This is a genomic window from Roseateles agri, assembly GCF_034043675.1.
Taxonomy (GTDB): domain Bacteria; phylum Pseudomonadota; class Gammaproteobacteria; order Burkholderiales; family Burkholderiaceae_C; genus KK5.
Map to the genome: position 1 here is coordinate 55,529 of NZ_JAXCLA010000003.1, position 220,781 is coordinate 276,309.

General features: G+C 69.1%; 207 protein-coding genes, 1 pseudogene and 1 riboswitch (2 of these 209 running past the window's edge). Of the genes and pseudogenes, 90 read left to right on the forward strand and 118 right to left on the reverse strand.

Annotated elements, in window-relative coordinates; all coding sequences use genetic code 11:
- A protein-coding gene (gene gatA / locus SNE35_RS08370; protein WP_320422437.1) for an Asp-tRNA(Asn)/Glu-tRNA(Gln) amidotransferase subunit GatA crosses the window boundary here: on the forward strand, nt 1-1,367 show its 3' portion. 136 nt of this gene lie to the left of the window's left edge; 1,367 of the gene's 1,503 nt are visible here — the last part of the coding sequence; its start codon lies beyond the left edge, outside the window; its stop codon occupies nt 1,365-1,367.
- 3 nt (nt 1,368-1,370) lie between these two features.
- On the forward strand, nt 1,371-2,822 hold the full coding sequence (gatB, locus tag SNE35_RS08375) for an Asp-tRNA(Asn)/Glu-tRNA(Gln) amidotransferase subunit GatB (RefSeq protein ID WP_320422438.1): 1,452 nt from the start codon (nt 1,371-1,373) through the stop codon (nt 2,820-2,822).
- A gap of 18 nt (nt 2,823-2,840) precedes the next feature.
- On the opposite strand, the gene SNE35_RS08380 is transcribed toward gatB, so the two are convergent.
- The 3 genes from SNE35_RS08380 to SNE35_RS08390 form a co-directional block, all read right to left on the reverse strand.
- Entirely contained in the window at nt 2,841-3,530 is a 690-nt protein-coding gene (locus SNE35_RS08380) for a hypothetical protein (protein WP_320422439.1), read from the reverse strand.
- The gene (gene pyrE / locus SNE35_RS08385; protein WP_320422440.1) at nt 3,530-4,216 is read right to left on the reverse strand and encodes an orotate phosphoribosyltransferase; all 687 of its coding nucleotides are present in this window, start codon (nt 4,214-4,216) and stop codon (nt 3,530-3,532) included. The genes SNE35_RS08380 and pyrE overlap by 1 nt, the downstream gene beginning before the upstream one ends.
- Nucleotides 4,217-4,309: 93 nt before the next feature.
- On the reverse strand, nt 4,310-6,568 hold the full coding sequence (locus tag SNE35_RS08390; protein ID WP_320422441.1) for a TonB-dependent receptor: 2,259 nt from the start codon (nt 6,566-6,568) through the stop codon (nt 4,310-4,312).
- 156 nt (nt 6,569-6,724) lie between these two features.
- Between SNE35_RS08390 and SNE35_RS08395 the strand changes: the two genes are divergently transcribed.
- Complete coding sequence (locus tag SNE35_RS08395; protein ID WP_320422442.1) at nt 6,725-7,519, forward strand: exodeoxyribonuclease III; 795 nt, start codon at nt 6,725-6,727, stop codon at nt 7,517-7,519.
- 6 nt (nt 7,520-7,525) lie between these two features.
- Here SNE35_RS08395 and SNE35_RS08400 read toward each other — a convergent pair whose 3' ends face one another.
- The gene (locus SNE35_RS08400) at nt 7,526-8,362 is read right to left on the reverse strand and encodes an oxidoreductase (RefSeq protein ID WP_320422443.1); all 837 of its coding nucleotides are present in this window, start codon (nt 8,360-8,362) and stop codon (nt 7,526-7,528) included.
- A gap of 125 nt (nt 8,363-8,487) precedes the next feature.
- Here SNE35_RS08400 and SNE35_RS08405 point away from each other — a divergent pair, with 125 nt between their 5' ends.
- Complete coding sequence (locus tag SNE35_RS08405) at nt 8,488-9,417, forward strand: AraC family transcriptional regulator (RefSeq protein ID WP_320422444.1); 930 nt, start codon at nt 8,488-8,490, stop codon at nt 9,415-9,417.
- A 7-nt stretch (nt 9,418-9,424) separates the two neighbouring features.
- On the opposite strand, the gene SNE35_RS08410 is transcribed toward SNE35_RS08405, so the two are convergent.
- Nucleotides 9,425-10,567: an HD-GYP domain-containing protein gene (locus SNE35_RS08410; RefSeq protein WP_320422445.1), complete on the reverse strand. Its 1,143-nt coding sequence runs from the start codon at nt 10,565-10,567 to the stop codon at nt 9,425-9,427.
- Between the two features lie 118 nt (nt 10,568-10,685).
- A complete protein-coding gene (locus SNE35_RS08415; RefSeq protein WP_320422446.1) occupies nt 10,686-11,117 on the reverse strand; it encodes a Cd(II)/Pb(II)-responsive transcriptional regulator in 432 nt (143 codons plus the stop codon).
- A gap of 58 nt (nt 11,118-11,175) precedes the next feature.
- Between SNE35_RS08415 and SNE35_RS08420 the strand changes: the two genes are divergently transcribed.
- Both SNE35_RS08420 and SNE35_RS08425 read left to right on the forward strand, forming a co-directional pair.
- Complete coding sequence (locus tag SNE35_RS08420; protein WP_320422447.1) at nt 11,176-13,407, forward strand: heavy metal translocating P-type ATPase; 2,232 nt, start codon at nt 11,176-11,178, stop codon at nt 13,405-13,407.
- Nucleotides 13,408-13,484: 77 nt separating this feature from the next.
- Nucleotides 13,485-15,029: a peptide MFS transporter gene (locus SNE35_RS08425; RefSeq protein WP_320422448.1), complete on the forward strand. Its 1,545-nt coding sequence runs from the start codon at nt 13,485-13,487 to the stop codon at nt 15,027-15,029.
- A 3-nt stretch (nt 15,030-15,032) separates the two neighbouring features.
- Here the strand turns inward: SNE35_RS08425 and ypfH are convergent, their stop codons facing one another.
- On the reverse strand, nt 15,033-15,743 hold the full coding sequence (gene ypfH / locus SNE35_RS08430) for an esterase (RefSeq protein ID WP_320422449.1): 711 nt from the start codon (nt 15,741-15,743) through the stop codon (nt 15,033-15,035).
- Nucleotides 15,744-15,850: 107 nt separating this feature from the next.
- On the opposite strand from ypfH, the gene SNE35_RS08435 reads away from it, so the two are divergent.
- Nucleotides 15,851-16,339: a (2Fe-2S)-binding protein gene (locus SNE35_RS08435; protein WP_320422450.1), complete on the forward strand. Its 489-nt coding sequence runs from the start codon at nt 15,851-15,853 to the stop codon at nt 16,337-16,339.
- The gene (locus SNE35_RS08440) at nt 16,336-18,618 is read left to right on the forward strand and encodes a xanthine dehydrogenase family protein molybdopterin-binding subunit (RefSeq protein ID WP_320422451.1); all 2,283 of its coding nucleotides are present in this window, start codon (nt 16,336-16,338) and stop codon (nt 18,616-18,618) included. Before SNE35_RS08435 ends, SNE35_RS08440 begins: the two co-directional genes overlap by 4 nt.
- Here SNE35_RS08440 and SNE35_RS08445 read toward each other — a convergent pair.
- The 3 genes from SNE35_RS08445 to pyrF all read right to left on the reverse strand — a co-directional run bounded on the left by SNE35_RS08445 (nt 18,615) and on the right by pyrF (nt 23,436).
- Nucleotides 18,615-19,136: an RDD family protein gene (locus SNE35_RS08445; RefSeq protein WP_320422452.1), complete on the reverse strand. Its 522-nt coding sequence runs from the start codon at nt 19,134-19,136 to the stop codon at nt 18,615-18,617. The genes SNE35_RS08440 and SNE35_RS08445 overlap by 4 nt on opposite strands.
- A gap of 4 nt (nt 19,137-19,140) precedes the next feature.
- Entirely contained in the window at nt 19,141-22,434 is a 3,294-nt protein-coding gene (locus SNE35_RS08450; RefSeq protein ID WP_320422453.1) for a PAS domain-containing hybrid sensor histidine kinase/response regulator, read from the reverse strand.
- Between the two features lie 153 nt (nt 22,435-22,587).
- Nucleotides 22,588-23,436: an orotidine-5'-phosphate decarboxylase gene (gene pyrF, locus SNE35_RS08455; RefSeq protein ID WP_320422454.1), complete on the reverse strand. Its 849-nt coding sequence runs from the start codon at nt 23,434-23,436 to the stop codon at nt 22,588-22,590.
- Nucleotides 23,437-23,499: 63 nt separating this feature from the next.
- Here pyrF and SNE35_RS08460 point away from each other — a divergent pair, with 63 nt between their 5' ends.
- Nucleotides 23,500-24,009: a GNAT family N-acetyltransferase gene (locus SNE35_RS08460; RefSeq protein ID WP_320422455.1), complete on the forward strand. Its 510-nt coding sequence runs from the start codon at nt 23,500-23,502 to the stop codon at nt 24,007-24,009.
- Nucleotides 24,010-24,238: 229 nt separating this feature from the next.
- On the opposite strand, the gene SNE35_RS08465 is transcribed toward SNE35_RS08460, so the two are convergent.
- Complete coding sequence (locus SNE35_RS08465) at nt 24,239-27,133, reverse strand: DUF3857 domain-containing protein (RefSeq protein WP_320422456.1); 2,895 nt, start codon at nt 27,131-27,133, stop codon at nt 24,239-24,241.
- A 57-nt stretch (nt 27,134-27,190) separates the two neighbouring features.
- Nucleotides 27,191-28,567, reverse strand: a complete 1,377-nt coding sequence (gene purB, locus SNE35_RS08470; protein WP_320422457.1) for an adenylosuccinate lyase — start codon at nt 28,565-28,567, stop codon at nt 27,191-27,193.
- 140 nt (nt 28,568-28,707) lie between these two features.
- On the opposite strand from purB, the gene SNE35_RS08475 reads away from it, so the two are divergent.
- Nucleotides 28,708-29,340: a glutathione S-transferase family protein gene (locus tag SNE35_RS08475; RefSeq protein ID WP_320422458.1), complete on the forward strand. Its 633-nt coding sequence runs from the start codon at nt 28,708-28,710 to the stop codon at nt 29,338-29,340.
- On the opposite strand, the gene SNE35_RS08480 is transcribed toward SNE35_RS08475, so the two are convergent.
- The 3 genes from SNE35_RS08480 to SNE35_RS08490 form a co-directional block, all read right to left on the reverse strand.
- Nucleotides 29,280-29,993, reverse strand: coding sequence for a hypothetical protein (locus SNE35_RS08480; RefSeq protein ID WP_320422459.1), 714 nt, complete (start codon nt 29,991-29,993; stop codon nt 29,280-29,282). The two genes, SNE35_RS08475 and SNE35_RS08480, sit on opposite strands and share 61 nt — an antisense overlap.
- A gap of 101 nt (nt 29,994-30,094) precedes the next feature.
- A complete protein-coding gene (locus SNE35_RS08485) occupies nt 30,095-30,466 on the reverse strand; it encodes a VOC family protein (protein ID WP_320422460.1) in 372 nt (123 codons plus the stop codon).
- 90 nt (nt 30,467-30,556) lie between these two features.
- A complete protein-coding gene (locus SNE35_RS08490) occupies nt 30,557-32,200 on the reverse strand; it encodes an FMN-binding glutamate synthase family protein (protein WP_320422461.1) in 1,644 nt (547 codons plus the stop codon).
- A 97-nt stretch (nt 32,201-32,297) separates the two neighbouring features.
- Between SNE35_RS08490 and sppA the strand changes: the two genes are divergently transcribed.
- A complete protein-coding gene (gene sppA, locus SNE35_RS08495; RefSeq protein WP_320422462.1) occupies nt 32,298-34,187 on the forward strand; it encodes a signal peptide peptidase SppA in 1,890 nt (629 codons plus the stop codon).
- Here sppA and SNE35_RS08500 read toward each other — a convergent pair whose 3' ends face one another.
- Nucleotides 34,188-35,204 carry an aldo/keto reductase gene (locus tag SNE35_RS08500; protein ID WP_320422463.1) on the reverse strand — a complete coding sequence of 339 codons (1,017 nt, stop codon included), beginning with the start codon at nt 35,202-35,204 and terminating at the stop codon, nt 34,188-34,190.
- 104 nt (nt 35,205-35,308) lie between these two features.
- On the opposite strand from SNE35_RS08500, the gene SNE35_RS08505 reads away from it, so the two are divergent.
- On the forward strand, nt 35,309-36,226 hold the full coding sequence (locus SNE35_RS08505; RefSeq protein WP_320422464.1) for a LysR family transcriptional regulator: 918 nt from the start codon (nt 35,309-35,311) through the stop codon (nt 36,224-36,226).
- Here the strand turns inward: SNE35_RS08505 and SNE35_RS08510 are convergent.
- The 3 genes and pseudogenes from SNE35_RS08510 to SNE35_RS08520 form a co-directional block, all read right to left on the reverse strand.
- Entirely contained in the window at nt 36,211-37,353 is a 1,143-nt protein-coding gene (locus SNE35_RS08510; RefSeq protein WP_320422465.1) for an ABC transporter permease, read from the reverse strand. The two genes, SNE35_RS08505 and SNE35_RS08510, sit on opposite strands and share 16 nt — an antisense overlap.
- A gap of 73 nt (nt 37,354-37,426) precedes the next feature.
- Nucleotides 37,427-38,089 (reverse strand): annotated as a pseudogene (locus tag SNE35_RS08515) (ABC transporter ATP-binding protein); the annotation flags it as partial.
- A complete protein-coding gene (locus SNE35_RS08520; protein WP_320422466.1) occupies nt 38,086-39,048 on the reverse strand; it encodes an HlyD family secretion protein in 963 nt (320 codons plus the stop codon). The gene SNE35_RS08520 and the pseudogene SNE35_RS08515, both read right to left, overlap by 4 nt.
- Before the next feature lie 38 nt (nt 39,049-39,086).
- A riboswitch (SAM riboswitch) is annotated at nt 39,087-39,162 on the forward strand.
- A gap of 45 nt (nt 39,163-39,207) precedes the next feature.
- On the opposite strand from SNE35_RS08520, the gene metX reads away from it, so the two are divergent.
- From metX to SNE35_RS08540, 4 genes are read left to right on the forward strand one after another with little or no spacing between them, the layout of a single operon-like run.
- Complete coding sequence (metX, locus tag SNE35_RS08525) at nt 39,208-40,341, forward strand: homoserine O-succinyltransferase MetX (protein WP_320422467.1); 1,134 nt, start codon at nt 39,208-39,210, stop codon at nt 40,339-40,341.
- Nucleotides 40,338-40,922 carry a methionine biosynthesis protein MetW gene (gene metW, locus SNE35_RS08530; protein ID WP_320422468.1) on the forward strand — a complete coding sequence of 195 codons (585 nt, stop codon included), beginning with the start codon at nt 40,338-40,340 and terminating at the stop codon, nt 40,920-40,922. The genes metX and metW overlap by 4 nt, the downstream gene beginning before the upstream one ends.
- 57 nt (nt 40,923-40,979) lie before the next feature.
- Nucleotides 40,980-41,765, forward strand: a complete 786-nt coding sequence (locus SNE35_RS08535) for a substrate-binding periplasmic protein (protein WP_320422469.1) — start codon at nt 40,980-40,982, stop codon at nt 41,763-41,765.
- A gap of 43 nt (nt 41,766-41,808) precedes the next feature.
- Nucleotides 41,809-42,177: a VOC family protein gene (locus tag SNE35_RS08540; protein ID WP_320422470.1), complete on the forward strand. Its 369-nt coding sequence runs from the start codon at nt 41,809-41,811 to the stop codon at nt 42,175-42,177.
- 3 nt (nt 42,178-42,180) lie between these two features.
- Here the strand turns inward: SNE35_RS08540 and SNE35_RS08545 are convergent, their stop codons facing one another.
- From SNE35_RS08545 to SNE35_RS08555, 3 genes are all read right to left on the reverse strand, one after another.
- On the reverse strand, nt 42,181-43,932 hold the full coding sequence (locus SNE35_RS08545) for an MORN repeat-containing protein (RefSeq protein ID WP_320422471.1): 1,752 nt from the start codon (nt 43,930-43,932) through the stop codon (nt 42,181-42,183).
- Nucleotides 43,932-45,272, reverse strand: coding sequence for a hypothetical protein (locus SNE35_RS08550; protein ID WP_320422472.1), 1,341 nt, complete (start codon nt 45,270-45,272; stop codon nt 43,932-43,934). Before SNE35_RS08550 ends, SNE35_RS08545 begins: the two co-directional genes overlap by 1 nt.
- A 118-nt stretch (nt 45,273-45,390) precedes the next feature.
- A complete protein-coding gene (locus SNE35_RS08555; RefSeq protein ID WP_320422473.1) occupies nt 45,391-46,242 on the reverse strand; it encodes an enoyl-CoA hydratase-related protein in 852 nt (283 codons plus the stop codon).
- A 106-nt stretch (nt 46,243-46,348) separates the two neighbouring features.
- On the opposite strand from SNE35_RS08555, the gene SNE35_RS08560 reads away from it, so the two are divergent.
- The 3 genes from SNE35_RS08560 to SNE35_RS08570 are packed head-to-tail and all read left to right on the forward strand — an operon-like array spanning nt 46,349 to nt 49,779.
- Entirely contained in the window at nt 46,349-47,218 is an 870-nt protein-coding gene (locus tag SNE35_RS08560) for an alpha/beta hydrolase (RefSeq protein WP_320422474.1), read from the forward strand.
- Nucleotides 47,219-47,260: 42 nt separating this feature from the next.
- Entirely contained in the window at nt 47,261-48,736 is a 1,476-nt protein-coding gene (locus SNE35_RS08565) for a M20 family metallopeptidase (protein ID WP_320422475.1), read from the forward strand.
- Nucleotides 48,737-48,765: 29 nt separating this feature from the next.
- Nucleotides 48,766-49,779, forward strand: a complete 1,014-nt coding sequence (locus tag SNE35_RS08570; RefSeq protein WP_320422476.1) for a LysR family transcriptional regulator — start codon at nt 48,766-48,768, stop codon at nt 49,777-49,779.
- Here SNE35_RS08570 and SNE35_RS08575 read toward each other — a convergent pair.
- On the reverse strand, nt 49,766-50,569 hold the full coding sequence (locus SNE35_RS08575) for a hypothetical protein (RefSeq protein ID WP_320422477.1): 804 nt from the start codon (nt 50,567-50,569) through the stop codon (nt 49,766-49,768). The two genes, SNE35_RS08570 and SNE35_RS08575, sit on opposite strands and share 14 nt — an antisense overlap.
- 148 nt (nt 50,570-50,717) lie before the next feature.
- On the opposite strand from SNE35_RS08575, the gene SNE35_RS08580 reads away from it, so the two are divergent.
- The 4 genes from SNE35_RS08580 to SNE35_RS08595 all read left to right on the forward strand — a co-directional run bounded on the left by SNE35_RS08580 (nt 50,718) and on the right by SNE35_RS08595 (nt 55,556).
- A complete protein-coding gene (locus SNE35_RS08580) occupies nt 50,718-53,162 on the forward strand; it encodes an LPS-assembly protein LptD (protein WP_320422478.1) in 2,445 nt (814 codons plus the stop codon).
- A gap of 49 nt (nt 53,163-53,211) precedes the next feature.
- On the forward strand, nt 53,212-54,558 hold the full coding sequence (locus SNE35_RS08585; RefSeq protein WP_320422479.1) for a peptidylprolyl isomerase: 1,347 nt from the start codon (nt 53,212-53,214) through the stop codon (nt 54,556-54,558).
- 4 nt (nt 54,559-54,562) lie between these two features.
- Nucleotides 54,563-55,324 carry a 16S rRNA (adenine(1518)-N(6)/adenine(1519)-N(6))-dimethyltransferase RsmA gene (gene rsmA / locus SNE35_RS08590; RefSeq protein WP_320422480.1) on the forward strand — a complete coding sequence of 254 codons (762 nt, stop codon included), beginning with the start codon at nt 54,563-54,565 and terminating at the stop codon, nt 55,322-55,324.
- An 88-nt stretch (nt 55,325-55,412) separates the two neighbouring features.
- The gene (locus SNE35_RS08595) at nt 55,413-55,556 is read left to right on the forward strand and encodes a hypothetical protein (protein WP_320422481.1); all 144 of its coding nucleotides are present in this window, start codon (nt 55,413-55,415) and stop codon (nt 55,554-55,556) included.
- A gap of 7 nt (nt 55,557-55,563) precedes the next feature.
- On the opposite strand, the gene SNE35_RS08600 is transcribed toward SNE35_RS08595, so the two are convergent.
- From SNE35_RS08600 to SNE35_RS08610, 3 genes are all read right to left on the reverse strand, one after another.
- Nucleotides 55,564-56,007: a barstar family protein gene (locus tag SNE35_RS08600; RefSeq protein ID WP_320422482.1), complete on the reverse strand. Its 444-nt coding sequence runs from the start codon at nt 56,005-56,007 to the stop codon at nt 55,564-55,566.
- Nucleotides 56,004-56,333 carry a guanyl-specific ribonuclease gene (locus tag SNE35_RS08605; RefSeq protein WP_320423143.1) on the reverse strand — a complete coding sequence of 110 codons (330 nt, stop codon included), beginning with the start codon at nt 56,331-56,333 and terminating at the stop codon, nt 56,004-56,006. Before SNE35_RS08605 ends, SNE35_RS08600 begins: the two co-directional genes overlap by 4 nt.
- A 353-nt stretch (nt 56,334-56,686) precedes the next feature.
- Complete coding sequence (locus SNE35_RS08610) at nt 56,687-58,984, reverse strand: NADP-dependent malic enzyme (protein WP_320422483.1); 2,298 nt, start codon at nt 58,982-58,984, stop codon at nt 56,687-56,689.
- A 166-nt stretch (nt 58,985-59,150) separates the two neighbouring features.
- On the opposite strand from SNE35_RS08610, the gene SNE35_RS08615 reads away from it, so the two are divergent.
- Both SNE35_RS08615 and SNE35_RS08620 read left to right on the forward strand, forming a co-directional pair.
- Nucleotides 59,151-61,175 (forward strand): sensor histidine kinase, encoded by a 2,025-nt coding sequence (locus tag SNE35_RS08615; protein ID WP_320422484.1) that lies wholly within the window; start codon nt 59,151-59,153, stop codon nt 61,173-61,175.
- Nucleotides 61,172-61,831 (forward strand): response regulator transcription factor, encoded by a 660-nt coding sequence (locus tag SNE35_RS08620; protein WP_320422485.1) that lies wholly within the window; start codon nt 61,172-61,174, stop codon nt 61,829-61,831. The genes SNE35_RS08615 and SNE35_RS08620 overlap by 4 nt, the downstream gene beginning before the upstream one ends.
- Nucleotides 61,832-61,841: 10 nt before the next feature.
- Here SNE35_RS08620 and SNE35_RS08625 read toward each other — a convergent pair whose 3' ends face one another.
- The 4 genes from SNE35_RS08625 to SNE35_RS08640 all read right to left on the reverse strand — a co-directional run bounded on the left by SNE35_RS08625 (nt 61,842) and on the right by SNE35_RS08640 (nt 66,426).
- Nucleotides 61,842-62,900, reverse strand: coding sequence for an N-acetylmuramoyl-L-alanine amidase-like domain-containing protein (locus tag SNE35_RS08625; RefSeq protein ID WP_320422486.1), 1,059 nt, complete (start codon nt 62,898-62,900; stop codon nt 61,842-61,844).
- A gap of 37 nt (nt 62,901-62,937) precedes the next feature.
- Entirely contained in the window at nt 62,938-63,681 is a 744-nt protein-coding gene (locus SNE35_RS08630; RefSeq protein ID WP_320422487.1) for a class I SAM-dependent methyltransferase, read from the reverse strand.
- A gap of 11 nt (nt 63,682-63,692) precedes the next feature.
- Entirely contained in the window at nt 63,693-64,970 is a 1,278-nt protein-coding gene (locus tag SNE35_RS08635) for a M16 family metallopeptidase (protein WP_320422488.1), read from the reverse strand.
- 67 nt (nt 64,971-65,037) lie between these two features.
- A complete protein-coding gene (locus tag SNE35_RS08640; RefSeq protein ID WP_320422489.1) occupies nt 65,038-66,426 on the reverse strand; it encodes a cytochrome P450 in 1,389 nt (462 codons plus the stop codon).
- A gap of 85 nt (nt 66,427-66,511) precedes the next feature.
- Here SNE35_RS08640 and SNE35_RS08645 point away from each other — a divergent pair, with 85 nt between their 5' ends.
- Genes SNE35_RS08645 through SNE35_RS08665 form a run of 5 tightly spaced genes read left to right on the forward strand, consistent with a single transcriptional unit; the run spans nt 66,512 to nt 70,313 of the window.
- Nucleotides 66,512-67,399 (forward strand): AraC family transcriptional regulator, encoded by an 888-nt coding sequence (locus SNE35_RS08645; protein ID WP_320422490.1) that lies wholly within the window; start codon nt 66,512-66,514, stop codon nt 67,397-67,399.
- Between the two features lie 34 nt (nt 67,400-67,433).
- Entirely contained in the window at nt 67,434-68,399 is a 966-nt protein-coding gene (thiL, locus tag SNE35_RS08650) for a thiamine-phosphate kinase (RefSeq protein ID WP_320422491.1), read from the forward strand.
- The gene (locus SNE35_RS08655) at nt 68,396-68,929 is read left to right on the forward strand and encodes a phosphatidylglycerophosphatase A family protein (RefSeq protein WP_320422492.1); all 534 of its coding nucleotides are present in this window, start codon (nt 68,396-68,398) and stop codon (nt 68,927-68,929) included. The genes thiL and SNE35_RS08655 overlap by 4 nt, the downstream gene beginning before the upstream one ends.
- 11 nt (nt 68,930-68,940) lie before the next feature.
- Complete coding sequence (locus SNE35_RS08660; protein WP_320422493.1) at nt 68,941-69,441, forward strand: CinA family protein; 501 nt, start codon at nt 68,941-68,943, stop codon at nt 69,439-69,441.
- Nucleotides 69,441-70,313 carry a 2-hydroxyacid dehydrogenase gene (locus tag SNE35_RS08665; protein WP_320422494.1) on the forward strand — a complete coding sequence of 291 codons (873 nt, stop codon included), beginning with the start codon at nt 69,441-69,443 and terminating at the stop codon, nt 70,311-70,313. Before SNE35_RS08660 ends, SNE35_RS08665 begins: the two co-directional genes overlap by 1 nt.
- On the opposite strand, the gene SNE35_RS08670 is transcribed toward SNE35_RS08665, so the two are convergent.
- Genes SNE35_RS08670 through SNE35_RS08680 form a run of 3 tightly spaced genes read right to left on the reverse strand, consistent with a single transcriptional unit; the run spans nt 70,307 to nt 73,795 of the window.
- A complete protein-coding gene (locus tag SNE35_RS08670; RefSeq protein WP_320422495.1) occupies nt 70,307-72,718 on the reverse strand; it encodes a putative bifunctional diguanylate cyclase/phosphodiesterase in 2,412 nt (803 codons plus the stop codon). The two genes, SNE35_RS08665 and SNE35_RS08670, sit on opposite strands and share 7 nt — an antisense overlap.
- Nucleotides 72,719-72,737: 19 nt before the next feature.
- Nucleotides 72,738-73,334, reverse strand: coding sequence for a methylamine utilization protein (locus SNE35_RS08675; RefSeq protein WP_320422496.1), 597 nt, complete (start codon nt 73,332-73,334; stop codon nt 72,738-72,740).
- 26 nt (nt 73,335-73,360) lie between these two features.
- The gene (locus tag SNE35_RS08680) at nt 73,361-73,795 is read right to left on the reverse strand and encodes a group I truncated hemoglobin (protein ID WP_320422497.1); all 435 of its coding nucleotides are present in this window, start codon (nt 73,793-73,795) and stop codon (nt 73,361-73,363) included.
- 86 nt (nt 73,796-73,881) lie between these two features.
- Between SNE35_RS08680 and SNE35_RS08685 the strand changes: the two genes are divergently transcribed.
- Nucleotides 73,882-74,766 carry a DUF3034 family protein gene (locus SNE35_RS08685; protein ID WP_320422498.1) on the forward strand — a complete coding sequence of 295 codons (885 nt, stop codon included), beginning with the start codon at nt 73,882-73,884 and terminating at the stop codon, nt 74,764-74,766.
- Here SNE35_RS08685 and SNE35_RS08690 read toward each other — a convergent pair whose 3' ends face one another.
- The 8 genes from SNE35_RS08690 to SNE35_RS08725 all read right to left on the reverse strand — a co-directional run bounded on the left by SNE35_RS08690 (nt 74,767) and on the right by SNE35_RS08725 (nt 83,343).
- Nucleotides 74,767-76,533, reverse strand: coding sequence for a DUF885 domain-containing protein (locus SNE35_RS08690; protein WP_320422499.1), 1,767 nt, complete (start codon nt 76,531-76,533; stop codon nt 74,767-74,769).
- Nucleotides 76,534-76,559: 26 nt separating this feature from the next.
- The gene (holA, locus tag SNE35_RS08695; RefSeq protein WP_320422500.1) at nt 76,560-77,633 is read right to left on the reverse strand and encodes a DNA polymerase III subunit delta; all 1,074 of its coding nucleotides are present in this window, start codon (nt 77,631-77,633) and stop codon (nt 76,560-76,562) included.
- A gap of 83 nt (nt 77,634-77,716) precedes the next feature.
- Nucleotides 77,717-78,205, reverse strand: coding sequence for an LPS-assembly lipoprotein LptE (locus SNE35_RS08700; RefSeq protein WP_320422501.1), 489 nt, complete (start codon nt 78,203-78,205; stop codon nt 77,717-77,719).
- A complete protein-coding gene (leuS, locus tag SNE35_RS08705) occupies nt 78,202-80,832 on the reverse strand; it encodes a leucine--tRNA ligase (RefSeq protein WP_320423144.1) in 2,631 nt (876 codons plus the stop codon). The genes SNE35_RS08700 and leuS overlap by 4 nt, the downstream gene beginning before the upstream one ends.
- A 70-nt stretch (nt 80,833-80,902) precedes the next feature.
- Nucleotides 80,903-81,319 (reverse strand): ExbD/TolR family protein, encoded by a 417-nt coding sequence (locus SNE35_RS08710; RefSeq protein ID WP_320422502.1) that lies wholly within the window; start codon nt 81,317-81,319, stop codon nt 80,903-80,905.
- Between the two features lies 1 nt (nt 81,320).
- Nucleotides 81,321-81,968, reverse strand: coding sequence for a MotA/TolQ/ExbB proton channel family protein (locus SNE35_RS08715; protein WP_320422503.1), 648 nt, complete (start codon nt 81,966-81,968; stop codon nt 81,321-81,323).
- Complete coding sequence (gene dapB / locus SNE35_RS08720) at nt 81,965-82,783, reverse strand: 4-hydroxy-tetrahydrodipicolinate reductase (RefSeq protein WP_320422504.1); 819 nt, start codon at nt 82,781-82,783, stop codon at nt 81,965-81,967. The genes SNE35_RS08715 and dapB overlap by 4 nt, the downstream gene beginning before the upstream one ends.
- Nucleotides 82,780-83,343: an outer membrane protein assembly factor BamE gene (locus tag SNE35_RS08725; protein ID WP_320422505.1), complete on the reverse strand. Its 564-nt coding sequence runs from the start codon at nt 83,341-83,343 to the stop codon at nt 82,780-82,782. Before SNE35_RS08725 ends, dapB begins: the two co-directional genes overlap by 4 nt.
- Nucleotides 83,344-83,462: 119 nt before the next feature.
- Between SNE35_RS08725 and fur the strand changes: the two genes are divergently transcribed.
- Nucleotides 83,463-83,888, forward strand: a complete 426-nt coding sequence (gene fur, locus SNE35_RS08730) for a ferric iron uptake transcriptional regulator (RefSeq protein WP_320422506.1) — start codon at nt 83,463-83,465, stop codon at nt 83,886-83,888.
- Nucleotides 83,889-83,908: 20 nt separating this feature from the next.
- Here fur and hprK read toward each other — a convergent pair whose 3' ends face one another.
- From hprK to hpf, 3 genes are all read right to left on the reverse strand, one after another.
- Nucleotides 83,909-84,871 carry an HPr(Ser) kinase/phosphatase gene (hprK, locus tag SNE35_RS08735; protein ID WP_320422507.1) on the reverse strand — a complete coding sequence of 321 codons (963 nt, stop codon included), beginning with the start codon at nt 84,869-84,871 and terminating at the stop codon, nt 83,909-83,911.
- Between the two features lie 4 nt (nt 84,872-84,875).
- Complete coding sequence (locus SNE35_RS08740) at nt 84,876-85,346, reverse strand: PTS sugar transporter subunit IIA (protein ID WP_320422508.1); 471 nt, start codon at nt 85,344-85,346, stop codon at nt 84,876-84,878.
- Nucleotides 85,347-85,639: 293 nt separating this feature from the next.
- Nucleotides 85,640-85,981, reverse strand: a complete 342-nt coding sequence (gene hpf / locus SNE35_RS08745; RefSeq protein WP_320422509.1) for a ribosome hibernation-promoting factor, HPF/YfiA family — start codon at nt 85,979-85,981, stop codon at nt 85,640-85,642.
- A gap of 708 nt (nt 85,982-86,689) precedes the next feature.
- On the opposite strand from hpf, the gene SNE35_RS08750 reads away from it, so the two are divergent.
- The gene (locus SNE35_RS08750; protein WP_320422510.1) at nt 86,690-87,556 is read left to right on the forward strand and encodes a ferritin family protein; all 867 of its coding nucleotides are present in this window, start codon (nt 86,690-86,692) and stop codon (nt 87,554-87,556) included.
- A 77-nt stretch (nt 87,557-87,633) separates the two neighbouring features.
- Here SNE35_RS08750 and SNE35_RS08755 read toward each other — a convergent pair whose 3' ends face one another.
- The 4 genes from SNE35_RS08755 to SNE35_RS08770 form a co-directional block, all read right to left on the reverse strand.
- Nucleotides 87,634-88,515, reverse strand: a complete 882-nt coding sequence (locus SNE35_RS08755) for a hypothetical protein (RefSeq protein ID WP_320422511.1) — start codon at nt 88,513-88,515, stop codon at nt 87,634-87,636.
- A 16-nt stretch (nt 88,516-88,531) separates the two neighbouring features.
- Complete coding sequence (locus tag SNE35_RS08760) at nt 88,532-89,425, reverse strand: ABC transporter ATP-binding protein (protein ID WP_320422512.1); 894 nt, start codon at nt 89,423-89,425, stop codon at nt 88,532-88,534.
- Entirely contained in the window at nt 89,422-89,775 is a 354-nt protein-coding gene (locus SNE35_RS08765; protein ID WP_320422513.1) for a GntR family transcriptional regulator, read from the reverse strand. The genes SNE35_RS08760 and SNE35_RS08765 overlap by 4 nt, the downstream gene beginning before the upstream one ends.
- A gap of 173 nt (nt 89,776-89,948) precedes the next feature.
- Nucleotides 89,949-90,779 (reverse strand): hypothetical protein, encoded by an 831-nt coding sequence (locus tag SNE35_RS08770; protein WP_320422514.1) that lies wholly within the window; start codon nt 90,777-90,779, stop codon nt 89,949-89,951.
- 760 nt (nt 90,780-91,539) lie between these two features.
- Here SNE35_RS08770 and SNE35_RS08775 point away from each other — a divergent pair.
- Nucleotides 91,540-91,890 carry a hypothetical protein gene (locus SNE35_RS08775; RefSeq protein WP_320422515.1) on the forward strand — a complete coding sequence of 117 codons (351 nt, stop codon included), beginning with the start codon at nt 91,540-91,542 and terminating at the stop codon, nt 91,888-91,890.
- Entirely contained in the window at nt 91,844-92,185 is a 342-nt protein-coding gene (locus SNE35_RS08780; RefSeq protein ID WP_320422516.1) for a hypothetical protein, read from the forward strand. Before SNE35_RS08775 ends, SNE35_RS08780 begins: the two co-directional genes overlap by 47 nt.
- A gap of 368 nt (nt 92,186-92,553) precedes the next feature.
- On the opposite strand, the gene SNE35_RS08785 is transcribed toward SNE35_RS08780, so the two are convergent.
- The 5 genes from SNE35_RS08785 to SNE35_RS08805 form a co-directional block, all read right to left on the reverse strand.
- Nucleotides 92,554-93,732: a GGDEF domain-containing protein gene (locus SNE35_RS08785; protein WP_320422517.1), complete on the reverse strand. Its 1,179-nt coding sequence runs from the start codon at nt 93,730-93,732 to the stop codon at nt 92,554-92,556.
- Between the two features lie 251 nt (nt 93,733-93,983).
- Nucleotides 93,984-94,496: an OmpH/Skp family outer membrane protein gene (locus SNE35_RS08790; protein ID WP_320422518.1), complete on the reverse strand. Its 513-nt coding sequence runs from the start codon at nt 94,494-94,496 to the stop codon at nt 93,984-93,986.
- 72 nt (nt 94,497-94,568) lie between these two features.
- On the reverse strand, nt 94,569-95,999 hold the full coding sequence (locus SNE35_RS08795; protein ID WP_320422519.1) for an efflux transporter outer membrane subunit: 1,431 nt from the start codon (nt 95,997-95,999) through the stop codon (nt 94,569-94,571).
- 1 nt (nt 96,000) lies between these two features.
- Nucleotides 96,001-97,578 carry an MDR family MFS transporter gene (locus SNE35_RS08800; protein ID WP_320422520.1) on the reverse strand — a complete coding sequence of 526 codons (1,578 nt, stop codon included), beginning with the start codon at nt 97,576-97,578 and terminating at the stop codon, nt 96,001-96,003.
- Nucleotides 97,571-98,650 (reverse strand): HlyD family secretion protein, encoded by a 1,080-nt coding sequence (locus SNE35_RS08805; RefSeq protein ID WP_320422521.1) that lies wholly within the window; start codon nt 98,648-98,650, stop codon nt 97,571-97,573. Before SNE35_RS08805 ends, SNE35_RS08800 begins: the two co-directional genes overlap by 8 nt.
- A 77-nt stretch (nt 98,651-98,727) precedes the next feature.
- On the opposite strand from SNE35_RS08805, the gene SNE35_RS08810 reads away from it, so the two are divergent.
- On the forward strand, nt 98,728-99,456 hold the full coding sequence (locus tag SNE35_RS08810; protein WP_320422522.1) for a CerR family C-terminal domain-containing protein: 729 nt from the start codon (nt 98,728-98,730) through the stop codon (nt 99,454-99,456).
- Nucleotides 99,457-99,515: 59 nt separating this feature from the next.
- Nucleotides 99,516-100,220 carry a glutathione S-transferase C-terminal domain-containing protein gene (locus SNE35_RS08815; protein WP_320422523.1) on the forward strand — a complete coding sequence of 235 codons (705 nt, stop codon included), beginning with the start codon at nt 99,516-99,518 and terminating at the stop codon, nt 100,218-100,220.
- Here SNE35_RS08815 and SNE35_RS08820 read toward each other — a convergent pair whose 3' ends face one another.
- From SNE35_RS08820 to glnE, 5 genes are read right to left on the reverse strand one after another with little or no spacing between them, the layout of a single operon-like run.
- Nucleotides 100,221-100,889, reverse strand: a complete 669-nt coding sequence (locus tag SNE35_RS08820; protein ID WP_320422524.1) for a glutathione S-transferase family protein — start codon at nt 100,887-100,889, stop codon at nt 100,221-100,223.
- 28 nt (nt 100,890-100,917) lie between these two features.
- Complete coding sequence (locus SNE35_RS08825; protein WP_320422525.1) at nt 100,918-101,805, reverse strand: DMT family transporter; 888 nt, start codon at nt 101,803-101,805, stop codon at nt 100,918-100,920.
- Between the two features lie 7 nt (nt 101,806-101,812).
- On the reverse strand, nt 101,813-103,306 hold the full coding sequence (locus SNE35_RS08830) for a peptide MFS transporter (protein ID WP_320422526.1): 1,494 nt from the start codon (nt 103,304-103,306) through the stop codon (nt 101,813-101,815).
- A 13-nt stretch (nt 103,307-103,319) separates the two neighbouring features.
- A complete protein-coding gene (rrtA, locus tag SNE35_RS08835) occupies nt 103,320-103,928 on the reverse strand; it encodes a rhombosortase (RefSeq protein ID WP_320422527.1) in 609 nt (202 codons plus the stop codon).
- Nucleotides 103,907-106,642 carry a bifunctional [glutamate--ammonia ligase]-adenylyl-L-tyrosine phosphorylase/[glutamate--ammonia-ligase] adenylyltransferase gene (glnE, locus tag SNE35_RS08840; RefSeq protein WP_320422528.1) on the reverse strand — a complete coding sequence of 912 codons (2,736 nt, stop codon included), beginning with the start codon at nt 106,640-106,642 and terminating at the stop codon, nt 103,907-103,909. Before glnE ends, rrtA begins: the two co-directional genes overlap by 22 nt.
- Before the next feature lie 73 nt (nt 106,643-106,715).
- On the opposite strand from glnE, the gene SNE35_RS08845 reads away from it, so the two are divergent.
- Both SNE35_RS08845 and SNE35_RS08850 read left to right on the forward strand, forming a co-directional pair.
- Nucleotides 106,716-110,855, forward strand: a complete 4,140-nt coding sequence (locus tag SNE35_RS08845) for a YhdP family protein (RefSeq protein ID WP_320422529.1) — start codon at nt 106,716-106,718, stop codon at nt 110,853-110,855.
- The gene (locus SNE35_RS08850) at nt 110,852-111,652 is read left to right on the forward strand and encodes a carbon-nitrogen hydrolase family protein (RefSeq protein ID WP_320422530.1); all 801 of its coding nucleotides are present in this window, start codon (nt 110,852-110,854) and stop codon (nt 111,650-111,652) included. The genes SNE35_RS08845 and SNE35_RS08850 overlap by 4 nt, the downstream gene beginning before the upstream one ends.
- Before the next feature lie 15 nt (nt 111,653-111,667).
- On the opposite strand, the gene SNE35_RS08855 is transcribed toward SNE35_RS08850, so the two are convergent.
- Nucleotides 111,668-112,423 (reverse strand): PEP-CTERM sorting domain-containing protein, encoded by a 756-nt coding sequence (locus tag SNE35_RS08855; protein WP_320422531.1) that lies wholly within the window; start codon nt 112,421-112,423, stop codon nt 111,668-111,670.
- Between the two features lie 99 nt (nt 112,424-112,522).
- Here SNE35_RS08855 and SNE35_RS08860 point away from each other — a divergent pair, with 99 nt between their 5' ends.
- Nucleotides 112,523-113,749: a helix-turn-helix domain-containing protein gene (locus SNE35_RS08860; RefSeq protein WP_320422532.1), complete on the forward strand. Its 1,227-nt coding sequence runs from the start codon at nt 112,523-112,525 to the stop codon at nt 113,747-113,749.
- Here the strand turns inward: SNE35_RS08860 and SNE35_RS08865 are convergent.
- The 5 genes from SNE35_RS08865 to SNE35_RS08885 form a co-directional block, all read right to left on the reverse strand.
- The gene (locus SNE35_RS08865) at nt 113,746-114,306 is read right to left on the reverse strand and encodes a hypothetical protein (RefSeq protein WP_320422533.1); all 561 of its coding nucleotides are present in this window, start codon (nt 114,304-114,306) and stop codon (nt 113,746-113,748) included. The genes SNE35_RS08860 and SNE35_RS08865 overlap by 4 nt on opposite strands.
- Before the next feature lie 67 nt (nt 114,307-114,373).
- Nucleotides 114,374-115,039 (reverse strand): ABC transporter ATP-binding protein, encoded by a 666-nt coding sequence (locus tag SNE35_RS08870; protein ID WP_320422534.1) that lies wholly within the window; start codon nt 115,037-115,039, stop codon nt 114,374-114,376.
- The gene (modB, locus tag SNE35_RS08875; RefSeq protein WP_320422535.1) at nt 115,036-115,713 is read right to left on the reverse strand and encodes a molybdate ABC transporter permease subunit; all 678 of its coding nucleotides are present in this window, start codon (nt 115,711-115,713) and stop codon (nt 115,036-115,038) included. The genes SNE35_RS08870 and modB overlap by 4 nt, the downstream gene beginning before the upstream one ends.
- Nucleotides 115,714-116,475 (reverse strand): molybdate ABC transporter substrate-binding protein, encoded by a 762-nt coding sequence (gene modA, locus SNE35_RS08880; protein WP_320422536.1) that lies wholly within the window; start codon nt 116,473-116,475, stop codon nt 115,714-115,716.
- Nucleotides 116,476-116,561: 86 nt separating this feature from the next.
- Nucleotides 116,562-116,936, reverse strand: a complete 375-nt coding sequence (locus tag SNE35_RS08885; protein WP_320422537.1) for a winged helix-turn-helix domain-containing protein — start codon at nt 116,934-116,936, stop codon at nt 116,562-116,564.
- 120 nt (nt 116,937-117,056) lie between these two features.
- On the opposite strand from SNE35_RS08885, the gene SNE35_RS08890 reads away from it, so the two are divergent.
- Entirely contained in the window at nt 117,057-118,316 is a 1,260-nt protein-coding gene (locus SNE35_RS08890; RefSeq protein WP_320422538.1) for a DUF2325 domain-containing protein, read from the forward strand.
- On the opposite strand, the gene SNE35_RS08895 is transcribed toward SNE35_RS08890, so the two are convergent.
- Nucleotides 118,281-119,342: a molybdopterin-dependent oxidoreductase gene (locus tag SNE35_RS08895; protein ID WP_320422539.1), complete on the reverse strand. Its 1,062-nt coding sequence runs from the start codon at nt 119,340-119,342 to the stop codon at nt 118,281-118,283. The genes SNE35_RS08890 and SNE35_RS08895 overlap by 36 nt on opposite strands.
- Before the next feature lie 108 nt (nt 119,343-119,450).
- On the opposite strand from SNE35_RS08895, the gene SNE35_RS08900 reads away from it, so the two are divergent.
- The 4 genes from SNE35_RS08900 (at nt 119,451) to SNE35_RS08915 (ending at nt 123,952) form a co-directional block, all read left to right on the forward strand.
- Nucleotides 119,451-120,227 (forward strand): DeoR/GlpR family DNA-binding transcription regulator, encoded by a 777-nt coding sequence (locus SNE35_RS08900; RefSeq protein ID WP_320422540.1) that lies wholly within the window; start codon nt 119,451-119,453, stop codon nt 120,225-120,227.
- Between the two features lie 192 nt (nt 120,228-120,419).
- Nucleotides 120,420-121,115 (forward strand): PEP-CTERM sorting domain-containing protein, encoded by a 696-nt coding sequence (locus tag SNE35_RS08905; RefSeq protein ID WP_320422541.1) that lies wholly within the window; start codon nt 120,420-120,422, stop codon nt 121,113-121,115.
- 15 nt (nt 121,116-121,130) lie between these two features.
- Entirely contained in the window at nt 121,131-121,718 is a 588-nt protein-coding gene (locus SNE35_RS08910; RefSeq protein WP_320422542.1) for a PEP-CTERM sorting domain-containing protein, read from the forward strand.
- Nucleotides 121,715-123,952, forward strand: coding sequence for a phosphocholine-specific phospholipase C (locus SNE35_RS08915; RefSeq protein WP_320422543.1), 2,238 nt, complete (start codon nt 121,715-121,717; stop codon nt 123,950-123,952). Before SNE35_RS08910 ends, SNE35_RS08915 begins: the two co-directional genes overlap by 4 nt.
- Here the strand turns inward: SNE35_RS08915 and SNE35_RS08920 are convergent.
- Complete coding sequence (locus SNE35_RS08920; protein ID WP_320422544.1) at nt 123,897-124,346, reverse strand: NUDIX hydrolase; 450 nt, start codon at nt 124,344-124,346, stop codon at nt 123,897-123,899. The genes SNE35_RS08915 and SNE35_RS08920 overlap by 56 nt on opposite strands.
- A 69-nt stretch (nt 124,347-124,415) precedes the next feature.
- On the opposite strand from SNE35_RS08920, the gene SNE35_RS08925 reads away from it, so the two are divergent.
- Nucleotides 124,416-125,075 carry a M24 family metallopeptidase gene (locus SNE35_RS08925; protein WP_320423145.1) on the forward strand — a complete coding sequence of 220 codons (660 nt, stop codon included), beginning with the start codon at nt 124,416-124,418 and terminating at the stop codon, nt 125,073-125,075.
- Nucleotides 125,076-125,087: 12 nt separating this feature from the next.
- Here the strand turns inward: SNE35_RS08925 and SNE35_RS08930 are convergent, their stop codons facing one another.
- The 6 genes from SNE35_RS08930 to SNE35_RS08955 all read right to left on the reverse strand — a co-directional run bounded on the left by SNE35_RS08930 (nt 125,088) and on the right by SNE35_RS08955 (nt 129,558).
- The gene (locus SNE35_RS08930) at nt 125,088-125,705 is read right to left on the reverse strand and encodes a cysteine hydrolase family protein (protein ID WP_320422545.1); all 618 of its coding nucleotides are present in this window, start codon (nt 125,703-125,705) and stop codon (nt 125,088-125,090) included.
- Between the two features lie 63 nt (nt 125,706-125,768).
- Nucleotides 125,769-126,260 carry a molybdopterin-dependent oxidoreductase gene (locus SNE35_RS08935; protein WP_320422546.1) on the reverse strand — a complete coding sequence of 164 codons (492 nt, stop codon included), beginning with the start codon at nt 126,258-126,260 and terminating at the stop codon, nt 125,769-125,771.
- A 106-nt stretch (nt 126,261-126,366) separates the two neighbouring features.
- A complete protein-coding gene (locus tag SNE35_RS08940; RefSeq protein WP_320422547.1) occupies nt 126,367-126,822 on the reverse strand; it encodes an HPP family protein in 456 nt (151 codons plus the stop codon).
- Complete coding sequence (locus SNE35_RS08945; protein WP_320422548.1) at nt 126,822-128,030, reverse strand: NAD-dependent formate dehydrogenase; 1,209 nt, start codon at nt 128,028-128,030, stop codon at nt 126,822-126,824. The genes SNE35_RS08940 and SNE35_RS08945 overlap by 1 nt, the downstream gene beginning before the upstream one ends.
- A gap of 120 nt (nt 128,031-128,150) precedes the next feature.
- Entirely contained in the window at nt 128,151-129,062 is a 912-nt protein-coding gene (locus SNE35_RS08950; RefSeq protein WP_320422549.1) for a LysR family transcriptional regulator, read from the reverse strand.
- A 4-nt stretch (nt 129,063-129,066) separates the two neighbouring features.
- Nucleotides 129,067-129,558, reverse strand: a complete 492-nt coding sequence (locus SNE35_RS08955) for a nitrogen fixation protein NifQ (protein WP_320422550.1) — start codon at nt 129,556-129,558, stop codon at nt 129,067-129,069.
- Nucleotides 129,559-129,626: 68 nt separating this feature from the next.
- Here SNE35_RS08955 and SNE35_RS08960 point away from each other — a divergent pair, with 68 nt between their 5' ends.
- The 3 genes from SNE35_RS08960 to SNE35_RS08970 all read left to right on the forward strand — a co-directional run bounded on the left by SNE35_RS08960 (nt 129,627) and on the right by SNE35_RS08970 (nt 133,527).
- Entirely contained in the window at nt 129,627-129,953 is a 327-nt protein-coding gene (locus SNE35_RS08960; protein WP_320422551.1) for an ArsR/SmtB family transcription factor, read from the forward strand.
- Complete coding sequence (locus SNE35_RS08965; RefSeq protein ID WP_320422552.1) at nt 129,950-130,465, forward strand: GAF domain-containing protein; 516 nt, start codon at nt 129,950-129,952, stop codon at nt 130,463-130,465. The genes SNE35_RS08960 and SNE35_RS08965 overlap by 4 nt, the downstream gene beginning before the upstream one ends.
- Before the next feature lie 194 nt (nt 130,466-130,659).
- Nucleotides 130,660-133,527, forward strand: coding sequence for an HD domain-containing phosphohydrolase (locus tag SNE35_RS08970; RefSeq protein WP_320422553.1), 2,868 nt, complete (start codon nt 130,660-130,662; stop codon nt 133,525-133,527).
- Here the strand turns inward: SNE35_RS08970 and SNE35_RS08975 are convergent.
- From SNE35_RS08975 to SNE35_RS08985, 3 genes are read right to left on the reverse strand one after another with little or no spacing between them, the layout of a single operon-like run.
- Nucleotides 133,505-134,206 carry a PEP-CTERM sorting domain-containing protein gene (locus SNE35_RS08975; RefSeq protein WP_320422554.1) on the reverse strand — a complete coding sequence of 234 codons (702 nt, stop codon included), beginning with the start codon at nt 134,204-134,206 and terminating at the stop codon, nt 133,505-133,507. The two genes, SNE35_RS08970 and SNE35_RS08975, sit on opposite strands and share 23 nt — an antisense overlap.
- Before the next feature lie 40 nt (nt 134,207-134,246).
- Nucleotides 134,247-135,398, reverse strand: coding sequence for a PEP-CTERM sorting domain-containing protein (locus SNE35_RS08980; RefSeq protein WP_320422555.1), 1,152 nt, complete (start codon nt 135,396-135,398; stop codon nt 134,247-134,249).
- Nucleotides 135,395-136,759, reverse strand: a complete 1,365-nt coding sequence (locus tag SNE35_RS08985) for a PEP-CTERM sorting domain-containing protein (protein ID WP_320422556.1) — start codon at nt 136,757-136,759, stop codon at nt 135,395-135,397. Before SNE35_RS08985 ends, SNE35_RS08980 begins: the two co-directional genes overlap by 4 nt.
- A 293-nt stretch (nt 136,760-137,052) precedes the next feature.
- Between SNE35_RS08985 and SNE35_RS08990 the strand changes: the two genes are divergently transcribed.
- The 4 genes from SNE35_RS08990 (at nt 137,053) to chrA (ending at nt 140,886) form a co-directional block, all read left to right on the forward strand.
- The gene (locus SNE35_RS08990; RefSeq protein ID WP_320422557.1) at nt 137,053-138,060 is read left to right on the forward strand and encodes an AraC family transcriptional regulator; all 1,008 of its coding nucleotides are present in this window, start codon (nt 137,053-137,055) and stop codon (nt 138,058-138,060) included.
- 78 nt (nt 138,061-138,138) lie between these two features.
- Nucleotides 138,139-138,975, forward strand: coding sequence for a DUF6624 domain-containing protein (locus SNE35_RS08995; RefSeq protein ID WP_320422558.1), 837 nt, complete (start codon nt 138,139-138,141; stop codon nt 138,973-138,975).
- 1 nt (nt 138,976) lies between these two features.
- The gene (locus SNE35_RS09000; protein WP_320422559.1) at nt 138,977-139,564 is read left to right on the forward strand and encodes an NUDIX hydrolase; all 588 of its coding nucleotides are present in this window, start codon (nt 138,977-138,979) and stop codon (nt 139,562-139,564) included.
- The gene (gene chrA, locus SNE35_RS09005; protein ID WP_320422560.1) at nt 139,561-140,886 is read left to right on the forward strand and encodes a chromate efflux transporter; all 1,326 of its coding nucleotides are present in this window, start codon (nt 139,561-139,563) and stop codon (nt 140,884-140,886) included. Before SNE35_RS09000 ends, chrA begins: the two co-directional genes overlap by 4 nt.
- Here the strand turns inward: chrA and SNE35_RS09010 are convergent.
- Nucleotides 140,875-141,270: a DUF779 domain-containing protein gene (locus SNE35_RS09010; protein ID WP_320422561.1), complete on the reverse strand. Its 396-nt coding sequence runs from the start codon at nt 141,268-141,270 to the stop codon at nt 140,875-140,877. The genes chrA and SNE35_RS09010 overlap by 12 nt on opposite strands.
- Complete coding sequence (gene adh / locus SNE35_RS09015; RefSeq protein ID WP_320422562.1) at nt 141,270-142,790, reverse strand: aldehyde dehydrogenase; 1,521 nt, start codon at nt 142,788-142,790, stop codon at nt 141,270-141,272. The genes SNE35_RS09010 and adh overlap by 1 nt, the downstream gene beginning before the upstream one ends.
- Before the next feature lie 182 nt (nt 142,791-142,972).
- On the opposite strand from adh, the gene SNE35_RS09020 reads away from it, so the two are divergent.
- The 4 genes from SNE35_RS09020 to SNE35_RS09035 are packed head-to-tail and all read left to right on the forward strand — an operon-like array spanning nt 142,973 to nt 146,526.
- Nucleotides 142,973-144,823, forward strand: coding sequence for a sigma-54-dependent Fis family transcriptional regulator (locus tag SNE35_RS09020; protein ID WP_320422563.1), 1,851 nt, complete (start codon nt 142,973-142,975; stop codon nt 144,821-144,823).
- A 14-nt stretch (nt 144,824-144,837) separates the two neighbouring features.
- The gene (locus SNE35_RS09025) at nt 144,838-145,302 is read left to right on the forward strand and encodes a molybdopterin-dependent oxidoreductase (RefSeq protein WP_320422564.1); all 465 of its coding nucleotides are present in this window, start codon (nt 144,838-144,840) and stop codon (nt 145,300-145,302) included.
- Nucleotides 145,303-145,307: 5 nt separating this feature from the next.
- On the forward strand, nt 145,308-146,168 hold the full coding sequence (locus SNE35_RS09030; RefSeq protein WP_320422565.1) for a nitroreductase family protein: 861 nt from the start codon (nt 145,308-145,310) through the stop codon (nt 146,166-146,168).
- A complete protein-coding gene (locus SNE35_RS09035; protein WP_320422566.1) occupies nt 146,161-146,526 on the forward strand; it encodes a gamma-glutamylcyclotransferase family protein in 366 nt (121 codons plus the stop codon). The genes SNE35_RS09030 and SNE35_RS09035 overlap by 8 nt, the downstream gene beginning before the upstream one ends.
- Here the strand turns inward: SNE35_RS09035 and SNE35_RS09040 are convergent.
- Nucleotides 146,517-148,115: a DUF3466 family protein gene (locus tag SNE35_RS09040; RefSeq protein WP_320422567.1), complete on the reverse strand. Its 1,599-nt coding sequence runs from the start codon at nt 148,113-148,115 to the stop codon at nt 146,517-146,519. The genes SNE35_RS09035 and SNE35_RS09040 overlap by 10 nt on opposite strands.
- A gap of 143 nt (nt 148,116-148,258) precedes the next feature.
- Here SNE35_RS09040 and SNE35_RS09045 point away from each other — a divergent pair, with 143 nt between their 5' ends.
- The gene (locus SNE35_RS09045) at nt 148,259-149,491 is read left to right on the forward strand and encodes a hypothetical protein (RefSeq protein ID WP_320422568.1); all 1,233 of its coding nucleotides are present in this window, start codon (nt 148,259-148,261) and stop codon (nt 149,489-149,491) included.
- A gap of 28 nt (nt 149,492-149,519) precedes the next feature.
- On the opposite strand, the gene msrA is transcribed toward SNE35_RS09045, so the two are convergent.
- The 3 genes from msrA to msrB are packed head-to-tail and all read right to left on the reverse strand — an operon-like array spanning nt 149,520 to nt 152,601.
- Nucleotides 149,520-150,275, reverse strand: a complete 756-nt coding sequence (msrA, locus tag SNE35_RS09050; protein WP_431312727.1) for a peptide-methionine (S)-S-oxide reductase MsrA — start codon at nt 150,273-150,275, stop codon at nt 149,520-149,522.
- Nucleotides 150,276-150,290: 15 nt separating this feature from the next.
- Complete coding sequence (locus SNE35_RS09055) at nt 150,291-152,081, reverse strand: cytochrome c biogenesis protein DipZ (protein WP_320422569.1); 1,791 nt, start codon at nt 152,079-152,081, stop codon at nt 150,291-150,293.
- Between the two features lie 16 nt (nt 152,082-152,097).
- Nucleotides 152,098-152,601 (reverse strand): peptide-methionine (R)-S-oxide reductase MsrB, encoded by a 504-nt coding sequence (gene msrB, locus SNE35_RS09060; RefSeq protein ID WP_320422570.1) that lies wholly within the window; start codon nt 152,599-152,601, stop codon nt 152,098-152,100.
- A 130-nt stretch (nt 152,602-152,731) separates the two neighbouring features.
- Here msrB and SNE35_RS09065 point away from each other — a divergent pair, with 130 nt between their 5' ends.
- From SNE35_RS09065 to SNE35_RS09075, 3 genes are all read left to right on the forward strand, one after another.
- Nucleotides 152,732-153,457, forward strand: a complete 726-nt coding sequence (locus tag SNE35_RS09065; protein WP_320422571.1) for a response regulator transcription factor — start codon at nt 152,732-152,734, stop codon at nt 153,455-153,457.
- On the forward strand, nt 153,457-154,989 hold the full coding sequence (locus tag SNE35_RS09070; protein WP_320423147.1) for a sensor histidine kinase: 1,533 nt from the start codon (nt 153,457-153,459) through the stop codon (nt 154,987-154,989). The genes SNE35_RS09065 and SNE35_RS09070 overlap by 1 nt, the downstream gene beginning before the upstream one ends.
- A 477-nt stretch (nt 154,990-155,466) precedes the next feature.
- Nucleotides 155,467-156,525 (forward strand): NAD(P)-dependent alcohol dehydrogenase, encoded by a 1,059-nt coding sequence (locus tag SNE35_RS09075; protein ID WP_320422572.1) that lies wholly within the window; start codon nt 155,467-155,469, stop codon nt 156,523-156,525.
- A gap of 12 nt (nt 156,526-156,537) precedes the next feature.
- Here SNE35_RS09075 and SNE35_RS09080 read toward each other — a convergent pair whose 3' ends face one another.
- A complete protein-coding gene (locus SNE35_RS09080; RefSeq protein WP_320422573.1) occupies nt 156,538-156,966 on the reverse strand; it encodes a TOBE domain-containing protein in 429 nt (142 codons plus the stop codon).
- Nucleotides 156,967-157,045: 79 nt separating this feature from the next.
- A complete protein-coding gene (locus SNE35_RS09085) occupies nt 157,046-157,999 on the reverse strand; it encodes a LysR family transcriptional regulator (RefSeq protein ID WP_320422574.1) in 954 nt (317 codons plus the stop codon).
- Between the two features lie 135 nt (nt 158,000-158,134).
- Here SNE35_RS09085 and SNE35_RS09090 point away from each other — a divergent pair, with 135 nt between their 5' ends.
- Nucleotides 158,135-159,346 (forward strand): MFS transporter, encoded by a 1,212-nt coding sequence (locus tag SNE35_RS09090; RefSeq protein WP_320422575.1) that lies wholly within the window; start codon nt 158,135-158,137, stop codon nt 159,344-159,346.
- Here the strand turns inward: SNE35_RS09090 and SNE35_RS09095 are convergent.
- From SNE35_RS09095 to SNE35_RS09115, 5 genes are read right to left on the reverse strand one after another with little or no spacing between them, the layout of a single operon-like run.
- Nucleotides 159,343-160,401 carry an alcohol dehydrogenase gene (locus SNE35_RS09095; RefSeq protein WP_431312728.1) on the reverse strand — a complete coding sequence of 353 codons (1,059 nt, stop codon included), beginning with the start codon at nt 160,399-160,401 and terminating at the stop codon, nt 159,343-159,345. The genes SNE35_RS09090 and SNE35_RS09095 overlap by 4 nt on opposite strands.
- Nucleotides 160,365-161,456, reverse strand: a complete 1,092-nt coding sequence (locus SNE35_RS09100) for a flavin monoamine oxidase family protein (RefSeq protein WP_320422576.1) — start codon at nt 161,454-161,456, stop codon at nt 160,365-160,367. Before SNE35_RS09100 ends, SNE35_RS09095 begins: the two co-directional genes overlap by 37 nt.
- The gene (locus SNE35_RS09105) at nt 161,453-162,112 is read right to left on the reverse strand and encodes a cupin domain-containing protein (protein ID WP_320422577.1); all 660 of its coding nucleotides are present in this window, start codon (nt 162,110-162,112) and stop codon (nt 161,453-161,455) included. Before SNE35_RS09105 ends, SNE35_RS09100 begins: the two co-directional genes overlap by 4 nt.
- Before the next feature lie 18 nt (nt 162,113-162,130).
- Nucleotides 162,131-162,475: a carboxymuconolactone decarboxylase family protein gene (locus SNE35_RS09110; RefSeq protein ID WP_320422578.1), complete on the reverse strand. Its 345-nt coding sequence runs from the start codon at nt 162,473-162,475 to the stop codon at nt 162,131-162,133.
- Between the two features lie 32 nt (nt 162,476-162,507).
- Nucleotides 162,508-163,281 carry an SDR family NAD(P)-dependent oxidoreductase gene (locus SNE35_RS09115; RefSeq protein ID WP_320422579.1) on the reverse strand — a complete coding sequence of 258 codons (774 nt, stop codon included), beginning with the start codon at nt 163,279-163,281 and terminating at the stop codon, nt 162,508-162,510.
- A 146-nt stretch (nt 163,282-163,427) separates the two neighbouring features.
- On the opposite strand from SNE35_RS09115, the gene gcvA reads away from it, so the two are divergent.
- From gcvA to SNE35_RS09145, 6 genes are read left to right on the forward strand one after another with little or no spacing between them, the layout of a single operon-like run.
- Nucleotides 163,428-164,345: a transcriptional regulator GcvA gene (gcvA, locus tag SNE35_RS09120; protein ID WP_320422580.1), complete on the forward strand. Its 918-nt coding sequence runs from the start codon at nt 163,428-163,430 to the stop codon at nt 164,343-164,345.
- A gap of 43 nt (nt 164,346-164,388) precedes the next feature.
- Complete coding sequence (locus tag SNE35_RS09125; RefSeq protein WP_320422581.1) at nt 164,389-164,790, forward strand: GntR family transcriptional regulator; 402 nt, start codon at nt 164,389-164,391, stop codon at nt 164,788-164,790.
- A gap of 2 nt (nt 164,791-164,792) precedes the next feature.
- A complete protein-coding gene (locus tag SNE35_RS09130) occupies nt 164,793-165,728 on the forward strand; it encodes an ABC transporter ATP-binding protein (protein ID WP_320422582.1) in 936 nt (311 codons plus the stop codon).
- Nucleotides 165,725-167,137 carry a hypothetical protein gene (locus SNE35_RS09135; protein WP_320422583.1) on the forward strand — a complete coding sequence of 471 codons (1,413 nt, stop codon included), beginning with the start codon at nt 165,725-165,727 and terminating at the stop codon, nt 167,135-167,137. Before SNE35_RS09130 ends, SNE35_RS09135 begins: the two co-directional genes overlap by 4 nt.
- Complete coding sequence (locus SNE35_RS09140; RefSeq protein WP_320422584.1) at nt 167,137-168,681, forward strand: sensor histidine kinase; 1,545 nt, start codon at nt 167,137-167,139, stop codon at nt 168,679-168,681. Before SNE35_RS09135 ends, SNE35_RS09140 begins: the two co-directional genes overlap by 1 nt.
- Nucleotides 168,678-169,358, forward strand: a complete 681-nt coding sequence (locus tag SNE35_RS09145; protein ID WP_320422585.1) for a response regulator — start codon at nt 168,678-168,680, stop codon at nt 169,356-169,358. Before SNE35_RS09140 ends, SNE35_RS09145 begins: the two co-directional genes overlap by 4 nt.
- Here SNE35_RS09145 and SNE35_RS09150 read toward each other — a convergent pair.
- On the reverse strand, nt 169,343-170,482 hold the full coding sequence (locus SNE35_RS09150) for an alkene reductase (RefSeq protein WP_320422586.1): 1,140 nt from the start codon (nt 170,480-170,482) through the stop codon (nt 169,343-169,345). The genes SNE35_RS09145 and SNE35_RS09150 overlap by 16 nt on opposite strands.
- A gap of 89 nt (nt 170,483-170,571) precedes the next feature.
- Here SNE35_RS09150 and SNE35_RS09155 point away from each other — a divergent pair, with 89 nt between their 5' ends.
- On the forward strand, nt 170,572-170,946 hold the full coding sequence (locus tag SNE35_RS09155; protein ID WP_320422587.1) for a winged helix-turn-helix transcriptional regulator: 375 nt from the start codon (nt 170,572-170,574) through the stop codon (nt 170,944-170,946).
- Nucleotides 170,947-171,013: 67 nt separating this feature from the next.
- Nucleotides 171,014-172,921, forward strand: a complete 1,908-nt coding sequence (locus tag SNE35_RS09160; protein ID WP_320422588.1) for a potassium transporter Kup — start codon at nt 171,014-171,016, stop codon at nt 172,919-172,921.
- Here the strand turns inward: SNE35_RS09160 and SNE35_RS09165 are convergent.
- Nucleotides 172,918-173,421 carry a flavin reductase family protein gene (locus SNE35_RS09165; protein WP_320422589.1) on the reverse strand — a complete coding sequence of 168 codons (504 nt, stop codon included), beginning with the start codon at nt 173,419-173,421 and terminating at the stop codon, nt 172,918-172,920. The genes SNE35_RS09160 and SNE35_RS09165 overlap by 4 nt on opposite strands.
- A 67-nt stretch (nt 173,422-173,488) precedes the next feature.
- Between SNE35_RS09165 and SNE35_RS09170 the strand changes: the two genes are divergently transcribed.
- Nucleotides 173,489-174,376 (forward strand): M48 family metallopeptidase, encoded by an 888-nt coding sequence (locus SNE35_RS09170; RefSeq protein ID WP_320422590.1) that lies wholly within the window; start codon nt 173,489-173,491, stop codon nt 174,374-174,376.
- Between the two features lie 9 nt (nt 174,377-174,385).
- Here the strand turns inward: SNE35_RS09170 and SNE35_RS09175 are convergent, their stop codons facing one another.
- The 3 genes from SNE35_RS09175 to ubiA all read right to left on the reverse strand — a co-directional run bounded on the left by SNE35_RS09175 (nt 174,386) and on the right by ubiA (nt 176,962).
- Nucleotides 174,386-175,042, reverse strand: coding sequence for a Crp/Fnr family transcriptional regulator (locus SNE35_RS09175; RefSeq protein ID WP_320422591.1), 657 nt, complete (start codon nt 175,040-175,042; stop codon nt 174,386-174,388).
- An 87-nt stretch (nt 175,043-175,129) separates the two neighbouring features.
- Entirely contained in the window at nt 175,130-175,876 is a 747-nt protein-coding gene (locus tag SNE35_RS09180; protein WP_320422592.1) for a helix-turn-helix transcriptional regulator, read from the reverse strand.
- Nucleotides 175,877-176,065: 189 nt separating this feature from the next.
- Entirely contained in the window at nt 176,066-176,962 is an 897-nt protein-coding gene (gene ubiA, locus SNE35_RS09185) for a 4-hydroxybenzoate octaprenyltransferase (RefSeq protein ID WP_320422593.1), read from the reverse strand.
- A 136-nt stretch (nt 176,963-177,098) separates the two neighbouring features.
- On the opposite strand from ubiA, the gene SNE35_RS09190 reads away from it, so the two are divergent.
- Nucleotides 177,099-177,806, forward strand: coding sequence for a YebC/PmpR family DNA-binding transcriptional regulator (locus SNE35_RS09190; RefSeq protein WP_320422594.1), 708 nt, complete (start codon nt 177,099-177,101; stop codon nt 177,804-177,806).
- Here SNE35_RS09190 and SNE35_RS09195 read toward each other — a convergent pair.
- From SNE35_RS09195 to SNE35_RS09235, 9 genes are all read right to left on the reverse strand, one after another.
- The gene (locus SNE35_RS09195; RefSeq protein WP_320422595.1) at nt 177,785-178,783 is read right to left on the reverse strand and encodes a branched-chain amino acid ABC transporter permease; all 999 of its coding nucleotides are present in this window, start codon (nt 178,781-178,783) and stop codon (nt 177,785-177,787) included. The two genes, SNE35_RS09190 and SNE35_RS09195, sit on opposite strands and share 22 nt — an antisense overlap.
- Nucleotides 178,780-179,667: a branched-chain amino acid ABC transporter permease gene (locus SNE35_RS09200; protein ID WP_320422596.1), complete on the reverse strand. Its 888-nt coding sequence runs from the start codon at nt 179,665-179,667 to the stop codon at nt 178,780-178,782. The genes SNE35_RS09195 and SNE35_RS09200 overlap by 4 nt, the downstream gene beginning before the upstream one ends.
- A gap of 29 nt (nt 179,668-179,696) precedes the next feature.
- Nucleotides 179,697-180,926, reverse strand: coding sequence for an ABC transporter substrate-binding protein (locus tag SNE35_RS09205; RefSeq protein WP_320422597.1), 1,230 nt, complete (start codon nt 180,924-180,926; stop codon nt 179,697-179,699).
- A gap of 32 nt (nt 180,927-180,958) precedes the next feature.
- Nucleotides 180,959-181,669 (reverse strand): ABC transporter ATP-binding protein, encoded by a 711-nt coding sequence (locus SNE35_RS09210; protein ID WP_320422598.1) that lies wholly within the window; start codon nt 181,667-181,669, stop codon nt 180,959-180,961.
- The gene (locus SNE35_RS09215; protein ID WP_320422599.1) at nt 181,669-182,442 is read right to left on the reverse strand and encodes an ABC transporter ATP-binding protein; all 774 of its coding nucleotides are present in this window, start codon (nt 182,440-182,442) and stop codon (nt 181,669-181,671) included. Before SNE35_RS09215 ends, SNE35_RS09210 begins: the two co-directional genes overlap by 1 nt.
- A gap of 354 nt (nt 182,443-182,796) precedes the next feature.
- Nucleotides 182,797-182,985 carry a hypothetical protein gene (locus SNE35_RS09220; RefSeq protein WP_320422600.1) on the reverse strand — a complete coding sequence of 63 codons (189 nt, stop codon included), beginning with the start codon at nt 182,983-182,985 and terminating at the stop codon, nt 182,797-182,799.
- A 50-nt stretch (nt 182,986-183,035) separates the two neighbouring features.
- A complete protein-coding gene (locus SNE35_RS09225) occupies nt 183,036-183,581 on the reverse strand; it encodes a GNAT family N-acetyltransferase (RefSeq protein ID WP_320422601.1) in 546 nt (181 codons plus the stop codon).
- A 25-nt stretch (nt 183,582-183,606) separates the two neighbouring features.
- Nucleotides 183,607-185,247 carry a peptide chain release factor 3 gene (locus SNE35_RS09230; RefSeq protein ID WP_320422602.1) on the reverse strand — a complete coding sequence of 547 codons (1,641 nt, stop codon included), beginning with the start codon at nt 185,245-185,247 and terminating at the stop codon, nt 183,607-183,609.
- Between the two features lie 37 nt (nt 185,248-185,284).
- Nucleotides 185,285-185,539, reverse strand: coding sequence for a DUF2917 domain-containing protein (locus SNE35_RS09235; RefSeq protein WP_320422603.1), 255 nt, complete (start codon nt 185,537-185,539; stop codon nt 185,285-185,287).
- A gap of 151 nt (nt 185,540-185,690) precedes the next feature.
- On the opposite strand from SNE35_RS09235, the gene SNE35_RS09240 reads away from it, so the two are divergent.
- A complete protein-coding gene (locus SNE35_RS09240) occupies nt 185,691-187,157 on the forward strand; it encodes an aminotransferase-like domain-containing protein (RefSeq protein ID WP_320422604.1) in 1,467 nt (488 codons plus the stop codon).
- Nucleotides 187,158-187,161: 4 nt separating this feature from the next.
- Here SNE35_RS09240 and SNE35_RS09245 read toward each other — a convergent pair whose 3' ends face one another.
- On the reverse strand, nt 187,162-187,791 hold the full coding sequence (locus SNE35_RS09245; protein ID WP_320422605.1) for a type 1 glutamine amidotransferase family protein: 630 nt from the start codon (nt 187,789-187,791) through the stop codon (nt 187,162-187,164).
- A 51-nt stretch (nt 187,792-187,842) separates the two neighbouring features.
- Here SNE35_RS09245 and SNE35_RS09250 point away from each other — a divergent pair, with 51 nt between their 5' ends.
- On the forward strand, nt 187,843-189,663 hold the full coding sequence (locus SNE35_RS09250) for an OPT/YSL family transporter (RefSeq protein ID WP_320422606.1): 1,821 nt from the start codon (nt 187,843-187,845) through the stop codon (nt 189,661-189,663).
- Here the strand turns inward: SNE35_RS09250 and SNE35_RS09255 are convergent, their stop codons facing one another.
- On the reverse strand, nt 189,664-190,290 hold the full coding sequence (locus SNE35_RS09255) for an FABP family protein (protein ID WP_320422607.1): 627 nt from the start codon (nt 190,288-190,290) through the stop codon (nt 189,664-189,666).
- A gap of 28 nt (nt 190,291-190,318) precedes the next feature.
- Nucleotides 190,319-191,239, reverse strand: coding sequence for a hydrogen peroxide-inducible genes activator (locus SNE35_RS09260; protein ID WP_320422608.1), 921 nt, complete (start codon nt 191,237-191,239; stop codon nt 190,319-190,321).
- 116 nt (nt 191,240-191,355) lie between these two features.
- On the opposite strand from SNE35_RS09260, the gene panB reads away from it, so the two are divergent.
- From panB to SNE35_RS09275, 3 genes are read left to right on the forward strand one after another with little or no spacing between them, the layout of a single operon-like run.
- Nucleotides 191,356-192,168: a 3-methyl-2-oxobutanoate hydroxymethyltransferase gene (gene panB, locus SNE35_RS09265; protein WP_320422609.1), complete on the forward strand. Its 813-nt coding sequence runs from the start codon at nt 191,356-191,358 to the stop codon at nt 192,166-192,168.
- 2 nt (nt 192,169-192,170) lie between these two features.
- On the forward strand, nt 192,171-193,004 hold the full coding sequence (gene panC, locus SNE35_RS09270; RefSeq protein WP_320422610.1) for a pantoate--beta-alanine ligase: 834 nt from the start codon (nt 192,171-192,173) through the stop codon (nt 193,002-193,004).
- A gap of 9 nt (nt 193,005-193,013) precedes the next feature.
- Nucleotides 193,014-193,772: a peptidylprolyl isomerase gene (locus SNE35_RS09275; RefSeq protein ID WP_320422611.1), complete on the forward strand. Its 759-nt coding sequence runs from the start codon at nt 193,014-193,016 to the stop codon at nt 193,770-193,772.
- 31 nt (nt 193,773-193,803) lie between these two features.
- Here SNE35_RS09275 and SNE35_RS09280 read toward each other — a convergent pair whose 3' ends face one another.
- Complete coding sequence (locus SNE35_RS09280; RefSeq protein ID WP_320422612.1) at nt 193,804-194,292, reverse strand: FKBP-type peptidyl-prolyl cis-trans isomerase; 489 nt, start codon at nt 194,290-194,292, stop codon at nt 193,804-193,806.
- A 137-nt stretch (nt 194,293-194,429) separates the two neighbouring features.
- Here SNE35_RS09280 and SNE35_RS09285 point away from each other — a divergent pair, with 137 nt between their 5' ends.
- Together SNE35_RS09285 and SNE35_RS09290 are read left to right on the forward strand one after the other, a co-directional pair.
- Nucleotides 194,430-195,482 (forward strand): hypothetical protein, encoded by a 1,053-nt coding sequence (locus SNE35_RS09285; protein WP_320422613.1) that lies wholly within the window; start codon nt 194,430-194,432, stop codon nt 195,480-195,482.
- Nucleotides 195,479-196,105, forward strand: coding sequence for an ABC transporter ATP-binding protein (locus SNE35_RS09290; protein WP_320422614.1), 627 nt, complete (start codon nt 195,479-195,481; stop codon nt 196,103-196,105). Before SNE35_RS09285 ends, SNE35_RS09290 begins: the two co-directional genes overlap by 4 nt.
- Here SNE35_RS09290 and recG read toward each other — a convergent pair.
- Both recG and SNE35_RS09300 read right to left on the reverse strand, forming a co-directional pair.
- Nucleotides 196,095-198,152, reverse strand: coding sequence for an ATP-dependent DNA helicase RecG (gene recG, locus SNE35_RS09295; protein WP_320422615.1), 2,058 nt, complete (start codon nt 198,150-198,152; stop codon nt 196,095-196,097). The genes SNE35_RS09290 and recG overlap by 11 nt on opposite strands.
- A 67-nt stretch (nt 198,153-198,219) precedes the next feature.
- Entirely contained in the window at nt 198,220-199,059 is an 840-nt protein-coding gene (locus tag SNE35_RS09300) for a PEP-CTERM sorting domain-containing protein (RefSeq protein WP_320422616.1), read from the reverse strand.
- Nucleotides 199,060-199,296: 237 nt separating this feature from the next.
- On the opposite strand from SNE35_RS09300, the gene queA reads away from it, so the two are divergent.
- Nucleotides 199,297-200,349, forward strand: a complete 1,053-nt coding sequence (gene queA / locus SNE35_RS09305; RefSeq protein ID WP_320422617.1) for a tRNA preQ1(34) S-adenosylmethionine ribosyltransferase-isomerase QueA — start codon at nt 199,297-199,299, stop codon at nt 200,347-200,349.
- Between the two features lie 29 nt (nt 200,350-200,378).
- Complete coding sequence (locus SNE35_RS09310; RefSeq protein ID WP_320422618.1) at nt 200,379-202,079, forward strand: T6SS phospholipase effector Tle1-like catalytic domain-containing protein; 1,701 nt, start codon at nt 200,379-200,381, stop codon at nt 202,077-202,079.
- On the opposite strand, the gene SNE35_RS09315 is transcribed toward SNE35_RS09310, so the two are convergent.
- Nucleotides 202,057-202,659 (reverse strand): IMPACT family protein, encoded by a 603-nt coding sequence (locus SNE35_RS09315; protein WP_320422619.1) that lies wholly within the window; start codon nt 202,657-202,659, stop codon nt 202,057-202,059. The genes SNE35_RS09310 and SNE35_RS09315 overlap by 23 nt on opposite strands.
- A gap of 36 nt (nt 202,660-202,695) precedes the next feature.
- Between SNE35_RS09315 and SNE35_RS09320 the strand changes: the two genes are divergently transcribed.
- Both SNE35_RS09320 and SNE35_RS09325 read left to right on the forward strand, forming a co-directional pair.
- The gene (locus SNE35_RS09320; RefSeq protein ID WP_320422620.1) at nt 202,696-204,555 is read left to right on the forward strand and encodes a sensor histidine kinase; all 1,860 of its coding nucleotides are present in this window, start codon (nt 202,696-202,698) and stop codon (nt 204,553-204,555) included.
- A gap of 140 nt (nt 204,556-204,695) precedes the next feature.
- The gene (locus SNE35_RS09325) at nt 204,696-206,381 is read left to right on the forward strand and encodes a hypothetical protein (protein WP_320422621.1); all 1,686 of its coding nucleotides are present in this window, start codon (nt 204,696-204,698) and stop codon (nt 206,379-206,381) included.
- A gap of 16 nt (nt 206,382-206,397) precedes the next feature.
- Here the strand turns inward: SNE35_RS09325 and SNE35_RS09330 are convergent, their stop codons facing one another.
- Nucleotides 206,398-207,021 carry a response regulator transcription factor gene (locus tag SNE35_RS09330; protein ID WP_320422622.1) on the reverse strand — a complete coding sequence of 208 codons (624 nt, stop codon included), beginning with the start codon at nt 207,019-207,021 and terminating at the stop codon, nt 206,398-206,400.
- A gap of 86 nt (nt 207,022-207,107) precedes the next feature.
- Here SNE35_RS09330 and tgt point away from each other — a divergent pair, with 86 nt between their 5' ends.
- From tgt to SNE35_RS09345, 3 genes are all read left to right on the forward strand, one after another.
- Nucleotides 207,108-208,247 carry a tRNA guanosine(34) transglycosylase Tgt gene (gene tgt / locus SNE35_RS09335; RefSeq protein WP_320422623.1) on the forward strand — a complete coding sequence of 380 codons (1,140 nt, stop codon included), beginning with the start codon at nt 207,108-207,110 and terminating at the stop codon, nt 208,245-208,247.
- A 169-nt stretch (nt 208,248-208,416) separates the two neighbouring features.
- The gene (locus tag SNE35_RS09340; RefSeq protein ID WP_320422624.1) at nt 208,417-210,525 is read left to right on the forward strand and encodes a carboxypeptidase regulatory-like domain-containing protein; all 2,109 of its coding nucleotides are present in this window, start codon (nt 208,417-208,419) and stop codon (nt 210,523-210,525) included.
- A 79-nt stretch (nt 210,526-210,604) separates the two neighbouring features.
- Complete coding sequence (locus tag SNE35_RS09345) at nt 210,605-210,982, forward strand: hypothetical protein (protein ID WP_320422625.1); 378 nt, start codon at nt 210,605-210,607, stop codon at nt 210,980-210,982.
- Between the two features lie 24 nt (nt 210,983-211,006).
- On the opposite strand, the gene SNE35_RS09350 is transcribed toward SNE35_RS09345, so the two are convergent.
- From SNE35_RS09350 to SNE35_RS09365, 4 genes are read right to left on the reverse strand one after another with little or no spacing between them, the layout of a single operon-like run.
- Nucleotides 211,007-212,917 carry an MFS transporter gene (locus SNE35_RS09350; RefSeq protein WP_320422626.1) on the reverse strand — a complete coding sequence of 637 codons (1,911 nt, stop codon included), beginning with the start codon at nt 212,915-212,917 and terminating at the stop codon, nt 211,007-211,009.
- Nucleotides 212,918-212,950: 33 nt separating this feature from the next.
- Complete coding sequence (locus tag SNE35_RS09355; RefSeq protein WP_320422627.1) at nt 212,951-213,748, reverse strand: DUF2145 domain-containing protein; 798 nt, start codon at nt 213,746-213,748, stop codon at nt 212,951-212,953.
- Between the two features lie 11 nt (nt 213,749-213,759).
- Entirely contained in the window at nt 213,760-214,221 is a 462-nt protein-coding gene (locus SNE35_RS09360) for a hypothetical protein (RefSeq protein ID WP_320422628.1), read from the reverse strand.
- Between the two features lie 11 nt (nt 214,222-214,232).
- Nucleotides 214,233-214,640: a hypothetical protein gene (locus SNE35_RS09365; protein WP_320422629.1), complete on the reverse strand. Its 408-nt coding sequence runs from the start codon at nt 214,638-214,640 to the stop codon at nt 214,233-214,235.
- Between the two features lie 133 nt (nt 214,641-214,773).
- On the opposite strand from SNE35_RS09365, the gene SNE35_RS09370 reads away from it, so the two are divergent.
- Together SNE35_RS09370 and SNE35_RS09375 are read left to right on the forward strand one after the other, a co-directional pair.
- A complete protein-coding gene (locus SNE35_RS09370) occupies nt 214,774-215,526 on the forward strand; it encodes a helix-turn-helix domain-containing protein (protein WP_320422630.1) in 753 nt (250 codons plus the stop codon).
- The gene (locus SNE35_RS09375; protein ID WP_320422631.1) at nt 215,526-215,867 is read left to right on the forward strand and encodes a GlpM family protein; all 342 of its coding nucleotides are present in this window, start codon (nt 215,526-215,528) and stop codon (nt 215,865-215,867) included. Before SNE35_RS09370 ends, SNE35_RS09375 begins: the two co-directional genes overlap by 1 nt.
- Nucleotides 215,868-215,871: 4 nt before the next feature.
- Here SNE35_RS09375 and SNE35_RS09380 read toward each other — a convergent pair whose 3' ends face one another.
- Together SNE35_RS09380 and SNE35_RS09385 are read right to left on the reverse strand one after the other, a co-directional pair.
- The gene (locus SNE35_RS09380; protein ID WP_320422632.1) at nt 215,872-216,552 is read right to left on the reverse strand and encodes a CAAX prenyl protease-related protein; all 681 of its coding nucleotides are present in this window, start codon (nt 216,550-216,552) and stop codon (nt 215,872-215,874) included.
- 14 nt (nt 216,553-216,566) lie between these two features.
- Entirely contained in the window at nt 216,567-217,457 is an 891-nt protein-coding gene (locus SNE35_RS09385; RefSeq protein WP_320422633.1) for a LysR family transcriptional regulator, read from the reverse strand.
- A 100-nt stretch (nt 217,458-217,557) separates the two neighbouring features.
- Here SNE35_RS09385 and SNE35_RS09390 point away from each other — a divergent pair, with 100 nt between their 5' ends.
- A complete protein-coding gene (locus tag SNE35_RS09390; protein ID WP_320422634.1) occupies nt 217,558-218,199 on the forward strand; it encodes an NAD(P)-dependent oxidoreductase in 642 nt (213 codons plus the stop codon).
- On the opposite strand, the gene SNE35_RS09395 is transcribed toward SNE35_RS09390, so the two are convergent.
- Together SNE35_RS09395 and SNE35_RS09400 are read right to left on the reverse strand one after the other, a co-directional pair.
- Entirely contained in the window at nt 218,200-219,072 is an 873-nt protein-coding gene (locus tag SNE35_RS09395) for a 23S rRNA (adenine(2030)-N(6))-methyltransferase RlmJ (RefSeq protein ID WP_320422635.1), read from the reverse strand. It abuts the gene before it with no gap.
- Between the two features lie 28 nt (nt 219,073-219,100).
- On the reverse strand, nt 219,101-220,282 hold the full coding sequence (locus SNE35_RS09400) for a right-handed parallel beta-helix repeat-containing protein (protein ID WP_320422636.1): 1,182 nt from the start codon (nt 220,280-220,282) through the stop codon (nt 219,101-219,103).
- Nucleotides 220,283-220,340: 58 nt separating this feature from the next.
- Between SNE35_RS09400 and SNE35_RS09405 the strand changes: the two genes are divergently transcribed.
- Nucleotides 220,341-220,781, forward strand: the 5' end (the start) of a protein-coding gene (locus SNE35_RS09405) for an alkene reductase (protein ID WP_320422637.1). It continues 639 nt past the right edge of the window; the window shows 441 of its 1,080 coding nt (coding positions 1-441); the start codon lies at nt 220,341-220,343; the stop codon falls past the right edge of the window.

The following is a 220,781-nucleotide window of genomic DNA, read 5'->3' on the forward strand; positions in this document are numbered from 1 at the left end:
GTGCCTTCCTTCACACCGACCCCGAAGCCTCGCTGGCCGCGGCCACTGCCGCCGACTCTCGCCGCGCCGCCGGCGAGACCGGCGCGCTGATCGGCGTGCCGCTGGCGCACAAGGACATCTTCGTCACGCGGGACATGCCGACCACCGCCGGCTCGAAGATCCTGGCCGACTACCGCAGCCCCTTCAACGCCACGGTGATCCAGCGCCTGATCGACGCCGGCACGGTGAGCCTGGGCAAGCTGAACTGCGACGAGTTCGCGATGGGCTCGGCCAACGAGAACTCGGCCTTCAAGCCGGTCAACAATCCCTGGGACGCCGGCCGCGTGCCGGGCGGTTCTTCGGGCGGCTCGGCCACCGCGGTGGCGGCGCGCCTGGTGCCCGCCTCCACCGGCACCGACACCGGCGGCTCGATCCGCCAGCCGGCCTCGTTCACCGGCATCACCGGCATCAAGCCGACCTACGGCGTCTGCTCGCGCTACGGGATGATCGCCTTCGCGTCGAGCCTGGACCAGGCCGGCCCGATGGCCCGCTCGGCCGAGGACTGCGCGCTGCTGCTGTCGGCGATGAGCGGCTTCGACGAGCGCGACGCCACCAGCGTCCAGCGCCCGCCGCAGGATTTCCACGCGCAGATGCTGCAGGCGCGCGAAGGCGCCAGCGCCGCGCAACCGCTGAAGGGCCTGCGCATCGGCCTGCCCAGGGAGTTCTTCCCCGAGGGCCTGGCCGGCGATGTGAACGCCGCCGTCCGCGCCGGCCTGCAGGAGCTGGAAAAGCTCGGCGCGACGCTGGTGGACGTCAGCCTGCCGCGCACGCAGCTGGCGATCCCCGTGTACTACATCATTGCCCCGGCCGAGGCGAGCTCGAACCTGAGCCGCTTCGACGGCGTCAAGTTCGGCCATCGCGCAGCCCAGTACGACGACCTGCTGGACATGTACAAGAAGACGCGCGCCGAAGGCTTCGGCGACGAGGTCAAGCGCCGGATCATGGTGGGCACCTACGTGCTCAGCGAGGGCTACTACGACGCCTACTACCTGCAGGCACAGAAGCTGCGCCGCATGATCGCCGACGACTTCCAGCAGTGCTTCACCCAGTGCGACCTGATCGCCGGCCCGGTGGCGCCGACCGTCGCCTGGAAGCACGGCGAGGGCAAGGACGACCCGGTCAAGGCCTACCTGGCCGACATCTTCACCTTGCCCGGCTCGCTGGCCGGTCTACCCGGCATGAGCGTGCCGGTGGGCTTCGGCGACGGCGGCATGCCGGTGGGCCTGCAGCTGCTGGGCAACTACTTCAAGGAAGGCCAGCTGCTGCATGCGGCACATGCGCTGCAGCAGGCCACCGATTGGCATCGGGCCGCTCCGTCGGGATTCTGAGTTATGACGACTGCTAAATTGATTCGCGGCTATGAAGTGGTGATCGGCCTGGAGAACCATGTCCAGCTGAGCACCGTCTCGAAGATCTTCTCCGGTTCGTCCACCGCTTTCGGCGCCGAGCCCAACACGCAGGCCTCGCCGGTGGACCTGGCGCTGCCGGGCACACTGCCGGTGCTGAACCGCGGCGCCGTCGAGCGGGCGATCCGCTTCGGCCTGTCGGTGGGCGCTAAGATCGCGCCGCTGTCGATCTTCGCCCGCAAGAACTACTTCTATCCGGACCTGCCCAAGGGCTACCAGATCAGCCAGTACGAGATCCCGGTGGTGCAGGGTGGCAAGCTGGACTTCTTCGTCGGCGACAAGAAGCACACGGTCAACCTGACCCGCGCCCACCTCGAAGAGGACGCGGGCAAGAGCCTGCACGAGGACTACCACGGCCAGAGCGGCATCGACCTGAACCGCGCCGGCACGCCGCTGCTGGAGATCGTCTCCGAACCCGACATGCGCTCCGGCGCCGAGGCGGCCGAGTACGCCAAGACGCTGCATGCGCTGGTGATGTGGCTGGGCATCTGCGACGGCAATATGCAGGAAGGCTCGTTCCGTTGCGACGTCAACGTCTCGGTGCGCAAGCCCGGCGAGCCCTACGGCACGCGCCGCGAGATCAAGAACCTGAACAGCTTCCGCTACCTGCTGCAGGCGGTGGACTACGAGGTCAACTGGCAGATCGACGAGATCGAGGACGGCCGCAAGATCCAGCAGGCCACGGTGCTCTTCAACCCCGACACCGGCGAGACCCGCGCGATGCGCAGCAAGGAAGACGCGGCCGACTACCGCTACTTCCCCGACCCCGACCTGCCGCCGCTGGTGATCGCGCCCGAGTGGGTGGAGCGTGTGAAGGGCGAGATGCCCGAGCTGCCCGGCGTGATGGCCGCCCGCTTCGAGAGCGCCGACGGCCTGCCGGCCTACGACGCGACGATGATGACGCAGAGCCTGTCGGTCGCCCGCTACTACGAGGCAGCGAAGGCCGCCGGCGCCACGCCCAAGCTGGCCGCCAACTGGATCATGGGCGAGATCTCGCGCCGCCTGAACGTCGAGGAACGCGACATCGCCGATGCGCCGGTCCCGGCCGCCACGCTGGCCCAGCTGATCGCGCGCATCCAGGACGGCACGATCTCGAACAACTCCGCCCGCCAGGTCTTCGAGGCGCTGTGGACCCGCGAGGGCAGCGAGGTCGACGCGATCATCGCGGCCAAGGACCTGAAGCAGTCCAACGACACCGGCGAGCTTGAACGCATCCTCGACGAGGTGCTGGCTGCGAACGCCAAGTCGGTCGAGGAGTTCCGCGCCGGCAAGGAAAAGGCCTTCAACGCGCTGGTCGGCCAGGCGATGAAGGCCACCAAGGGCAAGGCCAATCCGGCTGCGGTGAACGAACTGCTGAAGAAGAAGCTGGGCGGCTGAGGCCGGCTGGCCTGCCGTTTACTGGGCGCCGGTCGTCGTGATGACGGGCGCGTCGCCCAGGCTTCCCGGCGGCGCACCGCCCCACAGCTTCTTCAGGTGCGCCAGCTCCGCGTCGTAGCGCGAGTTGATGCGCACCAGCTCGGCCTTCTGGTTCTCGATCAGCTGCTGCTGCGCCTCGACGGCGGCATCGTTCGCGTCGAGCTGCTGCTTGAGCTTGCCCGGCAGCGGCTTGCCCTTGTAGAACTCGGCCTCGTCGAGCAGCGGCTTGCGTTCCAGGCCCAGGTCCTTGATGCGGCGCTCGGAGATGCGCATCGCCTTCTCGGCATCGTCCAGCGCGCCCTGCCGCGCGCGCTGGTGCGCCGGCTCGTTCGGGAAGCGCTGCATCAGGTTGCGGTCCCGGCGAACCGCGTCCGCCTGGGCGGCGCGGTCGGCGGCCAGCTTGCGGTCGCGCGTTTCCTTGGCCGCGCGCTCCTCGGGCGAGAGGAAGGGCGGGAGCACCGTGCGCAACGAGCCATCGGGGTTCAGCACGCGCTGCTCGCGCATCGAGCAATCGGCGATCGGCCGGTCGGACGTGAGCTTGCGGCCGTCGGGCGCCGTGCAGCTGTAAATCGCGCCCTTGCCGTTGTCACCGGCCTGGGCCCAGGCCGGGGCGGAGCCCAGCAGGTTGAAGAGGACAACAGTGGCGGCAGCGGCGGCGGTGTGGCGCATCAGACCCCGTAACGATCTCTATAGGCTTGGACGGCGGCCCGGGAAGCGCTGAGGCCGGTGTCGGTGGACGCATCCAGATACTGGAGCAAGTCTGCCAAGCCGGCAATCGCGCTCACCGGCAGTTGCAATTGCTGGGTGACGTACTGCACGGCAGACCAGGGCATGTCGACACCGTCCTGCGCCGCCTTCTCCTGGCGGTCCAGCGCGATCGACACGCCGCAGGGCGTGGCGCCGGCGGCGGTGATCATCGCGATCGATTCACGCACCGAGGTGCCGGCGGAGATCACGTCGTCGATGATCAGCACGCGGCCCTTGACCGGGGCACCGACCAGCGTGCCGCCCTCACCGTGGTCCTTCGCTTCCTTGCGGTTGTAGGCGAAGGGCTTGTTGTGGCCCAAGCGCGCCAGCTCGATCGACACCGCCGCGGCCAGCGTGATGCCCTTGTAGGCAGGGCCGAAAATCATGTCGAACTGGAAGCCCCGCTCCATGTCGGCCACCAGCCGCTGCGCGTAGAACTGCGCCAGGCGCATCAGCTTGGCGCCGTCGTCGAACAGGCCGGCGTTGAAGAAGTACGGGCTCATCCGGCCCGCCTTGGTCTTGAACTCGCCGAAGCGCAGCACACCCGCTTCGACCGCGAAGGCGACGAATTCCTGGGCCAGGGGATCGGGGGACGGAGCGGCGTTCATGCGGGATCAGCGGTAAGGGAATTAGGCATTGTAGGGGCCAAAAAAAGCCTGGTTTCCTCGCGGAAACCAGGCTTTGCAGGGGCCGGATGCGCGTCAGAACAGCGCTTTGAACTGCACGCCGTAGGTGCGCGGATCGTTGATGAAGCCGGTCAGGTTGTTGAAGTCGATGTCGCCCGTGTTCACGATCTTGTTCGTGATGTTGCGAACATAGGCCGCCACCTCGTATTTGCCGTTGTTCCAGATGTAGCCGCCACGCAGGCCACCTTCGGTCAGCGGCTTGCCGGTGAATTCAACAGACTTGTAGAGCGGCAGCAGCACGGAGCTGCGGTAGGTCCAGTCGGTGTAGACATAGACCTCGCTGCCGTCACTCAACGGGAAGCCATAGCGCAGGTTGAAATTGCCGACGTACTTCGGTGCATTGGGCAGCGGGTTGCCGTTGAGGTAGTAAGCACCGCTGGGCGCCGTCGGATTCAGCGGCGTGCAGCCGCCGCCGCAGGGACCAGCCGTCGCGTTGGGATCCTTGATCTTCGTGTCGTTGATCGATCCCGACAGATGGATCATCAGGTTGTCGATCGGCAGCAGGTCAAGATTCAGCTCGATGCCCCGGCCGGTAACCTTGTTGATACTCTGCACGCTATTGGAATTGGCATTGCCGCCGACCGAGGTCAGCTGCATGTTCTTCACGTCATAGCTGAACACATCGGCGGACAGCCGTGCGCGGCGATTCCAGAAATCGCTCTTGATACCAAGTTCATAGGAGGTCAGGGTCTCGGGACTCGCCGTGAGCAGCGTACCGCCGAAAGCCTCCTTCAAGCCTGCCGGAATAACGGCCGAGGCGCGAAAGCCGGTACCCACCTTGGCATAGACGTTCGTGCTCTTGTCCAGCGAGTAGACGGCCGAGGCGTCCCAGGTCCACTTGGAATCGTTGGTGCTGGCGCCAGAAGGATGCAGGGCCGTGCCATCGGAGTTCACGGTGGCGTCGACGGCCGTGCTGTTCAGCGTCTTCTTGTCGCGCGTGTAACGGGCACCGGCGGAGAGCTTGAAGTCAGGTGTCAGCTGATAGCCGACCGAGCCGAACACGGCGAACGCGCGATTGGTCTGGTGCGTGAACTCCTGGCAGTTCAGTGGAGCGCAGTTGATGTAGTCGATCGCCTGCCAGGTGTAGCGCTCGTCGAAGGCGAAGACACCGGTCTGCCAGCTCAGTGGACCGGGCGTCTTCGATTCCACGCGGACTTCCTGGCTCAGCTGGCGATGCCCGTGAAGCTCGTCCGAGGTTTCGACCGGGAAGGCGGCCGTGCCCAACTGCTGGTTGAGCGGCAAGAGCTTTGCCGGTGGCGTGGCAAAGTTGAAGGTGTAGTTGGCACCGCCGTCGACGTCACCGCGGCTGAACGGCTGTACCGTCTCGATGCCGGTGATCGAGTAGATTGCGACGTCAGGCAGGTCCCACTTCAGTCGCACGCTGCCGCCGGTTGCCTTCACCTTCTGCTCGTTCTTGCCATCGAAGGAAACCTTCTTCGGATCGAAGTCAGGGTTCAGGTCATTGGTGCCCGGAACGAGAATGCCGGCGCGGAACAAACGCGGGCTGCCGTCCAGGTCGCGATGGTGGATGTTGAACAGCGCGCTGAAGTCCCCGTTCTTGTACAGCGCTTGCAGCCGCAAGGCGAGGTCGGTGAAGCCCTCGGTCTTGGGCGTCTGGGCGTCCGGGAAAGTGTTAGTGACCCAGTTGCCGCGATGCTGGTCCTGGACCGAAATGCGCGCGGCCCAGTCGCCAGACAGCGGCAGATTGGCCGCCCCCTCAAGCGAGTAACTGCTCAGATTGCCGATGCCAACACTGACGTAGCCGTCCTGCTTCTGCGACGGCGCCACCGAATCAAACTTCACCACGCCGGCCGGCGTGTTGCGGCCGAACAGCGTGCCTTGCGGGCCGGCAATCACTTCGACGGCCTTCACGTCGAACACCGGGAAGCCCTTCAGGATCGGGTTCTCCTGCACCACGTCGTCGTAGATCAGCGAGACCGGCTGCGAGGCGTTCAGGTGGAAGTCGGTGTTGCCGTAGCCGCGGATGTAGAAGCGCGGGAAAGCGCGGCCGAACGAGGATTCGATGTTCAGGCTGGGCAGCCGGCCGGACAGCATGCGCACGTCCTGGCCGCTGGCGTTCAGCGCGTCAAGCGCATCGCCGCTGATCGTGGTGACGGCGGCTGGCACGTCCTTGATGTCCTCGACGCGGCGCTGTGCCGTGACGGTGACGGTGTCGAGCTGGCTCTTGTTGTCCTGCGCGGCGGCAGGCCAGGCGGCCAGGGCCAGTGCGAGGGATGCGGCCAGCTTGGCCCGCGAGAGCTTCGGATCGGTCATGGGGTTTTTCTCCGGTTCTTGACGTGACGCAACATTTAGCAATTAGCGCGCCACGGACCATGACAAGTCCAGTCGCTCGATGAGGTTGTTGGTAAAACCCGTCGCGGCGGCTGCGGCGATACTCCGCCTCCTCTTGACGTTTCCGCTCCGATTGCCATGCGCTTCATCACCGCCAACCTCAACGGCATCCGCTCCGCCGCCACCAAGGGCTTCTTCGACTGGCTGCCGCAGCAGCAGGCCGACGCCGTCGGCGTGCAGGAGGTCAAGGCCCAGCACGTGGACGTGGACGGCAAGTTCTGCACGCACGAAAAGCTGAAGGGCCATTTCCACTACGCCCAGAAGAAGGGCTACTCCGGCGTCGGCCTCTTCACGAACGAGGAACCGAGCGAGCTGGTCACCGGCATCGGCGTCGAGGAGTTCGACAACGAGGGCCGCTGGATCGAGAAGCGCTTCGACAAGCCGGGCCGCAAGCTGAGCCTGATCTCCTGCTACTTCCCCAGCGGCAGCAGCGGCCCCGAGCGGCAGGAAGCCAAATTCCGCTTCCTGGCCGAGATCTATCCGCGCCTGCTGGAGCTGAAGGCGCAGCGCGAATTCATCCTGGTGGCCGACGTCAACATCGCCCACAAGGAAATCGACCTGAAGAACTGGAAGGGCAATATGAAGAACTCGGGCTTCCTGCCCGAGGAGCGCGCGTGGCTCACGAAACTGTTCGCTGATGGGAAAGATGGGGCCGGCCTCGTCGACGTGTTCCGCACGCTCAACGACAAGCCCGAGCAGTACACCTGGTGGAGCAACCGCGGCCAGGCCTACGCGAAGAACGTGGGCTGGCGGCTGGACTACCACCTGGCCACGCCCGGCCTCGCCGCGCTGGCCAAGCGCGAGCACATCTATACCGAGAAGAAGTTCAGCGACCACGCGCCGCTGACGATCGACTACGACTTCAAGCTGTAGTCGCCGTCAGGCGACGTCCGTCGAACGCGTCACCGCCTCGTGGCGCGCGATGTCCGCCAGCCGGGTTTCGAGCTGCGCGCGCACCAGGGCCAGCGCGTCGCTGCCCAGCAGCAGTTGCTCCGGCGGCTGGGGCATCTCCAGCAGCTGCAGGATCGCTTCCCCGGCCTTGTCCGGATCGCCCAGTTGCTTGCCGCTCTTCTCGATGCGCGCACGGCGGACCGGATCGAAGACGGCGTCGTAGCCGGCGATGGCGCGGGACGAGCGCACCATCGAGCGGCCCGCCCAATCGGTCCGGAAAGACCCTGGCGCCACCGCCGTCACGGCGATGCCCAAGGCCTTCAGCTCCTTCGCCAGCGCGCCGGAAATGCCCTCCAGCGCGAACTTGCTGCCGCAGTAGTAGGCAATGCCGGGCATCGTGATCGTGCCGCCCATCGACGTGATGTTGACGATGTGCCCGCGGCGCCGGCCCCGCATGAAGGGCAGGAAGGCCCGGATGACGGCCACGGCGCCGAACACATTGACGTCGAACTGGCGCCGCAATTCGTCCAGCGGGGATTCTTCCAGCACGCCCTCGTGCCCGTAGCCGGCGTTATTGATCACGGCATCCACCGGGCCGATGCTCGACTCGATTTCGGCGGCCAGCGGCCCGATGGCTTCGAACTGGCTCACGTCCAGCAGGCGCGCATGCGCGCGGCCGCCCCAGGGCGCTTCGAATTCGGCTCGCGCCGCTTCGTTGCGCACCGTGCCGATGACCTGATGGCCGACCGAGAGGGAGGCATTCGCGATCGCGCGGCCGAGGCCGCTGCTGACGCCCGTGATGAAAAGTGTCTTGGAGGATTTCATGCCGCAAGCGTAGGGGCCGAGCCCGCCGCGGCCAACGGGTGTTCGTTTGCCATTCTTGCCCAATCCTATGAACGCTGGCAAGCAATCGGCCGACATTCGACATTTTCCATGCACACTGCGATGCCATGACGGAAGCAAGAACACGGATGGTGAGCCTGATGAAGGCGCTGGCACCGCACGAGGGCTACACGCTGACCTCGCTGCCCGATGTACGTTTTCTTCGCTCGAACCGGCCGCTCTCGACAACCCCCGTGCTCTACGAGCCAGGCATCGTGATCGTCTGCCAGGGCCGCAAGCGCGGCTTCTGGGCCGACAAGGTCTACCTCTACGACGCCCAGCACTACCTGGCGGTCTCGGTCCCCGTCCCGTTCACGATGGAGACCGACGCGACGGAAGACGAGCCGCTGCTGGCGATCTATCTGGGGCTCGATTTCGCCGTCGCGGGCGCCCTGGCCCTGGAGCTCGACGAGTTGATCGGCCCGTCATCGGCACCGCCGACGGGCATGGTGTCCACGCCGATGGACGAGCGGCTCGCAGCAACCGTCCTTCGCTTGCTGGAATGCATGACTTCCGCCCCCGAGACCGCCCTGCTCGGGCCGGCGATCGTCCGCGAGATCTACTTCCGGGTGTTGAGCGGCGAGCAGGGCCCGGCGATGCGCGCGGCGCTCGCAGGCCGCGGGCAGTTCGGCAAGATCGCCAAGGCGGTCCGGCGAATCCACACCGCCTTCCAGGACCGCCTGACGGTGGAGCGTCTGGCGGACGAGGCCGGCATGAGCATTCCGAGCTTCCACGCACACTTCCGGGCGGTGACCGACAGCTCCCCGATGCAGTACCTGAAGTCCGTTCGCCTGCATCGGGCGCGCCTGCTGATGCTGCGCAACGAGACAACGGCGGCGACCGCGAGCAGCGAGGTCGGCTACGAGAGCGCCTCGCAGTTCAGCCGCGAGTTCAAGCGGCTGTTCGGCCGGACACCGGGCGAGGAAGTGGCGCGGCTGAGATCAAGCTTCGCCATGCCGCAGATGGCTGGCCCGCAGCTCTGGGTCGCCTCGCACTGAAACTCGTTCAGCCCAGCTCGCCGCCGATCAGCTCCACGACCATCTCGTCCGTCAGCCGCATCGGCATCGCGCGGGCCGACAACAGGGCCACCACCGCATGCTCCTCGCGGGCGCTGTCGCGCATCATCGGCTTGAGTCGCGGCTCGCCGGCGGCGTTGGTGAGCGTGGCGACCAGAGGCAGGTGAGCCTTCTCGCCATTGCGCACGACGATGCCCAGCTCGCCCGAGGCCAGCCGCACCATGCTGCCCGGCGGGAAGACGCCGAAGGACTTGATCAGCGCGCCGGCCAGCGGGCTGGCCTCGGCGATCTGGTGCAGGTCGCGGCCGGCCTGCGCTGCGCTCATCGCGGGGCGGGTGGCGCGGCTGCTGAGCCGCGCGGTGTAGATGTCGGCGAAGCGCAGCATCTCGGCCAGCTCGCCGACCGCGGCCACGCCACGCGGGTAGCCGGAGCCGTCGGGCAGCTCGTGATGCTGCAGCACGGCATCGAGCCAGTCTTCATCGGTGATGCCACCGGCGCGCAGCATCTCGACGCTGCGCTGGGGATGCTCGTGGATCGCTTCGCGCTGCTTGGCGGTCAGCGGCGAAACCTGGTTCGCCAGCCGCGCCTGCAGCTCCAGCATCGAGATGTTCATCGTCAGCGCGGCCTGGAAGGCACGGCGCTGGTCGGTGGGCTGCCAGCCCAGGTAGCGCGCGGCCGCCAGGCAGGCCGTGGCCGCGTGGATCGAATGGCTGACGCCGTAGTGCGGGCCGCCGCCGTCGGACTGGCGCACGATCTGCGACAGCGCCACCTCGGGCGAGAAATCGATCAGCGACAACAGCAGGTCGGTCGCACCGTGCAGCGAACCCGCCAGTTGGGCGGCCGGCATCGCGAGGGCCTGACGCACGTCGTTGGTGTGCTGCTCCCAGTCGGCACTCAGGCGCGCCAGGCGGCGGGCAGGCCGCTCGCTGCGCCCACCCTGCTGCATCGAGGCGGCCAGCTCGTCGATCTCGACGACCGCACCGCGCCGGAACAGCGCTTGCAACTGCGCCTCGTCGGCGATCACCTGGCCACGGGCAAGCAGCAACATGTGGGCCGAATCGCGCACGCTGAACGGCAGCGGCTCGCCGAGCACGACGCGATTCTTGACCGAGGACAGGGAGCAAACGCGCATTGACAGGTGGCGGACTGGCAGCGGGAGCCGAAGTCGCGGGACTTTACCGCGATTGTTACGGTTGCTAACGCGGAAACTCCACGGACATGTGGAAGTCGGATTTCAGCACCGACGCCCTTCAGTCCTTGCCGTGACAGGCGCAGGCCTCGCCATGCGCCGCCGCCACCAGTTCCTCGAGGATGCCGCAGCCGTGGGCCGCGTGGTCGGCATCGCAACGCGCCTTCAGCGCCACCAGTTGCTGCTCCAGCGCCTTCATGCTGGCCAGCCGTGCGCGCACGCGGCCGAGCTGGGCGTCGACCAGGCCGTCGACGCTGGCGAGCCGCGCCGGATCCTGGGTGTCGAGGCTCTCCAGCAGCTGCGTCACGTCGGCCAGCGGCATGTCCAGCGCGCGGCAGTGGCGGATGAAGGCCAGCCGCTCCAGATGTGGCTGCGTGTAGTCGCGATAGCCGTTGTCGCTGCGGGCGGGGCCGGGCAGCAGGCCGCTCTTCTCGTAGAAGCGGATGGTTTCGATGTCGACGCCGGTAGCGCGACTGAGTTCGCCGATGCGCATGATGGTTCACAGGATAGCGGCTTGACTCTGGAGTAACTACAGGCTGTGCAATGACCCCATGTCAGCGAAGCACGAACACCATCACCACGATCACGGGCACGACGCCTGCTGCGGCGACCACGACCACGGGCACGACCATGGCCACGCGCACGCCCCGGCCGCGTCCTCGCCAGCACCCAGCGCTGTCGCAGCCGGCGCCGAGCGCAGCCGGCTTTTCATCGCCGGCATGGACTGTCCGACGGAAGAGCAACTGCTGCGCACCGCCCTGGGCTCGCTCCCGGGCGTCTTGGACCTGCATTTCGACCTGATCGGCCGCGTGCTGGCCGTCGATCACGACCAGCGCATCGCGCACCCGACCCTGCTGCGCGCGGTGGCCGGCGTCGGCATGACGGCCCAAGTGCTGCAGGAGGACCGCCCCGCGCCGCCGGCGCCACCCGCCGTGCCGATGGCATTGCGCTGGCGCATGGCCGCGGCCGGCGTGGCAGCCATTGCCGCCGAGGTAACGGCCTACGTCAGCGGCGTCGAGAACTCGCCCGTGGTGATCGCCCTGGCATTGGCGGCCACGCTGCTGGGCGGCCTGCCGACCTTGCGCAAGGGCGCGATCGCGCTGCGTCGCGGCGCGCTGAATATTCACCTGCTGATGAGCCTGGCCGTGATCGGCGCGATCGCGCTGGGCCAATGGCCCGAGGCGGCGATGGTCGTCTGGCTGTTCGGCCTGGCCGAGATGATCGAGGCGCTGAGCCTGGCGCGAGCGCGCCGCGCGATCCAGGCGATGGAAGCGCTGGCGCCCGAGCAGGCGCCGGTGCAGCAGCCAGACGGCACCTGGCTGTCGCAACCGGTGGCGAGCCTGACGATCGGCGCGCGGCTGCGCGTGCGGCCGGGCGAGCGGGTGGCGCTGGACGGCGTGGTGGAAGCCGGCGAGTCGAGCGTGGACGAGGCCGTCATCACCGGCGAGAGCCTGCCGCGCGCCAAGGCAGCGGGCGACCCGCTGCTAGCCGGCAGCATCAACAGCGGCGCCGGCCTGCTGGAGTACCGCGCCAGCGCCGCACCCGGCGGCACGCTGCTGGACCGGATGGCCACCGCCGTGCAGCAGGCCGCCGCGCAGCGCGCGCCGACGCAGGCCTTCATCGACCGCTTCGCCCGCATCTACACGCCGCTGGTCGTGCTCGGCGCGCTGGCGCTGGCCGGCCTCGCGCCGCTGCTGCTGAACGAGCCGTTCACGCCCTGGATCTACCGGGCGCTGGTGCTGCTGGTGATCGCCTGCCCCTGCGCGCTGGTGATCTCGGTACCGGTGACGATCGTCAGCGGCCTCACCGCCGCGGCACGGCGCGGCATGCTGATCAAGGGCGGGCTGTACCTGGAGCAGGCGCGGCGGCTGAAGACCATCGCGCTCGACAAGACCGGCACGCTGACCGAGGGCCGGCCGGTGCTGACCGACGTGCTGCCGCTGGCCGAGCTCGGCCGCGACGAGGTGCTGCGCATCGCCGCCAGCCTCGATGCGCTGTCCACCCACCCGGCGGCGGCGGCCATCGTCGCCGGCCACGCAGGTGCCCTGGACGAGGTGGCGGATTTCGCCTCGCTGAGCGGCCGCGGCGTGCAAGGCCGCATCGGCGGCGTCGCGTATTCGCTCGGCAGCCCGCGCTGGCTCGGCGAGCCGGCACAGGCGGCGGAACTGGAAGCGCAGGGCAAGACGGTCGTCGTGCTGACGCGTGGAGATTCGCCCTTGGCACTGCTGGCTGTGGCCGACACGCTGCGGCCGCACAGCATCGAAGCGGTCGCCAAACTGCGCGCGCTGGGCGTCAACGTCGCGCTGCTCAGCGGCGACAACTCGCGCACGGTGGCCGCGATCGCCAAGGACCTGGGCATCGCCGACTTCCGCGCCGAGCTGTTGCCCGAAGACAAGCTCACCGCCGTCGTGCAGCTCCCCGGCCCGGTGGCGATGGTGGGCGACGGCGTCAACGACGCGCCGGCGATGGCGCGCGCCGACATCGGCATCGCAATGGGCGCCGGCGGCACGGCCGTGGCGCTGGAGACGGCCGACATCGCGCTGATGCAGGACGACCTGCGCCGCCTGCCCGAGCTGATCGCGCTGTCGCAGCGCACGGCCGGCGTGCTGACGCAGAACATCGCCGTCGCGCTGGGCCTGAAGTTCGCCGTGCTGGCGCTCACGCTGGCCGGCTTCGGCTCGCTGTGGCTGGCGGTGTTCGCCGATGCCGGCGCCAGCCTGCTGGTGGTGCTGAACGGGCTGCGGATGCTGCGGGAAACCCCCGATAGGGCGCCGCCGGCCTGAGCCCGGCGCCCGGCGACAATTCCGGCCTCACGACCGGCCCGCCACGAGCGGGCCGGTCCAACATCTGGAGTACCGCCTTGACCACGACATCCGCCGGCTCATCACCGCACGGCACCATCCTCGGCCACCCGGACAGCCTGTTCGTCCTGTTCTTCACCGAGATGTGGGAGCGCTTCTCCTACTACGGCATGCGCGCGCTGCTGGTGCTGTTTCTCGTGTCCACCGCGGCCAAGGGCGGCTGGGGCTGGAGCCGCGAGGAAGCGACCTCGCTGTACGGCTGGTACACGGGCCTGGCCTATGCCACGCCGATCCTCGGCGGCTACCTGGCCGACCGTTTTCTGGGCACGCGCCGCGCGGTGCTGATCGGCGGCTTCATCATCGCCGCCGGCCACATCTCGCTGTTCCTCGACACCATCGTCTCGTTCTACGCGGGTCTCTCGCTGATCATCGCGGGCACGGGCCTCTTGAAGCCGAACATCTCGGCCATCGTCGGCCAGCTCTACAACAAGGACAACGAGCAGGGCCGCGATGGCGGCTACACGCTGTTCTACATGGGCGTGAACGCAGGTGCCTTCTTCGGCATCTCGCTGTGCGGCTACATCGGCGAGAAGATTTCCTGGAACCTCGGCTTCGGCCTGGCCGGCGTGTTCATGATCCTGGGCGCGCTGCAGTTCTGGTTCGGCCAGAAGATCTTCGGCTCGATCGGCGACGTGCCCAGCGCCGAGAGCCGCGCCGCCGTCGCCGCCTCGCGCGATGACGAAGGCCCGGCCCACGTCGTGCGCGACCGCCTGGTCGCCATCGGCGTGTTCTCCTTCTTCACGATCTTCTTCTGGTTCGCCTTCGAGCAGGCCGGCGGCTCGATGACCATCTTCGCGGCCGACTACACCGACCGCACGCTGGTCGGCACCGGTGGCTTCATCTTCAAGGTCATCAACAGCCTGATGACGCTCATCCCGGCGGCCATCCTCTCCTGGCTGTGGATCAAGCTGGCCAAGGCCACCGGCGGGCGCATCGCCTCGTCCAACGCCGTGCTGGCGCTGGCGCTGCTGCTGATCTGGGGCCTGTCGCTGTGGATGCTGGGCCGCGAGTTCTCGCTGGAGCAGTCCGAAGTGCCCGCCACCTGGTTCGGCGTGCTGAACTCCTTCTTCCTGGTGATCCTGGCGCCCTACTTCACGAAGATGTGGGACCAGTGGTGGAACCCCAGCGGCCCGATCAAGTTCGGCATGGGCCTGGTCCTGCTGGGCCTGGGCTTCGCCGCGCTGTCCTACGGCTCGGCCGGCATCGCCCCGGGCGCCAAGACCGCGCATGTCAGCATGGTGTTCCTGTGCATCGCCTATCTATTCCACACGATGGGCGAACTGACCCTGTCGCCGGTGGGCCTCAGCTACATCTCGCGCCTGGCTCCGGCCCGCCTGCTGGGCCTGATGTTCGGCATCTGGTTCCTGAACACCTCGATCGCCAACAAGCTCGCCGGCGCCACCGGCAGCTATATCGACCACATCTCCGAGACCTACTCGATGTCCACCTTCTTCCTGATCTTCACGCTGATCCCGATCGGCGCGGGGCTCGTGATGATGCTGCTGAACAAGTGGATGCTCGGAAAGATGCACGGCATCCGCTGATCTCTACTGCTCGGGCGCCAGCCCCTGCTCCTGCGCCGCCTTCATCGCCTCGCGCCACAGGCGCGCCGGCACGAAGGTGCGGAGCTGCTCCATCGCCTTGTCGACCAGCTTCGGGTGCAGCTCGTGGCCGATGCCGGGGAGCACATCGGCGGTGACGTCGGCGCCGAGCGCCATCAGCTGCTTCGCGGCGTCGACCACCAGCCGGTAGGGCAGCACCTCGTCCTTGGTGCCGTGCAGCAGGTGCACGCTGACCTGATCGGGCGCGGCCTCGGGCAGGGTGGCGTAGCGGCTGCCGATGGCGATCACACGGCCGGCGAGCTGCGGTTCGGCCTGCACGGCTTCCAGCGCGACGATGCCGCCTTGCGAAAAGCCGGCGAGCGCCACCAGCGGCCAGTCGAGCTCGAAATGAGCCGCCCAGGCGCGCACGCGGGTGACCAGCGCCGGCAGCGCGGCGGCCACGCGGGCGGCGCGGTTGCCGTCGTCGATGTCGGTGGACGAGAACCACTGGAAGCCCCGGCCTTCACCGCGATCGAACTCGTGCGGCGCGTTCAGCGAGACGATGGCCGCCTGCGGGTACTGCGCGCGCAGCGCCGCGTCCAGCGGTGCCATCTGCGCGGCTTCCATGCCGACGCCGTGCAGCAGCACGAACAGCAGCTGCGGCTTTTGCCCTTGCGCGGGAAGGCTGACGATGGCGCGGGGATCGCTGGTGCTCATGGCGATGAAGGATTTATTCGTTACGTTTGCAGCGCCGCATTGTCTCGCCGATGTCATGGCCCTTGCCGGCGCCCCGCTATGCTGATCCGCCCTTCCATGGAGCTCCGATGGACCTGAAGATCAACGGCCGCGTCCAGCCCCTGCCCGAACACGCCAGCGATCCGGCCATGCCGCTGCTGTGGGCGCTGCGTGACGGGCTGAACCTGACCGGCACCAAGTTCGGCTGCGGCATCGGTGCCTGCGGGGCGTGCACGGTGCATCTCGACGGCCAGGCGGTGCGCGCCTGCGTGACGCCGCTGGCTGCCTGCGAGGGCAAGGCCGTCGGCACGATCGAGGCCCTGGGCAGCGCCGCGCAGCCGCACGCGCTGCAGCTCGCCTGGATCGCCCAGCAGGTGCCGCAGTGCGGCTATTGCCAGAGCGGCATGCTGATGGCCGCCGCCGCGCTGCTGGCGAAGAACCGCCAGCCCAGCGACGCCGACATCGACACAGCGATCACCAACCTGTGCCGCTGCGGCACCTACCCGCGCATCCGCGCGGCGATCAAGGCCGCCGCGGCGCAGATGGCGCCGGTGGCCGGCAAGAAGGCGGCGGCATGAAGCGCCGCACCCTGCTGCTCAGCGGCCTGGGCGCGGCCGGCGCGTTGCTGGTGGGCTTCGGCGCGCTGCCGCCTCGCAGCCGGCTGGGCCTTGCCGACACCCTGGCCGCGCACGAGGGCGAGATCGGCATCAACGGCTGGATCAAGATCACCGCCGACGGCGGCGTGCTGCTGGCAATGCCGCGCAGCGAGATGGGCCAGGGCGTGCACACCGCGCTGGCCCAACTGGTGGCCGAGGAGCTGGATGTGCCGCTGGAGCGTGTGCGCCTGATCCCCGCCGGCTTCGAGGCGATCTACGGCAACGTGGCCGGCTTCGTCGGCCAGTTGCCGCTGACGCCGCGCCAGATGGAGCCGGGCCAGGAGACCACCGTCGCGAAACTGGGCGCCTGGACCATCGCCAAGCTCGCGCGCGAGCTTGGCATCAACATGACCGGCGGCAGCTCCAGCGTGGCCGATGCCTGGGAGCCGCTGCGCTGGGCCGCGGCCACGGCCCGCGCGCAGCTGATGGGCGCCGCCTCGCTGCGCTGGAAGCTGCCGCGCGCGGAGCTGGCGCTGAAGGACGGCGTGATCTCGCATCCCTCGGGCGCGCACGCCCACTTCGGCGAGCTGGCCCGCGAAGCCGCCAACACGCCGCCCGGCGAGGTGCTGCTGAAGCCCCGCGCGCAGTGGCGGCTGATTGGCCAGCCGGCGCTGCGCCAGGACCTGCCCGCCAAGATCGACGGCAGCGCCCGCTTCGGCATCGACCAGCGGCCGGAGGGCGGGCCGCTGCTGTTCGCCACCGTCCGCCATGCGCCGATGCTGGGCGGCGCGCCCGGCGCGGTGCAGGTCGACGCGATCCGCCAGCAGCCGGGCGTGCTGCGCGTCGTGCTGCTGCCGCCCTATGCCGGCGGCCATACGGCCATCGCCGTCGTCGCGCGCACGAGCTGGCATGCGATGCGCGCCGCGCAGCAGATCGAAACCGACTGGCAGCCGCGGCCCGCCGGCCCGCTGGATTCGGAGGCGATCCGCCAGGCGCTGATGACGAGTGCGCGGCGCGCGGCCGACGGCGAAGACGGCTTCGCCTTCCGCAGCGAGGGCGATGCGGCCCAGGCGCTGGCCAGCGCCGCGAAGCGGGTCGAGGCGCTGTACGAAGTTCCTTACCTCGCCCACGTGGCAATGGAACCGCTGAACTGCACCGCGCGCGTGAAAGACGGCCGGGTCGAGCTGTGGCTGCCTACGCAGGTGCCAGGTCTTGCCCGCGCCGTGGCGGCCCGCGTGGCCGGTGTCGCGCCGGAGGACGTGGACGTCCACGTCAGCTACCTCGGCGGCGCCTTCGGGCGCCGGCTGGAGGCGGACTTCGTCGGCCAGGCGGTGCGCGTGGCGATGGAGACGAACGGCGCGCCGGTGCAGCTGCTGTGGCCGCGCGAGGAAGACACGACGCACGACTTCTACCGCCCGGCCGGCGCGGCGCTGATGCGCGCGGGGCTCGATGCCGCAGGCAGGCCCGTCGCGCTGCAGGTCGGCACGGCCGGCGACGCGATCTCGCCGCGCTGGATGGAACGCGTGCTGCCCGCACTGGCGGGCCCCATCGACATGCCGGACAAGACCACCAGCGAGGGCGTGTTCGACCACCCCTACGCCATCGCGGCCCAGCGCATCGCGCACGCGGCCACGCACAGCGGCGTGCCGGTCGGCTTCTGGCGCTCGGTCGGCCACTCGCACAACGCCTTCTTCACCGAGAGCTTCATCGACGAGCTGGCGCACGCCGCCGGCGCCGATCCGCTGGCCTTCCGCCTCGGCCTGCTGGATGGGTTGCCGCGCCACGCGGCGGTGCTGAAGCTGGCGGCGGACAAGGCCGGCTGGGGCCAGGTCTTGCCCATCGGCCGCGCGCGCGGGTTGGCTTTGCACGAGAGCTTCGGCAGCCTCGTCGCGCAGGTGCTGGAGGTCTCGCTCGAACAGGGAAGGCCGCGCGTGCACCGCATCGTCTGCGCGATCGACTGCGGCACCGTCGTCAACCCCGGCATCGTCGCGCAGCAGATGGAGGGCGGCGCGATCTTCGGCCTGACGGCGGCGCTGTACGGCCGCATCGACATCCGAGACGGCGTCGTGCAGCAGCGCAGCTTCCCCGACTACAAGCTGCTCACGATGGCGGAGGCGCCGGTGGTGGAGACGCACATCGTCGTCAGCGAGAACCCGCCCGGCGGCGTCGGCGAGCCGGGCGTACCGCCGGTGGCGCCAGCGCTGGCCAATGCGCTGTTCGCGCTGACCGGCGAGCGGCGGCGGCGCCTGCCCTTCGCCTAGCGTTGCTGCCCGTCGAAGCGCACCGGCTCGACGCCGCGCTTCTTCGCGCGGATCACCACGGTGCCGGCCAGCTTGTCGTGCCAGCCCTGCTTGCGCGAATCGAAGCCGACCCAGATCAGGCCCAGGCAGAACGGGATCGTCGAGACGAAGTAGCCCAGGTAGCGGCCGATCGCCTGGCCGGTGGACAGCTTGGCGCCGGTGGCCGCATCGACGACGCGGGCGCCGATGGCCATCTTGCCGGGCGTGGCCTGCCGCGTGAGCCAGAACACCACGACGATCGCCGCCGGCAGCACGTACGACAGCAAGAAGCTGCGCAGGCCGCCGGTGTGCGTCAGGCTCAGCGATTCGATGTCGCTCCAGTCGCCACCGTAGAGCAGGAAGCTGTCGGACGGGGTCAGCATGGAGACGAGCGGCGCCACCACCAGGCAGGCCAGCACCGTGTCGATCAGGCTCGCGCCGACGCGCGCCCAGAAACCCACGTATTCGAACTGCTCTGCGTCCCCGCGCTGCTCATCCATCGATTCATCTCCTGCTCGAGTCGTCCTTCTGACCGATCAAGCGTAGCAGCGTCTGCCGCAGCTTGGTCGCGTCGATGGGCTTGGTCAGGAAGTCGTTCATGCCGGCGGCCAGCGCGTCGTTGCGCTCGGACACCAGCGCCGCCGCCGTCAGCGCGACGATGGGCAGCTCGTCGGCCGGGTAGCGCTGGCGCAGCACGCGGGTGGCCTCGTGGCCGCTCATCACCGGCATCTGCACATCCATCAGCACCGCGTCGAAGGGCTTGCCCATGCTGGCCGCGGCGTTGACGGCCTCGATCGCCTGGCTGCCGTCGTTGGCCTGCGAGACCTCCAGCTCCCACTGCTGCAACTGCGCGACGGCGATCATCATGTTGACCGGATGGTCCTCGACGATCAGCACGCGCCGCCCGCGCAGGCCGGCCGAGCCGGCCGGGTGCTCGTCGCGCGGCTGGCTCGGGCTGATCGGCGCCGGCGCGGCCGGCAGCGGCAGCTCGGCCCAGAAGGTGGCGCCGTGGCCGAACTCGCTGACGACGCCGACCTCGCCGCTCATCAGCGTGGCCAGCTCGCGGCAGATGGACAGGCCCAGGCCCGTGCCGCCGAAGCGCCGCGTGGTGGACTCATCGGCCTGGGTGAAGGGCTGGAACAGGCGCTCGTTCAGCGCCGGGTCGATGCCGGGACCGGTGTCGCTGACCTCGAAGCGCACGCGATCGTTGCCCAGCGAGGTCACGCGCACTTCGACACCGCCGCGCTCGGTGAACTTCAGCGCATTGGTCAGGTAGTTGCTCAGGATCTGGCGCATGCGCACCTGGTCGCCGACGACCCAGGCCGGCACGCCCTCGCCGACCTCGACCTTGAACGACAGCCCGCGCGCCTGTGCCAAGGTCAGGTAGGCCATGCGCATCGTCGACAGCATGTCGCGCAGCGCGAAGGGCGCGGCCTCCAGCTCGAGCCGGCCGGCCTCGATCTTGGACAGGTCGAGGATGTCGGAGATCAGGCCGGACAGGCTCTCGGCGCTGTCCAGCATCTGGTCCAGCAACTGGCGGCGCGAGCCGTCGTCCAGGTCGGGCTGCTGCAGCATGCGCGCCAGGCCCAGCAGGCCGTTCAGTGGCGTGCGGATCTCGTGGCTGGTGTTGGCGAGGAAGGCGCTCTTGGCGCGGCTGGCGGCCTGCGCCTCGTTCTTCGCCTGTGCCAGTGCCGCCTCGACGCGGCGGCGCTCGGTGATGTCTTCCATGATCCAGATCGTGCCGCCGCGGCTCGGGTGATTCGGGTCCACCGCCTTGGCCAGGATCCGGCAGAGGAACAGGCTGCCGTCCTTGCGGCGCATCTGCCGCTCGATCTCGATCTGCTCGCCGGCCGCCAGCCGCGGGCCGACCTCGGCGCCGATGGCGATGTAGTCCTGCTGGCTGGGCCAGACGACGCTGCCGTGCTGGCCGATGAGGCTGCCGGCCGGCCAGCCGAACATCGCCTCGACCAGCGGATTCACCTGCACGAAGACCTGCTCGCGCGTCAGCGTGATGCCGATCGAGGCGTTGGCGAGGATGGCCTCGTGGACCAGGCGCGTGCGCTCGGTCTCGGTGACGTCGCGCGCGTTGATGACCAGGTACTGCTGGCCGTCCATCGCGAACGGCGCCGCCGACATCAGCATCGAGATCGGCTCGCCGCTCTTGGTGGAGAAGGTGATCGGCAGGTTGGCCACGCGGCCATGCAGGCTCACGGCCTCCATCACGCGGGTGCGCTCCTGGCCGTCGCGCCAGATGCCCAGCTCGTCGGCGGTGCGGCCCATCACCTCGGCGCTGGCATAGCCGGTGAGCTGCTCGAAGGTGCGGTTGACCATCGCATAGCGGCCGGTGCTCATCTCGGTCAAGGTGATCACGTCGGGGCTGGTGGCCACCAGGTGCGACAGCAGGCCCTCCGAGCGGCGCAGCGCCTCGGCGGCGCGCGAGGCCTCGGTCTGGTCGATGAAGAAGGACAGCGTGGCCGGCCCGCCGATCGCGTCCACGCGCACGCTGGTGGCCTGCACCAGGCGGCGGCGGCGCGACAACGTGCGCAGCCGGTACTCGGACATCGGCAGCATCGCGCCGACGGCCATCGCTTCGATCTTGGCGCTGCGCTGGCGGGCACGCTCGTCGTCGCCCGGCTCGTAGTGCGAGAACAGGTCCTGGCCGACCATGCTGGAGCGCTGCGTGTAGCCGAACATCGCCATCGCGGCGGGGTTCACATCCAGCACGCGACCCCAGCGGTGCAGCACCAGCGGCGAGGGCGAGCGGCGGAACAGCTCGCGGTAGCGCGTCTCGGTGGCGTGGATGGCTTGCTCGGCCTGCACCTCCACCGTGACGTCGCGGCCGACACCCCAGTAGCCGCGGAAATTGCCCTGCGCATCGAAGCGCGGCTCGCCGCTGATCGAGACGAAGCGGGTGCCGCCGTCCAGGCCGCGGCGCCGCGCGACGAGGCCGTGGAAGGGGCGGTGCGATTCGAGGTCGGCGCGGTGCGCGTCCAGTTCCTCGTCGGACAGGCCCATCGACTCGATCTCCCACGGCGCCTTGCCCAGGCGCGCGGCCGGGTCCAGGCCCGAGGTGCCGGGCACCTCCTCGGCGACGTGGGTGAAGCGGTACTCGCGGTCCATCTCCCAGTACCAGTCGGCGGCCATCCGCAGCAGGTCGCGGAAGCGCGCATTGCGGTCGCCCACCTCGCGCGCCGAGCGGTGCACCACGCGCAGCAGGCCCCAGCCGACGGCCAGGCCGGTGCCGAGCAGCAGCACCTGCGCGCCGAAGCTGAAGGGCAGGCCCGGCAGCACCGGCGGCACGGGCAGGCCGCCGTGCAGCGCCGCCCACATCAGGCCGCCGAGCGCCGCGAGGCCGAGCGCGCCCAGCATCAGGCCCGCGCGCAGGCCCAGGATGCCGGTGGCCAGCGCCACCATCAAACCCATCATCGCCAGGCCCACCGAGTGCAGGCCGGCGCCGCGCGACACGGCGCTGCACACCGCCAGCGCCATGATCAGCGCCTGCACGAAGGCCAGCATCGCCGCGGCATGGCGGCGCTGCAGCCGCCACAGGCCGCCCAGGCTCACCGCCGCAGCGAAGGCGGCCAGCAGCGGCGGCAGCAGGCCTTGGAAAGGCTCGTCGGCACGCCGGGTGGCCAGCAGCACGAGGCACAGCAGCGCCAGCACCAGCGCGCAGGCGCCCAGGATCAGGCGCACGGCGCGCCAGCGCACGTTGCGCTCCAGCAGCGTGCGCTTTTCGGCCGTGCCAGGCTCCTGCCCGACCAGGCTGCTCAAGTCATCGAGGGTATCGGTGTCCACCATGGCCCGCGCAGTCTCCCCGAGAACGGGCGCTTGTGACCATCGGTAAGCGCCGGAAGCGCGCGGCGGGTGCAGCGGTCAGCCGATTCTGGGCATTAGTGCGCAATCCCGCGCTGGCGTGCGAGCAACGAAACAGGCGGACATCGCCCGTTCGGACTATGCGGACCGAGGCTTGGCAGCGTTCAGCTGCGCCCGCGTCTGCTGCGCCACGCGGCGCGCGGCGGCAGCGAAGTCATCGCCCGCGCTGGCATACAGCACCGCCCGCGAGGAGCTGACGATGATCGGCCCGGTGGTGCCCTGCGCGTCGCCGCGCCAGCCGGCCTTGACGGTGGCGTCCGCGTCGCCGCCCTGCGCGCCGATGCCGGGGATCAGCAGCGGCAGCGTAGGCGCCAGTTCGCGCACACGGGCGATCTCGCCAGGGAAGGTGGCGCCGACGACCAGGGCCAGCTGCCCGTTGGTGTTCCAGGCCGACTGCGCCTGCGCGGCCAGGTGCTCGTACAGGCGTGGCTGGCCCGGCACGTCGGCCAGGCGCTGGTTCTGCCAGTCGCTGCCGCCCGGGTTCGACGTGCGGCACAGCACGATCACGCCCTTGTCGGGGTAGCGCAGGTAGGGCTCGATGGTGTCGAAGCCCATGAAGGGCGACAGGGTCACCGCGTCGGCCTGGTAGCGCACGAAGGCCTCGCGGGCGTACTGCTCGGCGGTGGAACCGATGTCGCCGCGCTTGGCGTCGAGGATCACCGGCACCTGCGGCGCCACGCGCTTGATGTGGGCCATCAGCCGTTCGAGCTGGTCCTCGGCGCCGTTGGCGGCGAAGTAGGCGATCTGCGGCTTGAACGCGATCACCAGGTCCTTGGTCGCGTCGACGATGGCGGCGCAGAAGTCGTAGATGCGCGAGGGATCGTTCTTCCAGGCGCCGGGGAATTTGGACGGTTCGGGATCCAGGCCCACGCAGAGCAGCGAGTCGTTGAGCCGCTCTGCGGCATGCAGTTGCTGGATGAAGTTCATGATTGTTCTGGCAGGCGTGAAGTGCCGTATTGTCCGGGTTTTGAAAACACGACCTTCGTCATCATGCTCGTGCTCGAAACCGAGAGACTGCGCCTGCGCTGGTATGCCGAGGCCGACGCGCCCTTCATCCTGAAGCTGCTGAACGAACCCTCGTGGATCGCCAACATCGGCCAGCGCAACGTCCACACCTTGGACGACGCGCGCACCTGGATCCGCGAGCGGCTGATCGGCAATTACGAGAAGCAGGGCTTCGGCTTCTGGGCGGTGGAGCGCCGCGCCGATGGAGCGCTGATGGGCATGTGCGGCCTGGTCAAGCGCGACACGCTGCCGGCCGTCGACATCGGCTACGCCTTCCTACCGGCCTTCTGGGGCCAGGGCTACGCGCGCGAAGCCGCGGCGGCCTGCCTGGACTACGCCCACCGGGTGCTGGGCCTGCGGCGCGTGCTGGCGATCACCGGGCCGGACAACGCGGCCTCGGCCGGCGTGCTGGAAGCGATCGGCCTGACCTACGAGGACACGCGGGTGCTGGAGGGCGAGGAGCGCCTGACCCGGGTGTTCTCGATCGACTTCTGACCGTGGATGCAGGGCGTATTCGGGCCGAGCGCCGGGCCGCCCCAAGCCGGCCCGCGCTGGCGATGCTTGCGGCTCGATGCCACAAGCATCGCCGCCATTGGCCAGGGCCAACGGCGCTCGCCAGGCACAAACAGTCCCCCGGACTGTTTGTGTCCGGGCTCGCTCCCCTCGGGGGACCGACCAGGCTTGCCCGCGTTCAGCGGGGCAAACCTGGGCGAGGGGCACCATCTCAGCGCGTGCCGATCCGCTCCAGCTCGCGCTTGGCCATCGAGTACTCGTTGAACTCGACGACGCCGGTGTCCAGGCTCTTGCGCAGGTAGCCGCGCGCCTTGGCGAGGTCCTGGTCGGCCAGGGCCTTCTGTGCGGCGTAGAAGTACAGCTCGCATTCGCGGCCGGGGCGGGCCTTGGCATCCTCGCGGGCGGCGACCAGCGCGCCATCGAGGTCGAGCCGGCCCTGCATCAGCTGCAGCACCGCATAAGGCCAGGCCGGCTGGCTGTCGCTGGGCGGCTGCACGGCCTGGGCACCGGCCTCGTCGCCGAGCCGGCGCGACACCAAGTAGAGCCAGATGCCGCCGTAGCTGCGTTCGACCTCGGCGGGGCTCGTCTGCAGGATGTCCTTCAGCTCGTCGCGCGCGGCAGGCAGCTGGTTGCCGAAGTAGTTGGCCCAGACGCGGGTGTAGCGCGGGCCGGTGTCGCTCGGCGCCAGCGCCAGCGCGCGGTCGGCGTGCTCGACGGCCTCGGCATCCTGGCGGCGCATCAGCGCATTGGCGGCCAGCGCGCCGTGGATCTCGGCGTTGTCGGGGTCGAGCTTCAGCGCCTCCTCGAAGGCGAGCTTGCCGCCGTCGGGCAGGCCCAGCAGGTCGAGCTGGACGCCGCGTTCCTGCAGCACCTGGGCGCGCGGCTTCGGCGGCAGGCGGTTGGCCTCCAGCTCGCGGTCGGCGATCAGCAGCCTGGTGCGCACGGACACCTGCTCGGCCGTCGTCACCTTGACGGTACCGCGCTTGATGCTGTCGCCCAGCTCGTCGAGCGACTTGCGCAGGCCCGCGAGTTGCGCCGGCGCGAGCGCCGGCACCGTCAGCGCCGAGCCCAGGCGCGGCAGCACCTTGGTCAGCTTGTCGCGGTAGGCGCTCCACTTGCCGGCGGCGATCTCGTCGGCATTCAGCGCCAGCTCGCCGTCGACCTGCTGCGAACGAGCCGCAGAGGCATAGCGCAGATGCAGCGCGAACCAGTCGTTGGTCTCGTCGAAGCGGCCCGTCCCGTTGCCGGCGCTGGGCGGCGCGAAGGCATCCTCGCCGAACTCGAAGCGCAGCTTGTAGAGGTAACGACCCGGCCCGCCGATCTGCATCGCCTCGGTGCGGGGCGTCTGGTTCGGCAGGCGCAGCGGCACGATCAGGTCCAGCAGGATGAAGTCGCCGACCAGCGTGCGCTTGTCGGGGAAGCGCCAGTAGTTCGCGCCAGTGCCGAAGCGCAAGCTCACCTTCAGCGCATTGCTGCCGTCGACCTCCTCGATCAGCGCCTGCCCCTGCTGGCTGAACGAAGGCCAGGCGCGCGAGATCTCGCCGATCAGCGCCTTCTGCAGTTCCTCGGCCGGCATGCTGTCGCGCGCGGCACGCAGCCATTCCGCCATCTCGCCGTGATAGACGGTGACGCTCTCGAAGCTGCCTTCCTCGGCCAGGCGCGGGAAGCGCAGGGTGGCGGTGGTCTCGCTGCGCAGCGCCTCGCGGGCAGGCGGCATCGTGCTGAGCGCCGTGACCCCGCTGCGCGCGATGAGGCCGCGGCCCAGGCCGTAGCTCTGGCGCGTCTGCGGCGCGCCGCTCTGCTGGCCGCGCGTGCCGTCGAGCCACAGCGGCGTATCGGTGCCGGGCAGGGTGACGGTGGCGATCGCATGGTCGAAGGCCAGCGGGCTGGGCAGCCGGGCCTGCACCGCATCGCGCGCATAGGCAGAGACGAGCACCGGGGCGGCCTCGATGTCCAGCTGCTTGAGCAGGTTGACGAGCAGCGCGGCCTTGTCCTTGCAGTCGCCGAAGCGCTGCTTCAGCACCGTGTCGGCCGTGGCTGGCTGGTGCGAGTTGGCGCCCATCTCGGTGCCGAAGTAGCGGATGTCGCGCTGCACGAAATCGAGCGCCAGGCGCAGGCGTTCCTCCGGCGTGTCGCGGCCCGCGGCCTGCGCCTTCGCGCGGATCGCCTCGGCCTGCGCTGCCAGCGCGTCGCTACTGGCGCCCGCCTTGGCGAACAGGCGCTGGGCCCAGGCGGCCACGTCGGCCCAGTCGGCGAATTCGCTGAACTCGATCTGGTCGGCCAGCATCTCGCCCGGCGGCAGCAGCGGGTCGTAGTGGAACTGCGCCACGGCGCGGCGGCGGAAGGTGGTCTCGCGCCAGCCGTCCTTCGTCGTCTGCTGGGCGACCTCGATGCCCAGCGCCGTCCGCTCCCGGTGCCGGATCTCGCGCGCCGCCGGCGCCAGCAGCCGCACGTTGACGAGGCCGACCGGGCCGAGGCTGGCGCTGGTCCATTCCTGGTCGACGAACTTGCCGTCGAACACCGGGTTGTCGCCGACCAGCGAGGCGGCCCATTCGATGCGGTCGCCGACGCGCAGGTCGTCCAGCACGACGGAGGCGGTCATGCGGCCGTCGACCATCTGGCGCTCCAGATTGGGCTCGCGGTGCAGCAGCTTGACGAGCTTGCGGTCGGCGAGCTTGTCGATGCGCTTGCCCTCGCGCCAGATCTCCAACCGGTGGAAGACCAGGCGCTGGTAGGACGGGTCGAAGTCGACCTGGATCTGCGAGCCCTGCTGCAGGCCGGCGCTGTCAGTGATCTGGCGCACCGCGTGCTGGTAGCGCCAGGTGCCGCCGGCCGGATCGACGCGGGTCTGGTGATCCATCAGCAGCACCTGCACCGGCGCGGCGGGCAGCGTGATCGACGGGTCAGGCGATTGCGGGGCGACCCACGCAGGTGCCGGCGCCACCGAGTAGCCCTCGGGCGCCGCGGCCTTGGTGGCCGGCGCCTTGGCCGGCGCGGGCTTGGGCGCCGGTTTCGCGGGGACCTGAGCCATCGCCAGGCCCGCGGCCAGGCTCAATGAACACAAGGCCAGCAGGCCGCGCTGCGTCCTGGATGCGGTGATCGTCACGCTCGGAACTCCCCGATGTTTTGCGCGGGGAGTTTAGCGAGCGCGGGGTCAGGTCGTTCAGATCCTCTTGGCGAGGCTCTCGGCGCGGCCGGTGTAGTTGCCCGGCGTCAGCTCGCGCAGGCGGGCCTTCTCGGCCTCGGGCAGTTCCAGCGTGTCGATGAACTGGGCGATCGCCTCGCGCGTGATCGCCTTGCCGCGGGTCAGCTCCTTCAGGCGCTCGTAGGGGTTGGGCAGCGCGTAGCGGCGCATCACGGTCTGGATCGGCTCGGCCAGCACTTCCCAGGCGGAGTCGAGGTCGGCGGCCAGCGCGGCCTCGTTGATCTCCAGCTTGTCCAGGCCCTTCAGCAGCGAGTCGTAGCCGAGCACCGCATAGCCCAGCGCCACACCCATATTGCGCAGCACCGTCGAGTCGGTCAGGTCGCGCTGCCAGCGGCTGATCGGCAGCTTCTGGCTCAGGTGGGTCAGCAGCGCATTGGCCAGGCCGAAATTGCCCTCGGCGTTCTCGAAGTCGATCGGGTTGACCTTGTGCGGCATCGTCGAGCTGCCGATCTCGCCGGCCTTGGTGCGCTGCTTGAAGTAGCCCAGCGACACATAGCCCCAGACGTCACGCGACCAGTCGATCAGGATCGTGTTGGTGCGGGTCACCGCATCGAACAGCTCGGCCATGTAGTCGTGCGGCTCGATCTGGATCGTGTACGGGTTGAAGGTCAGGCCCAGCGCGCCTTCGATCACGCGCTGGCTGAAGGCTTCCCAGTCGTACTCCGGCCAGGCGCTCAGGTGGGCGTTGTAGTTGCCGACGGCGCCGTTCATCTTGGCCAGCAGCTTGACATCGGCGATGCGGCTGCGCGCCTGCGCCAGACGCGCGACGACGTTGGCGATCTCCTTGCCGACGGTGGTCGGGCTGGCGGTCTGGCCGTGGGTGCGGCTGAGCATCGGCACGGCGGCCAGGGTGCGGGCCATGTCGGTGAGCTTGGTGACGATCTTGTCGATCGTCGGCAGCAGCACCTCGGCGCGCGCGGCCTTCAGCATCAGGCCGTGGCTGGTGTTGTTGATGTCTTCGCTGGTGCATGCGAAGTGGACGAACTCGCCGGCGGCCTTCAGCTCGGCATTCGCCTCGAAGCGCGACTTCAGCCAGTACTCGACCGCCTTGACGTCGTGGTTGGTGGTCTTCTCGATGTCCTTGATCGCCTGGGCGTCGGCCTCGGAGAAGCGGGTGACGATGCTGCGCAGCAGGCCACGCGCGGCTTCCGACAGCGGCTTGAACTCGGCGAAGCCGCAATCCGACAGCGCGATGAACCACTCCACCTCCACCTGCACGCGGCGGTGCATCAGTCCGAACTCGGACAGCAGGGGGCGCAACGCGGCCACGCGCGAGGCGTAGCGGCCGTCCAGCGGCGAGAGGGCACTGAGGCTGGAGAGGGGGACGACGTTCATGTGGAGAGCTCGGGATAAGGGCTAACCCGTGATTTTAGCGGGGCCTAAATCGTCGCCCCTTCTTTGACCGGAGCCCGCCGGGCCAATGGCTAGAATCCCGACGAGCCTGGGCCACCCAGGGACGATGAGATCACCCCAGCATGAAACTAATCGGATCATTCACCAGTCCCTACGTCCGCAAGGTGCGGGTCGTGATGGCGGAGAAGAAGCTCGACTACCAGTTCGTGCTCGAAGACGTCTGGGCCAGCGACGCGATCCTGAAGATGAACCCGCTTGGCAAGGTGCCTTGCCTGGTGATGGAAGGCCAGGACTCGATCACCGGCGCCGTGTTCGATTCACGCGTCATCTGCGAGTACGTGGACACGCTGTCGCCAGTGGGCCGGCTGATCCCCGAACGCGGCCGCGAGCGCACCGAGGTGCGCACCTGGGAAGCGCTGGCTGACGGCGTGATGGACGCCGCCATCCTCGCCCGGCTGGAGCAGACCTGGTCCGGCCGCCAGGAGCAGGAGCGCAGCGAAGCCTGGGTCGAGCGCCAGATGCGCAAGGTCCACGCCGCCGTGCAGGCGATGAGCCAGGGCCTCGGTGACAAGAACTGGTGCTCCGGCAACCACTTCTCGCTGGCCGACATCTCGGTCGGCTGCGCCTTGAGCTACATGGATTTCCGCTTCCCGGACATCGACTGGCGCACCGACCAGCCGAACCTGGCCAAGCACTACGAGAAGCTCGCCGCGCGCCAGAGCTTCGTCGACACGGCGCCGCCTTCCGCCAACTGATCGAGCTGATCCACCGCTGGCAGCGCCGGCACCTGGTGCAGCCGCGTGTAGATGCGCCACAGGCGCTGCTCGACCTCGGCCACGCTCAGCAGCCAGCGCTCCCCGATCTCGGTGAGCAGCCAGCCCTGCGCCAGCAGGCTCAGCAGGTGATGATCCGCGCTGCTGAGGCCGCGACCGGTGGGGGTCAGGTCTTCGCCGGCGGCGGGATTCTGGGCAATCGCCAGGCGGCTGCGCGTCAGGCCGAAGGCCGCCAGCGCGCGCTGCGCGATCTGCGGCGTCATCGGCGCCCGGCGGTCGGCCAGCATGCGCAGGCCGGTGCTGAGGCCCTGGCCATCGCCGGTATCGGCGACATAGCTGCCCGCGCCGGCGGCAAGCGCGTCGAACAGCCGCAGGTCTTCCGCGCTGGTGCTCAGCAGCAGCACCGCCGGCCGTTCGGTCCAGCGGCGCAGTTCGAAGAGGAGACGGCTGGCATGGCCGTCCAGCAGGCGCAGGTCGCAGGCGACGATGTCGGGCCGCGCCGCGGCGATCGGGCCACCGGCTTCGCGAACCCGTTCGCTCTCGCCGCAGACCCACCAGCCCGCCAGGCGCGCCACCTCGGCGCGCGACTTTTGCAGGGCCGGCCGGCAACGGCGCAGCAGGAAGACGGAAGGCATGAAAGGAAAGCGGGGGCGGACGTCGCGTGGTCACCGGAACAGGTGGCGCGATTGTGCTCAGCCCCCGCGAGCGCACAACCCCGCGAGCGGGCGTCCCCCGGCTACGGTGTCATCGAGTGCAAGGCGATGCGGTTGCCTTCGCTGTCCAAGACCACCGAGCGCCAGCCGTGCGGGCCGATCTTGTGGCTGGGCTGCAGCACCTTGCCGCCATGGGCGGCCACCGCGGCCTCGGCCTGGGCCATGCGGCCGTCGGCGTTGAGGTAGACCAGCGCGCCGTTGGGGCAGGGTTTGTTGTCGTCGCTGGGTACGTAGAGGCAGCCGGCAACGTCATCCCCGCTGTGCGGGATCAGGCCGAAGCGGAAGCCCGGGCCGGTCTCGATGCGCACCGGCTCGCCGAACACGGCCGAGTAGAAGGCGACGGCGCGGTCGAGGTCCAGCACGGGGATGTCGATCCAGACGAAGCGATGGCTCATGGCGTATCTCCTTGCCCAACAACGATGAGCGAAAAGGTTGCCACATTTCCCCGCCGCTGCCTGTGCGGGTTCTACCGGATCAGCGGTCCCTTAACTCGGCACGCCCACCGGCCCCTGCGGCGCGAAGCTGCCCGCATCGGCCAGCGGCCAGTAGACCTGGAACACGTTCAGCGGCAGCTCGCCGGCCAGCAGCGCACCGGGCTTCACGAAGGGCACCAGGTTGGCCAGCAGCTTCACTTCATGCCGGCCGGTGCGCTGCACGATGTGCGAGGCGGTGATGTCGCCCGGGTGCTCCAGGCCCGAGGCCTGCACGAGCTCCTGCAGCGCCTTCAGCGTCTCCTCGTGGAAGCGGTACACGCGCTCGGCCTTGTCGGGCACGACCAGCGCCTGCTGGCGGTGCGGGTCCTGCGTCGTCACCCCGGTCGGGCAATGGCCGGTGTGGCAGCCCTGGGCCTGGATGCAGCCCAGCGCGAACATGAAGCCGCGCGCGGAATTGCACCAGTCGGCGCCCAGCGCCATCATCCGCGCGATGTCGAAGGCACTGACGACCTTGCCGGCGCAGCCGAGCTTGATCTTGTCGCGCAGGCTCAGGCCCACCAGCGTGTTGTGGACCAGCAGCAGCCCTTCCTGCAGCGGCGCGCCGACGTGGTCGGTGAACTCCAGCGGCGCGGCGCCGGTGCCGCCCTCGGCGCCGTCGATGACGATGAAGTCCGGCGTGATGCCGGTGAGTTGCATCGCCTTGGCCATCGCGAACCATTCCCACGGATGGCCAATGCAGAGCTTGAAGCCGGTGGGCTTGCCGCCGGAGAGATTGCGCAGCCGGTCGATGAATTCCATCATCTCGATCGGCGTGGAGAAGGCGCTGTGCGAGGCCGGCGAGATGCAGTCCTCGCCGATCTTCACGCCACGCGCCGCGGCGATCTCGGCCGTCACCTTCGGGCCGGGCAGCACGCCGCCATGACCCGGCTTGGCGCCCTGGCTGAGCTTGAGCTCGATCATCTTGACCTGCGGGTCCACCGCGGTCTCCTGGAACTTCTCGGCGCTGAACGTGCCGTCGACGTTGCGGCAGCCGAAGTAGCCGGAGCCGATCTCCCAGATCAGGTCGCCGCCATGCTTGCGGTGGTGGACGCTGATCGAGCCCTCGCCGGTGTCGTGCGCGAAGTTGCCGCGCTTGGCGCCGGAGTTCAGCGCCAGGATCGCGTTGGCGCTGAGCGCGCCGAAGCTCATCGCCGAGATGTTGAAGATGCTCGCGGAGTAGGGCTGCCGACGCTCGCCGCCGATGATGATGCGGAAATCGTGCGTGGGCAGTTTCGTCGGCACCACCGAGTGGTTGATCCACTCGTAGCCGTTGGCCGCCGTGTCCAGCTGCGTGCCGAAGGGCCGCTTGTCCGGGTCGCCCTTGGCGCGCTGGTAGACCAGCGAGCGCTGCTGGCGCGAGAAGGGCGCGGCCTCGTTGTCGCTCTCCAGAAAATACTGGCGCATCTCCGGCCGGATGTACTCCAGCAGGAAGCGCACATGGCCGATCACCGGGTAGTTGCGCAGGATCGAGCGCTTGGTCTGGCGCGAATCGACCCAGCCCAGGTAGGTGAGCCCGCCGAACACGAGCAGCCCCAGCGCATCGACGCGGCGCAGCGCGAAGCCCACCGCGAAGAAGATGAAGAGCAGCGCGCACAGCAGCCAGGTCGAGTAGCGCAACGGAAATTGGCGGTCGATGTGCCGCAGCCATGCCTGCATGGCGGTCCCCTTCTATGTTCTGTCGCCGGAGTATGACCTTCGGAAGGTCGCGCGGATGATGCTGCACAATCTTTGCGCACACAACGCAGGGAACCCGATGAGCATCAAGAGCGCCTTCCGGCCGATCGGCTGGCTTTTCTCACGCACCTGGTGGCTGCTCGACGGGATACGACGCGCGATCCTGAACCTGCTGCTGCTGGCGATCATCGTCGCCTTCGTCTTCGCCATCATCCACCGCGGCCCGAAGCCGCTGCAGCCGAAGACCGCGCTGGTGCTGGACCTCAGCGGCCAGCTGGTCGAGCAGTTCGCCGGCACCGCGCGCGAGCAGGCCATCGCCGAGCTGCGCGGCTCCACCTTGCCGCACCAGACCCGCCTGCGCGACGTGCTGCGCACGCTCGACGGCGCCGCCAAGGACGACAAGATCTCGATGCTCGTGCTGGACCTGGACGACCTGGCCGGCGCCGGCCTCGCCGGCCTGCACGAGGTGGCCGCCGGCATCCAGCGCTTCAAGGCCAGCGGCAAGCCGGTGCTGGCCTATGGCGACGCCTACAGCCAGCGCGCCTACTTCCTCGCCGCGCAGGCCAACGAGATCTACATGCACCCGATGGGCGGCGTGAACCTGACCGGCTTCGGCGGCTACCGCACCTACTACAAGGACGCGCTGGACCGCCTGGGCGTCAGCGCCAACGTGCTGCGCGTGGGCATGTACAAGAACGCGGCCGAGCCCTACTTCACCAACGGCCCGTCCAAGGCCACGCTGGAGGCCGACGGTGCGCTCTACGGCGAGCTGTGGAGCGGCTTCACCAGCGCCATCGAGACCGCCCGCAAGCTGCCCAAGGGTCGCATCGACAGCGACATCGAGCAGCTCCCGCAGCAGCTCGCCGCCGTCAAGGGCGACACCGCGCAGCTCGCGCTGCAGCAAAAGCTGGTGGACGGCATCAAGACCCGCGACGAGATGCGCGAGCTGCTGATGGCCCGCGGCGCCAAGACCGACGACGGCAAGAACTACCGCCACCTGAGCTTCGGCCAGTACGAGGCCTACCTGAAGCCCGATGCCGCCATCCCGCCGCCGGACTACGTCAGCGTCGTCGTGGCCGAGGGCGCGATCAGCGACGGCGAGGCCGGCCCCGGCAGCATCGGCGGCGATTCCACCGCCCGGCTGATCCGCCAGGCCCGCGAGGACGAGCACGCGAAGGCCATCGTGCTGCGCGTCAATTCGCCCGGCGGCAGCCCCTTCGCCAGCGAGATCATCCGCCGCGAGCTGGAACTGGCGCGCAAGGCCGGCAAGCCGGTCGTGATCTCGATGGGCGACGTGGCCGCCTCGGGCGGCTACTGGATCTCGATGGCGGCCGACCAGGTCATCGCCGACCCGGCCAGCATCACCGGCTCGATCGGCGTCTTCGGCATGCTGCCGACGGCCGACAAGCTGCTCGACAAGCTCTCGCTGCACACCGGCGGCACGACGACCACCTGGCTGTCCCAGGCCTATGACCCGCGCCGCCCGCTGGACCCGCGCATGGCCGAGGTGGCGCAGCAGGGCATCAACCGCATCTACGACGAGTTCACCACCCGCGCCGCGGCGGCGCGCAAGAAGACCGTGGGCGAGATCGATGCCATCGCGCAGGGCCGCGTCTGGACCGGCGCACAGGCACTGGAGCGCGGCCTGATCGACCGCACCGGCAGCCTGGACGACGCCTTCAAGGCCGCCGGCAAGCTGGCCAAGCTCGAAGGCGCCACGCCGCGCGTCGTCTACCTGGAACGCGAGCCGAGCCGCAGCGAGCGGCTGCTCGCCAGCCTCAGCGACGTGATGGCGCCGGCGATGGTCGACGCGCTGAGCGCGCGCCTGGGCGTGGCCGCCCTGCCCAAGGTGCCGGTGGCGCTGCAGCAGGCCAGCCAGGACCTGACCTGGCTGGCGGAACTGGCCGCGCCGCGAACGGACGGCCGGCCCTTCGCCGCGGCGGTGCACTGCCTGTGCACCGTGCCCTGATCAGGCCTGGCCCGGCAGCGGCGCCGCCGCGCTGACCAGCTTCTCCGCCCGCAGCTCGCGCCAGAAGTCGACCGGCACCACGGCATCGAGCGCCGCGCGGTCCTCCGCGATGCGGCCGGGCTTGCTGGCGCCGGGGATCACCGCCGCCACCGCCGGGTTCGCCAGCGCGAACTGCAGGCCGGCGGACTTCATGCTCACGCCGTGGCGGTCGGCGATCTTCTTGATGGCCGCGACCTTGGCAAAGATCTCCGGCTTGGCCGGCGCGTACTCGAAGTTCGGGCCGCCCACCAGGGCGCCGGAGCTGTACGGGCCGCCGACGACGATGCCCAGGCCGCGCTCGGCCACCTGCGGCATCACGCGTTGCAGCGCCCGCTCGTGGTCCAGCAAGGTGTAGCGGCCGGCGAGCAGGAAACCGTCGGGACGCGGCCCTTCCAGCGCCAGCAGCAGCTCGATCGGCTCCACGCGGTTGACGCCCAGGCCCCAGGCCTTGATGACGCCCTCGTCGCGCAGCCGGTCCAGCGTCTTGAAGGCACCCTTGCGCGCGCTCTCGAACATGGCCAGCCACTCGTCGCCGTAGAAGTCCTGCGCCACGTCGTGGACCCAGACGATGTCCAGCCGGTCGGTCTTCAGGCGCTTCAGGCTGTCCTCGATCGAGCGCAGGGTAGCGCTCTCCGAGTAGTCGTTGACGATGCGGTTGGGCCGGCCATGGCGGAACACGTCGCCCTTCTCGCCCAGGTCGCGCGCGCTGACGTCCTCGACCTCGTCGAGGATCAGCCGGCCGACCTTGGTGCTGATCACGTAGTCCTCGCGCCGCTTGTCGGCCAGCGCCTCGCCCATGCGCAGCTCGGCCAGGCCGGCGCCGTAGAAGGGCGCGTTGTCGAAGTAGCGGATGCCGTCGTTCCAGGCGGCGTCCACGGTCGCCTGCGCCTCGGCCTCGGGGATGTCGCGGAACATATTGCCCAGCGGCGCGGTGCCGAAGCCCAGCGGGCCGGGGAGCAGGTCTTTGATGCGGTTCATGTCGTTCTCCACAGAGGGTTTGATGGAACGAATGATGGGCGCCGCGGATCAATTCATCCAATTTATTTGGTGGATTCCAGATATTCATGTGAGAGCATGACTGGATGCGCTACGACCTGAACCTGCTGCCGGTCTTCCTGGCCTTGATGGAGGAGCGCAGCGTCACGCGCGCCGCCGAGCGGCTGGGCATCACGCAGCCGGCCCTGTCCAACGCACTGACCCGGCTGCGCACGATGCTGCAGGACCCGCTGTTCGTGCGCGAGCGCTACGGCATGCAGCCCACGGCCAAGGCCCAGGAGCTGGCGCCGGCCATCGCCGCCGCGCTGGCCAGCCTGGACGAGCTGGTGCTGGGCCAGCAGGCCTTCGACCCGGCGAAGGCCCATCAGCAGATCACCATCGCGCCGAACAGCTACGCGGAATATGCGCTGGTACCGGCCATCGTCGCGCGGCTGCGCGAGCAGGCGCCCGGCATCGCGCTGCGGCTCACGCCCTACGGCACCGACCTGGCCGAGACCGGCGTGATGTCGGGCACCACGGCGCTGGCGCTGGGCCGCTTCATCGACCCGCCGGAGAACCTCGTCGTCCAGCACCTGGGCGACGACGGCCTGGCCTGCATGGTGCGCGCCGACCATCCGACCGTCACCGGCAAGCGCATCACGAAGAAGCAGTTCGAGCAGCTGAAGCACGTCAACATGCTGCCGCCGGGGCGCCTGCGCGCGGGCCTCTTCCAGGTGCTGCAACGCGAAGGGCTGAAGCGCGAGGTGGCCGTGTCGGTGACGCACTTCCTGGCCATGCCGGAGATGGTGGCGGTGACCGACTACTGTGCGACCTTGCCCAAGCTGATCTGCCGCCAGCTGGCCGGCGATCCGCGCCTGAAGATCCTGCCGACACCGGTGGACCTGGGCACTTTCCCGATCGAGATGGGCTGGCACGCCCGCTACCGCAACGATCCGGCCCACCGCTGGCTGCGCGGCCTGATCGCGGAGGTGGTGGGCGAAATCAGCTCTCAGTCCAGGGTCTGACGGTAGCGCCGCATCGCCACCGCGCCGGCCACCAGCAGGAAGGCCAGCATCGGCCACAGCTCCGGCAGCAATTCCTGCCAGCCGTTGCCCTTGAGCATGATGCCGCGCACGATGCGCAGGAAGTGGGTCAGCGGCAGCACCTCGCCGATGACCTGCGCCCACTCCGGCATGCCGCGGAACGGGAACATGAAGCCGCTCAGCAGCATCGAGGGCAGGAAGAAGAAGAACGTGAGCTGCATCGCCTGCAGCTGGTTCTGCGCCAGGGTGGAGAAGGTGAAGCCGACGCCCAGGTTGGCCACCATGAACACGCCGATCATCGCCAGCAGCAGCGCGAGGCTGCCGATCATCGGCACCGCGAACAGCGCCCAGGCGGCGATCATGATGACGCCCAGCTGCACATAGCCGAGCACGACGTAGGGCAGGATCTTGCCGATCATCACCTCGAAGGGCCGCACCGGCGTGGCCAGCAGGTTCTCCATCGTGCCGCGCTCGCGCTCGCGCGTCATCGCCAGCGCGGTAAGCATCACCATCGTCATCGTCAGGATCGTGCCGATCAGGCCCGGCACGATGTTGTAGCGCGACAGACCCTCAGGGTTGTAGCGGCGCTGCAGGCGCAGCTCGAAGGGGTCGGGTCTTGCCTGCAGGGCGGCCAGCGACCCGACCAGATCGCGCGCCAGGCCCTGCGCGCCGAGCTGCTGCAGCGCGGCCAGCGCGTTGCCGGCGGCGGCCGGATCGGTGGCATCGGCCGCCACCAGCAGCGCGGGCCGCTCGCCGCGCACCAGCCGGCGCGAGAAATCGGCGGGCACGACGACGACGAACTGCACCTCGCCGCGCGCCAGCAGCTCGTCGGCCTCGCGCTCGCCAATACCGGTCTGCACGATCTTGAAATAGCCGCTGGTCTGCAGCGCGGCGACGAGGCTGCGGCTCATCGGGCCCGGATCCTGGCTGACCACCACCGTCGGCAGGCCCTTCGGGTCGGTATTGATCGCATAGCCGAACAGCACCAGCTGGACGATGGGCACGCCGACGGCCATCGCGAAGGTCAGCCGGTCGCGCAGCATCTGCTGGCATTCCTTGATGAAGATGGCCAGCATGCGCGCCCAGGAGAAGCGGTGTTCACGCGCCATCGAAGTTGTCCTTCGCGGCGTCGATCAGCTTGACGAAGACATCTTCGATGTTCTTCGCGCCGTCTACCTTGTCGATCAACTGCTGCTGCGTGCCCTGCGCCAGCACCTTGCCGTAGGCGATGTAGACCAGCTCGTCGCAGCGCTCGGCCTCGTCCATGTAGTGGGTGGAGACGAGCACGGTGATGCCCTCGCCGGCCAGGCGCTTGATCTGGTCCCAGAACTCGCGCCGCGCCTTCGGGTCGACGCCGGCGGTGGGCTCGTCCAGCAGCAGCAGCTTCGGGTCGTGCAGCAGGCAGGCGGCCAGCGCGAGCCGCTGCTTCCAGCCGCCGGAGAGCGAGCCGGCGAGCTGCTCCTGGCGGGTCTTCAGGCCCAAGCGCTCCAGGGCCTGGTCGACGACCTGTCGGCGCTGCGGCAGCTCGAAGAGCCGCGCCACGAAGTCCAGGTTCTGGCGGATCGACAGGTCTTCGTAGAGCCCGAACTTCTGCGTCATGTAGCCGACCTGGCGCTTCAGCTCCAAGGCCTGCTTGCGGAAGTCCAGGCCCAGGCAGCGGCCTTCGCCGGCATCGGGTGTCAGCAGGCCGCAAAGCATGCGCATCGTCGTCGTCTTGCCGCTGCCGTTGGGGCCGAGGAAGCCGACGATGCGGCCGGTGGCCACTTGCAGGTCGACGTCGTCGACGACCTTGCGGCCGTTGAAACTCTTGCTGAGCCCCTTAACGTCGATCGCCAGATCGCTCATGGCGAAAGGACATCCAAGGGCTGGCCGGGATGCAACCGCTCCGCATCCTTCGCATCGACCGGCCGCGCTTCAACCAGGAACACGAGCTTCGATCGCTGCTCGTTCGAATAGATCACCGGCGGCGTGTATTCGGCCTGGGCGGCGATGAAGGTGATCTTCGCCGCGATCGGCGCGCCGCAGCCGTCGCACTGCAGGCGCACCTGCTGCTGCATCTTCAGGCTGCCCAGCTCGGTCTGCGGCACGTAGAAGCGCGCCTTGCGGTTGGCCGGCGGCAGCAGGGCGACGACCGGCTGGCCAGCCTCCACCCATTCGCCGGGGCGGTAGAACACATCGGTGACGGCCGCGTTCGACGGCGCCACCTGCTGCGTCTGCTGCAGCTTCCATTCGGTCTGCGCGCGGCTGCTCTGCGCAGCGGTGGCGAGCGCGCGGGCGGACTCGCGCTGGTCGCTGCGGGCGGGCAGCTTCGCGGTGGCCAGCGCCGCCTGCAGTTCGTTCACGCGGGCCTGGGCCTGCTGATGCGCCAGTGCCTGATCGTCCACCTGCGCCGGCGCGATGAAACCCTGCTGCGCCAGGCCCTCGCGGCGGCGCAGCTCGGCGCGCGCCTGCTCGGCCTGCGTGATCGCCTGGCGCAGCTGCGCCTGCGACACCGCCAGCTCCTCGCGGCGCCGGCCCTTGTCGGTGTCTTCAGCCTGGGCCTGGGCGCTCAGCGCACGGGCCTGGGCCTCGGCATCGGCGGCGCGCTCCAGCGTGGCATCGAGCGTGAACAGGGGCTGGGCGGCCTGCACCGTGTCGCCGGCCGCGACGTTCAAGGTGGCGACGCGCCCGGCCACCGGCGCCGCCACGTAGACCGTCTCGCCCTCGGCATAGCCCGACCACCCGGGCGGCGGCTTCGGCGCGCAGGCATCCAGCACGAGCAGGGCCAGAGAAGCGGCGACGCAGCGGGCGTTCTTGTTCTTCATGAAGCGATTCTTGGGCAAAACGGGCTCCCGATATACTTCTTCCTCACAGCGCCGATTTATTCTGAATTGCGGGCGCTTTAAAAATTCCGCTAAAGAGGCGATGGAACAACCGGTTCGCGCATCTCTGGCGGGACCGGTTTTGTTTTTTCGGAGCGCCTCATGGCCAGCCTTGGTCACGTCAAGCCACAGACCCTGCATTTCGAGGAAGCGCTGCCGCTGCGCAGCGGCGCCACGCTCGCGAACTACGACATCGTCTACGAGACCTACGGCACGCTGAACGCCGCGCGGTCCAACGCGATCCTCGTCTGCCACGCACTGAACGCCAGCCATCACGTGGCCGGCACGCACGAGGGCGTCGAGAAGAGCGAAGGCTGGTGGGACAACCTGATCGGTCCCGGCAAGCCGCTGGACACCGACAAGTTCTTCGTCATCGGCATCAACAACCCGGGCTCCTGCTTCGGCTCGACCGGGCCGATGCATGTGAACCCGGCCACGGGCAAGGTCTACGGCGCGGACTTCCCCGTCGTCACCGTGCACGACTGGGTGGACGCCCAGGCCCGCGTGCTCGACCGCCTGGGCATCGGCCAGCTCGCCGGCGTGCTGGGCGGGTCGCTCGGCGGCATGCAGGCGCTGGACTGGTCGCTGCGCTACCCGGAGCGGCTGCGCCACTGCATCGCGATCGCCACCGCACCGAGCCTCTCGGCGCAGAACATCGCCTTCAACGAGGTCGCGCGCCGCGCGATCATCACCGACCCCGATTTCCACGGCGGCCACTTCTACGCGCACGGCGTGGTGCCGAAGCGGGGCCTGCGCGTGGCGCGGATGATCGGCCACATCACCTACCTCAGCGACGACGTGATGGAGCAGAAGTTCGGCCGCCAGATGCGCGCCACCGAGCTGGGCTACTCGACGCAGGATATCGAGTTCCAGATCGAGAGCTACCTGCGCTACCAGGGCGACAAGTTCAGCGAGTATTTCGACGCCAACACCTACCTGCTGATCACCCGCGCGCTCGACTATTTCGACCCCGCCACCGGCCACGGCGGCGACCTGAGCCGCACCTTCGCCAGCGCGCGCTGCAAGTACCTGGTCGCCAGCTTCACGACCGACTGGCGCTTCTCGCCGGCGCGCTCGCGCGAGATCGTCAAGGCGCTGTTGGACAACAAGCTCGACGTCTCCTACGCCGAGATCGACGCGCCCCACGGCCACGACGCCTTCCTGCTGGACGACCCGCGCTATCACGGCGTGCTGAAGGCCTATTTCGAACGGATGGCGAAGGAGTGCGCAGCATGAGCGCGACCGGCGTGATGGAACAGATCGCGGCACTGGTGCCCGAGGGCTCGCGCGTGCTGGACCTCGGCTGCGGCACCGGTGAACTGCTCAGTTACCTGCAGACAAGGCGCGGCTGTACCGGCTACGGCGTGGAGCTGAACGACGCCAACCTGCTGGCCTGCGTGCAGCGCGGCGTCAACGCGATCCAGCTGAACCTGGAAGAGGGCCTGTCGATCTTCGAGGACCAGAGCTTCGACGTCGTGCTGCAGCTCGAAACCTTGCAGCACCTGCGCAACACCGAGCTGATGCTGCGCGAGACGGCGCGCGTCGGCCGCACCGGCATCGTCAGCTTCCCCAACTTCGCCCACTGGCCGAACCGGCTGCAGGTGATGTTCGGCCGCATGCCGGTGACGCGCGTGCTGCCCTACGAGTGGTACGACACGCCCAACATCCGCGTCGGCACCTACGCCGACTTCGAGGTGCTGGCCCGCAAGAACGGCCTGCGCATCCTCGACAGCTTCGGCATCCAGGACGGCCGTGCGGTGCGAGTCCGTCCCAACCTGCTCTCAAGCATGGCAGTATTCAAGTTCGACAGGGGCTGATGCAGCGGACGGGGGTGGTCATGATCGGAGCGGGCAGGAAGAGCGAATTCGGCAACGATGCCGCGCGCCTGGTCTAGGGCACTGGCGCTCGCGGCGCTGCTGCTGGCCTGGCAGGGGCTGGCGCTGGCCGGTTGCTCGCGCACAGTGGTCGCGCCGATGGCCCCGTCAGGCCGCCTGGTATTCGCCGGCGAAGGCGACCGGCTGCGCGGAGTCTGGCCCGAACTGCTGGAGGAAGTGGGGCGCAGCGTCGGCTGCCGCTTCGCGATCGCGTCGATGCCGCGGCCCCGGATGGACATGGAATTCCTCGCCGGCCGCACGGTCGACCTGCTGATCTCCGCCACCCGCACGCCGGAGCGCGACCGCTGGGGCGAGTTCGTGCCGCTGTTCCGCCAGCCGCTGGTCATCGTCACGCGGCGCGACGAGCCGGTGCCCGGCAACCTGGCCGCCTTGCGCCAGAGCGGCTGGCGCATGGCGGTGCAGCGCAACTTCCACTTCAGCACCGAGTACCGCTCGCTGGTGAGCGAGTTGGAGGCCGCGGGCCGCGTCGACGCGGTCAACGGCACCGAGGCGGCCGCGCGGATGATCCGCGCCGGCCGCGTGGACTTCACGCTGATGTCCCCGCCCCAGGCTCAGGCGACGGCGGGCGGGGACCTCGTGTTCCGCCGCTTCGAGGACCTGCCGCTGATGGAGGTGGGGCTGTACCTGTCCCGTGCGCGGCTGAGCAGTGCGGACCTCACGCTGCTCCGCGATGCCCTGGGCCGCGCCGCCCGCGACGGGCTGGTGCGTCGCGTGTTCCTGCGCCACTACCTGCCCGAGATCGTCAACCTGAACCAGGGCTTGTAGCGCTACATTGGCGCTCCAACTCTTGAGTACAACGGAGACGAACATGATCGGCTACACCACCGTCGGCACCAACGACCTGCCGCGCGCCAAGGCTTTCTACGACGAACTGTTCGCCGTCATCGGCGCCAAGCGCCTGATGGAGTTCGACCGCGGCCTCGCCTGGGGCGTGGCGATGGACAAGCCCGGCTTCGGGCTGATGACGCCGTTCAACGGCGAAGCCGCTACTGTCGGCAACGGCCAGATGGTGGCGCTGGTCGTCGACGAACGCGCCAAGGTCGATGCACTGCACGCCAAGGCGCTTGCCCTGGGCGGCTGCTGCGAAGGCAAGCCCGGCGAACGCGGCCCCGGCTTCTACGCCGCGTACTTCCGAGACCTCGACGGCAACAAGCTCAACGCCTTCTGCATGAGGTAAGGGCTACTTGGCCTCGGCGGCCGGGGGCGGGATGTCGTCCTTGCGCGTCAACACGCCGTCCTCGGTGCGTTCGTCGTTCTTGAACTCGCCTTCCCACTGGTCGCCGCTGGCCCAGACGAACAGGCCGCGGCCCTGCTTGCGGCCGGCGGCCCAGCCACCCTTGTAGCGGTCGCCGGACTTCCACTGGTAGTTGCCCTCGCCGTCGGCGAGGCCGTTCGCGAAGGTGCCTTCGTAGACGTCGCCGGAGGCGAAGACCATGCGGCCGCGGCCCTTCGGAATCCCGTCGACGACGGTGCCTTCGTAGAGGTTGCCGTTGACAAAGCGCAGCCGGCCCTGGCCGTTGGGCTTGTCGTTGACCCACTCGCCCTCGTAGCGCTGGCCGTTGGCCCAGGTGTAGACACCGCGGCCGTTCGCGAGGCCCTGCGTCAGCGGGCCCTTGTAGATGTCGCCGGAGGCGTAGCGAAGCTGCCCTTCGCCCTGCGGCACGCCGTCGACGACGCTGCCCTCGTAGTCGTTGCCGTTGGCGAAGTGCAGCTTGCCCTGGCCGGTGGCTTTGTCGTGCACCCATTCGCCGCTGTAGCGCTGGCCGTTGGCCCAGGTGAGCGTGCCCTGGCCATGGCGCTCGTTGCGCACCAGCGGGCCTTCGTAGACGTCGCCATTGGCCCATTCGACACGACCGCTGCCGCTCAGGACCTGGCCCTCCTCGCGGGTAAACAGGCCCTTGTAGCGCGTATCGCCGGCGCGCAGGTCGACTTCCTTTGCTTCGGCGGCCACGGCCACCGTCGCGACGGCCGCCGGCTTCGCGACAACGGCAGGGGATGGCGCGGGCGCGGGCACAGGCACGGGCGCCGCAACAGGCTTCGTGGCGGGCTTCGCCGCAGCGACCGGCACCGGGTTCGAGGCTGCGGCCGCCGCCGGCGCGGCGGCAACGGCACCCGGCAGCTGCGTCGCCACCCACGGCGTGCCGCGCTCGCGGGCCAGCGCCGCGGCGTTGTTGCCCGCCAGCTCCAGCGCGGTGCCACGGCACTGGCGCACGGCATCGCGCCACAGCGTCTCGGCGATCTGCGATTGCTGCTGGCGCTCCGGCAGCGCGAGGCCTCCGGCGGTGGCGCTGCGGAACTTCTGCGTGTAGTCGCGGGCCTTGTCGAACAGCGGCGCGCAGTACTCGGCGTTGTGGCCGTCGATCTCGGACTGCTCGCGCCGCTTCACCGCCACCTGCTGCTGCAGGCCGCTGCAGTTCTCGGCGGCGAGGTCCCACAGGGTCTCGGCCTTGCGGTAGAGCATCGCCGCATCGGGCCAGCGGCGCTCGCCGAAGGCCTTGACGGCCATGTCCTGCACCGAGGCGGCGTCGCGGTGCGACACCTCGCACTGCGAGCCCGAGGCCAGGCGCTCGGCCAGCGCGGCGCGGGTCTTCTCGTTGTCGGCCAGGTTGCGCTGCGCGCGCTCGCGGGCATGGCCCTCGCAACCCACCGACGCCAGCGTCCACTGCTTGACCGCCTCGTCGACCAGTTGCGCCAGTTCGGCCAGGTCCCGGCCCTGCGACTGTGCGGTGGTGGCGCGCAGGTCGGCCGCGGCGGCGCGGGCACTGAGCTGGCTGCAGCTCGGTGGTGGCGGGGGGGCGGGCTCGGAGGCCGCTTCGGACGCAGGCGCCGCCGCAGAAGCGGCAGACGCAGTGGCGGCCGGCGGCTCCTGCGCCGTCACCGCCTGCATCGCGAGCAGGCACAACAGTGCCAAGGTGCATGCAAGGCGCGCCATCACTTGCGTGCTCCCGCCGATTCGGCCGGGATGTCGAGCATCGCGTCGATCAGGCCGCGGCTGAAGCGGCCGGCGCCGGGGTCGTCCGGGCTTTCGAAACTGAAGGTCTGAGGTGCCGAGGCCAGTGGCATCGCGCTCATCGCGTACTGGATCTCCTGCGGCCGGATGCCTTGCAGGATGGCCGTCACCTCCGCGCCCATGCCGCGCGCCTCGGCGACCTTGGTGATGGCGGCGAGGCGGTCCACGTCGAAGACCAGCGAGTTGGCCGTCAGCCCGCGTTCGAGCATCTTCTGGTGCAGGGTGAAGCCGGCCAGCGGGTTGGCGCCGAGCTTGATCGCGTGCTCGAAGGCCCAGGCGTCGGCGCGGTCAAACACGGTGGCGCCGATGCGTGCGACGCCGCTGAGCGAGCCACGGTTGACCGCCGCGGCCTGCAGGCCGTCGATCACCTGCTGGCGGCTCAGTTGCTGCGCGCTGTCGACCAGGCTGTCGCGCATGCGCTGCAGGGCGAGCTGCTTGCCCTGATCGATCAGCTGCTGCTTGAGCACCTCGGTGGCGACCTGCGCGGCGGCCTGGCGCGCGGCGCTGACGGCGGCATCGGCCGCCATCGCCGCTCCCTTCAGCCCGGTGGCCAGGGTGACGAGGTTGTACAGCGTGCCGGCGATCTTCATGCCGTAGTGGTAGGTCTTCATCCGCGCCCCGCCTTCCTCGGAAAGGCCCTGGGTCCAGAGCACGGCCCACAGGGCCTCGTCCTCGCTCAGGTCGGCACGGGTGATCTCCAGCGGATGCATGGACATCAGCCAGTGGTAGTCCTGCAGCTTGGGCGTGTTGGGCGGCGCGAGGCGCGTGTAGCCGCGGCAGACCTCGAAGGGCGTCACCTGCACCGAGCGGCCGGTGGAGAGCGTCAGGCGGATCGGCTTGCCTTCGCCGTCGTCGCGCAGCTCGGCCAGCGCCTCGAGCAGCCGCGTGCTGTCTTCGTCCTGGCGCGCGCCGATCTTGGTGATCTTGTCGCCGGGATGCAGCGGCGAATCGGCCGTGGCGGCGACGACGGTGAGCCGCTCGTCCACGCCCAGCCCGCGCACCCAGGCGACCCGATCGTTCTCGCTCCAGCCGTAGCTGGTGGCCACGGCGAAGGGCAGCTCCCACTGCTTGTCGCATTCCTTGTCGTGCAGCGCGGCGGAGCGCTGGATGGCCGGGCGCAGCGTCTGCTCGCCGGAGCCGTAGGCGCGGATATTGCCGAGCAGCACCTCGTCGACCTTGCGGCCGTCGTCCACCGTGAACTTCGGGCCCGCGCAGGCGGCGAGCAGGCAACAGCTGATCAGCAGGACGACGAGCGTTCTCATGGCGGAGGCCGACAAACGGGGGAGGAATTTCAGTTTAGGTGGGGCCCCCGCCGCAGCGCCTCCGCGAAATCACCCGCCTGTTGCTACACAACGCCAGTTTTCAGCTGACTTGATGAGTTCATGAAATCTTGCCGACTTCGCCCAGCGGCGCGAACGCGGGTTCGGCCTTGGCCTTCCACGCGGTGATCGCCACGCCCATCTCGGCGGTGTCAAAGATCGCGCTCTGCAGCAGGCTCATCTGCTGCAGCGAGGCAGCCACGCCGTGGTCGCGCGCGTGGTTCAGCGCCAGCTTGCTGCCGGCGACGGCCAGCGGCGATTTGGCGGCGATCTGCGCTGCCACGCCGAGCACATGGGCCAGCAGCGCATCGGCGTCGGGCAGCACGGCGTTGACCAGGCCGCAGGCCAGCGCCCGCTCGGCCGGCAGCCGCTCGCCGGTGTAGGCCAGCTCGCGGGCCAGGCCCGCCGGCATGATGGTCTGCAGGCGCTGCAGCACGCCGAGGTCGGCGGCCATGCCGACATTGGTCTCCTGCACGCAGAAGAAGGCATCGGCGCTGGCGTAGCGGATGTCGCAGGCGGCGGCCAGATCCAGCGCACCGCCGATGCAGCCGCCCTGGATCGCGCAGAGGATCGGGAAGCGCGCTTCGTCCAGCGCCGTGAAGCAGTCCATCAGCGCGCGCAGCGAGGACTGGAAGTTCAGCCGCGCACGCGGTGTCGAGGTGTCCAGCATCGCGCCGTCGCCGCCGAAGGTCTCCAGCGCCATGCCAGCGCTGAAGTGCCGGCCGGTGGAGGAGATCACCAGCACGCGCGCCTGGCCCGCGTCGGCCAGGCCGCGCACCGCATCGCGCAGCGCCGGGAAGAACGAGGGCGCCATCGTGTTCATGCGCTCCGGGCGGTTCAGCCGCAGGTGGGCGATGCCACCGGCATCGATCGTCAGCTCGAAGTAGTCCTGCGGGTGCATCGGTGTCTCCATGGAATGGTTAGTGAATATCCACAGCGTAATCCGTGCATTCGTACTTCCACCGCCCGGGGAAGCCCTTGGACGGCCGCCACGGCTCGCTCCCTACACTCATTTGCATATGCGCACCTTGAGAACCGACGACGGCCTGCCTCTGCACTGGCGGCAGTGGACGCTGCCACTCAGCACACGGGCTCGCGGCACGGTGCTGATCGTGCACGGCCTGGGCGAGCACATCGGTCGCTACGAAGCGGTAGCGGCGCGCCTGAACGGCTGGGGCTGGCACGTGGTGGGCCATGACCAGCGCGGCCACGGCGCTTCGGCTGGTGCGCGCGGCGACGTGAGTTGCGGCGAGCGGCTGCAGGAAGACCTGGCCGTGGTGATCGACGAGCTGCGGCGCGACCCGCAGCTCAGCGCGGGCCCGCTGGTGCTGCTGGGCCACAGCATGGGCGGCCTGGTGGCGGCGCGCTTCGTTGCCGGCGGTCTGACGGCCAACAGCGCGGGCACCTTGCCGAAGTGGTTCCGGCCGGTGGATGCGCTGATGCTGTCCTCGCCGGCACTGGATCCGGGCCTGTCGGCCTTCCAGCGCCTGCAGCTGGCGATCGGCACGGCGCTGGCGCCGCACCTCGCCGTGGGCAACGGCCTCAAGTCGAGCTGGATCTCGCGCGACGCGGCCGTGGTGCGCGCTTACGAGGACGACCCGCTGGTGCACGACCGCATCACGCCGACGACCGCGCGGATGATCGTCGACGGCGGCGAGATCGTGCTGCAACACGCGCCCGACTGGATCGTGCCGACCCTGCTGCTGTGGGCCGGCAGCGACCGCTGCGTGGCCCCCTCCGGCAGCGCCGAGTTCGCCGACACGGCGCCGGGCACGCTGCTGCGCTCGCACTGCTTCGAGGACATGTATCACGAGATCTTCAACGAGCCGGAGCGCGAGCAGGTTTTCGCCCGGCTGCAGGCATGGCTCACCGACAGATTCGGCGAATAACTACACTCCAGGGTTCCACCAGCCACAAGCCGGGAGACCCTGATGAATGCACGAGACCCGTCGCTGCCGCTGCAGCGTGATGAGACCACCGCCCTGGGCGAATTCGCCGCCCGCGTCTGGGACGAAGAGATCGTCCCCAAGCTGACCGACTACATCGCGATTCCGGCCAAGAGCCCGATGTTCGATGCCGACTGGGCCTCCCACGGCTACATCGACAAGGTGCTGACCGACGCGGCCGCCTGGGTCGAGAGCAAGAAGGTCGCCGGCCTGAAGCTGGAAGTGATCCGCCTGGAAGGCCGCACGCCGGTGATCTTCTTCGAGGTGCCGGCCACCAAGGCAGACAGCACGGACACGATCGTGCTGTACGGCCACCTCGACAAGCAGCCCGAATTCAACGGCTGGCGCAACGACCTCGGCCCCTGGACGCCCAAGTACGAGGACGGCCTGCTCTACGGCCGCGGCGGCGCCGACGACGGCTACGCGATCTACGCGTCCCTCACGGCCATCATGGCGCTGGACAAGCAGGGCATCCCGCGGCCGCGCTGCGTCGGCATCATCGAGACCTGCGAGGAATCGGGCTCCTACGACCTGCCGGCCTACCTGGACATCCTGAAGCCCCGCCTGGGCAATGTGTCGCTGGTCGTCTGCCTGGATTCGGGCGCCGGCAACTACGAGCAGCTGTGGCTGACGACCAGCCTGCGCGGCATGGTCAGCGGCGTGCTGAAGGTCGAGGTGCTGACCGAGGGCATCCACTCGGGCGATGCCTCGGGCCTGGTGCCATCGAGCTTCCGCATCATGCGCCAGGTGCTGGACCGCCTGGAGGACAGCAAGACCGGCCGCCTGCTGCCGGATAGCTTCCACTGCGATATCCCCGGCGCGCGCCTGGAGCAGGCCAAGGCCACCGCAGCGATCCTGAAGGAAGAGGTGTGGAAGCGCATGCCCTGGTCCTGCGGCGCCGACGGCGGCCCGGTGCTGCCGACGACCACCGATCCGGTCGAGGGCCTGCTGGCCCGCACCTGGCGGCCGACCTTGTCGGTCACCGGCGTGGACGGCTTCCCGGAACTGAAGAGCGCCGGCAACGTGCTGCGCCCCTTCACTGCCTTCAAGCTCTCGCTGCGCCTGCCGCCGCTGGTCGACGGCAACGAGGCCGCGCTGAAGCTGAAGGCCCTGCTGGAAGACAACGCGCCCTACAACGCCAAGGTCACCTTCGTGCCGGACGGCCGCGCCGGCGCCTATGGCGCGACCGGCTGGAACACGCCGGAGCTGCAACCCTGGCTCAGCACCGCGCTGAACGAGGCGAGCCTGGCGCACTTCGGTGAACCGGTCGGTTACATCGGCCAGGGCGGCACGATCCCGCTGATGAGCATGCTGCAGAAGGGTTTCCCGGCGGCGCAGATGATGGTCTGCGGCGTGTTGGGCCCCAAGAGCAATGCACACGGCCCGAACGAGTTCCTGCACGTGCCCTACGGCAAACGCCTGACGGCGGCCGTCGCGCAGGTGATGGCCGCTCACCCCTGAGTTTTTCCTAGAGACAAGGCGGGACGACCATGGATCTGCTGCGCGCCCTCACGGTCTTCGTCCAGGTCATCGACGAGGGCAGCTTCGCCGCCGCCTCGCGCTCGCTGGACCTGGCGCCCGCCGTCGTCACGCGACTGGTGGCCGAGCTGGAGCAGCACCTCGGCGCGCGGCTGATCAACCGCACGACGCGCAGCCTGGCGCTGACCGAGGTCGGCAAGGAGTACCTGGAGCGCGCGCGGCAGATCCTGTTCGAGGTGGAGGAGGCCAACGAGCTGGTAAGCCTCTCGTCGGCCAAGCCACGCGGGCACCTGCGGGTGGTCGTCGGCGCGGCGGTGGCCGTACACCAGCTGGCCGAGCGGCTGCCGGAGTTCCATGCGCTCTATCCGGAGGTCACGCTGGAGCTGCATTCGCCGGCCATCGTGGACACCCTGGACGAGCACTTCGACATCTCGATCATCTCGACCCGCAAGAAGCTGGACGGCGACTTCATCGCGCGGCCGCTGGCGCAGGTGCCGGTGATCCTGTGCGCCTCGCCCACCTACCTGGAACGGAACGGCCGCCCCACGCATCCCAGCGAGCTGCCCAAGTACGCTGCGCTGCTGCCGCCGGCGAGCACGATGCCCGACGGCATCGTGTTCCGGCGCAGCAGCAGCACCGAGGATTCGCCGGACGACGAGCTGTTCGAGCTGCAGCCGCGCCAGCGGCCGCTGCTCAGCGCCACGCACCCGGAGATCAACCTGGCTGCGGCGCGCGCCCACATGGGCATCACCGGCCAGCCCTATTTCCTGATCCGCGAAGACCTGAAGCGCGGCGTGCTGGAGCACGTGCTGCCCGAGTGGCGCCTGCCCTGCCTGCCGGTCTGGGCGGCGATGCAGACGCGCAAGTACGTGCCGGCGCGCACGCGGGTGTTCCTCGAGTTCCTCGAGCGCATCTTCGGCGAGAAGGCAGCCGCCACCGCCAGCGTGATCAGCAGCTGCGCGGTGCCGTCGGCGCCACCGCTGCCGGCCGCGCGGCCGGCCAGCGCAACGATCAGCGAAGCGTGAAGCCCGTCTGCACCAGATTGCCCTGCAGGTCTTCCAGCAACCGGGCCAGCGGCGAGAGCTGGATGTAGCGCGTCGAGACCTTGACCGCGTGCGCCAGCAGGCGCGGCAGCAGCTGCTGCACCGTTTCCGCCGTCACCACGCCCTCTCGCTTGAGGCGACACAGCGCGGCCGCCTGCATCAGGTGCCGCTGCAGTCCGGCCCATTCGAGCTGCTGCCAGAAGGCGCCGAAATCCGCATCGAAGGGCAGGCCGGCCTTGCGCGCTTGCTCCCAGTAGCGGATCGCCCAGTCGAGCTGCTGTTCCTCGTCCCAGGGCTGGCGCGGATCGCGCAGCAGCGAGACGAGGTCATAGCCCGCCGGGCCGACGGCTTGGGGCGCCAGGGCCGGGCTGGCTTCGCTCAGTGACAGGCGGGCCGGCGTGAAGTCGCCATGCAGCGGCAGGCGCAGCTGGGCATCAAGGTTGGCCACCAGCGCATCGCTGGCGAGCGTCCACCAGCGCTGGCGCTGTGCGTCGCCGGCCCAGTCGCGGCCGAATTCGCCGACAGCGCAGTCGGCGACGAACTGTTGCAACTGTGCGCGTACCGGCACGGCCTCCAGCTGAGGCGGCGTGCCGGCCTGCAACTGAGACTGCAACTGCCACTGCAGCAGCGCCTGCACGGCGGCGCGCATCAGCGCATCGGCGTCGTCGGGCTGGTCCTGCAGCGCCGCCAGCAGCGAGGTGGGAGCGGCGGCGTCGGCAAAAGCGGCATCGGCCGCGCCGGCCTGCGGGTGCAGCGTGAAGGTGGTTTTCATTGGGGAAAGGCAGAAGGAAACGGCGTGCGGGCGAGGCCGGTGACGGCGGGCCCTCATGGATAATGAATTCTACAAACCGCCTGCCCCGCCGGCGCGGCCCCGCCGGGGTACGTCGGCATGCGTGATGCATCACAAGAATCGTCGTTCCTTGCAGCCTCCCGCCGCTCCCCCATTCGCCCGTTCCTGCCTGTGGCTGGCCCTGTTGTGCCTGAGCAGCGTGCCCGCCTGGGCGCAGCAGGCTGCGGCGGACACCACGTCCGGCGACGACGGCCTGCGCCTCAAGCCCAACCGCACGCTGACCACGCGCCCGAAATCCGACGCGCAGAAGCCCGCACTGGTGATCACGGCCGACAAGATGAGCAGCGTGGTCGACCAGCAATCCAAGGCCGAGGGCCAGGCCGAACTGCGCTACGGCGACGTGCTGGTGCGCGCGGCCCAGGTCACCTATGGCCAGGTGGACGACCTCGCCCACGCCACCGGCAACGTGGAACTGAGCAGCGGCGGCAATATCTTCCGCGGCCCGGACCTGCAGCTTTACGTCAGCCGCTTCGAGGGCGAGTTCCTCAACCCGAGCTACTTCTTCTCGGTGACCGGCGGCTCCGGCAAGGCGGAACGCATCAGCTTCGCCGACCAGAAGCATGTACTGGCGGTCGAAGGCACGTATTCGAGCTGCCCCATCGTCGACAACCAGGAGCCGGACTGGCAGATCCACGCCGACAAGCTGGCGCTGGACTTCGACACCAATGTGGGCGTGGCCACCGGCGGCGTGCTGCGCTTCCTCGGCGTGCCGATCCTGGCCGCGCCTTCGCTGAGTTTCGCGCTAAACAACCAGCGCAAGTCCGGCTGGCTGCCGCCCAACGTGAGCCTGGACAACCGCAGCGGCCTCGAGTTCGGCGTGCCCTACTACTGGAACATCGCGCCCCAGCGCGACGCGACCCTGACGCCCTTCGTGATGACCAAGCGGGGCGTGGGCCTGGACAGCGAGTTCCGCTACCTGGAGCCCGACCACAAGGGCCAGCTGAACCTGAACCTGCTGCCCAACGACCGCGTGGCCGGCCGCTCGCGCTGGTCGACCGAGCTGGACAACAGCGGCAAGCTGCCCTACGACTGGAACTACCAGCTGCGCGCGGAGCGGGTCTCCGACGACGACTACTGGAAGGACATGCCGCAGCGCATGCACAGCAAGACGCCGCGGCTGCTGAGCCAGGATCTGCAGGTCGACCGGGACCACCAGCTGGCCTGGGGCAATATCGAGAGCTACCTGCGCGTCCAGCACTGGCAGGCGCTGCAGGGCACCGACGAGACGGCCCAGTTCAACGCGCCCTACCAGCGCAGCCCGCAGCTGGGCATCCGCGCGACGACGAAGGCCGACGACGCCGTGCTCGACGGCTTCACCCCCTGGGGCCGCAGCGCGCGCCTGGAGGGCTCGGTGGAGATGGAATACAACCGCTTCGACCTGGCAGGCGACGCGCTGCCTGCGCAGCGCCAGGTCGGTGCCGTGCAGGGCGGCGAGCGGGTGCACCTGCTGGGCCACGTCAGCGTGCCGATCGGCGGCGCCGGCTGGTGGCTGATCCCGCGCGCGGCCGTCAATGCGGCCAGCTACCGGCTCGACCAGCCGACCGTCGACGGTCGCCTGTCGATGAGCCGCACGATCCCGACCTTGAGCCTGGACAGCGGGATGGTCTTCGAACGCGATTCCTCGCTGTTCGGCCGCGCGATGCGCCAGACGCTGGAGCCGCGGCTGCTGTACGTCAACACGCCGTACCGCGCCCAGCAGAACCTGCCCAACTTCGATTCGGCGCCCAAGGACTTCAACTTCGACTCGATCTACTCGGAGAACCAGTTCACCGGCGTCGACCGCGTATCGGACGCCCACACGCTGACGCTCGGCGCGATCAGCCGCTGGATCAACCCGGACCAGGGCGAGGAGGTGCTGCGCCTGGGCCTGGTGCAGCGCGTGCAGTTCCGCGACCAGCAGATCACGCCCGACGGCACGCCGATCACGCAGCGCTTCTCCGACCTGCTGCTGCTGGCCGCCGCGCACGTGAGCGAGCACTGGTGGGCCGAAGGCACGCTGCAGTTCAACCCGGAGACCAACCGCTCCGAGCGCACGGTGATGCGCGCCCGCTATTCGCCCGGCGCGTTCCGCACGGTCAGCGTCGCCTACCGGCTGGCGCGCGGGCAGTCCGAGCAGGTCGAGGTGGCGTGGCAATGGCCGCTGTACGGCGCCGCCAACGCCAGCGGCGGCGAGGCCCAGCGCGAGGCGATCCGTTCCGGCGCGTCCTCGGGCGGCGGCTGCAGCGGCGCCTGGTACAGCGCGGGCCGCGTCCAGTACAGCATGTTCGACAAGCGGCTGACCGATTCGGTGGCCGGCGTGGAGTACGACGCGGGCTGCTGGGTGATGCGCGTCGGCATCCAGCGCCAGTCCACCGGCCGGGCCGAAACGAACACGCGGCTGATGCTGCAGCTGGAGCTGGTGGGCCTGTCCCAGCTCGGCTCGAATGCGCTGAAGGTCTTGAGGGACAATGTGCCCGGCTATCGCCAGCTGACGTCCGACCGTTCGGCGACCTTCGATACCACCTCATCGCCCTGAGCGGCGGCTTTGTACCGGCCCCGCTTCCCGTTTCCTCGCTCGCGCTTCTATGACTGATTCGTCGATTCGTTCCCTGATCCTGGCCGGTGCCGTGCTGGTGATGTCGAGCAGCGCTGTGATGGCGCAGCAGCACGCCGAACCGGTGGTGACCACACCCCACGGCCAGCTGAAGCCGGGCGACTACATCGCCGCAGTGGTGAACCAGGACATCGTGGCCGCCAGCGAGGTGATCCAGCGCACCGAGAAGCTGCGCCAGGACGCGCGCCAGCGCGGCGAGACCCTGCCCGATAGCGAGGCGCTGCACAAGCAGGCGCTCGACGCGATGATCGACGAGCGCGTGCTCGTGACCTACGCGCGCGAGAACGGCAACAAGGTCGACGAAGCCGAGCTGGACCGTGTCGTCGCCAACGTGGCGGCGCAGAACAAGCTGTCGATGGACCAGTTGAAGGCCCGGCTGAAGGAAGACGGCATGGACTTTCGCCGCTTCCGCGACAACCTGCGCGACCAGATGATGACCGAGCGCACCCGCGAGCGCGAAGTGCAGGGCCTGATCCGCATCACCGACGGCGACATCGACAAATACCTGGACCAGCGCCGCGAAGCGCTGGCCGCCGGCGGCCAGCTGAACATCGCCCAGATCCTGATCTCGGTGCCGGAGAACGCCTCGGCAGCCACCATTGCAGACAAGCGCGCCGTGGCCGAGAAGGCGCTGGCCCGCGTGCAGGGCGGCGAGGACTTCGCGGCCGTCAACAAGGAGCTGTCCGAGGACGGCAACAAGAAACAAGGCGGCGAGATCGGCCTGCGGCCGGCGGACCGGCTGCCCGATGTGTTCGTGGACGCGGTCCGCGGCCTGAAGAACGGCCAGGTCGCGCCGCAGCTGCTGCGCTCGGGCGCCGGCTTCCACATCCTGAAGGTGATCGAGCGCTCGGGCACGCCCTCGCTGACCTCGATCACCCAGACCCACGCGCGCCACATCCTGCTGCGCCCGTCGGCCCAGCTGACGATGGAAGTGGCTGCCCGCCGGCTGATGGAATACAAGCGCCAGATCGAGTCCGGCGAAGCCACCTTCGAGCAGATTGCCAAGCAATATTCCGAGGACGGCAGCGCCGAAGCCGGTGGCGACCTCGGCTGGGTTTCGCCGGGTGGCTTCGTGCCGGAGTTCGAAGAGGCGATGAACGCCCTGCCGGTCAAGGGCATCTCGAACCCGGTGCCCTCGCGCTTCGGCGTCCACCTGATCCAGGTGCTGGAACGCCGCACGGCCGAAATCGAGATGAAGCAGCTGCGCGAACAGGCGCGCAACGCACTGCGCGAGCAGAAGTACGACCAGGCCTACACCGACTGGCTGAAGGACCTGCGCTCGCGTGCCTTCATCGAAGTGCGGGAATGGCAGGACTGAGCGCGTGGCGAGAGAGCACATCGCACGCAAGCGGTTCGGCCAGCACTTCCTGACCGACCGCGCCATCATCGATGGCATCGTCGATGCGATCGCGCCGGAGCAGGACGACGCGATGGTCGAGATCGGGCCGGGCCTGGGCGCGATGACGCTCCCGTTGCTGGCCCGCCTGCAGCCGCTGACGGTGATCGAGCTGGACCGCGACCTCGCGGCGCGGCTGCGCAAGCGCGGCGACGTCGAGGTGATCGAGTCCGACGTGCTGAAGGTGGACTTCGCCGAGCTGGCCCGCGCCAAGGGGCAGAAGCTGCGAGTCGTCGGCAACCTGCCCTACAACATCTCCACGCCGATCCTCTTCCACCTGCTGGGCTTCGTCGATCACGTCGTCGACCAGCACTTCATGCTGCAGAAGGAAGTAGTCGACCGCATGGCGGCCTCGCCGGGCGGCAAGGACTACGGACGGCTGTCGGTGATGCTGCAATGGCGCTACGAGGTCGAATCAGTGTTCGACGTGCCGCCCGAGGCCTTCGATCCGCCGCCGCGGGTGGATTCCGCCATCGTGCGCATGCAGCCCTTCGCCGAACCGCCGAAGCTCGACGCCGCATTGCTGGAAGAGATGGTGCAGGTCGCCTTCTCGCAGCGCCGCAAGCTGTTGCGCCACTCGCTGGGCCGCTGGCTGGAGGCGCGGGCCTTCGGCGGCCACTTCGACCTGCAGCGGCGGGCGGAGGAGGTGCCGGTGGCCGAGTTCGTGGCCCTGGCCCAGCAGCTCTGAGCCGGTAAAACACGCAGGCAAAACAAAAGGGACCCGAGGGTCCCTTTTTTCATGGCGCTGAAGCGTCGATCAGGCGGCGCTGAGCCACATGGCCGTATCGAAGGCGCTGCACATCATCGGCATGTTCATGCCGAAGTTGGCGTTGGCGGCTGCCTTGGAGTTTTTGGCGGCCGGCTTCGTCGGTGCAACGACGGGGGCTTCTTCCGGAGTAGCCCGCTCCCAGGAATCCTGAGAGCGGGCTACTGAAAAGAATAGAAACACCTGAACGGGATCTTCCGTTCGGCCCAGAAATCGGCCGCATCGCGGAAGACGTCGAGCAGTTGCTCGCGTGCCTCGCGGTCGAAGCGGATGTTGTCGGGGAGTTGTTCCAGCACGACGACGAAGCCCGGCTGCGCACCGGACTTGTGGACCAGATCGGTCATGCAGTCATGCAGCGCATCCAGGTTCTTGCCGAAATGCGCCGGGAACAGGAACGCCTGGGCGATCCCTTCCAGCACGTCCTGCCGGGACTGCGCCTCGGTCAGGTTGGCATACAGGAAATGCTGGCCGGCATCCTGTGCCGCCTGCATCAAGTCCTCTACCCGGTAGGCTCGGATGGCCTGCACGATGTTGGGACGGACGGTCTGCAAAAGCATGGTCGCGATCCTCCTTTGGTCACTGAACTCTTGGAACCCGCCGCTCACGGCGCCCGCAACTGCTTGAAGCTGGCGTAATGATCGTCGGTGTAGAAACAGATATCGGGTCGGTTCGGGGGATTGCCACCGCAGACCATCCGGCGCGCTCCGCGATCGCGCGAGCCGGGTGTGGCCACGGTGTACTCGTGGTAATAGCCTCTGGGCCTGGCCGGTAGAATGCGCTCGCGATTGCCGAAAACGATGCCGTCCTGACGGTGGGCAAAAGGCCCGCCAGCCAGAATCAGGCGATGCGTTTTTTGTGCTTCGCGGGGCAGTTCGGACAACGCCACCGTCTCCAGCCCGGACTCCAACTGCTTGGAATCCTTCGCCTGCACCGGGCTGCTTGTTACTGCCAAAACCGCCAGAAAAGCAGCCAGACCGAACTCACGCCAGGTGGACCACGCTCGTGGTCGAGAGAGCAAAGACACGGGTTTACCCTGTTCCTGAAAGCAGTATGGTAGCGAAGCGGCCCGAAAAGCTCAAGCTGCAACGCCGGCTTTCATGCGGATTCAGAGTAAAGTCAGTAGGCGCACACTATAGAAATTCTCGCCGCTGTTCCGCGAGTTTCGAGCGCCCAAACGAGCTAGTGAGCTGCCACAAACTTTTGTAAAACGGCGGACATGACAAACCCGAACGCACCACAGAGGTGCATTCAGGGTCATCAGTTCGGGCCGGATTCCGGCGTTTCTCAGCGCGCCGCGTTGGCGTCGGCCACCACCAGTGCCGTCATGTTGACGATGCGCCGCACGGTCGCCGACGGGGTCAGCACGTGCACCGGCTTGTCCGCGCCGAGCAGGACCGGACCGATCGCGATGCCGCCACCGGCGGCCGTCTTCAGCAGGTTGTACGAGATGTTGGCGGCGTCGATGTTCGGGAACACCAGCAGGTTCGCCTCGCCGTGCAGCGCCACGTCGGGCACCTGGCCCTTGCGGCACGAAGGATCCAGCGCGGTGTCGCCGTGCATCTCGCCATCGACCTCCAGCCACGGCGCCAGTTGCTGCAGCAGCGCCAGCGTCTCGCGCATCTTGACGGCCGAGGGGCTGTTGCTGGAGCCGAAATTGCTGTGCGAGAGCAGCGCGGCCTTGGGCTTCACGCCGAAGCGCAGCATTTCCTCGGCGGCCATGATCGTGATCTCGGCGAGCTGCTCGGCCGTGGGGTCGTAGTTGACGTGCGTGTCGACCAGGAAGACCTGGCGGTTCGGCAGGATCAGGCCGTTCATGCAGGCATAGGTCTTCACGCCGGGGCGCTTGCCGATGACCTGGTCGATGTACTGCAGGTGCATCGCCGTCGTGCTCCAGGTGCCGCAGAGCATGCCGTCGACCTCGCCCTTGTGCAGCATCATCGAGCCGATCAAGGTCAGGCGGCGGCGCATCTCGATCTTGGCGAGCTGCTGCGTGACACCCTTGCGCGCCGTGATGCGGTGGTAGGTCTGCCAGTAGTCGCGATAGCGCTCGTCGTTCTCGACGTTGACGATGTCGTAGTCCAGGCCTTCCTTCAGGCGCAGGCCGAAGCGCTCGATGCGCTGGGCAATGACGGCCGGCCGGCCGATCAGCGTCGGGCGGGCCAGGCCTTCGTCGACGACGACCTGCACCGCGCGCAGCACGCGTTCTTCCTCACCCTCGGCGTAGGCGACGCGCTTGTTCTGCGCCCGCTTGGCCAAGGTGAAGATCGGCTTCATGGCCGTGCCCGAGGCGTAGACGAAGGTCTGCAGCTTCTCGAGGTAGGCCGCCATGTCGGTGATGGGACGCGCTGCCACGCCGGAGCTCATCGCCGCCAGCGCCACGGCCGGGGCGATCTTCATCATCAGCCGCGGGTCGAAGGGCTTCGGGATCAGGTAGTCGGGACCGAAGCTCAGCGTCGCGCCGGCATAGGCCGCCGCGACAACCTCGCTCTGCTCGGCCTGGGCCAGCTCGGCGATCGCGTGGACCGCGGCGATCTCCATCTCGTCATTGATCGTCGTGGCGCCGCAGTCCAGCGCCCCGCGGAAGATGTACGGGAAGCACAGGACGTTGTTGACCTGGTTCGGGTAGTCGGTGCGGCCGGTGCACATCAGCGCGTCGCTGCGCACCTTCTGCACCTCTTCCGGCGCGATCTCGGGGTTCGGGTTGGCCAGCGCGAAGATCAGCGGCTTGGCGGCCATGTCGGCCACCATCTCCGGCTTCAGCACGCCGCCGGCCGACAGGCCCAGGAACACGTCCGCGCCCTTGATGACCTCGCGCAGCGAGCGCGCCTCGGTCTTCTGCATGAACTGGGCCTTGTCCGGGTCCATCAGCTCGGTGCGACCCGCGTAGACGACGCCGGCCAGGTCGGTCACCCAGATGTTCTCGCGCGGCAGGCCCAGCTTCATCAAGAGGCTCAGGCAGGCCAGCGCGGCGGCGCCGGCACCGGAGGTGACCAGCTTGACGTCCTTGATGTCCTTGCCGACGACCTTCAGGCCGTTCAGCAGGCCCGCGCCGACGACGATGGCCGTGCCGTGCTGGTCATCGTGGAAGACCGGGATCTTCATGCGCTTGCGCAGCTCGCGCTCGACGTAGAAGCAGTCCGGCGCCTTGATGTCTTCAAGGTTGATGCCGCCGAAGGTGGGCTCCAGCGCGGCGATCACGTCCACCAGCTTGTCGAGGTTGTCCTTCTCGTTGATCTCGAGGTCGAACACGTCGATGCCGGCGAACTTCTTGAACAGCACGCCCTTGCCCTCCATCACCGGCTTGGAGGCCAGCGGGCCGATGTCGCCCAGGCCCAGCACCGCGGTGCCGTTGGTGACGACGGCCACCAGGTTGCCGCGCGAGGTGTAGCGGAAGGCGTTGGCCGGATCGGCCACGATCTCCTCGCAGGCGTGCGCCACGCCGGGCGAATAGGCCAGCGCCAGGTCGCGCTGGTTGATCAGTTGCTTGGTCGCCGCGATCGCGATCTTCCCGGGCGTCGGGAACTCGTGGTATTCGAGGGCGGCCTGGCGCAATTCGGCGCGCTTTTCTTCGGAAGTGGACATGAGTCTTTGTCTCTCGCTAGCTGGCTGCATTCCGCAAAAGCGGGCCGCGATTGTAGGAGCCGGCTTCAGTGTCCATCAACGCAGCGACCGAGCGCATACGCGATAGTGCGCATCCGCGCCCGGCGTCACCAAAGCATACTGCGCTGACCTCCTGCACCCGCCCGCCGTGCCACCACGCTCCTTTTACTTTTCAATACTGAATCAACCGCGGCGCTGGCGGCGCGCGCTGCTGTGGGGCGCGCTGGTGGCGTTGCTGCTGGTCGCCCAGTCGCTGCTGGTGGCGCTTTCGCTGAGCTACGAGTCGACGCGTGCGCAGGAGCATGTCGACCAAGTCGCCGCCGAGGTCGCCGCCAGCGCCAAGCAGATCGCCAACCGCGACATGCAGGCGCTGCAGGGCCTGCTCTGGGAAGACCCGCGGCACGAGCGCTGGCTCGACGACGCCACCGAATTGCTGCGCCGCACCCGGCCGCTGCTGCGCATCGAGTACCGCGACGCCGAGCGGCACATCATCCACGCCGCCGACTCGCCCTACGTCTCCCCGCTGTTCAAGCAGATCAGCCGCCAGCAGATGCAGCTGGAGACCGATCTCGCCTGCGTCGCCGCCCAGCGCCAGGGCGCGCAGGTCTACTCGCGCAGCTACTTCGTGCCGCTGCCCGGCGGCGAAGGCCAGGAGGTAGCCGACCTGTGCGTGCCGCAATCGCAGGGCGGGCAGATCCGCGCCTTCGTCGTCGCCACCGTCGGCCTGCGCCAGCTGCTGGAGGACTCAATCACGCCGGAATTGGCGCGCGCCAACGAGCTCAGCTTCGTCGAAGGCGACGGCACGCGCCTGGCACGCGCGGGCCTCACACGCGGCACCGGCATCTACCGCGCCGAGCGCCTGCTGGACCTGCCCGGCCTGAGCCTGCAGCTGCGCGTGGACAGCGCCCGCGGCCGACCGCAGCTGATCCCCAACCTCAGCACGGCACTGGTGCTGGGCCTGTCGCTGGCGCTGTTCGCGGTGGTCGTGCTGCTGGCGCGCGACGTGCGCCGCCGGGCGCTGGCTGAGCACAAGCTGGCCGAGGCGCTGGCCTTCCGCCACGCGATGGAGAACTCGCTCGTTACCGGCCTGCGCGCACGCGACCTCGCCGGCACCATCACCTACGTGAACCCGGCCTTCTGCGCCATCGTCGGCTTCCGCGCCGAGGAGCTTTATGGCCTGGCCGAGCCGCCCTACTGGCCACCCGAACACATCGAGGAATACCGCCGCCGCCACCTGGATCGCAGCCTGCGCGCCGAGGCCGGCCAGGATCCGCGCCAGGGCTTCGAGACCGTGTTCATGCGCAAGACCGGCGAACGCTTCCCGGTGATGATCTTCGAGACCCCGCTGCTCGACGCGCAGGGCGAGCAGACCGGCTGGATGAGCGCCGTGCTCGACGTGTCCGACCAGCGCCGCATGGAAGAGCTGGCGCGCCAGCAGCAGGACCGGCTGCAGGCCACCGCGCGGCTGGCCACCGTGGGCGAAATGGCCTCGCTGCTGAGCCACGAGCTGAACCAGCCGCTGGCCGCCATCGCCAGCTACGCCACCGCCACCTTGAACCTACTGGATCGCGACGGCGACGACCCGCAGACGCCCACGATGGTCCGCGAGGCCACGGCCCGCGTCGCCCAGCAGGCCGAGCGCGCCGGCCGCGTGATCAAGAGCGTGCACGACTTCGTGCGCCGGCGCGACCAGTCGCGCGAGCTGATCGGCGTCGACGCGCTGTTCGACGCCGTCCTGCCGCTGGTGCGCCTGCAGGCCCGCAAGAGCGGCACGCGCATCGACGTCGAGCTGCCCGCCAACGCGCCGCGCCTGCGCTGCGACCGCACGATGGTCGAGCAGGTGCTGCTGAACCTCACCCGCAACGGCATCCAGGCGATGGAGGGCAACACGCCGCTGGGCGACCGCGTGCTGCTGCTGCGCGCCGAAGTCACCGCCGACACGCGTTGGCTGCGCTTCACCGTGCGCGACCACGGCCCGGGCATCCCCGACGCCGTCGCGCAGCGCCTGTTCACGCCCTTCTTCACCACGCGCAGCGAAGGCATGGGCCTGGGCCTCAGCCTGTGCCGCACCGTTGTCGAACAGCATGGCGGCGTGATGGAATTCATCAACCACGACAAAGGCGGCGGCTGCGAATTCCGCTTCACGCTGCCGACGGAGACGACCGGTCCATGAACAGCATCGCCACACCCGAGTTCCAGAGCCGCAACCTGCCGATGGTCTACCTCGTCGACGACGAGGACGTGGTGCGCGACGCGCTGGCCTGGCTCCTGCGCTCGCGTCGCCTGCTGTCCGAGGGCTATGCCAGCGCCGAGGCCTTCGAGGCCATGCTCGACGCCCGCCCCGCCCGCGGCTGGCCCGACGCGCCGAGCTGCCTGCTGCTGGACGTGCGCATGCCCGGCATGAGCGGCCTGGCGCTGTTCGAACGCCTGATCGAACGCGGGCTGGAAAAGGTGCTGCCGGTGATCTTCCTGACCGGCCACGGCGACGTGCCGACGGCCGTGGCCTCGGTCAAGCGCGGCGCCTTCGACTTCGTCGAGAAGCCCTTCTCCGACAACGCCCTGGTCGACCGCGCGCTGCAGGCACTGGCCGCCAGCGACCAGGCGCTCAGCGCACGCAGCACCTCGGACCAACTGAGCCTGCGCCGCAACGAGCTGACCGAGCGCGAACGCGAGGTGATGGCCCTGGTCGTCCAGGGCCTGCCCAACAAGCTGATCGCCGATCAGCTGAACATCAGCGTGCGCACCGTCGAGGTCCACCGCGCGCGGGTGTTCGACAAGATGAACGTGAAGTCGGCGGTGGAGCTGTCGAACCTGCTGCGCGAAAGCTGACGGACGAGCTTCAGCCCGCCAGCGCGGCGCGTTGCGGCCTGGGCTGCGGTGCCATCGGCGGCGCCACGGGTTGATCGTTCAGGCGCAGGAACTTGAAGCCCAGCAGCTGCGGCTTCTTCAGGCCGGCGTCGAGGTTCTTCTGGTCGCGCACCCCCAGGCGGGCGATGAAGGCCTGCAGCGATTCCTCGCGCACCACCGGTTCGGACGAGTGCAGGATGTGCCGCTCGCCGTCCGCGCCCAGCACGATCAGGCCCACGTGCGAGGCAAACGCGCCGCCCGGCTGGCCCGGGTAGCCGGAGATGATGTTGACGAAGTCGCCGTCCTGCAGCTGCCTGGCCACCTCGCCGACGATCTGCTTGGGCACGTAGGCATCGTCCCAGCGCTGCACCGGGATCTCGCGCTCGATCTTGAACTGCTTGCGCAGGAAGGCCTGGCGGTCGATGTTCTGGAAGTAGGGCACGGCACGGGTGCCGGCCATGCGCGCGGTAATGTCCGTCAGCAGCCAGCGGTTGTTGATGTTCCAGTCGGCCTCGGTGTAATGGTTGCGCGTGGCCACGCCGATCACGCCGTCCTTGTAGCGGATGCGCTGCAGCATCCAGAAGAACTCCTCCCAGGACGCGCTCTGCGCCATCGCGTAGATGTGCTCGGAGAAGACGACGCAATCGCTCTTGTCGAGATTGAACAGCGGCTGCGGGTCGAAGGTCTCGTAGGGGAACTCACCCAGCAGGTACAGCTCGTAGGGCTGGCCGATGTTGCGGCGCGCCAGGTCCGCGATGCGCTGGCGCAGCTGCGGCTGGGCCAGTTGCTCGTAGGCCAGGAAGCGGCCCAGCTCGGCCGGCTTCATCTGGTACAGCGGCTTGTTCAGCATCGCCGTCAGCGCGTCGGCATCGATGCCGACGCGGCGTGCGTTGTCGAGCTGGGCAGCGGTGGGTTGCACGGCCGGCGTGGCAGGCACGACTGGCGCTGCGACGGGCTTCGCTTGCTCTGGCGCAGGCGAGGAAGACAGGGGCGTTTGCGCGCAGCCGGCGGCGAGCAGCGCGAAGGACAGGGCGAGGGTGTGAGCTTTCATGGCGGCGGCGATTGTGCCCCGCACACAGCGCTCCGCCTCAGGGTCGGCCGGCGCGCAACGAGATGGGCCAAGTGATCGTGCGCCTGACGCCCGGATCGCCCCAGGCCGCGGCCAGGCGCGGCGCCAGCGCCAGCACCGGATCGACGCCGGTGGCCTGCTGCATCCGCGCAGTGGCGGACCAGCTGCGCACGTAGCCCAGCAGCTCGTTCAAGGTCCACTCGCGCACGATGGCCAGCGGCGGGCTCGGCAGCGGCCGGAAGTCGAAGGCCAGCTCCGCGTAGCCGGTCTCGACATGGCGCCGGCCCGCCGGCCAATAGGGGCCGACGATGCGGTGGTAGAAGTCGCTGACGATGGCGTCGGGCGCCTCGCCTTCGACGCTCAGGATGCCGTAGGTCCAGGCAGCGAACAGGCCGCCGGGCGCGAGCACGCGGTGGACCTCGGCGTAGAACGGCGGCAGGTCGAACCAGTGCAGCGCCTGCGCCACGGTGACGAGGTCGGCCGCGCCGTCCGGCAGGCCGCTGCGCTCGGCCGACGCGGCGCGGTACTCGATGCGTTCGTGCGGCCGGGCCTGGGCGATCTGCTCGGCGCTGAGGTCGGTCGCCAGCACCCGCTCGAAGCGCGCGGCCAGCGCCACCGAAGCCTGGCCGTTGCCGGCCCCGACATCCCAGGCCAGCGCGCGGCGCGCGCACTGCGAGGCCAGCCAGTCGAACAGCGCCTCGGGGTAGCTCGGGCGCGATTGCGCGTACTGGGCGGCAACGGAGGAGAAGTGGTCGGCAGGCATGGCGCGGGATGTCAGATCAGGCCGAACAAAGCCTCCGCCCGCTCGCGCAGGCGGCCGGGTACGCTGCCGGCAAAGGCCACCGCCGCACGCTCGCCGCGCATCCGGCGGAACACGGCCTGCACCTCGTCGGCGCTGACGGCGCGCAGTTCGTCCAGCCACTGCCCCGCATCGCGCAGCCGGCCGAAGCGGAACAGGTCCTGGGCGGCCGCCTCGATCCGGCGCGTGGGCTGCTCCTGCGCGCGCAGCGTGCGCACGATCAGCTGCTGGCGCGCGCGCTCCAGCCCCACCGGATCGATGGCCTCCTCCGCGTGGCGCTGCAGTAGCTCATGCACCGCCTGCAGCAGCTCGTCCGCCTGCTCCGGCGTCGTCGCCGCCTCGACCAGCAGCTGGCCGGTCAGCGGGAAGGCATCGGCCGAGCAGCCCACGTGATAGGCCAGGCCGCGGCGCTCGCGGATCTCGTCCAGCAGCGGCGAACTCATGCCCTCGCCCAGCAGCGCGGCGGCCAGCGCATGCGTCGCCTGGCCCGGCTCGCCGAGCGCCGGCGCCGGGTAGCCCAGCACGATCTGGCACTGGCCGCTGCCGGCCATGCGGCGCTGCTTCAGGCCGCCGAGCCAGGCCGGCGCTGTGACCTCGTTGGGCCTGCCGCCGGGCATCGCGCCGAAGGCCTGTTCCACCGCTGCGACGAAGGCCGGCACGTCGACCGGCCCGGCCGCCGCGACCACCACGTTCGCCGCCGTGTACTGCCGCTGCACATAGGCCAGCAGGTCTTCGCGCGTGAAGCGCTTCAGGTTGGCCCGCTTGCCGATCACCGGCTGGCCGGCCGGATGGGTGAGCCCATAGCAGGCGCGGTCGAACAGCTGGAAGGCCTGGGTGACCGGGTCGTCCTCGAACTCGCCGAACTCCTGCTCGATCACGCGGCGCTCACGCTCCAGCTCGTCGGCCGGGAAGCTCGGCGCCAGCACGAGGTCGGCCAGCATCGCGACGAAGGCCGGCACGTCCTGCGGCAACCCTTCGATGTGGAAGGCCGTGTGGTCCTTGTCGGTGTGTGCGTTGACCTCCGCCCCCAGCCGTTCGGCATCGAGGTTCACCTGCTGGCAGTCGCGCGTGGCCGTGCCCTTGAAGGCCATGTGCTCGACGACGTGGCTGATGCCGTTGAGCCGCGTGGACTCGTGCAGGCTGCCGGTGCGGATGAACACGCTCAGGCTCACGGTGGCGCGCCAGGGCATGTCGATGGCGACGAGGCGCAGGCCGTTGGGCAGGGTGGCGAGATGGGTCGGGGAGGACGACAAGATCGGCAGGCGCGAGGCGAAGCGGGAAGGGCCCCAATTGTCGTGCCTTGTCGAGCCAAGTCCTCTCCTACCGCCCGCGCCGCCGCAGCCGCAGGCGCAGCGGCGCGATCGGCCGCAGCGTGACGTACTGGCGCGGCTGCGGCGCGGGCTCGCCCGGCAGCGCGTGCAGGGTGCAGCGCTGCAGCAGCAGGGCCGCCACCAAGGTCATCTCCAGCATCGCGAAATGCTGGCCGATGCACACCCGCGGCCCCACGCCGAAGGGCATCCAGGCGCTGCGCGGCGCCGTCGCCGGCCCGTCGCCCAGGAAGCGCTCGGGCAGGAAGGCCTCGGGTTGCGGGAACCAGCGCGCATCGCGCTGGATCGTCCAGGGCGTGATGCGCAGCAAGGTGCCCGCCGGCACGGTGCGGCCGGCCAGCGTGAACGGCGCGGCGACGCGGCGCGTCATCAGCGCACCGATGGGCGGGTACAGGCGCATCGCCTCCTTCAGCGTGGCGGCCAGGTACGGCAGGGCGGGCGCATCGGCGGCACCGGGGTCGCGCCCCTGCAGCACGCCGTCGACCTCCTCCCGCGCCCGCGCGACGGCCTCCGGATGGGTGGCGATGAGCCAGCTCCACCACAGCAGCGCGGTGGCGCTGGTCTCGTGGCCGGCCTGGAACATCACCATGCACTGGTCGTGCAGCTCGGCCGGAGCGAGGCCGGCGCCGTCCTCGTCGCGCACGGACAGCAGCATCGCGAGCAGGTCCTCGGCGGCAGCGTCGGGCGCGGCGCGGCGGGCCGCGATCTGGTCGCCGATCAGGCCGTTGAGCACGGCCAGCGCGCGGCGCTTGGTCCGGATGTGCGGCAGCGGCAGCCAGCCCGGCAGCGAGGCGGGCCAGAACATCTCCTGCATGGCCGCGCGCGACAGCACCTGCGTGGCATCGGCCGCCGCCGCTGCCAGCGCAGGCGCCCGGCTGCTGAACAGCGTGCGCATGATGACGTCCATCGTCAGCGCGTTGAACAGCGCCTCCATCGGCCGCACGGCCTCGTCGGCACCGGCCGGCAGTACGGCGTCCAGCGCCTCGCGCGCTGCGGACACCATCAGCGTGGCATAGCCCTCCACGCGCTTGGGCAGGAAGCCGGGCGCCAGCATGCGCCGCTGGCGCTTCCAGGTCTCGCCCTCCGCCACCAGCAGGCCCTGGCCGAAGGTCTGGGAGAAGACCTCGACGCCGCGCTCCCATCGGACCAGCCTGGCCGCGTTGTCGACCAGCGCGGCACGCACGTCGTCCGGGTGGAACAGGTCCCAGGCGCGCTCGAAGCCGACGCGCATCGCGGCCACGTCGCCATGGCTGCGCTGCAGCCCGGTGACGAAGCCGAGGTAGTCGCGGTACATCGCGCGCAGCAGCGGGATGCCCCACCAGCGGTCCGGCGGGCCGGGAGGACTTGACGCGGGATTGAACTCGGAAAGGAGGCTGCTCATGGTCGATCAGCCTAGGCCCGAAGCAGCGCGCCGTCTTGAACGTTCACGACAGCGCGGGCGGCCGCCGCCTGCCTACACTGCCGCCATGGCCCATCTCGCAACGCCGCCGCAAGCCGCGCTCGCGGCGCTCAACCGCGCCAAGGTGCAGCTCTGGCTGCCGCGCTTTTCGCTGAGCCGCTGCGTTCGCGCCGTGGTCACGCGCAGCACGATGGGCATCGGGCGGACCTGGCCCGCGGACTGGCACGACAACCACTTTCCCGCCACGCCGCTGTGCAGCCTGAGCTGGTTCTTCGAAGGCCATGCTGACCTGCTGCGCCCCGGGCTGCCGCCGCAGCGCCTGCCGTCCGTCTACTTCGGCGGGCCGTTCACCCGGCCGACCCAGTCACGCAATGCGCCCGAGGGCCACGGCATGATGCTGATGCTGCTGCCCGACGCGATGCACGCGCTGACCGGCATCGAGCCGGCCGCCTTCGTCAACCGCCTGGTGCCGGCCGAGACCGTGCTGGACTCGTCCTGGCGGGCGATGACCGCCGCCGTGCGCCAGGCCCCGGACGATGCCGCGCGCGTGGCGCTGATCGAGGCCTTCCTCGAACCGCGCTGGCAGGCGCTGCGCCCGGCCGCCGGCGCGCCGGGCCAACTGCTGCTGCAGGACTGGGCGCAAGGCCTGGCGCTGCGTGCTGCCACCTCCGGCATCGGCCGCAGCCTGCGCGCCGCGGAGCGCCGCATCAAGGGCTGGACGGGCCTGCCGATGCGCGAGCTGCGCGGCCTGGGCCGCGCCGAGCAGGCCTTCTTCCGCACGCTGGCTGCCAGCGATGGGCCGGTCCGCTGGGCCGAGGTGGCCGCCGACGCCGGCTATGCCGACCAGTCCCACCTGTGCCGCGAGACCCGCCGCGTCACCGGCTTCGCGCCAGCGGAGCTGCTGCGCCGGATCGAGCAGGACGAGAGTTTCTGGATCTACCGGATCTGGTCCTGACAGAAGCGCAGGCGGCGCAGATGACAATGCCGCCATGGGTGAATTCGATCTGATCGCGCGCTACTTCCAGCGCGATGGCCAAGTGCCTGGCGTAGACGTCGGCATCGGCGACGACTGCGCGGTGCTGACGCCGGGCACGGGCACGCAGTGGCTGGTCTCCAGCGACATGCTGGTCGAGGGCCGGCATTTCCTGTCCACCGTCGAGCCGGCGCGCCTGGGCCACAAGGCCCTGGCGGTGAACCTCAGCGACCTGGCCGCCTGCGGCGCGACGCCGCGCGCCTTCACCTTGGCGCTGGCGCTGCCGCGGGTGGACGAGCGCTTCCTGGCCGGCTTCGCGCAGGGCATGTTCGCGCTGGCTGACGCGCACGGCATCGCGCTGGTGGGCGGCGACACGACGCAGGGGCCGCTGAATATCTGCATCACCGTCTTCGGCGAGGTGCCGAACGGCCAGGCAATCCTGCGCAGCGGCGCGCGGCCGGGCGACGACCTGTACGTGTCCGGCACCACGCTGGGCGATGCACGGCTGGCGCTGGAGGTGTTCCGCGGCACGCTGAGCCTGCCCGGTGAACAGTTCGACTCAGTGCGTCGCGCGATGGAACTGCCGCAGCCACGCGTGGCCCTGGGCCTGGCGCTGCGCGGCATCGCAACGAGCGCGATCGACGTCTCCGACGGCCTGGCCGGCGACCTTGGCCACATCCTGCGGCGCTCCGGCGTCGGCGCCACGCTGGATGCGGACGCGCTACCGAAGAGCGCGGTGCTTGCGGCCCAGCCGGTCGAGGTCCGCCGCGAGATGGGCCTGGCCGGCGGCGACGACTACGAACTGGTCTTCACCGCGCCCGCCTCGGCCCGCGAAGCGGTACAGCGCGCCGCCGAGGCCAGCGCCACGACGGTGACCCGCATCGGCCGCATCGAGGCCGAGCCGGGCCTGCGCCTCGTCGATGCCGGGGGCCAGGCCTTGCCTCTTCGACTCCAGAGCTTCGACCACTTCAAGACCCCATGACCGATCGCGCTCCCATCCGCGCCACCGCGCGCTTCATGTTCGGCCACCCGGCGCGCTGGATCGCGCTGGGCTTCGGCAGCGGGCTGTCGCCAAAGGCGCCTGGCACCGTCGGCACGCTGTGGGGCTGGCTGGTGTTCGCGCTGCTGCAGCGCTACGCGCCGCTGGGCGACCTGCAATGGGCGATGCTGATCGCCGTCGGCACGCTGGTCGGCTGGTGGGCCTGCACCGCCTGCGCGCGGCACATGAACACGCCGGACCCTGGCGCGGTCGTCTGGGACGAGATCCTGGCGATCTGGCTGATCCTGTGGCTCGTCAGCCCGACGGGCTGGCTGGACCAGCTGATCGCCTTCGCGCTGTTCCGCTTCTTCGATGCGTCCAAGATCGGCCCGGTCGGCTGGGCGGATCGCCTGTTCAAGGCCGAGCGCGGCGCGCCGATCGGCTGGGCGCAGGGCTTCGGCATCCTGTTCGACGATTTCGTCGCGGCCGGATGTACGCTGCTCGTCATCGCGCTCTATCGAGCCGCATTCTGAGGAAGACCGACATGCTGTTTCCCGACGAACACGAACTGATCGACCGCATCGCCATCGCGCTGATCCGCCGCAAGGAGATGCTGGGCACGGCCGAGTCCTGCACCGGCGGCCTGATCGCCGCCGCCTGCACCGAGCTGCCGGGCTCCAGCCAGTGGTTCGAGCGCAGCGTCGTCAGCTACAGCAACCAGGCCAAGAACGAGCTGCTGGGCGTGCCGGCCGCGCTGCTGCAGATGCACGGCGCCGTCAGCGGCGAGGTGGCGCAGCACATGGCGCGCGGGCTGATCGCCCATGCACCGATCCACTGGGCGCTGGCCGTCACCGGCATCGCCGGGCCCACCGGCGGCAGCGACGCGAAGCCGGTCGGCACCGTGTGGCTGGCGCTGGCGCACGAGGGTCGACTGGTCAAGGTCTGGAAGGAGCTGTTTCCCGGCGATCGGCACGAGGTGCGCATCGCCACCGTGCGCGCCGGCCTCACCGCGCTGTGCGACGCGCTGGAAGACCGCGACAGCTGATGCCCGTCCTGATCCTCGGCGCCGACCGCGAAGCCTGGCTGGCCGCGCTGCGCGAGGCGATGCCTGATGAGCGTTTCGTGCTGGAGCCGGAAGACGGCATCGACGCCGCTGTCGTCGCCAACCCACCGCCGGGCAGCCTGCAGGGATTGCCGAAGCTGCGGCTGATCCAGTCGGTCTGGGCCGGCGTCGACCGGCTGTTGCAGGACCCCACCTTGCCGCCGGACGTGCCGCTGGCCCGCATGGTGGACCCGGCGATGAACGAGGCAATGGTGCACACGGCGCTGTGGGCCGTGCTGTCGCTGCATCGCAGCTTCTTCGAACTCGCCGCGCAGCAACGCGAGCAGCGCTGGCAGCAGCCACTGCAGCCCCGCGCCGCCGAATGGAGAGTGCTGGTGCTGGGCCGCGGGGAGCTGGGCGGGCGTGTTGCCGACGCACTGGAACTTCAGGGTTATGCGGTGAGCAGCTGGCGCTCGTCGGACGGCCCAGAGCCGCCGCTGGAGGGCGCGGACACCGTCGTCAACCTGCTGCCGCTGACCCCGGCCACGCGCGGCTTCTTCGACGCTGCCCGCCTGGCCCGGATGAAGCCCGGCGCCAGCCTGGTGAACCTGGCGCGCGGCGCTCACGTCGTCGAGGCCGACTTGCTCGCTGCGCTCGACACGGGTCGGCTACGCCACGCGGTGCTGGACGTGTTCGAGACCGAGCCGCTGCCGCTCGGCCATCGCCTGTGGACGCATCCGCGCGTGACCGTTCTGCCGCACTGCGCCGCGCAGACGGACCCGCGCAGCGCGCTGGAGGTCGTCGTGGCCAATCTGCGGGCGCTGCGCGCGGGCGAGCCGCTGCGCCACCTGGTCGACCGAAGCCGCGGCTACTGAAGGCCGGCGAGCGCCGTGTTCGGCGCCTCGCCCAGCTCGGGCAGCGCCCAGCGATCCAGCCAGTCGCGGAACTCGCCCTGCGGCATCGGGCGGGAGATGAAGTAGCCCTGGCCCTCGTCGCAGCCCAGCGCCGCCAGCAGCTGCCAGGCCTTGGAAGTCTCCACGCCTTCGGCCACCACGGTGAGGCCCAGGTTGTGCGCCAGCTCGATCGTCGAGCGGACGATCTTGGCGTCGTCGAGGTCGTGCTCCATCGCCAGCACGAAGCTCTTGTCGATCTTCAGCTCGTCCACCGGCAGCCGCTTCAGGTAGGCGAGCGACGAGTAGCCGGTGCCGAAGTCGTCGATCGAGAGCTTGAAGCCCATGCTGCTCAGCTGCTCCAGGGTGGCCAGCGCGCGCTGCGGGTCGTCCATGATCGCGCTCTCGGTGATCTCCAGGCACAGCGAGGACGGCTGCACGCGCTGCTCGGCCAGCAGGCCGGCCATGCGCGAGGGCAGGTCCGGGCCCAGCAGGTCGCGGGTCGAGAGGTTGACGCTGAGCCGCAGCGCGATGCCCGCATCGGCCGCCTGCCGGATCGCGCGGGCGGCCTCGGCGATGACCCAGCGCGTCAGCTCGCTGATGAAGCCGGTCTGCTCGGCGAAGGGGATGAACTGCATCGGCGGCACCAGCCCGCGCACCGGATGCAGCCAGCGCACCAATGCCTCGGCGCTGACGGCCTCGTGGGTGCGGATGTCGATCTTGGGCTGCAGGTACAGGCACAGCTCCTGGTTCTCGATCGCGCGGCGCAGCTCTGACAGCAGCGACAGCGACTGCTGGCTGCCCTTGTCCAGCGCGGCGTCGTAGACCATGCTGCCGCTCTGCCGCTGCTTGGCGGCGTACATGGCCAGCTCGGCGCGTGAGAGCAGCTGCATCAGGTCGCGCGCATGCTGCGGGTACAGCGCGATGCCGATGCCCGCGCCGATGTCCACCAGGTGGTCGCGGATGTGCAGCGGGCGCTTGAAGTCCTGCAGGATGGCCTGGGCGGTGTGCAGGGCCGCGGCCTCGCTGCCCTCGCGCAGCAGCAGCGCGAACTCGTCACCGGCCAGCCGCGCCAGCTCGGCACCGCGCTGGCGGCACAGGGCCTGCAGCCGCTCGCTGACGCTCTTCAGCAGCTCGTCGCCCACCTCGTGGCCCAGCACGTCGTTGACGTGCTTGAAGCGGTCCAGGTCCAGCATCAGCACGGCGAAGGGCTCGTCATGCGCGATCCGGTCTTCCAGCAGGCCTTTGAACTGCGCGCGGTTGGGCAGGCCGGTCAGCTCGTCCCAGTAGGCCAGGCGCTCGGCCTTGGCCGTCTGCGTGCGGATGTTCTGGCGCATCTGCTCGAAGGCCGTGGCCAGTTCGTCGACCTCCTCGGTGGTGACCGGCACGGCGATCGGCGTCTCGTAGTCACCCGAGCCCAGCCGCACCGCCGCACGCCCCAGCGCGTTGATCGGCCCGCTGATGCGCCGCGCCAGCAGCACGCTCAAGAGGGCGAACACGGCCACGCCGACCAGAGTCAGCGCCAGCAGCAGCACCTGCAGGTTGCGATAGGGCGCCACGGCCGCGTCGAAGGAGCGCAGCAGCACCACGCCGAGGCGGTAGCGCGGCTCCGGCTCCAGCGGCGCCAGCTGCCCGCGCCACTGCTCGCCCGACACGGCCGCCGAGAACAGGCCGGCGCCACCCGGCACCTGCGTGGTGACGCTCTGGGTGTCGTGCGGATCGAGGCTGCTGGCCAGCGGCGTCCAGCTGTTGCCGTCGATGCGCACGACGACGACGCCTTGCAGCTCGGACAGCGTCTTCAGGTCGCGCAGTGCCGCGCCGTCGAGCTGGAAGCCCATCATGATCCAGCCCAGCGGTGCCGGCGTGCGCACCTGCACCGCAACGACCTGATAGGCCTTGCCATCCAGCAGCGCCAGCTGCAGGTCGTCATCGCCCGCGGGCCGGCCGGTGCCTTGCTGCGTGATCTTCTGCTGCAGCAGGTCGCGGAAGCGCGCGGCGTCCGGCCGCGTGGCGGCCACGAGCTTCAGTTCGGTGTCGAAGTAGGCGACGACGCTGGCGCCGATGCGCTCGCCCTGGTTGAACAGCGCGTCCTGGATCGTCTCGGCCGCGCCAGGCTCGGTCAGCGAGAGGCTGATCGCGGTCTTGAAGCCGTAGTCCTGCGCGAGCAGCGCGGCGGCGTCGCTGCGCTTCTCGGCTTCCTGCACGAGCAGGCGGCGGAACACGCGCTCGCCGGTCTTCAGCTCGGCGGCGATCGAGGTGTTGGCATTGCGCTCGATGCTGGTCTGGATCAGGCCGGAGCTGGCCAGTTGCACGACCAGCAGCAGGCCCAGGAACAGCGCGACGATGCGGCCCTCGAGCCGGCGCAGGTTCAGGAAACTGGGCAGCGCCATTCGGCTTTGTCGCTTCCGTTCAATCGCCGGTGGTGACGACGCTCTGCCCGCCGCCGGCCGCCTCGACCTTCAGCGGCTGCGCCTGCAGTTGGTCGCGCTTGAAGCTGGCGTGCCACACCTTGAGCTGGTGCTCGCCGGCCGGCAGGTCGAAGCGGACGGTGCCGGTGGCATCGGTGCGCCCGAACATGGGCGTGTCGACGACGACGATGTGCGCGCTCATCCGGTCATGGATGTTGCAGCCCAGCGTGGCGACGCCGGGCTTGTCGAAGACGATCGGCTCGCTGGGCGTGCCCGAGTACAGCTTGGTCTCGAACACCTTGATCGGCGAGAACGAGTACACATGATGCCGCACGGTGTCGAAGTTCGGGAAGTTCACGGCCGTGCCGGTCTGCACGACCAGCAACTGCGGCGTGAACTGCTTGTCGCGCTGGCCCATGTCGGCCTTGGCGCTGCTGGTCTTCAGGGGCTTGCCGCTCAGCTCGACGGCGACGACCGCATCGGCCAAAGGCTGGCCACCGGCATTGCGCACCTGGATCGACCAGGGCAGCGCCAGCGCGGCGGGCGAGACACCGGCAAGCAGCGACGGCAGCAACAGCAGAAGGGCCGGGCGACGCATGGCGGTGGTGGAGAAATGACGCCGCCTCAGCGGGCGGCGTGCACGATGTCGCGCTTCATCGGCGCGAGCAGCTTCAGCAGGTCGTTCTTCGCGCCGGCGTCGACGCCGGCACGGTCCATTTCCTCGCGCAGGATGTCCACCAGCGCGTCGAACTCGCGCGGCTGGATCTTCGCGTCGGCATGCGACTTGGCCATCGTCTCGCCCTCGTACTTGCAGCCACCACCGGAGATCGAGCAGATCTGCTGGACGATGCTGGCCTTGATCGGGGCAAGCTTGATGCCGTCGAAGCTGCGCTTGGTGCGCTCGTCGGTGGAGCTGCGGTCGATCGTGCGGCTGACGAAGGTCTCGACCACGGTCTGGCCACCCAGCCGCTGGTACAGCGTGGCCTGCGGTGTGGCACATGCGGCCACCAGGACCAGCAGCGTGATAGCGATCGAACTGCGCAATAGTTGTTTCAACATGGCTTGGCGAACGGATCGAGACGATGAGGAAAAGCTGATCCGACTGTATCGTCTGCTCCGTCCTCATAACTCGTTATCCCGACGTGATGAAGCCCGAAAACAGCCATATTGCTCAAGCCGGCCGTCTTCTGATCGCCGCGATCACCGCCACCTTCGCACTGTTGCCGGCGGCACAGGCCGGCGACCGGGTCCTGGCCTCGTCCGGCGTCAGCCAGGTGGAGGGAGCCGCCGGCGGAGGGCTCAGCCCCTGGGCCGTGATCGGCGGCCAGGGCAGCCGCGACCAGATCGGCGCCTCCGTCTTCGGCACCCACGTGCGCACGCGCGGCGGCTTCGAATTGGAGAGCTACGGCGCGGCCGTGGGCTTCTACGACACGGTGGAGCTGTCCTTCGCGCGCCAGCGTTTCGGCCTGGCCGACACGGTGGCGGGCCAGTCGCTGAACATGGATGTCGTGGGCCTGAAGTGGCGCGTCTGGGGCGACGCCGTGTACGAGGCCGACAGCTGGAAGCCGCAGGTCGCCATCGGCCTGCAGTACAAGAAGAACCGCGACATGCTGGTGCCGAACCTGCTCGGCGCCAAGCGCGACAGCGACACCGAACCCTACATCGCCGTGGCCAAGCTCTGGTTCGGCGCGGCCGGCGGCTGGAACCTGTTCACCAACGTGACCTTGCGCGGCACGCGGGCCAACCAGTTCGGCCTGCTCGGCTTCGGCGGCGACAAGGGCGACTCGATGAAGCTCGAGCCGGAGGCCTCGATCGCCGTGCTGCCGCGCGACAACCTGGCCATCGGCGTCGAGTATCGCGCCAAGCCGAACCAGTTGTCGGCCTTCGACGAAACGCACGCCGCCGACTTCTTCGTCGCCTGGTGGCCGATGCGCAACCTGAGCGTCACGCTGGCCTGGCTGGACCTGGGACAGATCGCCAACAAGACGGGGCAGCGCAGCAGCTACCTGTCCGTCCAGGCGCAGTTCTGATCAGCGGATTGGCTCGTTCAAGAGCAGTTCGCGGGTGAAGCGGACCGGCGGCGCGCCGTGCGAGAGCACGGCGTCGTGGTACGCCTTCAGCGTGAACTTCGAGCCCCAGGCGGCACGCACCGCCTCGCGCATGTCCAGCTGCTCCTGCACGCCGACGAAGTAGGTCGGTAGCTGCGCGGAGGACAGCTGCGCGCGCACCCACTTGCCCGCGGCCTCGCGCTCCTGCTGGAAGGTGCGGCGCATCATCAGGTCCATCGCCTGATCGCGCGTCCAGCCCTCGACGTGCACGCCCTGGTCGAGGATCGCATTGGCCATCGTGCGCAGGTAGAACTTCAGCTGGACCAGGTGGAACAGCGGGTCGTTGTCCAGGTAGCCGGACTCGCGCATCATCCGCTCGCCGTAGACGGCCCATCCTTCGGCGAACAGGCCCGAGCGCAGGAAGGCACGCAAGGTGGACGGGAAGCGCGCGGTGACCGCGCCTTCGAGGTAGTGGCCGGGAATGCCCTCGTGGATGCTCAGCAGGTGGATCATCCGGCTGTTGTACTCACGCAGGAAGGAATCCACCTGCGCGTCGCTCCAGTCCTTGGGGATCGGCGAGACGGCGTAGAAGGTCGGCTGGCCCACGTCCAGCGGGCCCGGCGAATCGCAGTAGGCCACCGCCACACCCTGCTGGAACTCCGGCATCGTGATGATGCGCACCGGATCGCTGGGCACCGTGATCAGGTCCTTGTCGATCAGGAACTGGCGGGCCTGCTTCAAGGTGGCGGTGGCGTCGGCCACGACGGCGTCGCGCTTGGGTCGCTCGGCATAGGCCAGCTCCAGCGCGGCCTCGATGCCGGACTGCTGCTGTTCGGCCGTCGGCTCGGCGGGCAGGTCCTTCACCAGACCGCGGGCGATGCGGTACATCTCGGCGCGGGCCTCGTCGATGCCCTTCTCGGCGCGGGCACGGATCTCGGCGCGCGAGAGGGATGACATCAGCGCGAACTGCAGCTTCTGGTCGTAGAGCTTGGCGCCGATGCGGAAATCGCCCTTGGCGTTGGGCACCAGCGTCTTGTCCAGCCACTGCTGGTGCTCGGCCACGGCCGCCTTCAGGCCGGCAATCGCCGCATCGGCGCGCTTGCGCTCGGCCTCGGGCAAGCTGCCCAGATGCGGCGCGATGAATTCGTCGACCAGCGAGAGCAGGCCGCCGTTCTGCTTGGCCACCGTTTCGGCATGCACGCGCGGCACGCGGGCGGGGTCGAGGTTGGCGCGGGCCTGCGCGAGGAAGGCGGGCAGCTTCTCCATGCGGGTGACGGCGTTGCCCAGCCGTTCGGGCAGCGGCGCGAACTCGCGCGCCATCAGGTTGTAGAGCGCGTTGCCGGCGGCCTGGCCGTAGACCTGCGGATCCCAGGCCCAGTCCTGCGAGTCCTGCCAGCCCCAGACGTCGTAGCGGAGCTGGTTGCGCAGGATGGCCGCGTCCACCTGGTTCTCGCGCGAGAGGCGGGCCACGTCGATGCGGTCCAGCTCGGCCAGCAGGCGCTGGCTGCCGGCCAGCGCCTTGGCGCGGCCAGCGGGGCTCAGGTCGTCCAGCTCGGCGTCGAGGTGGTGGTCGCCCTGGAAGGTGGCGGTGATCGGCGAGACGGCGATCCAATGGGCCAGCGCACGCTGCGACAGCGCGGCGAAGGCGGTGTCGGGCGTTGACTGCGGTTCGCTGGTGGCGGCCCAGGAGGTCTGCACGGCCAGCGTGGATGCGGCGGCCAGCGCGATGGCAGCGCGTCGATTGATCATCGGTATCTTCTCCGTTGTGGGGAAATTCAGGCCTCTAAGCTGAGCCGGGCGGCCTTGGGGCCGGCGCAGGTCTCCACGACCATCAGCACCAGCTTGCGCAGCGCGGCCCAGGCGTCGAGCGGCCAGCCGGGATGGCGCAGGCCCTTGACCAGGCCGTCGCAGATCTGCGCGGCCTCGACGAGCCGGGCCAGGTCGGCGGCGCGCAGGCCGGGCACGATGCGCTCGAACAGCTTTTCCTTGGCGCCCCAGACGCGCGACTCGCGCAGCGCCATCGGCAGCGGCTTGCCGGCGTCGACCGCATCGCGCACGCGCTTCAGCGCGCGGATGTCCTCCGCCAGGCTCCAGTGCACCAGCACGGCCGCCTCGCCCTCGGCCTCCAGGCCGTCGAGCATGCGCAGCACGCGGGCCAGTTGGCCGCCGAGCATGGCCTCGCTGAGCTTGAACACGTCGAAGCGGGCGACGTCCAGCACGGCCGCCTCGATGTGCTCGTGCGTCAGCGTGCCGGCCGGGTGCAGCAGGGCCAGCTTCTGCAGCTCCTGGTGCGCGGCCAGCAGATTGCCTTCGACGCGATCGGCGAAGAAGGCCAGGGCCCGCTGGCCGGCCTCGCCGTCCTCGACGCGCTGGCCCTGGGCCGCCAGGCGCTGGGCGATCCACTGCGGCAGCGCGCGGCGCTCCACCGGGTCGACTCGCACGGTGGCACCCACGCCGTCCAGCGCCAGGAACCAGGCGCTGTTCAGTTGCGTCTTGTCCAGGCGCGGCAGGGTGACCAGGGTGACGACGTCTTCCGGCAGGCGCTCGCAGTAGCGCTGCAGTTGCTCGGAGCCGTCCTTGCCGGGCTTGCCGGAGGGGATGCGGATCTCGATGAACTGGCGCTCGGCGAACAGGCTCATCGCCTGCGCGGCACCCAGCACCGGGCCCCAGTCGAAATAGGCGCCGGCCACGGTGAAGACCTTGCGCTCGGCATAGCCCTCGGCCCGCGCCGCGGCGCGGATCGTGTCCGCGGCCTCCTGCGCCAGCAGCGGCTCGTCGCCGTAGACGGTGTAGATGGGCTTCAGCCCCTTGGCGAGCTGCGCGGGCAGCGCGTCGGCGCGGAGTTGCATCTCAGGCCTTCCGCCGGGCCGCCCCAAGGGAGGCCTGCGCCCCCTCGGGGGGCAGCGAACGAAGTGAGCGTGGGGGCCCCATGTCAGGAGGGCAGCTTCACGGCCGCGAGGCGGCGCATGATCAGCGCGACGGCGTCGGACTGCATCGCGCGGTAGAGCTGCGCTTCTTCCTGCTCCTTGCCGAGCGCCTGCGTCTCGGTATAGGTCAGCTCGCGGGTCAGGCGCAGTTCGGTGCGGGGCAGCAGCAAGTCGCCCTGCGCCGTGCGCAGCAGGTAGTCGACGTCCAGCTTCAGCTGCCATTCACGCACCTGGCCGGCGCTGGTGGAGACGACGACGAGCTTGTCGCGCGTTTCCTTCAGCGCCTCGACGACGACCTCGGCCTTGTTGGGATCGGGCTGCAAGGTCAGCTTCGTGCGGCTCAACTGGCGGCGCAACTCCACGGCGAACGGCGAATCGCTGCGGAAGCCGGTGAGGCCGACGACGTGGAACTGGAACTCGGGTTCCTTGCGGAGCTCGAAGCCGCAGCCAGCGAGGGCTGCGGCGCCAAGGAGGAGCGCGCGGCGATCGATCATGCGACGACGTTGACCAGGCGGCCGGGCACGACCACGACCTTCTTGACCGGCCGGCCTTCGGCGAAGCGGATCGTCTCCTCGTGCGCGACGGCCAGGGCCTCGATGGCGGCCTTGTCGGCGCCTGCGGAGACCTTGATCGTGCCGCGCAGCTTGCCGTTGACCTGCAGCATCAGCTCGATCTCGTCCTGCACCAGCGCGCTCTCGTCGACGGTGGGCCAGGGTGCGTCGAGCAGGTCGCCCAGCTCGGCGGCGAAGCCCAGTTGCTCCCACAGCGTGTGGCCGATGTGCGGGCAGGCCGGGTAGAGCACGCGCAGCAGCACGGAGAGGCCTTCGCGCGAGGCGGCGTCGGCCGTCTTGTGCGATTCCAGCGCATTGAGCAGCTTCATCGCGCCGGAAACGACGGTGTTGTACTGCATGCGCTCGTAGTCGTAGCTGACCTGCTTGAGCACCAGGTGCACCTCGCGGCGCAGCGCCTTGCCATCGGCAGACAGCGCGGCGAAGTCCGTGCCGGCGGCCTTGATCGCGTCGGCGTTCTTGGCCGCGTAGCCCCAGACGCGCTTGAGGAAGCGATGCGCGCCCTCGACGCCGGCATCGTTCCACTCCAGCGTCTGCTCCGGCGGGGAGGCGAACATCACGAACAGGCGCGCGGTGTCGGCACCGTAGGTGTTGATCAGCTCCTGCGGATCGACGCCGTTGTTCTTGGACTTGGACATGGTGCCCACGCCCTCGTAGTCCACCGCCGAGCCGTCGCTCTTGAGCTTGGCACCGATGATCTTGCCGCCCTCGTCATAGACGTTGTCGACGTCGTGCGGCCAGAAGTACTCGATGCCGCCCTTCTCGCCGCGGCGCGAGTAGATGTGGTTCAGCACCATGCCCTGCGTCAGCAGCTTGGTGAAGGGCTCGTCGGCCTTGATGAGGCCCAGGTCGCGCATGACCTTGGTCCAGAAGCGGGCGTACAGCAGGTGCAGAATCGCGTGCTCGATGCCGCCGATGTACTGGTCCATCGGCATCCAGTAGTCAGTGCCGCCGGCGACCATCTTCTCGCCGTTCTTCGCGTCGCAATAGCGCATGAAGTACCACGAGCTGTCCACGAAGGTGTCCATCGTGTCCGTCTCGCGCTTCGCGGGCTTGCCGCACTTGGGGCAGGCGCAGTTCAGGAAGTCGGCGCGCTTGTTCAGCGGGTTGCCGCTGCCGTCGGGGATGCAGTCCTCCGGCAGCACGACGGGCAGGTCCTGCTCGGGCACCGGCACGGCACCGCAGTCCTCGCAATGGATGATGGGGATCGGCGTGCCCCAGTAGCGCTGGCGGCTGACGCCCCAGTCGCGCAGGCGCCAGGTGGTCTTCTTGGCGCCCAGGCCCTTGGCGCCGACCAGCTCAGCCACCTTGTCCACCGCGGCCTTGTAGCCCAGGCCGTCGAGCAGGCCGGAGGCAATGCAGACGCCCTTCTGCTTGTCGCCGTACCACTCGGCCCAGCGCTTGTCGTCGTAGGTCTCGCCTTCGACGGCGACGACCTGCTTGATCGGCAGGCCGTACTTGTTGGCAAACTCGAAGTCGCGCTCGTCGTGCGCCGGCACGCCCATCACGGCACCGTCGCCGTAGCTGATCAGCACGTAGTTGCCGATCCAGACCTCGACCTTGTCGCCGGTCAACGGGTGGGTGACGAACAGGCCCGTGGGCTTGCCCTTCTTTTCCTGCGTGGCGAGTTCGGCCTCGGTCGTTCCGCCCTTCTTGCATTCCTCGATGAAGGCGGCTAGTTCGGCATTGCCCTGCGCGGCGTGCGTGGCGAGCGGATGCTCGGGCGCGACGGCGCAGAAGGTCACGCCCATGATGGTGTCGGCGCGGGTGGTGAAGACGTAGAGCTTGCCGTCCTGGATGGCCTGGCCGTCCGCGCCCTTGATGTCGTGCGGGAAGGCGAAGCGCACGCCCTCGCTCTTGCCGATCCAGTTCTCCTGCATCAGGCGCACGCGCTCGGGCCAGCCGCTGAGGTATTGCGGGCTGGCGGGGTTGGCCACGGCGTCGAGCAGCTCGTCCGCGTACTTGACGATGTTCAGGTAGTAGCCGGGGATCTCGCGCTTCTCGATGACGGCGCCGGAGCGCCAACCCTTGCCGTCGACGACCTGCTCGTTGGCCAGCACGGTCTGGTCGACCGGGTCCCAGTTGACGACCTGGGTGCGGCGCTCGGCGATGCCGGCTTCCAGCATCTTCAGGAACAGCCACTGGTTCCACTTGTAGTACTCGGGCGTGCAGGTGGCGATTTCGCGCGACCAGTCGATCGCCAGGCCCATGGCCTGCATCTGGCCCTTCATGTAGGCGATGTTGTCGTAGGTCCACTTGGCCGGCGGCACCTTGTTCTTCATCGCCGCGTTTTCCGCGGGCAGGCCGAAGGCGTCCCAGCCCATCGGCATCAGCACGTTGTAGCCCTTCATGCGGAGCTGGCGCGTCAGCATGTCGTTGATCGTGTAGTTGCGCACGTGACCCATGTGCAGCTTGCCGCTGGGGTAGGGCAGCATCGAGCAGGCGTAGAACTTGGGCTTGCTGTCGTCTTCGGTGACGCGATACGCGTCGCGCTCGTTCCAGTGCTGGCGGGCGGCGGCTTCGATCTCGTTGGGGGCGTACTTGTCGTTCATCATGGCCAAGGCAGGCTGCGGGGGCGCGGGGAGCGCCGATTGTAAGGAGCGGCGCCCGGGCGCCCTTCGCTCAGGGTTTGGCTTCGGCGACGAAGGCGATCTTCGACAGGCCCGCGCCCTGCACCCAGCCGATCAGCTCGGCCACCTGGCCGTAGGGCACGGCCTTGTCGGCGCGCAGCTGTACCTCGAGCTGCGGATTGCCCTGGGCCAGGGTCTTGATCCTGCGCTGGAAAGCGGCGGTGTCGACCTTGTCTTCGCCCAGGTAGATGGCGCCGTCGGGGCTCATCGTCACGGCGACGAACTTGGGCGCATCGGACGGCGTGGCCGCTTCGCTCTTGGGCAGGTCCAGGCGCAGCGAGGAGGTCATCAGCGGCGCGGCGATCATGAAGATCACCAGCAGCACCAGCATGACGTCGATCAGCGGCGTCATGTTGATCTCGCCCATCGGCTTGGGGCGTTCGGTCCGTTCGAGGCGGCCGAAGGGCATGTCAGTCCTGCTTGTCCAGCATCTCGCGCAGGTCGTGCGCGAAGCCTTCCAGCTCGGCCTCGCAGGCGCCGACCTGCTTGCCGTAGATGTTGTAGGCCAGCACGGCCGGAATGGCGACGGCCAGGCCCGCGGCCGTCATGATCAGCGCCTCCCCGACCGGGCCGGCGATCTTCTCGATCGTGACGTTGCCGCCGGCCGCCATGCTGGCGAGCGCGTGGTAGATGCCCCAGACGGTGCCGAACAGGCCCACGAAGGGCGCCGTCGCCCCGATCGAGGCCAGCAGCACCTGGCCGAACTGCAGGCGGTGCAGCACGGCGTGCAGCGCGTCGCGCAGGCGGCGGGTCAGACGGGATTCGGTGCGGCCGCTGGCGGCTAGCGTCTGCGGCTGCGTCGGTGCCGTGGCGGCTTCGAGCAGCGGCAGCGCGATGTCTTCCTTGTCGAAATTGCGCAGCGCCTCGCGGCCGGCTTCGAGATCCGCGGCGGCCCAGAAGGCCGGCACCGCGCGGGTGAGGCTGCGGCGGGCCGCTGCCAGGATCCAGCCTTTCCAGAGGATCACGACCCAGGCGCTGACCGACATAGCCAGCAGCAGCAGCGCCACCGCGCGGGTGACGGCGTCACCCTGGTCCCAGAAGGCGCTGAAACCGCTCACGCCGGCGGGTTGATGCCGAGGACGTCGGCCATGTCGTACAGGCCGGGGCCGCGCGTCGCCAGGAAGCGCGCGGCGCGCAGCGCGCCCTCGGCGTAGTGGACGCGGGTGCTGGACTTGTGCGTGATCTCGATGCGCTCACCGGCGCCGGCGAACATCACCGTGTGGTCGCCGACGATGTCGCCGCCACGCACGGTGGCGAAGCCGATCGTCGACGGATCGCGCGCGCCGGTGACGCCCTCGCGGCCGTAGACGGCGCATTCCTTCAGATCGCGGCCGAGCGCCTTGGCGACGACCTCGCCCATCTGCAGCGCGGTGCCGCTGGGCGCGTCGACCTTGTGGCGGTGGTGGGCCTCGATGATCTCGATGTCATAGCCGTGGTTCAGCGAACGGGCGGCAACCTCGAGCAGCTGCATCACCACGTTGACGCCGACGCTCATGTTCGGCGCCATCATGATGCCGATCTTCTGCGCCAGGGCGCCGATCTGCGCCTTCTGCGCGGCCTCGAAGCCGGTGGTGCCGATGACGGCCTTGACGCCCAGCTCCGCGCAGACGGCCAGGTGGGCCATCGTGCCTTCGGGGCGGGTGAAGTCGATCAAGACGTCAGCATTGGCGAGGCCTTGGCGCAGGTCGGACGTGATCGCCACGCCGCTGGCCTTGCCGAGGAAGGCGCTGGCGTCCTGGCCCAGCGCCGGGCTGCCCGGCAGGTCGAGCGCGCCGGCGAGCTTGATGTCGGGCGAGTTGACGATCGTCTCGATCAGCATCCGGCCCATCTTGCCGGAGCTGCCGGCAATGGCGACGCGCACCGGGCCGCTCAAGACTTCGGCTCCAGCGGCGGATAGCTGCGCTCCGGGCCGACCGCTTCGGGCGCGGGTGTCGCGACCTTGGCGGGCGCCGGCAGCGCGTTGCGCTCGGCCTCGGTCAGGTCCAGCTTCGGCGGGTTGCCGCTGGGCTTGTAGGTGGTGACGGCGGCGACGAATTCGTCCTCGGTCGGCAGGTCGCCGGGCACGTCGAGCGACTTCAGCGCGTCGCCCTCGAACCACGCGACGATCAGGCGCTGCTGGTAGGGCGCGCCCTGGCGGCGGATCGAGAAGGCGTAGTCCCAGCGGTCTTCGTGGAACATGTCGGTCAGCAGCGGCGAGCCGAGCAGGTCGCGCACCTGGGCGCGAGTCATGCCGGGCTTGACGCGCGCCACCAGTTCCTTGGTCAGCACATTGCCCTGGACGACTTCGACGCGGTAGGGCCGCACGAAGCCGAGCACCTTGTCACCGGACACCGAAGCGAACTGGGAAAGCGAGGAGCAGCCAGAGAGGCCAGCAAGGGCGGCCATCGTCAACGCGAGCAGCAGGGGCCGGGAATGGAAGGTGATCGGACGCATGACGATGGCGGTGACTTTCGGGGGGTTATGGCGCGGCGGCGCGACCATAGCTGGCTATGATCGGCCGATTCTAGCGGCAGCCCCCTGCAGGGAGCGCCGCCCCAGACGAGCCGAATGCCATGACCCGTACCGACGAAATCAAGAACAGCGGCCTCAAGGCCACCCTGCCGCGCATCAAGATTCTGGAGATCTTCCAGAAGTCCCAGCATCGCCACATGACGGCCGAGGATGTTTACAAGGCTTTGCTGACCGAGGATGCCGATATCGGCCTGGCGACCGTCTACCGCGTGCTGACGCAGTTCGAGCAGGCGGGGCTGCTGTCGCGCAACCACTTCGAGTCGGGCAAGGCGGTGTTCGAGCTGAACGAGGGCCACCATCACGACCATCTGGTCTGCCTGACCTGCGGCAAGGTGGAGGAGTTCTTCGATCCTCAGATCGAGGAGCGGCAGCACATGATCGCCAAGGAACGCGGCTTCCAGCTGCAGGAGCACTCGCTGGCGCTCTACGCCAACTGCATCAAGAAGGATTGCCCCAACAAGAGCTGAACGGCCGGGCCGCTCGGCGCTCAGTTGTCGTCGAGCTGGCCCTGTTCGATCGCCCGCTGGTGGCGCTCGACAAACTCGCGATAAGTGTCGATGCCGCGCAGCTGCAGGATAGTGTTGCGCACCGCCGCCTCAACCAGCACCGCCAGGTTGCGGCCCGCGTCCACGGCAATGACGACCTTGCGCATCGGGATGCCCAGCACGTCTTCATACAGCGGCTCGTAGGGCAGGCGCTCGAAATCGCGCTCCATCGTTTCCTTGCGGACCAGATGGACGATCAGCTTCAGCCGCATCTTGCGGCGCACCGCCGTCTCGCCAAAGATCGCCTTGATGTCCAGCAGGCCGATGCCGCGGACTTCCAGCAGATTCAGCAGCAGGTCGGGGCAGCGGCCGTCGATGGCGGTCTGCGAGATGCGGTAGAGGTCGACCGCATCGTCGGCGACCAGGCCGTGGCCGCGGGAGATCAGTTCCAGGCCCAGTTCGCTCTTGCCCAGGCCCGATTCACCGGTCAGCAGGACGCCCAGGCCGAGGATGTCCATGAACACGCCATGGCGCGTCGTCCGGTTCGCGAACAGGTGGGCCAGGTAGACGCGCACGACGTCGATCACATGGCCGGCGGATTCGCTGGTGACGAACAGCGGGATCTCGGCGCGGTCGCACATCGCGACCAGGCGGTCCGGTGGCGGCTGGTCGTCGGCGACGATCAGCACCGGCGGCTCCAGCGTGACGATGCGGGCGATGCGCCGATCCAGCACGTCACCCGAGGCCTGACTCAGGTAGGCGACCTCACGGCGGCCGACGATCTGGACACGGTACGGGTGGATGTAGTTCAGGTAGCCGACGAGGTCGGCGGCCGATTGCGCGTCGCGCACGGCGGCTTCATCGAAACGGCGCTCGGTATTGGCATGGCCGGCGATCCACTCCCAGTGGAGCGATTCGCGGTGCTCTTCAAAGAGCCTGTCGGCACTGATCGAGGTGGGTTTCAAAAGATCAGGCGACCGATTTGAGCGGTTCCCAGGCGGCAATTAGCCTGTGAACGCCAGCCGCATCGGGCTCGGTCTTCAGCCGCTCGCGCAGTTCGCGATCGGACAGCATCTCGGCAATTTCGGACAGGATTTCCAGGTGGCGCTGGGTCGCCGCTTCGGGCACCAGCAGGAAGATCAGCAGGCTGACGGCCTCGTCGTCCGGGGCATCGAAGCCGATCGGCTGCTGCACGCGCAGCACGGCGGCGAGCGGATTCTTCAGGCCCTTGATGCGGCCATGCGGAATGGCGACCCCGTGGCCGAGGCCGGTCGAACCCAGGCGCTCGCGGGCGAACAGGTTGTCCGTGACCAGGGCGCGGGAGATGGTGTGGTTGTTCTCGAACAGCAGACCTGCCTGTTCGAACACACGCTTTTTGCTGGAGGCGTCCACGTTCACCAGCACATTGCTGGCGGGCAGGATGGCAGCGAGACGATTCATGAGCTCACTAGCGCCGATTACGGCCCGGGTGTGGTTCCCTCACTCAAGCCTTGGGCAGAACGCTTATTCGATATCTGAGCGGCAAATTATAGGAAGCTCATGACGCCAGTGCGCGCCGCCTGCTCGGGCCGGCCGTACTAATGCTCGAATTGCGGCGGCGCAGCAACAGGACGATTGCACATTGCAAAATCCGACGGAAGCGGTTCCAGCCTGGCAGCAAAAAGGCGACCCGGAGGCCGCCTCTGCTACGCGGAAGGCTTAGCCTGCCGCGCAAGATTGGGTTGCATCAGTGCTCAGGGCGCCGGCATGTCCAGACGCTTGGCGGACGCATGATGGTGTTCCTGCACGCGATCCTTGTGGCGGCAGACTTGGCGATCCAGCTTGTCCATCAGCTGATCGATCGCGGCGTATAGATCCTCATGAGACTGCTCGACGAAGATGTCGCGGCCCTTCACGTGGACCGTCACTTCGGCGCGCTGCCTTCTTTCCTTTTCCTTCTGCTTCTCCACCGTGAGCAGGACGTTGATGTCAACGACCTGGTCGAAGTGGCGGGTCACCCGGTCAAGCTTGGTGAGCACGTACTCTCGCAGAGCCGGCGTCACTTCGAGATGGTGGCCACTGATCGTCAGGTTCATAGAGCCTCCTTTCGCAAGGGTGTATCGAGAAAACGTAGGAACGTGGGAACCAAAGAACGAGAGGGGAGGTATGTCTGGGTAGCAGGTAGTTGAGGCGGGAGTGGGAAATCGACGAACCCAGTCTGCTCCCGAAGCGACGGGCTGACAAGTGCAATGAGGCCGATATAGGGGCTATAGGCCCGGGTCGGTTGGCAAGGCCGGAAATGCGTGATGGAATGCTCAGTGAACCAAGGCCCATCCCATGCCGGGCGCGCAGCCCGGAAGCCAAAAAAAAAGCCCCCGTCGGGAGACGAGGGCCTAGGCATAAAAGTAGTCACAGAACGCCCCGGAGCCAACGAGGGAGGGAGGGAGGAGGGGGAAAAAGGCTCCGAGATTTCATCCGACCAAACGGGAGATCCTGCGACTGAAATCGGTTTCATCCTAAGTGTTGGGCGCAAGGGCTGCGGGAATCCTGGGCGCCGCACTTGGTTATCGGATTTCGCCACGGAGGAGATCGTGACGGTTTTGCGAGGTTTTTGCTCCAAAATGGATGCACTTGTTCACGATTTGAGATCGTTTAGAGCGACAAACGTCCGCATGTAGTGGGTGGCGGTGTGTTTAGGGATTGCCTCCCGGCATGCCTGAGAAACACCCCGCTGGCCCAGCGGGCGTCAGCCGGTTTTATGACGGCCCCGTCATAGAATCGCCGCGGCCCAACCTAGGAAGACCATGCTTTACCCCGAACTTTTCAAGCAGCTGGAAGCCGTGCGCTGGAACATGGACACGGACATCCCGTGGGACAAGTTCGACGCCAGCCTGCTGACCGACGACCAGGCTCGCACGATCAAGATGAACGCGATCACCGAATGGTCGGCACTGCCAGCCACCGAGATGTTCCTGCGTGACAACCGCGACGATAGCGATTTCTCCGCGTTCATGAGCGTCTGGTTCTTCGAGGAGCAGAAGCATTCTCTCGTGCTGATGGAATACCTGCGCCGCTTCCGGCCCGAAATGGCACCCACCGAAGCCGAGTTGCACGAGGTGCGCTTCGAGTTCGACCCGGCGCCGGCGCTGGAAACGCTGATGCTGCACTTCTGCGGCGAGATCCGCCTGAACCACTGGTACCGCCGCGCTGCCGAATGGCACACCGAGCCGGTCATCAAGGCGATCTACGAAACCCTGTCGCGCGACGAAGCCCGCCACGGCGGCGCCTACCTGCGCTACATGAAGCGCGCGATGAGCAAGTTCGGCGACGAGGCCAAGGCCGCCTTCGCCAAGGTCGGCGTGCTGATGGCCAGCGCTCGCCGCACCGCCCAGGCGCTGCACCCGACCAACCTGCACGTCAACGCCAAGCTGTTCCCGCGCGACACCATCCAGAGCCGCCTGCCCGATCCGCAGTGGCTGGAACACTGGCTGGACAAGCAGATCCAGTTCGACGCCGTCTGGGAGACCAAGGTCGTCGAGCGCATCCTGCACAACATGAGCCTGCTGATGGAGCGCAGCTTCGCCTCGGTGCAGGAGCTGAACCGCTTCCGCAAGGAAGTCACCGCCCGCGTGGCCGCCACCGTCGAAGGCGTGACGCCCAAGCTCGCCTGAGGCTGCTCACCAGCCACAAGCCGGCCAAAAGAAAAGCCCGCCAGCCGGCGGGCTTTTTCATTGCGGCGCCAGATCGATCAGGCCCCGCGCCGCCGGCGCAGGATCAGCAGCCCGAAGCCCGCCGCCGCCAGCACCAGCCCGCCGACGAATTGCACCGAAGCCGAGGCCCGCAGCGCATTCATCGCGTCGCCCGCCACCCAGCTGCCGACACCGGTCGAATCCCCGCGCCCGATCGCCCGGAACGCATCCTCCAGCCCATCGCCATTGCCCAGCAGCGCCAGCCCGGCACCGGCCACCTGCTCCCGCAGCGCATCGGCGAAGACATGGATGTCGTAGACCTTGGGCACGATCGCGCAGGCCACGATCAGCGCAGCCACCAGGGCGGGAATGCCCCAGCGCTTCAGCCAAGCGGACGCATTCATCAGCAGCATCACCAGCGGCGCCAGCCACAGCAGCGCCAGCGGCACGCCCAGCAGCACGCGCAAGATCACCGGCAAAGTGGCGGCGAGCACCTGGAACCACGGCACCTGAGCCAGCGCCGCGACACCGCCGAGCTTCGCCGCCACGCCCGCCGTCATCACGAAGCCGAGCGCATAGCCGCCCAGCAGGATCCCGGCCGGCACCAGCAGCAGGTGAGCCGCCAAGGTGGCGCCGATGCTTTCGCTGTGGCTGGCCGGCAGCGACAGCCAAAACTCGATCGAGCGGTCCTGCACGTCGCGCCGCGCCAGGCCGGAGAGCTGGAACGACGTGCTGATGCTGCTGATCGCCAGCAGCGACAGCGCGGTCGCCATCACCACCGCCATGCCCAGCGCCAGCGGCTGGTCGGCAGGCACGCCGTTGACCTCCCCGAACGGCAGCATCGCCAGCACGATCGCCGGCGGCGCTAGCAGGGTGACGATCCAGCCGCGCTTGTGCTGCATCCATTCGCGCAGCAGAAGGGTCGAGAAACGAGAGTTCATGATGATCAATGCCTCCTCAGGCTTGGGTCGTCGTCGGCTGCAGCGCCGGCTTGCGCGTCAGCGCCATGAACAGGTCGACCAGGCTCGGCCGGATGCGCTCGCCGAGCTGCGCTACCTGCTCCGGCGGCACGCCATCGAAGATCGCCGCGCCGCGCCCGCCGGCCTGGCGGTAGCGCAGCAGCGGATGGGCGCTGGCCACCGCGTCGGCCGCCGCCGGATCGTGCGCCAGCGCCACAAAGCGGCTGTCGATGTCCTCCAGGCTGATGTTCAGCACCAGGCGGCCCTCGTCCAGCATCAGCACGTCGGACAGCAGCGACTCCACCTCCTCCACCTGGTGCGTCGAGATCAGCACGCTGCGCTCGCCGTCGCACCACTCGTCGATCAACATCTCGTAGAAGGACTTGCGCGACATCACGTCCAGGCCCAGCGTCGGCTCGTCCAGGATCATCAGCTGCGCGTCCACCGCCGCGATCAGTGCCAGGTGCGCCTGCACCACCATGCCCTTGGACAGGCTCTTCACCTTGTCGTTCAGCCCGACGCTGGTGCGCTTCAGCAGCGCCCGCGCCCGCTCGGCCGAGAAGCGCGGCTGCAGCCCGCTCATCAGCTCGATCAGCTCATGCACCCGCGCCCAGCGCGGCAGCACCGCCACGTCCGGGATGTAGCTCAGCTGCTCCAGCAACTTGCCGCGCTGGCGCACCGGGTCCAGGCCCAGCACGTTCACCGTCCCGCCGCCCGGCGGCATCAAGCCCACCAGTGCCTTCATCAGCGAGGTCTTGCCCGCGCCGTTGTGGCCCAGCAGGCCCACCACCCGGCCCTTCGGCACCGTGAAGCTCACATCGTCCAGTGCCGTCTTGCGGCCGTAGCGCAGCGTCAGCCCCGAGGCCTCGATCAGGTTCGTCGTTGTCGTCATTGTTCCGTCCCCCATTCCAGATCCGTCGATTGGATGCCCAGCCGCTTCAGCTTGGCGCGCAGCTGCGGCCACTCGTCCTGCAGGAAACGCTCCCGCTCAGCCTTCAACAGCCGCGAGCGCGCCCCGTTGAGCACATACATGCCCATGCCGCGGCGGCTTTCGACGAGGCCGTTGTCGACCAGCGCCTGCAGCGCCCGGCTGACCGTCAGCGGATTGATCAGGTACTGGCCCGCCAACTGGCGGACCGAGGGCAGCGGCTGCCCCTCAGGCGGCGCGCCATCGAGCAGCTGGACCGCGAGGCGGTCGGCCAGCTGCTGGTAGATCGGCGCTGAATCGTTCCAGGTAGGCATGGGCTTCGATCCGGTGTGTTACTGATGTAGCACACCATATCAAGCCGGCGGCCGGATGACCAAAGGGAACGCGATGGACTGCAGAAAGGCGGGGATGAACGGATCGTCTCACTGAGTTCTGCGCGCATCAGAGGGCAGGCGGCGCGAGGCGCTTGAAGCTACATCGCGAAGCCTCAGTCCACATCGATTTTCTCGGCGACTCTTTCCTGCGCCAGTCGTTGCGCCTCGTACTCCCGATATTCGGCGATGTGTCGATTCAGTTCTCGCTGGAGCGGGCGCGCCCAAAAGGCGTTCCTCACCCAGAACAACGCTTTTCCCACCAGTCGATGCTGTAACAGCCCCGCAAATTCCCTGATGGCTGCCGAGCGATGAAAGTACAGCGCGCGAAGCTGAACCATCTGCTCGCTGGCCTCCATCTCCACGAATTGCAGGTGGTACACACGCCCCCACTTCTCCACAAAATCCCGTTCCTTGCCCAACGCTACTTCCAGCCGATCAATTGGATGCAGCTCGTCCGCGACCTTCCATCGCGGCAGCAAGTCCTGGTTTGCCTCGTCGCGAATCTCCAGCAATTCAATGCGAAGCACGTCGTAGGGGGTGTAGACCTTGTTGCCCTCGATCTTTGGGCGCCGAAATGGCACGGCGGGCAAGGCTGCGCGGTGGCGACGCTGATCAACATGGTGCAGCACCACTTGGTTTTGGTAGCAGACCTTGTCGTTCGAAGCGGTCACGGAGATCACAACCTTCGACAAGCGCAAGCGGCGATTCGCACACACTTCGATCAGAGGCATGGCCTGGCGCGCGCCGTGCAAGTACTCCTCGGTGAACAAGCGGTATCCAAGGTGCTCTCCCAACGGATGCGGGCGAGCCTCAACCAAGATTCGGTGGTCGTGATACAGCGTGGACAGCTCGTATGCCCTCTGGCAAATGAGTTTTTCCACGATCCCGAACGCCCAGTTGGCCGCCTTGCGGGCGACGCCAAAGAGTGTTGTGCCAAGTTCCATAGATCCCCTTTGCATGCGGACAGCGAGATCTCAATCTAACTCAACGGTCAGGCGTGTTGATGGTGGGTTTCGCGGTCTGATAGGTGCCGAACCCCTGCCTGCACACAAGCGGCACAGCACAGCCCGACTTCTCCGTTGCCGGCGCTCGATGCTTCTGCGGACCACGATCACTGCCTTGAAGACGCACATCAGCTGGTACGGCATCACTTGGGCCTTGGCCACAGCCTGCGAGTCGTACATCGTTGCGGTTCCGTTTCGGCCAGTGCAAACGGTCGGACACGCCATGCCGGGCAGCCTAAGCTTTCTCTCGCTCTTCGGGCGACCAGCATGTCTCCCCACCGTGGGTACTGCCGCGACTGCCTTGACAAGTTACAAATCGTCTAGTACACTAAACACGTCGTTTTGCCATAAAGACGCCTTGTCAATCGGCTGGGTGCGAAGTCTGGACGTGGAAGTCAAGACTCCCTTCCCCGCCGGCTTATGTGGCGCCCTTATGACAGCGACTGCGAAGTAATTCGCTTTTTATTTATCTATATCAAATCTTAAATTTTAACTGGATCTAAAAGTGACTATGCAAAAAATCTCATTCAAAAGAGGCATAAATCAATCACGGTGATTGATACGCCCTCAAACTGAAAGGACCCTTCTACACAGGGATACTATTTACGAGTTGGTCAACTATTCGCTGTCGATTTTTAATCGTCGATTGCATTCGCGCAACAGCAAGTAGCAGTCAGCTCGATATGTTGGAGAATCCATTATGGCCATTGCCAAAAATGGAGTTGCGATCATTGGAAGTCAGGTTGTCCCGGCTTCTGAAGTAATTGTTTTGAAGACGCTTGTTGAACTCGGAAAATCTGCGACGGTTCCGCAGATTGCTAAAGCCCTGGACGACAAGATGTCCGACGCCTCGATTTATTCGCTACTGGGGCGCCTGGATGAACGACGCCGACTCGTTGTGCGGCATACCACCGTCGTTGATGTTCATGGAACTCAGCTGCGGAGAGTTCTGTGGGAACCCACAAAAAGTGCCACGGAATTCTTTCTTACTGTCCTAGAGAAAGATGAACCGGAACAAACCTCAGGAGTCCCAGTCGGGGCTGCCATTTGATAGTATTAAAGTTATTGCAAAAAAGAATCGTGCGGTAGCGGCATTTTTGGCCCACACCCATGTCCTCGAAATCATCGAGGACCATCAGGTGATGTGGGTGGAGGCCCCTAATGAAGCCGCTCAAACTGCGGTTGTGAAACGCCTCCGTCGTCAGCTTAGCTATTACTGTGGCGGCTGGATTGGTTTCGAGACCTTCGTGCACGGCACCGTCGCCTTGCCGGCAACGCCCATTTTCGGTGCGTCGCTCATGGTTATCGGGCTGACTCTTATCTGGCTGTTGCGGCTCCAAAGGTAGCGGGGGCTCGGCTGCACCGGCTCTCGGTCGTCGTTCAAAAGGTCTACAGGCGACGTTTGTGGCTGCCCGCGCAGCGCCTTCCGAGACAGGGCAGCGGCAGTCCGCTCAACGCGCAGCGTTAGCCGTTAGCGTCTGGACGCGACCAAACGCCAAATCGACGCATCTGGCGAGGCGCGTGGTCACAATGCTCGGTTTGAGCCGTGGATGCAGCGCCCGCGCCCTCCGGTGAGCGCAGCCCAGCTCGAGTGGAAATTCAGAACTGAGTCACGAGCATTCCGTCAAATGCAGAGCTGAATGAGAGGCGGCGTCAGTCCTGGATGAGCTGATGCGCACCAACTGCCTGTCGTCATAGGGCGGGCCCTATGACGCTAAGCGAGACCCAACATGTACGCCAACTCCGGCTGAAGCGGGACAAGTTCCATCCGGTCCCGTCCCTTGCGCTTCGATGCGTAGAGGGCTTCGTCGGCCTGCTTGAGCCAGTGCGACAGCTCCAAGTCGGACCGGTCGAACAAGGCCGCGCCGATACTCAGGGACACTGGTTCCGGCGTCGCGAACATCGCGCGCGCCTGCTCCGCGAACGCCTCGCGCAAGTGCTGGCCCAGCGCCTGCACGGTGGCGCCGGAGACGCCGCGCAGCAGGATCACGAATTCGTCCCCGCCCAGGCGTGCGGCCAGCGCGCCGTGGGGCAGCGCGCCGCGGATGAGGTCGCTCAGGGTCACCAGCAGGCGGTCGCCAGCATCGTGGCCGTGCAGGTCGTTGACCTGCTTGAAGTGGTCGATGTCGATCAGCAGCAGGGCGCCGGGACTGGCCGGCGAGGCCCGCTCCAGCAGCGCCGGTGCACGGAGATAGAGCGCGCGGCGGTTGTCCAGGGCGGTGAGCGGGTCGCGGGCAGCGATCTGCGCGATGAGTTCCTCGCGGCGGTGGCGCTCGGTGCCGGTCATGGACATCGCGAGCAGCATGATCGCCATCACGCCTTCCAGCAGTGAGACCAGGATCGCCACACCGCTGAAACTGGCCAGGCTGACGACGGCGTCCGGCACCACGATCGAACCCGCCTTGGCGAGGTAGAACAGGCCGTGCGCCAGCAGGACGAAGCGCAGCTGTGCCGCACCCGGGCTCAACACGCCGCCGTGCGGGCGCAGCAGCAGGCCAGCGCGCAAGGTGATGAGGGCGATTGACAGCGACTGGATGCTCAGCATCGCCTTGGACCACCACGGCCCATCGGGCAGAAACAGCATCGCCAGCCAGACAAGGGCCAGCAGCCACCAGGCGCGCGGCAGCCGGGCGCGCGTGAACTCGGCAACGCCGGCCAGGAACAGCCCGTGGGCGGCGATCAGCAAGCCGTTGGAGAACCAGATGCCGATCAGCGCATAGCCGCTGGAACGCAGCAGGGCCAGCACACAGCCCACGGCGATGATGGCGAAGCCCGCGCTCCACTGAAGCAGCGAGCGTTCGCGCACGCTGCTCCATTCCGCAACCAGGTACAGCGCCGAGGCGGCGGCCATGGTCGCGGAGAGGACGAGCAGGGTGAAGGGATCGAGAACCATGGACGAGGGATGTATCGGCGCGGGCCGGCTCCGCGAGAGCCGCTCGGCCAAGAGCGATGCGCAGGAGCAGATCAGCTGCTCGGCGGCGACACGGTCGGGGCCGTCGCATTGAAATGGAACGGGGCCGCGCGCGTAACGAATTGTCGCAGGGTGGAGGTTTTCGTGTGTCTACGGCGGGCCGGTCCGCCGGGCGGAAGTCACGGATTTGGACGAGCTTTGGGCCCGCTCAGAGCGCCGCTTCCCAGCGACGTTCACTTCTGCGCGTTGACGGCCTGGATGACCTTGCGGGAGATGTCGACCCTCTGGGCGGCGTAGGTCACGTTTTCCTGGAGGATCAGGTCAAATTTTTCGGCGTCGACTACCTGTTTGAGCGCCCGCCCGACGCGGTCGTTCAGCGCGGCGTTTTCTTCGCCCTTGCGCTGTTCAAGATCTTCCTGAAATTCCCTGCGCTTGCGATCCAGGTCCCGGTTCTGATCGGCGATGCTGCGTCCGCGTCGAATGCGTTCAGTTTCGGATAGGGTCGGCGCCTCTTTTTCCAGCTGGTCGGCAGCTGCGTGCAGCCGCATATCCAGATCCCGAAGATCCTTGTCCCGCTTGCCGAACTCGCTTTCCAGTCTGGCTTGGGCCGCCTTGCCGGCGTCGCTTTCGGCAATGACCCGTTGAACGTCGACGTATCCGACCTTGAGCTGTTGGGCATGAGCAGTGACGGCCGCTGCACACAACAATCCCGCACAAGCTAGCACCTTCAGATTCTTGGTCTTCATGATTGCATTGGCCTCCCAGAGCCGACTACTGTACTTTCCAAGTGCACCAGCCATCAGCTCTGACCGGAATCCTCAGCCGGCCACATCCCACCCCAGGCCCAGCGACTTCTGCAAGGCCACGAAGTTCTTCAGCAACTGCGCCTCGCCCTCCAGCGCCTTGACCCGCGCATCGGCATCGCGGCGTTGGGCGTCGAGCAAATCGATCTGGCTTGATGCCCCCGCCGCGCGGCGCTGTTGCGTCAGCTCCAGCGTGCGGCCGGCCGAAGCCTGCTGCGCCAGCAGCTGCATCACCGTCTGCCGCTGCTGGCCGAAGCGAGCAAGCGCGGTGTTGGCGTCCTGCAGCGCGCCGAGCACCGTGGCCTGGTAGTTGGCCACAGCCTCGTCCCGGCCCGCCTCGGCCTGACGAACAGCCGCAGCAGTCCGACCGAAGTCGAGCACGTTCCAACTCAGATACGGCACTGCGATCAACGCGAGATTGCTGGCGCGCAGCAACTGCCCGGCGTCGGTCCCGGCGAGGCCGATATTGCCGAGCAGGTTGAGCTTGGGGAAGTACTTGGCGGTTTGCTGGCCAATGTCGGCGGTGCGGCCGGCCAGGCGGCGCTCGGCGGCGCGGATATCGGGGCGGTGCTGCAGCAGGGCGGCGGGGTCGCCGATGGCGACGCTGGCCGGCACGGAGGGCAGCGCCGGCGATGCAACCGTGGCGGCCAGCTGCGCGTCGAGTGCGCCGGGGGCCTGGCCGACGAGCAGGGCCAGTCGGTCGAGCGAGGCGGCGATGTCGGCCGTCAGGTCGGACAGCGTGCCCTGCGTGGCCGCGGCCTGTTGCATGCGCTGCTCGACCTCGTCGGCGCTGGCCACGCCTTGCGCGCGGCGCTGGCGCATCAGGGCGAGGGCCTGCGCGTCGCCGGCTGCCGTCTGCTGCAGCAGGGCGCGCCTTGCCTGCTGGGCGCGCAGGTCGGTGTAGGTAGCGGCCACTTCGGCGGCCAGCGAGACCTGCGCGTCGGCGAGGTCCGCCTGCACGGCCTGGGCCTGGGCCGAGGCGGACTCGACCGCGCGGCGTCCGCCGCCAAACAGGTCGGCTTCCCAGGTCGCATCGAAGCCGACGCTGTAGAGCTGGAGCGAGGTCGACTGGTCGGTGGTCGGGCCCTGCCAGACGCCGGCGCCCAGCGCCGAGGCCGATCCGCTCGGGCGCCGGTTGGCTTCCTGCTGGTTCAGGCTCGCGCGGGCGGCGCGCAGGCGGGCTTCGGCGGCGTGCAGGGTGGGGCTGTCGCGCAGCGCGTCGTCCACGAGGGTGTCGAGCGTCGCGTCGTTGAGGCTGCGCCACCACTGCGCGGGCGCGGGTGCCGTGGAGGCGCCGCCATCGCGGGTGAAGTGCGACTGGGCGAGCGCGTCGGCCGCGACCGGCGGCGCGCCCTTGTAGTCGGGGCCGACCGTGGTGCAGGCGGCCAGCGCCAGCACGAGGGGCAGGCAGGCGTGAAGGGGGTGGAGGTATCGAGAAGTCGTCATGTCAATGCGCCTCGCTGGCCGCAGCCGCTTGCGGCTGCCCAGGCTTGGGCGTCTTCAGCATCAGCGCCAGCGGCACGCACAACAGCAGTGCCACGGCCAGCGCGTAGAAGGTTTCGGAGAAGGTCATCACGCTGGCCTGCAGGTGGATCTGCAGCACCAGCTCCTTGATGGCCTGCAGCTGGGCGTAGGCAGCGTCGCCCACCTGCGCGAGGTGGCCCGCGGCACTGCCGGCGATGCGGTCCTGCAGCAGCGGCGAGTTGGCGTTGAGCGTCTCGCCGAGCCGGTCGACGTGCAGGCTGTTGCGGCGGTCGATGAAGGTGCCGATGACGGCCAGGCCCACCGAGCCGCCGAGGTTGCGCGCCATGTTGTAGATGCCGGCCGCATCGCCCGATTCCTCGCGCGTCACGGCGGCCATCGAGGCCTGGTTCAGCGGCATCATGCACAGCATCTGGCCCACGCCGCGCAGCAGCTGCGAGCCGATGAAGTCATGGCCCACGCTCTGCGCCGTCAGGTCGATGTCCAGCAGGCAGCTGGCGGCGAAGCACAGCAGGCCGCAGATCACCATCACGCGGAAGTCCACGCGCGAGATCAGGCGCGGCAGGATGGGCATCATCGCGAAGGCAGGCAGGCCCGCCAGCAGCATGATCGAGCCGGCCTGCGCCGCGTTGTAGCCGGCGATCAGCGCGAGAAACTGCGGCACCAGGTAGGACACGCAGTACAGGCCCGCGCCCACGGTGAACACGATCACGATCACGCTGGCGTAGCTGGCATTGCGCAGCAGGCTCAAGCGCAGGATGGGCTTGGCCGCCCAGCGTTGCGACAGCGCGATCAGCAGCATGCCGAAGGCCGACACCAGGCTCAGCCCGACGATCAGCGAGGACTCGAACCAGCGCTCGCGCTGCCCCTCCTCCAGCACCACCGTCAGCGTGGAGAGGCCCACGGCAAGCCCGACGATGCCCAGCCAGTCCGCCTTGACGAACTCCTGCAGGTGCGTGCGCTCCGAAGGCAGGCCCAGCAGCAGCAGGGTCAGCAGCGCGGCGCAGACCGGCACGTTGATGAAGAAGCACCAGTGCCAGCTCGCGTTCTCGGTCAGCCAGCCGCCCAGCACCGGGCCCAGCAGCGGCCCGAGCAACACGATCAGGCCGAACAAGGTCATGCCCACCGGCAACTGGTGGCGCGGCAGCCGGGTGCGGATGATGGTCTGCGCCGTCGGGATCATCGCGCCGCCGGTGAAGCCCTGGCCGATACGCGCGAGCACCAGCATTGCCAGGTTGTTCGACAGCCCGCACAGCACCGAGAACAGCGTGAACAGCCCCGCGTTGGCGACCAGGAAATTGCGCAGGCCGAACACGCGCGTGAGCCAGGCCGCCAGCGGGATCATCACGATCTCGGACATCAGGTAGCCGGTCGAGATCCAGGTGCCCTCGGTGCCGGTGGCGCCGACCGCGCCCTGGATCTGCGGCAGCGCGGAGTTGGTGATCGAGATGTCCAGCGTCGCCATCAGCGCGCCGAGCGCGCCGGCGGCGACGGCGACCCAATCGGCCGCTTTGGCGTTGTGTTCGGCGTTCGGTTCAGCCACGGGTGTCGACCTCGGCCGTCACCGACAGGCCCGGCAGCAGTCGCTCGCGCAGCGCCGGGTCGGCCTGCACGCGGATGCGCACCGGCACGCGCTGCACGATCTTCGTGAAGTTGCCGGTGGCGTTCTCCGACGGTAGCAGCGCGAACTGCGCGCCGGTGCCCGGCGAGAAGCTGTCGACGGCGCCATGAATATCCTGGCCCGGCAGCGCGTCCACGTGCAAGGTCACCGGCTGGCCGGCGCGCATGCGGCCGATCTGCGTCTCCTTGTAGTTGGCGACGAGGTAGACGTCCTGCGTCGGCACGACGGTCATCAGCCGCGTGCCCGGCTGCACGAACTGGCCGACGCGCACGGTGCTGTCGCCGACGCGGCCGTCGATGGCCGCGCGCACGATCGTGTCGTCCACCTCCAGGCGGTTCTGGCGCAGCGCGGCCTCGGCGGCCTTCACCTGCGCCGCCGTCTGCGCGACCTGCGCCTCGCTGGACTTCAGCCGGCCCTCGGCGGCCTTCGCGGCCGCGATGCCCGCCGCCAGCTGCGCCTTGGCTTGGTCGCGCTCGTTGCGCAGGTCGGCCAGGTGCTCGTCGGTGCTGGCGCCGGTGGCGGCCAGCGGAGCGTAGCGGTCGAACGCGTCCTGCGCATGCGCCAGGGTAAGCCGGGCCGAGTCCGCCTGGGCGCGTGCCTGGGTCAGCTGCGCCTGCTGCTGGAGGATGTCGGCCTCGACGCGGCGGATGTCGGCCTGGCGAGCATCGATCGTCGCCTGCGACTGGTCGGCGGAGGCCTGGTACTGGCGCGGGTCCAGCTTCACCAGCGGATCGCCGCGCTTCACGGTCTGGTTGGCGACGACGTAGACCTCGGTGATGTAGCCACCGACCTTGGGTGCGGCGGTGACACCGTCGGCCTTCAGGTAGGCGTCATCGGTGCTCTCGATGAAACGGCCGACGGTCCACCAGTGCAGGCCGTAGGCGCCGGCGGCGATCAGCGCGGCGGCGGCCACGGCCAGCAGCACGGGGCGGCGGCGGGAAGGGGTGGAAGAAGGCGTGGGAGACGGCGTGGAGTCGGGGGGCGTGGTGGACATGGCTTGAATTATTTATTCCAGTCGCTATTTTTTTACGACTGGAATAATTCTGTCAACTGGTATATTTTTCGCCTGCCATGAGTTCCGAACGTCCGACGCCCTCACCCCGAGCCCCGCGCCACCGCGCCGAAGCCGCCTACGCCCGCGGCGAAGAGACGCGTCGCCGCATCATCAGCGTGGCGCTGCGCCTGTTCGCGGAGCGTGGCTTCGAGGGCACGTCCACCCGCGAGATCGCCAAGGCGGCGGGCGTCAACGCCCCCGCGCTGCAGTACTACTTCGACAGCAAGGAAGGCGTCTATCGCGCCTGCGCCGAGGACATCGCCACCACCGCCGCCGCCCACTTCAAGCCGGTGGTGGACCGCGCGCAGGCGGTGCTGGACGACACCGCCGCGACGCCGGACCAGCTCTTCGAGGCCTACGGCGAGATGCTCGACGCGCTGGCCGATTTCCAGATGCTGCCGGACGACGCCGAGCACCGGCGCCTGTTCATCACCCACGAGCAGGTCGGCCACGGGCCCAGCGCGCTGTTCGAGCTGTTCGACAAGGAAGGCATGCGGCCGCGCATGGGCGAGCTGTCGCAGGCGCTGGTCTCGCGCTACTGCGGCATCCCGCTCGGCGACCCGCTGCTGCGCATGCGCGTGATGATGCTGTACGGGCAGGTGATGGTGTTCTCGCTGGGCAAGCGCACCTTGCTGACCAAGCTCGGCTGGGAGCGCTTCGGGCCCGAGCAGCTGGCGATGATCAAGCAGGCCAGCCGCGCGCAGAGCCGCGTGCTGATGGACCACTGGCGCGAAGAAACCCGCTGACAGCAGGGCTTCGCGATGGCGGCCAGAATGCGCCGGCATTCCAACTCCAACACACGCCGATGTCCACCCTCGCACACCCGATCACCGCCAAGTGGCCCGCCGCCCATCCCGAGCGCCTGCAGCTGTACTCGCTGCCCACGCCCAACGGCGTCAAGATCTCGATCATGCTGGAGGAGATCGGCCTGGCCTACGAGCCGCACCTGGTCAGCTTCCAGACCAATGACCAGCTCTCGCCCGAGTTCCTCTCGCTGAACCCGAACAACAAGATCCCGGCCATCGTCGACCCCGACGGCCCGGGCGGCAAGCCGCTGGCGCTGTTCGAATCCGGCGCGATCCTGATCTACCTGGCCGAGAAGACCGGCCAGTTGCTGCCCGCTGATCCGGCGCGCCGCTACGAGGCGATCCAGTGGCTGATGTTCCAGATGGGCGGCATCGGCCCGATGTTCGGCCAGGTCGGCTTCTTCCATAAGTTTGCCGGCAAGGACTTCGAGGACAAGCGCCCGCGCGATCGCTACGTCGGCGAGGCCACGCGCCTCTTGGGCGTGCTGGAGAAGCAGCTGTCCGACGGCCGCGCCTGGATCGTCGGCGACGAGTACACGATCGCCGACATCGCCACCTGGCCCTGGGTGCGCAACCTGGTCGGCTTCTACGAGGCCGGGGATCTGGTCGGCTTCACGAACTTCCCGAACGTGCAGCGCGTGCTGGCCGCCTTCACGGCGCGACCCGCGGTCGTCCGCGGGCTGGACATTCCCAGCCGCGGCTGATCAGGCCTGGGCCTTGAGGGCCGCGATGCGCGCCTCGTCGGCCTTGCGGTCCGCCACCACCTTCTGGGCGCTGGGCCGCTGGCCGACGAACTTGGCGTAGGACTTCCAGTCCACGCCGCCGGCCAACAGCAGGTCCTCGCCCAGCACGATCTTGGAGGCCATGCCCACCAGCGGCAGGCTGTTCCAGGCCGCGCAGTCGGCCATCGTGAAGGTCTCGCCGGCAACAAACGGCGAGAACTTCGCCAGTCGCTTGAAGCCCTCGATATTGGCCGTCAGCAGGCGGCGTGCGCGCTTCTGCGTGCCCTCGCTGACCTGGCCGCCGAAGAAGGCCTGCGGATACAACTCGCGCGCCACCAGCTCCAGGTGCAGGTCGATGAATTGCACCAGCTCGCGCACCTTGGCCGCCTGGAAGGGCTCGGCCGGAATCAGCGCCGGCGCCGGGTGCGTGGCCTCCAGCCAGTCCAGGATGATCTGGCTCTCGCACAGCGAGCCCTGCGGCGTGCGGATGAAGGGCACCTTGCCCAGCGGCGTGCAGTCCAGCACCGCTTCCTCGTGCGAGTGGGTCATCACCGTTTCCTCGGTGAAGGGGATGTCCTTCTCCAGCAAGGCCATCTTGACCTTGTTGTAGTAATTGCTCAGCGAAAAGCCGCAGAGGGTGATCGTCGTCATGCTCGTCTCCGTCGATGGACGGCCGAGTCTATTTGTTGACCATCACCACGCCTGCCGCCAGCGCGACAAGTGCCACGACCAGCCGCAAGGTGATCGGCTCGCCCAGCAGCAGGGCGCCGGCCAGCAGGCCGAACAGCGGCGTGGCCAGCGTGAAGCTCGCCAGGCGCGTGGCCGGGTAGTGGCGGATCATCCAGAACCAGGCCAGGTAGCTGGCGAAGCTGACGATCACCGTCTGGAAGCCCAGCAGGCCCGCGAGCCGCCACGACCAGGCCAGCGGCGCCGGCTCGCCGACGACGATCGCCGCCAGGGTCAGCGCCGCGCCGGAGATCGCGAGCTGGTACAGCAAGGTCTTCTCGGCGCTGGCCTGCGAGAGCTTCGTGCCGCGGATCGCCAAGGTCGTGCCGCCCCAGAACACGGCCGAGAGCAGGCCCAGCAGGTCGCCGAACCACTGCAGGCCCGAGCCGCTGGCATGGCCGAAGCCCTCCGAGAACGCCCAGGCCACCGCGCCGAAGGCCAGCACCAGGCCGACCACCTGGCGCGCGTGCAGGCGCTCGCTGGCCGCGATGAAGGGCATGCCCAACGCCACGACGAAGGGCGAGAGGTAGATGAACACGACCATGCGCGAGGCCGTCGTGTACTGCAGGCCGATGAAGATGCAGGCGAACTCGGCCGCGAACAGCGAACCGGCCAGCAGCCCGCCGCGCAGGCTGCCGTCGCGCTCGAACAGCTTGAGGCCGCGCGCCAGCGACCAGGCGAACACCAGCGCCGCCGCGCCCAGCGAGCGCAGCCCCGCCTCCCACAGCGGCCCGATCTCGTTCAGCGCCGCCTTGGCCGCCACCTGGTTCAGGCCCCACAGCACGCAGCAGCCGAGCACGCCGGCCACGGCGCGGCGATCGAGCCGGTCCTTGCGCTGCATGCCGGGGTCAGGCCTTGACGGTGTTGTTGTCGCTCTTGCTGTCGATCAGCCGGCGCAGGAACGGCACCAGCACCGCCATCACCACGCCCACCGCCACCGTGCCCCAGCCCAGCTGCGAGAACAGCATCGCGTAGAAGCCGTTCGTCGCCAGCGGCTCGCTGCCCCGCGCCTGCGGCACCGAGCCCGAGAAGTCGCTGGCGAACAGCGAGGCCAGTCCGGTCAGCAGCATCCAGGCACCCATCATCGTGCCCTGGTACTGGCGCGGCGCCAGGCGGCCGATCATCGCGTAGCCGATCGGCGAGATCAGCAGCTCGCCCAGGCTCTGCAGCACATAGCTCAGGCCGATCCAGACAAAGGCGGAGCGGCCCGTCGCCGAGTCCGCCATATGGATGCCCAGCGGCAGCACGACGTAGGCGGCGCCCATCAGCAGCACCGCGGCGGCGAACTGGCGCGGCACGTCGATGTCCCAGCCGCGTGCGCGCAGTTTGGTGAACAGCGCGGCCATCGCCGGGCCGCCGATGACGATCACCACAGTGTTGATGTTCTGCACCCACTGCGGCGCGATCTGGATGCCGAACAGCACCGGGTCGACGTTGCGGTCGTAGAACAGCTGCAGGCCGCTGAAGGCCATCTGGTACAGCGACCAGAAGGTCAGCGAGCCAGCGGCCAGGATCAGGTAGGCCGTCATGCGGCGGCGCTCGTCGCGCAGCGGGTGGCGGATCGTCAGCACCAGCAGCGCGGTGAACACTAGCACGCCCACCGACTTGACGATCAGCGCCGCCCAGGACGGCACCTGCAGCATCAGCCACAGCGCCGGCACCAGTGCCACGAGGATCGCCACGCCGGCGATGAAGCGCAGGCGCCAGGCGCGCGGGGTGGCGTCCAGCAGCGGCGTGTCCAAGTCGCGCAGCGAGCGCCAGAAGATGAAGGACAGCACGATGGACACGACGTTGCCGACGGTCGCGAAGGTGAACAGCGTCGAGTAGTCCTGGATCAGCTGGTAGTGGCCCGCCACCGTGAAGCCGATGAAGAAGCCGACGTTCATGCCCGCGTAGTTCCACAGGAAGGCGCTCTCGCGGCGCGTGTCCTCGGGCTTGAAGCGCTGTGTCAGCATCATGTTGATGCAGGTGACGTTGAGGCCGCTGCCGGTCAGGAACAGCGCCAGGCCCCAGTACATCAGGGCCGCGGTGCCGCCGGCGATCGCCGCACAGCCCAGCACCTGCAGCACCATGCCGCCGATGAACAGGTTGCGGTTGGACAGGAAGCGCCCACCCAGGTAGCCGCCGAACAGGTGCAGCCCGTAGTTGAAGGCGCCGAACACGCCCATCAGCGAGGTGGCCAGCTCGTCGCTGAAACCCAGGTGCTTGGTGGCGTAGAGCACCAGCGTCGACTGCAGGACGGCGAAGCCCAGCGTCGCGAACATCTGGATGAAGAACAGGGCGCTGGCGCCGGGTACGCCGGCTTCCTTGTGAGAAGCGGCGACGGTCGTAGAGGTGGACATGGATGGGGGTGATCTATGCAGGGCGGCGGCGATGATAGCCCCGTACCCCGATCGAGACGCCGATGAACACGACCGTTAGCCCCGCGCCCAGCACCGCGCCGGCCAGGTGCGCCAGCGGCACGACCGGCATGCCGTCCCAGCCTTCCACCTGCTGCAGCGCCGGCCCGAGCGGCGATTCACCGGCGATCTTCAGCACCAGGCCGATGCCGATGGCCAGGCCGATCCAGCGTTCGCGGCCGCGCCGCGTCAGCACCAGCTCGATGACGGCGACCGCCACGCCCGCATGCAGCACGCCCGAGAGGCCGCCGAAGGCCGTGATCTCCGGCCGCAGCGCCAACGCGGCCACCGACAGCGGCCAGGCGACCGCCCAGGCCAGCGCCGCACGCCGGCCCAACTGCGCCGTGTGCCCCAGCCAGGCCAGCACCGCGCAGCCGGCGAGATTCGCCGCCAGGTGGCGAGGCGTCCAGTGGACGAAGGCTGCGGTGAAGGCGCGGTAAGGCCAATCACCGTGCAGCCCCTGCCAATCGAGCCATTGCCGGTCGACCGGCCAGGCCGCCAGCGCGCCCAGCGCCAGCACGGCGCTGAGCAGGCTCCAGGCGCTCAGGGGAAGACGGCGTGCCACAAGGCCAGGACGGCGTCGCGCTGCGCTGTCAGCTGACTCTCGTCGACGGCGGTCGGCTGCTCGTCCAGGCGCGCTCTGTGCTGGACGCGGCGCAGCTCGCGGTAGGCATCGGCCGCGGCCACGCCCACGCCGGCCGGCAGCATGCCCGAGCTTTCGGCGCGCTGCAGCAGCGCGATCACGCCGGCGTTGTCGAGCAGCTCGGGATGCGAGCCGCCCTGCGACAGCACCAGGTACTGCAGCGCGAACTCGGCGTCCATCATGCCGCCGGGGCTGTGCTTCAGGTCGAACTGGCCGGCCTTCACCGGCCGCGCGGCGCGCACCTTCTCGCGCATCGCCTGCACCTCGCCGCGCAGCGCAGCGGGGTCGCGCGGCGCGGTCAGCACCTGGCGGCGCACGGCCTCGAAGCGTTCGCCTAAAGCGGCGTCGCCGGCGCAGAAGCGGGCGCGGGTGATGGCCTGGTGTTCCCAGGTCCAGGCGGTGTTGCTGCCGCGGCCGGTCTGGTAGTTCTCGAACGATTCGATCGAGGTGACCAGCAGGCCCGAGTTGCCGTTGGGCCGCAGCGCGGTGTCGATGTCGAACAGCTCGCCGGCGGCCGTGCGGATGGTCAGCCAGGTGATCAGCTTGCGGACGAAGGCGCCGTAGACCTCGGGCGCGTTCTCGTGCTCGTCGTCGAACAGGAAGACCACGTCCAGGTCGCCGCCGTAGCCCAGCTCCTTGCCGCCCAGCTTGCCGTAGGCGATGACGGCGAAGCGCGGCTCGGGCCGGTGCGCCTGCTTCAGGCGCTGCCAGGACCAGCGGATCGCGCACTGCAGGATCGCGTCAGCCAGCGCGGACAGGTCGTCCGCCACCTGCTCGACGGTGATCGCGCGTTCCACGTCGCGCACCAGCGTGCGGAACACCTCGGCATGGTGGGCTCGGCGCAAGGTGTCCAGCAGCGCTTCCTCGTCGGCCTGGCCGGAGCGCTCCCAGGCAGCGTGCCGCTCCTCCATCTCCTTGACGAAGGCGGCACCGTCGAAGCGCTCGTGCAGCACGCGCTCGTCGGCCAGTTCGTCGATGACGCCGGGGTGCATCATCAGGTAGCGCATGGGCCAGCGGGCCAGGCCCAGCAGACGCAGCAGGCGCTCCTGCACGGCCGGCCGCTCGACCAGCAGCGCCAGATAACTCTCGCGCCGCAGCAGCGGCTCCATCCAGTCGACAAAGCGCAGGGCCGCATCGAGGCTGCAAGTGCCTTCGTGCTCCGCGCGCGCAGCACGGCCGACCAGCTTGGCCAGGCGCAGGCGCGACTCCTCGCGCAGCGCCTGCACGCGCGGCTGCTGCGCCCAGCGGCGCACGGAGGTGGCCAGCTCGGGCTGCAGCTTCTCCAGGAATTCCTCGGCGTCGATCGGCAGCGAGGGGCCGCTGCAACCCTTGCAGTTGCCGCTGCCAGCGGCGGGCGGGCGGCCGTCGTGCAGCAGCGCATCGAATTCGGTCGCGACGGTCTCGCGCACCTCCAGCAGCTTGTCCAGCAGCTCGCAGGCGTCCTCGCGGCAGGCTTCCATGCCGAGGCTGCGGGCGATCCAGGCCAGGTCCTCATCGCCACCCGGCAGGCAGTGCGTCTGCTGGTCGTCGAGGAACTGGATGCGGTGCTCGACGCGGCGCAGGAAGTAGTAGCCCTCGGCCAGCTTGGCGGCCGTCTGCGGCTTCATCAGCCCGCGTGCGGCCAGGCGGCCGAGCGCCTTGACGGTGGAGCGGGTGCGGATCTCGGGGAACTGGCCGCCGCGCACGACCTGCAGCAGCTGCACGATGAACTCGATCTCGCGGATGCCACCGCGCGAGAGCTTCACGTCGTTGGCCCGCTCGGGCCGGCCGGCGGCGCGGCGCTGGGCCTCGTCGCGGATCTTGCGGTGCAGCTGGCGCAGGCCCTCGAAGACGCCGTAGTCCAGGTACTTGCGGTAGACGAAGGGCGTGACCAGCGACTTCAGCGCCAGCACTCGCTCGCCCGACACGCTCTCCTGCGGCGCGATCACGCGGCTCTTCAGCCAGGCGAAGCGCTCCCATTCGCGGCCCTGCACGAGGAAGTACTCCTCCAGCATGCCCAGGCTCACGGCCGGCGGGCCGGAGTTGCCGTTGGGGCGCAGCATCAGGTCGACGCGGAAGACCTGGCCGTCGTCGGTGACGTCGCCGATCAGCGCGGTGAGCTTCTTGCAGATGGCGGCGAAGTATTCGTGCGCGCTGACCGGGCGGGGCCCATCGGTCTGGCCGTCGTCCTCGTAGACGTAGATCAGGTCGATGTCGGAGGACACGTTCAGCTCGCGCGCGCCGAGCTTGCCCATGCCCAGCACCCAGAACTCGATCACTTGGCCCGCGGCGTCGCGCGGCTTGCCGTTGATCGCGTCCTGCTCCTCGCGGGCCGCGGCCAGGGCCAGGCACAGCGTGACCTCGGCCAGATGGGTCATCGCGGCGGTGACGTCGTGCATCGGCGCGTTCTGCTCGATGTCCAGCACCGCCAGCCGCTCCAGCACCAGGTGGCGCGCCACCCGCAGCGCCGAAGGCAAGGCCCGGCCCCGCGCCTGCAGCTCCAGCACCAGGGCCTCGATCACCGGCCGCGTCGGCAGCCCCGCCGGCAGCAGCGCCAGCTCGTCCGCATAGCGGCGGCGGATGCGCTGCACGAAGCGGCTGTGAGCGGCGTCGGCGGCGTTTGTGTCAGAGGTTAAAGTTGGCTGTGCCTCGGTCATACGGTCTATGCGCTGTGCTAGATTCGCCGCGGCCACCCTGGCTCCACGGCGAGCGCTCTCCCTCGATACTTCAGTGCTTGCAAACGCCCACGATTCGGCCCCAAATTCGGCCAGCCCGCCGGCACCCCACTGGTCCGCACGCAGCCTGCGCCTGATCTGGCGGCTGCTGCGCTGGGCACTGGCTCTGGTCGGCCTGGCCTGGACGCTGGTGTTGCTGGCCTGGGCTGTTTTGCACTGGGCGATTCTGCCGCACATCGACGACTGGCGTCCTCGGCTGGAACGAGAAGCCTCGCACAGTCTGGGCCTTCAGGTGCGCATCGGCAGCATCGAGGTCAGCAAGGGCGGCTGGATCCCGGCGCTCACCCTCAACGAAGTCCGCCTGCTGGACCCGCAGGGCCGCGAGGCGCTGCGCCTGCCGCGCGTGGCGGCCGCGCTGTCGGCACGCTCGCTGCTGGCCTTCAAGCTGCGCTTCGAGCAGCTGCTGCTGGACGGCCCACAGCTGGAGATCCGCCGCGACAAGGCCGGCCACATCTCGGTGGCGGGGCTGTCGGTCGATCAGCCGCAGGCCGGCGCCGGCACGGACTTCGCCGAGGAGGTGGCCGACTGGTTCTTCGAGCAGCGCGAGTTCGCGATCCGCCAGGGCCGCATCCGCTGGGTGGACGAGCAGCGCGACGCGCCACCGCTGGAACTCTCCGCGCTGGACCTGGTGCTGCGCAACGGCCTGCGCCAGCACCGCATCCGGCTCGACGCCACGCCGCCGCCGGCCTGGGGCGAGCGCTTCACCTTGCAGGGCAAGTTCAACCAGCAGCTGCTCAAGCGCGCCGGCGAGCTGAAGTTCTGGAGCGGCGAGCTCTACGCCGACCTGCCGCGCGCCGACCTGCGCGAGCTGCGCCGCCACGTCGACCTGCCCTTCGAGCTGAGCGAGGGCGACGGCGCGCTGCGCGCCTGGATCACCGTCGACAAGGGCCGGCCCACCAGCGCCACCGTCGACATGGGCCTGCGCGCCGTCAAGCTGCAGCTCACCGAAGGCCAGCCGCCGCTGGACCTGAGCCGCATCGAGGGCCGCCTGCAGCTGAGCCGCAGCACGCAAGGCATGAGCCTGAAGGCAACGCAGCTGGGCTTCGTCAGCGGCAGTGAGGACGATGGAGTCACCTGGCCGCGCTCGAACTGGGACGTGTCGCTGAAGCTCCCGCCGCACGCCGGCGCCAGCCTGGCCGACATCAACATCGGCACCGCCCTGGGCGGAACGCTCGATGCGGAGCGCCTGGACCTCGCGCTGATGGCGCAGATCGCCGGCCGGCTGCCGCTGGGCGACGCGCCGCACGCACTGCTGGCCGAGCTGGCGCCGCGCGGCGTGCTGAGCGGCCTGGCCGCGAGCTGGGACGGCGCGCTGGAAGCGCCCAGCCACTACCGCGTGCAGGCCAAGCTCGATGCGCTGCAGCTCGATGCCGGCGCGCCGGCCGGCGAGCACCACATCGGCCGCCCCGGCCTGGCCGGCGCCAGCATCCAGCTCGAAGCCACCGAGAAGGGCGGCCGGGCCGACCTGACGATGGCCGATGGCCGGCTCGATTTCCCCGGCCTGTTCGAGGAACCCACCTTGCCGGTGACGCAGGCCGCCGCCCGGGTCGAATGGCAGGTCGCCGACAAGCCGCGCGCCTACAGCCTCAAGGTCTCCAACCTCAGGATCGAGACCCCCGACCTGCACGGCAGCTTCGACGCCAGCTGGCACACCGGCTCCGGCCGCGGCACGGCCGTGGCGCTGCTGCCCGGCCAGCTGGAGCTGAACGGCAAGATCGCCCGCATCGACGCCGTGCGGGTGCAGCGCTACCTGCCGCTGCTGCTGGGCGAGCACGCGCGGGGCTACGTCAAGGACGCGGTACGCAGCGGCGAGGCACGCGACATCAATGTCAGGGTGCGCGGCGACCTGGCCGAGTTCCCCTTCGACGGTGGCCGGCCCGGCCAGTTCCGCATCGCCAGCCAGGTGCGCGACGTGAACCTGGCCTACGTGCCGCCGGCCACGCCCGATGCGCCGCTGTCCTGGCCGGCGCTGGAGCACATCGACGCGACGCTGGTCTTCGACCGCGGCAGCATGCAGATCAACGGCGGCCGCGCCAGCGTGCTGGGCTATGCGCTCAGCGGCGTCAGCGGCGGCATCAAGGACCTGGCGCACCAGCGCGTGCTGGAGATCGATGGCGGCGGCCAGGGCCCGCTGCCGGCGCTCTTGCAGTTCATGCGCGCCTCGCCGGTGGACGAGTGGACCAGCCACGCGCTGACGCAGGCCACGGCCAACGGCAATGCCGGCCTGAAGCTGTCGCTGCAGCTGCCGCTGACCGACATCGCCCACAGCAGCGTCAAGGGCAGCGTGCAGTTGCCCGGCAACGACCTGCGCCTGCGCGGCGACGTGCCGCTGCTGGAAGCCACGCGCGGCGTGGTCGAGTTCGAGCGCGGCGGCCTGCACGTGCGCGGCGGTCAGGCGCGGGCGCTGGGCGGCGACCTGCAGTTCGAAGGCGGCACACAGCGCGACGGCAGCCTGCGCTTCGCCGGCACCGGCGTGGCCACGGCGGAAGCGCTGCGCCGCGCGAAGGAGCTGCCGGTGGCCCCGCAGCTCGCGGCGGTGGCGAGCGGCCAGGCGGCCTACCGGCTGCAGCTGGGCTTCGCGGCCAACCACGGCCAGCCGGAGGTCATCGTCACGAGCCCGCTGACCGGCCTCGCGCTGGACCTCCCGGCGCCGCTGCACAAGGAGGCCGACGCCACCCTGCCGCTGCGCGTGCAGATCACGCCGAACACGACCGGCACACGCGACGAGCTGCGCGTCGAACTCGGCAACCTGGTGCAGCTGCAGTACCTGCGCGACACCTCGGGCGAGGGCGATCCGCGCGTGCTGCGCGGCGCGCTGGCGCTGCAGGAACGGCTGCCGCCGCTGCCGGAGACGGGCGTGCAGATGCAGGCCACCCTGGGCAAGGTCAACCTCGACGCCTGGCAGGCCGCGGCGCAGCGCCTGGCCGGCGGCACGGTCGCAGCGACAGGGCCGGTGTCGAGCGGCATCGACCCCGCGGCCGCCAGCTACCTGCCCAGCCAGATCGGCCTGCGCGCGCAGAGCCTGCAGTTCTCTGGCCGCGAGATCGCCAACGTGGTGGCCGGCATCACTCGCGCCAGCGACGGCAGCAATGCCCTGCGCGCCAATATCGACGCCGACCAGCTGAGCGGCTTCGTCGAGCTGCGCCCGGCGCGCGGCGCCGAGACCGCGCCGCGGATCATCGCGCGGCTGGCGCGGCTCTCGCTGCCCAAGCAGGAGGCCGACTCGGTCTCGCAGATGCTGGACAACAGCGGCAACAACAGCAGCAGCACGCCGCCGGCGCTGGACGTCGTCGTCGACGCCTTCGAGCTGCGCGGCAAGCAGCTCGGCCGGCTGGAGGTGGAGGCGCGCGCCAGCGAGGGCCGCGACTGGCACCTGTCCAAGCTGCGCCTGGTGCATCCGCAGGCGGTGCTGAATGCCACCGGCGAGTGGCTGAAGGCCGAAGCTCCGGGCGGCCAGCGCCGCACGCAGCTCGACTGGCGGCTGGAAGTCGCCAACGCCGGCACCTTGCTGGAAGACCTCGGCCAGGGCCAGGTGCTGCGCGGCGGCAAGGGCGTGCTGGCCGGGCGCATCGGCTGGCTGGGTTCGCCGCTGTCGCCCGATTTCCCGAGCCTGGCCGGCGAGCTGCGCGTGTCGCTGGACGCCGGGCAGTTCCTGAAGGTGGAGCCCGGCGTTGGCCGGCTGCTGGGCGTGCTGAGCCTGCAGTCGCTGCCTCGGCGGCTGCTGTTCGACTTCCGCGACATCTTCTCCGAGGGCTTCGCCTTCGACGACGTCAGCGGCGACGTGACCATCGCCCAGGGCCTGGCGAGCAGCGAGAACCTGAAGATCCGCGCGGTGCAGGCCGCCGTGCTGCTGGACGGCAGCGCCGACCTGGCACGCGAGACGCAGAACCTGCGCGTGCTGGTGGTGCCCGAGATCAATGCCGGTGGCGCCTCGCTGGCCTACGCGCTGATCAACCCGGCCATCGGCCTGGGCACCTTTCTTGCCCAGCTCTTGCTGAACAAGCCGCTGGCCGCCGCCAGCACGCGTGAGTTCCACATCACCGGCCGCTGGGACGACCCGAAGGTGGAGCCGGTCGAGCACAAGCCCGAGGCCGCGGCTCCGGCCGCCAGCGAAACGAAAGGGACCCCGCCATGACCAAGATCGCCGCCATCCAGATGGTTTCGAGCCCCGACATCGAGCGCAACCTGGCCCGCGCCCGGCACTGGCTCGGCGAGGCCCGCGCTCAGGGCGCCGAGCTTGCCGCGCTGCCCGAGTACTTCTGCCTGATGGGCCGCGCCGACACCGACAAGCTCGCCGTGGCCGAGGCACCCGGCGACGGGCCGATCCAACGCATGCTGGCCGAGTCCGCCCGCGAGCTGGGCCTGTGGATCATCGGCGGCACCCTGCCGATCCGCGATGGCGCGGGCGAGAAGGTGCGCAACAGCTGCTGCGTGTTCGCGCCGGACGGCAGCCAGGCGGCGCGCTACGACAAGATCCACCTGTTCCGCTACGACAACGGCCGCGAGCACTACGACGAAGGCCGCGTGCTGGAGGCCGGCAGCACGCCGGTCACCGTGCAGGCGGCGGGCGGGGCGCGCGTGGGCCTGAGCGTCTGCTACGACCTGCGCTTCCCCGAGCTGTACCGCGCCGGCCCGCCCTGCGAGCTGCTGAGCGTGCCGGCCGCCTTCACCTACACGACCGGCAAGGCCCACTGGGAGCTGCTGCTGCGCGCCCGCGCAATCGAGAACCAGGCCTACGTGATCGCGCCGGCCCAGGGCGGCCAGCACGAGAACGGCCGCCGCACCTGGGGCCACACGATGATCGTCGACCCCTGGGGCGAGGTGCTCGGCTGCTTGCCGGAAGGCGAAGGGCTGGTGACGGCCACGCTCGACACGGCGCGGCTGGCGCAGGTGCGCGAGCAGCTGCCGGCGCTGCAGCACCGCCGGCTCTGAAGACTCAGCGCTGGCTCAGCGCCGCCGCCGCGCGGCGCCGCCCACGATCGCCAGGCCGCCGGCCAGCAAGGCCCAGCTGCCGGGCTCCGGCACGGCGCTGACGGAGACGTTGTCGATCGCCACGTCGAAGTCGATCGCCGTGTACGCGTAGCCCGGCACGAAGCTGGTGAACGCGATCTGGTCCACGCCCTTGAGCACCTGCGCGAAGCTGACGCCAGAGGGCAGCACCGGCTCGCCGAACTCGTTCTCCGCGCCGTTGCCGTGCCAGTCGCCGCTGGGCGTCAGCGCCTGGGTGTCGGCGATGGTGGCCTGCAGGTGCTGCCAGCCCTGGGCGATGTCGAGCTTGCCCAGGTCGATCCAGACCGAGGCATAGGGCATGCCCTCGGCGGCGGTGTCGTAGTCGCGCAGTTCCAGCACCAGGTGGCGGTCGGGATCGAAGCCGGGGTCCGTGTCGGTCAGCGACATCGACAGCACGTTGATGTCCAGGCCGAAGCTCACCGACTTGGTCTGGGTGAAGTCGCCGATGAAGTCCGGATTGGTGCTGTTGACGTAGGTGATCGCGAAGGTCTCGAACTGCGTGCGGTAGGCCGGCGCGGCATTGCCCAGCGTGGTGTCGATGTTCGAGTAGAGGCCGTCCCAATGGCCTTCCCAGCCCTGCGTGCCGGACGAGAAATCGACCGTGGCGTTGTGGCCGGCAGCCCCGGCGTGGAAGGCCGCCAGCAGCGGGACAAGGAGGGCGGCGAGGCGCAGCGCATTGCTAAGGGTTCTCATGGGGCTCCGTGTGGAAATGAACGCAGGCGCCGATGCTAGATTTCGCCCCGATATAAATCTTGATCGTTTCCGGACCAACGAGCGGAATCCACGCGCTGAATGATTGAACTGGATGACATGGGCGTGCCCCGGCTGAAGCAGGGCGGGCCCCTGAAACTGGCGCCCAAGGAGCGGGCCGTGCTGGCCCAGCTGCTGCGCCGGCCCGACGGCGTCGTCAGCAAGGCCGCCTTCGCCCAGGAGGCCTGGCAGGGCGAGGAGATGACGGACGAGAGCCTGGCCCGCAGCATCAGCCGCCTGCGGCGCGTGCTGAAGCCGCTGGGCACGACGCTGGAGGCGCACTACGGCCTCGGCTACCGGCTGGTGCTCGAGGCACCTTCCACGCCGCAGGACCTGGAGACCCTGGCCCATGCGCGGCAGCTGCTGGTGCAACGCACGCCGGCGGCGGTGACGCGCTGCATCGAGCTGGCACGCGGGCTCTGCGCCCGCTCGGCCGGCCTGCTGGAGGCGCGCATCGTGCTGGTCGAGGCGCTGGTGGTGGCCATCCTCTGGGGACAGCTGCCCACGGCGGCCGGCGTGGCCGAGGGCATGGCCCTGCTGGCGGACTTCGGCGAGGGCCGCAGGGACTTTCCCGGCTTTCACGCGGCGCGGGCCTCGCTGCTGGACCTGGCCTGGCGCTTCGACGAGGCGGACGAGCACTTCACGCTCGCGCTGCGCAGCGAGGAGCGGGTCGACACGCTGATGGCCTACAGCCGCCACCTGCTCTGCATGGACCGCTGCGCCGAGGCGGTGGACGTGCTGCGTCGCGTGCGCCAGCTCGCGCCGCACCTGCTGCATGCGCGCATGAACCTCGCCCGTGCGCTGGTCCAGGGCGGCGCGGGCAGCGAAGCCGTGGCCGAGGTACGCGCCGCGCAGGTGGATCACCCCGGCACGCCGGTGCTGCAGGCCTTCGCGCTGGCGATCGAGGCGATGGTCGCGCCGCGCAAGGAGCTGGAGGCGGCGGCGCAACGCATGACCGATGGCGCGGACGCCCAGCCCTTCGCCTGGTCGGTGCTGGCCTTCGTGCGTTCGCGGCTGGGCCTGCGGGACGCGACGCTGGACATCGTTGACGCCATGCTGCTGTGCTCGGCCACCGACGCCGGCGAGCGCTCGCTCTACGCCGCACCGCTGGCCGCCATCGGCGAAACCGCCCGCGCGAGGGCGCTGCTGGAGGCGGCGGCCGAGCAAGGGTGCGGCATCCTCGGCCTGGTCTTGCGCGATCCCGCGCATGCGCACTGGTTGCCCGCCGATCCGGCAGGCCAGTGCCTGCTCAAGCGCGTGTTCGGCTAGAAGCGCAGGCTCATCAGGTCGCGCATCGCCGCGATGATGTTCTCGCGCACCGCGCCCTCGTTGGCCAGGCGCAGGCGCTCGGGCATCGAGATCACGGCCTCGCCCAGCTCGGTTTTGTGGGCGGTGCGCAGCGCGCGCTCGTAGAGCACGGCGCCGGAGCTGCGGTCCACCAGCGTGTAGTTGATCGTCACCGTCACCGTGGTGTCGGCCGCCACCAGCGGCTGCACCTGGCTCAGGATCTGCGTGCGCAGCTGGTACTGCGCGGGCGCCTGCGGCGAGGCCGGCAGCATGCCGAGGCCGCGCAGCGAATCTTCCAGCGCATGCTCGAAGGTCAGCGCGCCGACCTTGGAGCCCCACCACTGGCTGGTCGTCTCGCCGCCCTTGACTCGGTCGAGGTCGACGTTGTTCTTCAGCGCATCGGGCACCCAGGTGCGCAGCTGCAGGGTGTCGGCCGGGGTCAGGCCCATCGTCAGCGACTGCGTCGGCGAGCCGCAGCCGGCCAGCAGCGCGGCGGCTGTGGCGACGGAAACGGCGAGGCGGACTGCGGCTGATGGCATAGGCCGCTAAGTTAACCCATCGCGGCGCAGTGCAGTGGCGCGAACTGCGCGCGCTTTCCGGGCCTGCTCAGGCGATCCGGCCGTCCTGCAGCAGCAGCTTCTCGTCGCCGAAGCGCTCCAGGTCTTCGGGATCGTGCGTGATCATCAGCATCGGGATGGTGATGCGCGCCAGCAGCGCGTCCAGCTCGTCGCGCATGCGCGTGCGCAGCGCGGGGTCGAGCGCTGAGAAGGGCTCGTCCAGCAGCAGCGCGCGCGGCTCGTTGACCAGCGCGCGCGCCAGCGCGGCGCGCTGCCGCTGGCCGCCGGAGAGCTGGTGCGGGCGCTGGCCGGCCACGGCCTCCAGCTCGAAGGCCTGCAGCCAGCGGTCCACCGCCTCGGCACCATGGCGGCGCGAGGGGTTGAGCCAGCCGCGCCGCAGGCCGAAGCCGACGTTCTGCCGCACGTTCAGGTGCGGGAACAGCGCGTAGTCCTGGAACAGGTAGCCCAGGCCGCGTTCGCGGGCCGGCACGTCGATGCGGGCGCTGCTGTCGAACAGCGCCTGGCCGTCGCAGCGGATCGTGCCCTCGTCGGGCTTCAGCAGCCCGGCGATCGCCTGCAGGGTGAGGCTCTTGCCGGCGCCGGACGGCCCGTAGATCACCGTGCGCCGCGCCTCGGTCCGGAAACGGATGGCCAGCTCGAAGCTGCGGCCGCCGTCGCTGGTGACCTGCTTCCTGATGTCGATATCGAAGCTCACTTGCGGGTACTCCCACCGACCAAGCGGCTCGCCAGCACCAGCACCAGCACGCAGGTGATCGAGACGATCAGCACCAGCGCGTTGGCCTCGTCGTCCTGGCCCGCCTGCACGGCCTCGTAGATCGCGATCGACAAGGTCTGAGTCCGGCCGGGGATGCTGCCGGCCACCATCAGCGTGGCGCCGAACTCGCCCAGCGCGCGGGCGAAGGCCAGCAGCACGCCGGCCAGCACGCCGCGCCAGGCCAGCGGCAGGGTGACGCGGAAGAACAGCGCCGCCTCGCCCAGCCCCAGCACGCGGCCGGCGTTCTCCAGCTGTGGCTCCACGCCCTCGAAGGCCGTGCGCGCCGACTTCATCACCAGCGGGAAGGCGACGATGGTCGCCGCGACGACCGCGCCCTGCCAGGTGAAGATCAGCTGGATGCCGAAGTGCTCATTGAGCCACGCACCGAGCCAGCCGCGTTTGCCGACGACCACCAGCAGGTAGTAGCCGAGCACCGTCGGCGGCAGCACCATCGGCAAGGTCAGGATGGAATCGAGCAGCTCGCGCCCGGGGAAGCGCCGGCGCGCCAGCAGCAGGCCGACGGCCGTGCCCAGCACCAGGTTCAGCCCGGTGGCCCAGCCCGCGACCTTCAGCGACAGCAGCAGCGGGATCCAGGCCGTGGACCAATCCGTCATTTACGGTTTCTGGAATCCGTACTTGGCCAGAACAGCCTGACCGGGTGCCGACAGCAGGAAGGCGATGAACTGCTTGCCGCCTTCGGCATTGGGGCCGGTCGTGATCGCGGCCACGGGGTAGCTGATCGGCGTGTCGGTCGGCACGACGGCGGCGACCTTGACCTTGTCCTTCTGGATTGCCGCGTCGGTGGCGTAGACGAAGCCGGCCTCGGTCTCGCCGCGGGCCACGTAGTCCAGCGCCTGGCGCACGTTGGTGGCGTAGACGGCCTTGGGCTCGACGGCGCCCCACAGCTTGGCGGCCTCCAGCGCGCTCTTGGCATAGCGGCCGGCGGGCACGCCCTCGGGCTTGCCGATCGCCACGCGCTTGACCTCGGACTTGCCCAGGTCGGCCAGGCTCGCCACCGGCACCATGCCGTCCACCGGTGCGATCAGCACCAGCGCGTTGTTGACGAAATTGCGGCGGCTGCCGGCGGTCAGCAGCTTCTGCGCCTCGGCCTTGTCCATCGTCTCCTGGTCGGCGGAGGCGAACACGTCGACCGGCGCGCCCTTGGCGATCTGCGCCAGCAGCGCGTCGGAGGCGGCGAAGTTCAGCAGCACCTTGGTGCCGGGATGCTGGGCCTCGAACTGCGGTGCCAGTTCCTTGAAGGCATTGGTGAGGCTGGCGGCGGCCGAGACGGTCAGGTCGGCAGCGTGCGCGGCCAGGCCGGCCAGCAGCAGGGCGGATACGGAAATCAGGCGGGCGGTGCGGAGCTTGATGGCCATCGTCATCCTCGGGTCTTGCGGGTTCTACACGGTACTGTGACCGCGCAATATATCCCAGGATATGACGAGGCCGCCGCGGGCCGGCCTCAGGGCGAGGCGAGCAGTTTCAGCAGCTTGCGGATGTCCGGCGCGCAGGCCTTCAGCGCCTGCGCCTCGATGCCGCGGTAGAGCTCGATCAACCGGCGGCCGGCCTCGGTCAGCTCGCTGCCGCCGCCGCGCTGGCCGCCGGTGGCCGAGGCCACAGCCGGCTCGGCGAGCGAGCGGTTCAGCTCGTCGATCAGCAGCCAGGCGCGCCGGTAGGACATGTCCAGCGACTTGGCCGCCGCGGTGATCGAACCCTGCTCGGCCAGCGCTTCCAGCAGCTGGATCTTGCCGGGGCCGACGGCGATCTGCTCGCCGATGTTGACGCGCATGCGCAGCTTCAGCGCGGGCTTCGGTGTTGTGCTTTTCTGGGTGGCCATGGCGGTGCCTGTAGGGATGCCTTGCGCGCAGGGTAGCGCATCGCCACCCGCCTCTCGCTGGGGTACTTACCGCTGTATTCCTATGTATATTACGATCGACCCCCAGAGGAGATCCACGCCATGCTCAGTCCGCCGTTCTCCAAACGCAGCATCGGCCTCGTCGCGCCCTGCTGCGAAGCGCAGGAGACACCACCCCCGGCCGACGAGGCTTCGCAGCACCAGCGGACCCGGCTGGCCCAGCTCGACCCGCACCTGCACTGCTCGGTGATCGGCACCTGCCTGGGTTCGGCCGAGTTGCGCAAGCTGATGGCGCGCTTCATCGACGTGGTGGGCCTGGGCGAGCTGGACGTGCACCACGAGGCGGTGCGCCTGGCCTCGCGGCATGCCGACGTGGGCCGCGCGCTGCACAAGGCGATGGACCAGCGCTACGCCGGCGCGCTGAAGCGCTTCGCCACGGCCACCGACGAAGAACAGCTCGGCGCCGCCTGGGACGAAGCCCGCCAGCAGGGCGAGATCCCCGGCGCCTACTGGGCGCTGCTGACGCACCGCCACTGCTCGCCAGCGCTGCGCCAGCGCGCTTTCGGCGAGGTGCACATGCTGTCGCATCTGGTGGGTGCGGCCAACCGTGCGGACCTGCGCCGCCTGGTCGCGCTGGAACGCGAGAACGCCGAGCTGGCCGAGCGGCTGGAGCGCGAGCAGCAGCGCCGCCAGGAGCTGGTCGACGAACGCGAGGCGCTGGCCGCCAGGGTGCAGCAGCAGGCGATCGAGCTGGCGCGTCGGCCGATCCCGGAAGCGGCGCCGGTGATCGACGCGCTGCAGAGCCAGACCCTGATCGGCCTGCACACGCAGCGCCGCGAACAGGCCGAGCATGCGGCCGCCCAGGCCCGCGCGGCGCTGGAGCAGGCCATGCAGGAGATGGAACACCTGCGCCTGCAGTCGCGCCGCCTCGGCCGCGAGCTGGCCGCGGCCGAGGCCCAGCTGCGCACGACGGGCGAGCCCACGCCGCCTCAGCAGTTGCCGGCCGACCGCCGCGCGCTGCTCTACGTCGGCGGCCGGCCGAGCACGATCCCGGCGATCCGCGCGCTGGTCGAGCGCCAGGGCGGCGAGTTCCTGCACCACGACGGCGGCCTGGAAACCCGCAAGGGCCTGCTGGCCGCGCTGGTGCAGAAGGCGCAGTGGGTGCTGTTCCCGGTCGACTGCATCGACCACGATTCGGCGCTGAACCTGAAGCGCCTGGCGGAGCGCCAGGGCATTCCGTTCAGCGCCCTGCGCAGCGCCAGCGTGGCGAGCTTTGCCGCGGCGCTGGCCGCGCCCGATGGGGGCGCGGAGGACGGCGACGACGACTCAGCCGCGCCGCCGTTTTGCCTTCGCCACGCCTAGCAGCACCAGGCCGGCGGCCATCAGCGCCCAGTGCGCGGGCTCCGGCACCGGCGCCGCGGCGGCGCTGAGCACCTCGAGGCTGACGAGGTTGGAGACCCAGCGACCGGCCTTCACGTCGCCCGGCACCACCAGCCGCGCGAAGCCGTTCGTGCCTAGCGACTGGCCGTCGGCCGAGTAGGCGATCATCACCGACTCGTTGCCGAAGTCGCTGCTCAGCTCGCCGAGCGAGAAGGCGGCCTTGTAGCCGTCGCTGCCGGTGGCGACGACGTACTTGTTCAGCACGTCGTTCTTGACCGCCGGATCCAGCGACAGGCCCACCGTCTTGTTCAAGAAATCCCAGAAGCTGACGCCGGTGTAGCTGACGCCGCCGACCGTCTCGGTGACCGATGTCAGCCCCTGCAAGGCCGCCAGATTGAAGCTGCTCGCCGTCTTCACCGCGCCGCTGACCGAGAAGCTGGTGGACACGCCGCCGCCGATGCCGGTGGCGGTCGAGCCGGAGGCGCGCACGTCCAGGCTCACGAGGTTGGACAGATAGCGCCCGCCCTTGACGTCGCCGGGCGCGGTGGTCCGGGCGAAGCCGTCGGCGCCGAGCGGTGCCGAGACGCCGTTGATCGTCTCGGCGCCGGCCACCAGGTCGGGCCGGTTCCCGAAGTTCGGGTTCAGCTCGCCCAGCGAGTAGACGACGCGGTAGCCATCGGTGCCGGTGGCCAGCACGATGCGGTTCAGCACGTCGTTCTTGTTGCTGCCCAGCACCGGGGTGGACGCGTTGATCACGTTCCACAGGCTCGCGCCGGTGTAGGTGTGGGTCTGCGGGGTCGAGCCGGACAGGAAGCTGACCGTCTGCGTGGTGTTCGAGATCGCGGCCAGCGCGGCGGCGTCGTAGGTCTTGGGCTGCTGGACCGCGCCCGTGACGCTGAAGCTGGTGCTCGGCGCGGCATTCGCCGTGGCCAGGGTAGCCAGGGCGGCCACGCCCAGCAGCAGCGCGCCGAATGCGCGGCGCGGTAAACGGATGTTCCTCATCTTCATCGCTTTGTCTCCATCGTTGTAGCTTGCGAAATATAACGATGAGGGCAGCATCGCGCGATGACGGCTGTGGTCGCGGACCGACACCGCGGGCCGATACCATCGCGTTCCATGCTCCAAGAAGAACGATTGCTGCGCATCCGCAGCCTGCTGGTCGCTTTCCCGCGCCTGAGCGTCGAGCGCATCTCGCAGGACCTGGCCGTCTCCCGCGAAACGGTGCGGCGCGACCTGGTGCAGCTCGAATCGGCCGGCGAACTGCGCCGCGTGCACGGCGGTGCCGTGGCGGCGAGCGCCGCGCCCGAGCCGCCGCTGGCGCAGCGCCTGGCCGCACGGCAGAAGGAGAAGCGCGCGATCGCCAAGGCCGCCGTGGCGCTGCTGCAGCCGGGGCAGACGCTGTTCCTCGACGCCGGCAGCACCAACACGATCCTGGCCGACGAGCTGGCGACGCTGTCCGGCATGGTCGTTGTGACGAACTCGCTGGCCATCGCGCTGAAGCTGGCCCAGGCCAACGAGGCGCGCGACGGGCGCAACCGCACCCTGCTGCTGGGCGGCGACATCGATGCGCGCACGCAGGCCACCTGCGGCGCGGAGACCATCGCCGAGATCCACCGGCTGCACGCCGACGTGGCGCTGCTCTCGCCGGTAGGCCTGCATCCGAAGCACGGCGCGATGAGCTTCCAGCACCACGAGGCCGCCGTGGCCCGCGCGATGGCCGCGCAGGCGCAGCGCGTCGTGATCCTGGCCGACCACAGCAAGCTCGGCCAGGCCAGCCGCGTCGCCTACGCGCGCCCGGCCGAGATCGGCACCGTCGTCACCGATGCCCGCGCCCGCGGCACGCCCGCGCTGGCGGCGCTGCGCAAGAGCTGCGGCCAGGTGATCGTGGCCTGAGCCGCACGCGCAACCCGCCGCGCAAGACCTGACCCTCCGGATTCCGCCCCGCGCATTGCGACAGCGCGTTGACGGCACGCATCCGCCGTTTTACCTAACTGCACAAAATTCCACAAATCACAGGAATGTCACAAGGTCAGCCTATGGTCAGGGATCGGATCTTTCCCACCCATCGACAAAAGGACCTCGGACATGACGACCTCCTCCACCCTGCTGCGCGCCTGCGGCGCCCTGTGCCTGGCCGCCGCCGCCCTCGGCGCGCAGGCCGCTTCGTACAACACCAACCTGATCGTCAACGGCGACGCCGAGCAGGGCTTCGCCGGCTGGACGGCCTATGACGGCTACGCCGCCTTCAGCTCGGTCGACTACGGCTCCAACTGGGTGCTGCCGACGCAGCCGGGCCCGGTGGACCGCGGCAGTAAGCTGTTCGTCGGCGGCAGCGGCGTCGCGACGGCGCTGGGCTACCAGATCCTGGACCTGAGCGGCAACGCCAGCGCCATCGCCACCGGCCAGGTGTCCTACGACCTCAGCGGCTTCCTCGGCGGCTGGAGCAGCCAGGACGACAACGCCGTCTTCTTCGTCAACTTCATGGACGCCGCCAACAACTCGCTCGGCACCGCCCAGCTGGGCCCGGTGACGGCGGCCGACCGCGGCAACGCCACCGGCCTGCTGTTCCGCGAGACGACCGGCCTGCTGCCGGCCGGCACGACGCAGGTGCGCTTCGACCTGGTGATGACGCGCCTGAACAGCAACGACAACGACGGCTACGCCGACAACCTGAGCTTCGCGATCTCGGCCGTGCCGGAACCCGAGACGATGGCGCTGATGGCCGCCGGCCTGGGCCTCATCGGCTTCGCCGCGCGTCGCCGCCAACAGAAGAACGGCTGAACGAGGAGCACCAAGATGAAGAAAGCCTTCACCATTGCCCTCGCCCTCGCGATGGCCGCCGGCGCCCAGTTCGCCTCGGCGACCGTGCTGAACTTCGATGACCTGAGCGGCAACGCCGACCCGGTGCCGACGAACTACGGCGGCCTCGACTGGTCCGCCTCCGGCTGGGTGTCCTTCAACGGCAGCGACAGCAGCGATCCCTACACGCCGCACTCCGGCAGCAATGTCATCACCCTGAGCTGGGACGGCACCGACGCGCTGAGCCTGGTCCGCTTCGGCCAAGCCGCCACCTTCGACGGCGCCTGGTTCTCCGGCTATGCCGAGGGCGACGTGACCTTCCAGCTCTTCTACCAGGGCCAGCTCGTCGGCACCTCGGCGACGCTCGATCCCAGCGCCACGCCGAGCTTCCTCGCCAGCGGCTATGCCGGCCTGGTCGATGCCGTCGGCATCAAGAGCAACGCCCACGCGTTCTACGTGATGGACGACTTCACCTTCACCGCCGCCGTGCCCGAGCCCAGCGTCACGCTGCTGATGCTCGCCGGCCTCGGCGCCACCGGCTTCGTCGCGGCACGCCGCCGCCGCGCCCAAGGAGACGCAGCATGAGCAACAACAACGACAACACCACCACCGACAGCAGCCGCCGCGGCTTCCTGCGCAGCGTCGCCACCGGCGCCGGCGCCACCGCCGCGCTCGCCAGCTTCCCGCCGGCCATCGCCCGCGCGCTGGCCATCGAGGCGAACAACCGCACCGGCACGATCCAGGACATCGAGCACATCGTGATCCTGACGCAGGAGAACCGCTCGTTCGACCACTACTTCGGCACGCTCAACGGCGTGCGCGGCTATGGCGACCGCTTCCCGATCCCGGTGCCCGATGCCAACGGCATCACCCGCCGCACGGTGTTCGTGCAGCCGAACCCGTCGGCGCTGCCGGTGCCCGGCCTGCCCGGCAACGGCCCGGTCGCGATCGCGCCGTTCCCGCTGAACACGACGCAGACCTTCGCCCACATGCGCGTGACCGGCACGCCGCACAGCTGGACCGACGCCCAGGCCGCCTGGGACGAAGGCCGGATGAACAACTGGACCAAGGCCAAGCAGAACCACTCGCTGGGCTACTTCACCCAGGCGGACATCCCCTTCCAGTACGCGCTGGCGAACGCCTTCACGCTGTGCGACGCCTATCACTGCGCGACGCAGACCGGCACGAACACGAACCGCCTGTTCATCTGGACCGGCACGAACGACCCGCTGGGCCAGGCCGGCGGCCCGTCGACCGACAACAGCCACGACTCGTTCAACCAGAACACGGCCACCGACTACACCTGGATGACCTACCCCGAGCGCCTGCAGAACGCGGGCATCAGCTGGCAGGTCTACCAGAACATGGCCGACAACTTCACCGACAACCCGCTGGCCGGCTTCCGCCCGTTCCGCGACGGCTTCTACAACCGCGCCGGCTACTCGGCCGCGCTGAAGGCCCGCGGCGTCACGACGCGTGACCTCGACCTGCTGCGCCAGGACGTCGTCAACGGCACGCTGCCGGCCGTGTCCTGGATCGTCGCCACCGCCGAGGGCTCGGAGCACCCGGGCCCGTCCAGCCCCGCCCAGGGCGCGGACTACACCTCCAAGGTGCTGGAAGCGCTGACGGCCAACCCGGACGTGTTCAGCAAGACCGTGCTGTTCATCAATTTCGACGAGAACGACGGCTTCTTCGACCACGCACCACCGCCGGCCGCACCGTCGTACACGAGCTGGAACGCCAACGCCGCGCAGGCGCAGCTGGCCGGCGCATCCACCGTGTCGACCGTGGGCGAGTACCACGAGAGCCAGGCCGGCGCGAACCCGACGAACCAGTACCTGCACCGCCCCTACGGCATGGGCCCGCGCGTGCCGATGTACGTGGTCTCGCCGTGGAGCAAGGGCGGCTGGGTCAACTCACAGGTGTTCGACCACACCTCGGTGCTGCGCTTCGTCGAGGCCCGCTTCGGCATCGCCGAGAGCAACATCACGCCGTGGCGCCGCGCCGTGTCGGGCGACCTGACGAGCGCGTTCAACTTCGCCAACCCGAACGACAACGCCTTCTTCGCCCAGCTCCCCGCCACGCTGGCCCTGGCCAACCAGGCCCGCGCGCTGACGCAGACGACCACGCCGCCCACGCCCAGCAGCCTGGCGCTGCCCTCGCAAGCGGTCGGCGCGCGGCCCTCGCGCGCGTTGCCTTACGAACTGCACGTGACGAGCCGCGTCGTGCTCAACCCGATGAGCCTGGCGGCCACGCAGGTCGAGCTGAGCTTCGCCAACACCGGCAAGCAGGCGGCCGTGTTCCACGTCTACAACCGCAAGGCGCTGACCGCGCTGCCGCGCCGCTACACGGTGGAGCCGGGCAAGACGCTGGCCGGGATGTGGACGCCGGAGACGACCGGCGCCTACGACCTGTGGGTGATCGGCCCGAACGGCTTCCACCGCCACTTCGCCGGCAACGCTCGCCGCGCGGCCTCGGCCGCCCAGCCGAATGCCGACGTGCAGGTCAGCTACGACAGGCAGACCGGCGACCTGGTCGTGAAGCTGGTGAACACCGGCAGCGCGCCCTGCACCGTCAGCGTCAACGCCAACGCCTACTTCGACGCCAAGCCCAGCAGCTACACAGTGCTGTCGCGCGGCGAGCAGGTGCTGCGCTTCCCGCTGGCCACCAGCAGCCAGTGGTACGACTTCAGCGTCAAGGTGGGTGGCCAGGCGGACTACCTGCGCCGCTTCGCCGGCCGCATGGAGAACGGCCAGCACGGCATCAGCGATCCGGCGCTGGGTGGTGCCGCGGTGTCGACGCAGTTGGTGATCGGCTGATCCACAGCGGGAGGAGGTGGTCGCGCGTCAGCGGCGCCAGCGGCAAGGCCACCGCCTCCTGCGGATCGACCCAGGTGATCTCCTCGATCTCGGCGGCAGCCTGGATCGGGGTCTCGATCTGCAGATGAAAGACCTCGGCCACGACGGTGCAGCCGGGCTCGTTCGCGGCCGGCGCCGAGAAGCGGCCCAGGTGCTCGGGCTCCGAGGGGTCGACGATCAGGCCCAGCTCCTCCGACAGCTCCCGGCACAGCGCGTCGGCGGCGGCTTCGGCCGGTTCCAGTTTTCCGCCGGCCTGCATGAAGGCCGAGGTTCCGCGCTTGCGGACGAGCAGCGCGCGGCCGTCCGCGCGGGTGATCAGGGCGGCGGCGATGAAGATTGTTTGTGTGTGCGGCATAGAAGGATCGCAACCATATACGATCCTCCGTCGTATTCAGCAGCACATGACGGAGGCCATTTGGCGACGATGGAAGGCGATACCCGCGAGGCGGTGGGCGAGAAGTTCTCGCTGGACGCGATGCAGCATGCCCGGGAACAGTCGATGGAGGCCGTGCGGCGCATCGCGGCGCGGATCCGCCCGGGCATGACGACCGAGGAGGCGACGGCCGATGCGACGGCGCTGCTCAAGGACATGGGCATGGACCGCATCTGGCACCCGACCCTGATCCGCTTCGGCGATGACACGTTGAAGCGCTTCAGCGACCGGGCCGACCCGACCCGCGTGCTGGGCGAGGACGACATCTTCTTCATCGACATCGGCCCGGTGTGGCGCGGCCATGAGGGCGACGCCGGCGACACCTTCGTCACCGGCACGGACCCGCAACGGCGGGCCTGCGCCGACGCCGCACGCGCACTCTGGCACGAGGTCAGTGAGCGCTGGCGAAGCGAGCGCCTGGGCGGCCAGGCGCTGTACGCGTTTGCTGAGCAGCGGGCCGCCGAGATGGGCTGGCGGCTCAACCTCGACATCAAGGGCCACCGCGTCAGCGACTTCCCGCACGCCATCTACAAGGCGGGCAAGCTGGGGGACTTCTCAGCCTGCCCCAGCGTGGGCCTGTGGATCCTGGAGATCCAGATCGCCCATCCGGACCAGCCCTACGGCGCCTTCTACGAGGACCTGCTGTACTGAGTCCGAAGCCCCTCAGGCGAGGGCCGGCACCTTCAGTCCGGACAAGAGCTGCTTCGACGTCATCGGGTGCGAGAACATCGGGAAGTCGTGCTCGATGGCCGCCTGCTGGGCGGCGTCGCTGACGGTCGCGCAGCAATCGGTCAAGGTCACGACGTCGTAGCCCAGTTCGTAGGCGGTGCGCATCGTCGATTCGACGCAGCAGTTCGTGAGGAAGCCGCCGATGGCGACGTGCCGGATGCGGCGGCTGCGCAGGATGAAGTCCAGGTTGGTCGTCGCGAAGCCGCAGAGGCCACGCTTGCCCTCGACGACGATGTCCTTCGCATCGGGCAATAGCGAGGCGACCATCTCGGCGCCCCAGGTGTTCTTCTGGAAGGTCTTGCCGTCGTACACGCCCTTCAGGATGCCGTAGGGCTCCGGGCTCATCTCGCGGTAGTCCGCCGCGAAGGTGATCGGCACCCACACGATCAGCACGCCGGCCTCCCGCGCCTGGCGCACCAGCTCGACCGTGTTCTCCAGCATGCCGGTCGCGCCCATCACGCCCTTCACCGCATCGTGCAGCTTGCCGCCGGGGCTGGTGAAGTCGTTCTGGTACTCGATCAGGACGAGGGCGGTCTCCTTGGGATTCATCATCTCGCTTGCTCCTTGGTTCCGGTGTATCGAACGTCGTGTCTGGCTGTATACGCCGTTTGACGATCAGGAGACAAGAGAAATGTGGACAGAGCGGAGCTGCTTGAGATTCCGGGGGCCGAGCTGGCGGTCCGCCATCGAGATCAGCGAAAGCGGGCCGAGTTGCTCATCCAGCGCACTGCCGTTGCGCTCGAAGAGGATCAGGACGCCATCGCCGACGGCGGTGTTGTAGAGCTCGCTCCAGCTGAAGGCCGCACGGTGGCCGTCCGAGGCCGCGGCGACGATCACGCAGCGCTTGAGCTGCGAGCGGGGCTGTGCGGAGAATCCGGAGTCATCGAGCACATCCCGCAGGCGCACGCCGGCGAAGCTCTGCACGTGTACGACCGGGCGGCCGGTGAAGCAGTTGACCTGGGTGGGGCCCAGGTCGTGGCGTTCGAACTTCAGCAGATCGGAGAGCGCGAACACCCGCTCGCGCGGGAGGTGGCCGGACAGGGCGAGCATCGGCCGGGCCACCGGCATGAAGCGCCGGGCTTCGGTCTGCGCAATCAGTCCCTGCATGTCGCCACTCCCGCAATGGATCTGAGCCCATTGTGGCGACCGATCCGGCCAGCGGCATACCGCTGCGGCCATGACCGTTATATCCAGGTAAACATGACCGATGGCCTTACCACCAGCGCTGCGGCCAGCGCATCTCCGGCGCACGCAGGCGCCAGAACACGCAGGCCAGCGCGACGAGCATCGCCGCGCCGAGCGCCGTCGGCATCAGCAGGAAGGACCATCCGCCGTGGCCGACGAAGACGATCACCGGATTGCTGCCGGCCGGTGGATGCACGGTGCGGGTCACGATCATCAGCATCACCGCCGCGGCAGCGGCCGCCGCCATCGACAGCCAGCCGGGACCGAAAGCGGTGATGAACAGCAGCGCCACGGTCGTCGTCAGCAGATGGCCGCCCAGCACGTTGCGCGGCTGCGAGAACGGCCCGGCCGGAAAGCCGAACAGCAGCACGCAGGACGCGCCGAAGGAGCCGAGCAGCAGCGGCTGCCCGGTCGCTGCCGCCAGGCCGCCGACGGCCGCCAGCGCCACGAAGGTACCGGCGCCCGCCAGCAGCGTGTCCCGCATCACTTGCTGGTGGCCTTGAAGCGCGCCGCGTCTTCGGAACCGCCGGTGGCGTTGCCCGCGCTGTACGAGTGCGCGCCGACGCCGGCCAGCTGGCCGCCCTTGACGACGAGGTATTCGTTGCGGATCGGGCGGTTCTCGAAGTAGCACTCCAGGATCTCGCGCGTGCCGGCCGCGTAGCGCGTCTGCGCCGAGAGGCTGGTGCCGGAGATGTGCGGCGTCATGCCGTGGTGCGGCATGTGGCGCCACGGGTGGTCGGCCGCCGGCGGCTGCGGGAACCACACGTCACCGGCGTAGCCCGCCAGTTGCCCGCTCTCCAGCGCCGCGGCGATGGCGTTCGCATCGCACAGCTTGCCGCGCGCGGTGTTGATCAGGTAGGCGCCGCGCTTGAAGTTCTTCAGCGACTGCGCGTTGACCATGTGCTCGGTCTCCGGGTGCAGCGGGCAATTGAGCGTGACCACGTCGCAGACCTTGCTGAGGCTTTCCAGGCTCGTGTGGTGCGTCAGGTTCAGCTCGCGCTCGACGGCTTCGGGCAGGCGGTGGCGGTCCATGTAGTGCAGCTTCACGTCGAAGGGCTTCAACAGGCGCAGCACGCGCAGGCCGATGCGGCCGGCGGCGACCGTGCCGACGTTCATGCCTTCGAGGTCATAGGAGCGGGCCACGCAGTCGGCGATGTTCCAGCCGCCCTTGCGCACCCAGTCGTAGCTGGGCAGGTAGTTGCGTACCAGCGCCAGGGTCATCATCACGACGTGCTCGGCCACGCTGTGGCTGTTGCAGTAGGTGACCTCGGCAACGGTGATGCCGCGCTCCATCGCCGCCTGCAGGTCGGTGTGGTCGGAGCCGATGCCGGCGGTGACGATCATCTTCAGCTTGGGCGCCTTGGCGATGCGCTCGGCCGTCATGTAGGCGGGCCAGAAGGGCTGGGAGATGACGATCTCGGCGTCGTGCAGCTCCTTGTCGAGCTGGCTGTCGGCGCCGTCCTTGCTCGACGTCACGACCAATTGGTGGCCGGCCGATTCCAGGTACTTGCGCAGGCCCAGCTCGCCGGAGACGCTGCCGAGCAGGCTGCCGGGCGTGAAGTCGATGCCCTTGGGCGTGGGCAGGGTCTGCCCGTCCGGGTAGCGCTCGATCTTCGGCAGGTCGTCCCGCGCATAGGTCTTGGGGTAGCCGGTGACGGGGTCGTCGTAGAGGACGCAAACGATCTTGGCCATGGGGTCTTGTCTCCGAATATGGGGCAGCACCGCGCTGCCTTGAGGCCATGTTCGGAGCCGGCCCGGTTTCGGGCCAATCGTTTGGGTGGATCGTTCGATAAGCCGCGCTTATCAAGGCATTCAGCAGCCGAGCAGGGCGTCCATCCGCGCCTGCAGGCCCAGCGCGGAGAGCACGCCCAGCGCCGAGGCCAGCAGCGCCGGCTGCGGCTCGCGGCGCAGCACGATCAGGCCGATCTCGCGATGCAACTCCGGCGTGATCGGGATCGCGGTCAGCTCCTGGCGCATCTCGATCAGGCACAGCACGCTGTGCGGCAGCACGCCGTAGAGCCCGGCGCAGCGGACGTGCGCGTAGAGCGTCATCATCGAATCGGTCTCCACGCGCGGCAGCACGTGCAGGCCGGCCGAATCGAAGGCGGCGTCGATGCCGCGGCGGCTCTGCATATTGCCGGTCAGCATGCACAGCGGCAGCTTCGCCACCTCCGACCAGGCGACGCTGTCGCGGCCCTCGAAGGGGGCGAGGTCGCGGCCCACCAGCACGTAGCGCTCGCGGAACAGCGGCACGGTCTCGAAGTCCTTCAGCCGCTCGTCGTTCAGGTAGCTGACGCCGATGTCCAGCTCGAAGTCAGCGATCTTGCGCAGGATCTCCGGCGCATTGAGCGTGTAGACCTGATGGCTCATGCGCGGGAAGCGCTGCAGGCAGCCGTCCGTCAGCAGCGGGATCACCGGCAAGGTCGTCGGGATCGCGCCGATGCGCAGGCTGCCCTCGGGATCGCCCCGCGTCGTGCGCGCCTCCTGCTGCAGGCCCTCGCAATCGGCCAGCGCCCGGCGCGCCCAGGCCAGCACCCGTTCGCCATCGGCGGTGAAGCCCTCGAAGCGGCGGCCCCGCTGGACGATGGTGACGCCCAGCTCCTTCTCCATGCTGCGGATCGCGCCGGACAGCGCCGGCTGCGACACCCGGCAGGCCTCGGCCGCGCGCCCGAAATGCCGCTCCCGCGCCAGCGCGACGAGGTAGCCCAGCTGGCGGATCAGCATTCAGTCAGCGTTGCAGGGCGAGCTGCACCGGCACCGCGGCCGGGGCACCCAGGCAGGACGCACGGGTATCGCACTCGTCGCAGCGCGGCGGCTGCAGGTCGGGCAGGCCCAGGGTCTGGCCCAGCGACAGGAACAGGTGCCGCTTCCAGCGCAGGTCGCGCACATTGCTGCGGAACAGGCGCGGGAAGGCCAGCGCCATCAGCCGCGACACGTCACCGCGGCCGGACAGGCCCAGGTCCTGCCACAGGTGCTGGCGGCCCATGCAGGCGCAGGCCAGCACCTCGGCCAGGATGGCGAGCTCGGGCGCGCCGTCGTCCAGGTGCGCCAGCAGCAGGCGATGCAGCGGCATCAGCCAGCGCCATTCCTCGGGCAGCGCGCCGGCCGCTTCCGCCGACCTGAGCGAGGGCAGCTCGCCCTCGATGGCCGCGGCGCGGAAGTGCTGCACCGCGCGCTGCAGCAGTTGCCGGTCCGCCGCCGAAATCATTTCCGTCGTCATGCCGATCGGGCCTCTTTCATAGGGTCATCCCTGGTCATCGCTATATTCAACCGTATATTACGACCTCTATGAAGGACAAGCATTCGACAGCCGTCAGCGAGCTCGACGAAGCCTCGCTGCTGCTGCGCGCCATGTCGGCATCGATACGCCTGAAGATCATCGAGGCGCTGCTCGCCGGCGAGCGCCGCGGGCCCGAGCTGCTGGCGCACACCGGCGCGCGGCAGCCCAATCTCTCGATGCACCTGGCGCTGCTGCACGAGGCGGGCATCGTCTCCCGCCGGCGCGACGGCCGCAGCGTGCGCTACGGCCTGGCCGACAGTTGCCGCGCCCGCGCCTGCCGAAAACTCTTCGAGCTGAGTGGTCTTCGCGCGCCGCAGGGACAATCGGCCCCATGAGCTTCGAACAACCCGACACCTTCGACATGAGCACGCCCGCAGCCAAGCGCGAGGCCTACGCCACGCTGCGCGCACAGACCGAGGCGCTGCTGCACGGCGAGCGCGACTGGCTGGCCAACCTGGCCCAGTTCGCCGCGCTGGTCTACGGCACCGTGCCGACGCTGAACTGGTCCGGCTTCTACATGGCGCGCGACAACGAGGAACTGGTGCTCGGCCCCTTCCAGGGCAAGGTGGCCTGCGTGCGCATCGCCTTCAGCCGCGGCGTCTGCGGCGCCTGCGCGACGAGCCGCGAGATCCAGTGCATCGAGGACGTGCACGCCTTCCCGGGCCACATCGCCTGCGACGCCGCGTCCCGCTCCGAGCTGGTCGTGCCGCTGGTCGTCGACGGCCGCCTGGTCGCCGTCTTCGACCTCGACAGCCCACAACCGGCCCGCTTCGACGCCGACGACGTGCGCGGCATCGCCGACGCCGTAGCGGTGCTGGTCGCGGGGACCGACTGGCCCTCAGCCTGAATCAGGCCCTCGGCTCGGGAACGGCGGCCCCGGGCAGAAGATCGGGAGCGCCCGGCTTGCAGCAGGCCGGGGTCATCGACTACAAGTGGATATCGAAGTGCCTGCCATGGGCACTTCCCCATCGATAGAAGAGGACACACCGCCGACGTTCATCGCAGGTCGCGACGGGTGCATCTCTCGCGGAGGACCGACCGATGAACATCAAACTCCCGGCCCGCTCGGCCGTCGCGCCGCGGCGCCTCGTCAGCATGCGTGTCGTCATCGCCTCGCTGGTGATCGCCTGCATGTCGCTGATGGCTGCGCTGCTGATCGGCCTGGGCTGGCTGGCGACGAGTCAGCGTCTGGTCGCGGACGCGGGCCAGCGCGCGGCGCTGCAGACGACCCTGTTGCAGGAGCACCTGAAGGGGCAGCTGAAGCCGGCCCAGACGGTGCTGCGCCAGCTGGGCGCCGGCCTGCTGCCCAGCACCACCGGCGAGGCGGCCCGGGTCCAGCGGAGCGCACCGCTGCTCGACGAGCTGCGTGCGGACCCGCTGCTGGCCGCCATCTACGTCGCCTACCCCAACGGCGATTTCGTGCTGGCCCGGCCGCTGCGCGTGCCGGCCGTCCGTGCCCGCGTGCAGGCACCGGCCGAGGCCGATTTCCTGGTGCAGACCGTCACCACGCAGCCGGAGGGGGAGCACATCGGCAGCTACCACTTCCTGGGTAGCGACGGCGGCCTGGTCACCTCGCGCGTGGACGAGAGCTACGCCTTCGACGCGCGCTCACGCCCCTGGTTCCAGGAGGCCACGCAGCATCCCGGGCAGCCGCAGTCCTCGGAACCCTATCGCTTCTTCACGACGCGGCGGGTCGGCGTGACGCTGAGCCGGCTGGCCTCGCCCAGCAATGCCGTTGTGGGCATCGACCTGGCCTTCGACGACCTGCAGCGCCTGATGCAGGAGCGCCGAGCCACGCCCGGAACGCGCCTGGCCCTGCTGCACGCGGACGGCCAGGTGCTGGCGGCGACGGCCAGTCTGGACAACGGCAGCCGCGAGCGGCAGCCGAGCCTGGAGGAGGCGAGCGAGCCGGAACTGCTGCGCCTGCGCGATGCCAAGGCTCCGGACGGGCAGGCGATTTCGCTGGACATCGACGGCCGGCGCTGGATCGGCCTGCGCACGCGCTTCGACATCGGCCTCGGCAGCGATCTCGAGCTCTTGCAAATGCTGCCGCTCGACGAGCTGGCCGCCGCGGCGCGGCAGCATGCGCTGCGCATCATCGGCGCGGCGGTGCTGGTCACTTTGCTGCTGTTGCCGCTCGGCTGGGTGGCCGGCGGCGCGATCGGGCGCAGCCTGCATCGCCTGCGGGAGCGCAGTGTCCGCATCGGCCGTTTCGATTTCGAAGGCGGCAAGAACGCCGCGTCCAGCCCGGTGCTGGAGCTCAGCGAGCTGTCCCAGGCCATGCAGCGCATGGGCGACACCATCGAGGCTTTCCTGAACCTGAGCGCGAGCATGGCCACCGAGCCCGAGGTGGACCGCATGCTGCAACTGGTGCTGGAGCAGCTGACGCAGGCGACGCAGTCCGATGCGGCCGCGGTCTTCCTCTGGGATGCCAAGAGCGCCTCGATGCAGAAGCGGGCGGAGGCCGGCAACCTGTCCGGCACGCAGCGCGACCACTTCGATTTCCCGGCGGAGCGCAACCCCCGGGAAGGCCTGCGGCCGCAGGGCCCGCAGGTGCGCCATCTGGACCTGGAGCTGCGCCGGCGCGACGGCGTGCGCACCGGCCTGCTGGTACTTGAGTTCGCCGGCGACAAGGCCCATGCAGATCCCGCGTTCCTGCGCTTCGCCAAGCGCCTCTCGGGCATGCTGGCCGTGGCCATCGAGACCCGGCAGTTGATCGAATCCCAGCGCCAGCTCTTCGACGCGATCATTCAGCTGATGGCCGATGCGATCGATGCGAAGAGCCCCTACACCGGCGGCCACTGCGACCGCGTGCCGCAGCTCGCGATCGAGCTGGTCGACCTGCTGCACGGCGAGAACGAAGGGCCCTATGCCGACTTCAGCCTCAGCGACACCGAGCGCTACGCCTACCGGCTGGGCGCCTGGCTGCACGACTGCGGCAAGGTCACCAGTCCGGAGCACATCGTCGACAAGGCGACCAAGCTGGAGGTGATCCGCAACCGCATCCACGAGGTACGGCTGCGCTTCGAAATCCTGTGGCGCGACGCCGAGATCGCCGCCGCCCGCGGCCAGCTCGACGCCGCCGGCCTGGCCGCGCGCCAGCAGCAGCTGCAGGACGACTTCGCCTTCGTCGCGCAGTGCAACCTCGGCTCGGAGTTCATGGCCGACGAGGCGATCGCGCGGCTGCGCAGCATCGGCGCGCAAAGTTGGCAGCGCCACTTCGACGACCGGCTCGGCCTCTCGCCCGCCGAGCTGCGTCAGCTCGACTCGACGCGCGGCGAGCCGCCGTCGCTGCCCGCCACGGAGGCCCTGCTGGCGGACCTGCCCGAGCACTGCGTGCCCTGGGGCGACGACCATCCGCCGGTGAGCGCCGGCGATCCGCGCAACCACTACGGCTTCGACATGAAGCTGCCGCCGTACCAGCAGAACCAGGGCGAGCTGCACAACCTGAGCATCCGACGCGGCACCTTGACCGACGAGGATCGCTTCAAGATCAACGACCACATCGTGCAGACCTACATCATGCTCAAGGGCCTGCCCTGGCCCGCCGGGCTGGAGAAGGTGCCGGAGCTGGCCGCGACGCACCACGAGCGCCTGGACGGCAAGGGCTATCCGCGGCGCCTCTCGGCCGAGCAGCTGAGCCCGCTCGATCGCGCGCTGGCCCTGGCCGACGTGTTCGAGGCCCTGACCGCCGCCGACCGCCCCTACAAGCCGCCGAAGACGCTCAGCGAAACGCTGCGGATCATGGCCTTCATGTGCAAGGAGGGGCACCTCGACCCCGAGCTGTTCCGCTACTTCCTGCGCAGCCGCCTGTGGGAGCGCTTCGCCGAACGCTTCATGCGGCCCGAGCAGCGCGACGCCGTCGACCTGGACGGGCTCGAGAGAATCATCGAGCCGCTCGTCGCCTGACCCGACCCGCGACGGCCAGGCCACCCAACAGCAGCAGCGCGCCGCTCGCCGGCTCGGGCACGGGTGCGGCAGACGTCATCGCGAAGGCGACGTTGTCCAGGCTGATCCGCGGCGAGCCGCTCGCGCCCGAGGGCCAGTCCGGGTAGACGTTGATCGTGACGATCGCAGCGTCCGAGGTGATGCCGATGAAGCTGCCGGCCGTCATGCTGCCCGGATCGATCGTGTAGAGCACATCGCGACCCTTGGCGTCCAGCACCTCCAGCGTGACCGGGTAGTTCATGAAGCTGTCCGCGCCGTCGACGCCGAACAGATTGATCGAGAAGGCCGTGGGGCTGCCGGTGATGTGGTCGAGGATCAGCACGTCGCCGGCCGACGGCACGCCCATGAAGCCGTTGCCCCCGCTGCCGGCGATCCACACCGGATCCGGCGCGCCGCGCGTCAGGCTGTAGGCGTAGAAGCTGTAGCCATAGCCGTAGTCGGGCGTGCTGCGGTCCAGCGGCGTGTCGGCCAGCTGGCCGGCGGAGTCCGCGAGATCGTCCAGCGAGTCGGTGGACGACTGGCCGACGGCGTGGTTCCATGCCGACGACGAGGTGTAGAAGGTGGTGGCGGCCTGCGAGGCCGAGGCGCCGAGCAGCGAGGCTGCGGCGACGAGCGAGAGGGTGGCGAAGGTGTTTTTCATCAGGGACGCTTTTGATCGGATGCGGATTCAGCGCGGGAACTCAGCGTGCAGAGGCACGCCGACGGGAGACGAAACCGACGAGGCCCAGCCCGCCGAGCAGCAGCGCATAGCTCGCCGGCTCGGGGACGGCGGTAACGGAGACCGTGAAGGCATGGCCGGTGTTCGTGATGCCCGACAGCGTGCTGCCGTCGGAGGACATGGCCAGCGGCAGGGCCAGCGTCGTGCCGGCGGGCAGCACGACACCGCGGCTGGCGGCGTAGTCGGTAAGGCTCATCAGGCCGACGCCTTCCACCCAGATCGTGCCGTAGCCCTGGGTGGGCGGGCCGGAGGCCGTGCGGTCGATGCCGAGGATCACCGAGCCGTCGGCGGACACGTCGACAGCGCCATTGAGGTCAAAGCTGAAGGTGCCGCCGTTCTTGAAGTCGCCGAGGTATTCGGTGACGCCGGTCGTCGTGTTGTAGCGCCAGGATTGCGCGCCGCGCGTCAGGCCGCGACCGACGATCCACTCGCCGTCGGCGGAGATGGCGCTGGCCTCGCCCAGCACGGTGCCGGCGCCATCGGCCAGCACCGTCTCCGTGCCGTCGCGCCAGAAGGCGCCCTGGCGCGCGCCGGCGGCCGAGTCCTGCCAGCCGACGACGATGCCGCCGTCGAAGCTCGTGTCGTTGGCGCGCGAGCCGGCACCGGCGACGCTGGATCCCAGGTCCACCATGCCGCCGGACGCGGTCCACTTCATCGCATGGCCGAGACCGCCGCTGACCCAGGCGAGGCCGACGACGGTCCGCCCATCGCCGGAGACGCCCCACGCACTGCTGGCCGAGCCGCCCAGGCCGGTGCCCAGGCTGCCCAGCGTCGTCCACTGGCCGCTGGCGACGTTGTAGAGCGCGGCCTCGGTATTGCCCGTTGCCGCGTTGAGGGCGCTGCCGCTGATCCATGCGCCGTTGGCCGACACGTCCGCATCGCCGCCCAGCCAGTAGCCGCCGATGGTCTGCAGGCCGCGGGTGGCCGTCCAGGTGTAGTAGAGGTGGGTGGTGTTGCTGTAGCCAGCGATCAGGCCGCCGCTGGCCGACAGGCCGCTCAGCGTGGGCTGCGACGGGCCCAGGTCGGTGAAGCCCTGGGCCTGGGAGGCCTGCGCGCCGAGCAGGCCGCAAGCCAGCAGCGCCGCACACAACATCTTGTAGCGCCGGGCCTTCATGCCGCCTCCTTGCGCGCGGCCGCGGCGCGGCGGCGCCAGGCCAGCAGCGGCAGCGCCGCGCCGAACATCAGCAGCGTGCCGGGCTCCGGCACGGCGGTCAGCGGGTGCACGACGAAGGCCAGGGTCTGGTTGATCGAGCTGTCGTAGATCGTGCCCGAGATCGAGCTGCCGTCGGCGGCCATCGAGTAGAGCTGCGAGACGTGCTGCGTGGCGGTGAGGCCCACACCGAGTTCGGTCAGGTAGGAATCGAAGGTCTGCGTCGTGCCGTCGCCGTGGGCGTTGTAGATCCAGGTGTCGAAGGTCGAGAAGTCGGCGTTGGCGCCGGTGAAGACGAGGTTGAAAGTGCCGATCGCTACGCCGGCGTCCGACACGCCGGTCACCGTGGACTTGGCGTTGCGCACGATGTCGGGGTTGGAGAAGCTGTTGGTGGTGTCGATCAGATGGTCGAAGGGGATCAGCAGCGCGCTGTTCGTCTGCGTGTTCCAGAGCGTGGCCTGGCTGAAGGTGACCGTGTAGGGCGCGAAGATGCCGCCGGGGCCGTAGTTGATCGCCAGCGCATTGACAGAACCGCCCGCGGCCCAGACGCCGTTGTCGCTGACGGTGCTGACCTGGATCGGCGTCTGCACGCCGGTCACCGGATGGGCGATCGTCGGCGCAGTGGACTCCACGTAGCCGCTGCCGTTCCAGGTCCAGACGCTGCCGACGGCCGAGTTCGACTTGTAGCCGACGACGACCGAGCCGTCGCCGCTGCTCGCCAGCGCACGCCCGTTCTGGCCGGCGCCACTGGCGTTGAGGTCGTAGACCTGGCCGTTGCGGAACACGGTGGGATGCAGCACGGCGCTGGAGCCGGGCGTGCTCTTGAAGTAGGACCAGCCGACCACCGTCTTGCCGTTGCTGGAGATGCCCAGCGCCGTGCTCTGCACGTCGTCGTGCGTGCCGTCGAGGGCATAGCCCGCCTGGTAGCCGAGGCTGCCCAGCGGCGTCCAGTTGCCGGTGCTGGTGTTGTAGATCGAGGCTTGGCGCAGCCCGCAAGCGTTGGAGGTGACGCCATCGACGCTGCAGCTGCCGATGCCGGCGACCGAGTTGCCGCTGACGAGCCGGCCATTGGCCGAGATGCCGCTGGCCTGCCCCGTGCCGCCCGCGATAACCGTGAACCGGCCGGTGGCCGTGTTCAGCATGACGTCGTTCGTGTCGTTGTTGCTGACCCCGTAGGCGCCACCGCTGCTGAGCCCCTGCATGGCCATGTTCAGGCTGGCCGGCGGGTTGTAGCTGTAGAGGTCGAGCTGGGTCGTGGCCTGGGCGCCGCCCGCAGCGGCCGCCAGCGCGGCGAGCAAGGTTCGGGTGAAAAGCTGAGGGGTCATGGGGATGTCCTTGTCCAGTTCAGTTGCGGAATGAAGGCGTCGTCGGAGCGCATTGGAGCGAGACGGACTTGTGACGCGGCTAGGGTCACTCCGGAGGGTTTTGCAATCTGGACTCCCGGGAGCCGGAATGAGCCGCAAGGGCTCGAAATGGGTTGCATCGCCGCAACGCCATACACCCGCTTACGGGGAGCCTCGGCACCGCCCATTTCCGGCGTTAGCAGATGCCTAGAATCGAACGGAAATCTCTGTCGCCAGCTCCTACCGTGCAAGCCCCCGAGACCTCCCCGTTCCTGTTGCCCCTGCCCACACACACGCTGGTGGGCCGCGACCCGATCGAGTCGCTGTTCGAGAAACTCAACCGCGCCCAGCCCAGTGCGCAGCGCCAGCTGACCGGCTGGGGCTCAGCGGGCCAGCAGCAATCGATCCGCATGGCCTCGATCCCGATGACGGCGCTGCCCGACGTCGCAGCCAGCCAGTTCGGCGACGCGCAGGGCGACTTCATCGCCGAGGGCCAGAGCACCTTCGGCCTGGACGTGCAGAGCACGATGCCGGACCGCATCCCGCCGCTGTACTCGATCACGCTGGTGGTCTCCGGCACGATGAGCCTGAACGACCGCCAGTACGTGGCCGGCCCCGGCGAGGGCCTGCTGCTGGACACAGCCAGCATCGACCTGAGCATTGCGCCGGGCACGCATTTCGTCGAGGTCAACGTCTCGCGCGCGCACCTGCAGCGCATGGGTGCCGAGCTCGCGCCCGGCAGCTACGGGGGCGGGCCGCGGCTCAATCCGCTGCTGCCGGCGCCGCTGGTTCGCAAGCTGAACTTCATGTCCATGGGCATGACCGAGGCCCTGCTGCCCGACAACCACGGCATCGGCCAGCCGCTGCTGTTCCAGCGCTGGGCGGAGCTGATCGCCCTGAGCCTGCTGGACACCGAGCGCCTGCCGGCCGCAGACCCGGCCGCAGCGCGCGCTGAAGGCACGCCGGCGGCGCTGCGCCGCGCGCTGGAATTCATCCGCGCGCATGCACAGACCGACATCGGCCTGGTCGAGATCGCCGAGGCCGCCTGCGTGAGCGTCAGCACGCTCAAGCGCCTGTTCGCCGGCCGCCTCGCGCAGTCGCCCGGCGCCTACCTGCGACAGGTGCGGCTGGACCACGCGCGCGAAGAACTGCGCGCCGGCATGAACCGCTCGGTGCGCGAGACCGCGCTGCGCTGGGGCTTCCAGAACGCCAGCAAGTTCAGCCAAGCCTACGCGCAGCGCTTCGGCGAGCGACCGAGCGATACGCGCCTGCGGCGGCGCTAGGCTACTGCAGAGGAATGCTCCGGCGGCTGAACGACCGCCGCGGGTAGGCTTGCAGCATCACCTTTTGAAAGATGCCACGTGAAAGCAATCCGCCTCTGCCTTGTCGCCTGGTCGTGCAGCGTCCTTGGTCTCGCTCACGCTGATCCAAGCCTGCTGACCCTGCCTTGCTACGGCGCCGACGGCGCGCCGCTGGCGCACACGGAGACGTTCGCCATTCGTGCCGCGGATCTGGAGGCCGGGCGGCCACCGATAAAGGCCGATGCACACGACGGGAAATGCGCGATCGCACTTGAACCAGGGGCATATTGGGTCAAGGCGCAGAGTCCGGAGTGGCGCTCCGTGCCTGTGCTCGTTCGATGGCCGGCGCGGTCGATCGATCGCGTGCTCACCATGATCCCGATGAACGGGCGCGATTCGGCGCGGCAGCAGGCCTTGAGCGCGATGGTGCGGCGCGACCAGGAAGTGCGCAACGCGCTGAGCGACGCGCAGCGCGCAGGTGACGTCGATCGGGTGGCTCAGCTCGAACAGGACATGCGAGCGGTCGATTCGGAGAACGAGTCGCAGCTGCGGCAGTGGCTAGCGGAGAGTGGCTTTCCGCGCGCAGCAGACGTGGGTTTCTCGGGCGTGAGCGATGCCTGGCTGCTGATCCAGCACTCGCAGATGATTGCCGATCAACTGCCGGCGATGAGAGCGGCGGCGGAGGCCGGCGAACTGGCGCGCAGCAATCTGGCGCTGAGCGAAGATCGTGCACGGATGTATGCCGGCCAACCCCAGCGCTACGGGAGCCAGCTGAAGTCCGGAACCGATGGCAAGCTGGCCCTGTATCCCTTGGAATCGGCCGAACAGGTCGACGCGTGGCGCGAGGCCATGGACCTGGAGCCGCTTGCCGACTACCTCAAACACTTCGAGCACTGAGATGCCGATGACCCTAGCCCAAGACCCGCTGACCGACGCCCGCGCCCAACTGGCCGCGTACCTGAAGCTCTTCCCCGGTGAACGGGACGACCTGCTTCAACTTCAGGCCCAGTTTGAAGCCAACGATGTCGACCTGCTGCTGCGCTCGAACATGCGCGGCCACATCACGACATCCGGCATCGTTTTCGACGATGTCGCGGGGAAGGTCCTGATGATCCATCACCGGGGTCTGGATCGCTGGCTGCAGCCGGGCGGTCACCATGAAGGCAGCGACCCGCTCGATCGTTCGGCGGCGCGCGAAGTCATCGAGGAGACGGGCATCACCGATCTTCTTCGGCATACGTGGCCCTCGGCCGCCGATGCGCCGTTCGACATCGAAACGCACTTCATCCCTGCCAACCCCGGCAAGGCCGAAGGCGAGCACTGGCATCACGATTTCATCTACCTCTTCGCGGCGGATTCCAGCGCTTCTCTCAGCCCGCAATGGGCGGAGGTCGCGGGCGTCCAATGGATGACCCTGCAGGCCTTCGAATCGCTGCCGATCGGCCGGTTCGGGCGCATCGCAGGCAAGCTGAAGGCGCTGGTGTGACGCCGTCGCCGATCGCAAGGGCCGAGGCGTTCCGCTTCTGGCTCAAGCTCGGCTTCATCAGCTTCGGCGGGCCGGCGGGGCAGATCGCGATCATGCATGAGGAGCTGGTCGAGCGCCGGCGCTGGATCTCGGAGGGGCGCTTCCTGCATGCGCTGAACTACTGCATGGTCCTGCCCGGGCCGGAGGCGCAGCAGCTGGCCACCTACATCGGCTGGCTGATGCACCGCACCTGGGGCGGCATCGTGGCGGGCGCGCTGTTCGTGCTGCCCTCGCTGTTCATCCTGATCGGGCTGTCCTGGGTCTACATGGCCCACGGCCAGCTGCCGGCCATCGCCGGCCTGTTCCACGGCATCAAGCCCGCGGTGACGGCCCTGGTGGCCCATGCGGCATGGCGCATCGGATCGCGTACGCTGAAGAACGCCTGGCTGGCCGGCATCGCCGTCGGTGCCTTCGTTGCCATCTTTGCGCTGAACCTTCCGTTCCCGCTGATCGTCCTGATCGCAGGCCTCGTGGGCTATGCGGGCGGGCGGATGGCGCCGGACAAGTTCAAGGGCGGCAGCGGCCACGGCTCGGCTCAGGCGGGCTACGGGCCCGCGTTGATCGATGACCACACGCCGACACCATCGCACGCTTTGTTCAGCTGGGCAAGGCTGCGCGTGGTACTGGCGGCGAGCCTCGGGCTCTGGGCCGCGGCGATGGCCGGGCTGGTCGCGCTCTTCGGCTGGCAGGGTGCGCTGGCGCAGATGGGCTGGTTCTTCACCGAGGCCGCGCTGCTGACCTTCGGCGGCGCGTACGCCGTGCTGCCCTACGTCTACCAGGGCGCCGTCGATCACTTCCACTGGCTGACTGCCCCGCAGATGATCGACGGCCTGGCGCTGGGGGAGACGACACCCGGGCCGCTGATCATGGTGGTGGCCTTCGTCGGCTTCGTGGGCGGCTGGAACCAGGCCTTGTTCGGCAGCGACTCGCTGCTGCTCGCCGGCGCGGAGGCGGCCGGCGTGGTGACCTTCTTCACCTTCCTGCCGTCCTTCGCCTTCATCCTGCTGGGCGGCCCGTTCATCGAGTCGACGCACGGCAAGCTGCAGTTCACCGCGCCGCTCACCGGCATCACGGCAGCGGTCGTCGGGGTCATCGTGAACCTGGCGGTGTTCTTCGCCTATCACGTGCTCTGGCCGCAGGGCCTGGGCGGGCGCTTCGACGGCGGATCAGCGCTGATCGGCCTGGCGGCGGCGATCGCGCTGTTCCGCTTCAAGGTGGGCGTGATTCCGGTCGTGCTGGGCTCGGGCCTGGCCGGATTGATCCTTCAGCAGCTAAGCCTCTGAAGGCGCGCGGCCCACTGGTGCCTCGTGCGCCTCCAGCCAGGCCCACTCCTCGTCGGTGAACAGGCGCGAGCGGGTCAGGAAGCGCCGGCCGGTCGGCCCCTCCAGCGAGAACATGCCGCCGCGGCCGGGCACGACGTCGATGATCAGCTGCGTGTGCTGCCAGTACTCGAACTGCGGCCCGCTGATGTAGAAGGGCATGCCGCCGATCTCGCCCAGCAGCCGGTCGTAGTCGCCAACGACGAACTCGCCGCTCGGGTAGCACATCGGCGCGCTGCCGTCGCAGCAGCCGCCGGACTGGTGGAACATTACCGGGCCATGACGGGCGACGAGCTCGGCAATCAAGCTCGTCGCCGCCTCGGTCGCGGTGACACGAGGCACGTTCATCAGAAGAACCCGAGTTTGTTTTCGCTGTAACTCACCAGCAGGTTCTTCGTCTGCTGGTAGTGGTCCAGCATCATCTTGTGGTTCTCGCGTCCGATGCCGGAGTTCTTGTAGCCGCCGAAGGCTGCGTGCGCCGGGTAGTGGTGATAGCAATTGGTCCACACGCGGCCGGCCTGGATGCCCTTGCCCATGCGGAAGGCGGTGTTCATGTCGCGGCTCCACACGCCAGCACCCAGGCCGTAGAGCGTGTCGTTGGCGATGGCCAGCGCTTCTTCCTCGGTCTTGAAGGTGGTCACCGACACCACCGGGCCGAAGATCTCTTCCTGGAAGATGCGCATCTTGTTGTGGCCCTTGAACACCGTGGGCTTCACGTAGTAGCCGCCTTCCAGCTCGCCCTGCAGCATGTTGCGCTCACCGCCGATCAGCACCTGCGCGCCTTCCTGCTTGCCGATGTCGAGGTAGCTGAGAATCTTCTCCAGTTGCTCGCTGGAGGCCTGCGCGCCGATCATCGTTTCCATCTCCAGCGGGCTGCCCTGCTTGATGGCCGCCACGCGCTTGACGGCGCGGTCGATGAAGGCCTCGTAGATCGATTCCTGGATGAGCACGCGGCTGGGGCAAGTGCAGACCTCGCCCTGGTTCAACGCGAACATCGCGAAGCCTTCCATGGCCTTGTCGAGGAAGGCGTCGTCCTTGCTCATCACGTCGGCGAAGAAGATGTTGGGGCTCTTGCCGCCCAGCTCCAAGGTGACCGGGATCAGGTTCTGGCTGGCGTACTGGCTGATCAGCCGGCCCGTGGTGGTTTCGCCGGTGAAGGCGATCTTGCCGATGCGGTTGCTGGAGGCCAGCGGCTTGCCCGCCTCCAGGCCGAAGCCGTTGACGATATTGACGACGCCGGGCGGCAGCAGGTCGCCGATCAACTCCATCAGCACGAGGATGGATACCGGCGTCTGCTCGGCCGGCTTGATGACGACGCAGTTGCCCGCCGCCAGGGCCGGCGCCAGCTTCCACACGGCCATCAGGATCGGGAAGTTCCACGGGATGATCTGGCCGACGACGCCGATCGGCTCGTGGAAGTGGTACGCGTAGGTCTGGTCGTCGATCTGGCTGATGCCGCCTTCCTGCGCGCGGATGCAGGACGCGAAGTAGCGGAAGTGGTCGACGGCCAGTGGCAGGTCGGCGAAGGTGGTCTCGCGGATCGGCTTGCCGTTGTCCCAGGTCTCGGCGGCGGCCAGCATCGGCAGGTTCTGCTCGATGCGGTCGGCGATCTTGTTGAGGATATTGGCGCGATCGGTGGCGGAGGTCTTGCCCCAGGCGGTCTTGGCCTTGTGGGCGGCGTCCAGCGCGCGGTCCACGTCTTCGGCGGTGGAGCGCGGGATCTCGCAGAACGCGCGGCCGGTCACCGGCGTGATGTTCTCGAAGTACTGGCCGCTGGAGGGTGCCACCCACTCGCCGCCGATGTAGTTGCCGTAGCGCTTCTTGAAGTTGACGGCGGTGCCGAATTTGCCGGGTTCGAGCATGTCCATGTCTTGTCTCCTTGTTGGCGATCACCGGCGCCGCGACCTGCGGCGCGCGACAGGCACTGTCTGCAAGCTGCGCGCCAGCCCTGCCGGCAGGGATTTGTGCCGGCGGCGTCGCAGCTTGCGACGTATACAGCAGAATATGACGCAACAGCGTCGCATTCCGCGACGCCGCGTGGGAGACCGTGATGGACAGCAGCCATGCATCGACCTCACTCTCGGGCGTGCACCGGGCCCGGCAGGCCTTCTTCGTCGAAGGCGGCGATCCGGGCGCGGGCCTGCCTTCGCACATCGCGCGCTCGTGGCGGCGCTGCAGCGCGCATTCGCCGATCGCGGACCTGGCCGAGCCGGTACAACGCGGCGAGCTGTCGGCGCGGCGCGAGGCGGCCTCCTGGCTGCGTCGCTGTGCCGAGCCCGAGCTGGATGCGCTGGCCGAGCATGCGGTCGGTCAGGGTTGCGTCGTCATCCTCACCGACGCGACGGGCCTGATCCTGGACGAGGTCGGCAGCCCCGAGTTCCTGCCCAAGGCGCATCGGATCGCACTGGCGGCCGGCGTGGAATGGTCCGAGTCGCGCCGCGGCACCAATGCGATCGGCACGGCGCTGCAGGAGCGCCAGGCGCTGATGGTGCTGGGGGGTGAGCACTTCCTCGCACGCAACGGCGCGCTGGGCTGCGCGGCCGCGCCGATCTTCGACGCGCGCGGCGCGCTGGCCGGCGCGCTGGACGTCTCCGGCGAATCGATCAAGGTCAACGAGCACGCGCTCGGGCTGGTGCGCCTGGCCGCGAGCCAGGTGGAGCACCGGATGATGAGCGCGGCCGCCGCGCTGCGGCCCGGCCAGGGCCTGCTGCGCTTCCATCGACAGCCGGGCCTCGTCGGCACGTCGCGCGAGGCGCTGCTGTCGATCGAGGACGGCCTGATCGTCGGCGCCAATCGCCGCGCGCTGGCGCTGCTGGGCCTGGACTGGTCTGATGCGCTGGGCCTGCCGGCGGCGCGCATCTTCGGCACGCGCTGGGAACGGCTGCAGCATGCGCCGGACCGGGTCGCTGCGCCGGACGGCCGCCAGTGGATCGCCGCGCTCGACACCACCGCGGCCCGCCGCCCGGTGGCCATGCCCGCGGCCCGGTCGGTGCCGCTGGAGCAGCAGGACGCGCTGGACCCGCTGCTCGCCCGCGCCGGTCGCCTGCTGGCCGAGGGCTTGTCGATCCTCGTGACCGGCGAGACCGGCAGCGGCAAGGAGGTCTTCGTGCGGCGCCTGCACCAGGCCAGCCGCCGGGCGTCGGGCCCGCTGGTCGCGGTCAATTGCGCGGCGCTGCCGGAGGGCCTGATCGAGGCCGAGCTGTTCGGCTACGAGGACGGCGCCTTCACCGGCGCGCGCCGCCGCGGCCAGGCCGGCCGGCTGCGCGAGGCCCAGGGCGGGCTGCTGTTCCTCGACGAGGTGGGCGACATGCCGCTGGCGATGCAGACGCGCCTGCTGCGCGTGCTGGAAGACCGCGTCGTGCGCCCGCTGGGCAGCAGCCGCGAGTTCGCGATCGATTTCGACCTGGTCTGCGCCACCCACCGCGACCTGCCGGCGCTGGTGCGCAGCGGCGGCTTCCGCGAGGACCTGTTCTACCGCCTGCAGGGCGAGGTGGTCGCCATCCCGCCGCTGCGCCAGCGGCCTGATCGGCGCGCGCTGATCCAGCGCCTGTTCGACGAGGCCGGCGCACGGCGCAAGGAACTGCGGCTGACCGACGAGGCGCTGGCCCTGCTTTCGGCGCAGCCCTGGCCGGGCAATGTCCGCGAGCTGCAGGCCGCCCTGCGCCGCCTGGCCGCGCTGAGCGAGGCCGGCACGACCCTCGGCGAGCCGGAGCTTGCCGCGGCCTTGAGCCTCGCGTCATGCACCGCCTCTCCGGCCCACGGCGAGGCCACGCTGGCCGCGCTCGCCGACGAAGCCATCCGCCAGGCCCTGGGCGCATCGCACGGCAATGTCGCCGCGGCCGCACGCCTGCTGGGCGTCCATCGCAGCACCCTTTACCGACAGCTCGCCAGAAAGCCCTGATCGCGATGATGACGATGAAGTCCGAGACCCTCCAACGCAGCGCCGCCGCGCTCTGCGTCACCGGCGATGTTCCCAACGCGCTGAGCCTGGACCTGGCGCAGCTCGAAGCCTTGCCGCACCACGCCCTGGGGCCGATCGACATCGCCTGCATGACCGGCCGGCCGGTGGCGCACGTGGACCGCTACGCCGGCGTGCGCCTGACCGATGTGCTCGACGCGACCGGCCTCGCGCAGCTGCACCGCAGCGAGCTGAAGCGCTGCATCGTCGTCGCCAGCGGCCGCGACGGCTACCAGGCGCTGTTCAGCTGGTGCGAGCTCTACAACTCGCCGATCGGCGCCCAGGCGCTGATCCTGTTCGAGCGCAACGGCGAGCCGCTCGACGATCACCTGGGCCCACTGGCCCTGATCTCCGCGGCCGACACCCACCTGGGGCCGCGCCACCTGCGCCATCTCGACGGCCTGGCCGTTCGGAGGCTGTGAACCCCATGATTACTGAATATCTGCACTGTCTTCTCGCCCTCGCCGAGGCCCGCGACCCCAGCGAGGCCGCTGTGGCCTGCGGACTCTCCGACGAACAGTTCCGCCAGGCGCTCGACGCGATCGAGCGGCAGCTGGGCATCTCCTTGTTCACACCGGGCCACACGGGACCCCAGCTGTCCTCGCAGGGCGAGCGCGTGCTCGCCTGGGCACGCTGGCAGGTGGCCGAGACCTCGGCCCTGCTGGACGACCTGCGCGTCATCCGCAAGGAGACCGCGCTGGCGCCGCTGATGGAGCGGCGCTCGGTGTCGCCGCGGCGGCTCAGCGGGCCGGGGCCGGATTCCGCGGACATCGAGCTGATCATCCAGGCCGCGCTGCGCTCGCCCGACCACGGCAGCCTGCGCCCCTGGAGAGTCGTCGAGTTCCGCGACGAGCAGCGCACCGCGTTGGCCGACCTGTTCGAGCAGGAAAAACTGCGCCGTGATCCGCTGGCCTCGGCGGGCGACCGGCAGCGCGCCCGAGCCCATGCGGTGCGGCCGCCGGTGCTGCTGGCCTTCGTCGTCTCGCCGCGCGAGCGCGGTCGGGTGCCGGTGCGCGAGCAGTGGCTGACGGCGGGCGCGGCCCTGGGCAACCTGCTCAATGCCGCGCACCAGCTCGGCTTCGGCGCGATCGTACTGAGCGGGGACCGCTGCTACGACGAGACGCTGTCCGCGCAGCTGGGCATCGGGCCCAGCGAATACCTGGCGGGCTTCATCTCGCTGGGCAACGTCGCGGAGACGCCGCCGGCCCGCAAGCCGGCGCTGCCGGGGGAGGTGTGGTCCTGCTGGATGCCGGCCCGCCAGACGCACAATGACGAGCACCATGAGTGACGACACGCAACGACTTTTCTCCTACGGCACCCTGCAGCTGGAAGCCGTCCAGCTCGCGACCTTCGGCCGCCGCCTCGCCGGCCAGGTCGACCGGCTGCCCGGCTACCGGCTGGAGCAGCTGGCCATCGGCGACCCGGCCGTGGTGAAGACCAGCGGCAAGACCCACCACCCGATCGCCGTGCCCACCGGCCAGGCCGGGGACACGATCGACGGCATGGTCATCGAAGTGACGCCCGCCGAGCTGGCGCACGCCGATGCCTACGAGGTGTCCGACTACCGGCGCGCGGCCGTCACGCTGGCCTCGGGCGTGACCGCCTGGGCCTATGTCGATGCGCGCGACGTGTCGACTCAGCGCTGACGACGCCGACGCAGCAGGGCCAGCGCGGCCAGACCGAGCGCGAGCATCGCGGTGGTCGTCGGCTCCGGGACCGGCATCATCAGCTGCATCGAGAACAGCCGGGCGTAGGCATAGTCGCTCGACTCGCCGGCGGGCTGGTACAGCGCCATGCCGGTGACCCAGCCGCTGTCGCTGATGGAGTAGGCGCTTTCCAGCGTCCACTCGCCGCCGGTGCTCGGCGACAGCAGCGTGTTGAGGTCGATGACCTCGCCGCCCGGCGTCCAGACCACGGCGTGCGAGTCGGCGTCGTAGAACGAGTTGTCGGCGCTGCCGACGACGTTGGCCGTGCCGGCGATGAAGCCTGAGGCGTTGATGCTGAAGGCATAGCTGAACGATTCGCCATTGCTGCCGGACGACAGGAGCTTCAGCTCGGTCGGCTCGACGCTGCCCGCCGCCCAGCTGACCGCGCGCATGCCCAGGTCGGAGCCGTCGCTGGCGTATTTCTGCGACATGCCGACCGCGGTGCCGGCATCGTTGATGGCCAGGGCGGCGCTGAACGAGATCCCCGAGGCATCAGCGGAGAGGGAGTGCAGTTCCACCGGCGCGGTGGCGTTGGCGGCCCAGCGGACCGCGCGTTCGCCCTGGTAGTTGCTGTCGGCGTCGTACTTGGACGATTGGCCCACTATCGTGCCGGCGTTGTTGATCGCGGCAGCGCTGCTCGAATAGGTACCGTCGGGGGCCGTGCCCAGATTCCCGAGCGCCGTGGCGTGGGTGGTGTTGGCGTCCCAGCGGATGGCCGAATAGCCCAGCAGCTGGCCGTTGCTGTCGAAGGTGTTGCCCGTTCCCACGGTCGTGCCCTTGGCGTTCACCGCGGCCGTGATCGTGCTGCTGCCGTACTCGCCGGTGCCCGGCAGCTTGTCGAGCACCTGGCCCGTGCTGGTCTTCGAGTTCCAGCGCATCGCCTGGAGACCCGTGGCGGTGTCGCCGTTGAATGAATTCGCGTAGCCGACGATCACGCCCGTCGAGGAGACGGCGTTGGTGCCGGAAATGCCGTAGCCGTGCGTGTCCGTGTAGCCGCTGGGCAGGGCCAGTTGGTGGGCGACCGATGACTTCGGCTCGTAGTACACCGCACGGCCGCCCAGGTTCTGCGTGCCATCGGCCGAGTACAGGTCGCTGTTGCCGACGATCAGGCCGCTGGCGTTGACGGCGACGGCCGACGAGAAGCCGTAGCCCGCCGGTGACCAGCCGGCCACGGAGTTGGTGCCCAGCGTGTCGAGCTGGTAGGTGCCGGTGCTCGTCATGACCAGGCCGCGTTGTCCCAGGAGGGCACCGTTCGCCAGCTGCGCCGTGCCGAGGCCCATGCCGGCGCCCGAAGCCTGGCCCCCTGCGCCGAAGACACCCGGCAGCGTGTAGACCATCGAAGGGTAGACGTAGCCGACGGGCTCGAAGTCGCCGGGCGTGACCTCGACGATGTCGAGACCGGGAGCGCCGTAGAAGATGCCGCTGATGTCGGCAGCGCTGATCGTGGCCTGCGCCGAGGACGCGGCCACGGCGAGCAAGGAAGCCGCGGTGAAGATGCCAACGAACTGATGCCTGGAGGAAGAGAACATGGTTTGGACCCTCGCAATGTGTGTCGGAATTCACGTTGATGACGTCCGCAGTGTGCGTCCAATTTACCTTCGAGAAACCTAGGGCATATGCTGAGCATATTCCGGGCGCCAATTCAAAGCCGCCGTGCGGTATCCTGCGCGGCATGAAAACAGAAGCTCTGATAACAGCGGACGACAACGCCTTGCGGCGCCGCGCAGAGGAAACAGGCGACCGCCTGCGCAGTGCCGTGGACTCGCTGCTCACCGAACTGGGGCGGCGCGGCCTGCGCGATCAGCGCTCGATGCAGGGCGCGCTCAAGCTCAGCCAATCGGCCATCAGCCGGCTGGTGTCCTCGGTGCGCAGTGGCGATTCGCTGGCCACACTCAGCTCCATCCCCGGGCCGGAGGCCCTGCGCCAGATGGTCAAGGGCGCGTCGCAGTCGGGGGTCGACCGCGACTGCATCGAGCGCGTCGAAAGCGCCGTCGCCGGGCTGCAGGATTTCCTCGATTCAGAGATCGGTGATCGCACCACGCTGGATGCCGTCCTCAGCGACTGGGTGCACGAATCGCGTGGCGCCTTCGAACTGCGCCACAAGGCGGCGGCCTTCAAGTCGATGAGCGCGCTGCGCGGCGTGCAGGCCGAGATGATCCTCAACGCGGGCATCGTCCATCCGTCGGCGGGCAACCCGGATGTCCACGACTGCATCGGCATCGACGCGCTGCTCGGCTGCAAGCGCATCCGGCCCAGCGGCACGCTGCGCCTGTTCGGCTCGTACCTGGCGCCGGAAGGGGCGAGCTTCTCGGTTTCCAATCTGCAGGGCGCCCCCATCCAGTCGATGCAGGACATGCTGCTGCCCGCGTTCTCCACCGTGCCGTCCTCGCACATCGAGACCCAGCATCACGGCCAGTACCTCGAAACCACGATTCGCGAGCTGCCCCTGGGCAAGGGCGCGGATCGGGGCGAGGACCTGGTCTGCGCGCAGCTCTACCGCGGCGTGCACCGGGCAAGCCGCGGCACCGGCGCGCCGAGCTCAGGAGTGGGCGGCCAGGCCGAACCACCCAGCGGCTACTACGTGGTCGACGCGCTGCTGCACGATGAGGTCTGGCCCGGCGTCCAGCCCGAACTGCGCCTGTTCGACACCGTGGTGCGCGGCATCACGCATCCGGACAACGCGTCGCGCCTGGGGGACCGGCTCGACATGCTGGAGTCCGTGCATTCGCTGGGCCGCGGGCCGGACGCTTTCCGGCTCCCCGAATTCCCGGCCTACCCCGAAATCATCCGGCAGACCTGCGCGCAACTGGGCTGGGATCCGCGGCGCCTGCGCGGCTTCCGCTGCAAGGTGCGCTACCCGATCTACGGCTCGCAGATCGGGCTGGCGTTCTCGTTGCCGACGTAAACCTCATCCGGCCGCTTAAACCGCCCGTCTAGGCCGGCCGCTTCACCAGCACCGGCTCCACCCGGTATGCCTGCGGGAACATCTTCTTCAGGTTGTCGATCTTCGGCAGGTCGTTGTAGACGATGTACGGGTAGCGCGGGTTCTCGGTCAGGAAGTCCTGGTGATAAGCCTCGGCCGGGTAGAAGCCGCCGTTGGCCTCGATCTTCGTCACGATGGGCTTGGGGAAGACCTTGGCCGCATCGAGCTGCGCGATGTAGGCCTGCGCCACCTGACGCTGCGCGGCATCGTTCGTGAAAATGGCGGAGCGGTACTGCGTGCCGCTGTCGGGACCCTGGCGGTTCAGCTGTGTCGGGTCGTGGACGACCGAGAAGTAGATCTGCAGCAGGGTGCCCAGGCGCACCTGGCTCGGGTCGAAGGTGACCTCCACCGATTCCGCATGGCCGGTGCTGCCGCTGCTGACGATCTCGTACGACGCCTTGGACGCCGGGCCGCCGGCATAGCCCGACACCGCCCGCGTCACGCCCTTGACGTGCTGGAACACGCCCTGCACGCCCCAGAAGCAGCCGCCGGCGAAGACAATCTTCTGCAGCCCCTGTTGCGCGGCGGGCGGTGCGTCTTGCGCCGGCGGCGGCAGCGTCACCGCAGCCTCGGCCGCCGAGGCGACGCCGCTTGACCCCTGCCACGAAAGGCCGGCGACCACGAGCGCCACACCGCCGGCCAGCCAGGTAAGCCCCTGGCGGCGCGACAGCACGGATGAGGAGGAGGACCCAGTTCTGTTCATCATGATGAAACCTCTCGTTCAACCGAAAGTGAATGCGTAGGCGGCAGCACCGGGATCGAGGAACTCGATGCTGAAGCTGTGCTCCCGCACCTCGCCCGACTGGCGCACCAGCTGGTAAAGGCGCTGCGAAGTGACACGGCCGCTGCCGTCGGGCGCGACGTCGGTGCCGTGCGAATCGCCCGGCGCCTGGCCGTCGATCAGCACCTTGAAGCGCACCGGCTTGCCGTCCGGCCCGGGGCCCAGCACCAGGTGCAGGTCGCGCGCCTGGAAGCGGTAGACGATGCGTGCCGACTTCGCGTCCGACACGGCGCTCTCCGGCCCAACACGCCAGTTGCCGGCCAGGCCCCAGCCGTTCAGCGGCAGCTCGCCCGGCAGCGAATAGCTGGCCGGCTGGTCGTGCACGGCGCGCGGCGATGAAGCGAAATGCTGAGCCCGCTCATAGCCGACGTAGGTCTCCGGCGAGCGCACCTGCGCCATGTCCGCCTCCTGCTGCACGCCGGTGGCGCTGACCTCGGTGAGGCCCTGCGCGACCTGGCTCGCGCCAGCCTCGCGCAGCAGCTGCTGGATCACCCGCTCCGACTGCGCCTCGTCGCCCTCGCCGAAGTGGTGATGGCGCACGCGGCCCTGGGCATCGATGAAGTAGTGCGCCGGCCAGTAACGGTTGTTGAAGGCGCGCCAGATGGCGTACTGGTTGTCCACGGCCACCGGGTACTCGATGCCGAGATCGCCCAGCGCCTTCTTGACGTTGCCCAGGTCACGCTCGAAGGCGAACTCCGGCGCATGCACGCCGACCACCACCAGCCCCTGCGGACCGTACTTCTGCGCCCAGGCCTTGACGTAGGGCAGGGTGCGCAGGCAGTTGATGCAGGAGTAGGTCCAGAAGTCGACCAGCACGACCTTGCCGCGCAGCGACTCGGCCGTCAGCGGCTTGCCGTCTGCCGTGTTGAGCCATTCGGTGGCGCCGGCGAGCGGCGGAGCAAGGCCTTCGTCGGGCAGCGCCGGTCCGTTGGCGAGGGCGGTGCTCGCCATCATGGCGCCGCCGGCGGCCATCATCGCGCCACCCTGTGCGGCGTCTACGGGGCGCTCACCGGCCAGCTTGTCCACCAGCCGCTGTTCCAGCCCGCCGGTCGATGCGGTGGACACCTGTGCCAGCACGCCGGTGTCCAGGCCCAGCGCGATGGCGCCCACGCCGGCCAGCATGGCTGCACCCAGCGCGCGGCGCACCCATTCGCCGGCGCCCAGCGCCCGCTTCATCGCCGCAAACACACGGCCGCCCAGCAGCAGGGCCGCCGCCATCGAGGTGGCCGCGCCCGCGGCATAGGCCACCAACAGCAACGTGGTCGACAGGCTCGCGCCCTGCAGCGCCGCGCCGGTCAGGATCAGGCCCAGGATCGGCCCCGCGCAGGGCGCCCACAGCAGGCCCGTGGCCACGCCCAGCAGCAGCGAGGCGCCGGGTCGCACCTGACCTTGCTCGCCCTGCGAGGACTCAGACAGCCGCGCGCCCAAGCCCACCAGCGGCCGCGTCAGCCGCTCGGCCAAGCCGGGCCACAGCAGGGTCACACCGAACAGGGCCACCAGCACCAGCGCGACCCAGCGGCCGTACTGGTTGGCCGCCACCACCCAGCCACCGCCCACGGCCGCCAGCGAGGCCACCAGCGCGAAGGTCAGCCCCATGCCGACCAACAGCGGCAGGCCGCTGCGCACGAAGGGCTGGTGGGCACGCGAGAACACGAAGGGCAGTACCGGCAGGATGCAGGGGCTGACGATGGTCAGCACGCCGCCCAGGTAGGCAAGAAGGATCAGCAGCATGGGAATACTCGGTCGGTCAGGCAGGTGCGAAAGTCATCGCCACGCCGTTCATGCAATAGCGCAGGCCGGTGGGCGGCGGGCCGTCGTCGAACACATGGCCCAGGTGGCCGCCGCAGCGGCGGCAGTGCACCTCCGTGCGCAGCATGCCCAGGCCCAGGTCGCGGCGCGTGCGGATGGCGCCGTCCAGCGGCTTCCAGAAACTGGGCCAGCCGGTGCCGCTCTCGAACTTGGTCTTGGACGAGAACAGCGGCAGGCCGCAGCCGGCGCAGGCAAAACTGCCGGCGCGATGCTCCTGGTTCAGCGGGCTGTAGCCGGGGCGCTCGGTGCCTTCCTGGCGCAGCACGGCGAACTGCGGCGCCGAGAGCCGGGCGCGCCACTGCGCCTCGGTGTAGTTCACCTCGAAGACCTCCGGCGCATCCGCCGGCCCCGCGAAGGCGAAGCGGCCGATCGTGCCGGCGGCAGCGGCCGCAGCGGCGACGGTGAGCAGCAGGCCGCGCCTTGTCGTTGCGATGTTCGTCATGATCAAACCCCCGTGGTCTGTTGTCGAAGCGTGCCGCCAGCTTAGGCAAGTTGCGCTCCGGAAGTCCTCACGAAGAGTTCAATAAAACGTTAGAACTCGCCGGCGACGAAGCCCGCACAATGCCGCGATCATGAGCACCGCCGCCCGCCGAATCCTGCTCGTCGAAGACGATGCCCACATTGCCGACCTGCTGACCCTGCACCTGCGCGACGAGGGTCTGGAAGTGGTCCACTGCGCCCGCGGCGACGAGGGCCTGGCGCAACTGGAGCGCGGCGGCTGGGACGCGCTGGTGCTGGACCTGATGCTGCCCGGCGTCGACGGCCTGGAGATCTGCCGCCGCGCCCGCGCGATGACGCGCTACGTGCCGGTCATCATCATCAGCGCGCGCTCCAGCGAGGTGCAACGCATCCTGGGCCTGGAACTGGGCGCGGACGACTACCTCGCCAAGCCTTTCTCCGTGCTGGAGCTGGTGGCGCGGGTGCGTGCGCTGCTGCGCCGCGTCGACGCACTGGCGCAGAACGCGCGTCTGGAGGCGGGCAGCCTCAGCATCGCCGGCCTCAACATCGACCCGGTGGCGCGCGAGGCGCGGCTGCGCGGCCAGCGGCTGGACCTCACACCGCGCGAGTTCGACCTGCTGTATTTCTTCGCCCGCCAGCCCGGCAAGGTGTTCTCGCGCAGCGAACTGCTCGATGCCGTCTGGGGCTACCAGCACGAGGGCTACGAGCACACGGTCAACACGCACATCAACCGGCTGCGCGCCAAGGTGGAGGCCGACCCGACGCAGCCCGCGCTGATCCTCACCGTCTGGGGCCGCGGCTACAAGTTCGCGGCCGAGGCGGAAGGGACGTCGTCGTGATGGCGAAGCTGACGCTGACGCAGCGGCTCTCGCTGGTCTTCGCGCTGCTGCTGCTGGTGTGCAGCGGCACCTCAGGTTGGCTGCAGCTGCGTGCCAGCCGCATGCACGACCTGGAGGTGGTGCAGGGCCTGTCGCGCGACGTGGCCGCCAGCATCGGCCGCGACGTGCAGCTCACCGACGCCAACGGCCTGATGCCCGGCGCCGTGCGCAACCTGTTCAGCCAGATGATGCTGGTGAACCCGAGCGTGGAGGTCTACCTGCTGGACCCGGCAGGCCGCATCGTCGGTCATGCCGCGCCGGAGGGCCGGCTGCTGCGCGAGCAGGTGGACCTGGGCCCCGTGCGCCGCTTCGTGGACGGCGCGATGCTGCCCATCCTCGGCGACGACCCGCGCAGCGCGGACGGGCGCAAGGTTTTCAGCGCCGCACCGCTGCGGGTGGACGGCCGCGAGGTGGGCTTCGTCTACGTGGTGCTGCTGGGCCAGGCACACGACCTCTACGCCTCGCGCGGCTCGGCCGGCGCGGTGCTGCGCACGGCGCTGATGTCGATCGCGCTGGTGGCGGTGCTGTGCCTGGCCGCGGGCCTGATTGCATTCCGCCTGATCACCCGGCCGCTGCGCCAGCTCACCGAGGAGCTGCGGCATTTCGACATGCAGGGCGGAGCCCCCGCCGCGGCACTGCCTGAAGCGCCCACCGCCGCCGGTGACGAGATCGCCGTGCTGGCCGGCACCTACCGACAAATGCAGGCACGCATCGGCGAACAGTGGCAGATCCTCACCCGCCAGGACCAGGAACGCCGCGAACTGATCGCCAACGTCTCGCACGACCTGCGCACGCCACTGTCCTCGCTGCACGGCTACCTGGAGACGCTGCTGCTGAAGGACGCGACGCTGGACGCCGCTGAACGTAAACGTTATCTCGGCATCGCACTGGACCAGAGCCGCAAGGTCGGCACCCTGGCGCAGAGCCTGTTCGAGCTGGCGCGGCTGGAATACGGCTTCGTCCAGCCCGAGCCCGAAGCCTTCTCGATGACCGACCTGGTGCAGGACGTGTTCCAGAAATTCGAGCTCGCCGCCGGCGCCCGCGAGGTGGCGCTGAAGGCCAGTTTCCCCGCGCAACTGCCCGCGGTGCGGGCCGACGTCGGCATGATCGAAAGAGTGCTCGGCAACCTGCTCGACAACGCGCTGCGCCACGTACCGCCGGGCGGGGCGATCGAGGTGGCGATGGCCGCGCCGCGGGCGGGCGAAGTGGAGGTGACGGTGAGCGACACCGGGCCGGGCATCCCACCCGAGCTGCGCGAAGGCCTGTTCCTGCGGCCCTTCACCATCGGCGGCGCGCGCCGCGACGGCGGTCTGGGCCTGCGCATCGTGCATCGGATGCTGGAGCTGAACGGTAGCCGGATCGAGCTGCTCGATACCGATACGGCGGGCGTTGGGGCAAGTTTCAGGTTTTGCTTGCCGGTGGGCGCTACTGCCGCGGTGCCGGGACTCGCCCCGGCGGGCGACTCACTTTCTTTGCTTCGCCAAAGAAAGTAAGCAAAGAAAGGCGACCCTGCTTCCGCCGCCCTCCGCTTCGCTACGGGTGCCCTGCGATGCTCGCGACTTGGGCCCCGCGCCGAACTCACTTCGCTACGCTCCGTTCAAACATGCGGCGCGAAGTCAGTTCACGAGGTTCGCTTCGCTCACGGTCCCAAGCCGCTGCGCTTCTCGGCGGCTGCACAAGGGGCCCGAACAGCCGAATGCTCGAAGCGCGGCAGCTCGTCAGGTATTCGGCTGTTGGCAGTAGGGGCGGTTTCTTTGCTTACTTTCTTGGGCGCCCAAGAAAGTGAGTCGCCCGCCGGGGCGAGTCCCGGCACCGCGACAGGAGACCAACCCAGCCATAACCGCCAACCCGAGCGCCATCTCGACTCCGCAGATCGCACGTCCGTCGTATCCAGCCAACTATCGCGATCAGTGTGACCATACGGCCCCGTCAGCCAGACTTTGCCCGCCAACACACAAAGGATCTGTCCCATGACCGCCACCCTTGCCTACGCCGCCCAGGACGCCATCACCGCGCTGGGGCCGATGAACATCGAGCGCCGCGAGCCCGGGCCGGATGATGTGCAGATCGAGATCCTGTACTGCGGCGTCTGCCATTCGGACCTGCACACCGCGCGCAACGAGTGGAAGAACACGATCTATCCCTCGGTGCCCGGCCACGAGATCGTCGGCCGCGTCAGCGCCGTCGGTGCCGACGTGACGCGCTTCAAGGTCGGTGACATCGCCGGCGTCGGCTGCATGGTCGACAGCTGCCAGCATTGCGCCTCCTGCGCCGACGATCTCGAACAGTACTGCGACAACGGCTTCACCGGCACCTACAACGGCCCCGCCTTCGGCGGCGACAACACCTACGGCGGCTACTCCAGCCGCATCGTCGTGCGACAGAAGTTCGTGCTGAAGATCACCCACGACCTGGACCAGCTGGCCGCCGTGTCGCCGCTGCTGTGCGCCGGCATCACGACCTATTCGCCGCTGCGGCAATGGGGCGTGCAGAAGGGGCAGAAGGTCGGCATCGTGGGCCTCGGCGGCCTCGGGCACATGGGCGTCAAGATCGCCGCGGCGATGGGGGCGCACGTGGTGCTGTTCACCACCTCCGCCGGCAAGGCCGAGGATGCCAAGCGCATGGGTGCTGCCGAGGTCGTGATCTCGAAGGACGCGCAGGCCATGGCGGCGCATCAGGGCAGCTTCGACTTCATCCTCAACACGGTCGCGGCGCAGCACAACCTCGACCCCTTCATCGCCCTGCTGAAGCGCGACTGCACGATGACGCTGGTCGGCGCGCCCGAACATGCGCACCCCTCGCCCAGCGTCTTCGGCCTGATCTTCAAGCGCCGCCGCCTGGGCGGCTCGCTGATCGGCGGCATCCGCGAGACGCAGGAGATGCTGGACTTCTGCGCCGAGCACGGCATCGTCTCGGACATCGAGATGATCGCCATGAAGGACATCAACGCCGCCTACGAGCGCATGCTCAAGAGCGACGTGAAGTACCGCTTCGTGATCGACATGGCCACGCTCGGCGCGGGCCAGTAATCGCCTTCTTCGTCAGGCAGCGACGCCGAGGATCACGCTCGATGCCTTGAAGATCGCCAGCGCTTCGCTGCCCTGGGCCAGACCCATGGCCTGGGCGCTGGCCAGCGTGATGATCACGGCGACCTGGATGCCGCCGGCCAGTTCCAGCACGACCTCGGTGTTCACCGCGCCGTCCGTGACCTTCGCAACCTTGCCCTTGAGCTGGTTGCGCGCGGACAGACGCACGCCGTCGCAATCGCTCATCAGGATGATCGACGAGGCCTTGACCAGGGCGAAGGCGCTGGCGCCGGCCGCCAGCTTCATGCTGTTGCGGCTCTCGCGGGTGACGGTGGCGACGATCTTGTGACCGCCGGCGACTTCGAGTTCGACTTCGTCGTTGATCGCGCCTTCGCGGATGGCGCTGACCTTGCCGGCGAATTGGTTGCGTGCGCTGGTTTTCACGGGATGGGTTCTCCGGTAGGTGACGGGTTGCAGATGAGCTATGCCCGCATTTTCCCATCCCGTTGGATCGCTCTCGCCTTCAGCGCCCACCATCCCGCCCACGTTTCCGCAGGACCTCGCCACTCAGGGCCACCGGCACCGCCGCGCGCATCGCGGCGAGGAAGTGCCTGACCCGGGCCGGCGTGTGCTGCAGGCGCGGGTAGACGAGCCAGAGCGGCAGGGGTGCCGCCTGCCAGGTGGGCGCGATGTGAACCAGGTCGCCCCGGTCGATGTCCTCGCGCAGCACCCATTCGGAGGCGACGCAGACGCCGAGTCCGCGCAGGGCAGCGCTGCGCAGCGCGAACAGGTTGTCCGTGATGACCCGGGGCCTGAATCGCACCTCGACCGCCTCCGAAGACTCGGCCTCCCGCAGCTCCACACGATCCCGCGAGTAGGGATGCTGGCCGATCCAGGGCAGGTTCGCGAGCTCGTTCGCGTGCATGGGAAGCTGCTTGCCCAGCAGGCGCGGCGACGCAGCCACGATGCGCGGCACCTCGGCCAGCAGGACCGCCACGGCGGACTCGGTGGTGACCTCGCCCGCGTGGATCGCGCAATCCACCTTGTTGGCCACGAAATCCGGCGTCCGGTCGTGCAGCGTCCATTCGATCGAGATGCCCGGGTAGCGCTCCAGGAAGTCGCCGAGCGCGTCAACGAGCTTGGCCTGGCCGAACGCGTGTGGCACGACCACGCGCAAGTTGCCGCGCGGCTCGTCGTCTTCGCCGCGCACGTCCGACTCGAACTCGGCCCATTCCGCGAGCAACGATTTCGCGCGCTGGTAGCAGCGCTCGCCGTCCTCGGTCAAGGTCATGCTGCGCGACGAGCGCGCCAGCAACTGCAGGCCCAGCTCACGCTCCAGCGCCTGGAGCCGGCGGCTGATCGTGGGCGGCGTCGAGTCGAGCTGCGTGGCGGCGGCCGAGATGCTGCCGGCCTCCACGATGCGGACGAAGGTTTCCAGCAACGAGAGCCGGTCGGTGTTGTTCGGGCTGGCGTTCATGTCGTTCTTCTTCATCCGTGCGTCGGACGTAAGGCTGGGTTGTCGGCGAGCCCTCTACCGGGCCGGCGGTGAATTCCGCAAACTGCCGGCAAGCATTCGCGAATGCGACCTCCCACAAGCCTTTGAGTATCCAAGATGAACACCACCCACACCCTCCCTTCCGGCTCGACGGCGGCGCCGCCGAGACCCCTCTCCGCCGCACGATTCCGCCTGCTCGCCTTCTGCGTCGGCGCGGTCGTTGCGAACATCTACTACGCGCAGCCGGTCGTCGACGCCATCGCGCGCTCGTTCGGCCTGTCCATCGCCGCGGCGACCAACATCGTGTCGCTGACGCAGATGGGCTATGCGCTGGGCCTGTTCCTGATCGTGCCGCTGGGCGACCTGCTGGAAAGCCGGCGGCTGATCGTCATCTCGGTGCTGGCATCCAGCGCGGCCTTGGCGATCGCCGCATCGTCCAGCACGCCGGGCCTCTTCCTGGCCGGATGCCTGCTGATCGGGCTCAGCTCGGTCTCGGTGCAGGTCATGGTCCCGCTGGCCGCCCACTACGCGCCGCCGGCCGAGCGCGGGCGCGTGGTCGGGAACATCATGAGCGGCCTCGTCGCGGGCATCCTGCTCGCCCGGCCGCTGTCGAGCCTGGTCGTCGACCACTTCGGCTGGCGAGCGATCTTCTGGACCGCGTCGGCGCTGATGCTCTGCGTCGCCGTGCTGATCGGCCGCTTCGTCCCTTCCCGGCAGCCGCGCTCCGCGGTCGGCTACGACGCGCTGATCGCCTCGCTCGTCCGGCTGCTGAAGGAGACGCCCGTGCTCCGCCGCCGCGCGCTGTACCAGGCGAGCCTCTTCGCGGCCTTCTCGATGTTCTGGACCACGATTCCGATCGAGCTGGTCCACAAGCACGGCTTCTCCCAGTCGCAAGTGGCGCTGTTCACACTCATCGGCGCGACAGGCACGCTCGCCGGCCCCTTCGGCGGCAGGCTCGCCGATGCCGGCAGGGCGCGCTTCGCGACACTGCTCTCGCTGGGTGGCGCGGGCCTCAGCCTACTCGCGCTGGCCGCACCGTCGCTGACGGGCAGCGTCCTCGTCATCGGCCTGGTCGCCGTCGCCTTCGATTTCTGCGTGCAGATGAACATGGTCGTCGGGCAACGCGCCATCTTCCAGCTCGCCGAAGAACACCGCAGCCGCCTCAACGCCCTCTACACCACGAGCATCTTCATCGGCGGGGCGGTCGGCTCCTCGGTGGGCGGCAGCCTCTATGCGACCGGCGGGCTCGGCACTGCGGCGCTCGCGGGCGGCGTGCTGGCGCTGTTGATCGGTGTCCTTGCCTTCGTGATCGAACCTTCGCGGGACTAGTACCGGGAGGTGGTCAGCACCATCCGGAACCTGACATCACCCGACTTCATGCGCTGGTAAGCCTCGGCCGCCCGCTCGAGCGGCATCCGCTCGATCATCGGCCGCACGCCGGCAAGCACGCTGAAATCCAGCGCCTTCTCGGTCTCGAAGGGCGTGCCGGTCAGGGAGCCCAGCACCCGGTGCTCGCCGACGATCAGCGGCCCCGTGGCCACCGGCAGCGGATCCTTGCCCGCGCCGAGCAGGACGATGCTGCCGGACGGCGCCAGCGCACCGAGCAAGGCGGAGACGGCATCCGCGTGCCCGACAGTACTGATGATGGCCTGCGCGCCACCGAGAGCCCGCAGCCACGCGACCGCATCCTCGCTCCGGGTGTCGACGAAGTGATGGGCGCCCAGCGCCAGCGCGTCGGCGCGGACGTCCTCGCCACGGCCGATGGCGATCACGCGAAAGCCCATGCGCCGGGCGTACTGCAGGGCCATGTGGCCCAGGCCGCCGATGCCCAGGATGGCCACGGTATCGCCAGCCTGGGCACCGCATTTCCTGAGCGCATTGAAGGTCGCGATGCCGGCGCACAGCAGCGGCGCGGCGTCCTCCGAGTCGAGCGCATCGGGGATGGCGACCAGGCCCGTGGCGCGCGCCAACATCAGCTCGGCGTATCCACCGTCGCAGCTGGAGCCAACGTAAGGTTGCGCGCTGCACAGCTGAAACCGTCCCTGCCGGCAGGCCGGGCAGACCTGGCAATGTCCGCCGAGCCGACCGACGCCGACGCGCTGGCCCACACGCCAGATCGGCGGAACCGCGGTGCCCAGCGCCAAGATGCGACCGACCACCTCGTGGCCGGGCACGCGAGGCAGTGCCTCGGCGGGCACGGCACGCTCGATGTCCCCCACGTCGGCACCGCAGATGCCGCACGCTTCCACGGCGATGAGGACTTGGGAGGCTGCGGGCGTTGGCGTCGGGCGTTCGACCAGCTCCAGCACGCCGGGCCGCGACACCTGCATCGCGCGATAGGTGGGTTTCACGGGCACTCCTTCGAGGGCTTGTTCGATGGACATGAGGACAGCCAGGCATCGACGCCGCGGCGCGATGCGTCCACCGCTCCGGCAAGGTAGCCCGGGAACTCGGCGGACCACTCGCTGGCGATGCCCGTCAGCCGCCCGTACCACGGGCCGGCGATGGCACCGGTTTCCGGCTGGCGCAGCGCATGCCCGGCGTTGGCTTCATCGGCAGCGGTGCTGGTGAAGGGGTCCACCGACCAGTCCTTGAAGAACTCTTCGCGCGGATGTGCGGCTCGTGGTCCGAACAGGCGAGTCAGCTGGGCCTTGCAATGCTGAAGCAACTGCTGCTGCGGTACGCGCCGCCGGACCTGCGCCGGCACGCCAAGAAAGCCGAACAGCGCGGCCGGCCCTTGCGGCACGGAGGCATCGTGGATTTCGCCCAGCGGACCGCGCGCGCTGCGTGCACCGCCGGACAGGCCGGCCTCGCGCCAGAACGCGTGGTCGTAGACGGCCACGTACTTGGCGTGAGGGGCCATCCAGGTGGGCGTCTCGCGCCAGCTGCGGGCCAGGGCGGGCGGCAGCGCGGGCGTGAACCCAATCGTGGCTTCCGCCAGGCGCGGCGACAGCGCGAGCATCACATGATCGACTCGCCAGCTCGTCGGCTCGCAGTCCAGCTCCACCTGCTCGCCAACGCGGCGCATGCGGCGCACGCGGTGACCGCCGCGCAAGTGGCGGTCGGGGATGCGCTGCTGCAGTGCTTCGACCAGCGATTGCATGCCTCCGGGCAGGCGCATCGCGGCGGGAGCGCTCGCGTATCCGGGAACCCGCATCGGGACTCCCTGCTGGGCTTGCTCGACCAGCAGATCACCCTCCTCGAACTGCGCGAAGGGTCGTAGGCCCAGATCGACGATGAGCTCGTGCAGTTCGGGTTGGAACTCGGGCCAGTACCAGGTCGGGCCGAGATCGAAGCCGCCGGCCGAGCTGATGCGCCCGCCCGGCGCAGTACGAGCTTCCAGCAGAACGAAATCCTGCACGCCAGCCCGCAGCAGGCACAGCGCCGCGTGCAGGCCGCTCAGCCCGCCTCCAACGATGGCGATACGTGCGGTGTTCATCGGCGCGCATCGCCCAGGTGGCCGGTCTTCAGGTACAGCAAGGTGCCGGCATCACCGCCGCGCAACTCCGAGCCAGGCGCCGGCAAGCGCAACCAACTACCGGGCTCCAGGCGCTGGCCCGGCATCGACAGCGCGCCTTCCAGCACGAGCAATTCCGCGCCGCCCGAGGCGTCGAGAGCCAACAGCAATCCCGGCGGCAAGCGCTCCAGCCGGACCTGCTCGCCAGCGCTGTCGAACAGCGGGCAGATCGAACCTTCGCCGGCCTCGCGCCAGTTGCGCGGGTCTCGCGTATCGACCCTCAAGGCACTCCGCTCGTCCGCGCCCATCTGTCCGAGCTTCACGAAGATCAGCGCGCCCTCGCAGCTCGACGGGCGGTGCGCCGAGCCCGGCGGGTTGCGCAGATAGCAGCCGGCCGGGTGATCCTCGCCGTCCGCGGAGAAGGTGCCCGACAGCACCAGGATCTCCTCGCCGCCCGGGTGCGCGTGCGCGGGGAACTGCGATCCCGGCGCGTAGCGCACGAGGCTGGTGGCCCGCGCCTGCTCGCCGCCCACGCGGTCCAGCATCACGCGCTCGACACCGGCCTGCGGCGATCGGGTCCAGCAGTGCTCGTGCGCACGCACCAGCGCGGCCTGGGAGAAATCGGCGCGGATCAGCATGGTCGTCGCGGCACCGGGCTAGGCCTGCGGCAACTGCGCGTGCGCTTCGAGCACGCGTGCCGAGTGGGTCAGCGCCGCGCCGGCGTTCAGGGCGATGGCCACGCCGAGCGCTTCCGCGATCTCCTCGCGCGAAGCGCCGTGCTCAACGGCCTTCTTCGTGTGCACGGCAATGCAGCCGTCGCAGCGCGTGGTCACGGCCACCGCCAGCGCGATCAGCTCGTGCATCTTGGGCTCCAGGCGGCCGGTCTTCGCGCCGGCGCTGTCGATGATCGCGAGGCCGCGCATCACGTCGGGGCTCAGCTGAGCGTAGTCGCCCACGCGCCCCAGCAAGGCGCCGCGGTAGTCGTTCCAGTCTTGCATCATGGTCTGCTTCTCCTTGTTGATCGATGCGGGCTTCAGTTCCGGCCGGCCATCACGCCGCCGTCCACGTCCCAGATGGCACCGGTCACCCAGCTGGCCTTGTTCGACAGCAGGAAGACGATCACTTCCGCGACGTCCTGCGGCGTGCCCACGCGGCCGATCGGGTGGAAGGCGTTGAAGCCCTGCAAGGTGCTGTGCACCTCGGCCTTGGGGATGAAGCCTTCGTAGATCGGTGTCTGCACGACGGCCGGCGAGACCGCGTTGACGCGGATCTGCTGGGGCGCCAGCTCCATCGCCAGGTGCTGGGTCAGCGAGTGCAGGCCGGCCTTGGCCATCGAGTAGGCCGAAGACGGCGTCGCCGCGATGGCCTGGCGCGCCCACATCGAGCCGATGTTGACGATGGCGCCGGGCTTGCCCTGCGCCACGAGTTGGGCCGCCACGGCCTGCGTGATGAAGAAGAAGGCCTTGTTGATCTGCATGTACTGCTCGTAGTCGGCCGTCTCGTGCTCCAGGAAGGGCTTGGGGAAGAAGACGCCGGCCGCGTTGACGAGCAGGTCGATGTCGCCGTGCTCGGCCTTCAGCGTGCGCAGCAGCGCGGTCAGGCCGTCTTCGGTGCTCAGGTCGGCTGTCACGCCCCAGACCTGGCCGAGCGACGACAGCCCCTGGAGCGCCTTTTCGGTCTTGTCGGCACGGTGGCCCACGATCACGGCGCTGCCGCCGTCTTCCAGCACCTGGCGGGCCACGGCGAGACCCATGCCGCTCGTGCCGCCGACGACCAGCAGCTTGCGGCCCTTGAATTGATGGCTCATGAAAACCTCTCGTGAATAAATGAATGAAGATCGACCTCATGGAAAGAAAAACCTCTCCATATCGAGCGACTGGTCATTCTTCTGAGCTTCAACAGCGGAGACAAACGAGTTAAATTGCTTCTCATTGAAAGAAAAACTTCCTCGCAATGAAGGCCCCCGTCCATCTCAACGCCCTGCGCGCCTTCGAGGCCAGCGCCCGGCACCAGAGCTTCTCCGTGGCCGCGGAGGAGCTGAACGTGACGCCCGCGGCCGTGGGGCAGCTGGTGCGGGCGCTGGAGGACTGGCTCGGCACGCCGCTGTTCCACCGCAACAGCAGCGGCCGCGCCCGCCTGATCGCCACCGAGGCGGCCGAACGCGCGCTGCCGGACATCCGCGCCGGCTTCGATCGCCTGATCGTCGGCATGGAGCGGCTCAAGGAGGCCGGCCAGCACGGCCTGTTGACCGTGACGGTGAGCCCCGCCTTCGCGGCCAAGTGGCTGCTGCCGCGCATCGAGGGCTTCCAGCTCGCCTGGCCCGACATCGACGTGCGCCTGGACACCAGCCTCAAGCCGGTGGACTTCCTCGCCCAGCGCATCGACGTCGGCGTGCGCTACGGCGCGGGCCAGTGGGCCGGGCTGAAGGCCGACAAGCTGATGGACGAGGAGGTCTATCCCGTGTGCTCACCCCGTCTGCTGGAGGATGCCTCACGGCTGCAGCGCCCGGGCGATCTGCGAAACGAGACGCTGATCCACGACCTGTCGATGGAAGGCCATGCCGATTTCCCCGGCTGGGACACCTGGCTGCGCGCCGCAGGCGTCGAGGGCTCGCTGCCCGGGCGGGGCATGAAGATCAACAACTCCGCCGCGGTGCTGCAGGCCAGCGCCGAGGGCCACGGCATTGCCTTGGCGCGCAGCGTGATGGCGCAGGAAGACGTGCAGAGCGGCCGCCTGGTCCGTCTGTTCCCGGAGGTGTCCCTGGTCTCGCCGCTGGCGTACTACGTCGTCTACCGAGACGACTGCGCGGGCCTGCCTCGGGTCGCGGCGTTCCGGGAATGGCTGGCCGAAGAAGCGCATCGCACCCCTTGACACCTCCCGCTCATGTGTACTACTGTACTAGTACACACAGGCCATGAGCGACATCGACCTCTTCTTCAGCATCAACACCGGCTCCACCGAGCCGATCTACCGGCAGCTGGTCGAGCAGCTGCGTCGGCGGGTCGCGAGTGGGCAGCTGGTGGCGGGGCAGGAGATTCCATCGGTGCGGGAGCTGGCGCAGGCGCTGGCGGTGCATCCGATGACGATCTCCAAGGCCTTCGGGCTGATGGAGGCGGAAGGACTGCTGGAGCGGCGGCGCGGGCTGCCGATGGTGATCGCGGCGCAGCACCGGCGGGCGCAGTCCTCGGCCTCGCGGGTGGAGCTGCTGCGGCCGAGCCTGGAGCGAGCCGCCGCCGAGGCCTTGCAGCTGGAGCTGCCGGCTGCGCAGGTGCTGGACCTGTTCGCGAAGGTGTTGAAAGAGCAAGGAGCTTCCTGACCATGAACGACACGTTGTCCTCCCCGTCGATCGCGCTGCATGGCACGCCGGCGCTGCCCAGCCCCTCGGCCGAGCTGGCCGGCCTGCAGCTGGACTACGGCTCGCGCAGCGTGCTGCGCGGGCTGGACTGGCAGCTGCTGCCGGGCCAGGTCGTGGGGCTGCTGGGTCGCAACGGCGCGGGCAAGACGAGCTTGCTGGAGGCGCTGCTGGGCCTGCGCGAGACCACGGCGGGCAGCGTGCGCCTGTTCGGCCAGCCGGTGACGCAGCTGGACGATGCCAGCCGCGCGCGCATCGGCTACGTGCCGCAGCAGAGCGATCTGTTCGAGTCCTTCACGGCCAAGCAACTGCTCAGTTACTTCCGCAGTTTCTATCCGCGCTGGAACGAGGCCAAGGTGGAGGGCCTGCTGTCGCGCTGGGACATCGAGCGCGACAAGCCGATCTCGCGCCTGTCGGGTGGTCAGCAGCAGCGGCTGTCGATCATCCGCGCGCTGGCCCACGAACCGGACCTCTTGGTGCTGGACGAGCCGGTTGCAAGCCTCGACCCGGCCGGCCGGCGCGACTTCCTGCGCGAGCTGGTGGAGCAGGTGCTGGATCGCAGCACGACGGTGGTGTTCTCCACCCACATCCTGTCGGACCTGGAGCGCGTGGCTTTCAACGTGGCCTTCCTGAGCGGCGGCCGGATCGCGCTGCAGGCGCCGCTGGACGAATTGCTCGACCAGACGCGCTTGCTCGCCGGCACACCCACGGCGTTGACGCTGGCCGCGGCCGGCCTGCAGGTGCTGAGCCGCGGCGCAAGCACCAGCGTTGGTGCAGCCACCGGTGGCCGCGAGCGCTGGCTGGTCCGCGGCAATGAGGACCGGGTGCCGGTCGCCATCGCCGGTGTCGAGGTCCAGCGCGTGACGCTGGAGGACCTGTTCATGGAGTTGACCCAGTCATGATGGCCATGCACGCCCACGCGCTGGCCGCGCCATGGCAGCAGCGGCGCAGCGAGGGCACGCTGTGGGTCGTCGCCCTCAGCGTGATCGCTTCGCAACTGCCCTTTGCGCTGGTGGCCTGGCAGATGCGGGAGTTCCCGCTGGAGGGCTTCGCCTTCAGCCTCGCCTTTCTGCTGCAGGGCTGGTGGCTGATGCAGTTCGGCAGCCTGCGTCGGCAGAACCATCCGAATGCCGCACGGCTCGTACCCGGCCACCTGCGCACCTTGCGCGAAAGCCTCGTCGGCCTGTGGCTGCTGATCGCGCTACTGAGCGCCGCGCTGCCCGGCTCGGGCCTGGGCTGGGGCCTCGTCGCGGCGCTGCTGATGGCGGTGCTGGCGCTGTTCTCGGTGATGCCCTGGCTGTGGGTGTCGATGAGCGTGATCCCGCTGGTGCTGTCGCTGCTGGCCAAGGAGCACGCCTTCGACGCGGTGCACGCGATGTGGCGGGCCAGCCCGGCGCAACTGCCGCTGTTCATCGGGGCGATGCTGGTGATGGGCTGGCTGCTGTGCCGGCTGCTGCAGGACGGCGGTGGCGCTCACATGCGACGTTATGCCCGTGCCGAGAAGCAGCAGCGCCCCGGCCGCCTGGGCGAGGGCCGCCGGCTGCCGCCGGGCCCCATCGGCGACCGGCTCGCCGTGCTGTTCAACGCGCCGCTGGCGGCCTGGCGCCGCCGCGTGATCGCCCGCGCCGTGCCCACGCAGCGCAGCCGGCTGGCGCGGCTGGACCTGGCGCTGGGATCGCACTGGGTGGGCCAGCTGGTGGGCGGCACGATCTTCATGCTGGTCTTCAGCTTCAGCACGGCCGTGGCCTGGTTCGGCTTCGGCTACTCGATCTGGCACATCCGCGGCGAGAGCTCGATCGGCCTGATCATCGGCGCGATGAGCGCCTTCGTGCTGCCGATGCTGGGCCTGCGCTCGAGCCTGCTGCGCACGCGCCGCGAGCAGGCGCTGCTGATGCTGGTGCCCGGCATGCCGCGCGGTGCGGTGCTGAACCGCGCGCTGGCGCGTCGCCAGCTGCTGCGCCTGCTGCTGGGCTGGGGTGGGGCGATGCTGTTCATCACGGGCTTCAGCATCGGCACACCGATCTTCTGGTCCTGCATGGCCTACGGCCTGGCCTGCCTGCCCTGGGCGCTGTCCATGCTGTGGTGCGACTGGGCTCGGCTGCCGCACGCGCCCTCGGGCGCGTCGCAGACCCTGCCGACGCTGATGATGACCGGCTCGGCCCTCGGGGCGATGGCGCTGCAGCGCACGCTGGCGCCTTCGCCGATCTGGCTCGCAGGCCTGGCGCTGGCCACGCTGGTGCTGGCCCTCTGGCGCTGGCAGCAGATCGGCCGCATGCCGCAGGCGTTCCCGGCCGGCCGGCTGAGCGCCTGATGGCCGGAACCTTCGCGAGGCGCTGGCTGCCGCCGCTGCTGATCTGGGTGGCGGCCGGCGCGTTGATGCGCTGGGTCGACGGGCAGTCGGAGCTGGCCCACATCGGCAACCTGGCGCTGCTGCTGGTGCTGGCCGCCGCGCTGAGCAGCCGCTGGCTGCCGCTCGGCTGGGCGCTGGCCGTGGACCTGTTGGCGGTGCTGGCCTTCAACGCCGCCTTCATCGAGCCGCGCGGCAGCTTCCTCGTGGAGCTGCGCCTGCACGCCTGGCTGCTGGCGACGATGCTGGCGATCAGCTGGAGCACCGCCGGCCTGATGGCACGGCTGCGCCAGCAGGCCGAGCTGGCCGGCCGCCACGCGCGCGAGGCCGAGCGGCTGCGCGTGTTCAGCGAGGCCCTGCGCGATGCGGGCGACGCCGCCGCCCAGGCCGATGCGCTGCGCGAGGCGCTGCAGGACCTGGCCGGCACGCCCGCGCGCCTGCTGGTACTGAAGGACGCGCTGCCGCGCAGCGATGACGACACCGCCGCCCTGCCACTGGACCCTGCGCTGAGCGCCGACCAGCGCACCGGCCTGTGGCTCAGCGCGCGGCGCTCGCTGGCCTTCGGCCCCGGCACCGGCCGGCACGAGGAGCTGCCCGAGTGGTACCTGCCGCTGCGCGGGCGGGCCGGCAGCGGCGGCGCGGCGCTGATCGCCGTTCCCGCCGGAGCGCTGTCACCCGACCCCGCGCTGCGCGCCCAGGCGCAGCTGCTGTGCGACCAGCTGGGCCTGGCGCTGGAGCGCAGCGCCACCGAGCGCGCCGCCCAGCAGGCACGCGATGCCGTCGACCAGCAGGGCCTGCGCAATGCGCTGCTGGCCGCGATCTCGCATGACTACCGCACCCCGCTGGCCACCATCATGGGCGCTGCCTCGGCGCTGCAGGAGCAGGACGAACGGCTGAGCCCGGCGCAGCGGCGCAAGCTGGCCGCGGCGATCGTCGACGAATCGCAGGCGCTGGCGCGGATGACCGACAACACCCTGCAGATCGCGCGGCTCGACGCGCCCGGCGTCACGCTGAAGACCGACTGGGAATCGGCGGAGGAGCTTGTCGGCGCCGCGCTGCGCCGCGTACGCCAGCGCCACCCGGAGGCCCGCGTGCGCGCCCGGCTCGATGACGGCCTGCCGCTGCTGCGCTGTGACGCCGTGCTGCTGCTGCAGCTGCTGGACAACCTGCTGGACAACGCGCTGAAGTACGGCGGCGAGGGCGGTGCCGAGATCCGCGTGACGCAGTGCGACGGATTGCTCACACTCGCCGTCCGCGACCGCGGCCCGGGCGTGCCGCCGGCCTGGCGGGAGCGCATCTTCGACGTCTTCCAGCGCGGCAGCGCGGTCGCCGATCCCGAGCGCCCCGACGCCGCCACGCGCCGCGGCGCCGGCGTGGGCCTGGCCGCCTGCCGCGCCATCGCGCGCGCGCACGGCGGCGAGTTGCGCTACCGTGCGCGCAGCCACGGCGGCGCCAGCTTCGAATGCCGGCTGCCGCTGCCCGCCCCCAACGAACTGCCGATGACATGAGCCTTGCCGTCCTGCTGGTCGAAGACGAACGCGAACTGCGCGCCACGCTGGCCGAGAGCCTGCGCGTGGAGGGCTACGAGGTCCACACCGCCGCCAGCCTCGCCGAGGGCCTGGCACTGCTGGCCCACGCGCCGGTGGACCTGGTGCTGCTGGACCTGGGCCTGCCGGACGGCGAAGGCGAGCAGTTGCTGACGCAGCTGCGGCGCGAACGCTCGACGCCCTTGCTCGTGATCTCGGCCCGCGAGCAGGACGGCCAGAAGGTGCGCCTGCTGGACGCCGGTGCGGACGACTATCTCGTCAAGCCCTTCAGCGTCAGCGAGCTGCTGGCCCGCATGCGCGTGGCGCTGCGCCACCGCGGCCGCAGCCTGCAGCCGGCGGTGACGCGCTACGAGCAGGGCGGCTTGCTGGTGGACCTGACGGCGCACCGAGTGTGCCTCGCCGGCGAGGAGCAGCACCTGACCCCGACGGAGTTCAAGCTGCTCGCCCGCCTGGTGCGCAGCGCCGGCCAGGTGGTGACGCACCGCGCGCTGCTGGCCGACGTGTGGGGCCCGGAGTACATCGATCACACGCACTACCTGCGGCTCTACATGGGCCAGCTGCGCGCCAAGCTGGAGGCCGAACCGGCCGATCCGCAGCGCCTGCTGACGGAGCCGGGCGTGGGTTATCGACTGGTGTAGGTCGGGAAGTCCGTGAAGCCGACTTCGCCCTGGCGCGTGTAGTAGGTCGAGCGGTCCGCCTCGGTCAGCGGCCAGCCGTGGCGCAGGCGCTCCACCAGGTCGGGGTTGCCCACGAACGGCCGGCCGAACGCGATCAGGTCCAAGAGCCCGGTGTCCAGCGCCGCCTGCGCGCCCGCCCGGCTGGCGAAGCCGCCGCACCAGATGATCGTGCCGGGGAACGCGGCACGCACGCGCGCCAGCACGGCATGGTCGATGTAGCGGGACTGGAACTCGGCCGTCTCCATATTGCCGGTGGGCATCAGCTCATAGATCAGGTGCAGGTAGGCGACGCCGCGGCGGCCCAGTTGCTCGGCCAGGTACAGCAAGGTTTCCTCGGGCCGGGGATCCTCGGGCATCGAGTTGAACGCGCCGAACGGCGACAGCCGCACGCCGACACGGCCCGGGCCAAGGCGCCGCACCGTGGCGTCGACGACTTCCATCAGGAAGCGGGTGCGGTCCTCGATGCTGGTGCCGCCGTAGCGGTCGGTCCGGGTGTTGAGCACCGGGTTCACGAACTGGTCGAACAGGTAGCCATTGGCGGCGTGCAGCTCCACGCCGTCGAAGCCCACCGCGCGCGCATCGGCCGCGGCCTGGGCGAAGGTGTCGACCAGAGCAGACACTTCTTCCGTGGCCATCGGCCGCGGCGTACCGGCGCGGATGTAGCCGAGCTTGCCGTGCTCGTCGTGCGCGAACACGTCCGAGTTCTCGGCGGCTTGCGCGGTCACGCCCCAGGGCGCCTCGCCGCCGGGCATCAGCGACGGATGCGCCATGCGGCCGACGTGCCACAGCTGCGCGAAGGCGATGCCGCCCTGGCGGCGGATCTCGTCGGTCACGCGGCGCCAGCCGGCGCGTTGGGCCTCGGAGTGGATGCCCGGCGTCCAGGCGTAGCCCTTGCTCGAAGGCGCCACGTCGACGGCCTCGGTCACGATCAGGCCCGCGCTTGAACGCTGGCCGTAATAGGTAGCCATGAGATCGGTAGGGACGTCGCCCGGCGCGGTGCGCGTACGGGTCATGGGCGCCATCACAATGCGGTTTTTCAGCGGAACGGTGCCGCCGAGCGATAGGGGATCGAACAGGTCTGCCACGGGTCTTCTCTTCCTTCAGTGAAATCCAGACCCGAAGGCTAGAGATCGCCCGGCGCCTCATCTACACACGGATTGGTCAGCGCTTCCCCATGAAGATCACGAAACGGCTGCCGGGCCTGCCCGTCGAGCGGGCGCTGGGCGTCCTGTCCGGGCGCTGGAAGGCGGTGTTGTTGCACACGCTGGGGCAGCAGGGCCCGCAGCGCACCTGCGACCTGGAAAAGCGCATCGCCGGCCTGTCGCAGAAGGTGCTGATCGAGCAGCTGCGCGCGCTGGAGGAGCACGGGCTGCTGCGCCGGCAGGCCGTGGCCGGCGAACCGCAGGGCATCGAGTACCTGCTGACCCCGCTGGGCGAGAGCACGCTGCCGATCCTGGAATCGCTGATCGACTGGGGTGCCCACCACGCGGGCGAGGTCGGCGAGCTGGACCGGCTGCTGCCCTGCGAGGCGGTCGTCAAAAACCACTAACGCTCAACCTCGACGGCACGCATCCTTATGCGTTCCTGATGCGCGCGCGTGCACGATGCGCGCCATCATGTCCGCATCCTCACCCTCCACCCCCCACGCCCCGCAGCGCCACGGCCTCGCGGCGCTGACCCTGGGCGCCATCGGCGTCGTCTACGGCGACATCGGCACCAGCCCGCTGTACACGGTGATCGAGGTGTTCCAGCCGGCCACCGGCATCGCGCTGAACGCGCGCAACATCACCGGCGCGATCTCCACCATCCTGTGGGCGCTGATGCTGGTCGTCACGCTGAAGTACATCGTGCTGATCCTGCGGGCCGACAACCGCGGCGAGGGCGGCGGCCTGGCGCTGACGGCGTTGGCGACGAAGGCGGTGGATTCCAAGCCGAAGCTGCGCCGCTGGCTGCTGCTGATGGGCGTGTTCGGCGCCACGCTGTTCTATGGCGACAGCGTGATCACGCCAGCGATCTCGGTGATGGGTGCGATCGAGGGGCTGGAGGTGGTCGCCCCGCATCTGGACCGCTACGTGCTGCCGATCTCGCTGGCGGTGCTGCTGGGTCTGTTCCTGATCCAGCGCTTCGGCACGGCGGCCGTGGGCAAGGTGTTCGGGCCGGTGATCACGCTGTGGTTCGGCGTGCTGGCCGTCAGCGGCGTGCATCAGATCGCGCAGCAGCCGGAGATCCTCGCGGCGCTGAACCCGCTGCATGCCTGGGAGTTCCTGACCGAGCGCGGCTGGAAGCTCTTCGCCGCGCTGGGCGCCATCGTGCTGGCGCTGACCGGCGCGGAGGCGCTGTACGCCGACATGGGCCACTTCGGTCGCGCGCCGATCCGGCTGGCCTGGGGCGTGCTCGTGTTCCCGGCGCTGGCGCTGAACTACATGGGCCAGGGCGCGCTGCTGATGCGCGACCCCACGGCGATCCAGAACCCCTTCTTCCGCCTGTTCCCGGAGCAGTTGGTGCTGCCGGCCATCGTGCTGGCGGCGCTGGCGGCGGTGATCGCCTCGCAGGCGGTGATCTCGGGCGCCTATTCGATGACCAAGCAGGCGATCCAGCTCGGTTTCCTGCCGCGCATGACGGTGCGCTACACCTCGGCGCGCGAGGCCGGGCAGATCTACGTGCCGGCGGTGAACTGGGCGCTGCTGGCCGGCGTGATCGGCGCGGTGCTGCTGTTCCGCAGCTCGTCGGCGCTGGCCGGCGCCTACGGCATCGCGGTGACCTTGACGATGATGATCACGACGGTGCTGACCTGGTTCGTCATCCGCGACGGCTGGCGCCTGCCCAAGCGGCTGGCCCTGCCGGCAACGGTAGGCTTCCTGGTGCTGGACACACTACTGGTGGCCGGCTGCGCCATCAAGTTCCTCGATGGCGGCTGGTTCCCGCTGGCGCTGGGCCTGGGTCTGTTCGTGATCATGAGCACCTGGGCCCGCGGCCGCGAGCTGCTGTTCTCGACGATCCGGCGCGACGGCCTGGAGCTGGAGCCCTTCATCGAGAGCCTGGCGCTCGGTGGTGCCCACCGCGCCTCGCGCACCGCCGTCTACGCGGTGGCGAACGTCGACACCGTGCCGCAGGCGATGCTGCACAACCTGAAGCACAACCAGGTGCTGCACGAAGCGAACGTGATCATGACGGTGGTCTTCCAGGACCGCCCCTTCGTGCCCGACGAGGAGCGCATCGAACTCAGCACGCTCGCCCCGGGCTTCTGGCGCGTGACCGTGCACTACGGCTTCATGGACCAGCCCGACGTGCCCCGCGCGCTGGCGCTATGCGAGCCCGTTTCCCAGGGCGCGCTGCGCATCCCCGTGTTCGAGACCAGCTATTTCCTCAGCCGCGAGACGGTGGTGCCCACGCCCGGCGCCGGCATGGCCAACTGGCGTGAACGCCTCTTCGCCACGATGACCCGCAACGCGGGCGGTGTGGCGGAGTTCTTCAGGCTGCCGGACAACGCGGTGGTCGAACTCGGCACACGGGTGCAGATCTAGAGCGGCAGCTCGGTGTAGTAGCGCCCGCCGTGGAAGATCAGCGGGTGCGCGCCGGCCCGCGCGTCGCAGCATTCCACCTCGCCGACGAAGATGACGTGGTCGCCTTCCTCGTAGCGGCTGCGGTTGGCGCATTCGAAGGTGGCGGCGGCGCCTTCGATCACCGGCGCGCCGCCGGCGCCCTCGCGCCAGTCGACGCCGGCGAAGCGGTCGATGTCGCGGGTGGCGAAGCGCTTGGCCAGATCCATCTGCTCGGCCGCGAGGATGTTGATCGCGTAGTGCGAGCCACGGCTGAAGACGGGCATCGAGCCGGCGCCGCGGGACAGGCTCCACAGCACCAGCGGCGGGCTCAGCGAGACGGAGTTGAAGGAGTTGGCGGTCAGGCCGACCAGGCTGCCGTCCTCGCCGCGCGCGGTGATGATGGTCACGCCGGTGGCGAACATGCCCAGGGCGGCGCGGAATTGCTGGCTGTCGAAACCGATGGTCTTGTGATGCGGACGCATGGCGCCATTGTCATGCCTGAGAATGGCCGCTCGTCCTCGCCACTCACGATTGGTCCTGCTGTACGACATGACTCCTGATTTCGACCTGCCCGCCTGCAGCTGCTGTTTTCAACGCCGACAAGTGCTGTTCACCGGCCTGCTGCTCGCCGCGGGCGGTGCGTCGGCCCAGCAGCGGGAGGGCGTGGACGTGGGCGAGAGGAGCCGTTTCACCAAGCTGGTGCCGGCCGAGCAGGTCGAGAATGCCGGCGCGCAGCAGTACCAGCAGATGCTGCAGCAGGCGGCCCAGCAGCGCGCGCTGGCGCCGCAGAACCATCCGCAGCTCATACGGCTGCGCGAGATCGCCAAGCGGATCATTGCGCAGGCGCCGGCCTGGAATCCGCGGGCCAAGCAGTGGCGCTGGGAGGTGAATCTGATCGCCAGCCCGCAGCTGAACGCCTTCTGCATGCCGGGCGGCAAGATCGCCTTCTTCTACGGCATCCTCGAGAAGCTGCAGCTCAGCGACGACGAGGTGGCGATGGTGATGGGCCACGAGGTGGCGCACGCGCTGCGCGAGCATGCCCGCGAGCGCATGGGCAAGAGCGCGACGACCTCGCTGGTGGTCAGCGGCATCTCGGCCCTGCTGGGCCTGGGCAATGTCGGCGACCAAGTGCTGCGCGGCGGTGCCCAGCTGGCCTCGCTGACCTTCAGCCGTGAGGACGAGAGCGAGGCCGACCTGGTGGGCATGGAACTGGCCGCTCGCGCCGGCTACGACCCGCGCGCCTCGGTGACGCTGTGGCAGAAGATGGGCGCCGCCGCGAAGGGCGCGCCGCCGCAGTGGCTGTCCACGCACCCTGCCGGCCCGACGCGGATCCGCGACCTGCAGCAGAACTTGGCGAAGGTGCTGCCGCTGTACGAGCGGGCGGACAAGCCGAAGCAGCGTTTCGAGATCGCGCCGCCCTTGAAGACCAAGGGCTGAGCGCGGGTTTCACCAGCGGGCTGGCAAGTCCTTCAGGCGGCGGTAGCGGCCGTTGGTGACGCGCAGCAGGTACTGGCCCGCTTCCAGGTCCTTGATCAGCTTGGACACCATCTCGCGGGAGCAGCCCAGGCGCTGCGCCATGGCCTGGTGGGTGAGCGCCAGCTCCTCGCCGATCTGCGTTTCTTGCTGCAGCAGCGTCTTCAGCCGGCCGTAGACGTCGTTCAGCGCGAGCTGCTTGGTCGACAGCGTGGCGGCGCGGGCGCGGCGGATCACCTTGGTGAGCAGCTCCAGCGCGAATTCCGGGTGGGCGGAAATGTGGGCGAGCAGGCTGGTGCGCGGCACGATCACGCAGCGCGCCGCGGCCTCGGTGATCACGCTGGCCGAGCGCGGGCCACCGTCGAGGCTCATCTCGCCGACGTATTCGCCCGGGCCGTAGACGCCATAGGTGATCTCGCGGCCACGCGCATCGCAGGCATAGGCGCGCAGGCTGCCGGACAGGATCAGGTAGAGGCTGTCGCCCTGCGAGCCTTCCTCGATCAGCACGGTGCCGCGCCGGTAGCTGCGGGCGATGCCGGCGGCGGCCAGGGCACGCAGGCTGGGCGGCAGCTCGTTGATACCGGGCTCGGCCGGCAAGGCATTGCTAGGGGTGTTCGCGTGAATATCCATCGTCTTAGGTCTTGCGGCGGCGGGCCGCAGGCAGCACGACGGGATATTACGGGAGCGCCGCCTTGTTGCGGCGCGGACACAAGCGCTTTAGTTCAATTCCATGCGAAGTGCGGACATTAGTGGCGGCAGCATCGCCAACTGGCGCAGCAGCTCGCCGATGCTGTCGGCGCCGGACTTCGCACGGATGCTCTGGATCTGCGTGCGCACGGTGGAGATCGCCACGCCCTGCTGCGCCGCCACGTCGCCGGGCCGGGCACCGGCGGACAGGGCCTTCAGCACCTCGGTCTCGGTGGGGGTCAGGCCGTAACGCAGGGCGAACCACTGCGCCGCCAGCTCGCCGCAGAGCTGCCGACGCTCCAGCACTACGAGCACCGCCGTCTGCGTAACGTCGCGATTCAGCGGCACGACGACCACGTTCGCCTTGGCTGCGCCGTCACCGAGCCGCAGCAGGCAGCGCCGGCCGTCATGCTGGGCGCCGTGCAGCGCGTCGAGCAGCGCCGGCGCGTCTTTGGGGTCGCGCGCGCGCACCTGGTTGTCGACCATCTCCAGCGGGTGCTCCGCGTCGAGGTTGCGGCGCGCGGCGAGATTGCAGTGCACGACGCGACCATCGGCCGTCAGCAGCAGCACGCCGTAGTCGAGTTCCTCCAGCACCAGGCTCATCCAGTGGCTGGTCAGCGAGCCCGCATGCCGGCGCTCGGCGCGAGGTCGCCCTTGTGCAGGGGCCGTGGGGGATGTTGGGATGCTGCCTTCCGCATCGGCGGCGCGGGTCTGCTGGGCAAGCGCGAGCGCGCGCGCAGCGGCCGCCTCCGCCAGGTTCTGTTTCGCACTCCACATCGTCGGACTCCCCAATGACTTGCTTTGGATCCCTGATGGACGAAGCCTAGGGGTTCCCTTCCCCCTAATTCTGTAAATTGTTCAAGGCTGCTCCGTGAAAAGTTCACTGGCAACTTTGCAGAACTTAATGTGCGAAAAGTAGCACTTTGTGCGGCGCAAGGCCACTGTCCAGGCGGAATTTTTCGTATGTCAGCGCAGGGTCAGGTCCAGCACCGTGCCGGCGAAGACCGAGAAACCCACCCAGTGGTTCAGCCGGAAGGCCTTGAAGCAGCCCTCGCGGCCGCGGCCGCGGATCAGCGTCCAGTGCCAGACGGCCTGCGCCGCCGCGGCCGCGATGCCCAGCAGGAAGATCCGCCCCAGGCCGAAGCGCAGCCCCAGCGCCGCCCAGCTGCCCAGGTGGATCGCGTAGAAGGCCATCACGCCGATGACGTCGAAGCGGCCCAGCGTCAGCGCGGAGGTCTTGATGCCGATGCGGATGTCGTCGTCGCGGTCGACCATCGCGTATTCGGTGTCGTAGGCCAGCACCCAGAACAGGTTGGAGGCGAGCAGCGCCCAGGCCGTCCACGGCGCCGCGTTGTAGACGCCGGCCCAGCTCCACTCGTTGCCGCCCAACGCCGCGGAGAAGGCCATCGGGATGCCGAAGCTGAAGGCCACGCCCAGCACCGCCTGCGGCATCGAGACCATCCGCTTCGCGTACGGATAGATCAGCGCAACGGCGAGCGCGGCGAAGGACATCAGGATCGTCGGCGCATTGGTCGTCAGCACCAGGCCGAAGGCCAGCAGCGCCAGCGCCGCGCCCAGCAGCAGCGCCTCCTTGACCGAGACGGCGCCGGAGGTCACCGGCCGGTTGGCGGTGCGTTTGACGTGCTTGTCGAAGTCGCGGTCCGCCACGTCGTTGACGCAGCAGCCGGCGCTGCGCATCAGCACGGTGCCGAGCGTGAACACGACGAGCAGGTGCCAGCCGGGCCAGCCGTCGGCGGCGATCCACAGCGCAGACAGCGTCGGCCACAGCAGCAGCAGCCAGCCGGCCGGGCGGTCCCAGCGGATAAGTTGGAGGTAGAGCTGGAGGCGGGTCGGGGAAGTCATGGTCAGCGCCGCCCGGCCGCCCGAAGGCGCTGACAAACCCCCTCGGGGGGCAACGAACGAAGTGAGTGCGGGGGTTGCATGATCTGCATTCTCGCCGGGTGTATAACCCCGCCCTCACCAAGAAGGAGCAGCCAGCATGGGCGCACAGTGGAAAGCCAAGCACAAGGACTTGGCGGCGAATGCCAAGAGCCGCATCTTCGGCAAGCTGTCCAAGGAAATCATCCTCGCCGCCAAGGGCGGTGCGGATCCGGATCTGAACTCGCGCCTGCGCATGGTGCTGGAACAGGCGCGCAAGGCCTCGATGCCCAAGGACGCGCTGGACCGCGCCGTCAAGAAGGGCGCCGGCCTGACCGGCGAGACGATCAACTACGAGCGCGTGACCTACGAGGGCTTCACGCCGCATCGCGTGCCGCTGATCGTCGAGTGCCTGACCGACAACGTGAACCGCACCATCAGCGAGATCCGCGTGCTGTTTCGCAAGGGCCAGCTCGGCGCGGCCGGCTCAGTGGCCTGGGATTTCGAGCACGTCGGCCTGATCGAGGCCACGGCCGCCCAAGCGGGTGCCGACGTCGAGATGGCGGCCATCGAGGCCGGCGCGCAAGACTTCGAGCCGGCCGATGAAGAGGGCACGGCCCGTTTCATCACGGATCCCGCGGACCTGGACCTGGTCTCCCGCGCGCTACCCGCCCAGGGCTTCAGCGTGCAGTCGGCCAAGCTCGGCTACCGACCTAAGAATCCGGTGACGGGCTTGGGCGCGGCCGAACTGGAGGAGGTGGAAGCCTTCCTGGCGGCCATCGACGCGCACGACGACGTGCAGGACGTCTACGTCGGGCTGGCAGGCTGACGCTTGTTCTTCAGGCGGTCGCGTAGCGCCACCGCCTCGCCGACCAAGCCGCGGCGGAAGGCCAGCACGCAGGCGATGAAGATCAGCCCGGTGACCAGGCTCACCGATTCGCCCAGGCCGTTGAACCAGTCGGTGCCGGTCAGGGTGGCCAGCGCCTTGCCGAGCTCGCCGATCTTGTTCTCCAGCGCGATGATGACCAGCGCGCCGACCATCGGCCCCACCAGCGTGCCCATGCCGCCGACCAGGGTCATCAGGATCACCGCGCCGGAGGTGGTCCAGATCGCGTCCGTCAAGGTCGCCGAGCCAACGACCCAGCTCTTCAGCACGCCGGCCAGGCCGGCCAGCGCCGCCGAGAGCACGAAGGCCAGCAGCTTGAAGCGGGCGACGTCGTAGCCCAGCGAGGTGGCGCGCGCCTCGTTCTCGCGGATCGAGGTCAGCACCTGGCCGAAGGGCGAGTGCACCGTGCGGTAGATCAGCCAGAAGGCCGCAGCGAAGATGACCAGCACCACGTAGTACAGGGTCAGGTCGTTGCTCATGTCCAGGCCGAACAGATGGCCGCGCGGCACCGAGAGGCCGTCTTCCCCGCCGGTGAACGGCGCCTGCAGGAAGAAAAAATAGAGCATCTGCGCCAGCGCCAGCGTGATCATCGAGAAGTAGATGCCCGAGCGCCGGATCGCCAGCAGGCCGAACAGCAGGCCGATCAGCGCCGCCGCGCCCACGCCCGTCAGCAACCCCAGCAGCGGCGGCAGGCCCCAGCCCTTCATCGCGTAGCCGCCGAAGTAAGCGCCGGCTCCGAGGAAGGCCGCATGGCCGAAGCTCAGCAGGCCGGTGAAGCCGATCAGCAGGTTGAAGGCGCATGCAAACAGCGCGAAGCACATCGCCGTCATCACGAAGAAGGGGTAGGCGCCCAGCGCCGGCAGCACGGCGATGCCGGCGAACAGCGCCACGTAGCCGAGCAATCTCTTGTCGTGCGTCATTTCTCTTTCCCGAACAGCCCGGCGGGGCGTACCAGCAGCACGATGGCCATGATCACGAACACCACGGTGTTCGAGGCTTCCGGGTAGAAGACCTTGGTCAGGCCCTCGATCACGCCCAGGCCCAGGCCGGTCAGGATGGAGCCGAGGATCGAGCCCATGCCGCCGATCACCACCACCGCGAACACGACGATGATCAGGCTGCTGCCCATCTGCGGGCTCACCTGCAGGATGGGCGCGGCCAGCACGCCGGCGAAGGCCGCCAGCGCGACGCCGCCGGCGTAGGTCAGCGTGACCATGCGCGGCACATTGACGCCGAAGGCCTGCACCAGCTTGGGGTTCTCGGTGCCGGCCCGCAGTAGCGCGCCCAGCGAGGTCTTCTCGATCAACGCCCAGACGGCCAGGCACACCACCAGCGAGGCCACGACGACCCAGGCCCGGTAGTTCGGCAGGATCATGAAGCCCAGGTTGGTGGCGCCCTGCAGCAGCTCAGGCACCGGATAGGACTGGCCCGAGGCGCCGTAGAAGGAATGGAAGATGCCCTCCGCGACCAGCGTGATGCCGAAGGTGAGCAGCAGGCCGTAGAGGTGGTCGAGCTTGTAGAGCCACTGCAGCATCGTGCGCTCGATCACCACGCCGACCAGGCCCACCGCCAGCGGCGCGAGGATCAGCATCCACCAGTAGGACAGGCCCAGGTACTCCCCGCCCATCCACGCGGCGAAGGCCCCCATCATGTACAGCGCGCCATGCGCGAAGTTGATGATGTTGAGCATGCCGAAGATCACCGCCAGACCCAGCGACAGCATCGCGTAGAACGAGCCGTTCACGAGGCCCAGCAGCAGCTGGCTGAGGAAGGCCGACAGGGGAATGCCGAAAATCTCCGTCATCGATTCCTCCGCTCAGCGCTTCTCTTTTTTCACTTCTTCACCAGCGGGCACTTGCTGTCGGCGAGCTTGGTATAGGCCTCGGCCGCCGGAATGCGGGCCACGACCTTGTAGTAGTCCCAGGGCTCGGTGGACTCGGCCGGCGACTTCACCTGCATCAGGAACATGTCGTGCATGCCGCGGCCGTCTTCCTTGCGGATCGTGCCCTTGGTGTAGAAGTCATTGATCGGCGTGTCCTTCATCTTGGCCATGACCTTGTCGGCGTCGTCGCTCTTCAGCGCCTCGACGGCCTTCAGGTAGTGCATCGTGGCCGAGTAGTCCGCGGCCTGCAGCGAGGAGGGCATGCGCTTCATCTTCTCGAAGAAGCGGCGGGCCCAGGCGCGCGCCTCGGGGCTTTCGTTCCAGTACCAGCTGTCGGTCACGTACATGCCTTCCGCGGCCTTCAGGCCCACCGAATGCACGTCGTTGATGAACATCAGCAGGCCGGCCAGCTTCATCGTCTTGGTGATGCCGAACTCGTTGGCCGCCTTGATCGAGTTGATCGTGTCGCCGCCGGCGTTGGCCAGGCCCAGGATCTGCGCCTTGCTCGACTGCGCCTGCAGCAGGAAGGACGAGAAATCGCTGGCATTGAGCGGATGCTTGACGCTGCCCACCACCTGGCCGCCGCTCTTGGTGACGACGGCGCTGGTGTCGTTCTGCAGCGCGGCGCCGAAGGCGTAGTCGGCCGTCAGGAAGTACCAGGTCTTGCCGCCCGCCTTGGTGACCGCGGCGCCGGTGCCGTTGGCCAGCGCCACCGTGTCGTAGGCGTAGTGGACGGTGTAGGGCGTGCAGGCCTCGTTGGTCAGCGCGGACGAGCCGGCGCCGATCGAGATGAAGGGCTTCTTCTTCTCGGCCGCGACCTTGGCCATCTGCAGGTTGGTGCCGGAATTGGTGCCGCCGATCAGCATGTCCACGCCCTGCGTGTCGAACCACTCGCGGGCCTTGGTGGCCGCCACGTCGGGCTTGTTCTGGTGGTCGGCGAAGACCAGCTCGATCTTCTTGCCGGCGACGGTGCCCTTCATGTCGGCGATGGCCATCCGGATCGCCTCGACGCCACCGGCGCCGTCGATGTCGGCGTAGACGCTGGACATGTCGGTGATGATGCCGATCTTCACCACATCGCCGGAGATCTGGGCGTGGGCGGCGAGGCCGGTGCAGGCCAGGGCGCTTGCCAGGGCAAGTTGCTTGAATGGCTTGAACGGCTTGAAGGAAGCGTTGGACATGATGGGTCTCCTCGTTGTGAATTCAGAAAAGCTCAGACGCTCAGCAGCTCGTCGAGCAGCGCCTGCTTGGCGGGCAGCTCGGCCGCGGTAAAGGACTGGACCACCTCGCCATGCTCGATCACGATGAAGTGATCGGCCAGCGGGGCGGCGAAGCGGAAGTTCTGCTCCACCATCACGATGGTGAAGCCCTGCGATTTCAGCGTACGGATCATGCGCGCCAGCGCCTGCACGATCACCGGGGCCAGGCCCTCGGAGATCTCGTCCAGCAGCAGGATGTCGGCCTTGGTGCGCAAGATGCGGGCCACGGCCAGCATCTGCTGCTCGCCGCCGGAGAGCCGCGTGCCGGGGCTGTGCCGGCGCTCGGCCAGGTTCGGGAACATGGCGTAGATCTCGGCCTCGGTCATCGGCTTAGCGCGGCCCTGGCTCAGCGGCGGCGGCAGACGCAGGTTCTCCTCGGTGCTGAGCGAGGCGAAGATGCCGCGCTCCTCCGGGCAGTAGCCCAGGCCCAGGTGGGCGATGCGGTGCGTGGGCAGGCCGATGGTCTCGGTACCGTGGACCTTGATCGAGCCCTTGCGCGCGCCGGTCAGGCCCATGATGGCGCGCAGTGTGGTCGTGCGGCCGGCGCCGTTGCGGCCCAGCAGGGTCAAGACCTGGCCCTGAGGCACGCTCAGCGAGATGCCGTGGAGGATGTGGCTTTCGCCGTACCAGGCGTTGAGATCGCGTATCTCCAGCGCCGCGGTCATCAGTGGGCTCCCTGCAGTTCGGTGGCCTCGGTGCCCATGTAGGCTTCGAGCACCGCGGGGTGCTTGGACACCTCGGCATAGTCGCCCTCGGCCAGCACGGCCCCGCGTGCCAGCACCGTAATGCGGTCGGCGATGCGCGAGACGACTTTCATGTTGTGTTCCACCATCAGCACGGTGCGGCCCTCGGCGACACGCTTGATCAGCGCCGTCACGCGGTCCACGTCCTCGTGGCCCATGCCCTGCGTGGGCTCGTCCAGCAGCATCAGTTGGGGCTCCATCGCCATCGTCGTGGCGATCTCCAGCGCGCGCTTGCGGCCGTAGGGCAGGTCGCCGGCCTTCAGCGAGGCCATCTCGCGCAGGTCCACCAGCTCCAGCAGCGCCAGCACCTTGGCGTCCAGCGCATGCAGGCCGGTGAGGCCCTTCCAGAAGTGGAAGCTGGTGCCGGTGAAACGCTGCAGGCCGATGCGCACGTTCTCCAGCACGGTGAGGTGCGGGAACACGGCGGAGATCTGGAACGAGCGGATCACGCCGCGGCGGGCGATCTGGGCGGGCTTCTCGCCGGTGATGTCGGTGCCGTCGAAGACGATGGTGCCGCGCGTCGGCGTCAGGAACTTGGTCAGCAGGTTGAAGCAGGTGGTCTTGCCCGCGCCGTTGGGGCCGATCAGCGCGTGGATATGACCACGGCGGACCTGCAGGTTCACGCCGTCGACGGCAGTGAATCCCTTGAAGTCCTTGCTCAGCCCGCGGGTCTCAAGAATCAGCTCGCTGCTCATCGGTCCTGCTGTTCGCCCCGTATTGGGAAGTGGCGCCCAATGTAGAGGCAGAAACTGACGCCAAACCTTCGGGGCAAACCCTAGGAGTCTGGGCGGCAGAAACTCGGGCCCGCGCCGGAGCGCTACGTGATGCCAGGCAAGGCGCCGGCGAGACGTGGGTCGGAACCCACAACGAGCCGGCAACGCCGCATGGCATCACGCAGCACCCCGGCCCGAAGGGTTGAGCTTGCAAGGGGCCCCATCCATCGTTGCGGCGCTTGCCCGGACGCGAGTCCGGGCGGCGCACCACGCCTCGTCTGCGGCCCCTTGCAAGCTCAACGCGGGCCCGAGTTTCTGCAGCCCAGACTCCTGGACTCAATGCGCTTGTGTCAGACCCGCGTCGAAATCCATCAGCACGCTGGCCAGTTCCAGTGCACGCCAAAGGTGCGGCGGCATCTCCATGATCTTCTCGGGCGACTTGGCCCGCATCGTCCAGGCGTGGATTTCGGAGTGCTGGTCGGGGGTCAGGAGATTCAGGGAGAGCATTTCGTCGAGCGTCTGCATGGTCCTGTCCTCCTCTATGGATGGGTCGATATTAATGCCTCAAGCACGCCTCAAGCAGAGGGCGTGCCAGGAGGATGCAGCGCCAGCCAGTCGGCGCGGCTCATGCCGTATACGGCCATTTCCATGTCGTACCACTGCCCCAGGCCCTGGGAGTGCATGCCCAGGCGCAGCATCACCTTGGCGGACGGCGCGTTGTCCGGCATGCAGACGGCCTGCAGCTCGGGCGCGCCCAGGTCCTCGAAGGCGAAGCGCGCCATCTCCTGCGCCGCCTCGCTGGCCAGGCCCCGGCCCCAGCGGTCGCGCCGCAGGCGCCAGCCGATCTCGTGCGGCAGCGCCCGGTCGCGGCCCATGTGCTGGATGCAGCCGGCGCCGATCAGCTCTCCGGTCTCGATCTCGATGAAGGCCCACCAGGAATAGCCCCACTCGGCCCAGCGCGCCTTCACGCGGTCGATCATCATCTGCGTGTCTTCCGGCGTGTCGGGCTTGCCGGTGATGTAGCGCATCACCTCCGGATCGAGGTTCAACGCGTGCAGGCCCTCGAAGTGGGCGTCGGTGAGCGGCTCCAGCCGCAGGCGCGGGGTGGTGAGAATGGTCATGAAGCGAGCTTAGCGCCCGCTTCGTTCAGCCGTCCAGCCGGTTCTGGAAGACGAGACCGGCGTGCTCGCGCAGCGCGTGGAACTTGATCTTGGGCCAGTTGGCTTCGATCGCGCGCAGCTCGGGCGCGTACTCGACCAGCACCGTCGGCGCGTCCACCGCGTCGTAGGCCATGCGGTGGTCGTTGGCGTCGATGAAGCGCTTCAGTTCCTTTTCACCACCGTCCTCCGGATTGCAGGTCACCCAGCGGGCCACCTGGAAGCGGCTCGGCATGATGCGCGCCTTGACGCCGTACTCGTGCTCCAGCCGATGCGCCACGACTTCGAACTGCAGCTGGCCGACGGCGCCCAGCAGCAGCACGGAGCCGGCGATCGGGCGGAAGACCTGGATCGCGCCTTCCTCGCCGAGCTGGGTGAGGCCGGCGCGGAGCTGCTTGGTCTTCAGCGGGTCGGCCACTTCGACGCTGCGGAACATTTCCGGGGCGAAGAAGGGCAGGCCGGTGAACTGCAGCGCCTCGCCCTCGGTGATCGTGTCGCCGAGCTGCAGCACGCCGTGGTTGGGGATGCCGATGATGTCGCCGCCGAAGGCTTCGTCCAGCAGCTCGCGGCGCTGCGACAGAAAGCTCACGACCGTGTTCGGCCGCAGCTCCTTGCCGGAGCGCACCACCTTGAGCTTCATGCCGCGCTCGAAATGCCCCGAGGCCACGCGCAGGAAGGCGATGCGGTCGCGGTGCGCCGGGTCCATGTTCGCCTGGATCTTGAAGACCACGCCACTGAACTTCGGCTCCTCGGGCTTGACCACGCGCTGCATCGCCGTGCGCTCGCCCGGCGCCGGGGCCAGCTCCACCAGCGCGTCCAGGATCTCCTGCACGCCGAAGTTGTTGACGGCCGAGCCGAAGAACATGGGCGTCTGCTTGCCGGCCAGGAACTGCTCCAGGTCGAAGGCCGGCGCGGCTTCGCGCACCAGCTCGATCTCGCCCTGCGCCTGGTCGTACTGCATGCCGAAGCGCTCGGCGTAGGCCGGGTTGTCCAGACCCTGCAGCACTTCCTCCTCGCCGGCCGCGCGGTCCTCGCCCGGCGCGAACACGCGCATCCGTTCCTGGCGCAGGTCCATCACGCCGTGGAAGGCCTTGCCCATGCCGACGGGCCAGGTGAAGGGCACGACCGTCATGCCCAGCTCGCGCTCGATCTCGTCCATCAGCGCCAGCGGGTCCTGGACCTCGCGGTCCATCTTGTTGACGAAGGTGACGATCGGCGTGTTGCGAGCGCGGCAGACCTGCAGCAGGCGGCGCGTCTGCGGCTCGACACCGTTGGCCGCGTCGATCACCATCAGCGCGGCGTCCACGGCGGTCAGCACGCGGTAGGTGTCTTCGGAAAAGTCCTGGTGGCCCGGGGTGTCGAGCAGGTTGATAACGCACTCGCGGTATTCCATCTGCATGACCGAGGAGGCCACCGAGATGCCGCGCTGCTTTTCGATCTCCATCCAGTCGGAGGTGGCATGGCGCGAGGCCTTGCGCGCCTTCACCGAGCCGGCGATCTGGATCGCGCCCGAGAACAGCAGCAGCTTTTCGGTCAGCGTGGTCTTGCCCGCGTCGGGGTGGGAAATGATGGCGAAGGTGCGGCGGCGGCGCACTTCGCTCTCGATGCGGGTGGCGAGATCGGTGGACATGGCGGGCTGGGCTTGGAGAGCCCGCGATTATCGCGGTTCAGCTGCGTAGCAGCTCCAGCTGTGCCGGCAGACCGCCTTCAGGGCTCAGATGCAGCCGCGCAGCCCCGATGACCGACCAGGCCTCGCCGGGCCCGAGGAAGTGGTCGTCCAGCCAGCCCTCGCGGGTCAGCCAGACGCGACCGGCCAGCACGCGCAGCTCGGTGCGCTGGCCCGATTCGCAGTCCAGGCGGTGCACCGGGCCTCCGGCGGGGAGGGCCAGTACGCGTTGTTCGTCGATGCAGGTGGTGTCCATGCCGCCACTGTGGCGGCGGAAGCGTCGCGGCAACAGTTACACGACCCGACCAAGCGATACCGCACAGCCGGCCACGCAGGGCGCTCTGTATGGGTCGGGCAGGCGGCCATCTGTACCACCCCGCCAACGCCAGGCCAGTACAGAATGCCGCATGGACATGCAGCACAGCCCGATCGCCGCGCCCGCGGACGACGGCGCCCTCTACCTGCGCATCGCCCACGGCCTGGCCGAGGCGATCCGCCGCGGCGGCCTGGCGCGCGGCCAGCGCCTGCCTTCGGTGCGCGAGACGGCACGGCAGCACGGCGTGGCGATCAGCACCGCCGTGCAGGCCTACCACTGGCTAGAAGATGCCCGGCTGATCGAGGCCCGGCCGCGCTCGGGCTTCTTCGTCACCACGCGGCCCGTCGCCCGCGCGCTGCCGGAGCCGACGATCGCGCGGGCGACGCGCCGCGCGCACATGGTCAGCGTCGACGTGCTGGGCCGCCGCCTGCTGGCCCAGCCGCCGGAAGGTGACGGCGCGGTGATCAGCTTCAGCAGCGGCACGCCCGGCGCGTCGATGCTGGACCACGACCGCGTGCGCCGCAGCCTCGTGCGCGCCGTGCAGCGCCACCGCGACCTGCTGTGCCATTACCCGGAGCCCGACGGCCACATCGAGGCCCGCCGCGCGCTGGCCCGCTATGCGCTGCACCTGGGCTGCAGCCTGGACCCGGAGCGCATCACGATCACCGCCGGCTGCATGGAGGCGATCAGCCTGTGCCTGCGCGCGGCGACGCAGCCGGGCGACGTGGTCGCGATCGAGTCGCCCACGCACTACTCCTTCCTCGAACTGCTGCAGAGCCTGCACCTGCGGGCGCTGGAGATCCCCACGCACCCACGCCACGGCCTCTCGCTGGACGCGCTGCAACTCGCGCTGGACACGCAGCCGGTGAAGGCCGTGCTGGTGGTGCCGACCCTGTCCAACCCGCTGGGCTCCTGCATGCCGGTCTCCGAGCGGCGCCGCCTGGCGCAGATGGCGGCGCGGCACGGCATCGCGGTGATCGAGGACGCCGTCTACAACGACCTGGCCTTCCACGACGAGTTCCGCCGCACGGTGAAGAGCTTCGACGACGGCAGCGGCCACGTGATGCTGTGCGACTCGTTCACCAAGACGGTGGCGCCGGGCCTGCGCCTGGGCTGGGTGGAGGCGGGCCGCTGGACCGAGCCGCTGCGCCGGCTCAAGAACGTGCAGGGCGCGCAGACGGCGGTGGTGGAGCTGGCCGTGGCGGACCTGATCTCGCAGGCCGGCCACACGGCAGCGATGCGCCAGCTGCGCAATGCCACGGCCGTGCGGCTGGAACTGGCGCGCGGACTGATCGCCGAGCACTTCCCGGCCGGCACCCGTGTCAGCGACCCACCGGGCGGCATGCTGCTGTGGGTGGAGCTGCCACGCGGCGCCGATGCGCAGGCGCTGCAGCAGGCGGCGCAGGCCGAGGGCATCCTGGTTGCGCCGGGCAGCCTGTTCAGCGCGCACGCCCGCTTCAAGGGCTGCCTGCGCATCGGCATCGGCGCGGACTGGGGCGAGGGCCATCCGGCCGCGCTACGCCGCGTCGGCGAGTTGGCCTCCGCGCTGCTGAAGTAACCGGTTATGCCAACGGCACGAAGGGCTTGACCCGCGCCATCAGCCGGTCCACGTACTCGGCCTTCTCGCCCACCGGCGCGGCATAGCTGAGCGCCTCGCGCGTCGCCGCCTCGCCGGCCTTCTTCAGCATCACCCAGGCCGCCAGGTACTGCGAGGCCAGGCAGCCGCCGGACGTGGCGAGCGGGCCGCGGGCGTGGAAGGGTTCGCTGTCCAGCACCACGGTGCCGGTCTCGACCAGCCAGGGCTTGGTCGTCGTGTCGGTGCAGGCCGGCATGTCGCCGAGCAGGCCCAGGCGGGCCATCAGCAGCGCGCCGGAGCATTGCGCGCCGATCAACTGGCGCAGCGGATCGAGCTGCAGACGGTCCAGCAGCGCCGAGTTCTCGGCGATCGCGCGGGTGTAGATGCCGGAGCCGAACAGCACCACATCGGCCTCGTTGGCCCATTCCAGCGGGCGCTGCAGCTCCACGTTGACGCCGTTCATCGAAGTGACGTGCCCGCCCGGCCCGGCCAGCTCGGCGCTGAAGCCCTGGGCGCGCAGCCGGTTCAGGAGGCCGAGGGCGATGAAGCTGTCCAGCTCGTTGAAGCCATCGAAGCTGAGGATCGCGATACGGGTCGGGGTGGGCGTCGGTTCCATCGGGTAATTGTGTAGCGAAGCAGCAAAGTTGCGCGGGCAAGATGCGCGCCCATGCCGCTCCCCGAAGAAGCCCTCGTCCCCGACTCCCGCCGCTGGGCCTGGCTACCTCCCGTGGGCACCTGGCGCTACTACGCGCTGCTGCTGGCCGTGGGCATGGGCGTGCTGGGGCCGCTGGGCGGCATCACGGCGGCGTACATGAACTTCGCCACCGGCTTCTTCATCGGCGGCCAGGTGCTGGCCGGCATCCTCGGCTCCGTCGTGACTTACGGTTATGGGGCCGAGGGCCGGCACGGCGCCAACTACATCCAGACCACCGCCGCCTCGGTGGCCGGCATGATGGCGATGAGCACGCTGATCCAGGCGATGACCTGGATGGGCATGCCGCCGGTGCCGCACTGGCAACTGGTCGTCTACATGCTCTGCAACTCGATGATGGCGGCCGGCATCGGCATGGTCTATACGCCGATCCTGGTCGAGAAGATGCAGCTGACCTTTCCGTCCGGCCTGGCGGTGGCCAACATCCTGCGCGCGCTGACCGACCCCGAGCTGCTGAAGCGCTCGGTGTCGCGGCTGTTCAGCGGCGTCGGCGCGGGCATCGCGGGCGGCCTGTCGGCCAACTACGTCGGCTGGATGCAGGCGATCGATTTCTCCGGCTCGACCTTCGGCGCCGGCATGATCGTCGGCGCGCGCATCGGCGTGGCGACGCTGGCCGGCGGCCTGGCGTTCTGGGCGCTGACGCCGTTCTTCATCAGCATCGGCTGGCTGCAGCCGGGCGATCCCTTCCGCAAGATCGCTTTCCTGATCGCGCTGGGCATGGTGCTGGGCGCGGCCATCGTCGACATGTCGCTGGTGCTGTGGCGCGCCGCGCGGCGCCTGGCCACGCCACCGCAGAGCGGCCATGCCGCCGAGGTGCCCGCAGAGCAGCGCACCGGCCCGCGCGCCAGCATGCCGCGGCTGTTCGCCTGGATCGCCTTCTGGGCGCTGGCCACCGGCTGGGTCGGCATGGACTTCTTCCACGAGACGGCCGGCACGATGGTGCTGGCCATCGCGCTGGTGTTCGTGTTCGTCTTCATCAACGGCATCTCGCTGGGCCTGACCGACCAGAACCCGATCTCCTCGGCCTTCGTCGTCACCGTGCTGCTGCTGGCCACCACCGGGCTGCGCGACCCGGTGCTGGCGCTGATGGCGGCCACCGTCGTCTTCGTCAGTTGCAACACCGCCGCCGACATGCAGCAGGACCGCTCGACCGGCTGGCGCCTGGGTTCCAACCGCGCGCTGCAGTTCCGCTTCCAGGCCGCCGGCCTGGTGCTGGGCGCGGTGCTGGCGGTGGCGGCGGCCCAGTTCTTCATGGCCGCACACCCGATCCTGCGCGCCGACCAGACCGTCATGAGCGCGGACCAGGCGCCGGCCCAGTGGACCTCGGCCATGACCTACAAGTTCGTCGGCGCGCTGCGCAGCCTGACCGACCCGAAGCCCTTCCAGACGCAGGCGATCCTCGTCGGCATCGCGATCGGCTTCGCCACCGAGCTGCTGCGCAAGTGGCTGTTCACGCGGCCCGGCTACCGCCGCTTCATCGCCGCGCGCGGCCGGGCCGGGCAGGCGCTGGACTTCGTGCTGGACGCGATCGTCATCCCGACCCCGTACGCCTCCTCGTTCGGCGGCTTCGTCAACATCGCCACCTCGCTGTGGTTCGGCGGCGGCGGTGTGCTGGCGGCGACGCTGGAGGCGCTGAAGCCGAAACAGGAGGACTCAGATCAGGCCGCGCTGCCCTCGGACATGAGTTCGGTCTCGCTGTTCGGCGGCGGGGTGATCGCCGGCGATGCCCTGGCCGCGCTGGCGCTGGGCATCATGGGCCTGCTGTCGGTGGTGTGATCAGCCGCGCACCAGCGGGTTCGGCGTGGGCTCGGCCAGCTTCACGTTCAGCAGGTTCTTGTCCGTGTGGTGGAAGGGCTCGTCGCGGCCGAGGATCTGCATGACCGTGTCTTCCTCGTAGCCCCAGGTGCCGTCGGCATTGACGGTGACCTTGATGACGAAGTCGGTCGTGCGGAAGGCTTCCTGGATGAACGGGGCGGAGCAGATGCCCCAGGTCTCCAGCCCCTGCGTGGCCTTCAGCTCGAACGTGGTGGCATCGGGCGCAACGGTGCCGGCGGCCATCGCGACCTGGCCGCGTGGGATCGTCAGCGTGTGCATCACGGTGCTGGTGGCGGGCTCCCACAGCCAGTAGCCGACCTGCTCGTGATAGGTCTTCACGTTGTCGGGCTTGGTGATGTGGGTGTAGTAGCGCAGGCCGTAGAGCAGCTGCGGACCGTTGGTGACCGGGTCGATTGGCTGCAGCTCGATGCGCTCGACGTAGGCCTGCTTCTTCGGCCCTTCGGCCTTGGGCTTCACGTCGAGGCCGCGCGTGCCCTGCCAGATGCCGGCCAACGGCCGCAGCGGGCCGAGGTTGGCCAGGGTGTCGAGATCGACGGGATAGGGCTCGGTGTAGATGTCGCGGCTCATGGTGCCCGGACTGTATTTCAAAGCTGCTTCAGGTCAGCCGCGTCACGCCGTTCAGCTCGCATTCGTAGACCGCGTTGCGCAGCGCCGCGATGGCCTCGTAGCGGGTGAAGGTCTTGCGCCAAGCCAGCACGACGCGGCGCGTCGGCGCCGGCGCCTCGAAGGGGATGAAGCGCAGATGCGGATGCGGCTCGCGCGGCACCGACAGCACCGGCACCACGGTGACGCCCATGCCCGAGGCGACCATGTGCTTGATCGTCTCCAGCGAGGACCCCTCGAAGCTCTTGCGGATGCCCTCGGCATCGCTGGAGAAGCGGGCGAACTCGGGGCAGACCTCCAGCACCTGGTCGCGGAAGCAGTGGCCGTTGCCCAGCAGCAGCATGGTCTCGGTCTTCAGCTCCTGGGCGCTGATGCTGTCGCGCTGCGCGAACGGATGGCCCGCCGGCACGGCCACCATGAAGGGCTCGTCGTACAGCGGGGCCAGCGCCAGGCCCGCGTCGGGGAAGGGCTCGGCCATGATGGCGCAGTCCAGCTCGCCGGTGCGCAGCATCTCCAGCAGCTTGACGGTGAAGTTCTCCTGCAGGATCAGCGGCATCTGCGGCACGCGGTCGATGATGCCCTTGACCAGCTCGGGCAGCAGGTAGGGCCCGATCGTGTAGATGATGCCCAGCTTCAGCGCACCGGCCAGCGGATCCTTGCCGCGCTTGGCGATCTCCTTGATGGCGCCGGCCTGCTCGATCACCGCCTGCGCCTGGCGCACGATGTCCTCGCCCAGCGGCGTCACGCTGATCTCCGTCGCGCCGCGCTCGAAGATCTTCACGTCCAGTTCTTCCTCGAGCTTCTTGATCGCCACGCTGAGCGTGGGCTGGGAAACGAAACAGGCTTCCGCCGCGCGGCCGAAATGCCGCTCGCGGGCGACGGCGACGACGTAGCGCAACTCGGTCAGGGTCATGGGTTTTGCAAACTCCTCGGGGCGCAGCGTACCCTTTTGGCGCAACGTCTTACAACGGGGCCGCCCGCTACACTGCGAGCGCTTTCAAAATCCGGAGGCCTCGCCTCCTCACGATCATGACCGCCGAACGCAAACCCATCACGCTGCCCCGCCTGCTCGACATGCACGCCAAGGGCGAGAAGATCGCGATGCTGACCTGCTACGACGCCACCTTCGCCCACCTGCAGGACGAGGCCGGCGTCGACGTGATGCTGATCGGCGATTCGCTCGGCAATGTGCTGCATGGCGCGGAGTCGACGGTGGCGGTCTCGCTGGATTCGATGCTGTACCACACGCGCTCGGTGGCGCGCGGCAACCGCCACGCCTGGATCGTGGCCGACCTGCCCTTCGACAGCTACCACGTGTCCAAGGAAGAGGCCTGGCGCAATGCGGCCCAGCTGTTCAAGCTCGGTGCCCACATGGTCAAGCTGGAAGGCGGCGGCTGGGTCAACGAGACGGTGCGCTTCCTGACCGAGCGCGGCATTCCCGTCTGCGGCCACCTGGGCTTCACGCCGCAGACGGTCGTGTCGCTGGGCGGATTCAAGGTGCAGGGCCGCGGCGACACGGGCGCCGCACTGCTGAAGCGCCATGCGCTGGAACTGCAGGAAGCCGGTGCGCAGATGCTGGTGCTGGAGATGGTGCCCTCGGCCGTGGCCAAGGAAGTGACCGAGAGCCTGCGCATCCCGGTCATCGGCATCGGCGCGGGCCTGGGCTGCTCGGGCCAGGTGCTGGTGCTGCACGACATGCTGGGCATCAGCCACGGCCGCAGCCCGCGCTTCGTGCGCAACTTCATGGAAGGCTCGGCCTCGATCCAGCAGGCGGTGCGCCGCTATGTGGACGAGGTGAAGGCCGGCACCTTCCCGGTCGACGCGATCCACGGCTTCCAGTGAGCATGCAGGTTCTTCACACGATCGCCGAGCTGCGCGCCGCGCTGGCCGATCGACGCGCCCGGGCCTTCGTCCCGACGATGGGCAATCTGCACGACGGTCACCTGGCGCTGGTGCGCCAGGCGCGCGCCGCGGCCGGAAGCGATGGCGCGGTCATTGCGAGCATCTTCGTCAACCGCCTGCAGTTCGCGCCGCACGAGGACTTCGACCAGTACCCGCGCACCTTGGCACGCGACGCCGGCCTGCTCGAAGGCGCCGGCTGCGACTTCGTCTTCGCGCCCAGCGAGAGCGAGCTGTACCCCGAGCCGCAGGGCTACAAGGTCTCGCCGCCGGCGGAGCTGGCCGACATCCTTGAGGGCCATTTCCGCCCCGGCTTCTTTACCGGCGTCTGCACCGTCGTGCACAAGCTGTTCAACATCGTCCAGCCGACGGTGGCCGTGTTCGGCAAGAAGGACTACCAGCAGCTGATGGTGATCCGCCGGATGGTCGAGCAGATGGCCCTGCCGATCGAGATCCAGGCGGGCGAGACGGCGCGCAGCGACGAAGGCCTGGCCCTGTCGTCCCGCAACGGCTACCTGAGTGCCGGCGAGAAGGCCGAGGCGCTGCGCCTGTCACAAACATTGAAGACACTGATCGCCGGCTGGCAGGGCGGCGAGCGCGATGTCGCCACCCTGGAGAGCACGGCGATGGACCGGCTGCGCGAGCACGGCTGGCAGCCCGACTACGTGACCCTGCGTCGTCAGCGCGACCTGGGTGTGCCCGCCGCGGGCGAACCGCTGGTAGCCTTGGCCGCCGCCCGCCTGGGCAAGACGCGGCTGATCGACAACCTCGAAGTCTGAATGAGCGCCATGAACCCGAAGCATTCCTTCCTGAGCCGCCGCACGCTGGGCATCGCCGCGATCGGTGCGGCCGCGACCTTGCTGCTGGCCTCCTGCGGCGGTGGCACCAGCGGCCCCGACAACAGCACGCCGAGCGACTACAACACGAAGACCCCTGGCACCGTGACCCTGACGGTCACGCACCGCGTGGCGATCGCCGTCAGCATGCCCGACCTCAGCGGCGTCACCAACCCGAGCACGCTCGACCAGGCCGGCCTCAAGGCGCTGCCCACGGTAACGAAGACGATCAACATCGGCCTCGACCACAAGCACGCGCCGATCTCGACCGACAACTTCCTCGCCTACCTGAACAGCGGCGCCTACACGAACACGGTCTTCCACCGCGTGATCGCCGGCTTCGTCGCGCAGGGCGGCGGCTACACGGCGGCCTCGGACGGCACGCTGACAGCCATCACCACCAACGCCGCGATCACGCTGGAGAGCCAGAACGGCCTCGCCAACACCCGCGGTACGCTGGCCATGGCCCGCACCACCGATCCGAACAGCGCGACCAGCCAGTTCTACTTCAACCTGGTGAACAACGTCGGCCCCGCGCCCTTCCTGGTCAACCTGGACTACCAGTCGGCCGACTCTCCCGGCTACGCGGTCTTCGGCACCGTGATGGACCAGGCCAGTCTCGACGTGATGGACGCCATCGCGAAGATCGGCACCGACTCGTCAGACCGGCCGCTGGTCGACATCACGATCACGTCCATCACCGTCAAGTGATGGCGTGATCGCCCGGCGCAGCTTGTTGTCGTTACTGCGCCGACAGCAGCTGCACCTCGAAGATCAGCGCCGCGCCGCCCGGAATGGTGTTCAAGCCATTGGCGCCGTAGGCCAGCGAGGCCGGGATCACGATGGTGCGCTTGCCACCGACCTTCATGCCGGTGACGCCTTGCTCGAAGCCGGAGATGACTTGGCCCTTGCCGATCTGGAAGCTGAGCGGAGTGGTGGCACCGACATTCGAGTCGAACTGCGTGCCCTTCTGGGTGCCGGTGACGCGCACGTCGTACAGCCAGCCGGTGTAGGTGACGCTGACCGTGCTGCTGGCGCCGGCCGTGGCGCCGGTGCCCACCGTCGTGTCGGTGGTCTGCAGCGTGGTGATGGCCGTGGAGCCCGACACCGTCGCCCAGGTAGCGGCGTCGCCGCTATCGCTACCACCACCGCCGCAGGCGGCAAGGCTCAAGACGGAAGCGACGCCAGCGGCGGCCAGCAGGTGACGGCGAGACTTCGAGAAGAAGGTCATGATCTGAAGGGTGCGGCGATGAACGCCGGATGTGTGTCGAGGAAAGCGCGAAGTTTAGTTGCGCCCACCGCAACAGTACTTGTGTGATGCACCGTTTACATGACGCTCACATAACGGTTTATGCCAGCAGCATCGGTGTGACACGCATGCGCCTGGCTTGGAGCGCCGGCGCGCTGCTGGCCGTGGCGCGGCACTGGGCGGGCTTCCTGCTCGTCGGTGCCTCGGTATTGGGCATCGGCTACTTCGTCGCGGCGATCGGCTGGCCGTCCTTGCCCGCGCTGTGGGCCAGCACCTTGCCACCGGCCGAAGGTCTCGGCCTGCTGGTCCTGCATTCGCTGCCCGCCATCGCACTGGCCTGGGGCCTGCGCGAGGCGCTGCTGCCGGCGCACTGGCTGGCGGCCGAGCGGGCCTTGCCCCTGCGCACGGGGCAGCGCGTCACCGCCGACCTTGCGGTGGCGGCGCTCGCGCAGAGCCCGCTGTTCGTGCTGTACGCACTGTCGCTGCTGTCCTGGCGGCATGCCGACCCGGACTGGCTGCGCAGCCACTGGGCGAAGGGATTGACCTTCGTGCTGGCCTCGGTCGCCCTGTCGCTAGGTGGGGCCGTGGCGCTGCTGGCCTGGCGTCGCCGCCAGCCGCGGCTGCGGATTGCAGCGGAGCGGCAGGCCGGTGGGCTGCAGCGTATCGGCACGTGGCGCGCGCTGATCCTGCTGCCGCTGTGGCGCGGCCCGGCGCAGCCGGCGCTGACGACCCTGCTGCTCACCACGACCGGCCTGCTGCTGTGCCTGCTCGGCGCCGGCGCCATCTGGCCGGAAGAGCCGCGCTGGTGCCTGGCCGGCTATGCCGCGCTGGCCATGGCCGGCTGCACGCGCACCCATGCGCTCGCGCGGCGCGGCCTGGAGCCCTTGCTGGCGGCCGCGGCACCGCTGCCGATCCGCGGCGGCTTCGGCCCGCTGGCGCTGCGTCTGCTGGGCCTGTCCCCCGCGCTGCTGGCCTGGCCCGCGCTGGCCCTGCTGTTGGTGCTGGGCCCATGGTCGCTGGCGCCGCTGGCCGCGCCGCTGTTCATGCTGGCGGCCGTGCTGGCACCGGCGCTGCAGCTGTGGTCGCCGGCCACGCAGCCGGAGCCGCGAGCGGCGCTGTGGATGTTGAGCCTGGTGCTGTCGGTGGCACTGGCAACGGAGATCCTTCGATGACGACGACCGATCTGCTGAACGTGCGCTCGCTGAGCTTCGCCTACGAGCGCCGGCGCATCGTCGACCTGTGGAGCGAGCGCTTCGATGCCGGCCTGGTCTGGCTGCGCGGGCCCAACGGGGTCGGCAAGTCCACACGGCTGAAGCTGCTGGCCGGCGCATTGGCGCCGCAGTACGGAAGCGCGACCCTGAACGGCAAGGTGGACCTGCTCACCGACCCGCTGGCCTGGCGCCGCGAAGTGGCCTGGGTCAGCGCCGAGCCGCCACCGTTCGAACACCTGAGCCCGGCGGAACTGTTCGGCTTCCTGGCAGGCCTCTACCCGCGCGCCGATCGCGCGCGCTGGGAATTGCATATCGAAGGCTTCGGCCTCGCACCCTTCCTTCGCCAGCCGCTGCGGCAGCTCTCCACCGGCACGCAGCACAAGGCCGCGCTGGCGGCGGCGCTCGCCCTGGGAACCACGGTGCTGCTGCTGGACGAGCCGTTGAACGCGCTGGACGAGGCCTCGCTGGTCCACTGGCGTGCCTGCATGGCGCAAGCGGCAGCTTCGCCGGACCGGCTGATGCTGGTCGTCAGCCATGAGGAACTCGGTGTGACGCCAACGCGCGAGTTGATCCTCAAGCCTTGAGGAACTCTGCTTTCGTTCCGAGCCAGCGCTCCACGTGCCGGCGCGCCGCCGCCGCATGCCGATCCAGCAGCATCGGCGCCAGCTTGCGCGCCGCCTGCAGCAGCGGCGCGTCCTCCTGCAGGTCGGCGAAGCGCAGCAGCTCGGCGCCGCTCTGGCGCGAGCCCATGAACTCGCCGGGGCCGCGGATGTCCAGATCGCGGCGGGCGATCTCGAAGCCGTCGTTGGTCTCGGCCATCGCCTTGAGCCGGTCCTTGCCGGTCTGCGACAGCGGCCCGGTGTAGATCAGCACGCAGACGCTGGCCACCGCACCGCGACCGACACGCCCGCGCAGCTGGTGCAGCTGCGACAGGCCGAAGCGCTCGGCATGCTCGATCACCATCAGGCTGGCATTGGGTACGTCGACGCCGACCTCGATCACCGTCGTCGCCACCAGCACGCTCATGCGCCCGGCGCTGAACTCGGCCATCACGGCCGCCTTCTCGGCCGGCTTCATGCGCCCGTGCAGCAGGCCCACGCTGCGGCCGGGCAGGGCGGCCGACAGCTCGGCATGGGTCTCGATGGCGTTCTTCAGGTCCAGCGCCTCGCTCTCCTCGATCAGCGGGCAGACCCAGTAGACCTGGGCGGAGCGGGTCTCGACCTCGTCGCGGATGCGATCGATGACGTTGTCGCGCCGGCCATCGGCGAAGACCTTGGTGACGATGGGCGTGCGGCCGGGCGGCAGCTCGTCGATCGTCGACACATCGAGGTCGGCGAAGTAGGTCATCGCCAGGGTCCGCGGTATCGGCGTCGCCGACATCATCAGCATGTGCGGCTCCAGCGCCATCGAGGCGAGCTTCTTGCGCAAGGCCAGGCGCTGCGCCACGCCGAAGCGGTGCTGCTCGTCGATAATCGCGAGGCCCAGCTTGGCGAACTTCACCTTGTCCTCGATCACCGCGTGGGTGCCGATGACCAGCTGGGCCGAACCGTCGGCCGCCGCGTCGATCATCTTCTGCCGCACCTTGCCCTTGACGCTGCCGGTCAGCCAGGCGACCTTCAAGCCCAACGGCTCCAACCAGCCGAGCAGCTTGCGGAAATGCTGCTCGGCCAGGATTTCGGTCGGCGCCATCAGCGCGCATTGCCAGCCGGCATCGATCGCCACCGCCGCCGCCAGCGCCGCCACCACCGTCTTGCCGGCACCGACGTCGCCCTGCAGCAGCCGGTGCATCGGCTGCGGCCGTGCCAGGTCTTGCGCGATCTCCTCGCCGACGCGCTGCTGCGCGCCGGTCAGGCCGAAGGGCAGCGCGGCCAGCAGCTGCTCGTGCAGGCCGCCGCGCCGCCCGACCAGCGCCGGCGCCTGCAGCCGCGCCCGCTCGCGCTGCGCCTGCAGCTGGCTGATCTGCTGCGCCAGCAGCTCCTCGAACTTGAGGCGCTGCCAGGCCGGATGGCTGTGGTCCTCCAGCGTCGCGAGCTGAGCCTCGGGCGGCGGGTGGTGCAGGAAATCCAGCGCCTCGCGCAGCGAGGGCAGGCCCGCCGGCACGATGCCCGCCGGCAGCGTCTCCTCCAGCGGCGCGCGCCTCAGGCCCGCCGCAACGGCCTTGCGCAGATAGGCTTGCGGCAGGCTGGCACTGCTGGGATAGACCGGCGTCAGCGCGCTCGCTAGCGGCGTGTCATCACCGACAGCCTTGAAGGTCGGATGAACCATCTCGCGGCCGAAGAAGCCGGCCCGCAGCTCGCCACGCACGCGGATCCGGTTGCCGACGGCCATCGTCTTCTGGTGCGACGGGTAGAAGTGGATGAAGCGCAGGAGCAGCTCAGCGCCCGTCTCATCCTCGATCCGCACCAGCAGCTGCCGCCGCCCGCGCAGCTCGATCCGGCATTCGATGACCAGGCCCTCGCACTGCACGACCTGACCCTCGTGCGCCTGCAGGATCGGCGTCAGCCGCGTCTCGTCCTCGTAGCGCAGCGGCAGGTGCAGGGCCAGATCGATGTCGCGCACGAGGCCGAGCTTCTCCATCGCCTTCTGCGGCGCCGACTTGGGCTTGGCGGGACTGGATGAAACCTCAGGCATGGGCGCGATTCTGCCTTCCAGAAACAGGAAAGCCCGCCGAAGCGGGCTTCCTTTGCCGAGAAGCGAATCAGCCGCGCTTGGCCGCGACACGCCGACGCGCGAAAGCCGCGCCGCCCAGGGCCAGGCCCACCAGGGCCAGCGATGCCGGCTCAGGGACGCTGGTGGCGGAGGCTTCGAAGTTGAAGTCGCCGATGTTGCGGCCAACGCTGAAATTGACCCCGTCGACGTAGCTCGACATCACGCCCGAGGCACCGGGGAAGGAGCCGTAGTCCACTTCAATGCCGTAGATCATCGCGTCGTCCAGGTCCACCGTGCCTGTGCCCGCGCCGGTGCAGGTCGAAGCCCAGTTGGCCAGACTCTGGCGACGATCGTCAAAGCTCAGCGCATAGTCGCCGCTGCCGCAACCCAACGATTCCTGACCCTTGCCGCCGACGCGGAAGAAGAAATCGCCGCTGGTCATGTCGACCGTGGAGGTGTGCCAGTTGCCATCGCCGGTGTTGGCGCCATAGAAGCCGAGCGAGCCGTCGTCGCGGCCCACCTGGGTGGAGTTGGTCAGGCCGGACAGCATCAGACGGATCGTCGGGTCCGGCGCGCCTGCCGGCGCCATGTAGCTGAAGCCGAGGGAAACACCGCCGTTCAACAGGTCGCCGACGCGCACGGCCGTGCCGAAGCTATAGAACGCCAAGGGCTGCTGGCCCGTCCCGCTGATGGTGAACTGGATCGAGCCGTTGCCCTGGTAGGCCTGGTCGCCGCTGATCGTGGCCGGCGAGGTGCCGTTGCCACCATCACCCAGGACCCAGCCCTGCAGGTCACTCGTGGTGACCACCGTGGGCGTTGCCATGGCATGGCCTGCAAGCAGCATCGACGCCGCCGCGCAAACGTGGCGCAAGACGTGTTTTGTCAACATTTCTAGTCTCCGTTGTTGGGCCGGCCGCGGAAAGCGCAGCAGGCGCGGGGGCAGCGATTGCAAAAGCGATGCCAAAGCCACTGACTGCGACTAAGTCTTTGATTCTTCCTGCGACTTGTGCGACAGGAGAACAAATCAACTGATAGGTTTTTGCGATGTAAAAAACGTCGACATGGGAAAATCGCAGTCCTTTCCCTTTCCTTTGCTTGGCACGGGTCCGTCCGGCCCTCAACTCCCATGAAGACTTCTCCCCGCTCGTTCGCCGTCAGCGACTTCGATTTCGAGCTTCCTCCTGAACTGATCGCCCAACATCCCGCCGCCGAGCGCAGCGCCTCGCGCCTGCTGGACGGCCGCGGCGAAGCGCCGGTGGATCGCGTGTTCCGCGAACTGCCCGAGCTGCTGAATCCGGGCGATCTGCTGGTGTTCAACGACACCAAGGTGATCAAGGCGCGGCTGTACGGCGCCAAGGCGAGCGGCGGCGCGGCCGAGGCGCTGGTCGAGCGCGTGCTGGCCGGCACGAACGAGGTCTGGGCGCACCTGCGTGCCAGCAAGTCGCCCAAGCCCGGCTCCGTGGTGCGCTTCAACAATGCCTTCGACGCCGAGGTGCTGGGCCGCTGCGGCCCCGACAACGGCCTCTTCCAACTGCGCTTTCCCAGCGATCCGTTCGCGCTGCTGGAGCAGCACGGCCATGTGCCGCTGCCGCCCTATATCGAGCACGGCGACGATGCCGACGACGTGCGGCGCTACCAGACCGTCTTCGCCCGCGAGCCCGGTGCCGTGGCGGCACCGACGGCGGCGCTGCATTTCGACGAGGCTCTGCTCGAACGCCTGGCGCAGCGCGGCGTGGAGACGGCGCACGTGACCTTGCACGTCGGCGCCGGCACCTTCCAGCCGGTGCGGGTCGACAACATCGCCGACCACAAGATGCACAGCGAGTGGTTCCAGGTCTCGCCCGGGACCGTCGATGCCATCGCCCGCACGAAGGCGCGCGGCGGCAAGGTCGTCGCCGTCGGCACCACGACCTTGCGCGCGCTGGAATCGGCCGCGCGCGACACCGGCACCTTGCAGGCCGGCGCGCGCGAGACGGACATCTTCATCACGCCGGGCTTCGCGTTCCTCGTCGTCGACCGGCTGGTGACGAACTTCCACCTGCCCAAGAGCACGCTGATGATGCTGGTCAGCGCCTTCGCCGGCTACGAGCCCGTGATGGCGCTGTACCGCCACGCGATCGCCGCGCGCTACCGCTTCTTCAGCTATGGCGACGCGATGCTGCTGGAACGCAAGGCCTGATCGATACTGGGGCCGAGGAGAGCGGCCCGATGCAAGACGAGAAGAACAGCGCGCACCCGCAGCAACAACAGCTGGTGCTCTGCTTCGACGGCACCAACAACACGCTGACCGGCGGCACGCAGGACACCAATGTGCTGCGCCTGCATCGCCACCTGAGCGCCCACCCGGCGCCCGAGGGCTGGGCCCGGCTGCTGTACTACGACCCCGGCGTCGGCTCGCCCGACAGCATGCCGCCCACGAGCCTGTGGGACTGGGCCGGCCGCACGCGCGAGCGCCTCGCCGGCCTGGCCTCGGGCCGCGGCATCTACGACAACGTGGCGCAGGGCTATCTGTTCCTGATGCGGCACTGGCGCAGCGACGCTGACCAGATCTACTGCTTCGGCTTCTCGCGCGGCGCCTTCACCGCGCGGGCCGTCGCCGGCATGGTTAACCTGTTCGGCCTGCTGGAGCCGCAATACGAGGCGCTGCTGCCGACCTTGGTGCGCATCTACTTCTCGCAGCCGCCGCAGCCCTCGCCGAAGAAGAAAAAGCGCAGCTTCGCGACTCGGCTGCACCGCGAGCTGGGCCTGGTGCATGCCGACCGCGACACGCTCGCCGCGCAGGTGCGCGAACAGTTCGCGCAGGCGCGCCAGCCCTGGGTGTACGGGATCGGCGTCTGGGACACGGTCGAATCGGTGGGCCTGCCGGGGCCGCTGTCGCAAAGCAATCCGGCCTCGGCCACCTTCGTCGGCAAGCGCATGCGCCATGCCCGCCATGCGTTGGCGCTGGACGAGCACCGCTACGCCTTCCTGCCCCGGCTCTACGAAGAGCCGGGCGACGTCGACAGCGGCGGCCAGACGCTCAAGCAGCGCTGGTTCGCCGGCGTGCACTGCGACGTCGGCGGCGGCTATCCGGTGCACGAGGCGGGCCTGTCGGACCAGGCGATGGCCTGGATGGTCGACGAACTCGGGCCCGAACTGGGCATCCCGCCCTGGACGCCGGAACAAGCGGCACCGCGGCGCCTGCGCCACGATCCGCTGTGGGACACGCCCTGGTGGGCGCTGGCCGGCATGTGCCTGCGCGACATGCGGCCGCACACCAGCGTCGGTGCCACGCCAATCGCGGTGGTCCCCGCGGCGGTCGACCACCCGCCGCAGGCCAGCGTCTGGCAGCAGGCGCGCTCGCCCTGGCCGGCGCTGGCGGCGCTGCTGCTGGGCCTCGTGTTCGTGCTCTTCTCCGGCGCCTGCCTGCTGCAGGACGGCGGACTGTTGCGCCTGTTCTCCGCCGGCGCGTCGGGGTCAGGTATGGGCGATGCCTGGCGCGCCGGCCTCTCGCTGGTCGACCAGCAGCTGCATGGCGACGCGGACCTGCTGCGCCGCTACGGCGTCGGCTGGGCCATGTTCTGGGACCTCTGCTTCATCGGCTGCTGGGGCTACCTGCTGGCGCGCATCGCCTCGCGCGGCTTCGCCTGGCTGGCCCCGCCACGCCGGCCGGGAGATGCGCGGCCCTGGTGGCACGCGCTGGGCATGCTGCCGCTGATCGCCGTGATGGCCGATGTGATCGAGGATGGCCTGACGCTGGTGGGCCTGGCGTTGCATGGCATGGATGCGACGCTGCTGGGCGTGGTCGCGGTCGGGCTCGTCGCCGTCGCATCGCTGCTGAAATTCCTGGCCTTGTTGGGCTGCCTGTTCTGGGTAGCGCTGCGGCTGTGGATCGCGATGCCTTGGGTCAAGCGCTGGCGTTCGCGCTGAGCCAGCCGATGCGGCCCTGGCCGGCTTCGCCCAGCCGCGCGACGAAGCCCGCCGCCGAGGGCTCGGGCAGCGCGATCGAGGCCTCCACCTGCGCGCCGTGCTGCACCTCGACAAGCCGCGCGCCGGCGGTCTGCTCCACCTCGCGGCGCAGCAGGCCTTCCAGCGCGTAGGGCAGGGTGCAGCGCAGCTGCTGCAGCCGCACCAGCGGCACCTTCTCGGCCTGCAGCAGCGCCTGCGCGACGGCATCGGTGTAGGCCCGCACCAGCCCGCCGGCGCCGAGCTTCACGCCGCCCCAGTAACGCACGACGGTGGCCAGCACGCCTTCGAGATCCTGGTGGCGCAGCACCTCCAGCATTGGCCGCCCGGCGGTGCCGCTGGGCTCGCCATCGTCCACCGCCGCGGACTGCCCGCCGGCCAGCAGTGCCCAGCAGACGTGCACGGCGCCCGGATGCGCCGCGCGCAGCTCCGCCACGCGAACCAGCGCGCCGGCGCGATCGGGCATCGGCTCGACGCAGCCGAGGAAGCGGCTCTTCTTGATGATCAGCTCGCTGCTGACGGCACGGGCAAGGCTGGAGGACATGCCGCCATTAGACTTGAGCGGAGAGAGGGTCAAGCCTTGCAACGATCGATCACCGCGGTGCTGCGCGCGTTCGCGCTGACCTTGTGGCTGCTGCTGCTGAGCCAGGCCCTGCCATCGACGGCACTCGAACTGCGCGAGGCCCGGCGGATCTCGCCCGGCAGCGCCGAGCGCAGCGTCGCGCTACCCGACACCTGGTCCGCCGGCGCGGTCGACCGCGCCAGCTACCACCTGAACTTCCCGCTGGCGGCGGTGCCGCAGGCCCAGTGGGCGCTGCGCATCGACCGCCTCAGCACCGCCCACCAGATCTACCTCAACGGCCACCTGCTGCACGAGAACGGCGAGGAGGCCGATGGCCGCACGCGGGTGCGGCCGCTGCCCTTCTACCTGGCCATCTCGCCATCGCTGCTGCGGGCCGGCGACAACGAACTGCGGCTGGAGCTGCAGTTCGGCGCGCGCGGCGGCCTGTCCACCGTGCAGATCGGGCCGGACGACGATCTGCGCCCCACCTGGCAGCAGGACCGGCGCTGGGACACGGCGCTGCCGCAGGCGCTGAACGTCGGCGGCGCGGCGCTGTCGCTGCTGATGCTGCTGGTGTGGCTGCGGCGGCGCCAGGAGCTGGCCACCGGCCTGTTCGGCCTGCTGTGGCTGGTGGCCTCGCTGCGCAACTACGACTACTTCGTCGCCGACTCGCCGCTGCCCGCGGCCTTGAGCGACTGGCTGTACTTCTGCGTCCAGGCGATCACCGTTTGCCTGCTGGGCCTGTTCGCGGTGGCCCTGTCGGGCCGGCCCTGGCCGCGGCTGCGCCTGCTGTACAGCGCCTGCCTCGTGCTGATGCCGGTCGCTGGCGGGCTGGCCTGGGTGGCCGATGCGTTGCTGCCGCTGCGCCTGCTCGTCTACCCGGTGCTGATGGTGATGTGCGCCGGCGTGGCGCGCATCCTCTGGCCGCTGCTGCAGCAGCAGCGCGGCATCGCGCTGGCCGTGCTGCTGGCCGGCGCGGCCGTGCTGACGGGCGCGGGCGCCCACGACTACAGCTACCTGCACGGCTGGGTGCCGATCAGCGGCTTCTACTGGGTGCCCGTCGTGCTGCCCTTCGTGCTGGCCAGCTATGGCGCGATGCTGCTGGACCGGCTGGTGCTGGGCCTGGCACGCTCGGAGGAGCTGAGCCAGCGCCTGGAGCAGCGGGTGGCCGAACGCACCGCCGAGCTGGCGGCGGCGAATGCGGAGAAGTCGCGCTTCCTGGCCATCGCGAGCCATGACCTGCGCCAGCCGGTGGCGGCGATCGGCCTGATGGTGGAGCTGGCCGGCGAGCAGGTGCAGCAGGCCCATCCGCTCGCCTCGGCGATGCTGGCAAAGGCGGGACTGGCGGTGTCCGGGCTCGACGAGCTGCTGCGCAGCCTGCTGGACCTCTCGCGGCTGGACGTGTCGCCCGCGCCCACCGCGCTACGGCCGGTGCCGCTGCAACCGCTGTTCGAGGCGATCGCGGTGCATGCGCAGGCCAAGGCCCACTCGCGCAAGCTGAGGCTGCGCTTCCGCCCGACGACTGCCGTGGCGCTGAGCGATCCGCTGCTGCTGGAGCAGGCGCTGCGCAACCTCGTGCACAACGCGCTGCGCTACACGGAGAGCGGCGGCGTGCTGGTGGCCGTGCGGCGCCGCGGCGCGCGGCTGGCCGTCGAGGTCTGGGACAGCGGCCGCGGCATCGCGCCGGAGCACCGCCAGCAGATCTTCGAGGAGTTCGTGCAGGGCAGCGCGCCGACCTCGGATGGCGTCGGCCTGGGCCTGGCCATCGTGCGGCGCAATGCCGCTGCGCTGGGCCACGCGCTAGGTCTGGCCTCGCGCCCGGGCCGCGGCAGCTGCTTCTGGATCGAGCTGGCGCCGGTCGTCCCGGCCTCTCAGTGAAGACCTGACCCCGGGTCGCGTGGAGTCCGTCACGGCCGTGGCGGCACCTTCAGCCGTTTGGCCGATGCTGCGCGCGCGGCCGTCTCCCTAGCATCGCCCCTCGTAACGATTCATTTCAACTGACACGAGGGGACCTGATGATGCCGACGAACAAGATGAGCTCCGCGCTGGCCGCGGCCTGCGCCCTGATGCTGAGCGCCTGCGGTGGCGGCGGCAGCAGCAGCGACACGCCCGCCCCGCCGGTGACCCCGGCCGCGTTGACCATCGGCGGCACCGCCGCCACTGGCGCGGCGATGGCCGGCGCCAGCGTGCAGATCAAGTGCGCCGGCGGCAGCGGCTCGGCCACCAGCGCCACCGACGGCAGCTTCAGCACCAGCATCACGGACGCCGCGCTGCCCTGCGCGCTCAGCGCTACCAGCAGCGACGGCAAGACGACGCTGCGCTCGGTCGCACCGGCCGGCACGGCCACCAGCGCCACCGCCAACATCACGCCGCTGAGCGAGATCATCGTGGCCCAGGTCGCTGGCGGCGACGCGGGCGCGCTGTTCAGCAGCTTCGATGCCGCCGCCCAGGCCAAGCTGAGCAGCACCAATGTCGCCAGCGCCGTGACGACCGTGGCCGCGGCGTTGAAGGGCACGATCGACCTCAGCGGCGTCAACCCGCTCAGCGACGCGCTGGTGGCCACCGGCGGCGGCAAGACCGGCAACGCGCTGGACCAGAAGCTCGACGCCTTGGGCGCCGCGCTGAAGGCCGGCGGCAGCAGCGTGGCCGACGTGGCGGCGGCGCTGCTCGCCAACCCCGGCGCACCGGCCGTCGTGCAGACCCTGCTGCAGCCGGCCGCGACTTCCTGCGCCGCACTGCGCAGCGGCAAGTTCCATCTGCTCGATGCCTATGACGGCGAGCGGCCGGTCTCGCTGGCCACGGTCGACGCCTCGGCCCTGACGGTCAAGGAGGCCGACGGCACGATCCTCACCTTCGCGCCGGTCAGCGGCAGCGCCTGCGCGTACACGGCCGGAGACGGCAAGGTCAGCGCCTACGTCGCGAAGTCGGGCGTCATCGTCGTGCGCTACCTCGACGACGCCGCCACCGCCCGCGCCGCGCTGCTGGTGCCGGACCAGTCCGTGCCGCTCAGCGAGATGGCCGGCACCTGGAACATCGCGATCTATGGCATCGACGAGTTCGGCGGCCCGGCCGCGCCCTACTTCAGCGTGCAGACGCTGGACAAGACCTCGCTATCGACCGCCGGCGCCGACTGCGTGGGCCTGAACGCCTGCGAGAGCTGGATCCCCCGCGCCACCGACATCTTCACCGTGGACACCACCGAGGGCGGCTTCACGCACGCCGACGACGAGGGCAGCGGGCGGCTGTTCCCGGTGAAGACCGCGACAGGCCAGATCGCGCTGTTCGGCATGCTCTTCGACACGCAGAAGCGCCCGATCGGCCTGGTGTTCTTCAGCAAGCAGACAGCGCTGAGCTTGCCCACCGTCGGCGCGGTCGACAACTTCTGGGATATGCAGGTGAACAGCGCCGGCATCGCCCAGGCGGTGGCCGACACGCAGACGACGATCCAGTCCGTGGACACGAGCGCGGGCAGCTACACGCGCATCCGCACCTCGGACGGCCGTGTCGACGGCTTCACGCTCAACAAGCCGCGCGACGGCATGCGCTACCGCGCCGCGGGCAGCAGCGTCGGCACCAACGGCAAGACGATCACTTTCGGCGCCACGCTGAACACGCCGCTGCCGGGCATGGGCCTCACCGTCTACAGCAGCCTCACGACCGACGCGGCGACGAACTTCTTCGGCATCTCGATCGGCAAGCCCTGACCCTGGCGGGCGGTGCCTAGAAGCGCAGCCCCAGCGCGGCGGCCTTCACCACCGCCTGGGTCCGCGTGTTGACCTCCAGCTTGCGGAACACCGCCGCCAGGTGCGTCTTGACGGTGGATTCCGACAGGTCCAGCTCGCGGCTGATCAGCTTGTTGGAGCGGCCGCGGATCAGCAGGCGCAGCACGTCGAGCTGGCGCTCGGACAGGTCGATGGCCGCCGGCGACGAGGCCGGCGCGGCAGGGGTGTGGCGCGGCAGGTAGATGCCACCGCCGAGCACATGGGCCAGGGCCTCGCGCATCAGGCCGGGCTCGGCGCTCTTCGGGATGAAGCCCTGGGCGCCGGCGTTGATCGTGTCGAGCACCGTTTGCGGCGCGTCGTCGGCCGACAGCACCACCAGCGCCGGGCCCGGCAGCTCCTGCTGCAGCTGGCGCAGGCCGGCCATGCCGTCGCTGTCGGGCAGGCCGAGGTCCAGCAGGGTCAGCGCGAGGTCCGGGTGTTGCCCGCCGAGGTCGATCGCCTCGGCGATGCTGGCGGCCTGCAGGCACTCGACGCCGTCGAACGCATGGGCCATCAGCAAGGCCAAGCCCTCGCGAAACAGCGCGTGATCGTCGACGAGCAGGGCTTTCCGGAGGCCTTTCATGGTGCCGCCGATTATGGGCGTTAGGCCCGCGCCATCTTGGGTAAGAAGCACCAGCGGCCGGGGCGCCTGCGACAATCGCAGCCATCATGCTCAAGTTCGACCTGCTCAAGACCGAGGGCCGCGCACGCCGCGGCACGCTGACCCTGAACCATGGCGTCGTGCAGACGCCCATCTTCATGCCGGTAGGCACCTACGGCACCGTGAAGGGCGTGATGCCCGGCTCGCTGGAAGACATGGGCGCGCAGATCATCCTGGGCAACACCTTCCACCTGTGGCTGCGCCCGGGCATGGACATCATCAAACAGTTCGGCGGCCTGCACCGCTTCGAGAGCTGGAACAAGCCCATCCTCACCGACAGCGGCGGCTTCCAGGTCTGGTCGCTGGGCGAGATGCGCAAGATCAGCGAGGAGGGCGTCAAGTTCGCCTCGCCGGTCAACGGCGACAAGCTGTTCCTCACGCCCGAGATCAGCATGCAGATCCAGACCGTGCTGAACAGCGACATCGTCATGCAGTTCGACGAGTGCACGCCCTACGAGACCAAGGGCCACATCACGACGGAGCCCGAGGCGCGCAAGTCGATGGAGATGAGCCTGCGCTGGGCCAAGCGCTGCCAGGACGAGTTCGCGCGCCTGGAGAACCCGAACGCGCTGTTCGGCATCGTGCAGGGCGGGATGTTCGAGGGCCTGCGCAGCGAATCGCTGGCCGGCCTCGCGGCGCTGGACCTGCCCGGCTACGCGATCGGCGGCCTGTCCGTCGGCGAGCCGAAGGAGGACATGAACCGCGTGCTGGCGCACATCGGCCATCAGCTGCCAGCCGACAAGCCGCGCTACCTGATGGGCGTGGGCACGCCGGAAGACCTGGTCGAAGGCGTGAGCCAGGGCGTGGACATGTTCGACTGCGTGATGCCCACTCGCAATGCCCGCAACGGCCACCTGTTCACCCGCTTCGGCGACCTGCGCCTGCGCAATGCGCGCTACAAGACGGACGAGAAGCCCGTCGACGAGACCTGCAGCTGCTACTGCTGCCGCAACTTCAGCCGTGCCTACCTGCACCACCTCGATCGCTGCGGCGAGATGCTCGGCCCGATGCTCACCAGCATCCACAATCTTCACTACTACTTGAACCTGATGAGCGAAGTGCGCACAGCGCTCGACGAGCCCGAGGCGGGTGGTTTCGAGCGCTTCCGCGCGCGGTTCAATGCCGACAGGGCCCGTGGAATCCAGTAACGGCGGCCTTTGAAGGCCTCACGGCCATCGCGCCGTGAGTCACGCCGTGAGTCGTATCGATATACAGCCGGTTACAACGGATTCCTCATTTCGACGGATGTCACCCCGCCAGGGCCGCCGATAGAGTCGCCCCCTTTCCTGACGGAGGACTGACTCGATGACTGCCTGGATGAATGACTCCAAGGGTGCGCGCACTCGCGCCTGCGCCCTGCTGGCTTCCGCCGTGCTGGCCGCTTGCGGCGGTGGCGACGACACACCGCCCGCCATGGTTGCCGGTGCCGACACCGCGACGCTCAGCGCCGGCCAGACCGCGCAGCTGCTGGCCAACGACACGATCGGCGGCGCGGCCGCCGTCTCCGGCAGCAACGTCAGCTTCTCGGTCACGACGAGTCCGCTGCCGACCGGCGTCACGCTGGCCGGCGGGGTGCTGAGCGTCGATGCCACCGCCGTACCGGGCACGAGCACGATCGCCTACAAGATCTGCGACGTGGACCATGCAGACAACTGCGCCAGCGCCAACGTCACGCTGACGGTGCCGCCGCCGGCCATCGTCGCCACCAATGACACCTTGACCGTCTCGCCCGGCGGCAGCGGCGACGTGCTCGCCAACGACACGCTCGGCGGCGCCGCGGCCACGGCCGCTACCGTCGCAGCCACGGCCACCGGCACGCTGCCGAGCGGGGTCACCTTGTCCGCCGGTGGCCTGCTGGCCGTTGCCGCCAGCACCACGCCGGGCAGCTATTCGATCGGCTACACGATCTGCCAGACCGGCCTGGCGACGAACTGCGCCAACGCGACGATTACGCTGACGGTCCCGGCCATCGGCGCACTGGGCGGCCGCGTCGTCGATGAGATGACCGGTGCCGGCATCGCCGGCGTGCGCGTCAGTGCCTCGGGCCTCAGCGCCACCACCGACAGCGACGGCAGCTTCAGCCTCGGCAACGTGGGCGCGCAAGACCGCATCAGCGTCGTCTTCGACGAGGCCAGCCACGCGCAGACCGCGCGCATCGCCTCGGTGACGGCAGGCGCCACGAGCGACCTGCAGGTGCGCATGCTGCCGGTGGGCATCAGCGCCAGCGTGCCGGTCGCGGCCGGCGGCACCGTGTCGCTCCCGACCGGCCCGGGCCGCGTCGTACTGCCGGCCAACGGCGTGCAGCGCGTGTCCGACGGCTCGATCCCGAGCGGCGATATGACCGTCGCGCTGACGGCGATCGACCCGGCCTCGAACACCGCGCTGATGCCCGGCGACTTCACGACGATGCAGGCCGGTGCCGCCGTGCCGATCGAGAGCTTCGGCGCGATCAACGTGCAGCTCAGCGATTCGACCGGCGCGGCGCTGAACCTGCGCAGCGGCCAGACGGCGACGATCCGCATCCCGCTGTCCTCACGCAACCCCTCGGCCCCGGCGACGATCCCGCTGTTCTGGTACGACACCGCGGCCGGCCGCTGGGTGCAGGAAGGCACGGCCACCCTGGACGGCACGAGCAGCTACTACGAAGGCACGGTCTCGCACTTCACGACCTGGAACGCGGACCAGACCTACAACACCATCAACGTCACCGGCTGCGTGAAGGACGCGGCGGGCAATGCCCTCGCCAACGCCTTCCTGCAGACCGACGGCGTCGACTACTCGGGCACCAGCAGCGCCCGCAGCGCGGCCGACGGCAGCTTCGTACTGCCGATGCGCAAGAGCAGCCTGGCGACGCTGGTGGGTCTGTCCGCCGGCCGCCTGACGAACACGCTGCGCATCGGCGCCTACGCGGCAGACACGACGCTGACCGACTGCCTGGTACTGGGTCAGAACGGCGCTGGCGTGACGATGACGCTGACCTGGGGCGCGACACCGAGCGATCTCGACTCGCACCTGTACGCACCGGACGGCAGCCACGTCTACTACAGCAACAAAGGCGCGCTGCTGGCCTCACCGTTCGCCAACCTCGACGTCGACGACACCAGCAGCTACGGGCCCGAGGTGGTGACGCTGACCAAACTGATGGTGGGCACCTACAAATACTCGGTGCGCAACTATTCGGGCCAGGGTAGCGGCATGATCGGCGCGTCCGGCGCCCGCGTCGTGCTGACGGTGCCGGGTCGCAACAACGAGCTCTACGTGCCGCCGACCAGCGGTGAGTCGACCTCGACCGACTGGTGGAACCTGTTCGAGATGGACGTGGACGCGAGCTGCGGCATCACCGTGCGCCGCGTCGGCACCTACTCGTCCACCGCGCCGACGGCCGCGTCGGGCAACGGTACGCCGCAGTACTGCACGGCACCTTGATCCTGCGCCCTGATCGGGCGTCTTGCCAGCGTGGGCGCTGCGGGCCAAGATCCCGCATCCCCACGCCGGACGCTCGATGATGAAAGCTCGTTCCCGCCTCGCAACCGCAGCGCTGAGCAGCGCCCTGCTGCTCGGCGGCTGCGGCGGCGGTTCGGACATCGACGATCCGCTGCTGCCGCTGATCCTGATCACCGATGTGGCCTTGACGCTGGCCGCGGGCCACTCGGCCTTCCTGCTCGGCGGCGACACGATCGGTGGTGCGCCGGTCCTGCTGTTCAGCAACATCACCTTCGAGCTGACCGACACCTTGCCCAATGGCGTGACCGTCAACAACGGCTACATCAGCATCGGCAGCTCGGCACGGACCGGCACGACGACGATCCGCTTCCGTATCTGCGACATCGACCACCCCGGCAACTGCGCCAGCGGCAAGATCGTGTTGACGGTGAACGGCTGATCGACTGACCGGGCGGCGGTTCGATCAGCCCGGCTGCGCCAGCAGCGCGCGCACCCGCTCGCGCAACGTCTCGGGGCTGACCTCGGCGGGCGCCATCGGCGCGCCGGCGACGAGGCCCACGCGGCTGTTCAGGCCGCGGCGGAAGGGTTTCACCATCGCCGTGCCGGCCTCGACGCGCGAGAAGTAGGAGCCCCACAGGTTCTGCAGCGCCAGCGGCACCACGGGCACCTCGGCGAAGCCGTCGAGGATCTTCATCACGCCGCCCTTGAAGGGCTGCAGCTCGCCGTCGCGGGTGATGCCGCCCTCGGGGAAGATGCACAGCAGCTCGCCGTCGGCCAGCACGGCGCGGGCGCGCTCGAAGGCGGCTTCGTAGACGGCCGGGTCTTCCTTCTGCGGCGCGATCGGGATCGCCTTGCCCAGGCGGAACAGCCAGCCCAGCACCGGCGTGCGGAAGATGCGGTGGTCCATCAGGAACACGATGGGGCGCGGGCTCGCGGCCATGATCAGGATCGCGTCGACGAAGCTGACGTGGTTGCAGACGAGCAGGCCCGCACCCTTCAGCGGGATGTGCTCGTCGCCACTCACACGGAAGCGGTACATCACCCGCGAGACGATCAGCGCGACGAAGCGAAGCAGGTACTCCGGCACGATCAGGAAGATGTAGAGCGCCACCACCGCGTTGGCGATGCCCACGGCGAGGAACAGCTGCGGGATCGTCAGCCCCGCGCCGAGCAGGGCCCCTGCAAGCACCGAGCTGGCGATCATGAAGATCGCGTTGAGGATGTTGTTGGCCGCGATGATGCGGGCGCGGTGCGTGGGCTGCGTGCGGATCTGGATCAGCGCGTACATCGGCACGCTGTAGAGGCCCGCGAAGCCGGCGAGCAGGCACAGGTCGACCAGCACGCGCCAGTGGGCCGCCGTGGCGAGGAAGGTGCCGACCCCCAGCAGCGCGGTCGGCGGCAAACCGGACGAGGCGAAGTACAGGTCGATCGCGAACACGCTCATGCCGATCGCGCCGAGCGGCACCAGACCGATCTCGACATGCCGGTGCGACAGTACCTCGCACATCAGCGAGCCCGCGCCGATGCCAATCGAGAACACCACCAGCAGCAGCGAAGCCACATGCTCGTCGCCGTGCAGCACCTCCTTGGCAAAGGCCGGGAAGTTGGCCAGGAACACGGCGCCGAAGAACCACATCCACGAGATGCCCAGCAGCGAGCGGAACACGGCCAGCTGCCCATGCGCGAGCTTCAGGTTGCGCCAGGTCTCGCTGACCGGGTTCCAGTTGATCTTCAGGGCCGGATCGGTGGCCGGCAGCGCCGGCACCGCCTGCGCCACCAGGCGGCCCACGATGGCGGCAAGCACGCAGGCGCCGGCCGCATAGCGTGCACCATCGCCGGGGATCGCGATCAGCAGGCCACCCGCCACATTGCCCAGCAGGATGGCGACGAAGGTTCCCATCTCGACCATGCCGTTGCCGCCGGTCAGCTCGCGCTCGTTGAGCACCTGCGGCAGGTAGGCGAACTTGACCGGGCCGAACAGAGTGGAATGCACGCCCATCAGGAACACGCAGACCAGCAGCACCGGCACGTTGGCGCTGATGAAACCCCAGGCGGCCAGCAGCATCACGACGATCTCGAAGCTCTTGACGAAGCGGATCAGCTTCGTCTTGTCGAGCTTGTCGGCCAGCTGGCCACTGGTGGCGGACAGCAGCACGAAGGGCAGGATGAACAGGGCGCCGATCACCAGGCCCGCCTGCTCAGGCTGCAGCCATTTCACGCTGAGTTGGTAGGTCACCATCACGGTGAAGGCGAACTTGAACAGGTTGTCGTTGCCCGCGTTCAGGAACTGTGTCCAGAAGAAGGGCGCGAAGCGGCGTTCGGACAGCAGCTGGAACTGGCTGCTGGCTGGTTGTTGCGGCTGTTCGTGATGCATGGTGTTGGCTTCCCCGTTGGCGCGGATTCTGGCTCAACGCGCAATGGTGCTCGGCTCGCCGCCCAAGCCGGCCTGCGGCAGCCAGGCGAAGATCGAATCGACGGTGGTGGTGGCGATGCGGCCGGAGAAGCGTTCGGCGTTCGGATGGTCGGAAAAGGAGATGTTGGCCCGCGTGGTCTCGGCGCCCAGGCGCTTCATCGCCGACAGGTGCAGCACCGTCGGCGGGTAGCCGCGCCGGCGCAGCCAGTCCTGCGCGGTGGCGCGGTTCCAGACCTGCTCCGGACTCGCCGCCATCGCCAGCGTCTCCAGCGCCCACTGGTTGCTCTGCTGGAAGCGCTGGCTCCACGGATAGGCCAGCATGTTGTAGCGCGGTTCGTTCAGCGCCAGCACGCGGCCACGGCCTTCGGCCCGCAGCAGCGGCAGCAGCGCCTGCTGCAGCTCCGGCGAGAGCACGACGTAGGCCGCTTCGTAGCGCCACGGCCGGTCCATGAAGAACTCGCCCAGGCCCTGGCGGAAGATCGCGCCGTTCGCGCTGCCGCACTCGTTGAGCTTGTGCAGTACGCGCCAGGGACCGGCCTCGGTCTTGTAGGCGAAGCCCAGGTGCGACCAGCGCAGGCCGTACTCCGTCAGGTTCTGCCCGGCGCGCGCCAGCAGCACCACCTGCGCGCCGCTGGCGTCGAGCCGCTCGGACGTGAGCTGCGCGAGCTTCATGCCTTCGGCGATCTGGGTGGCGCTCTGCGGTTCTTCGGTGCAGGTCTGGCCGGCGTGGCAGGGCAGGGTCAAGCCGAGGGCCAGCGCCAAGGCCAGCAGAGAGGATTGGAGGCGTTTCATCGTGTGGCTCCTCACGACCCGGTGATGTTCCGGACCAGCGGATACAACCAGAATCCGGCGATGCCGACGAAGCCCACGGCGCTGTTGACCAGCGCCCTGCGTGAGCCGAGGTCGGTCAGCGCATAGACCATGGTGATGGCGAAGCCGATGACCAGCGACATCGGAAACAGCATGAATAGAAAGCCCGCACCGGGCATCGAGTTGCCAGCCCGATGGGTTTCGCCCCAGACCTCCAGCACCGTCGCCACGGCGAGACCCCAGGTCAAGCCCGTGTACAAGCCGGGCGACCTCAGCGCGAGCAAGGCAAGCGCCGAGAACATCAAGACGGGAATCGAGTACAGCAACACGGTCTGGGTGACGGCCCCCGTACTGCTGCTGTTGGACAACATGAGCGTCGCGGCGATCAGTACCGAAACCAGGCCAGCGGCGACGCCGGCCTTCACTTCGCGCCAAGGCAGAGAAGCGGTGCTCATGGCTCAACGCGTCAGGCGCTCGTTGTGCAGCAGCGCTCGCCGATCTCGTTCGGGATGAAGGCGATGACACGGCCGGCGGCGGAGAGGATCTGCCCGCCGACCGTTGCCGTCACGACGCAGGCGGTGCCCACCGCCACCGAGGCCCCACCGACCGCCTGGCCGGTCACACGTACGCTGAAGCGCACGCCGTCGGAAACACGCTCCAGCACCCATACCGTGCCCTCGGCGACGACGGTGACCGAGACGACGACCAACGCGCTGCCGGCCGCCAGCACGCCACCTGCGGCCCCCACCGACACGGCCACCGGCAGAAGCGACAGGCCGCTGCTCGCGGCGGACAGGTCACTCTGGGCTTGCGCCGTTCCTGCAGCGCAAAGAAGCAGCACAGCGGACAGGCGGAGGGCTTTGATGGGGTCCACGTCGGTTCGGTGCTGCGGGCACCGGAAGCTGAGGTGGCGCGATGATCTGTAAGCGCGTGCTACTTGTCCCGCACCGGATGGAGCCGTAGCGCGGCGCGAACCGGGCGGTGTCGTTTCGCGATACTCGGTTCCCATGGCTTCCACCCAATCCCTGATCGAGTTAATCAAGTTCGAGCTCAAGGCCGCAGGTATCAGCTATGCCGAGCTGGCGCGGGAACTGGATCTTTCCGAGTCCAGCGTCAAGCGCATGTTTGCCAGCGGCGGCGAGATGCCGCTCTCGCGCATCGACGAGATCTGCCGCGTGCTGCATTGCGATTTCGCCGACCTCACGTCCCGGCTGGGCCGAACGAAGCCGGCCCTGCAGCAATTGACGATCGAGCAGGAGCGCGCCGTCGTCGCCGAGGAAAAACTGCTGCTGGTGGCGCTGTGCTGCCTGAGCCAATGGAGCTTCGAGCAGATCGTGAAGGCCTACCGCATCAGCGATGCCGAGGCCACGCAGGCCCTGGTGCAGCTGGACCACCTGGGCATCATCGAACTGCGCCCGCTCAACCGCTACAAGCTGCGCCTGGCCAAGACCTTCCGCTGGCAGCCGCAAGGCCCGGTGATGCAGTTCTTCCGCGACGACGCCGTGCAGGACTACTTTTCGGGCGGCTTCGATGGAGACGGCGAACTGTTGATGCTCGTGCACGGCCAGCTGGGCCACGGCAAGGTACGCGAACTGGTGGAGCGCCTGCAGCGCGTGGCCGAGGACTTCGCGCGCCAGCACATGGCGGATCAGAAGTTGCCCGAGTCCGAGAAGCGCGCCTTCACGCTGGTGCTGGGCATGCGGAACTGGCTGTTCGAGCGGCTGCGGCACCTGCTGCGGCAGGATCCGGGGCAGCGCTGATGGTTTCCCTGCTCCTCAAATGCCTGCTCGGTGCACTGGCCGTGCTCGTCATCGCGCTGCTGTCGCGCTCCCGCAGCTTCTTCATCGCGGGCCTGGTGCCGCTGTTCCCGACCTTCGCGCTGATCGCGCACTACATCGTCGGCACCGAGCGCTCGGCCGCGGACCTGCGGACCACCGCGCTGTTCGGCCTATGTTCGCTGCTGCCCTACGCGGTGTACCTGTTCGCCGTGTACTGGCTCAGCGTGCGGCTTTCGCTGGCGGCGACGCTGACAGCCGCCACTGTGGCCTGGGCTGTGGCCGCGGCCGGTCTGCTGGCCGCCTGGTACCGCCTGCGGGGCTGAACGCTCACCAGAACTGCCACTGCCGCGTCTGCACGACCCAGATGCCCAGGGCGCCGTTGGTCACCGCATGGGCGATGACCGCGGTCCAGAGCTTGCCGGTGCGGCGGTAGAGCCAGGCGTAGGCCAGGCCGGCAATGATGGCGGCCAGCCATAGCGTGTGCGCCAGCATGAAGACGAAGGTGGAGAGCATGATGGCCTTCAGGCCCACGCGCTGCGGGTCGACCCGCTCGAACTGCGGCTGCTCGATCCAGCGCATCAGGAAGGAGCGCCAGAACAGTTCCTCCATCAAGGGCACGACCAGCGCCGCCCCGATCCAGCGCAGCACCACCAACGGCCAGATCAGGCGGCCATCGAGATCGATCGGCAGGAAGCTCGCGGTGGACTCGCCGATCGTCATCCAGGGCGCGTCGAGCCGGATCCACAGCACGAAGACCACGAGGCCGACCGCCACGGCCTCCAGGGTCTCCCGGACATGGGGCTGGGTCTGGCGGAAAAGCTCGCCGTAGTCGCGCCAGTGGCGGACCAGGATCGAGCCGACCATCAGCACGCTCAGGCCATAGATCCAGCGGGTGTCGAAGCCGGGGCCCTCGGGCAGCCAGCCGCGCAGCGCGAGCAGCAGCATGAAGACGGCGAAGGGCAGGCACCGGGCCCGGGCGGCAGGACTGAGCGAGACGATCGAAGGCATGGGTCGCAAGCCTATCAGCCGCCCATGTAAGTCCGCAGCGCCTCGATCGCATGGCGCACCTTGGCCGGCTGGGCGTCGCGCTGCGGCGTGACGGCATAGACCGGCAGGGCCGGCAGGCGCCAGCCGGGCAGCAGCGGCACCAGACGGCCATCGCTGGCCTGCGCGTCGAGATCGCTGGGGCTCAGCATCGCCAGGCCGGCGCCGGCCTCGCAGAGCTGCTGCAAGGTCAGCTGGTTGTTGCTGCTGGCGCGCGGGCGGACCTCGATCACCTGCCGCTCATCCTCGGCGTTATGCAGGGCATAGCTGTGGACGGCCTCGGTGCCCGGGTGCAGCACTAGCCAGTCATGCGTGGCCAGTTCCGCCAAAGTGGCCGGCACGCCGCGGCGGGCCAGGTAGGCCGGCGCCGCGTACAGCGCCATCGTCTTTTCACCGAGCCGCTGGGCCACCCAGCTGCTGTCGGGCAAGCGGCCGTAGCGGATCGCCAAGTCGATCCGCAGGGCCACCAGGTCGGTGAAGCCGTCCTCGACCTCCAGGTGCAGGCTCAGGCCCGGATGGGCAGCCAGCAGGGGCAGCAGCGCCGGGCCCAGCGTGCGGCCGAAGCCGACCGGTGCGGCGACGCGCAACTCGCCCTCCGGCGCGTCGCGCAGCTGCATCAGTCCGTCCTGCGCACCCCGGGCGGCGGCCAGCATCGCGGCGCAGCCCTCGTGGAAGCGGGCGCCGGCCGGTGTGAGGCTCAGCTTGCGGGTCGTGCGGTGCAGCAAGGTCACGCCCATGTCGCGTTCCAGCGCGCGGATCTGCTGGCTGACGGCCGAGGTGGTCGTGCGCAACTGCTTCGCGGCGGCGACGAAGCTGCCCTGCTCGACGACAGTGGCCAGCACCGCCATCCGCTTCAATTGATCCAGCATGAAGTTTTTCTGAACAGTGAGTGGCAGATCTGAGGACTTACCGCCAGATTATGAAGTTACTACAGTTGATGCATCGTCCCACTCTCGACAGGAATCGAATATGAAGATCGCTCTCATCGGACCCACCGGCTTCGTCGGCAGCGCGGTGCTGCAGGAACTGCTGGCGCGCGGCCATCAGGTCGTGGCCCTGGCGCGCGACCCGGCCAAGCTCGCGCCGCAGACCGGCCTCACGGTCGTCAAGGCGGATGCGATGGATGCCGGCCAGGTGGCCAGCGACGTGAAGGGCGTGGATGCCGTGGTCAGCGCCTACAACCCGGGCTGGAGCGATCCGGCCATCCACGACAACTTCCTGAAGGGCACGCAGGCGATCGTCGACGGCGTGAAGGCGGCGGGCGTGGCGCGCCTCCTGGTCGTCGGCGGCGCCGGCAGCCTCTATGCGGCGCCGGGCGTGCAACTGGTGGACACGCCGGAATTTCCGGCCGAGTGGAAGCAGGGCGCGCTGGCGGCGCGCGAGGCGCTGAACCGCATCCGGCTGGAGAACACGCTGGACTGGACCTTCCTGTCGCCGGCCGTGTTCCTGAAGCCGGGCGAGCGCCGCGGCAGCTACCGGACCGAGCTGGACGTGCCGGTGATGGGCGCCAACGGCCCGGCCGAAGTCTCGGTGGCCGACCTGGCTGTGGCGATCACCGACGAGCTGGAGAAGCCGCAGCACATCCGCCGCCGCTTCACCGTCGGGTACTGATCAGACGACCTTCTGCTCCAACACGAAGTTGGCACCGTCGTACTGGCCCAGCTTCTCCACCAGCAGCGGCATGCATTCGGCCAGCTCGTCGTGCAAGGTGAATGGCGGGTTGGCGATGAACATGCCGCTGCCGAGCATGCCGACGCCGCGGTCGTTGTCCTGCTGCTTGACGGTCAGGCGCACGTGCAGCCAGCCCTTCTTGGCGCCGTGCTTTTCGGCATCGGCGGCGGCCTTGAGCCGCTGCGCGAGCTGGGCCGATTCGAGCAACTGCAGCTGCGGGTACCAGATGATGAAGACCGTCTCGGCCATGCGCTGCAGGCCCTCGCGCAGCGCGGCGATGACCTTGGCGTAGTCGGTCTTCAGTTCGTAGGACGGGTCCATCAGCACGACAGCGCGGCGGGCGATGGCCGGCGGCGGCAGCTCGGACTTCATCGCGGCGAAGCCGTCGGTGTCGAAGACCTGCGTGTTCGGCCGCGTCTCCAGGTAGCTGGAGAGGATGCGGTAGTCGGTCTGGTGCAGCTCGAACACGCGCAGGCGGTCCTGCTCGCGCATCAAGAGGTTGGCCAGTGCCGGCGAGCCCGGGTACTGGCGCAGCTGGCCGTCCGTGTTGAAGGCCTTGACCAGTTCCATGTACCGGGCCAGCGGTTCCGGCAGCGAACGCTCGTCCCACAGCCGCGCGACGCCCAGCGAGTACTCGCCCTTCTTCTGCGCGTAGCGGCCCTCGATCGAATAACCGCCGGCGCCGGCGTGGGTGTCGACCAGGGTGTAGGGCTTGTCCTTCTCGCCCATGTAGCGAAGCACCTGGGTGAAGACCAGGTGCTTGAGGACATCGGCGTGGTTGCCGGCATGGAAGGCGTGGCGATAGGCGAGCATGCGCCATTGTCGCCGCTGGGCCGGTGGATCAGGCCTGCTGGATGGCGCCGGGGTCGGTCGCCGGGCCGGCCAGCGCCACCGTCGTATGCGGATGCCTGTACTGCCGGACCTGCCGCAGGCTGAGGCCATCGGCCTCGCCCGGGTCCACCGCCTTGCCGCGCAGCGGCGAGTTCGGGCGAAGGCGGTAGTCGCCACGCACGGCCAGCACGAAGGCGTCCCAGTCGACCACGTGGTTGCCCTGCTGCTCCCATTCGCTGCTGGCGGCGAAGTACGGGTTGCCGGCCAGCAGGTTGTTGACCAGGTGCACGCGCCCGCCCGGCATCGGCGCGACGCGCAGGTAGGTGCCGCCGCGCGGCAGCAGGTCGACAATGGTGTTGTTGACCATGTGCAGTTCCTGCGGCGAGCCGGCGGCATAGCCCTCGGCACCGAAGGAGACGATGCAGGGGTTCTGCGTCGTCGAGCTTTGCTGGATCAGGTTGCCGACCACCAGGCACTGCCCGCCGTTCGGAAACTCCAGCTCGTAGCTGGACTCGCCGCCGATTTCGTCGGTGAGCCGGTTGTAGAAGATGTGGTTGACGGCCGCGCGGCTCTTCAGCAGGTGGCCCATGCGTCCGTCGTGGAAGTAGCTGCCGGTGACCTTCAAGTAGGCGATCCGGCCGACATAGAGATTGTGCGTCTGGCCCTGCTGGCGAACGATGGTGCCGAAATCGCAGTTCTCGATCTCCAGCCGAGCCTTGCCGTCGTTGCCGGAAAGCAGGCCGTTCTCGTTGTCCTTGAAGGCGCAGTCGTAGAGGCTCAGCGAACCCTGCTCGAGGCGGATGCCGGCACCGTTGCCGTCGGGCACGCGGCAGCCGAAGAAGTCGAAGCCCTCGATGCGCATGCGCTCGCCGGCGGTGACGAAGATGCCCTTGCCCTGCGACGACGTACCCCCGGCGATGAGGCGCACCCTCCCGCCGACGGCGCGCAGGCTCAGGTCGTTCTGGCGCCAGGTGGCGACGTCCGCGATGTAGTCGCCGGCATCGACTTCGATCCGGGTGCCGTCGCGGGCCACCCGCGCGGCCTCGGCCAGGGTCTTCACCGCCTGGGCCGGCCCGACGCGCAATGTCCGGGTCTCGGCCGCCACGCTGTCGAGGCCCAGACCCAGGCCGGCCATCGACAGCAGCGTGCGGCGCCGGACCCTATAGCTGAAATCGTTCATCTCTGCTGGCATCGGTGTTATGCATCCAGGCTTTACGCTAGCACCCCTTTTCCTCCGTCATCACAAGAACATGCCCAATCTCTTCGACCCCGTGAAGCTCAGCAACGAGCTGGACCTGGCCAACCGCATCGTCATGGCGCCGCTGACGCGCAGCCGCTCGCAAGGCCTGCTGCCCGGCGAGCTGGCCGTCGAGTACTACCGCCAGCGCGCCGGTGCCGGCCTGATCATCAGCGAGGGCACGCAGATCACCGCCGACGGCCAGGGCTACCTGGACACGCCGGGCCTGCACACGCCGGAGCAGGTCGCGGCCTGGAAGCGAGTGACGGACGCCGTGCACGCCGAGGGCGGCAAGATCGCCGCGCAGCTGTGGCACGTGGGCCGCATCTCGCACGTCAGCTTCCAGCCGGATCGCCAGGCGCCGATCTCGTCGAGCGACAAGCCGGCGGCCGGCAAGACCTTCACGAGCGAAGGCTTTGTCGACGTGTCGGCACCGCGCGCGCTGAAGACCGAG

What these genes read in the sequence shown, in the direction of transcription:
- SNE35_RS09125 (WP_320422581.1), top strand. Translation starts at nt 164,389, where the DNA reads ATGAGCGACATCGACCTCTTCTTCAGCATCAACACCGGCTCCACCGAG.
- SNE35_RS09390 (WP_320422634.1), top strand. Translation starts at nt 217,558, where the DNA reads ATGAAGATCGCTCTCATCGGACCCACCGGCTTCGTCGGCAGCGCGGTG.
- SNE35_RS08670 (WP_320422495.1), bottom strand. Translation starts at nt 72,718, where the DNA reads ATGGCGCTGCCCAGTTTCCTGAACCTGCGCCGGCTCGAGGGCCGCATC.
- SNE35_RS08775 (WP_320422515.1), top strand. Translation starts at nt 91,540, where the DNA reads ATGGCCATTGCCAAAAATGGAGTTGCGATCATTGGAAGTCAGGTTGTC.
- SNE35_RS09280 (WP_320422612.1), bottom strand. Translation starts at nt 194,292, where the DNA reads ATGACCTTCTTCTCGAAGTCTCGCCGTCACCTGCTGGCCGCCGCTGGC.
- SNE35_RS08895 (WP_320422539.1), bottom strand. Translation starts at nt 119,342, where the DNA reads ATGAAGATGAGGAACATCCGTTTACCGCGCCGCGCATTCGGCGCGCTG.
- SNE35_RS08380 (WP_320422439.1), bottom strand. Translation starts at nt 3,530, where the DNA reads ATGCGCCACACCGCCGCCGCTGCCGCCACTGTTGTCCTCTTCAACCTG.
- glnE (WP_320422528.1), bottom strand. Translation starts at nt 106,642, where the DNA reads ATGACCGAGGCACAGCCAACTTTAACCTCTGACACAAACGCCGCCGAC.
- SNE35_RS09250 (WP_320422606.1), top strand. Translation starts at nt 187,843, where the DNA reads ATGCCGCTCCCCGAAGAAGCCCTCGTCCCCGACTCCCGCCGCTGGGCC.
- SNE35_RS08595 (WP_320422481.1), top strand. Translation starts at nt 55,413, where the DNA reads ATGGCCGTATCGAAGGCGCTGCACATCATCGGCATGTTCATGCCGAAG.
- SNE35_RS09105 (WP_320422577.1), bottom strand. Translation starts at nt 162,112, where the DNA reads ATGCTGATCCGCGCCGATTTCTCCCAGGCCGCGCTGGTGCGTGCGCAC.
- SNE35_RS09160 (WP_320422588.1), top strand. Translation starts at nt 171,014, where the DNA reads ATGTCCGCATCCTCACCCTCCACCCCCCACGCCCCGCAGCGCCACGGC.
- SNE35_RS08445 (WP_320422452.1), bottom strand. Translation starts at nt 19,136, where the DNA reads ATGGATGAGCAGCGCGGGGACGCAGAGCAGTTCGAATACGTGGGTTTC.
- SNE35_RS08985 (WP_320422556.1), bottom strand. Translation starts at nt 136,759, where the DNA reads ATGACCCCTCAGCTTTTCACCCGAACCTTGCTCGCCGCGCTGGCGGCC.
- SNE35_RS09110 (WP_320422578.1), bottom strand. Translation starts at nt 162,475, where the DNA reads ATGATGCAAGACTGGAACGACTACCGCGGCGCCTTGCTGGGGCGCGTG.
- SNE35_RS08850 (WP_320422530.1), top strand. Translation starts at nt 110,852, where the DNA reads ATGACCAAGATCGCCGCCATCCAGATGGTTTCGAGCCCCGACATCGAG.
- SNE35_RS09040 (WP_320422567.1), bottom strand. Translation starts at nt 148,115, where the DNA reads ATGTTCTCTTCCTCCAGGCATCAGTTCGTTGGCATCTTCACCGCGGCT.
- SNE35_RS08630 (WP_320422487.1), bottom strand. Translation starts at nt 63,681, where the DNA reads ATGCCTGCCGACCACTTCTCCTCCGTTGCCGCCCAGTACGCGCAATCG.
- SNE35_RS08700 (WP_320422501.1), bottom strand. Translation starts at nt 78,205, where the DNA reads ATGATCGATCGCCGCGCGCTCCTCCTTGGCGCCGCAGCCCTCGCTGGC.
- SNE35_RS09235 (WP_320422603.1), bottom strand. Translation starts at nt 185,539, where the DNA reads ATGGACACCACCTGCATCGACGAACAACGCGTACTGGCCCTCCCCGCC.
- SNE35_RS08415 (WP_320422446.1), bottom strand. Translation starts at nt 11,117, where the DNA reads ATGCGCATCGGCGAACTCAGTCGCGCTACCGGCGTCGACATCGAAACC.
- SNE35_RS08550 (WP_320422472.1), bottom strand. Translation starts at nt 45,272, where the DNA reads ATGAGAACGCTCGTCGTCCTGCTGATCAGCTGTTGCCTGCTCGCCGCC.
- SNE35_RS09165 (WP_320422589.1), bottom strand. Translation starts at nt 173,421, where the DNA reads ATGCGTCCGCATCACAAGACCATCGGTTTCGACAGCCAGCAATTCCGC.
- SNE35_RS09215 (WP_320422599.1), bottom strand. Translation starts at nt 182,442, where the DNA reads ATGAGCAGCGAGCTGATTCTTGAGACCCGCGGGCTGAGCAAGGACTTC.
- SNE35_RS08945 (WP_320422548.1), bottom strand. Translation starts at nt 128,030, where the DNA reads ATGGCCAAGATCGTTTGCGTCCTCTACGACGACCCCGTCACCGGCTAC.
- SNE35_RS08935 (WP_320422546.1), bottom strand. Translation starts at nt 126,260, where the DNA reads ATGCAGGGACTGATTGCGCAGACCGAAGCCCGGCGCTTCATGCCGGTG.
- SNE35_RS09400 (WP_320422636.1), bottom strand. Translation starts at nt 220,282, where the DNA reads ATGCCAGCAGAGATGAACGATTTCAGCTATAGGGTCCGGCGCCGCACG.
- SNE35_RS08690 (WP_320422499.1), bottom strand. Translation starts at nt 76,533, where the DNA reads ATGATCAATCGACGCGCTGCCATCGCGCTGGCCGCCGCATCCACGCTG.
- queA (WP_320422617.1), top strand. Translation starts at nt 199,297, where the DNA reads ATGAAGACTTCTCCCCGCTCGTTCGCCGTCAGCGACTTCGATTTCGAG.
- SNE35_RS09200 (WP_320422596.1), bottom strand. Translation starts at nt 179,667, where the DNA reads ATGACGGAGATTTTCGGCATTCCCCTGTCGGCCTTCCTCAGCCAGCTG.
- SNE35_RS09075 (WP_320422572.1), top strand. Translation starts at nt 155,467, where the DNA reads ATGACCGCCACCCTTGCCTACGCCGCCCAGGACGCCATCACCGCGCTG.
- SNE35_RS08955 (WP_320422550.1), bottom strand. Translation starts at nt 129,558, where the DNA reads ATGACGACGGAAATGATTTCGGCGGCGGACCGGCAACTGCTGCAGCGC.
- SNE35_RS08440 (WP_320422451.1), top strand. Translation starts at nt 16,336, where the DNA reads ATGAAGCGCCGCACCCTGCTGCTCAGCGGCCTGGGCGCGGCCGGCGCG.
- SNE35_RS09355 (WP_320422627.1), bottom strand. Translation starts at nt 213,748, where the DNA reads ATGAAACGCCTCCAATCCTCTCTGCTGGCCTTGGCGCTGGCCCTCGGC.
- SNE35_RS08865 (WP_320422533.1), bottom strand. Translation starts at nt 114,306, where the DNA reads ATGCCATCAGCCGCAGTCCGCCTCGCCGTTTCCGTCGCCACAGCCGCC.
- SNE35_RS09225 (WP_320422601.1), bottom strand. Translation starts at nt 183,581, where the DNA reads ATGACCATTCTCACCACCCCGCGCCTGCGGCTGGAGCCGCTCACCGAC.
- SNE35_RS08405 (WP_320422444.1), top strand. Translation starts at nt 8,488, where the DNA reads ATGACGGAAGCAAGAACACGGATGGTGAGCCTGATGAAGGCGCTGGCA.
- SNE35_RS08965 (WP_320422552.1), top strand. Translation starts at nt 129,950, where the DNA reads ATGAGCTTCGAACAACCCGACACCTTCGACATGAGCACGCCCGCAGCC.
- SNE35_RS08390 (WP_320422441.1), bottom strand. Translation starts at nt 6,568, where the DNA reads ATGACCGATCCGAAGCTCTCGCGGGCCAAGCTGGCCGCATCCCTCGCA.
- SNE35_RS09030 (WP_320422565.1), top strand. Translation starts at nt 145,308, where the DNA reads ATGATTACTGAATATCTGCACTGTCTTCTCGCCCTCGCCGAGGCCCGC.
- SNE35_RS09220 (WP_320422600.1), bottom strand. Translation starts at nt 182,985, where the DNA reads ATGCAGACGCTCGACGAAATGCTCTCCCTGAATCTCCTGACCCCCGAC.
- SNE35_RS08645 (WP_320422490.1), top strand. Translation starts at nt 66,512, where the DNA reads ATGGCCCATCTCGCAACGCCGCCGCAAGCCGCGCTCGCGGCGCTCAAC.
- pyrF (WP_320422454.1), bottom strand. Translation starts at nt 23,436, where the DNA reads ATGAACTTCATCCAGCAACTGCATGCCGCAGAGCGGCTCAACGACTCG.
- SNE35_RS08555 (WP_320422473.1), bottom strand. Translation starts at nt 46,242, where the DNA reads ATGGAGACACCGATGCACCCGCAGGACTACTTCGAGCTGACGATCGAT.
- SNE35_RS08575 (WP_320422477.1), bottom strand. Translation starts at nt 50,569, where the DNA reads ATGAAAACCACCTTCACGCTGCACCCGCAGGCCGGCGCGGCCGATGCC.
- SNE35_RS09140 (WP_320422584.1), top strand. Translation starts at nt 167,137, where the DNA reads ATGGCCGGAACCTTCGCGAGGCGCTGGCTGCCGCCGCTGCTGATCTGG.
- SNE35_RS09340 (WP_320422624.1), top strand. Translation starts at nt 208,417, where the DNA reads ATGAATGACTCCAAGGGTGCGCGCACTCGCGCCTGCGCCCTGCTGGCT.
- SNE35_RS08480 (WP_320422459.1), bottom strand. Translation starts at nt 29,993, where the DNA reads ATGCCTTCCGTCTTCCTGCTGCGCCGTTGCCGGCCGGCCCTGCAAAAG.
- SNE35_RS08610 (WP_320422483.1), bottom strand. Translation starts at nt 58,984, where the DNA reads ATGTCCACTTCCGAAGAAAAGCGCGCCGAATTGCGCCAGGCCGCCCTC.
- SNE35_RS09380 (WP_320422632.1), bottom strand. Translation starts at nt 216,552, where the DNA reads ATGCCTTCGATCGTCTCGCTCAGTCCTGCCGCCCGGGCCCGGTGCCTG.
- SNE35_RS08535 (WP_320422469.1), top strand. Translation starts at nt 40,980, where the DNA reads ATGCCGCGCGCCTGGTCTAGGGCACTGGCGCTCGCGGCGCTGCTGCTG.
- panC (WP_320422610.1), top strand. Translation starts at nt 192,171, where the DNA reads ATGCAGGTTCTTCACACGATCGCCGAGCTGCGCGCCGCGCTGGCCGAT.
- SNE35_RS09345 (WP_320422625.1), top strand. Translation starts at nt 210,605, where the DNA reads ATGAAAGCTCGTTCCCGCCTCGCAACCGCAGCGCTGAGCAGCGCCCTG.
- SNE35_RS09290 (WP_320422614.1), top strand. Translation starts at nt 195,479, where the DNA reads ATGACGACGACCGATCTGCTGAACGTGCGCTCGCTGAGCTTCGCCTAC.
- SNE35_RS09020 (WP_320422563.1), top strand. Translation starts at nt 142,973, where the DNA reads ATGGACAGCAGCCATGCATCGACCTCACTCTCGGGCGTGCACCGGGCC.
- SNE35_RS08500 (WP_320422463.1), bottom strand. Translation starts at nt 35,204, where the DNA reads ATGAACCGCATCAAAGACCTGCTCCCCGGCCCGCTGGGCTTCGGCACC.
- SNE35_RS08460 (WP_320422455.1), top strand. Translation starts at nt 23,500, where the DNA reads ATGCTCGTGCTCGAAACCGAGAGACTGCGCCTGCGCTGGTATGCCGAG.
- SNE35_RS09170 (WP_320422590.1), top strand. Translation starts at nt 173,489, where the DNA reads ATGACTCCTGATTTCGACCTGCCCGCCTGCAGCTGCTGTTTTCAACGC.
- SNE35_RS08740 (WP_320422508.1), bottom strand. Translation starts at nt 85,346, where the DNA reads ATGAATCGTCTCGCTGCCATCCTGCCCGCCAGCAATGTGCTGGTGAAC.
- leuS (WP_320423144.1), bottom strand. Translation starts at nt 80,832, where the DNA reads ATGAACGACAAGTACGCCCCCAACGAGATCGAAGCCGCCGCCCGCCAG.
- SNE35_RS09025 (WP_320422564.1), top strand. Translation starts at nt 144,838, where the DNA reads ATGAAGTCCGAGACCCTCCAACGCAGCGCCGCCGCGCTCTGCGTCACC.
- SNE35_RS08760 (WP_320422512.1), bottom strand. Translation starts at nt 89,425, where the DNA reads ATGACGACAACGACGAACCTGATCGAGGCCTCGGGGCTGACGCTGCGC.
- SNE35_RS08510 (WP_320422465.1), bottom strand. Translation starts at nt 37,353, where the DNA reads ATGGCGCGTGAACACCGCTTCTCCTGGGCGCGCATGCTGGCCATCTTC.
- SNE35_RS09055 (WP_320422569.1), bottom strand. Translation starts at nt 152,081, where the DNA reads ATGCTGCTGATCCTTCTTGCCTACCTGGGCGGCGTGCTGACCATCGTC.
- sppA (WP_320422462.1), top strand. Translation starts at nt 32,298, where the DNA reads ATGAGCATCAAGAGCGCCTTCCGGCCGATCGGCTGGCTTTTCTCACGC.
- SNE35_RS09315 (WP_320422619.1), bottom strand. Translation starts at nt 202,659, where the DNA reads ATGTCCTCCAGCCTTGCCCGTGCCGTCAGCAGCGAGCTGATCATCAAG.
- SNE35_RS08795 (WP_320422519.1), bottom strand. Translation starts at nt 95,999, where the DNA reads ATGACGACTTCTCGATACCTCCACCCCCTTCACGCCTGCCTGCCCCTC.
- SNE35_RS09195 (WP_320422595.1), bottom strand. Translation starts at nt 178,783, where the DNA reads ATGACGCACGACAAGAGATTGCTCGGCTACGTGGCGCTGTTCGCCGGC.
- SNE35_RS08820 (WP_320422524.1), bottom strand. Translation starts at nt 100,889, where the DNA reads ATGACGACGATCACCCTCTGCGGCTTTTCGCTGAGCAATTACTACAAC.
- SNE35_RS09175 (WP_320422591.1), bottom strand. Translation starts at nt 175,042, where the DNA reads ATGGATATTCACGCGAACACCCCTAGCAATGCCTTGCCGGCCGAGCCC.
- SNE35_RS08755 (WP_320422511.1), bottom strand. Translation starts at nt 88,515, where the DNA reads ATGAACTCTCGTTTCTCGACCCTTCTGCTGCGCGAATGGATGCAGCAC.
- SNE35_RS08790 (WP_320422518.1), bottom strand. Translation starts at nt 94,496, where the DNA reads ATGAAGACCAAGAATCTGAAGGTGCTAGCTTGTGCGGGATTGTTGTGT.
- SNE35_RS08970 (WP_320422553.1), top strand. Translation starts at nt 130,660, where the DNA reads ATGAACATCAAACTCCCGGCCCGCTCGGCCGTCGCGCCGCGGCGCCTC.
- thiL (WP_320422491.1), top strand. Translation starts at nt 67,434, where the DNA reads ATGGGTGAATTCGATCTGATCGCGCGCTACTTCCAGCGCGATGGCCAA.
- SNE35_RS08940 (WP_320422547.1), bottom strand. Translation starts at nt 126,822, where the DNA reads ATGCGGGACACGCTGCTGGCGGGCGCCGGTACCTTCGTGGCGCTGGCG.
- recG (WP_320422615.1), bottom strand. Translation starts at nt 198,152, where the DNA reads ATGCCTGAGGTTTCATCCAGTCCCGCCAAGCCCAAGTCGGCGCCGCAG.
- SNE35_RS08655 (WP_320422492.1), top strand. Translation starts at nt 68,396, where the DNA reads ATGACCGATCGCGCTCCCATCCGCGCCACCGCGCGCTTCATGTTCGGC.
- SNE35_RS09145 (WP_320422585.1), top strand. Translation starts at nt 168,678, where the DNA reads ATGAGCCTTGCCGTCCTGCTGGTCGAAGACGAACGCGAACTGCGCGCC.
- SNE35_RS09135 (WP_320422583.1), top strand. Translation starts at nt 165,725, where the DNA reads ATGATGGCCATGCACGCCCACGCGCTGGCCGCGCCATGGCAGCAGCGG.
- SNE35_RS09310 (WP_320422618.1), top strand. Translation starts at nt 200,379, where the DNA reads ATGCAAGACGAGAAGAACAGCGCGCACCCGCAGCAACAACAGCTGGTG.
- SNE35_RS09100 (WP_320422576.1), bottom strand. Translation starts at nt 161,456, where the DNA reads ATGAACACCGCACGTATCGCCATCGTTGGAGGCGGGCTGAGCGGCCTG.
- SNE35_RS09370 (WP_320422630.1), top strand. Translation starts at nt 214,774, where the DNA reads ATGGCTTCCACCCAATCCCTGATCGAGTTAATCAAGTTCGAGCTCAAG.
- fur (WP_320422506.1), top strand. Translation starts at nt 83,463, where the DNA reads ATGACCCGTACCGACGAAATCAAGAACAGCGGCCTCAAGGCCACCCTG.
- SNE35_RS08925 (WP_320423145.1), top strand. Translation starts at nt 124,416, where the DNA reads ATGGAAGGCGATACCCGCGAGGCGGTGGGCGAGAAGTTCTCGCTGGAC.
- SNE35_RS08475 (WP_320422458.1), top strand. Translation starts at nt 28,708, where the DNA reads ATGAAACTAATCGGATCATTCACCAGTCCCTACGTCCGCAAGGTGCGG.
- metW (WP_320422468.1), top strand. Translation starts at nt 40,338, where the DNA reads ATGAGCGCGACCGGCGTGATGGAACAGATCGCGGCACTGGTGCCCGAG.
- SNE35_RS08585 (WP_320422479.1), top strand. Translation starts at nt 53,212, where the DNA reads ATGACTGATTCGTCGATTCGTTCCCTGATCCTGGCCGGTGCCGTGCTG.
- SNE35_RS08785 (WP_320422517.1), bottom strand. Translation starts at nt 93,732, where the DNA reads ATGGTTCTCGATCCCTTCACCCTGCTCGTCCTCTCCGCGACCATGGCC.
- pyrE (WP_320422440.1), bottom strand. Translation starts at nt 4,216, where the DNA reads ATGAACGCCGCTCCGTCCCCCGATCCCCTGGCCCAGGAATTCGTCGCC.
- SNE35_RS08830 (WP_320422526.1), bottom strand. Translation starts at nt 103,306, where the DNA reads ATGTCCACCTCTACGACCGTCGCCGCTTCTCACAAGGAAGCCGGCGTA.
- SNE35_RS08765 (WP_320422513.1), bottom strand. Translation starts at nt 89,775, where the DNA reads ATGCCTACCTGGAACGATTCAGCGCCGATCTACCAGCAGCTGGCCGAC.
- SNE35_RS09205 (WP_320422597.1), bottom strand. Translation starts at nt 180,926, where the DNA reads ATGTCCAACGCTTCCTTCAAGCCGTTCAAGCCATTCAAGCAACTTGCC.
- SNE35_RS08560 (WP_320422474.1), top strand. Translation starts at nt 46,349, where the DNA reads ATGCGCACCTTGAGAACCGACGACGGCCTGCCTCTGCACTGGCGGCAG.
- SNE35_RS08620 (WP_320422485.1), top strand. Translation starts at nt 61,172, where the DNA reads ATGAACAGCATCGCCACACCCGAGTTCCAGAGCCGCAACCTGCCGATG.
- SNE35_RS08505 (WP_320422464.1), top strand. Translation starts at nt 35,309, where the DNA reads ATGCGCTACGACCTGAACCTGCTGCCGGTCTTCCTGGCCTTGATGGAG.
- SNE35_RS09275 (WP_320422611.1), top strand. Translation starts at nt 193,014, where the DNA reads ATGAACCCGAAGCATTCCTTCCTGAGCCGCCGCACGCTGGGCATCGCC.
- SNE35_RS09180 (WP_320422592.1), bottom strand. Translation starts at nt 175,876, where the DNA reads ATGTGGAGTGCGAAACAGAACCTGGCGGAGGCGGCCGCTGCGCGCGCG.
- msrA (WP_431312727.1), bottom strand. Translation starts at nt 150,275, where the DNA reads ATGATGAACAGAACTGGGTCCTCCTCCTCATCCGTGCTGTCGCGCCGC.
- SNE35_RS09210 (WP_320422598.1), bottom strand. Translation starts at nt 181,669, where the DNA reads ATGACCGCGGCGCTGGAGATACGCGATCTCAACGCCTGGTACGGCGAA.
- SNE35_RS08680 (WP_320422497.1), bottom strand. Translation starts at nt 73,795, where the DNA reads ATGTTGAAACAACTATTGCGCAGTTCGATCGCTATCACGCTGCTGGTC.
- SNE35_RS09255 (WP_320422607.1), bottom strand. Translation starts at nt 190,290, where the DNA reads ATGAGCCGCGACATCTACACCGAGCCCTATCCCGTCGATCTCGACACC.
- SNE35_RS08950 (WP_320422549.1), bottom strand. Translation starts at nt 129,062, where the DNA reads ATGCTGATCCGCCAGCTGGGCTACCTCGTCGCGCTGGCGCGGGAGCGG.
- SNE35_RS09090 (WP_320422575.1), top strand. Translation starts at nt 158,135, where the DNA reads ATGAACACCACCCACACCCTCCCTTCCGGCTCGACGGCGGCGCCGCCG.
- SNE35_RS08920 (WP_320422544.1), bottom strand. Translation starts at nt 124,346, where the DNA reads ATGCCGCACACACAAACAATCTTCATCGCCGCCGCCCTGATCACCCGC.
- SNE35_RS09000 (WP_320422559.1), top strand. Translation starts at nt 138,977, where the DNA reads ATGCCGATGACCCTAGCCCAAGACCCGCTGACCGACGCCCGCGCCCAA.
- SNE35_RS09385 (WP_320422633.1), bottom strand. Translation starts at nt 217,457, where the DNA reads ATGCTGGATCAATTGAAGCGGATGGCGGTGCTGGCCACTGTCGTCGAG.
- SNE35_RS08710 (WP_320422502.1), bottom strand. Translation starts at nt 81,319, where the DNA reads ATGCCCTTCGGCCGCCTCGAACGGACCGAACGCCCCAAGCCGATGGGC.
- panB (WP_320422609.1), top strand. Translation starts at nt 191,356, where the DNA reads ATGACCGCCGAACGCAAACCCATCACGCTGCCCCGCCTGCTCGACATG.
- SNE35_RS08860 (WP_320422532.1), top strand. Translation starts at nt 112,523, where the DNA reads ATGATTGAACTGGATGACATGGGCGTGCCCCGGCTGAAGCAGGGCGGG.
- SNE35_RS08960 (WP_320422551.1), top strand. Translation starts at nt 129,627, where the DNA reads ATGAAGGACAAGCATTCGACAGCCGTCAGCGAGCTCGACGAAGCCTCG.
- SNE35_RS09045 (WP_320422568.1), top strand. Translation starts at nt 148,259, where the DNA reads ATGAAAACAGAAGCTCTGATAACAGCGGACGACAACGCCTTGCGGCGC.
- SNE35_RS09070 (WP_320423147.1), top strand. Translation starts at nt 153,457, where the DNA reads ATGGCGAAGCTGACGCTGACGCAGCGGCTCTCGCTGGTCTTCGCGCTG.
- SNE35_RS09085 (WP_320422574.1), bottom strand. Translation starts at nt 157,999, where the DNA reads ATGAACGCCAGCCCGAACAACACCGACCGGCTCTCGTTGCTGGAAACC.
- SNE35_RS09065 (WP_320422571.1), top strand. Translation starts at nt 152,732, where the DNA reads ATGAGCACCGCCGCCCGCCGAATCCTGCTCGTCGAAGACGATGCCCAC.
- SNE35_RS08890 (WP_320422538.1), top strand. Translation starts at nt 117,057, where the DNA reads ATGCTCAGTCCGCCGTTCTCCAAACGCAGCATCGGCCTCGTCGCGCCC.
- SNE35_RS09190 (WP_320422594.1), top strand. Translation starts at nt 177,099, where the DNA reads ATGGGCGCACAGTGGAAAGCCAAGCACAAGGACTTGGCGGCGAATGCC.
- SNE35_RS08815 (WP_320422523.1), top strand. Translation starts at nt 99,516, where the DNA reads ATGTCCACCCTCGCACACCCGATCACCGCCAAGTGGCCCGCCGCCCAT.
- SNE35_RS08980 (WP_320422555.1), bottom strand. Translation starts at nt 135,398, where the DNA reads ATGAAGGCCCGGCGCTACAAGATGTTGTGTGCGGCGCTGCTGGCTTGC.
- holA (WP_320422500.1), bottom strand. Translation starts at nt 77,633, where the DNA reads ATGCAACTCCGCGCCGACGCGCTGCCCGCGCAGCTCGCCAAGGGGCTG.
- SNE35_RS08520 (WP_320422466.1), bottom strand. Translation starts at nt 39,048, where the DNA reads ATGAAGAACAAGAACGCCCGCTGCGTCGCCGCTTCTCTGGCCCTGCTC.
- metX (WP_320422467.1), top strand. Translation starts at nt 39,208, where the DNA reads ATGGCCAGCCTTGGTCACGTCAAGCCACAGACCCTGCATTTCGAGGAA.
- SNE35_RS09035 (WP_320422566.1), top strand. Translation starts at nt 146,161, where the DNA reads ATGAGTGACGACACGCAACGACTTTTCTCCTACGGCACCCTGCAGCTG.
- SNE35_RS08725 (WP_320422505.1), bottom strand. Translation starts at nt 83,343, where the DNA reads ATGCGTCCGATCACCTTCCATTCCCGGCCCCTGCTGCTCGCGTTGACG.
- SNE35_RS08910 (WP_320422542.1), top strand. Translation starts at nt 121,131, where the DNA reads ATGAAGAAAGCCTTCACCATTGCCCTCGCCCTCGCGATGGCCGCCGGC.
- SNE35_RS08420 (WP_320422447.1), top strand. Translation starts at nt 11,176, where the DNA reads ATGTCAGCGAAGCACGAACACCATCACCACGATCACGGGCACGACGCC.
- SNE35_RS09155 (WP_320422587.1), top strand. Translation starts at nt 170,572, where the DNA reads ATGAAGATCACGAAACGGCTGCCGGGCCTGCCCGTCGAGCGGGCGCTG.
- SNE35_RS09010 (WP_320422561.1), bottom strand. Translation starts at nt 141,270, where the DNA reads ATGAACGTGCCTCGTGTCACCGCGACCGAGGCGGCGACGAGCTTGATT.
- SNE35_RS09230 (WP_320422602.1), bottom strand. Translation starts at nt 185,247, where the DNA reads ATGTCCACCGATCTCGCCACCCGCATCGAGAGCGAAGTGCGCCGCCGC.
- SNE35_RS08805 (WP_320422521.1), bottom strand. Translation starts at nt 98,650, where the DNA reads ATGTCCACCACGCCCCCCGACTCCACGCCGTCTCCCACGCCTTCTTCC.
- ypfH (WP_320422449.1), bottom strand. Translation starts at nt 15,743, where the DNA reads ATGAGCACCAGCGATCCCCGCGCCATCGTCAGCCTTCCCGCGCAAGGG.
- SNE35_RS08660 (WP_320422493.1), top strand. Translation starts at nt 68,941, where the DNA reads ATGCTGTTTCCCGACGAACACGAACTGATCGACCGCATCGCCATCGCG.
- SNE35_RS08885 (WP_320422537.1), bottom strand. Translation starts at nt 116,936, where the DNA reads ATGGCCACCCAGAAAAGCACAACACCGAAGCCCGCGCTGAAGCTGCGC.
- SNE35_RS08825 (WP_320422525.1), bottom strand. Translation starts at nt 101,805, where the DNA reads ATGCAGCGCAAGGACCGGCTCGATCGCCGCGCCGTGGCCGGCGTGCTC.
- SNE35_RS09350 (WP_320422626.1), bottom strand. Translation starts at nt 212,917, where the DNA reads ATGCATCACGAACAGCCGCAACAACCAGCCAGCAGCCAGTTCCAGCTG.
- SNE35_RS09395 (WP_320422635.1), bottom strand. Translation starts at nt 219,072, where the DNA reads ATGCTCGCCTATCGCCACGCCTTCCATGCCGGCAACCACGCCGATGTC.
- SNE35_RS08410 (WP_320422445.1), bottom strand. Translation starts at nt 10,567, where the DNA reads ATGCGCGTTTGCTCCCTGTCCTCGGTCAAGAATCGCGTCGTGCTCGGC.
- SNE35_RS08485 (WP_320422460.1), bottom strand. Translation starts at nt 30,466, where the DNA reads ATGAGCCATCGCTTCGTCTGGATCGACATCCCCGTGCTGGACCTCGAC.
- adh (WP_320422562.1), bottom strand. Translation starts at nt 142,790, where the DNA reads ATGGACATGCTCGAACCCGGCAAATTCGGCACCGCCGTCAACTTCAAG.
- SNE35_RS08540 (WP_320422470.1), top strand. Translation starts at nt 41,809, where the DNA reads ATGATCGGCTACACCACCGTCGGCACCAACGACCTGCCGCGCGCCAAG.
- SNE35_RS08640 (WP_320422489.1), bottom strand. Translation starts at nt 66,426, where the DNA reads ATGAGCAGCCTCCTTTCCGAGTTCAATCCCGCGTCAAGTCCTCCCGGC.
- SNE35_RS08490 (WP_320422461.1), bottom strand. Translation starts at nt 32,200, where the DNA reads ATGCAGGCATGGCTGCGGCACATCGACCGCCAATTTCCGTTGCGCTAC.
- SNE35_RS09240 (WP_320422604.1), top strand. Translation starts at nt 185,691, where the DNA reads ATGGACATGCAGCACAGCCCGATCGCCGCGCCCGCGGACGACGGCGCC.
- SNE35_RS08545 (WP_320422471.1), bottom strand. Translation starts at nt 43,932, where the DNA reads ATGGCGCGCCTTGCATGCACCTTGGCACTGTTGTGCCTGCTCGCGATG.
- modA (WP_320422536.1), bottom strand. Translation starts at nt 116,475, where the DNA reads ATGGCCATCAAGCTCCGCACCGCCCGCCTGATTTCCGTATCCGCCCTG.
- SNE35_RS08570 (WP_320422476.1), top strand. Translation starts at nt 48,766, where the DNA reads ATGGATCTGCTGCGCGCCCTCACGGTCTTCGTCCAGGTCATCGACGAG.
- hpf (WP_320422509.1), bottom strand. Translation starts at nt 85,981, where the DNA reads ATGAACCTGACGATCAGTGGCCACCATCTCGAAGTGACGCCGGCTCTG.
- SNE35_RS08810 (WP_320422522.1), top strand. Translation starts at nt 98,728, where the DNA reads ATGAGTTCCGAACGTCCGACGCCCTCACCCCGAGCCCCGCGCCACCGC.
- SNE35_RS09325 (WP_320422621.1), top strand. Translation starts at nt 204,696, where the DNA reads ATGCCGACGAACAAGATGAGCTCCGCGCTGGCCGCGGCCTGCGCCCTG.
- tgt (WP_320422623.1), top strand. Translation starts at nt 207,108, where the DNA reads ATGCTCAAGTTCGACCTGCTCAAGACCGAGGGCCGCGCACGCCGCGGC.
- SNE35_RS09300 (WP_320422616.1), bottom strand. Translation starts at nt 199,059, where the DNA reads ATGTTGACAAAACACGTCTTGCGCCACGTTTGCGCGGCGGCGTCGATG.
- msrB (WP_320422570.1), bottom strand. Translation starts at nt 152,601, where the DNA reads ATGACGAACATCGCAACGACAAGGCGCGGCCTGCTGCTCACCGTCGCC.
- SNE35_RS08400 (WP_320422443.1), bottom strand. Translation starts at nt 8,362, where the DNA reads ATGAAATCCTCCAAGACACTTTTCATCACGGGCGTCAGCAGCGGCCTC.
- SNE35_RS09130 (WP_320422582.1), top strand. Translation starts at nt 164,793, where the DNA reads ATGAACGACACGTTGTCCTCCCCGTCGATCGCGCTGCATGGCACGCCG.
- SNE35_RS08770 (WP_320422514.1), bottom strand. Translation starts at nt 90,779, where the DNA reads ATGGAACTTGGCACAACACTCTTTGGCGTCGCCCGCAAGGCGGCCAAC.
- SNE35_RS08625 (WP_320422486.1), bottom strand. Translation starts at nt 62,900, where the DNA reads ATGAAAGCTCACACCCTCGCCCTGTCCTTCGCGCTGCTCGCCGCCGGC.
- modB (WP_320422535.1), bottom strand. Translation starts at nt 115,713, where the DNA reads ATGACGGATTGGTCCACGGCCTGGATCCCGCTGCTGCTGTCGCTGAAG.
- SNE35_RS08905 (WP_320422541.1), top strand. Translation starts at nt 120,420, where the DNA reads ATGACGACCTCCTCCACCCTGCTGCGCGCCTGCGGCGCCCTGTGCCTG.
- gcvA (WP_320422580.1), top strand. Translation starts at nt 163,428, where the DNA reads ATGAAGGCCCCCGTCCATCTCAACGCCCTGCGCGCCTTCGAGGCCAGC.
- SNE35_RS08975 (WP_320422554.1), bottom strand. Translation starts at nt 134,206, where the DNA reads ATGAAAAACACCTTCGCCACCCTCTCGCTCGTCGCCGCAGCCTCGCTG.
- SNE35_RS08450 (WP_320422453.1), bottom strand. Translation starts at nt 22,434, where the DNA reads ATGGTGGACACCGATACCCTCGATGACTTGAGCAGCCTGGTCGGGCAG.
- SNE35_RS09360 (WP_320422628.1), bottom strand. Translation starts at nt 214,221, where the DNA reads ATGAGCACCGCTTCTCTGCCTTGGCGCGAAGTGAAGGCCGGCGTCGCC.
- purB (WP_320422457.1), bottom strand. Translation starts at nt 28,567, where the DNA reads ATGAACGTCGTCCCCCTCTCCAGCCTCAGTGCCCTCTCGCCGCTGGAC.
- SNE35_RS08915 (WP_320422543.1), top strand. Translation starts at nt 121,715, where the DNA reads ATGAGCAACAACAACGACAACACCACCACCGACAGCAGCCGCCGCGGC.
- SNE35_RS09260 (WP_320422608.1), bottom strand. Translation starts at nt 191,239, where the DNA reads ATGACCCTGACCGAGTTGCGCTACGTCGTCGCCGTCGCCCGCGAGCGG.
- ubiA (WP_320422593.1), bottom strand. Translation starts at nt 176,962, where the DNA reads ATGACTTCCCCGACCCGCCTCCAGCTCTACCTCCAACTTATCCGCTGG.
- SNE35_RS09245 (WP_320422605.1), bottom strand. Translation starts at nt 187,791, where the DNA reads ATGGAACCGACGCCCACCCCGACCCGTATCGCGATCCTCAGCTTCGAT.
- SNE35_RS08685 (WP_320422498.1), top strand. Translation starts at nt 73,882, where the DNA reads ATGAAGCCCGAAAACAGCCATATTGCTCAAGCCGGCCGTCTTCTGATC.
- SNE35_RS08855 (WP_320422531.1), bottom strand. Translation starts at nt 112,423, where the DNA reads ATGAGAACCCTTAGCAATGCGCTGCGCCTCGCCGCCCTCCTTGTCCCG.
- SNE35_RS08750 (WP_320422510.1), top strand. Translation starts at nt 86,690, where the DNA reads ATGCTTTACCCCGAACTTTTCAAGCAGCTGGAAGCCGTGCGCTGGAAC.
- SNE35_RS08395 (WP_320422442.1), top strand. Translation starts at nt 6,725, where the DNA reads ATGCGCTTCATCACCGCCAACCTCAACGGCATCCGCTCCGCCGCCACC.
- gatB (WP_320422438.1), top strand. Translation starts at nt 1,371, where the DNA reads ATGACGACTGCTAAATTGATTCGCGGCTATGAAGTGGTGATCGGCCTG.
- SNE35_RS08665 (WP_320422494.1), top strand. Translation starts at nt 69,441, where the DNA reads ATGCCCGTCCTGATCCTCGGCGCCGACCGCGAAGCCTGGCTGGCCGCG.
- SNE35_RS08435 (WP_320422450.1), top strand. Translation starts at nt 15,851, where the DNA reads ATGGACCTGAAGATCAACGGCCGCGTCCAGCCCCTGCCCGAACACGCC.
- SNE35_RS08900 (WP_320422540.1), top strand. Translation starts at nt 119,451, where the DNA reads ATGCTCCAAGAAGAACGATTGCTGCGCATCCGCAGCCTGCTGGTCGCT.
- SNE35_RS08930 (WP_320422545.1), bottom strand. Translation starts at nt 125,705, where the DNA reads ATGATGAATCCCAAGGAGACCGCCCTCGTCCTGATCGAGTACCAGAAC.
- SNE35_RS09330 (WP_320422622.1), bottom strand. Translation starts at nt 207,021, where the DNA reads ATGAAAGGCCTCCGGAAAGCCCTGCTCGTCGACGATCACGCGCTGTTT.
- SNE35_RS09115 (WP_320422579.1), bottom strand. Translation starts at nt 163,281, where the DNA reads ATGAGCCATCAATTCAAGGGCCGCAAGCTGCTGGTCGTCGGCGGCACG.
- SNE35_RS08780 (WP_320422516.1), top strand. Translation starts at nt 91,844, where the DNA reads ATGAACCGGAACAAACCTCAGGAGTCCCAGTCGGGGCTGCCATTTGAT.
- SNE35_RS09375 (WP_320422631.1), top strand. Translation starts at nt 215,526, where the DNA reads ATGGTTTCCCTGCTCCTCAAATGCCTGCTCGGTGCACTGGCCGTGCTC.
- SNE35_RS09095 (WP_431312728.1), bottom strand. Translation starts at nt 160,401, where the DNA reads ATGTCCATCGAACAAGCCCTCGAAGGAGTGCCCGTGAAACCCACCTAT.
- SNE35_RS08675 (WP_320422496.1), bottom strand. Translation starts at nt 73,334, where the DNA reads ATGCGTCGCCCGGCCCTTCTGCTGTTGCTGCCGTCGCTGCTTGCCGGT.
- SNE35_RS08565 (WP_320422475.1), top strand. Translation starts at nt 47,261, where the DNA reads ATGAATGCACGAGACCCGTCGCTGCCGCTGCAGCGTGATGAGACCACC.